Source organism: Treponema berlinense, assembly GCF_900167025.1.
Taxonomy (GTDB): domain Bacteria; phylum Spirochaetota; class Spirochaetia; order Treponematales; family Treponemataceae; genus Treponema_D; species Treponema_D berlinense.
In genome coordinates, this window is the sequence record NZ_FUXC01000004.1 from 1 (window position 1) to 193,761 (window position 193,761).

Consider the following 193,761-nt stretch of genomic DNA (forward strand, 5'->3'; position numbering starts at 1 on the left):
TTTTGGTGCTCTACTAAATATTAGTGGTGCTCCACGCGTGAATTGCTGTTGCTCAAATTTGAATTTGATGGTGCTTTTCACGCGGAATAATCAACGCAGCATGATGGATTTATGGCTTTTTTCAGGAATGAAATTGCGAACTAAATTTGACACAATCCGCAAAACTACACGTAATGTCATTTTAAATACCTCCTGAATTCAGATTACTATATAAATATAGTGTATTTTACACAAATAGTCAAAGAAAATCCTAATTAAAAAAAGGCTGCAAATCCTATGATTAGCAGCCTCCCCTAGCCAGTTGTTTATTGTTACTACAGCAACTCCTGTTTCCTTCGAAACTGAAGTTACACTCCGATTTGACGGCGGAAGAATCTTCTTCAACACCGAGTTCCTAAAACTTGTTGTATATTTCATTTTGCCACCTCTCTAGGCGACAACTATATTGGCATAGAGAGAGTTTCCAGCAGTTTTGTTTTTTCGTCTTTGCTTAATAATGATTTCATTTTCTACCACCATGGGTAGAAGTTTATGCTGCTTTGTTAATGTTGTATAATAGGGTTCGTTTGACGGTTACTTTAATACCAAACATTCAAATCACATCAACTTTTTATAATCTCTGCCATTTTCTTCACACCCTGAATCATGCCTTTCACAGTTATCAACAATGCACCACTTGAATAAATGATTTTTCTGCTACGCTTCGGAACAGGCTGTGCCAGCCTTTCCAATCACTGCCACATATTCTATCTAATTATGATTTGACTAATTTCAATTAGATAAAATATATATAATAGAAAAGAAAAACACTTGCATCCCTTAAAACTCTAACCGAAACTTTTCTTTCCTGGAAGAAAAAAGGCTTGCCGTTTTTTTGTAATTTACAAAAGACACACCATCAAATGAAGGAACATCTTCACCAGAATAAATTACAGTACCAGGAACATCATTTCCCTGTAAGTCAGGATAGTGCATTCTAAAATTCTTAATGCTTCGGATAAATTTTTTATCAAGAGATTTTCCGCTTTTAATTTCAAACAAAGACAAAAATTCTCCTTGCTTTTCCAAAAGGTCAATTTCCAGTCCGTTGCTATTTCTGAAAAAATAAAGATTTTTGGCAACTGTTGAATTAAGAGATTCTTTTAAAGCTTCAAGCACAACCATATTTTCAAAAACGTTTCCAAGAAGCGGATCCCTGAGCATTTGGGAAGGAGTTTCTATTCCAAGAAGGCTCGCCAAAAGTCCTGTATCGCAAAAATATACTTTCGGAGTTTTTACTACTTGACTTGAACGAGATGCATACCAAGGCTGAAGCTTAAAAATAATATGCGAAGCTTCTAAAATAGAAAGCCAGTACCCTATGGTAGTGCTGCTGACTCCAACTTCAACAGAAAGCGATGAATTATTTACAAGCTGCCCCACCCTGCCTGCCAACAGCGTCAAGAAAATTCTGAACTTGGACAAATCCTGAACGGCATTTATACCGGCAATATCCCGTTCCAAATATGTATCAATGTAACTTCTATAATAATCCGACGGAGCATGTCCTTTTTCCTTATACATAAAAGGCATAAATCCTGCAACAAGCTGAGTGTCACGGTCAAGATTAATTCCAGCATCAGACAATTCGGCCAGTGAAAGTGGAAGCATATTCATCACAAGGGTTCTGCCTGCAAGAGATTGTGCCACTGCATTTTTTAACGGTATCTGCTGACTTCCTGTAATCAAGTACTGACCGGCCTTATGATTCAAATCAATACGAACCTGAATTGCAGAAAGCAGTTCCGGTACTCTCTGAATTTCATCGATAATCACAGGTTCTGGGAATTTCGTAAAAAATTCCTGATAATCAGTTTCTGCAAGAAGCCTAGTTTGCGAATCTTCCAAATTTGCGTAGGAATACGATGGAAATAATTCTTTTGCAATTGTCGTTTTTCCACACTGTCTTGGTCCAAAAAGAGTAACAGCAGGATATTCCTCCATACCAATTTTTAAGTCCTGAGAAATTCGTCGCTTAATCATGTCTTAATTATATATAAAAGTACGGAGATTTCAAGTAACAGTTTAAATCTCCGTACTTATAAAATCACTATTGAAGCTGGCAATTATTCAGAAATGTAAAATGAGCACGTAAAACAACACAGAAAAAGGAGCAGACAACATCAGAATTGAGCGTCTTTGGAGAAGTCTCAAGTACGAGGACATCTACCTTAAACCTGTAAAAATTTTGTGTTGACTAAATAGCGCATTTTAGAGCCCGTCTGTGACAAAATACGAAAAAGCAATGCTTGTCATTGCAATCATCGCAATTGTTATAGACTTGCTCACCTTCCTAATAAAATAGGACTTAAGAGCATAAAAAAACCCGCCCTCAGCTTCCAACTCTAGGCGGGTTTTCACTAAAACTCAACGGAGGCGGTCGCTCATTTGCTTTGCGTCCCCGTTTATTTAAATATACACGCCTATACCTATTTTGTCAACTTTTCATTCTTTTTTTGAGCGAGTATCAAAGAAAGAATCCAGCCATATAATTTTGTAATATTTCCTTGCTCACAAAAATAATCTTCTGCTGACAATTCTATCCAATTTTTTTTACAAAAAGGCTCAACATCAACTGAAGTCTGAACAGCCCCTTTTTTTACCAATTATTCTATTCTTGATTTATCAAATAATTCTGAGTGTAAAAATTTTGACAGACTCTCCTTCCAATCAGGAAGAGTTATCCCCAAAGCATTCTGAATCTTATCTTTACTCAAAACAGAATAAGCAGGACGTTTTGCCGGAGTCGGATACTCATCAGTAGTACAAGGGTTCACAACACATTCCTTGTTTGTTACCAAGCCCTTTTCTATTCCCTGCTTTTTGATTTCGTTTGTAAAATCCCACCATGTAATTTCACCAAGATCTGTACAGTGGTAGATTCCGTAAGGAACAGTTCCCTTTTTTGAAATGATTGTGAGAATTACATTTGCAAGGTCTCCTGCAAAAGTTGGAGTTCCTTTCTGGTCATTGACAACCTTCACTGCATCGTGAGTATTCATTGCTCGAATCATGGTATAAACAAAGTTTTTTCCTGCCCAACCGTAAAGCCATGCAGTACGAAGGATATAATATTTATCAGTATTATTTCGTACAGCTTCTTCTCCTTTAGCCTTTGTTACACCGTAAACACCAATCGGAGCAACAGGCATATCTTCAGTACGAGGAGTGTCACCTGTACCATCAAAGACATAATCTGTAGATATATGAATTAATCTTGCACCATATTTTTTTGCAACCTTAGCTATATTTTCTGGTCCCTCAACATTAAGCTTGTGGGCTAATTCTATATCAGATTCAGCTTTATCAACAGCAGTATACGCTGCACAATTAATTATCCAAGTCACAGCCCAACATTTAGCAAATTGATCCAATGCTTCAATATCTGTTATATCTACATCAACATCAGTTCTTACAAATTGAATGTTGTTTTCACCTAGTTGCCGACAGATTTCACTGCCAAGCATCCCCTTATAACCGATTACCCAAATCATATTATCTACCTTGTTCTGTATAATTTTTTGCAACCCAGTTTTTGTAATCACCAGAAAGAATATGATTCATCCATTCTTCATGATTCAAATACCATTTAATAGTTGCAAGCAAGCCCTGTTTAAAAGTCATTTTTCTTTCCCAACCAAGCTGAGTTTTTGCTTTTGTACAATCAATGGCATAACGCTTGTCATGACCTGGACGATCTTTTACATAAGTGATAGTTGCACGAACTTCTTCAGCAGACTTACCGATTTCCTTTGATGTCAAATCAATTACTTCATTCAAAAGTTTGATATTCTGCCATTCGTTTTCACCACCAAGATTCCATTTTTCACCAGCTGGAGACTTGTTTACGATTTCCCAAACACCACGATTATGGTCTTCAACATAAATCCAGTCGCGGATATTATCTCCTTTTCCATATACAGGTAGATTCTTGCCATTCTTGATATTAGAAATCATCAATGGAAGAAGTTTTTCTGGGAACTGGAATGGACCATAGTTGTTTGTACAGTTAGACAAAGTGATTGGAAGACCATAAGTGTGATAATACGCCATTACAATGTGGTCAGAACTTGCCTTTGAAGAAGAATATGGAGAACGAGGATCATAAGGTGTTGTTTCTAAGAAATATCCAGTTTCACCAAGAGAACCATAAACTTCATCAGTGGAAATGTGATGGAAAAGAACATCGTCACGAATATTGTCCAGAGAACATTTCCAGTAATTGCGGGCAACATCAAGCAAAGTGTAAGTTCCCATTACGTTTGTCTTCATGAAAGCTTCTGGACCAAGAATAGAACGGTCAACATGACTTTCAGCAGCAAAGTGAATTACAGTGTCGATATCATACTGTTTGAAGATTCGTTCAATTTCTGCACGGTCACAGATGTCAACTTTCTCAAAGAAATATCTTTTTCCACCAAATTTCTCTTCTACATCTTTAAGGGACTCAAGGTTTCCTGCGTATGTAAGGCAGTCTGCATTTACTACGTTACCAGTAAAGTTTGCATCACCAAATAAGTCTGTTCCAGAATTTGAAAGACCAAATAAGTAGTGGATAAAGTTACAGCCAATAAAGCCTGCACCGCCAGTTATTAATATGTTCTTAAGTTTTCTCATATAAACTCCTTAAATTAGGAATTAGGAAGGAGGAATTAGGAATTCTTTTTTTGATTCTTTGTAATAGAAACTAGAAGTCTAACCAACTCTTCGCATTCCTCATAAATAGTTTTGTATTCTTTTTCAGGAAGATAACCACTTTCATAAAGCAGTTCCAACCAATATTGTGTTTCATCCGCTTCTTTCAAAGAGATGTATAACTTTGCATAAAAATCAGCCTTAGATTGACCTCTAGAAGCTTCTCTTGCATTAGCACCAATGCTAGTTCCAGAACGAAGAACTTGTTTAGAAAGTATATATTCTTTTTTCTCTTCCGTAAGATATTTATACATCTTAATTATTCGAAGAGCAAAAGCTTTGGACTTATCAAGTAAAATATTATCACTCATAATTCCTACTTCCTAATTCCTCACTCCTAATTATTCCCCTATCCATTTAGCATTTAAATCAAAATATTTTTTTTCTAAACTAAAAGGTGCATGTTTTTTATCTTTTTCGCTAAGATTTGCATTTGATGTGATACCCGGAAGAATTGATTCCCAGTCAATTCCTATTGTAGGATCATTCCACATCAAGCCCCCTTCATCTTCTGGATGGTAAAAATCTGTACATTTATAAGCAAAAGTTGCAGTTTCAGTCAGAACGCAGAATCCGTGTGCAAAGCCTTCTGGAATATAGAACATATTCTGCTTTTCGCTATCAAGAATAACACCGTAATACTTTCCAAAAGTTGCACTTCCCAAACGGAGGTCTACAGCCACATCGTAAACTTTACCTTCCAAAGCACGAACAAGTTTTCCCTGTGGATGTTTTGTCTGAAAATGAAGTCCACGTAAAACATTCTTTGTAGACTTAGACTGATTATCCTGAACAAACTTCATTGTAAGACCAGCTTCAAAGAAATCCTTTTCAGAATAAGTCTCCAAAAAATATCCACGGTTATCTCCAAAGATTTTTGGCTGGATTTCGTACAATCCTTCAATATCACATTTCTTAAACTCAAAAGCCATATTTAACTTAGGAATTAGGAAGGTTGAATTAGGAAAGAAGAGTCAGGAATGATGAATTAAGGTTGTCTCCAATTCCTCATTCCTACTTCCTAATTCCTAATTAAACAGTTATCCTAATTCCTCACTCCTCATTCCTAATTAATGTTCATATTCGCAATAAACTCAAGATAACGACCATATTCAGTTTTATATCCCTTAGCCATTTCAAGAAGCTGTTCTTTTGTAATCCATTTATTGTTGTAAGCAATTTCTTCAAGACAAGCAACATAGAATCCCTGACGTTTCTGAATAGTAGCAACAAAATTTCCTGCTTCCTGAAGACCTTCATAAGTTCCAGTATCAAGCCAAGCCATACCACGACCAAGAAGTTCTACTTTTAGCTGTTTTCGAGCAAGATATTCATTATTTACAGCAGTAATCTCAATTTCACCACGAGCACTAGGTTTTACATTTGCAGCAATTTCAACAACCGAATTGTCATAAAAGTAAAGCCCAGGGACAGCATAATTTGATTTTGGATTTGCTGGTTTTTCTTCAATTCCAAGTGCATTTCCGTCTTTATCAAACTCAACTACGCCGTAAGCAGTTGGATCAGCAACGTAATAACCAAAGATTACAGCACCACGCTGGTCTGATACTTTTTTAGCTGCAGATTTTAGTGTAGCAGTGAAACTCTGACCGTAGAAAATATTATCACCTAGAACAAGTGCAACATCATCATTACCAATAAAATCTTTTCCTACTACAAAGGCATCTGCAAGACCACGAGGTTTATCCTGTACTGCATATTCAAAATGCATTCCAAGCCAAGAACCATCACCAAAAAGTTCTTTGAATGTTGGAAGGTCGCGTGGAGTAGAAATAATTAAAACTTCACGAATACCAGCAAGCATGAGACATGACAATGGATAATAAATCATTGGTTTGTCATAAATTGGCAGAATCTGTTTTGAAACTGCTTTTGTAATTGGATATAGGCGGGTGCCTGAGCCGCCAGCTAAGATAATGCCTTTCATACTTTATTCTCCGTACTTAATATAAACTATTATACTGTTCTGCTATTTTTTTCCAAGAATATTCTTTAGATCCAATTTCTTTCATTTTAGTAGCAATTTTTTCATAATTACTTTTATCATTCATTAATAAAATAATATCCTCTGATTTTTTCCAATAAAGACATTCATTTTGAGTTGTAGATTTATTGTAAACACAATCAAAAGCTAAAATTGGCAATCCAAAATTCATGGCTTCAACTAAAGAAGGATTTGTTCCACCAGCACTATGACCATGAATATATACTGATGCATTACTTCGAATCCAATTAATTGTATGACTTTCATAAATTGGATCTAATAAATGAATATTCTCAAATTTTGAATACTTATCTTTCATCTCAGAACCATATTCTCCATTTTTCCAGTTTCCAACCATTACAAGCTGATTTTCTGGCATTTTTGAAAATGCTTCAAGAATTATATGAATATTATTTTCTGGCTCAATTCTACAAACAGTTACAGAATAAGGATTCTTGCAGAAAGGATATATTTTATACAAAGAATCATCATTGATTTTACTTACATGATCTCCACCATAAGCAATAAGAACGGCATCTTTTTTATATGCTTCTTTTACATAATCTGTAATTCCTTTATTATCACCAATTACAATATCAGAATATTTTACAGCCATCTTTTCTGAATAATGAAGTAGCCATTTTGCAAGAAAATTCCATTTATCTCTTTTCCATTCAAGACCATCTATATTTGTTATAATCTTGCCCTTAAACTTTCTCTTAATAAATGGAAGAAACATACAACCACTAACGCCAAGAATGAGCATAATATCAGCATCTAATGACATTTTCATTGATTTATAATCATACATAATACTGTCTTTACCATTAGCGTTTAAATCAAGATATTTAAGTTTTGCACCTTTATATGATTCAAGTTTTGTTTCATACTTTTTAGAAGTACAAAAAACTATATATTCAATATCAGACGGAGTGTAATCCAGTATATTTTCTACCAAGGATTCAAATCCACCATAACAGGCAGGCACACCTACTGTTCCAATAATTGATACTTTCTTCATAATGTTCCCATTACTTCTCTGTAAATAATCTCCATACTTTTAAGAGAATTCTGTACAGAAAAGTGCTCAGATTTTTTAATATTTTCTTCCCCTACTTTATACATTAACTGTTGATTATTATAAAATTTTAAAATTGCTTTCTCAAAAGAATCATCTTCAAAATTGAAAAGGATATTATTATTTGCATAACCAACAATATCTCTATGTCCACGGATATTAGAAACAACAATAGGTAATCCACACGCCATTCCTTCAACTAAGTTTATAGGAAACCCTTCCTGCAGAGACGTCGATACCAATAAATCTGACATTGCATAGAGTTTTTCAGCATCTTTTCTATATCCTAAAAATTTTACTATATTTGTAAGGTCGTTATGATCTACATATTTCTTTATATTTTCTTCTAGTTCTCCACTTCCAAACAAGCACAACCTTATATTAGGAATAATTTCTTTTAATATTTTCATCTTATCAATAAGAAATTTATGATTTTTTCTAGGAATAAATTGCGCACAATAAACAATAATAAAATCTTGTTCTTGAAAACCAATATGTTTCCTTACATTTATTCTCTCTTGCTGTGTTATAGGCTTAAATCTATTTAGATTAACTCCAACGCCATCAATTTTTCTTATTGTAGTATGAAATTTTCTACTTGCAATATCAAAATCTTCATCATTTATAGTTACGATACAATCCGTTTTTTTTGATAACAACTTTTCAATTGGATAAAAGAGAATCCATGTAATTTTTGAAGATCCTTTAAAAAAGTGGAATCCATGAGCTGTATAAATAATCTTTGTTGTCTTTTTTAATTGCTTATCTAAACATAGCCTTCCCAGAACTCCTCCTACAGGAGTATGACAATGTATTAAATCATATTGATTCGATTTACATATTTTTCTAAGTTGTATTAATGCTATTAAATTTGAGAAAGAATACGGTGATCTACTTATAGGTAAATCATACTGATTATCATAATAGCCCGTCTCAATACCAGGTGAAACATTATCAACTTGCCATCCCTGTTCATGAAACCATTGCATATATGGTGCATTAAATTTTGAAAAACCTGCATGGTTTGAAATAAATAGAATTTTTTTCATACATCACTCCAAAAATTATCACTATTAAACTTACCCATTCTCAGGTGTTTTGCATCATACAAAGCCATTTTTACATAACGTATATTTTTGTGATTGAATCTTGTCAAGATAATAATTCCACAAATCATTTTAAAAATTCTTTTTTTCATTCTTCTTTTATCATTGCTGCTAAAATACAAGGAATTTTTTAAATAAGACGCATTTCTAACAATATAGTAATATCTGATAGCACTTCGTAGAGTATATTTTTTTCCACAGAATACTTTAGGTGTATCTCCTAGATTATGTTTTATGATTATATTCGAACAAGTAATTATCTTATATCCTTTATCTTTAGCTCTCCAACACCATTCATTATCTACCCAATCAATAAATAAATTTTCATCCATTTTTCCAACATCTTCTAAAACTTCCCTTGGAATTACCATTCCGGACGCTATTACATGTTCAACTTCATAATAAGATTTACTATTATCACAAGAAAAACTATCAAATTTATTTTTCATTAATGTTTGATACTCATTTTTTGTTAAATCAAAGAAGTAAGGTGAAAAGACAGCAACTTTATATCTCTTATTATCTAAAATAGCTTTTTCCATCTTGAATACATAATCATCAGGAAAAACTGTATCCTGATCACTTAATAGAACATAGTCATATCCCTTATCTAGTGAATATTCTATACCTATATTTTGTGCATAAGCAATTCCAAAATTTTCCCCAAGCTCAATTATCTTTATTTTTTCTGTATTGTTTATCCACGATATAGGAGATGAATCATTATTCACTACAACTATTTCAGAAACCTGACTTATAAGACTATTTATACAAGATTTGACCTGTTCTTTCTTAGGTTTATATGTAACTATTAAAGCAATAATTTTCATTTTATAACCGTCCTGTAGAAGTTAGCATTTTTAAAGAAACCATAAATATATATATAAATATAAAAATTAAATATATATATTTTTCCTTTATATAATCAATATTCTTAATTAATAACACTAATGAAAATGGTAAAAAGAATTCCGAAAAACGAAAAGCCATTACAGGAAAAGGCGTAAGCGCAAAAAAATAAAACAATGATAAAGAATATGAAGTTAGTTTAAAACAAAAGTAAAACAATCTATCTGGTTCCCTTCGATTCTTTATTCCAGTATAGTAACTTGTAATAAACAGTATGAATAAAAGTAAGTATAGTTTATTAAAAACTGTAAAATCTAACGTATTTCCGAGTTTTGCCATAATAACAACAGTAAAAAATTCCATATTTATTCTCGAAAATAATTCAAACCAGAAACTTGGATTCCTCAGCCTATTTGAAAATAAAATAGCTATAATAAACAAAGAAACAGGAATTATTACATATGTACCTTTCTTTTTGAAATTTAAAAAAAATAACAATGGAAATAATACAATACATGAATAATGCATAAGTAAACACACACAAAACATCAACAACAACTTAATTTTATTGTCTTGTATTTTATATGAATATACAAAAGTTGCTAAGGCAAATGTAACCCTAAATTGAGTATATTCATGAATCCAAAAATAAGTAAAAATATAACTAGCAATTAAAAATAAATAATATTTCTCACAACTTTCATAATAAAAATTGAATTTAGATTGTAATGAAAAAAAAGTTGTAAAGAAAAACAATGTCGGTAATGAAAATCCAATATACAACTTTGATAAACGTAACAACATCCAAATAGGTTCTATTCTATGTTTAGTGTCAGAAAAAATGTCAACATAATTAGCATAATCCAGACTTTCTCCTAATAGCTGATAAGCAACTATTACTGAAAACAAAAACACAAACATTGAAGATATATATATTTTTTTACTTCTTGTTTTAATCAGCAATTTATCCATATTTTTATTTAAATACCTTCAATTTGTATAAAACATAATATCCAAAAAAATATTTAATATATTTAAGAAGAGCTTTTATAGGTTTATATTCAAAATCTTGTTTAAACTTATAATAAATGTAAAACAAAGCAACAGATTTCTTCATTGTTACAGAAAAACTATTTGACAAAGAACCAGAAAGTAATCGATAATTGACAAGTTTTTTATCCAATAAATAAACTTTTATTTTATTTTGTGCAAGCTTAAAATAGAACGGTCCATCTTCCCACATAGGAATCCTTTCATCAAAAAAACCAATATCCTCAAATACACTTCTATTATAGATTACAGCTGGTGTTGGATATTGAGGTAAATTATTTTTTTTTATATTTTCTAGTTGATTTTCAGCTGAAAGTGAAAAAAAGGTTTCATCAATTAGCGGTTGCTTAAAATCAAATATTTCCTCGGAATAAAAATAATTCATTTTTGTAAACAATACTTTGCACTCTGAATTTTGAGAAAAAAAATTTACACACTCTTCAATATAGGTAGGCTCCAAAGTATCATCCGCAATATCTTTTATATAAATTCCAGATGCACTTTTATAAGCCCTATTACAATTTCCAGTTACTCCTGTATTTTTTTTAACAGTAATTACTTTTGTATTCTTAAACCTTTGCTTATTATTTTCAATCCATTCTTTTACAACTAAAATAGTATCATCGATTGATCCATCATCTGATACTATAAGTTCTATATTACTGTAAGTTTGTTTTTTTACACTTTCTAATGTTTCTAAAATATATTTACATGAATTATATGTAATAACACAAATAGAAACTAAAGGATTAGATATTTGTCTTCCCATCTTATTAATCCATCTTACCATTCATTTACGCTATCTATTACGTACTGTATCTGTTCATCTGTCAAACAAGGACTCATTGGAATACTTAATTCTGTATTATGAATTTTTTCAGTCACAGGCAAATTAATACCGTTCCATTCTTTATAGCATTCCTGTTTGTGAGGAGGAATTGGATAGTGAATATTTGTACCAATACCTTTTTCAGTAAGATACTTTTGCAACTCATCTCGATTATAACATATAATTGGGAATAAATGGAATACATGCTGATTCCAATCTATTATTTTTGGTAATGTAACTTTTGGATTTTTAATTTCTTCAATATATCGCTTTGCTACACTTTTACGAATTGCAACATCTTCATCTAGATGCTTAAGTTTTACATCAAGGATTGCTGCCTGTATTTCATCAAGACGGCTATTACGTCCTGTATATCTAAACACATATTTCTTACTTGAGCCATAATTTGCAAGGCTTCTTATTGCATTAGCAAGTTCTTCATCATTAGTTGTAACAGCACCCGCATCGCCAAGAGCACCAAGATTTTTTCCTGGATAAAAACTATGACCAGCAGCATCACCAAGAGAGCCTGTTTTTTTACCATTGAATATACATCCGTGAGCTTGCGCATTATCTTCAATAAGTTTGAGACCGTATTTTTTACACAACTGTCCAATTTCATCTGTATATGCACACTGTCCGTAAAGATGAACTATACAAATAGCTTTTGTTTTTGCAGTAATTTTTTCTTCTATTAATGAATCATCAATTTGCAGAGTATTAATACTTGGTTCTACCAAAACTGGAACAAGGCCGTTTTCTGTTATTGCAAGAATTGTAGCTATGTAAGTATTTGCAGGAACAATTACTTCATCGCCAGGTTGCATAACACCAAGTTCTATGTAGGCTCTAAAGATCCAGATAAGAGCATCTAAACCGTTTGCACAGCCAACCGTATATTTTGTACCAATATATTTTGAATAATCTGCTTCAAACTGCTCGTTTTCTTTTCCCTGAAGATACCATCCACTGTCAATTACACGTAAAGCAGCTTCGTGAATCTCATTTGAATATTTATCTGTTACATCTTTTAAACTTAAAAAAGGTACTGTCATATCAATACTCCTATATATCTAATTGCCAAGTCTGATAAGCAATGGTTCGTCCACCAAAACCCTCTTTTTGACTTATCAACCCCTCATTTAATATCTGGCCAGCTTCTTCTGTAGAGATTCCAAAATCAAGATAGCGTTTGCTCTCTTTATATTTTGCGATAACTTCACTTACAGCATAATCCAAAGCACCAATTTCTCTAGCAATAGGATTTGCCGCCATGTATTGAGTATGTATAACATTGTTGTATACAAATACTACAGTTCCTGCTATCATCTTCCCCTGATACATCGCAGCATAAAGCTCAATCTTATCAGGAAAGTTATTATGAAGTTTTGTAAGCTCTGCACCTGTATGAACAGCTTTTGTATTATGATGTTCACTTAATACTTGATTTTCGAGTTCAATAAAGGACTCATAATCTGTACTAAGTTCAATAGTTACACCTTCTCGTTTCGCTCTGCCAATCTGAGCTTTTCGCCCCTTTGGCATTTTTATTGGATACATAAAATCTACAAGAGTAGATGCTTCAATTTTTAGAACTTTCGCATTATTGCGGAACAAAGCATACAAATCTTCCTGACTGGCATTTGTATCATAACAATATGGAATAGTCTTATAAATAATAGACTTAAACCCATTTTGCTTCATATATTCTTTAAGTACTTCAAAACAATCCAGCATTTTGTGTTGTTTCATAGATGTATCTGTAATGAATCCACCATATGTAAGACCGCCGTGACTATACAACACATTATCTTTTTTATTGCATGGCAAAAGTGCAAGCAAGTCTTCGTCATCAAAAAACATTAATGAATTGTCAACAAATCTATCTGCATGATAATCCATAAAGTTGCGATCATGCATAAAAAGACTATTTTTTGCACCTACTACAAAATTATTCCAGATATCAAAATCTGTATCTTTATTATATTGTCGTATAACTATCATTTTTTTAACTTCGCCTTAATATTTTCTTAATTATCTCTTTTATTGTAAAATCATATATTTTTTTCTTAGGAAAATTAATATTTTTTTTATTACATATTAAATAATCATATAAATTATTTAATTGTTTAAGTTCTTCCTCTTTTAATTTAAAAGTGTCAAAATTTAAGTAACAATCAGTAAATTTTTTTAAGATTTCTCTTAACTCATAATACATTTTATTTACAAAAAAAGATTTATATTCATCATTATAATATCTATTATAGTCATACAATGATTGCATTTGAATTAAATGCTTTTCAACTATATTTAACTTTGCCCAAATTCCTGCATTAGGCAAAATTCTATAGACACCACAAATTCTATTATTAAAATAAACTTTTCCATACTTAAGATGCATTATAAATCTATCATAATCACCTTCAAAAGATCTTTCTGAAACAGTCCCAACTGCACTAGTCATAATTTCAGGTATTCCGTTTATAAAAATAACATTACGATAAAATTGCCCTGTTGTTTGTACAACAGGAAGTTTATCATTTAAATAATCATTTATATCATATGAACAAGTTTTGATCTTTGATTTTATATATGGTTCAAATGAATTATCAGAATATAATTTATTTATATTCTCATAATATATTACATAATCAGGATTTTTTTCTAAAAAATCATATGCCCTTTGTAAATAACCATCATCTGACCAATAATCATCCGCATCCAATAAACAAAAATATGGAGTCTTTGTTATCGCTTTAGCTCTAAGAATATTTGTTAGATACTTTCCATTTTCCTTATTATACAAAACCTTTATTTTATCGGGATATTTATTTTCATATTCCCTAATTATTTCCAAGCTCTTATCTTTTGTTGAATTATCATCAGTGATTAGTAATTGATATTTAAAATTAACTTTCTGCATCAATACAGAATCAATAGCTTCAGCTATATATTTTTCCTGATTATAATTTGACATTATTATGGTCAATGCTGTTTCCATTCTATTAATCCTATTTGTAAAAATCTTCCTTTATACAATTTTTAATAAATACCCCAGACCCCCCATCTGGCCTATAATAACATTTCTGAATCAATTCTTGCCTTACCTTTTTTAAGGGATCATTCCCATTTTTTAACATTTTTATCGTACTCTCTAATTCATTCCAATTTTCTACCCAATAAAAACCTTTCGTATAACCTTTATTCTTGGCAAATGAATTCAAACTATTTTCTTTATGACAATAAATTATAGGTTTACCAGTAAGAAAATAATCATCTACAATACTTGAAGTATCTGTGATCAAGCAATCGGAAGCATAAAAATTAGGTAAATATTCAAATTCCTCATCTAATGTCATATTTAAACTAATTTCAAATCGTTTCTTTAAATTCCTAATCTCAGCCTCTGACATCATTCCCGTTGCTATCCAATTAATAAAAGCTTGTGGATGAGGTCTAAACATCAAATCATATTCAACATTATTTTCAAAAAAATTTAATATTTTATCCTTATAGTCAAAAAAATGACAATTATTCTCATTTGTACACCATCGAGGTGTCCATAAAACCTTGAAAGCTGGTTTACAACCACTCTTCCATGTTATTAAATCCGAATCACTTCTTTTATTTATATTTTCGTTATCATATCTTGGAAATCCGGATTTAATGACATCTACTGTATTAATTCCATTAATCTTTAATTTATTTGTAATAAAATGATAATCCTCATCATTTTGTGCAAAATAAAATGAAAGATTCTTAAGATAATCAATTGGAGTGCAATCATCATTAATAAAATTAGTTTCATTATTTTGAAAAAATGCATAATAAGCTACATAACACAGTTTAGCATATTTCGATATATTCCAACTTTTTAACTCATCTGGCAACTTTATGTTATATGGTTGTTGAAGAAATACATAATCAGGATTTAATCTTTGCAGATTAATCCATTCTTTTTTATCTACATCATATCCAACTATTGGCTTGTAATTCTTAAAATATTCCTCAACACCTTCACTTTCAAATACATTATGATTATAACCAGCAGCATCTGTACCAATTTGTTTTTTTGATGGAACAATTACCATTTTTATATCAAAATCATTATCATTTTTCATAGATTCATAAACCGTATTAAGACTTGACCACACGGTTGGACGATTACATATGAAAACAACTTTAATTTTTTCATTATTAAATTTCTTTACCCTTAGTCTTAGGTTTAAATTTTCTTTTGCTACTTGCATTATCTCGTGTTCTAAAAGATCAATTTTTGAATCTTGAGCTTTTATTTTATTATATAATTTCCGTACAAAAGGAATTTTAGAATATTTCATAATTTTTATTTTAAATACTCCATAAAATTTTCTTTATTCTCAATAGCAGTAGTAGTAGGTCTTCCCAAATCTTCTCTTGCACCGATAGAACACTTCACTTCAACTAAAGATAATTCATTTCTATCTTTTGCAAGTTTCAGTTCTTTATCCAAATCATCAAAATTATCAACACAAACTGCATTTGGATAACCACATGCCTTTGCAATTGCTACCAAATCAATCTTTGCTGCAACAGTTGGCATACCACCTACTGTTTCATGAGCACCATTATTGATTACTACATGAACCATATTTTTAGGAGCATTTGCACCAAGTACAGCCATAGAACCCATATGCATCAAAACAGCACCATCGCCATCAACACACCAGATTTTTCTTTCAGGCTTATTAATAGCAACCCCAAGAGCAATAGAAGAACTATGCCCCATTGAACCAACAGTCAGAAAATCATATTTATGGCTCTGTCCATTAGCTACACGAGCTTCAAATAATTCACGGCTTGCCTTTCCTGTTGTAGATACAATTGGATCTTCCCCTGTAACAGCAATAATATGTTTAATGATATCTTCACGTACCATTACATTATCATTTTTATACTCAACTTCAGCATCATATGAAAGAGCACCCTTTCTGATTACAAAAGCAACATCCTTACCAGAATCAAGAACTGCTTTATATTCCTTCATTACAGACTTCAATTCATCTTCTGTTGTTTCTTTTCCAACAACAAAAGCTTTTATGTCCATATCTTCAAGAAGTTTTACAGTAACTTCTCCCTGATAAATGTGCTGAGGTTCATCATGTATACCAGGTTCTCCACGCCATCCTACAACAAACACTACTGGGATTGCATAAACTTTATCATTCAACAATGAAGCAACAGGATTAATAATATTTCCTTCACCACTATTCTGCATATATACAACAGGAACCTTTCCAGTAGCCAAATGATAACCAGCTGCTAAAGCTGTACAGTTTCCTTCATTAGCCGCAATAATATGGTGCTTGGGATCAATTCCATATGTATTCATTAAATAGTTACATAATGCTTTCAACTGTGAATCAGGTACACCAGTATAAAAATCTGAACCAATTATTTCTAAAAATTTTTCTACTTTCATTTTCTATCTTCCTAAAATTTCGTGGTATAAATTATTTATAGCATCTTCAGTCAATCCAACCGGATTATTTTTCAAACGTACTGGATTAACTGAATTTTTCAACAGATCAAAATCTTCCTCTTTAATATTTTTTACTTCAGGTAATCCTAAAGATGATAATAAAGCAGAAAATCCAGACTGAGCCTTTTCAACGGAATCATACCCCATTGCTTCAGCAATCATATTAAATAATTTTTCTAAATATTCTTTTCCTCTTGGGTCTATGCATGCAGATATATTTGAACTCATATATGGCCATAATTTATTTACACACAAAGCAGCTGCGTGCCCATGAGAAATCTTATATAAGCTGGTAATTTTATAACACATAGCGTGACCAGCTGTAGTCTGTGTTATGTTAATTGCCTTTCCCGCCAGATTTGCAGCCTGAAGCATATTCGAAATCCCAAATTCCTCATTTTTCAAATAAGAATCCTTGTTTGAAAAAATCATTTGGATAGCTTTTTTTGAATATTCCTTAGATTCATCATTCGAATTTACAGACCAGAAAGATTCAATTGAATGACACAATGCATCAAGCATAGTCGATTTCTTCTGATAATCTGGCAAAGTTTTCAACGCAGATGAATCAAACAATACTGTAGAAGGAATACAACTGTAATCTGTTACAGACTGCTTAGCTCCTTCAAAATAAATTACAGCATAGCGTGTTGCCTCACTGCCAGTCCCTGCTGTAGTAGGAACTGCAAGAAATGAAATATTATTTGGAACAATTGTCTGCTTCAAGTAATTTTCATTCGGATTCATATTAGAATATAGCTTAATACATTTAGCCACATCCATTGAGCTTCCACCGCCTACAGCAACAATCACATCACATTTGGAATTATTAAATAACTCCACTCCTTTTACTACAGATTCATACAAAGGATTTGGTTGAAAATCACTGAAACGTGTTACTTCAATATCTAATCGTTTTGTTATATCAGTAAAATATGAATCCAGTTTCAGAAATTTTATGGCAGCATCACAAACTAGAAAGATATGTTTGTATGAATTAGAGAGAAAATAATCATCCAGTTCTTTATAATTCTCAGAAGCTTTAAGTATTGTTTGATTCATAACACAACTCTCTATTTTGTTCCTGGAATAAGTTCAAGAATATCTTTGATACTCATGCACATATCATTGGCTTCATATGATCTGTGATTTGTCAAAATAGATTTTGCAGTATTAACCATAGCAGGATAAGCACTTCTCAACATGTGGTTAGCATAAATAACAACATTTACACCCCAAGACTGAAGTTCTTCTTCTGTAATATGATTATATGTAGTTGGAACAACAACAATTGGTACTGAAGAATGTTTTTCACGGAACTTCAAACAAAATTCCTTAATATCTTCACCAGATTTATCCTTACTGTGAATCATAATACCGTCAGCACCTGCATCAACATATGCAAAACATCTTTCAAGAGCATCTTCCATAGGTTTTCCAGCAATAAGACTTTCACATCTTGCAATAATCATAAAATCATTTGCAATCTGAGCACGTTTTCCAGCCTTAATTTTTTCACAGAATCCTTCGATTGTGTCCTGTGTCTGAATGGCATCAGTTCCAAACAGGGAGTTCTTTTTAAGACCTACCTTATCTTCTATAATAACTGCAGAAACACCAAGACGTTCAAGAGTTCTTACTGTAAACACAAAATGTTCAATTTTGCCACCAGTATCACCATCATAGATAACAGGTTTAGTTGTACATTCAAGAGCATCATTTAATCCGTGTAAACGTGTTGTAAGGTCAACAGCCTCAATATCAGGCTTTCCTTTACTTGTAGAGTCAGTAAGTGAACTAGCCCACATACCATCAAACTCTTCTGTTTTGTTGTTAACCTTAACTTTTGTTTTTTCAATAATAAGTCCTGTAAGACCAGAATGACTTTCCATGATTCGAACAATTGGCTTTGCAGCAATAAGACGACGAAGCATCTTTTGGCGAACTTCTGGAGTTGTACCGATTTCCTTTACTTCAGCATTAAGAGCTGTAGATGAAATTCCTGGTGTATATGGAATATCAACTACTTTTCCACCCCATTTTGAAATACAGTCTATGACTCTCTGACGTGTTTCCTGCTGAACACCTGTAAGCCAGTCATCACCGTGTACAACATAATCTGGTTTTAATTTTTCAAGATTAGGAACATAATCCAAAGTTGTTTGAGGTACAACTTTAGCTACACCTTTAATATTTTCAACAATTTCAGCACGCTGTTCATATGTCAAATATGGAAGTCGTTTATAACTTGCTATGGCTTCATCTGTTAATACACCCACTGTGACTTCACCAAGTTTCATAGCTTCGTGAATAATGTTCAAATGACCTGAATGTATTAAGTCCGCACTCATGCCACAATATACTGTTTTCATAAAAAATCTCCTCTCATTTATGTTTTACTTTTCGCATCGCTTTCTTTACCAAACTTAATGCATAATCTCTCTCTGTTTTATTACAGCCTATAGAATACATTGCAAATACGTTTGCCAACACAGTTACTGTACAAGATACAAAAAACTGCACAACCACGTTAAAAGCTGTAAAATAAAAAGCTACATAAGACACCACAAATGTAAATATTGATACTAAACATACTGGTAATATAATTTTTTTTACAAAGTTTAATATAGGAAAATCCATTCGCACTTTTAGGTAGAATAATCTATATATCGAAAAACTTACATTATTAAACAATCTTAAGATTATTACCCAATAAGGTGGCAATCCCAATTTAAACAAAACCCAAGCCAAAGGTACTGTAATCAACGACATACATACTGCAACGATTTGATAGTTTCGAATATTACCAATTGCATACGACACCATCCAAAGGGGACCACATATTGCATCGATTAATGAATATATTAAAATTAACCTTATAAAAACTGGAGCATATTCTGGTACTGTTTTTAACCAGATTTTTAATACTATATCAACGTTAAGACCTAATGGCAAAACAAAAAACCATAAAAGATAAAACGAAAACTTAGAAGTTTTTTGTATCAATCCTAAAAGATACTCTCTATCTCCTGCTGCATATGACTTTATAATCTGAGGTTCAAATGCTGTCTGAAAACTACTTACAAGCTGATAAACTGCATTGTTTACTTGATTTGCTGTACCCATAGCTGCATTTACGATAACACCAAAAAAGCTGTTAAGTATCATATTTAATCCTTGTGTAGTACACACAGAACCAAAACTACTTAATAGACTCCAACCAGAAAAGGATAATAATTCTCCAAATATTTCTTTATCCTTTGTAATCTTAAAATGACAAATACTAAAATTGTGACGTACAAAAAATCTAAACATTAAAAAATTAAGTAAAGCAACTATACTCAGGAAGATACCATATCCTATAAGTTTATCATATGGATAGATACTTAATCCAAAGGCAATTATAAGCTTACCAACACAATCAAATATACTCATCAAAGCAAAAAAAGACATACGCTCATGAGCTACAACAGAAGCATGATAAGGTATATTCATTATACCTAACAAAGTCGTAAAAATTGAAAACTGATAACAAATATTTGCAGCTTTCAACCTACCTTCTGGTACTACCAAAATATTATTTACATACCAAAGACCTGCTGTTTCTGATAAAAGCAATACTAATAAAGCTACAAAAAAATGTGTTATTACGCTTACACAAAAGACTTTATGAGCTTTATTACTGTTATTTTCGCCTAATGCAAAATTAAGATATCGTACAGTAGCAGCAGAAGAAGAGTTTGTTATAAAGGTAAATAATACAACTACCCCACCAACTATATTATACGTACCATAATCAGCTATACCCAAATTAGCCATTATTACACGCACTGTGTAGAGGCTTACGAGCATAACAAAAATCATACGTCCATATAAAAACAGTGTATTTTTTGCTATACGTTTATTTCTATTCTGATCTTCCATCTTTACCAATAGCCTTTAAAAACTCATCATAATTACGGATGTATTCTTTTTCATCATAATGCTCACTTGCAAGAACAACCAGTTTACATCCATAACTAAAATCATGCATTTCTCGCCACATGCCAGGCCCTATATATAAACCAACATCAGGACGATTAAGTAACACAGTTTCCCGTTTTTCGCCATCATCAAGAACAAAACGGCAAGCTCCATCCATGGCAATTATTACCTGCTCCAGCTTTGTATGAGCATGAAATCCTCGGCTTTCATTTGGAAGGGTATCAAACATATAGTACATACGTTTAATTTCAAAAGGGAGATCAACTCCACCTTCTAAAGCAACCAGCTTTCCACGATTATCACCATGAACAGGAAAATCTATCATTCTATAATTCATTTCAATCTCCTACTTACAATCTTGAATAATTTCAACTAAATTAAAACAACCTTTTTCAATCAACTTTTTCTGAACATCTTCATCATTCAATTCACCAGCAAGACAAACTTCATCAGCCAAAATTGTTGCAGTTGCTTCCCTATGTTCAAAATCCAATCCAACTTCATTACAAGCATACTTAATAATGAACTTTATATAACTATCACCATACAAAACGACCTTTGTTTTACCGGCAGCTTTTGCTTCCATAAACTTCTTACAAAATGTTTCACTATAAACATTTGCAAGCTTAAATGTCCGCAACGCAAAAGCTTTACCCCGTTTTGCAAGTTCAGCAATCCCATCAGCAGTAACAGCATACGCAAGCTTACGACCATTTACATTTGTCAACATTATCCAGCCTCGTTCAACAAATCGCCCAAGAATTGCATTCATCATTCCCAAAGACATATTTGCTTTTTTTGCCAAAGTTCTCTGACTGGCCTGAGGCTCTTCATTTAATGTTTCCGAAATAACCTGTAAAGTCGCTAAGTCCTGCTCCATTTACATCCCTACTCTAATAATAAGCTCAAATATCTTCATGAACAAAATGTTCGCTCTATTTAACATTTTAATATTCTTATGAAAATTAGTAAACAAAATGTGTTCAAGTTTAGAACGTTTTTAGAAAATTTGGTTAAATTTTGCCAATATTTTTTCGAAAGGATTACCAGAATTTATCTTATCAACCACAACAGGACATTTTCTGCTATAAGTATAGGAAGACACAGTTTGTACCAATCCAACATAACTGTCTTTTTCACCTACAATCTCAATACCATCTGTAGTTTCATCAGCTGGAATGAAGAACTCTTCTGAGTTCACATTTTTTACCATTTTTCGCATCTGCAGCAAAGTTATGTTTGCACGACGATTTACAAAAATATTTCTGGCATTTGTTTCTGAGATTTCATATTTCTTTGCAACTTCCATGTAATCATGTTTATATTTCTTTATGAACAAAGAGGTATCTTAAGGATTCCATGATTCCAAAGTTGGTTTTGAATTCTTGAATTGAATTATTGAAGCTAACCGATACCAAAATAGAGATGGAAATAAAAATATTTCATTGTTATCAGTCCACGCTGATTCTTCCACAACATCATGTAATCATATTTATGTTTTTTTATGAACAAAGATGTATCATCTGGGTTCCAAACTTCCAAAGTTTTTACTTCATAAGGGATATCTTCATCCGTAAAATATACTCATTCAGCTGGTGCAAAGTATGGAACGAGGGAACTCATTACTATGAAGGATGGCACCATGTTTCCAGTTGCAAGTTTATAAAGTGTAGCGTGAGGCACATTTTTTTCTTCACACCAGGATTTCAGTTTTCTTTCCTGAAGTAAATTCAGTAATTTTTTCTGAGCATAAGTTACTCTTACTTGTTCTAACATTTTTTCACATTTCTATTCATTTATTTTTTCTGCATATAAGTTATACAAACCATTTACTAAAGTTTGTTTTGAATTCCTGAATTGAATTATTGAAGTAAGCCTATACCAAAACAAAGCTGGAAATAAGAAAATTCCATTTGAAACTGACTTTGTTAATTTCTTTATGATTCCATCAAGTTTTTTTACTTTGTTTCCATTGGTTGAGAATACAAGGGCTAATTTTCCATCAACTCCTGGAAGAAGTATTAGTTCTCCATCTGTTTCACTTTTCCACCCCCTAACCACAAACGCCTTTTTATCAGTACATTTAATTTATTTTTTATTGTACTATAAGTTAATTTTTTTTGTCTCCCAGCAAATACATATATGACTTACATCAGAGGAGATTTATATGGATACACCAAAGTAGACCCAATCTACAATGCAGCTTCTGACTACTGTCTTCCAGCAGGTCGCCTTATTCCTGTTCAGTTTGCAAAAATGGAAAACGGCTATGAATCAAATGTAGTAGCTACACGCACTTCAATTGGAGCAATGGAAAACACTCTCAAATAAAACAAAAAAGGTGTTTTCTACAACTTCAAAGATGAACAGGGAGAAATCCATGTAGCATCTCTTTTCTTCCCAGAACAGACTCAAAATCCTGAAGGTATTATCAATGCCTCAAAGGACAAAATTCAGCAGATGGATAACCTTAAAGATGTTTCAATGGTCATTGCAACCAGCGAACCAAAGGAATACCTTGTCACTTACATCGCTGCCTGCCGTTCAGGAATGAAACTTTCTGTTGATCCACAGATTGCAGAAGAGTTCAAAGAAAAAATCATGCCAACGCTGGAAAACGATATTCGTGATCCAGACAAACGTGATAAGACAATGCCAACTCTCTCAAATATTTTATTTGAAGCTGATAAAAGAGGTGCAGAAATCTGCCGTACTCTTGCAGCGGAAAATGGTCAGACTGTTACTCCAAAAAAGAAACAGCCAAAAATGGAGATGTGCTTTTAGCATTCTAAATTAAAAACAAAAGCAGACTGCCCACTGCTGAATTAATTTCAATCATCGTTTCGCAACACATAGGAGTACAGCAAGATGGAATTTTTTCAGACAACATGACGAGACGGGTCTGCTTTTAATCACGAATGTTTTATCCAGGGGAAAATTATTTTTTCTGGCTTTTTTTAATATCAAAAATATTTGTATGAGAACTGATTCTGTAACAAGTCATCACAAGTACGCATTCGTCAGAATCTTTCTTATAAACAAGTAACAAATCCGGATGTACATGACATTCACGATATCCTGAATAATTACCTGTAAGTTCATGGTCATGATTCTTTTCTTCTAAAGGAGAATCATCCAGAAGTTTTTTGATTATTTCGTCGGTATCTTGAGTTTCCTGTTTATTGAGTTTCTTATAATCAATTTTGAAACTTCTGGTGATTTTTAACTGATACTTCATTTTTCCATTGCCACCTTAAAGGCATCAAATGAATTGAAGACTTCAACATCACCATTTTTTTCTTCGGCTATGGCAATATCCAGTCCATTAGTCTGCTGAGAATTCTTATATTCAAGAAACTCCATGAATTCAAAAAGTTCAGCAAAACATGATTCTGGAAGAGTCTGTAATTTTTCCTGTAATACAGCGATAGGCATATCTGAACCTCCTGTACTCCTAGTATATACAGATTTTTAATAATTTTCAACTTACAGTATTTTTTATAAGTTTATTCGAAAATATATTTTTTTAGCTTTCCTGACTTTTTCAGAATATTCAGCTTCCAGCTGTTTACATTCCCAAATTTTTAACAACCTGCTTAGTAAATAATTTGCGTCCCTTCATTAGTATATAAGAATGAAAGAAATGTCCTCTTCAGTTATATGAGGATAAAATCCGTTCAATAGAATTGACTGAAGAACTTCAAAACTATGTGTAAAATGATGTAGGTTATCAGAACTGATTTCACTCATATTTTTTTCCTTGAATTTATTGCTTAAACTTCTGATTCTTAAGGAAATCAGCCACATCATCAATTTCTGGATAAATAAATCGTTTATTGATGTTCATTGCATCTAATTCATCCAATATTTTTTCCTTATTTTTATCTGGAATAAGAAAAAGAAGTTTTTTATCATTATTTTTCAAAATTGAATCTTCTATGGACGCAGGTTCGGCTTTTGATTTCCCCATTCCCACAAGTAAGAATAACCCCTGCTGATTAAGAATTCTTTTATTATCAAGTGGAACATGAACAACAAAGCATTTATGTAAATCAGCTGGATTAATAATATTCAAAAAAGTAGGCTTTTCAAATTTAATTTGATGAAGCAAATAAGGAATATCACCCTGTTCACAAAAATCTTCAGGTTCTAATTTGTCATTACCAATATCAAAAGTATCTTTCATCATTGCAAGATTAGATACGATAGATACTGTATCACTATCATAATATTTTTCAGTCTCTTTAGACTGAAAGAACAACACTTCACCGCTATAAGAGAAATCAGAGGCTTTATCTTTTTCACAAGCGAAATATAAAGCAATGTAGGGATTACTAGTAATGTCTAACAGTCTGGTAGGAGCGTTGTAATGTTGCATTTTCGTGAGCTTTCCTAGCGTTGTATTGAGATTTGCAAAATCTTGCGGATTACTAATAAGCATTTCGTGAACAAAATCTTTCTCATGATTAATCCAGTTGCCTCTAAAAATACTTGGAAGAACAGACCAATTTAAATTCTGTTGACCACGAAAATATACATTTGTATGAAGCAGTTTATATTTTTCAAGCTTATTGGAGAATTTTACAAGAGAATCGATTTTTTCAAAATGAACTCTAGTTTCATCATATAAAATAATTTCTGAGTTTATATTCTATTTGTGATGACAAATGTAATTCATCTGATGTTATTTGAACATACCCCTTTGATTTTAGAATGTTATTATAAGATTCAATTATTTTCATCATCTGTATACCTCTCATTTTTGAGTCATAATTGCTATTTACTATAGCAAACAATATTCAATTTCTGAATATTGCTATATCACAATTACCCCTTTATGACCAAAAGACAGCCTCCAATAAACACTTTGCATTGATTATGCCCACAAAGACTCAAAGAAGTATTTCCACGGAAGTATTTCAATGCCGTCAACCTTGCGCGGAAACTCTTCTCGGCAGACTACAATGTAACGCTTAAAGATTTCTTCTTCCCGCAATGCTTTAAGACCTTTTAAATGTTTATCTGTAACTGTGTCTGTAGATTTAACTTCTATTGCGAGGTCGTCATCAAGACAAAAATCAACTTCATTCCCACTTGTTGTACGCCAGAAGGTAAGGCGTGAACGCGGACTCTTATAAGAAATCCAGGCTTTTAACTCCAAACAGATCAGTTGCTCAAAGTATTGTCCAAATTCTTCATTTCCTTCATATGGAACAGAAATATTTTGAAGCGTCCTGGCAACAGCAATGTCGAAAAGGTAAAATTTTGAAACGCTTACGCTTTTTCTTTTTTTACCAGCAGTGTACGGCTCAACCATAAAGCCCAGCAAAGTATCTTCTAAAACCTTGTAAGCTCAGGACAGAGTTGAATCTCATCTATAAAAATCGCACAGTCATGCAAACCAAGAAGTTCAACCTGTTCCGTCAAATAGCTGGGGTTTCTCTGAATCTGTAAGCGGAGCTTTCCTTTAAGAAGATTCCACTTTAAGGCAAAGGTTTCATCACTAAGCTGGTCAACTAGAGTTGATTTTCCTGTCTGTCTTGGTCCGAACAAGAAAAGTGACTTCTTTTTGATTAAATCTGAAACATCAAGAATTCTCTTTGTTTTGCACTCCATAAAGACCTCATTATGTATATTATAACATAAGCAGTCAAAAAAAAATCAACATTTCTGTAGTTGATTTTTTGATATTTTCAACTATAGAAATGTTACAGATAAAGGAAATCAACAAAGGCTCTATAGCCCCAAATCCTTCATCAACTGCCGGCTAAATTCTTACTTCCCTCAAATTCAAAAGAAACTGCCATTAAACAATTCCGGCTTAGAAAACCTGTCATCAAAAATATAATCTAGAAGTCTGACCATCTTTCCAAGACTCTTCACAAAGAAATAGAAATTATTGTAGAATTCCAGTCAAGAATACCGTAAAACAGATGGAAGAAACACAAAAAGAAATCTACGAGCATGAAAAAGAAGAATACGAGAGAAAGATGAAGGAACGCAAGGAACATCCAGATGTAAAAGTAATTTGTGCTACTGAACGAGAGCCACATGGGAAAACCGTCAAACAGATTTTTGAAAAACTGCCAGAAAGACTTCCAGAAGAATAATCTGGTGAAACCATGTCAAAAGAGAAAATGAGGATCCGCCTTAAAACACAAGAGGGACAGAAAATCTACTCAAAAAGAAAGACAACTGTCGAACCTGTCTTTGGAATTATAAAGCGTGTAATGGGATTCCGCCAGTTTTTGATGCGTGGTCTCGAAAACATCGGTATTGAATGGGATTTGGTGACAATTTCATACAATGTAAGCCGGATGTATGCACTGAAAAACCTTTCGCTTGCAAAAATGTAGAAAAATAAAGAAACCACCTGATATTCAATAAAAATAATATCCCGAAAGATATTCGTTAGGTGCTCGTTTTCATGAAAATCAGATGGTCAGACTCCTAGTGCAAAAACATTAAAACGGCAAATTCCTAAACTACTTAAAGTTCATGCATAGCTCTCTACCCCGCTGTTTTAAATCTCGATGTCTTTTTAATACAAAATGTCCGAAAGAACAAGCAAATGTCCAAGAGAATATAGGGATTACACATGCGCATTGCAAATTGGTCATTACTTAGCAGCGTTCCTATTGCTGTTCGGTTTGTTTTTGCGTGCTGAATCACATTTAACACCTTTTTTCATAAGTTCATACGATTTTGCAGCTAATGTTATATACGAAAGCACATAGGGACTGTGTGTCGTCATCACAATTTTGTTTTCATCATTAACATTTGCCGCTTCCAGCAAAAAAGCCAAATTTTTCATCTGCGATCCTAGAGGCACATACAAGAGGAACTGCTCTCCCAGATTTTTATTCCAAAATAAAAGTTTCTTCTCCCGCCTCGTCCACAAAATCCTCTCCGTACAAAAACATTCCACTAACCGTCGCACAACACTTTCCCGCCCGTCGCAAAACATTATCCTGTATGTACAAAAACATTTTGCTGAGCGTCGCTCAAGATTTTATGGCACAATACAGATTATTCTGCAAACATACGACTCATAAAAACACAATTGAGCTATTTTCCAGTATAAAAACTTGTTTTACTATATTCTTGCCATTTGTCGTACATAGCCTGATAATTATCTTTTATAAAGGCTTGAATTTTGTTTATTTCCCGGTATGACCTTTTGTAAATCAGGCATATTTCACCTCCACTTTTTTTATCGGTTTTAAGAATTCATCTGGATTTATATAAAGGCTTCTTAAAATTGGAATCAAATCAATATATTCTTCTTCCAAATCATTATTATGAGCATATTTTGCCATTACCACCAGATATCCTTTATCCCACTGTACTACAGATTCATAGCGTTCCAAAGAATAAGGTGCTATAAACTTAAGACGAGTTTCGCCAAAAGAGAATGTAGTATATCGACCTTCGTTGACAGATAAGCTTTATTTTCGCCCATAATACACCTTTTTTATCATATCATAATTTTTAAAATCCTGCCAAAAAATTTTTCTTAATTTTTACACACAAATTATTATACTTTCGGCGAATTTTTTATTATATTCCGCTTGACAATTCACCAAAAGTATAATAATTTAATGTATGTAAGGCGAACAAATCTGCTCCCGCCCTACAAGCAAAGGAAACCCGCAAGGTTTCGTAATTCTAGCCTTTATAGGAGTGGCTAATATGGCAGAAACAATGGAAAACATTTTTTCAAGGAGGGTAAAAGATTTAATGAAGGAAAACCGCTTCTCGCAGAAAAAACTGTGCGAGCTTTGCGGTATTACAGAGGCAGCATTCAGCCGCTATATGACCAGCGGAAGACTGCCCAGGACGGATGTGCTTGCGAATATCGCAAATGCACTTAACACAACAAGCGACTACCTTACGGGTAACGACACCCATTACGGCTACGAGCAGCTTGAAATTCTTTTGGCTTCCAGCAAAGACAACCTTAGCCTGAACCAGAAGAAAAAGCTTGTGGGAATCCTGATGGATGAATACAAAACTGCCCAAGAGGTGTAAAAATGCAGCATTACATGGAGGTAAACTATTGGAAAACTGCACTGAACAAACGGAAAAAACAACGGATTGTACTACAAAGCCCCAAACGCTTCCAAGCTGGAAGGTAAGCCAGATTATCCTTACGGTGGTAAACCTTTTGAGCGAGGAAGGCTATTTTAGAGAAGGCTTTGACTATATGGAGATGATTCGCAAAAAGGGCATTGTGTTAAAGGAATACTCGGCTTTTAAAAGCGAAAATCTTCTGGAACTGCAAAAGGTGTCTATAGGGCTTTGGAACGAAGGCTTATGCCTTATTTTTCCAGACCCGCAGACGGGCGCGACCTGCCGCATGATTGCCTACAACGACAATAAATCTGCGGCAGAAGTAATGCAGATTATATTCCATGAGCTTGCCCATATAATGCTCAGGCACACACAGCAGAGCAACCTTGGAGAAATGGAAGCGACCTTATTTTCCGGCGTTGCAATGCTTTTGATGGTTTTGGAACAGCAGTTCCACATAGGGCGAATGATTGCAGAAAAGGGCGACAAGACAATGCTCAAAGGCATTCAGAAAGGCCTTATGCAAAAATTCAATGCACAGGAGGTACTATGAAGAAATGGGTATAAAAAAAGCCTGTCTTAGTAAATGCGCCAACACTTACTAAACAAGCTTCCACGGTCGAGAGCCACAATGTGATTCTCTTTTCTTAACGAATTAAAGAATTATATCACACATCGGCTCTCCTTGTCAAAAAATATTTTTAGATGGTCAAAGACGGTCATTGAACCTGTCGAAATGACTTCTGAAATATCGCAAAATCAGGTGGTTTCGACAAATTCCACCACCACATTTAAACATTGCCATAGGAGGGCAACATTATGTTAAACATTAAAACTGTAAAGAATCTTCTTATTACAGATGAATCAAAAGACGGCTTCTGCTTCAGAAGTTCGTGCTCACAGTCTCTCAGCCAGAAAGAGCTCGCAAGCGAAATGGCTGACTGGAACTCTTCTTTCACGGAGGCAGACTATCTGGGTATGCTTTCCGTAATGGAGAACATCGTCGTAAAATACCTTGCCAAAGGTTACTGCGTGGAGCTTCCTTTCGGAACTCTCAGAGCAAATGCCACAGGTACCTGTGCTAACATTCAGGACGGCTTTACGCTGGGAAGTGGAAACCACACACTTGGATTTCTGTTCAACGCAAACGAGGCGACCACCGCAAATGTAAAGGCAAAGCTCGAATACAAGCAGCTTCCGCCTGACATCACCGGTGAAGCAAAGCTCTACCGTGTAACCGCATTGAACGACGACGCAAGCGAAAGCACGAACCTTTCCGTAAGCAAAGGCAAGACGCTCCGCCTGCACGGTCGTAACCTCACCTTCGACATCACGGACGAAAACCAGGGCGTATTTCTGGAAAACGAAAACGGACTCACCCGCCTTTCAGTCTACAACCGCCGTGGCACGAATGTAGTCGATTCGCCAGTTCCGAGCGAACTTGCAGCAGGAAGCTACAACGTGAGCATCGTCACCAAGCCGGGCAACACCTACTTTACCGCAAACATTGATTCTGTTGTAACGGTAGCGTAAATTTTTAATTTCAGGACGCGGTGGGCGACATGCGCCTGCCATGTCCTGATTGCGCGTCTTTATAAACCCCATAGATATACAAGAAGAATTCTTATAAAACCGTCAATTTTTTTTAGGGTTTGCATAATCTGAGGTGTCAGACTTTCCGTCTGAAAGAACAAGTATCCTGGAAAAAGAGGTTTTTCATACAGTTTTCCCTGATTTGTTTTTAACGTTCTCTGGAAATAATACAGTTCAGCCGTACAAGCCTGCTCACAAAATGCCTTCCGCGCCTTTTTTTTAAATTCTTCCTCTTCGCCGGTTCTAACCATTAAGCAATAGTATTCCATAAAACTCCCTGTACAAAAAACCTAAAAAATCTTATCTTCGGACGAGTTTGACTGTATCAATTCCAGAATATCCGTACAGCCCGCCTTTAAAAGTTTTTCTTTTGTTTCTTTATCATTCATTTCGCCGGCAATGGCGTATTCGTTATCTTTTATCTCAGGCTCTTTTAATTCAGAAACTTTTTCAAATTCAATTTTATTTTTTGAACAGGCATATTCCAGAAGAAACTTTACATAGCTTTCTCCGTAAAGCACAACCTTTGTTTTTCCATGTTTTTTTGCAAGGGCAACTTCTTCTGTCATTATCTGATTATACGAATTTGCGATTTTAAAAGTTTTTTCTACAAAATTCTTTCCGCGTTTACGAAGTTCCCTCATTCCTTCGTTTGTCAAAGCATAAGCGAATTTTCTTTTATTCACGTTTGTAAGCATTATCCAGCCACGTTCGGCAAAACGTCCCAAAATCGCATTCATCATTCCCAATGACACATTTGTTTTTTTTGCCAAAACACGCTGACTTGCGTTCGGATCTTCTTTGAGAGTATTAGAAATAAGCTGTAATGTAGCAAGGTCTTGTTCCATAATTTTTCTCCGTGAACAAATTTTCCAAGCCTATTCTATAAAAAAATATAGAATTGTTGAATAGAAAAATTTTTCGCAAACATTCGTAAATATCAGCAATTTTTTTGAACAAAATCAAAATTATAAAAAAAACAGCCCGAATTCGACAGTTTTTATATGACGAACCGGGCTGTTTATCAGCATATATTCAACTAAACATAAATTTAGTTTTGAACGCTTGTCGTGTTTCTTACAGTTACATCGTGAGCTGAACCTTCCTGAATTGTAACCGGCGAAACAAGTGTAATTTTTGCTTTTTCCTGCAATTCTGGAATAGAAAGCGCTCCACAGTTGCACATTGTGTGCACAACCTTGCTCAGTGTCATTCCAACTCCGTCGTGCAAGTGTCCGGCATAAGGAACGTAAGAATCTACACCTTCTTCAAATGCCATGCCTTTTTTACCGCCGAGGTCGTATCTCTGCCAGTTGCGTGCGCGGTTTGAACCTTCGCCCCAATACTCTTTTACATAGTTTCCGTTGATTACGAGTTTGTTTGAAGGAGACTCATCAAAACGTGCAAAATAGCGTCCGAGCATTACAAAATCTGCGCCCATTGCAAGCGCCAAAGTTACATGATAATCGTGAACAATTCCACCGTCAGAACAAACAGGAACATAAATTCCAGTTTTCTTAAAATACTCATCGCGTGCTTTTGCTACTTCGATTGTCGCAGTTGCCTGTCCGCGGCCAATTCCCTTCTGTTCGCGTGTAATACAGATTGAACCGCCGCCAATACCGATTTTTACAAAGTCTGCTCCGGCATCTGCCAAAAAGTTAAAGCCTTCCGCATCAACAACGTTTCCAGCACCAACTTTAATTCCAGGGAAAGCGGCATGCAGATCTTTGAGAGCACGGGCCTGCCATTCAGAAAAACCTTCTGAAGAATCAAGAACAAAAACGTCTGCGCCAGCCTCGAGGAGTTTTGGAACGCGTTCCATGTAGTCGCGTGTGTTAATTCCTGCACCAACAATATAACGCTGTTTAGAATCAAGAAGTTCGTTCGGATGCTCTGCGTGAGTTGAATAATCCTTGCGGAAAACAAGGCTCACAAGATTTCCATTTTTATCAACAATCGGGAGCTGGTTTACTTTTTTCTCCCAAATAATATCATTTGCTTCTGAAAGATCAATTCCCTCTTTGCCAGTTGCCAAATCTTCAAGACCGGTCATGTAGTCTTTTACCTTTGAACCTGCCGGACAATGACCAATTCTAAAATCTTTTGAAGTAATAATTCCAAGAAGTTTTCCGTTCGGGCTTCCGTCTTCTGTAACAGCAACAGTTGAATGGCCTGTTTTTGCGCTCAATTCTACAACTTCTTCCAAAGTCTGATCCGGACGAATATTTGAATCAGAAGTTACAAAACCTGCCTTGTAAGCTTTTACACGGGCAACCATTGCAGCCTGATTTTCGATTGTCTGGCTTCCAAAAATAAAACTGATTCCGCCCTCTTTCGCAAGCGCAATTGCAAGTTTGTCGTCAGAAACAGCCTGCATTACGGCAGAAACCATTGGAATATTCATTGTAAGCGGACAAGTTTCGCCAGCTTTTTTGTTGAATTTTACAACCGGAGTCTTTAATGAAACTCTGTCTGGAGTACATTCCGCAGAAGAATAACCAGGAACCAAAAGATATTCGCCAAAAGTGTGCGAAGGTTCTTCAAAATAATAAGCCATTTTAAATCCCCTAAAAAAAATCAATTAAATTTTTGTGTAATTTATCAATTATACAAATTCAGAAAATCAATTTCAATAGTGATTTTATTTTTAATCTGCACTTAACTTGAATATCTTGCCCCGTAAACAAATTTTTATAGTTAAGAATTTTCACTTTTATTCGGTTCAAAATCTTCCATATAATAAAACTTTTTCGATAATTTTTAATTCAAAATCCGCATTCAAAAAAATTGAATAATTTAGAAAAATATGATATTTTTTTAAGCATGGGGATATAGCTCAGTTGGTAGAGCATCTGGTTCGCAATCAGAGGGTCACCGGTTCGAATCCGGCTATCTCCACTTTTTTTGGGCACATTTTTGCAAGAATCTTGCAAAAACCAAGCTTTCCGTGGCTACGGCGTCTTACGCGCCTCCGGTGCTCCGCACCCGCCTTGCGGCCACTCCAATCTTTTGTGCGTTTACAGTTTTTCCTTAATTTCTTCCAGAACTTTCAAATCCTCAATCGCTTCTTTTAACGGACTTAAAAGCGGCATTTTTCCGTCCAAAAAACCGACCGCGTTTTCCACCATTCCCGAAAAATACTGAGTTTTTTTAGGCAGCCTTACTTTCTGTTTTTCGAGCGAATAAAATCCTGTATAAAGCTTGCTCTGTTTTCTCAAATAAAAATCGGCAATTCCGTTTCCAATGCAGATTTTGCCTTCTGTTCCCAAAATTTCAATTCTAAATTCAAAAAATTTTGAACGCCCGCTCATTTTTATGCAAATTTCAGGAACGTCTCCAAACTTTTCGCTTTTGCAAAAATTGTAATGCGCGCAAAAATTCCGCACAATTTTTTTCTCGTCCTTAAAAACGCCTGTAACCACAGGTTTTTCAAGTTCAGTTCCGCACAAAAACCGCACAATATCAACAAGATGGGTTCCATCGTGCAAGAGGCTGTAAGTTCCGTCTTTTTCAAATTCTTTTGCGTAAATGCGCAGTCCTGAATCCAATTCGGCCTCAACCTTTTGAATTTCCCCGATTTTTTCCATCCACTGCATTGCAAGCGCATAATTTTTATCAAAACGGCGCTCGTGGTTCACCATAACAGGAACCTTATTTTTTTCCGCACAGTCTGCAATTTTTTGCGCCTCAAAAGAATTCAAGGCAACAGGTTTTTCAAGAATCACAAGCCTCGGTCTTGCCTCAATCGCACGGATACATTCTTCCAAATGCGCGCTTTCGTTTACGGCAACCACCGCAATATCAATTTTTTTTATATTTTTGTAAAGCTCGCTGCCCGATTCAAAAACAAGCCCTTCAGAGCCATGGCTTTTTACGTATTTTTGCCAAATTTTTAACCGCTCCAAGTCAGTGTCGCAGCCAGCACAAAGTTCAATTTTTTTATTTTTTAAAAGCGCCATAGTGTGGCTTGCCGGCTGTTCACGTTTTTTATCAAATCCGAGCAAAAATCCAATCCGGCCTGTTCCAATCAAAACGGTTTTATATTTTTTATTTTCCATAACTCAATAATTATCGGAACAAAAAATCAGGAAGAAAACGCTATAGCAAACAAAAAAATATTCTATTACAATAGTCAGACATATTTATTAGAAAGATTACAAACAAAAAAGAGGCAAATACATGTCAGAAGAAGGCTGCACCCACAACTGTTCAACCTGCAGTTCAAACTGCAAATCAAAAGATTTTAAATTTCATCTGCATCCAAAAAGCACCGTCAGACACGTAATCGGCGTAGTTTCTGGAAAAGGCGGAGTCGGGAAATCCCTCGTAACCTCGCTTTTGGCGTCAAAAACAGCAAAAAAAGGACTTAGAGCCGCAATTCTGGACGCAGACATTACAGGCCCTTCAATCCCGACAAGTTTTGGTTCAAACGGAGAGAGAGTCTACTGCGACGAAACCGGCCTTATCGCCCCGGAAACGACAGAATCCGGAATCCAGCTTATGAGCATGAATTTCCTGCTCAAAAACGAAAACGATCCTGTTTTGTGGCGCGGCTCAATGATAAACGGCTTTGTAAAAAAATTCTGGGAAGAAGTTTTCTGGGACAACGTTGACTACATGTTTGTCGATATGCCTCCAGGAACAGGCGACGTTCCTCTTACGGTTTTTCAGAGCATTCCTCTCGACGGAATCATAATCGTTTCAAGTCCGCAGCAGCTTGTTCGCGTAATCGTCGAAAAAGCCGTAAAAATGGCGCAGACCATGAAAATTCCAGTTTACGGTCTAATCGAAAATATGAGTTACGTTCAGTGTCCGGACTGCGGCAAACAGATAAAAGTTTTTGGAGACAGCCACGTCGAGCAGATTTCCAAGGAATTCCACATTCCGCTCCTTGCAAGAATCCCGATTGACCCAAAAATAAGCCAGGCGGTCGACAGTGGAAAAATCGAAACACTCGAAGCAGAATTTCTGGATGCCGCACTTGCGATAATCCAAAATTAAACGGGCACCACCCGCATCCGCGGGTCGCTATGTCCACCCTTCCGCTTTGCTCCATTGCGGCGGCAATTTCATTACCGCCGCAACTTCGGGGTTCCCAGCGCTGGTGCGTTCAGTTTTTTCAAAAAAAGGACTTTTTACTTTTATGGACAAAAAATTTTTACTTGCTCCAATGGCAACACTCAGTCACGAAGCATTCCGACGCAGCGTACAAAAATTCGGTGGCTGCGATGAATATTTCAACGAGATGATAAACGCTCCGTCACTTTTGCACAAAGGCCGTTTTGAAAAATTCTACACACTCACCGGCGACACTCCAGAGTCCCAAAAACTCGTCTGGCAAATTACAGGAACCACAGCAGAACCAATGGCTCAGGCAGCGCAAATTCTTTCTGAACTTCCAGGCATTGGAATCGACATAAACATGGGCTGTTCCGCTCCGCAAATTGCAAACACAGGAGCAGGAATTTCGTGGATGCTAAAACCTGTAGCAGAAACCCAAAATCTCGTCAGAAAAGTAAAGTCCGCCCTCGAAAACTGCGCAAAAGACGGAAAAACTCCGTCGCGGCTTTCCGTTAAGCTTAGGCTCGGAGCAGACAACTTTACCGAAAGCGGATTTTTTAGTTTTACGGATATGCTTGTTTCGGAAGGAGTTCAGCAGTTAACCTTGCATCCGCGCACCCAAAAAGAAAAATTTGCGCGCGCTCTTCCCCGCTACGAATACGCAGAAAAACTTTCTCTGCGCTATCCTCAAATTCCAATAATTGTAAACGGCGAAATAAAAGACAAAAAAAGCCTTGATTACGCCTTAAAATGCGCTCCTCACGTAAACGGAGTTATGATTGGCAGGGCGGCCGCTTCACAACCGTGGATTTTTGCAAAATTAAAAGGCATTCTGCCAGAAGAAAAACTCGACATGCTCAATTTTGCGCTTGATTTTATTTCCGACGTCGAAAAGTTTCAGCCACCGGAATTTTTTCAAACACGTCTCCAAAGATTTTTCGCATATTACTGTCAGAATTTCAGTTTTGCCGGTTATTTTAAAACACAAATGCTAAACGCAAAAAACAACGAAGACGCTAGGGAAAGGCTTTTTCAGTATTTTGAAAAATGCCCGGAAGACAGACTAAAAAAAATCTAAAATAAAAGTTCGCAATTTAACTTTTTTAGTATATAATAAAAATCTGTTAAAAAGTTCAAGTTAAAAAAGTTAAACCGAGGATCTATTTGAAAACTGTTTACATGACTCTTTCGGGCATTTTTATTGTGCTTATGGGAGTCTATTGCATTTATTTAAAACAAAACAAAAGTCCGCTGTCAAAAAGTCTTTTCAATCTTCACCTTGGAGCCATTGTATCCACAGTTCTTTACAATATTTCTCTCATTACAACTAACCTTTTGTCCGCATATTTTATAACAAGCCTTTACTATATAAGTATTCATTTTTTGGTGATTCTTCTGACAGATTTTATATTTATCTTTACAGAAATGTCTTCATCACCAAAATACAAAAAATTTATCAAGGTTTTTAATAAAATCTGGCTTTATGTTTTTTTTGTAGATTCTTTTATTTTAATACTCAATCCGTTTTTTCATCACGAATTTGAACTTTCAAGGCTTTATATAAACCACAACGTTTTTTTATGCTGGAACGCAAAATATTTCTGGATGTTCAACATTCACCTTTACCTCTGTTTTGCGCTTTCGGCAGTAATTTTTGGAATTCTTCTGGTAAAAATAATTAAAGCCAACAGATTTTATAAATCAAAATACATTTCGGTTTTTGCGGTTTTTCTTATTACGCTTGCCGTAAACATCATTTTTCTAAAATCAAAAACTAATCTTGATTTTTCAGTTCTTTTTTATTCAGTTTTTTCGATTATCTGCTCGTGTTTTACGCTGGTTACGATTCCACGAAACATTCAGAACGAAATGCTCAAGCAGCTGTCCGACAACATAAACATTGGAATTTTTTGCTTTAACCTTGAACGAAAATGCATTTATTCAAATACCACCGCAAAAAAATTCTTTTTAGCAAAAGATGAAATTCTAAATGAACTAAAATCTCTCCTTGCGCTCCGCAAAGATTTTGTAAAACGCAACATAGAAATTAAGCAGGACGATAAGACTCTTACCCTGGCAGAAGAATTCAGCTATCTTCTCGACAGCCAGAAAAAAGCTTATGGCTATATTTTAAAATTAAACGACATTACGGAAGAACTATACAAGGCGTCAGAAGAACTTTTCGATTCAACACACGATGCTTTGACAGGACTTTTAACAAGAGATGCTTTTTATTCAGAAACAGAAAAAATCTTAAAAAGCGATCCAAATTCTCAATATTATATGATTTGTACGAACATTAAAAATTTTAAACTCGTAAACGACCTTTTTGGTTCAGAAAAAGGAGATGAATTTTTAAAAGAGTTTGCAAAAAAGCTAAAAAACACTCAGTCCAAAACTATTTTGACAGGAAGAATTACAGGCGACCGTTTTGCAATTCTTATAAACAAAACTGAAGTTGACGAAATAGACGCCTTGCAAAAAATCAAGGAACTTGAAAAATTTACTGTTTCATTAAACTACAAACTTCATATTTTTGTCGGAATTTACAAAATTACTGATATTAACGAAAATGTCAGCTCAATGTTTGACAAAGCAGCCTTGGCAATAAAAAACATCTCCGAAAATTATTCGGTAAACGTTGCCTACTACGACAACGACATGCTTTCAATTTTGAAAAAAAATCATGAAGTAATAAACGCATTTGACGATGCTTTGAATAATAATCATTTTAAAATGTATCTTCAGCCGCAGGTTAGATGCTCAGACGAAAAAGTTGTTGGCGCAGAGGCTCTTGTCCGCTGGGAAACAGAAAAAGGCGCAATTCATTCTCCAGCCTCGTTTATCAAAATTCTCGAAGACAACGGACTAATCCACGAACTCGACAAATTTATCTGGGAAAAGGCTGTCCAACTTCTTCAAAAATGGCAGCTTTTGGGAATCGACCATCATATTTCGGTAAATGTAAGCACAAGGGATTTTTATCTTATTCCATTATACGAAACCTTTACTTCTCTTGTAAAAAAATACGGAATTCCGCCTCAAAAACTCAAGCTTGAAATTACAGAAACTGCATTGGTTCACGATTTAAAACGTCATAAGAAAATCATTACAGACCTGCAAAAATTTGGTTTTACAATCGAAATGGACGATTTTGGCTCCGGATATTCTTCTCTTACAATTCTAAAAAACATCAGCATAAATATTTTAAAAATCGATATGATGTTCCTTTCAAAAACAAAACACAAGGAACGGAGCAAAAAAATTCTCGAATCCGTTATAAAAATGGCTCAAAAACTCGGAATAAAAATTATTGTCGAAGGCGTCGAAGACAAAGAGCAGGCCGAATTCTTAAAAAATCTCAACTGCGACTTTTTTCAGGGCTATCTTTATTCAAAACCGATTACTGTTGCAAATTTTGAAAGCAATTATATTTCAAAGACAAATATATCCGGAGGCACAAGATGAATTTGCACTTATTCTTTAAAATTTTCAGTGCCTTTTCTGTTGTTTCGGCAATTTTTCTGCTTCATTTTGTCCGCACAATTTCGAAGGCGCGTACTGACGCAAAAGAACCGACAATCTTTGTAATATGCACAATTTCTGCAATGCTTTTAGTCTATTCGCTTTTTCTGATGTCCTCGCTGCCTGAATTCTACAGCAAGGCTCTCATTTTATTCTGTGTTTATAAGGTATGCGCAATCTGGACATACTATCTGACATTTTCCTTTAATCACGCATTTACAAACACGACAAAAAAACTCGGCTTTATAAAAGAATTTTACTTTATTTTGTGTTTTATCGACAGCGTTCTGCTTCTTGCAAATGCCAGAGTCAATGTTATTTTTGACCTTGTTCCAGCACATACAAAGGCAGGATTTTTTTACTGGGGAATTGAGTACACTTCAAAATTCGGATTTCATAAACTAGTCTGCGCAATCTTAAGTTTTTCTTCGCTTGCACTTTTTATTTCGAGCATTGTAAAGGCGCCTTCTTATAACAAAGTAAAATACGTTACAATTTTAACAAGCGAAAGTTTAGTTTTAATCGCAAATTATGTTTTTAATTCGCTGAATCTGCCGTTAAACATTTCGCTTTTAATGCTCGTAGCAAGTTCAATTTTTATAGCAAATTACGTAAATAAAGATTTTTCTGCTCCTATTTTAATCGGTCCTCTAAACGCCATAACCGAATCCATAAACGACATTATTTTTTGCTACGATTCTTCGGAAAATTTAATCTATGCAAATTCTGCCGCAAAAAACGTCTTTAAAAAATCCAATGACAATCTTGAAAACTTTGCAAAGGAATTCCGGCAGAACTTTTTAAAAAACCGTCCTACAGAACTTTCTCTAAAGCTCGAGAACGGAGAAGAACGCTATTACATTACCGAATACAAGGATTTTTTTATTTCAAATTCAAACATCGGATCATATTTGAGACTCCAGGACAAAACAAAAGAAACACTGGAATCAAGACGCAAAAATTACATTGCGACTCACGACCTGCTCACTGGTCTTTTTAACCGTTCCGGATTTTTCAAAAAAATGCAGGAAGCCTTGTATCAAAACACATTCAAAAACCCGATTTTAATCTGTACGAACATAAAAGATTTTAAACTTATAAACACGATTTACAGCGAACAAGTCGGAGATTCCGTTTTGCAAAACCAGACAGCAGTCATGAAAAGGCTTCCCGGACACAAAAAAAGCATAATCGGACGCATTGCAGACGATAAATTTGCGATTTTGATGGAAAAACAGGATTTTGACAAAGATATTTTTGAAGAAGTATTTAACGAAGTCAGCTGCATAATCGAAAAAACTCTTTACAACATTCAAATTGTGGCAGGAATTTACGAAATTTACGATAAAAAAGATACAATTCAGTCCATTTATGACAAAGCAAAAATTTCACTGGACGCAATAAAAGATTCTGACAATCAAATTTTTTCATTCTATAACCCGTCGATGATGGAAAAAATGCTCAAGGAAAAAGACATTGTAAACGATTTTGAAAAATCGCTGAACGAAAAACAATTTTCGATTCAACTTCAGCCGGTTATTGACAACGACGGAAACGTTCTCGGAGCAGAATCTGTCGTACGCTGGAACAATCCGAAATATGAAAATTTGACGCCAAGTTCTTTTTTGGACGTTCTTGAACGAACAAGTTTAATCTACAAGCTTGATGTCTACGTCTGGGAACTTGTGGCAAAAAAACTGCACGAATGGAAAGAACGAGGATTTTCTGACCGTTTTATTTCTGTAAACGTTTCGAGCAAGGACAAATTTTTTATCGACATAATAAAAACCTTTTCCGAGCTTATAAAAAAATACGACATTTCGCCTCAAAACTTCAAAGTCGAAATTCGAGAAACGGCAATGCTCGAAAATCCGGAAAAAACAATCGAAATCTTTTCTCAGCTAAAAAAACTCGGAATAAAAGTCTACATCGACAATTTTGGAACAGGTTTCTCTTCTCTCAACGTGCTAAAAGACTTTATTGCCGACGGAATAAAAATGGACACTTCGTTCCTGTCAGAATCAAAGGTTTCCGGAAAAAATAAAATAATCCTGCAGACAATGATTTCTATGTCAAACAACTTGGGAATGGAATTTATTGCAAAAGGTGTTGAGTCTGAAAACCAAATGCTCGCACTTTCAAAAATGGACTGCAAGCTTTTTCAAGGTTTTTATTTTTCTAAGCCACTTCCGGTCAAAACATACGAAGCAAAATATCTGTAAAATTTCTCTCAGGCAAAAAAATAACGGAAGCCAGGAGATTTTCCAAAACTTCCGTTATACATGCGTTCAAACACTGCGATTATTTTTCAATCGTAATCGACTGGTCAGCAGTAAAACTTTTTCCAGGTTCAAGAGAAATCAAACCTGACTTTTCTTCCCATTCGTGTTCTGTATTTTCGGCATCGGCAGTTCCGTACCAAGGCTCAATACAGTTAAAGCCGTTTCCGGCAGCGCCTTCTTCACCTTTTCCGCCCTGCCAAACCATAACATACGGATAACCTTTGCAATTAACTTTTACAAGACTTCCGTCCTTTTTGTTGCGAAGGCCAACCCAGTCAGAAGTAATTTTTGTAAAGAAATGTCCGTTTCCAAAACCTTTTGCGTCAATCGGAATAATTCCATTTTCTTTTTCGCCGTAAAGTTTTGTACAAGGAGCAGTTCCTTCTTCGTCAACAGCAAGCTGGGCAGCGTCGTTGAGCAAAACTGTCGTCAAAGGTTCTTTCTTTTCAAATTCATACTGATAATCAGAATTTACAGTGCCGGCTGGATCTGTGTTGCGCGGACAGCAGAAAGCTGTATGGCTTCCGATAGAAAACAGCATTGTCGAAGAATCAGTATTAGTTACAGTCGTTGTAAAAATAAGTCCGTCGTCCTTAAGTTCATAATGCGTTTTAAGGCTAAATTTCCACGGAAATTTGTCAGCGGTTTCTGCGCTGTCTGTCAGTTCAAAAGTTGCCGCCGTTTCTGACTGCTCGATTAACTTGTGCTCCAGATCTCGGCTCATTCCGTTGTTTACAAGATGATATTCCTTGCCGTTGTATGTATAAAAACCGTCTTTTATGCGTCCAACATGAGGAAACAAAACCGGCGCATGGAATTTCCACACAGATTCCGGTCCTTCAAAAACATACTTTGTGCCGTCAGCTCCGCGAAAAGAATTGATTTCTGCTCCGTGAGTGTTGAGCACGACTTCGTAATTAGAATTTTTTAAAGTGATTGTCATAATTACACAATTCTACAGCCTTTTTATTTTTATGGCAAATTTAACAAGTTTAAATAGAATACATTTTTATTGAACACAAACATTTTATTCTCTTAAGATGCGATTTTTTTCATTTTTACAATAAAATGTGCTATATTAATAGAATGTACGAAATTGAGCTAAAAGCACATGTCTTAGACCGAAAATCTGTAATTCAAAATCTTGAAAAATTTGCAGCTTTTTCTGGAGCAGTTGAAAAAGACGATACTTACTATTCAAACACAATAAACGGAAAATCAATCAAGGTGCGCATTAGAAAAGAAACTCCGTTTTCCACACAGGAAGTTCCAAACGCGCCGCAGACAACTTCTCAAAAATCGGTAATTTTTACCTATAAGCGCAAAGAAATTCTCGAAAAAGACGGAACCACTATCGAAGTAAACGACGAAAAAGAACTTTTTCTCTCAGATGCAGATGCAATCGAAGCCTTTCTTTTTGATACAGGTTTTAAAACAACCTTAAAAAAGCAAAAAACCGTGCTCAGCTGGCACTACGACGGCGCAAACCTGGAACTCTGCCATGTTGCAAGACTCGGCGACTTTCTGGAAATCGAAATTCTTTCCGAAAACAACAGCGAAAAAACCGTATCTCAATCGCGTGAAAAACTTTTAAAAATGCTTTCAAAATGCGGCATTCCGGAAGACAAAATCGAAAACCGTTACTACTCGCAAATGCTCGGAGAAAAACAGGAGACATCCGTGGCTCGCCACTAATGCGGAGTTTAAGAGAAGGAATTATAAAAATTACATTCTTATAATTTTTATGGGAGAATATGATGTTTAACAGAAAACTTTATAAACAGACTGCAAAAAAGCAACTTGCCGGAAGAAGAACTGTTCCAGTCCTTGCAACATTGATTACCACGTTCATACTGCTGTTTTTGGGCACAAGCTCCGAAATTCATACATCTCAAATAATAAACAGCAATTCAGCCTACGCACAAACTGCTTCCTGGATTTACGAAACGGAAGACGACTTTGCGGACGATTATGCTTTTAGCGTTTCTACAATTTCGGATTCTGGCGTAAGCCTGCTTTTTTCGATTTTGACAATTTCTATCACAGGAATTTTGATTCTTGCGCAGTGCCATCTTTACAATGAGTATTTTAAAACCCTGGAAAAAATCTCGTTCGCCGAATATCTGCGCGGTTTTACGCACTGGTTTAAGGGCGCGCTTGCAGGTCTTTGGTTTACGCTTTGGGTTGTGCTCTGGAGTTTTCTGTTTTTTATTCCAGGAATCGTAAAGGCTTTTTCTTACTCGCAGATGTTTTTTGTACTTGCCGAAAATCCAAAAATTGGAGTTGCAAAAGCAATGCAAATAAGCAAAACGCTTACAAAAGGTTTTAAGGCAGACCTTTTTGTCATGTATATAAGTTTTTTTGGCTGGCATTTTCTTTCAACCTTTACTTTTGGAATTTTGCAGCTGTGGATTCAACCTTATGAATATATGTCTTTTACAAACGCATACAAAAGTTTAAAAATGCACGCGCTTCGTACAGGAATTCTTACAGAAAGTGACTTTATTTAGACTGGAGCATACAAAATGAACAAAAAAAGCACAAAATACGGACTTGCTGTTTTGCTGACAATCACGTTGATTTCAATTTTGATGGGATTTTTTAAGATTTTCTCAACGGATTTCTTTTCTATTTCAAAAAATTCAAAAAAAGTTGAACAGCCGGCGCAGAACAGTTTTTCTTACAACAAAGATTCAAATTATTACATTGCAGTCGTTAATATTTCGGGCGTAATCCAGGAAAAAGGAAGCGAATACAACCAAAAATGGCTTTTGAGCACAATCCGTTCACTCAAAAATGACAAAAAAAATGCCGGAATTCTCCTGTACGTAAATTCTCCAGGAGGAACAGTTTATCATGCCGACGAAGCATATCTCGAACTTTTAAAATACAAGGAAACCGGAAAAAAAATCTATGCGTATTTTGCAGAAATGGCAACTTCCGGAGGCTATTACATTGGCTGCGCGGCAGATAAAATTTATGCAAACCGCAACACGATTACAGGTTCAATTGGAGTAATAAGCGCAAGTTCAATCGACGCGACTGACTTTCTCGAAAAAATAGGCATAAAGTCGATTACAATTCATACCGGCAAGAACAAAAATATGCTTAATTACAACGAAAAGCCGACAGAAGAACAGATTCAAATTATGCAGAGCCTTTCCGACGAAGCATACGGGCAGTTTACGCAGATTGTAAGCGAGAGCCGCAATATGAATATAAAAGATGTCCAGAAAATAGCGGACGGACGCATTTATTCGGCAAAACAGGCAAAAGAAAACGGCCTTATCGACGAAATTTTTACTTTTGACGAAGCAAAAAAATCCATAAAATCAGATTTTGAGTCAGAAAATCTTTCGTTCAAGACTTTTAGATATGAAAAAAGCGAAAGCCTGCGTTCTATTCTATTAGAAGGTTTTTCTTCAATAAAAAATCCGGCTTCCGCTTTTGGGCAGGCTCCTCTTCTTTCATACGGAAAATTCTAACTAAGAATTTTCATCAAGAATCTGGGCAAGTTCAATCAAGTTTAGCGGTTTTTTGAAAAAATAATTTACGCCGAGTTCTTTTACACGCTTTTCGGACTCGGCATCTTCGAGAGCCGTCACAACAAAAATCATCGGCTTTCCGAAATTTTCATTTTCGCGGATTTTTTTACAGAGGCTAAATCCGTCTACGCCCGGCAAATCAAGATCGAGAATTAAAATCTTCGGATGCTTTTCTGTCATTAAAACTCCGGCTTCAAAACCGTCAAACGCCTGAAAAATTTCAACTCCAAAAGATTCGTATTTTTTCTGTAAGAATTTTGCAATTACGCAGTTTAAGCCCTTATCGTCATCAACAATAAGAATATCACCGTGTTCATAAAGGTTTCCTGTGCATTTTTTAGCAAGATGCTCAGGAATTCTCATTTTGCGGCCTTTCATAAAAGAAGCCAAATCGTCGGGATAAACGCGGTACTGTCCGCCTGGAGTAGTAAAAGCCTTTAAATGACCGCCTTTTATCCAGTTTATCGCAGTTTGATTAACAACACCGCAAATATTTGCAACTTCAAGTGCCGAAAAAACTTCCGGTTTGTCAGTTTTTTTTAACATCCCAAGCCTCTTTTCTTTTTCACAAAATATGTTACTCTTCGTCCGCAACAGAAAGTATCAGTTTATAGGAAAAACCAGAATCCATTAAGTACTTTATAAGTTTTTCATCTTTTTTTCCGCTTTTTAACGCTTTTTTATATGCTCTGTGACAAAGCTGAATTTCATCATTCACCTTAAAAAAATCATCAACGGCTTTTTTTGCGTCGCCTGTTTTAATTCCACGCGAGATAAGTTCCCTCAAAAGCCTTATACGTCCCTGAGGTTTTGTAATAATATGATTTCTAAGCCAGATTTCAGAAAAACGAAGGTCGTTAAGAAGTTTTTTTTCTTCAAGATAATCCAAGGCCTGTTTTATCGACTGTTTTGAATGTGATTTTTGAAAAAGTTTTTTTTCAAGTCCAGCCCTGCACTGCTCGCAGCGGGCAAGATACTCTTCCGCCTTGCATTCCGCGGCAAATGCCAAAGCGGCGTCTACGATTTCCATTTCCCTGTCTTCAAAAAATTCTGCGCCAACAAAAAAATCTTCCGGCTTGACAGAATCGAGAAAAGCAAATCTTACAAAAAAAACAGACCCACCGTCCGTTGAAATTTCTACAATGTCCGACGAAGTCTGTTTTATAGCACTTATGCGCATTTTTTGTTCCGAAAGTTTTTTCGCCTCCGGCTGTTCCATAAAAGAAAAACCAAAAGCGAAATTTTGTACATATTGTACAGAATAAAAACTAACGTTTTGAGAACTGGAAGCGACGGCGAGCACCACGCTGACCGTACTTTTTGCGTTCAACCATGCGGCTATCGCGAGTAAGGAAGCCGTTAGCTTTAAGTGATGTGTGAGCATCAGGGTCTACCTGAAGCAAGGCACGTGAAAGTCCGTGAAGACAAGCATCTGCCTGACCGTTCAATCCACCGCCAACAACGTTAATCAAAACGTCGAATTTATTTTCGTTGCTTGTAACGAGAAGTGGCTGATGTACTCTGCGTACCTGTTCTTCTGAATTGAAGTATTCAGCAACATCTTTTCCATTTACAACAATTTTTCCACTACCGTCACGGAGAAATACACGTGCAGTAGCTGTCTTTCTTCTACCTGTTCCAATTGCAATATTCTTAACCATCATAGACTCCTGACTTAAACTTCAAGTGGTTTTGGATTCTGAGCCTTATGTGGGTAGTCAGAACCTGCATAAATTTTTACACTGTCCATCATTTTGCGTCCAAGACGTCCATTTGGAAGCATGCCTGCAATTGTGCGTGAAAGTGGTTCGATTGGGTTTCTTTCGATGAGTTTTTCGAATGAATACTCACGAAGACCACCAACATAGCCTGTGTAATGGCGATAAAGCATGTCAGATGCTTTGTTTCCAGAAACAACAACTTTGTCAGCGTTGATAACAATAACAAAGTCACCCATTGCCTGGTTTGGAGTGTAAGAAGCCTTGTTCTTACCACGAACAACTGCTACAACTTTTGCTGCAACGCGTCCGAGCGGTTTGCCGGCAGCATCGATGATGTACCAGTCGCGTTTCTGCTCGTAATCTTTTACGAATAAAGTTTTCATTTGTATATACCTTGTACTAAAAAGTCTCTTGTGTTCATTTTGATTGCATCTTCAAAAATCACACTCCGCAGATATTGAAGCTTTTATCTGCGCATATACGGGGATATAAATATTAAAATTTTTATCGATTTTGGTCAATAAAAACAAAAATGAAAACGCTCTAAAAAGCCATTAAAACAACAATTTTTAAGGGTACTGGACTTTTATAAGAACTAATCGTTTTCTTCAGATTTTTTTGCTTCTTCAAAGGCTTCTTTTTCTTCTCTGCGGGCTTCCTTTTTGTCCTGAATGTCGGCAAAACCGATAAAAAAAGCGGCAACTCCTGCAAGAACAGCAACCAGAGGACCAACGCCTTTTAGTGCGGAAATTATAAAATCTCCCCAGCCTAAGCCCTGTGGCAGGGCAGCGCATACAAAAAACGAAATAAGCAAAAGTCCAAAAATAATCGCAGTCATTTTTAGAAGTTTCCTCCAACTCAAAATTTTCACAAAAATTCTAGCATACAAAACATATTTTATCAAACAGTAAAAAGTGCTATACTCGCCTCTATGTTAAAAAAAGACAGCATTTGCAAAGGCGCAAAACTTACGCTTCCTATTTTTTTTGGTTATATCTCAATTGGAATTCCTTTTGGATTGATGGTTGTAAACAACGGTTATCCGTGGTGGCTCGCTCTTTTTATGGGAATGACAATTTTTTCCGGAACAGGGCAATATATCGGTATAAGCCTTATGGCGGCTGGAGCTTCGCTTCCGGCATTTCTTGTAACACAGTTTTTTGTAGGAATCAGACATGTTGTCTACGGACTTTCGCTCCTAAAAAAATATGACAAAAGGCGCGTTGGAAAATGGAAGCCTTTTTTGATTTTTGCTCTTACTGACGAAACTTATGCCCTCATTACAACAAGCGAAGTTCCACTTGGAGAAAAAGACGGCGAATATTACAGCCTTATCGCCGCTCTCGACTGGTCTTACTGGCTTTTGGGCAGCGTAACCGGTGCGCTTTTAGGAACTTTTTTGCCTTTCGACTTTACAGGCGTCGATTTTGCGCTCAATTCTCTTTTTATTGTACTTATGATTGAACAGATTAAACAAAGCAAAGACATTTTCCCTTCTTTCTGCGGAATCTGTACTGCAATAGCGGCAATTCTTCTTTCAAAATTCGGTTATCTTCCATCGCAGCAGATTTTAATCGTAGCGCTTTCGCTTGGAATTGCAGTTTTGATTTTAGTGCGCGGAATTACAGTAAAAACAAAGAAGATAAAGCACGAAAAAAACACAGAAGAATCAAATTCAACGGAGGAAAAATAAATGCGACTTACACTTTCAGAGGCACTTATTGCAACACTTGTAACCGCAGCCCTTATGTATCTGTTGCGGGCTTTTCCGTTTATTCTTTTCAGCAGAAAAAAGCCGCCTAAGGTTCTTTCGTTTATTGAAAAATATATTCCTGCAATGGTAATCGGAGTTTTAATCGTCTATTGCCTTGCCGATCCAAAATATATGACCTTTAGTTCTTCACCATGGGGAATTCCTGCAATTGCCGGAGTTTTACTGACAATTATTCTGCATTTGTGGAAAGGCAACAGCATGATAAGCATTTTTGGCGGAACTATTTTATTTATGGTACTTGAACGACTTCTTTAGAATTTTTCCTTCTAATCTTAGCCCCAGCCGTCCGCAGCCCAAACTGTCCGAAAACATGTAAATAAAAAATAAAATTTATAAAACTTTTAAAAAATGTGTAGACAATTTGGGCTAATAATCATATTTTAGTTTTTATGCAGTTTTTCTGTTATTCATCAAAACCCCCGGAAGTCGGGCTGTAATAAAAAGAGGTACTCACATTGAACGGTAGTCAGGTAAAGATTGACCACGTATCGAAAGAATTTGGCGATTTTATTGCGCTGAATGACATTAATTTTACTATTAATCAAGGTGAATTTTTCACTTTGCTAGGTCCATCAGGTTGTGGTAAAACGACACTTCTACGAATTATTGCAGGATTTGAAAATCCTGATGACGGTGCCGTTCTTTTTGATGATACAAACGTCGTAGGACTTCCGCCAAACAAAAGGCATTCTAATACGGTTTTCCAGTCTTATGCGCTTTTTCCGCACATGACCGTTTTTGAAAACGTTGCATTTTCTCTCCGCTTAAAAAAAGTTGACAATGCTACTGTTGAAGAAAAAGTCCGCAAATATCTGTCATTGGTTCAGCTTGAAGAACACATGTACAAAAAGCCAAACCAGCTTTCGGGCGGACAAAGACAGCGCGTTGCTATTGCCAGAGCGCTCATAAACGAACCAAAAGTGCTTTTGCTCGACGAGCCTCTTTCCGCCCTCGATGCAAAACTGCGTTCAAGCCTTCTTGTTGAACTTGACCGTCTGCACGACAAAATCGGAATCACCTTTATCTTTGTAACTCACGACCAGAGCGAAGCGCTTGCAGTTTCTGACCGTATTGCAATCATGAACAAGGGAAATGTTCTTCAGATTGGAACTCCATTTGAAGTTTACGAAAGCCCTGCTACACAGTTTGTTGCCCAGTTTATCGGCGAAACAAACCTTTTTGAGTCGACTGTCGTAAAATGCGAAGGCTACAAGGCAAAAAGCGGCGAAGAATACATGGTAACCCTCAACACTCCAGCCCTTGGAATGCAGGCTCAGCTTACAGGCGACACACAGGCAACAAAAGAAGAAGACAAAAACATTCTTGTAACAGATTACGAACACACGGACGAAGGACAGAAAGTTGCCTTTACTATCCGCCCGGAAAAAATCAGAATCACCCTCGAAGAACCAAATGTAAACGGACGCAAGGACATAAACGTGTTTAAGGGTGTAGTTGAAGAGCCTGTTTACACAGGTTTCCAGTCAAAATTCTACATCAAATTGGAAAAGACAGGCACAATCGTAAAAGTCTTTAAGCAGCATACAAACTATCTTGATGACGGTCCGGAAATTCAGTGGAATGACACTGTTTATATTTCGTGGTCGGCAGAAGACGGATATATTGTTGAAGATATTGAAAAATAATCTTTAATATCTTCATATTCGCATTTTTTTTCTATCATTTCTATCAATAAAAAACGACAGAAAGACAAAAGGACAAGTTTGTAATGAAAAAAGAAAAAGAAAGTCCACAGCTGGCATTTGCAAAGGCTGCAAGAGACAAAAAATACAAAAAGATGAATCCAGGGTCTGTTTATGCCTGGCCAATGGGATTTTGGTTCAGTCTGTTTTTTGTAATTCCACTCATAATTATCGTTGCATATTCGTTTATGAAGCGCGATGTTTATGGTTCGGTTATTGCTGAGTTCAGTTTAAAAGCCTACAAACAGATGTTTACTCCAGCGTATGGAATTATTTTTCTGCGCACGCTTTGGATTACGGCACTTTCGACTTTTATTACGATTCTGATTGCCCTTCCATGCGGTTATGCCATGGCAAGAAGCCGGCGTCAGACATTGCTTTTGATTCTTATAATCATTCCATTTTTGACAAACTCGCTCATAAGAATTTTTGCATGGATTACAATCCTCGGCGACAATGGAATTTTAAATATGTTTTTGGGTTTTATTGTAAATTTCTGGCATAAAATAACCGGAAATCCTGCCGAGTTTGAGCCTGTAAAGTTTATGTACACTAAAGGCGCAGTTATTATTTTGAGCATTTATATGTATCTGCCTTATGCAATTCTGCCGATTTTTACTGCTGTTGACCGTTTTGACTTTTCTCTTTTGGAAGCAGCACGCGACCTTGGAGCAACAAAACCTCAGTCAATGTTAAAAGTCCTGCTTCCTGGAATTCGCAGCGGAATTATTTCGGCCTTGATTTTTACTTTTATCCCGATTTTTGGTTCTTACACTGTTCCGAATATTGTCGGTGGAAAAGACAGTTATATGATTGGAAATATAATCGTTGACCAGGTTCAGAAAACTCGAAACTGGCCTCTTGCTTCTGCGTTCTCGATGATTTTAACACTTCTTTCTATGGCAGGTATTTTGTGGATGCTCTATTCCAGCAAAAAAGACGCTGAACTCAAAAAAGTTTCTACAAAAGAAGACACGACAGGATTTGGAGGTGCAAAATAATGAAACTCAATCCGTTTAACCTTACAAAACCAAACCGCGTAAAACAGAGCGAAAACTTCCGCCATGCAAAACGTGGCTGGAAAACACGTGCTCCGCAGTTCAGCTTCTCAAAAATGGTGCTTTTTTTGTGTCTTTTGTTCTTGTTTCTGCCGCTTCTGGTAATTATTTTTTATTCATTTAATGCATCTAAAGATACAGAAATTACAGGTTTTTCGTTTGTCTGGTATCAAAAACTGATTTTTGACTCTGCGCCTCTCTGGCATTCGCTTTTGAACAGTTTTATCGTTGCAATTTCGTCTTCTGTCGTTGCAACGGTTTTGGGTTCACTGGCTGCAATCGGAGTAAGCTGGTATAAATTTAAGGGCAAAGGTTATATCCAGACAATAAGTTTTTTGCCGATGGTTTTGCCGGAAGTAATTATGGGCCTTTCGCTTTTGATTTTTTTTAGCGCCGTAAAAATGAGCCTTGGGCTTTTTACGATTTTTATTGCCCATACAACTTTCTGTCTGCCGTTTGTTTTTTTAATGGTTACTGCACGCGTCGATGATTTTGACACCTCGATTATCGAAGCAAGCCATGACCTCGGGGCAAACGAAATTCAGACACTTACAAAGGTTATTATTCCTGCAATTATGCCTGGAATTATCTCTGGTTTTATGATGAGCGTTACAATGTCCCTTGAAGACTATGTAATTACTTTTTTAGTAAGCGGACCTGGAAGCACAACATTGCCGCTTTACGTTTATTCGATGATTCGTTTTGGAGTAAGCCCGGTTATCAACTCGCTTTCGTTTGTTTTAATCGTTGCAATCGGACTTTTGACTTTCTCTTTGAGAAAAGGCTTAAAAGGTTTTGCTGCGGCACACTAAAAGACCTTTCTGTTTTTATGTAAAAAACGCTCTGTGTGAGCGGTTTATTTAATGTTTTCCCGGTTGCAATGGTGCTTCCGGGTTTTGGAGTTAAGCGTTATGAAAATCGCCTCTAAAATTGCAGTTGCGGCTTTTGGTGCATTTGCCGCTATGGGTCTCTTTACTTCTTGTGGAGATGACGGAAAAACTCTTTACCTGTACAACTGGACTTATTACACTCCAGACGAAGTTCTTCGCGACTTTGAAAAAGAATTCAACTGTAAGGTAAAAGTAGACAGCTATGCTTCCAACGAAGAAATGTATGCAAAGCTCAAGGCCGGCGCAAAAGGTTATGACATTGTTGTTCCTTCGCAGGACTATGCTTCAATCATGATTGCTCAGGGAATGCTGCAAAAGCTCGATCCGTCAAAGCAGACAAATAATTCAAAAATAAATCCGTTGCTTTCAAAAATGGCGACTTATGATCCAAATTTTGAATATGCAAGTCCATACTACCTTGGAGCAGCAGGCGTAAGCGTAAATAAAACAAAAGTTCAGGCTGGAACTTACGAAAAGAACTGGAATATCTTTGCTGACAAAAAATTCGCAGGCCATGCCACAATGATGGACGACATGCGCGAAGTTATCGGTGACGCACTTACAGTTTTGGGATACGACATTAACACGACAGATGATGGCGAGCTTGCAAAAGCAAAAGAACTTATCGTAAATAACTGGAAACCAAACCTTGTAAAATTTGACGCAGAAGGCTTTGGAAAATCATTTGCCTCTGGAGATTTCTGGCTCTGTCAGGGATATGCAGAAGTTGTTTACGGTGAAGTTCCGGAAGAAAAATGGGAAGATACAATCGACTTTTTTATTCCAGAAGAAGGCGGTCCGTCTTATCTGGACAGCATGTGCATCTTAAAGACTGCAAAACACGCTGAACTTGCAAATGAATTTATAAATTACATTCACCGTCCGGAAGTTTATGCAAAATTCCTTGATGCATTCCACTTTCCTTGCTTTGTAATTCCAGAAGCAGCTCAGTTTACGACTAAAAAACCAATGTACGAAGCAAGCCAGATGAATAACTGCAAACTTAAACTCGACATTGGCGAAAACCTGGATAAATACAACAATATTTGGCAGGACATCCGCTACACTGACTAAAAATTTTTATTTTCTAAATTGGTGCGGTACTCTATGTACCGCACTTTTTTTTCTTCAACGCACTTTTTAATTTCTCTTTCGCGTTTTGAAAGCTGGCTTGTCCCGTTTTTTACTTCGATAAATAAAATTTCTTTTACTTCGCCATCATTTTCTGTGCTAAAAGCGACAAAATCCACAGGTTTTCCGACAAAACGGCAGTCGGCAGGATTGCATGGAAAATTCGGCAAAAAAGGCGCAATCTGCTCGGCTGCAAGCCCGGAAAGAACAGCTTTTGAACGGTTTACGGCATCTGCGCGCTCAGTTTTTAAGACACGGCGAAATTTTAGTTCGGCAGAGATTCTTCCGGCTTTCCAGGAGATAAAAACGATTAAAATGAATATAATTATTCCGAAAATAAATAAAAGTGCGGGATTGTGAATAAAACGCTCAAATAAAATGTTCATAAAGTGATTATACCATACATTTTATATTGCATTGCAGCCCGATGGCTTGCGTGCGGTGCACGCTGCAACTTTTGCTTTGCAAAACTTGTTTTATATAACTGCGAGCTAAAGCTCGCCCGGGCTTTGCAGCCCGATGTGGAAGGGCGCGTGCGCGTGCAAAGCACCGAGGGCACCGAAGCCTGTAACAGCGGTTAGAAAGCCTCTTGTGCGTCCCAAATTTTATTATGGAGAATTTTTATGAAGAAAACGATTTTTTTTGCCGGATTTTTTATTTTTGCCGCAAATTTCTTTTTTGCTGCTGACGAAGGCAGAAAATTTGAGTTTAAATACAGAGAAGGCGACAATTTTGGCTTGATTTCTACTGTTGACGAGACTGTTAAAGTGAACGGCAGACTCAACCACAGCGCAAAAATCGTAAGCCGTGTTACTGAGAGAGTCGAAAAAGTCGATGAAAACGGACGCGGCTGGATATGCGGAAATTTTATGTCGAGCGAGCAGTCTCATTCGGCGGACAATAACGGCGGAAGCTGGAAATGGGGCGAAAACTTTGAAAGCAATTTCTGGAGGGCAAAGGACGGCCGTTTTGAAATTGACTCAAGCTATTTTATGCCGGTAATCCGCGATCTTCCTGTTTTTCCGGACAAAATGCTAAAAACCGGCGACGAGTGGACTGCCGAAGGCTACGAAGCGGAAGATTTGAGGCGGCAGCTGAACGTTGAAGAGCCGTTTTTTGTGCCTTTTACGGCAAAATACAAATATGAGCGAGATGAAGAAGGTTTTTCTTCGGACAGTTCCAGGACAAAAAAGATTTTTGCCGTAATTTCTGCAAAATACACGCTTTTTTACGAAACGGAAATGGAGCAGACGAAAAATGGCTTTACGGCTGATTTTCCGGTTACGACGATGGGATTTTCGGACAGAACAATCTGGTGGGATTTTGAAAAAGGACAGATTGACCATTACGAAGAAAATTTTAGAATCGTGATTGAAACTTTGACCGGAAATGAATATCAGTTTTCTGGAAAAACGAAGGTCGAATATACAGAATTTAAGCGGACGGCGACAGAAGAGGCTGTGCAGGCAGTTCTCGAAAAAATTGACGGAATGGGTTTGCAAGACATTTCGGTAACAAAAACTGACCGCGGACTTACAATCAGTTTGGAAAATATTCAGTTTGAAGCAAACAGCGCGCGTCTCGAAAAAAGCGAAAAAACTAAAATCAAAAAAATCGGGGAAATTCTCTCTAGCTATCCTGACAACGACCTTTTAGTTTCGGGGCATACCGCACGTTTTGGAAGTGAAGAGTCGTGCCAGATTTTGAGCGAACAGAGGGCGGAAGCCGTTGCAGATTTTTTGACGAATTTGGGAATTAGAGAAAAAAAACACGTTTTTACGCAGGGCTTTGGTTCAAAAGTTCCGGTCGCCTCAAATTCGGACAAGGCAGGAATGGCAAAAAACCGCCGCGTAGAAATTACGATTCTTGACAGATAAGAAAAGTTTTTTGTTTTTTGTGCAAAAACTGACTTTTGCCGCCATATATATTATTGATGGATGCATTCTCGCCATCCATACCAGCCGCTAACGAAAAGTTTTTTTGGGAGACAATATATATGGCAGAAAAAGAAATTTTTATTGAGGGAGAAGATTTTCCTGCGCAAAGTTTTGATGAGGAAGAATTTTTTTATTGCGATGAGGCAACCCTTGCGGCGCAAAAATCATTCGGCATAAAATTTTTGTTTCCGTGGCAAAGACTTGTAATTGCAAATATTCTGGACAGTTCAGGCGCCGAAAATAAAGATTTTGAGATAGACGGCCAGATAAACGAAAACGACGGAGTGTGCCGCGGAAAGCAGATTGTTCTTTTGCCGACCGGAGCCGGAAAATCGCTGTGCTTTTTGACACCCGCGCTGCTTTTAGACGGTCCGACCCTTGTAATGTATCCGCTTTTGGCTTTGATGGCAGACCAGCAGAGAAGAATGCAGGAAGGAAGCCTCTCGTGTGTTGTTTTTAAGGGCGGCCAGACGCAGGAAGAAAGGGAAGAAAATTTCCGGAAAATAGAATGCGGACAAGCACGGGTAATTCTTGCAAATCCGGAAGTTTTGCAAAATGAAAAAATTATCTGCCGCTTAAAAAAATGCGGAATTGCCCACATTGCAATCGACGAAGCGCATTGCGTTTCTGAATGGGGAGATTCGTTCAGACCGGCATACCTTACGCTCGGAAAAATCATAAAGGAACTCGGAGTAAAAACCGTCACCGCATTTACAGCAACGGCAAGTCCTCCGGTTCTTGCAAGGGTGAATGAAGTTCTTTTTGACGGAAACGCGCATCTTGTTCAAAGCTCAGCAGACCGCGCAAACATTCACTACGAAGTAAGGTACGCATACGCAAAGAAAAAAGCCGTTTTAAAAGCCTGCATCGAACTAAAAAAACCGATGATAGTTTTTTGCTCAAGCAGGAGAAAAACGGAAGACACGGCCCGCCTTTTGACCGCATATTTTGGTTCAGAAAAAGCAAAATTTTACCACGCCGGCATGACAAAAGAAGAAAAACTCGCAGTTGAAAAGTGGTTTTTTGACTCGGAAGACGGGATTCTTGCGGCAACCTGCGCATACGGAATGGGAATGGACAAGGGAAACATTTACACTGTGGTTCACCTTGACGCCCCGGAACACATAGAAAATTTTATTCAGGAAGCAGGACGTGCCGGAAGAAAAGGCGATGATGTAAAATCAGTCTTAATCTGGAGCCACAAAGATCAGGCAAAATGGCGGCAGGCGCAAAAAAACAGCCGCGAAAAAGTGATGGGAGATTTTGCAAATTCAAAAATATGCCGCAGAGAATTTATGATGAACTATCTGACCGGAGAACAGGTTATCTGTTCGGGCTGCGACATTTGCGATGCGCAAAAATCTGGAAAAAAAATTGATTATCGCGCAGACGACGCTGAATTTGCATTTAAATTCATAAAACGGAACAGAAGACTTTTTACAAAAGACGAAACTGTGAATATTTTGACCCAAAAGTTCAATTTGCGGGACAGAGATTTTTTTAAGGAAAATGTCTGGGAAGCACGCGATATGCAGGAAATTTTAACGCAACTTTTTGACAGCAAAAAAATAAAGAAACTCGGTGGATTTTGGGAAAACCATCTCGACATAAAGGCAGAAAAACCGCGTTTTTTATTCAGACGCTTTTTAACGGCAAAGTCTATTCATCGTCTTTATTTTCTGAGGCGGAATTTCCGTCATTTTCAGAAGAAGCTGGAGGAACTGAGGCAACTACTTTCTTAAATTTTTGTTTTGGCGGCTTTTTCCGGTAATTGCTTATGTAACTGATGAATTCAAATATAACGGCGCAACCAATCGCCGCGGCAATTACACTTTTGTTGGAAAAAACTGCTTTTATTACCTGAAAAAGTTCATTCATATAAAAATTATCGGAAACCAGCGTAAATTTTTCAATACGAAAAAACAAAACTTTTTTTGCAGATTAAAAACTGCTGGCATTGACCAAAAAATCTCTCACCGCTAGAATTTCAGCCATGATTGGAATTGTTGACTATAATGCAGGAAATATAAAAAGTGTCGAACGCGCGCTTTTGTCTTTGAACGCAAATTTTATTCTCTCAAAAAAACCGTCCGAACTCGAAAATTGTGAACGGCTTATTGTTCCAGGAGTTGGCGAAGCAAAATACGCAATGGAACAATTTAAGAAAACCGGTTTTGATTCATTTTTAAAAGACTGGGCAAAATCAAAAAAGCCAATGCTCGGAATCTGTCTTGGAAGTCAGATTGTTTTTGAACATTCGGAAGAAGGCGATGTTGATTGTCTTGGACTTTTAAAAGGCGAAATTAAACTTTTTAACACGGTCTGGAAAGAAGAAGGAAAAAATCCGGGATTAAAAGTTCCGCAGATTGGCTGGAACGATTTGAATTTTGCAAACGGCGGTTCAAAACTTCTGGAAGGCGTTCCTGAACACTCGGACTTTTATTTTGTTCACTCGTATTTAATCCAGCCGGAGGACAAAACTATTGTAAAAGCCTGGGTCGATTACGGGACACAGGTTCCAGCCTGCGTAGAAAGCGAAAATATTACGGTTTTTCAGTGCCATCCGGAAAAGTCGGGAAAATGCGGACTTCAGGTTCTGAAAAATTTTATTAACGGTTAGGCAAAAATTTTTAGGCAAAAATCCGCTAAAGCAAAAAATACATCCGAATCTAAAAAAGGTCAGAAAGTATGTTAAAAAAAAGAATTATTGTTTGTCTTGATGTAAAAGACGGCCGGACGACAAAAGGCGTAAAATTTCAGAACAATGTTGATATTGGCGATCCTGTCGAAATGGCAAAAAAATACTACGAGCAGGGAGTTGATGAACTTGTTTTTTACGACATTATGGCAAGCGCGCGTGGCAGAGGTCCAATTCTAGATCTTATAAGCCGCGTTGCAGAGCAGGTTTTTATTCCCTTTTGCGTTGGAGGAGGAATCGGTTCGATAGAAGACATCCGCTCGACAATTCTTGCCGGGGCAGAAAAAGTAAGTTTGAACAGCCAGGCTGTAAAAAATCCGGAACTTATTAGTCAGGGTGCGCGAATTTTCGGAAACCAGTGCATTGTTCTTGGAATGGATGCGGCAAAAGACGAGACCTGTCCGAGCGGTTACAGGGTTTTTATAAACGGCGGACGGACAAAAACCGATCTTGATGCGCGAGAATGGGCAATAAAAGCCGTAAAACTTGGAGCCGGAGAAATCGTGCTAAATTCGATTGATGCAGACGGAATGAAAAACGGCTACGAAATAAACCTTACAAAAATGATTGCGGAAAGTGTCGGTGTCCCTGTAATCGCTTCAGGCGGCGGCGGAACTCCAGAACATCTGGCGAATGTACTAAAAGAAGGAAAAGCCGATGCAGCCCTCATTGCGAGCATGGTTCACAGCATGGGCTACACAGTCGGCGGAATAAAAGCCGATCTGAACAAAATGGGCGTTCCTGTAAGAATGTAAGATTTCAAGAGAAAGAAAAAAAATGCAGGCGCCCGAACTATAAAAATTGCTTTTAACAAAATTCGGGCGTATAAGCATATAACGTATACTAAAAAAAATAATCCCGAAACTGCCGCGGAATTTGTTTTTTGGCCGCAAAATGTTTCGGGATTTTTATTTGCCCTGTCTTTTTACAGGAAACTTTTTAAAAGCATTTTTTAGAACACTTCTGCCTTTTTGTTTGATTTTTTATAAGCACTGGCACCGTTTCTTTGGGTTGAAGTGTGAACGCGTGTGCGTCCGTGCTCGCTTTTAAAACCGTCATTTGCCCGGCGGCTTCGTCCTTGACCGCGTCTTTCTCCGTCTTTTTTAGCTACATCATAACGATTTGAGCCAAAACCACGTCGTCCGCGTCCTTCAAAACGGTCTGCATTGTCACGTCCGCCTCTGCGGCGTCTTCCTCCAAAATTATCATCTTCTTTTGAATCGAGGTGCATATGTGGCAAGTTTGTGCGGCTCTTTGAAAGTTCAAGAGCACGAAGCGCATTTCCTGTCGGCAGACTCAAAAGAGAGAAATTCTGACTTACGTCGATTCTGTCAACCATTCGTCCAGGAATATTCAATAAATCGCTAAAATATTCGGCGATTGAGCGGGCGTTAAAGCCATCCCTTTTTCCGAGCTGAACATAAATACGCTTCTGGTTTGGATTAGAGGCAAAACTTCCGCCTTTCTGGCTCTGAACTTTTCCATAATGGCTTTCGTCGAGAGACTTTCCGTAATTAACCTGCAAAACAGCGGCAAGAACTTCTACTGCATTCTGGTTTGCGCACAAATCTTCTGCCATTTTTTTGTACAATTCTTCAACTTTTTTAAGCTGAGGAACAAATTCTTCTTTTGCTTCGCCCGGTTCGCCATTTTCGTTAGAAATCTGGCCGATTTGAGAAGAAGGCTCTTCGCTTTCCAATGTTTTTTCGGATTCAACATCTGCCGGCAAAGCAACAACTTCGTCGTTTTCAAACTGTTTTTCTTTCGGTTCCGGCACAAATTCTTTTTTTGCCTTTAAACCGATTTTTTCTTTCAGTTCTTCAAGAATCCGGCTTCGTTTTACTTCGAGAACATTTTCGATTGAAGGAACCTGCTCTTCTTTCATTTCGCCTTTTGCCGCAGCGCGAATTCGCTTTCTTAAAAATTCAAGCTTGCGTCTTTCTTCCGGGCGAACAAAGGTAACTGCAATTCCAGAAGTTCCGGCACGTCCTGTTCGTCCAATTCTATGAACATAAGTTGCGGCGTCAAACGGAAGAGAATAGTTTACAACGTGGCTCAATCCTGAAATATCGATTCCTCTGGCGGCCACATCGGTTGCAACCAAAATACGCGTTTTTTTATTTCTAAATCTTGCAAGAATTTTTTCACGCTGTCCCTGAGGAACATCGCCATGCAAAGCAGCCGCCTCATAACCTCTTTCGTCGAGCATCCGGCTCACCATGTCGGCATCGTTTTTTGTCATTGTAAAAACAAGTCCGTAAAAATCAGGCGAAATGTCGATAAGGCGGACAAGAGCTTCAATCTTGTCGCGTTCGCTTACAACCCAATATTTCTGGTCAATCAAAAGAGGCTCTTCTACAAAACCTTCTTCCTGAACAATGTCGTATTCGCCCATAAATTCTTCTGCAATCTGAAGAATCGGTTTTGGCATGGTTGCGCTAAAAAGCAAAATTCGGCTGTCTGGATTTGCCTGTGCAAAAATCGACTTAATGTCATCGACAAAACCCATGTCGAGCATTTCGTCGCCTTCGTCGAGAATAAAATAATCGATTTTGTCGAGTTTTAAAGTTCCTCGCTCAAGATGGTCTTTAATCCTACCAGGAGTTCCAACGACAATTTCTGTTCCGCGTTTTAAATCTTTAATCTGATTTGAATATGAAGCTCCGCCGTATAAAACGGTAACACGCGGAAATTTTCCAGAAGTAAAGCTCTGCATTTCCGTGCAAGTCTGAATCGCAAGTTCGCGGGTCGGTTCAAGCACAAGAGCGCGCACATGGTCGCTTTCTTCGTGAATATTCTGAACAATCGGAAGCCCGAAAGCCGCAGTTTTTCCAGTTCCAGTTCTTGCCTTTGCAATAAGGTTTGTGTCGCCGTTCAGAAGGCGTGGAATTGCCAAAACCTGAATCGGAGAAGGAGTCTTAAAACCTTTTTTTTCGATTGCTTCCAGAATTCTCTGGTCAAGTCCTAAGTCTTCAAAAGAAATTTCTTCTGACTGCTCTTCGTCATTTTCGTTTTCTGAAATTTCCAGATTTTCCGGAATTTTCTGAGTTTTGTCAGCTGAACCGACACCATAATCTGCCGTTTTTTCAGCATCAAAAATTGAGTCTTTCATAAAATGTATCCCAAAGGCGACAAAAAAGCCTCTAAAATACACTAAAAGGCCTAAAAATCGCAGTTAAAATAAAAGTGCCCTCTGCACCTTGAAACCAAATCATAATAGAAAAATATAGAAATTACAAGAAGATACTTGAAAAATCCGCAAACGCTTCTATTTTATTCAAATCAGAAATCTATTTTTTCAAAAAAATTCACTAAAAATCGGTGAATATTGATTTTCAGGACAATATATATAGTATGAACAATTTTAACGAACCAATTGATTTAAGACGGCTGACATTAAAAAATGGACTTTCCTACCCAAACGACAAAGAGCTCATAATGCTTGTCTTAGGCTCAGGAACAAAAAAAATGCCCATCGAATATATGTCGGAAGAAATTTTAAAAGTAATCTGCTCTCACAATCCGGAAAACTGGCTTGAAAAACTGCAATCAATCGAAGGAGTCGGCACAAGCAAGGCTCTTGCAATTCTGGCGGCGCTGGAATTTGGAAAACGCCACAACAGAAATCCACAGGCTGTTGTTAATCAGCCGCAGGACGTAATTCCGTTCATAAAGCACTATGCAATGCAAAAAGCAGAGCACTTTGTAATGGTAACCGTGAACGGCGCAAAAGAAATTCTTACAATTAGAGTTCTGTGCATTGGCGGAAAAAACATGGCAGTTTTAAAGCCTTCTGAAATTTTCGGAGAAGCTGTCAAAGAAAACGCCTCTGGAATTATTCTGACTCACAATCATCCGGGAGGACACGCGGAGCCTTCTGACGACGACATAGAAACGACTAGAAGACTGTCCTTAGGCTGTGAACTTTTAGGGATTCCCCTGCTCGACCACATAATTATAACAAAAAACAGTTACTTTAGTTTTCTTGAACATGGTCTGTTGCCGACCTGTGAATAATCGGGTAAATTATAATAAAGGTCTAGTTAATTTATGTCATTGCAAAGATTTACTGCTTTTTTAGCAATTTTTATAATTTCGGCAGGTGCTTTATTTTCTGACGAAAACGCATCTTCTTCGGGAATTTTTGTCGAAGACAAATCCGTTCAGAAAGGATTTGAATTTGATGAGGCATATTCAACTTATCCGGAATTATTAGAATCTGACAGAAAATCTGCAATCGAAAAAGAAAAAACAAAAATCACGGTAAAATCAAACGTTCCGAATGCAGAAGTCTTTTTGAACGGCAATTTTGAAGGCCACACAAATTTAACGGTAAACGACCTTCCCGCCGGCCGCTACAATCTGCGCGTAAAAAAAACAGGCTATAAACCAAAATTCTACAGGATAAATGTTCCCCAGGGAGAAGAACGCGTTTTTTATGTAGAACTTGAAAAGTACGAAGGAACAGTAAATTTTATTGCAGTTCAACCAGAAACTTTAATTTATGTCGACAACACAAAAATCAGCGGAAACATCGTTAAACTTGAAGAAGGAAGCCACACGGTTTTTGCAAAAAAATTCGGCTACAAGAGCGAATCTTCATCTATCTACGTTCCAAGAAATTCATATCAAATAATCACAATCCGCCTTCAGGAAGCACAGTTTTCGGTTTCAAATTTCAGGGCAAACAAGGAGCGCTTTAATCCGGCGTTAAAAGGTTCTGCAGGTCAGATAAAATTCAATTTTGAAGTTACTTCGTTCGGAAACGGAACCTTAACAATAAAAGATTCTTTGGGAAATTCCGTCATAAGCCGGAACTTGCCTGGCTTTACAACCTGGACTCAAAATGTAATTTGGGACGGAATCGCACAAAACGGAACAAAAATTCAAGACGGAACTTACACTGCAATTCTCGAATCCGGCGAACAAAAATTTTCGGTTGATTTTTCGGCAGACAGCTCGATAAAAATTCCTTCAGCCTCAATTACGGCAAGCGGTTCTGGAATTGGAATTCTTCCGGCAGCCTTTAATTTTCCTGAAAAAACATTCTGTGTCGGCGTAAATGCCGGCATAATTTGCGCCTTTGAAAATAAAAATTTTTATTGCGCGCCGCTTTCAACTTTTTTTGCCTATTCTTTTTCAAAAAATGTCGAACTTTCAGCAAAAGTCGGGTTAAACGCAGGACACGAAGGTTCTTCGCCTTTTATAAATTCAGCCTTAAAATTTACCGCTTCAAAAAAACAGGCTGATTTTGACATGGATTTTGGTTTTTTGATAAGAGCTGGAGGAGCTAAAAACAAACCGTTCGAGCCTTACGGAGCAGACAATGGCTACGGTCTTGGCGGAGGCCTTGTTTTTGGACTGGATTTTAATAATTTTTATGCAGGAATTTCATCAGAATTCACTTTTGCAACTTCCACATTCAACACAAAAAACGACAATTACGATAAAGTATTAAGAAACGGAATATGCTTTCAATTAAAGGGACAGTCAGTTTCGTTTGCAATTTACAGCGCGTTGAATTCTTCTTTTGGAACAACAGCCCTCGAAAACGACAGCAGAAGTTCAAATTCAATCGAATTTTTAAGAGCGGTTGATGTTGGATTCGACTTCCAAATTGCATTAAATTCTCTAAATCTAAATTTGCGCTCAAACGCACAAATTTTTGAGAATCAAACTTATTTAAAAACAGAAGCCGGAATTTCCATGCTTTTATAAAAACTGGAGGCAAAAGATGAAATTATATTCAAAACAGCAGATGATAAAAAACACATTAACTGGAATTCTTGCAGGCGCCATTTGTGCTAGCGCGGCATTTTTTGCAGTTCAAAAAAACTTAAAGTCTGAAAACTCTGAAAAAACAAGCCAGACACAGACCGGGGACGTTCAAAACCAGCAGAATTCCGAAAAAGCAGAATTTGTTGAAGAAGTTTTGCCTCAAAAAAATATTGTAACACCGGCCGCCTCTCCGGTTTCTCAATACACTCAGGACGAAGAGCAGAATATTTTTGTTTACGAAAAATGCAACGAAGCAGTTGTAAACATTACAACGCAGGTTATGGGAATCAACTGGTTTTTAGAGCCTGTCGTTCAAGACGGAGGCTCAGGCTCAGGCTCGATAATCGACGAACGCGGATATGTGGTTACAAACGTGCATGTAATCAGCAAGGCAAACAAAATCAACATCTCGCTCGCTGACGGAACCAGTTATCCAGGAACAGTCATAGGAAAAGATATTGAAAGCGACATTGCGGTTTTAAAATTTGATCCGCCGGAAAATGTAAAGCTTAAGACAATCAATTTTGGAGATTCAAGCACGTTAAAAGTTGGACAGAAAGTTATTGCAATCGGAAACCCTTTTGCCCTTGAACGAACAATGACAACAGGAATAATTTCCGGACTGGGAAGACCGATTCAGGAAAGCGCAAATGTAATTATCAGAAATATGATTCAAACCGATGCCGCAATCAATCCAGGAAATTCTGGAGGACCGCTTTTGGACACAAAAGGAAGAATGGTCGGCATAAACACAATGATAATTTCAAATTCAGGCTCATCTGCCGGAATTGGCTTTGCAGTTCCTGTAAGCACGGCGCAACGCGTTGTAAACGACCTGTTAAAATACGGAAAAGTCCGCCGCGGAACAATCCAAATATCTCCGGTTCAGATGACTTCAAGCATTGCGCAATATGCAGGCTTAAAAATCAATTACGGAATTCTCGTAAGCCAGGTAAAAGAAGGCAGCAGCGCAGAAAAAGCAGGAATTTTGGGCGGAACAAAACCTGTTCAATACGGAAGCCGCTTTAATCCATCTACAATTTACCTTGGCGGCGACATAATCACAGGAATCGACGGAATAAACATTCGCACTTACGCAGATTACACGAGCGCGCTCGAATCCAAAAAACCGAATGACACAGTAACCGTGACAGTTTTCCGCAACGGCAATTTTGAAAAAATCAAACTTGTTCTCGATGGAATTGACACCGATTCAGAATCCAGAGGAACTTCGCTTTAAAATTTAAGGAAAGAGAAAAATGAATTTAATAAAAAAAACTCTCATCCCAGTTGCCATTTTTGCAGCGGCGGCACTTTTGCAAGCAGAGAAAATTTCGTTTCCAGTAAAAAGCCTCATTACAATCGAAGAAAATCCAATAATGATTTCGGCAGACTGGAATGAAAAATGGTTCGGCGAAAAACCGGCTTCTATTTATAACCACAACATTGCGCGTATTGCCGGAATTTTTTCTGCCGTTTCTTACGAAGACAGCGACATCGGGAAAAATTCAAATTTAATTCTTCAATGCTACAAAGCCCTTGGAATTTCAGAAAAACAGATTGAATTTCATTATTCTGTCAACTACGACAATCCGGTCTGGGGAAACGACCAGGCGGCTTTTAGTTTTGCGATAAAACAAATCAACGGCTCAAATTCAAAAAAAAATCTGATTATAATTGTAATCCGCGGAACTCCGCTCAACGCAAACGAATGGATTTCAAACGTTAATATTTCCGACAAAACCGGCAATGAAGCCGAATATCACGAAGGTTTTTTCAAGACCACAAAACTCGTCGAAAACGCGCTGATTGCCTTTCTTTTGCGAAATAAAATCGACATTGACGACAGTTGCTTTTTAATCACAGGACACTCCCGTGGAGCGGCAATTGCAAACCTTCTTTCAGCCCAATTGTGCGATGCTGAACTTTTTGACACAAATTACATCTACACATACACCTTTGCCTCTCCAAACGTTACGACAAACGACAGCGTTTATGACAAAAAATACGACTTTATCTGGAATATTGTAAATGCCGAAGACATTGTTCCGACAGTTCCGCCAAATTACAAAAGCTGGAAATACAAAAAATACGGTCAGACAAAAGTTTTAATAAACAACTGGAATACCGATCCTCAAAAATACGAAGAAGAATATATTCCTGCAATGAACAAATACTTTAAAAAATTCATGCTCCGCGACTACTGTCCGTTTACGACAGGTCCATTTTTGCCGATTCAATGCACTACAATTCTCTCAAAACTGAACAAAAACGTTTACAACTTTTACAACGGAATTACAGCACTTCACGACCGCTCAATTTCTGCTTTCTGGAGAGTTTTTCCCAAAAAAGACGAGACAAAAGTCGAAAATAAAACCGAAGAAAAACCAGTTTCAAGGACAGAAAAACAGGGTGCAATTTTTGCAGCGGCAACCCGGTGGTGCTATAAAAATTTCGATGTTGATATAAATTATTTAATCAACTGCTTTGCCGATATGCACGCAATGGAAACTTACCTTTCGTGGATTATGTCGGTTGATGCGGAAAATGTTTATTCATCTGTCGGAACTGACATTCTTCTCTTAAAAGGCGCCGGCGACTATGCAGTTTTTGACTGCGACGGAAAAGTCGTAGCAACAATTTTAGACGGGAAAGTTAATTTTTCAAAAGTAGAGCTTCCGTTGGCGGCAAATTCCCTTCTTCAAGGACAGGTTGCTCTCGGACTTCCAGTAAACCGAAAGTTCAAAATTGCGGTAAGCAAAGAAAGCATTATTCCTACAATGTTAAAAGTTTCCGTCCAGCATTATTCTGCCGCCGGAGTTTTTATTGACGAATCCGAAGAAACAATTCTATATCCATACAACTCAAAAATTTACAGCTGCCATTCAGAAACTCTAACTCCAGCCTTTACAAAAATTGATTTTGAAAAAATCGGCAATCCAGAAGCCAATATAATCCGCAAAAAAGGAAATCTAAAAAATATTTCAAAATTCAGGGTGCTGGGAGAATTTTCTACTTCAACAAGCGGTTCATTCAACGCAGGAATCCATGCCGGTTCAACAAAAATCTACGGCTCGCTGCTTTTAGGACACAATGCCGCAAAAATCGGTCGTTCATTCGAGGCAAGTCCGGGAATTGGACATCAGAGCATTTTAGTAAGCAAAATTCTTCTCGATACAGAAATTTTTGCAAATCTTTTTTATGCCTATTCCGACGACATCGAAGAAAAAGACGACCGCTTCAACGTTGTGCCGAGCGTAAGATTTTCTCTTTCGTTCAAGCCTCGCCACAGAACTCAATTGTTTATGGCGGCAAATTTAGATATGCATATTTCAGAGTTTAACGATGCGGCCTTTGACGACGCATACCGCTTAAAAACAACAGGCCAGGTCTGGACAGGTTCAAAAATGCGGATAGTACCAAACCTGTCTTTTGGAATAAAATTCTAAATGCAAAACAAGAATATAATGATTTTGTGCAAGGTTGTGGACAATTTTGGCGATATTGGAGTTGTCTACAGACTTGCAAAAGCCTTGAGCGACCTCGATTCTTCTCTAAACCTTACAATTGTCTGTTCAAATTTGGAAAGTTTTGCTTCAATGGCAAAAAAAATTGAGCCCGACAAAAAATCTCAATTTTTCGACTACAAAAACACAAGATGGCAAATTTTAGACTGGAACCAGAGCGAAGATTTTACATTCAGTTCAAAGCCTTTTCCAATTATTCTCGAATGTTTTCAGTGCGGACGGCCAGAGTGGCTTGAAAAAATTCTTTTTGACAAGAATGCAAAAGAAATTTTCCATATTTTTAATATCGAATACTTAACGGCAGAAGAATATGCCGACGACTTTCATCTTTTAAAATGCTATACGCGAAGTCCAAACGTAAAAAAAATGTTTTTTATGCCGGGCTTTACAAAAAAAACGGCAGGACTTTTAATCGACAGCCAGTTTTTAAAAACCTTAAAAGAATCAAAGACTCTTCCAAAAAACAAAAATGAATTTTGCGTTACAATTTTTTCTTACGAACGCGAATTTGTTCAGATTTTTAACTCTCTAAACCGCATACAGGAAGCTCAGAGACAAAAAAATCCGGACTTTTGCGTAAAAGTTCTTGCGGCCGCAGGAAAAAGCCTGCCTTTTGCAAAAAAAGCCTGGGAGCAGACCGGAAAAAAATTGAATTTCGTCCAACTGCCTTTTTTAACGCAGGAAGAATGGGATAAAATTCTCTGCACAAGCGACTTTAACTTTGTCCGTGGCGAAGAAAGCCTTGCAAGGGCCTGTCTTTCCGGCAAACCATTTTTCTGGCATGCATACGTTCAGGACGAAAATTACCAGCTCGTAAAGGTTAATGCCCTTTTAGAAAAAATACTGCCCTTTGTTTGCGGCAAAAACTTAAAAAACGAGCTTTCATCGCTTTGGAACGAATACAACACTCCAGGCGCAGAATTAAACGAAAGCGAACTTTATGACTTTCTTCAAAAATCAGCACAAGGCGAGTTAACGGCTTATTTTGAAAACTTTTCTGAAAATCTTTTTCAAAACGGCAACCTTGCAAAAAACCTGCTCAACTTTCTTGAAACCTTGCAGTAGTTGAAAAAAAGTCCAATAAGCACTAATATTATAGAATAAACGTTTATTTTTTTGAGGTAACATATTATGTTAATGACAAACGAAATCAGAGTCGGAACAGCTTTTATGTATGAAGGCAGCCCTCTTATTGTTCAGAAACTTCTCGGACAGAAAGGCGGACGCCAGGGCATGGTTACAAACCTCCGCGTTCAGAATATCGTAACAGGTTCAACAATGCAGCTTGGTCTTGATGCCGGTGAAAAATTTGAGGAAGTTGACCTTGTTAAAAAAACTGTAAAACTTTCTTACATCGATGGCAACGAATATCACTTTATGGATCAGGAAACTTACGATGACATCATGCTGGACAAAGATTATCTTGGCGACAATGCCGGCTACATCTCTCCAGATGACGACTACGAAGTTTCTGTCACTTACTACAACGACAAACCAGTTGGCGTTGTTCTCCCGGTAAACGTAACACGCACAATCACATACTGCGAACCAGGTGTAAAAGGCGATACTTCTGGAAAATCAACAAAACCTGCAACTCTCGACACAGGAATGGAAGTAAAAGTTCCTTTGTTCTGTAACACAGACGACCGCATCGTAATCGATACACGCGACGGTTCATTCGTAGAACGCGCAAAGGACTAATTTCTTAACAGTTGCGTAAACAAAAATCCCCGAAAAAAGTCATTTAGCTTAATTCGGGGATTTTTTATTTTTAAATTTTAATTTGGGGTCATTTTTTGCTGCGCAAAAAACCGGGCTATTCGTGGCTACGGCGTCTTACGCGCCTCCGGTGCTGCGCACCCGCTCCGCCGCCACTACTATCCCTTGCCCGAAAATGGCGATTATTAGAACGTGTATTTTGCTCCCAACTGAACAAAACCGTTGTTATGCCAGCCTTCAAATTCAGTTTTTTCGCTCTTGTAGCTTGCCATGTACATTCCTTTTGCACAGAACTCAAGTCCGTCAGAAACATACCATGTGATTTTTGGCATTACAATCAGATCATAATGCTGGAAACCGTAAACAGCGCTTACTTCTGGCTTAACTTTTCCATGATTCCAGCTGTCAGAAATATTTACGACAACTTTATTGTCATTTTCAAAAGTTCCGCTTTCTGTATCAAGCACTCCTAAATCGTTGATCTTGTCGTGGTTAAGAATGTATTTTCCCTGAAACTGAACGTTCATGTTAAGTTCGCTTAAAGGCAAGTCGCGGTCAAAACCAAATACCCAGCCTACTGAATTATTATGAACCTTCGGATCGTCTCCAGCTGTGTCCTTTGTCAAATTGTATGCACCTTCTGCGCGGAAGTTGTATGCGCCGAAAGTTTTTGCCGCTTCAAGACCGAATACCTGTAAAAAGTCGTAGTCAATAAATTTGTCGTCGTCATCCGCACTTCCCTTTGAAAGATAAGTGCTCACAAAAGAGTCGATTTTTGAGTTATCAAACGAAGCGCGCTTATCACGTCCTACATAATAGCTCAATCCCCAGTCAAGAGAGCCTGTTGTAGTTGTAAAACGGGCACCTGCCTGCATATATTTGAGTTGTTTTGTGTCAGGATAAAGATTGTCTGCAAGAGAAGATGAGTTGCTGAGCATTGCTGTGTAAAGAGACTGCGCATTTACCGCTTTATTTTTTGCCGCTAATTTTTGCTCATCTGTTGATGCAGATGCCATTATGCTAGCCAATTCTGCATTTGCCGTTCCAGCATTGACTCCTTGTACTACAATCGCAGTTCCAGCTTTATTAGTCAACTCGCTTTTCAAACCTGCAACCTGAGCCGGAACCCATCTTCCAGAAGCGGCATAGCGGTCTGCTGTCATTGTTGGGGTCCAAACCAGTTCAAATCTGCTCGAAGAAAAAGGGCCAACGTCTTTTGGAACATTGTAAAGCACACGAATCATCGGTTCTGCAATTCTTCTGTCGATGTAGTCAGGAATTATAAAATCCGTGTAGTCGTTTGCGTTAAAATTGTCTATAGCATGCAGCTTGTCGCCTTTTCCCCAGACAACCTTCATTTTTCCTGCCTGAACAACAAAATTTCCGAGATAAGATTCAAGTGTAAGCTCGTCAATTACATCTTCCCTGTAATTTTCAAGAACGTCCTTGCTGAATGCGAATTTTGCTTCTGCAGAAACTGCCGAATTTGAATATTTTAAATTGATTTTTCCTTTTGGAGTTGTGTCGGTTTTCCACTCGTCAACAGGAAGTCCGTATTCATTCTCATCATCAAAATAAGCGCGAAAATCAATCTGCGCTTCTCCGTTTACTTCAAGGGCACCGCCGGCAAAAGAAGCGGACGAATCACCAAAATCTCCGCCAAAGTCGCTTCCAAAATCATCGCCAAAATCAAAATCATCAGCAAAGGCAAAACCTGCTGTAAAAAGTGCGGCTGTAAAAAGCCCGATAAATTTTATTTTTTTCATAAACTATTCCTATAAATAAAAAACTCCGCCACAACAGAACTAAACAAACCGCTGCAACGGAGTTAAATCAATTATTTTGCTGTATTCAAATAGTTCTGTGTAAATACATTGTCCGGAATCGGCTTATCAAGAATGATATTGTAACCGTTCGGGCTCTTTGGATTTTTCTGGGCTGCAATTCTTGTCGAATGTCCAGATTTTACGTTTTTAAGGGTTGTCGAAGTTGTAATCGTATATCCCTGGATATTTTCGAGAGAATCAACCGTCAAAACTTTCAAAAGGCTTCCGTCTTTTTTGTCGTACATTTCTGCATAAACAGGAACGTTTGTTTTTTTGTCAATCCACTGAATGCGGTACTGGTACTGAGCTTTTGCAACAGTTGCTGCTGTTGGAGTTGATTTAATTTTCCAGCAGTCATAACCGTTTTTGTTTTCTTCTGCCAAAAGTTCATGAGTATCATCGTCAAGCTCGCGTGTAGACATATCGTCGTAGCTTGCGTCAGTTCCAGTAAAAGACTTGCTTCCTTCAGAAGAATTTACACGGCGAGTAGTTTTGAGAGAAGGCATATAAATCCACTTGTCGTCGTCCTTGCCTTTGTTTTCCATCTGCAAGAATTTAATTCCCTGATTTGACTTGTTGTTGCTGACTTTAAAGTTCATTACAACGTCAGAAGTGTCTGTTTTTTCGTTGTGGCGTCCAAGCTCGTCAATAATACGATGTTCCTCGATATTGCCGGCTTTGTTGATAAGATCCATTTCGATAATCGAATGGTTATATGCAGGTTTTTTAATGTTCAATGCCGCATCAACAATTGAACGCGCATCCTGAGCAAAAGCCACAGTCGAAACCATAGCAACAGCCAAAGCCAAAATTGATTTTTTAAAACTCTTTTTCATAGACTACTCCCATAAAAAGTCAAGATTAAAACTTCAGTTTTAAAATTGACTTTTTAAGTTGTTTCGCAACAAAGTGAGAAACAACAGATTATAAGAAAGTTTGCAACGCAAACTTGTTAAAGATAAAAACAGACGTCATTTTCGGCTGTTTTTATCTTACACTCCTTACTGCATTCTTGCAGATTAGTTTTTATTTTTTTTCTTCAGGTTTTTCAATCAAATCTTCGGTAGCACCCAAATCTTCTGTCGGCTCAACTTTTGGTCGAGAGAATTTCGGGTCAAAGTTTGTCAAGAATCCAGGAAGAATTGTCATTGCAAGCATTGAACTTGTAAACATTACGATTGCGACCAAAATTCCAATGTAGCGCAAAACCATAAATCTTGAAAGGCACAAAACCAAAAATCCAAGACCAACGGCAACGGCATTCGTCAAAATTCCAGTTCCGCTCGATTTAAATGTGCGTCTTGCAGCGGCATGAACATCGCTTGTCTTTGCGCGCTCCATTCTGTAAGTTTCAAGGAAGTGAATCGTATAGTCAATTCCAATTCCGACCGCAACAGAAGCAATAATCGAAGTAACAAGGTCAAGGCTAATTCCCAAAGTTCCCATCGTCCAGTAGTTAAGCAAGATTGTAAGGGAAAGAGGAATTGCGCCCAAAAGTCCTGCCAAAATAGAACGGAACGAAATTGCAATAACAACAAATACGCTCAAAAGCGAGATTATCAAACTCTGAATCTGGCTTGAGAAAACCATTTCTGTCATTACAGTTTCAAGCTCTCCCTTTCCAGTAAACGAAATTGTGTAGCCTTCAGGGAAGTGGTTTTTAGCATAAGAATTACATTCGCGGATTACTTTTTCAATATCGCTGCTTGAATTAGAACGTGAAACAAGCTGAACACGAAGACGGTTCGGGTTCAAAACGTTTTCGTTCTGAGGGTCATTTGCCCAGCGTCCCAAAGTTTCCTTGTCAGAAAGCATAGAAAGGAAGTTTCCAACAATATTTTTGAGGGCTGCATGCTGTTTATAACCATATTTTGCTTCATCAAAAGGAATTTCATAATAATCAGTTCCCTTGTAATTCAATTTTCTCTCAAGAACCTTTACAACATCGTCAAGAGAAGCATTTTTTCCACCGGCCTCAGCATAAGCCGAAGACAAAAGCTTAAATCCTTCATCAACTGTAAGAGTGCTGTTGAGTTTTTTTACATATTCAACGTTCGGATCAACATAGCCAGGAAGCATTTCGTCTTCGTCAGAAGAATCCTCTGCTTCGCCAAAATCTCCGAAGTCGCCAAAATCACCAAAGTCAGAACCTGAATCAAATCCAAAATCATCAGAACCAAAATCATCAGAATAGCCAGAACTTGAAGAAACAGCAACCGCCTCTGCACTTGGAGCGTGAAGAACCTGGTTCATTCGCTTGATTAAAGTCGGGAACGAAACTATTTTTCCGATATATGGGAATTTGCTCTGAATATTTTCCTGCAGACCGTCAACCGCCTCAAGAATATCAGGATCTTTCATAGAACCTTCAACAAGCGCAAAATGACGTCCATCAGATTTTTTGATGATGTTTCCGTTTACATCGAGGAATTTTCCGTCCTTGTTCATAACAGGAATTCCGTTTTCGTCAAGGAAGTTTCCGTTTTCGTCAGTAACTTTTGGACCGTCAACCAGCATAAAAATCAAGTTTGTTCCGGCAAATCTGTCGTCAACGTAATCAATATCCTGACGCAACTGAGAATCTGGCGGGAAGTAGTTAATCATTGAAGACTCGATTTTTACCTTGCGCACACCAAAAACAGAAACCACAACAAGGAAAATCATAAACACAAACATTCTCGGACGCGAACCACAGAAGAAAAGGAAGATGTTGTACAAAGTGTCTTTGCGTTCATTTCCGCGCTTAATAATGTGCTTTTTTGCCCTTTTTGAGAGTTTCATAATGAGCTTTGATTTCTGGCCGATTCTCTTTACAGGCTTTATCATCAAAACTGCTGGAATAAATGTTTCTGCAAAAATCCATGAAAGCGCGATTCCAACGGCGGTAAAGATAGAGAAACTGTGAAGAGGTCCCATAGGACTCAAAATCAAAGAAATAAATCCGATTACAGTTGTAATTGCAGCAAGGAAAACCGCAGTGCTACAGCTGGCAACGCCTTTCAAAATAATATCTTTGTGACTTTCTTTTGTAATTTCAACGCCTTGAGCTTTTGCTTCGTCAAGAGCAATATAGTAATGCGTCATGACGTGAATTCCGTACGCGGAACCACAGGCAATCAATGCAACAGGAATTACGCTCGAAACAATCGTGAATGTAAATCCAAAAACAGCCATAAGTCCACAAGTGCAGGCAGTTGCAAGCAAAACCGTAACGAGAGGCAAAAGAGTTCCGTCCAAAGTTTTCAGGCTGGCAAACAAAGTCAAAAGAACGACAATCGAAACAAGAGGAATCAAGTTCGTCAAATCCGAAGTCATGTAATCCATAAAGTTTTCAGAAACAACTGGATCACCAAAGAAAATAACCTTAAGATTTGTGCCTTTTGTATATTTGAGGGCAATCTCTTTTACTTTAGCGAGTGTTTCGGCTTCAAGGTCAGATTCAGATATCTGAGTTTTTGTAGCTTCGTTTATAGTTTCTGTAAGAAAAGCAAGTTCTTCTTCAGACAAACCTTCAATAGAAGAAAGTTTGCCGGCCTTCTGAGCCTTTTTAAACTCCTCAAAAGTCTTAATTCCGGCATTTGCAAGAGCATCAATCTGAGAAGCAGACAAAGAACTCAAATATGCAATTTCGCCAGGGTGATTGTTTGTAACAAGCGTAATCTGCATCTGAGCCGCTTTATTGTCGTCCGAAATAATCGAACGCGTATACATTTCGTCCCAGTCAGTAAGATTCTGCTTAAGCTCATTTACCTGAGCCTGAGTCAAAAGAGGAAGGTATCCGTTTTCGTCGCGCTCTGCATTGATAATATTTCCAGCAGTAAGGGCACCGTCAACATCCTCAATAAAGTCAATTTTTGTAAGGGAATCAATTCTATCAACCCAAGGAAGGTTTTCTACATCCGTAGAAATATGGTCGATAATCTGCAAATTTTCCGGAGTAATAATTGTTCCCTTGTCAGTTTCAAGAGAAACTCCGATTACAACAGTGCTTCCAAACCGATCTTCCGAATCAATCAAACGCTGATAAGACTCATGTTTTTGAGGAAAATACAATCTGGTCGAGTTGTCCATCTTAATATCTTTAAGCTGGAATGCAAGCAGACCTGTAACAAGAAAAGTTGTTACAATAATAAGCCATGGATGCTTAAATAAGCGATTCATTTAATAAATCCTCCTTCTGTAAAACACACAAAATTTCAGCACATTTTTTAATTATGCCAACTTTTTGTTTATAAGTTTAAGAAATTAAACGCATAAACAAAATATAATCTCTTTAATTTCAAACGTCAATAAAATAGTTTTTTTTTAGCATTTTTTAACATCGAATAAAAAAAAATTATTTTTTCGGAAATTTTCAATAATAGCTAAACTTTATGATAACAGCGTTCCCAAAAAATCACAATTTTTTGTTTTCTTTCCGCTTTTCTTCCGCTTTTCTTCCGCTTTCTTCGATTTCTTTTATAAAAATCAATCATAAAACAGTTTTTTACGTTCAAAAAAAACACAAAAACTTGACAATTCGTCAAAGCGTTTATAAACTTAACCGATTAAACAAATAAACCAATAGAGGCACACATTTTGGTAGAACCCAACGAAACAGAATTTAAACAAAAAATCAGCATTATCCGCGACCAGTTTGAAGTCTGCACACCTTACCTGACAACGTTAAGCGACCCTGTACGCCAAAAAATTCTCCTTATCCTTGCAGAATCCGGCACAGACGGCATGGACGTTCAAGACATAACTGCAAAAATCAGCCTTTCACGCCCGGCAATTTCGCACCACCTGAAAATTCTAAAAGACGCGGGCATGATAATCAGCCACAAAAAAGGCACTCAGGTTTACTATTTTATTTATATCTACAAAGCGCTCGACAAAATTATGAATTTGGTAAACACAGTTATAAATCTCGTAAAAAACATCGACATGGAATCCATAAAAGAAAAAGCTCCATGGATGCTGAATTCACCTTCAAATTAAAATCATAAAATTTGGGGCCATGGGGCTTATAAAAGCCCCACCGGGTCTTCCGTACTTCCGCGTCGCAGCGCTCCATTCCAAAAAGGAAAACCTTTTTGGAACGCCTTCGGCGGTACTCCACCCCCTTGTCCGTCCGTTTTAACAGACAGCCAAATTAAAAACTACCACAAAAGTTCGGCTTCAAAAGAAGTTCCGCTTTCGGTTTTTCCAACCAGAATAATTTTCTTTGCTTCCTTGTCAATTTTTCCAAAAACCTGCACTTTTTGTCCAAGCATTGCCTCTTTAGCAAAATTTATTCTGACATCTTTAAATTCAATTCCCTGAAATTCAGCCGGCAAAGAATCGACCGCAAAAGCCGCATACCGCGAATTGTTTGTGTGTCCGTTTGCATCCAAATCCGTATATTTTATAAAACGTTCGTCCAAAAGCACCGCGTCTTCAGGAAGCTGGATTTTTCCATAAGGAAGGCAGTCGTGCTCTGTTTTTTTCAAGGTTGGTGTACGCAATCCCATTTCATCAAACTTTTTAATCGGCAAAATACGGCGATTATTCAAATCAACCAAAAGCCAGGCTGTTATTCCGCTAACAAGTTTTTCTCCGTCCAGAGTTTCAATTTCGACAGCGCGCACAAACTGCAAGGCTTCGCTTTTTTCTTCCCAAGTGCGCACAACAATACGCTGGTTTTCTTTCGGAAATTTATGAATTCTAAACGAATCTCTCGAAACAAGAATCGCAATTCCGTTTTTTGCCAGAGTCTCGCGGCTCATTCCGCGTCTTGCAAAATCTTCAACGGCAATATCCGAAGTAAGTTTTAAAAGTTCGTTAAGGCTTAAATTTTTATTTATATTGCACTGGCTAAAAAACACCATTGTTTCCCAGTTAAAAGACAAATCTTCTTTATAATATTGTCTGCTTTCTGTTTCTTGAGGAATTAAATCCGACATTTTTCTATCTCCATTTTTGTAAAACTACAATTTACTATATCAAAATGACAAATCTTATAAAAGTGTCAACAAAAAAACTAATAGCGGCCAGTCCCCCACAACCAGCCGTCATCACGGTTTTCAAAAAACCAAAATTCCTTATTGTGAGTCATAATCGCAAAATTATATGCGCTAAGTTCCGAACCGACAGGAACTGCCATCAATTTTTTAAATCGTCCGGTTTTTAAGATTTTATCAAGATTTTTAACGCCGTAGAGCTTTTCGGCAAGGTTTCTGCCTGTTTCCAAATCGTTAAAACAGTAAAATGTCGAATATAAAACCGTTTTTCCCCAGGGCAATTCAACCTGAACAATTTTATATCCGCTTTTTTGTGCAAAAATTCCAGTCTGGCAAACAAAAAAAATAAAAATAACAAAAACTGCAAACCAAGAATTTTTTTTATTCATTTTATAATTCTAGCACAAAATATTTTTTCACAAAGCAAAAAAAAGACCCGGACAACATCCGGGCCGTAAATAACAAACTAGAGAGATTTTCTGATCTCTTCGTTGTGTTTCTTTTCTCTAAAGTATTCAGGGATAAAGTAAACACCAGCGGCAATTGCAAGAACAGCAATTACTGCCATAAATACAGGAACAACCATATAAGGAGAAAGATCTCCAGTTCCTTTCAAAACAAACATCTGAACAAAAGCCCAGATATGAGCAATTCCAAGAATAAATGCAAATACAGCCTTAGCCATAAAGTTTTTGATAAGGAAAGTAGCCAAAAGGAAAGCGATAAAAGCAACCTGGGCAAAAATAAAAGCGTTTACTTTTGAACCGTAAAGAGCGCCAGCAGGATCCCAAACGTAAGTAAAGAGGGAAATTGTTTTTTCGCCGTACAATGGATATTTTTCCTGTACAGATTTTTCCCAATCTTTAAATTCACCGTATTTAATCTCTGGCGGCCATGAACTTTTATCTTTTCCAGTAATTCCAACAGGAAGCTCAGCCCATGTTTTTCCCATATCTTCTACTTCAGAGTAAAGTTTTGCAGAGTTTGTAAAAGGAACAAACTGAGCAACAATAACTAAAAACAACAATACAAAAGAGATATAGTTGTATTTATTCAAGAATTTCATAAATATCCTCCAACAGATATATTCCAAGACAATGATATATTTTATCTAAACATTTTGTTTTTTTCAAGAGAAACATTAGCTTAATTTAATTATAAAAGCATAATCTTGCGCTTTGTCTCTTTAATCTTTTTCTCCCCATTATTATTTTTTTAAGCTATTTCAAAACTTAAAGAATAGGCTGTATAATCAAGGCATGAGAAAATTCAAGGTAGTTGCTCCTTACGAGCCAAGCGGCGATCAGGGACAGGCAATAGAAAAATTAAGCGAAGGTTTTTTGCGTGGCGACAGGTACCAGACGTTAAAGGGTGTTACTGGTTCTGGAAAAACCTTTACCATGGCAAAAATAATCGAAAAAGTTCAGCGTCCGACTCTCATCATCTCGCACAACAAGACGCTTTCTGCCCAGCTTTACCGAGAATTCAAATCTTTCTTTCCAGAAAATGCAGTCGAATATTTTGTTTCTTATTACGATTATTACCAGCCAGAAGCATACGTTCCTGCACGGGATTTGTATATAGAAAAAGATGCCGACGTAAACAAAGAAATTGACCAGCTTCGCCTAAAAGCTACATATTCCCTTATGGAAAGGCGCGATGTGATTGTTGTAGCTACAGTCAGCTGCATTTACGGTCTTGGTATGCCTGACCTCTACAAAGAAATGCGTGTTCATATCGAAAAAGGTGAAATTTTTGATACGAGAAAATTTGAACGGCAGATGACTTCAATTCAATACCAGCGAAACGATATGGTTTTAGAACGCGGAAATTTTCGTGTCAGAGGCGATGTAATCGAAGTTTTTCCGCCATATATGGAAACCGACACCGCATACAGAATCGAACTTGATTTTGACGAAATTTCTTCAATAAAGCGTTTTAATGTTCTCACCCGCGAAATCGAAGAAGAATTGGACGAAATGCAATTTTATCCGTCAAAGCACTTCGTAGTACCGCAGGATGCGCTTTTTAAGGCTACAGACAGGATTCTCGAAGAAATGGCTGAACAGGTCAAAAAATTCCAGATTGAACAAAAACCTCTCGAGGCAGAAAGGATAAAAAGCAGGACAACATACGACGTAGAAATGATGAAAGAAATGGGCTACTGTTCTGGAATTGAAAATTACTCAGGCCCGATTTCCGGCAGAAAACGAGGCGAACCGCCGGCAACTCTCCTGCATTATTTTCCAGACGACTTTTTGTGTCTGATTGACGAAGCCCACGTTACAGTTCCGCAAATTGGAGCTATGTACGAAGGCGACAGAAGCCGAAAACAAAATCTTATAGACTTCGGGTTCCGCCTGCCTTCTGCCCTCGACAACCGCCCTCTAAAATTTGACGAGTTTGAAAAAAAACTGAATCAAGTCATTTACGTAACCGCAACTCCGCGCAAAGAAGAAATAAAACAGTCAACCCAAGTTGTAGAACAGTTGATCCGCCCAACTGGACTTTTGGATCCAATAATCGAAGTCCGCCCGAGCGAAGGTCAAATGGAAGACATTTACAACGAAGTAAAAAAACGCATTGAAAAACACGAGCGGAGCCTTATTCTTACGCTGACAAAAAAAATGGCAGAGGATTTGACGGACTATCTTCTTGGACTGAATTTAAAAGTAAAATATATTCACTCGGAAATCGACACTTTTGAGCGTGTTGAAATTCTAAAAAGCCTTAGATTGGGCGAAATCGACGTTTTAATCGGTATCAATCTTCTGCGCGAAGGAATCGACCTTCCAGAAGTAAGTTTTATCGCAATTCTCGACGCAGACAAAATCGGCTTCCTGCGCTCGACAACATCTTTAATCCAGATTGTAGGGCGCGCAGCCCGCAACGAAAACGGAATGGTCGTAATGTACGCAGATGCAATCACGCCGGCTATAAAAGAAACCGTAGAAGAAACAAAACGCCGCCGTGCAATCCAGCAAAAATATAACGAAGAGCACGGAATTACGCCTCACACCGTAAGCAAGGCTGTTCAAGACATACTCGTGCGTCAACAAAAAGATGCCGAAGAAAACGAAAAAATGCAGCTCGAAGTTCTAAAAAAGAACGCAAACCTGTTCGACCCGAAACAGCGCAAAAAACTGATCGAAGCCCTGAAAAAAGAAATGAGCGATTGTGCCGACCGGCTTGAATACGAACAGGCAGCCGCAATCCGCGATCAAATACAGGAAATCGAGGCAACTTACGGCAAAAAATAGAACTTAACAAAAACGTGCGCAGCCGGCATTCAAATTTGGGCTTGGCTGGCGCACACAAAAGTTCTCTGGACATAAAAAAAAACCGGCCCACGAAGAACCGGTTATTCAGAAAGATTCAATAATTATTCAGCTTTTGGTGCACCAGCATTTGCAGGAACAACATTGATTTTCTTTGTTACAAAACCACTGCGAAGACAGCGAGTGCAAACGTTCAAAGTACGTGTTGTACCAGCGATTTCTGTCTTTACTTTAAGGAGATTTGGTCTCCAAGTGCGGCGTGTGTGGTTGTATGATTTAGAAACTTTGTTACCTGTCATTGAACCTTTCAAGCAAACATCACAAACTCTTGACATAATATATACCTACCTCAAAATCAATTCAACGTGAGTTTCATTATTTTAAGAAATTCTTCCGCTTATGTCAATTCAAAATACTAATTTTATGCCAAATTTATGCGTTAATTTGTCCAAAAATCAGTTTTTTTGTATCGATTCCGAAGCGCATTAGTTTCTCTTACAAAAAGACAAAACTCTCACTTACAATCCAGTTCAAGACCGTCAAACGCAGGACTGACAGTTCCGCCATTTTCAACAATTTTTTGCAGATTAGTAAATTCCGGCAGTTTTTTATCAATATAATCCTGAATTTCTCCGTGCAAAAAGTCGTGGGAAAGATGAGTAAACCAGGTATGCACAGCTCCAATTTTATCTGCATAAAAAAGCGCCTGATCAAAATTATTGTGCGAAGAATGTTTATCTGCACGAAGAGCGTCGATTACAAGATGATCAAGGATTCCGTCTGAGCAGGCATTTTTTACCCGGTTTAAGGAATTTTCGCTTATAAAATTGCAGTCGGTCAGATAAGCAATTGAATGTTTTTTTCCATTTAGTTTTTTAGAAAAAATCCAGCCTGTCGTTTTTATGCAGCCATGCTCCATCGGAACAGGAACAACGCAAAGTTCTCCAAGTTCAAGCGGATTTTTTTCGCTGTACGAATCAACATCTATTATGTTTAGTTTTGGAGTTCCGCCGCCTTTTTCATGAGTCATAAAAATATAATGAAAATTTGTCTTAACGCATTTTTCAGAATCTGAACTCATGTACATTGCAAGGCCTTTTCCGGCAGTTTCTGGAAATTTTTTGGAAAGTCTTTCATCGCAGTTCATTGCGCTGGAGTTTTTGTGGCTAAAAATTCTTAAATCGTCAATTCCGTGAATATGGTCTGCGTGAGGATGTGTAAGGAAAACCGCATCAAGTTTGCAAAGATTTATACGGAGAGCCTGTTCCCGAAAATCCGGGCCGACATCAATAAGAAAATTTCTGTCGCCTGAGACATCTTTTATAGAAAGAAGCGCGCTCGCTCTGAGCCGATTGTCTTTTTTGTCGCCAGACTTACAAACTTTGCAATTACAGGCAATTACAGGCACGCCATGGCTTGTTCCTGATCCCAAAACCGTCAGTTTCATATAAAAAGATTTTAGTTAAAACAAGGTTTTCTGTCAAAACACTACATCTAGCGTAAATTATTGACCACAGCCGCCTTGAAGTGCTAGTATTAGTGTACATCAATCACATTTTTATGGGAGAATAAAATGCCTTATTCAGAACCAACCAACCTGGGTGTAATCGCATGTCCAGGCGGTGCTGCATTTGCGGACGAAGTAATCACTCACCTTCGTCACATGTACAAACATCGTTTTACATTAAAAAACGACGTAATTTCTAAACGATATACTTTAGACAAAGACAAACTGATTAAGGACATCAACTTTCGCAACGACATGGTAACTTCTGACCTTGTTGTACGCGGAGCAATCGACAAATACCGTGCGCCAGACTTTAAAATCAACACTGCTTTTACCTGGTTTGCAAACGGTGAAATCAAAGCAGAATTGATGGATTCTGTCCGTGGAAAAGATATCTACATTTTTCAGGATGCAGAAAACCACCAGCCAATCGAAATGAACGGCGGAAAGAACGTTGTTACATTCTCTGTAAACGACCACGTAATGACCCTTCTCGTAACAATCGATGCTGTCCAGCAGGCTGGAGCAAAATCAATCACTCTTGTACTTCCGGCATTTCCTTACAGCCGCCAGCACAAAAAGAAGGGCCGCGAAGGTCTTACAGCAGCGCTTCTCTGCCACATCTACGAAATGCGTGGAGTTGACCGCGTAATTACTCTCGACATTCACTCTCGCGAAATTGTAAACGCATTCAATACAACACATCTCGAAAACCTCCATGCTTCTTATCAGGTTATCCGCGAACTTACAAAAGTTGTAAACCTTTCTGGTCCAGACAAAGAAGATTTAGTTGTAGTAAGTCCTGACACAGGCGCAATCGACCGCAACAAATTCTATGCGACAGGCTTAAAAGTTCCACTCGCAATGATTTACAAAGAGCGCGATTATTCTGTCGTAACGCAGAATGCAAAACAGACAAACATTAAAAGCGTTAAACTTCTTGGCGACGTTAAAGGAAAAGTTGCCTTCCTTGCAGACGATATGCTCGGAACAGGTGGAACACTCCTTAAAGCAATGCAGTTCTTGCAGGAACAGGGCGCAACAAAGGTAATCGCCGCAATTTCGCTTCCGTTCTTTACAGGAAATGCAATTGAACTGTTCGACGAAGCTTATAAAAACGGCCAGTTCTACCGCATAATCGGAACAAATGCCGTTTACCATCCGGAATTAAAAGAAAAAGAATGGTTTATAAGCACCAATGTTTCTGGTCTTTTTGCGAATGTAATTACAAGAATTCATCACAACCAGAGCTTGAGCGATCTTCTGGACAACAGAACGATTATCGACAAGCTGATTAAAAAGTCTGACGATACTGAAGAAACCCAGGCATAAATAAAAAAATTATTAAAAACTGTCTGACAGGCAATGTCCTTTTCAGGCAGTTTTTTTTTGCAAAAATGGCAAATCTCCACAAATTGTTGTAAAATAAAAATAAGCCTCGAAGCTAAAAAATTCGGACAAGGGGCTGGAGGGGCGGCAAAGCCGTTCCGAAAAACTGGCGGCTGAGCCGGTTTTTTGGAATAAAACCCCGCAAGACCCGGTTTTTGCGGCAGCAAAAATGGCCCCGACAAAAAAATTGGAGATTTTTATGAAAGATGCTATTCTTTGTGTTGATATTGGAACTTCTTCGTTAAAAGCGGCTCTTATGCCGGATTCGCCAAAAAGCATTGCCTATGCACGCGCGAATTTTACGGAAAAAGACGAATCGAAAATTGCACGGGAATGGGTCGGGGCGTTAAAACAGGCTGTCGAAGAATTAAAGCAAAAATCTCCGGACACTGGAATTGAAGCAATCTGTATTTCTGGCAACGGACCGACGGTTGTAAGCAACAACGGGCTGACGCTTCTCTGGTCTAAAAATGCGCCAACTTCCGTTTCTGACAAAAAATCAATATGGATTCCGCGGCTGGACGCCTTTAGAAAACTCCACACTCACCACTGGTACGAATCAGACAAGATTTTTGGGACTCCAGAATACCTGATTTACCGTCTGACAGGAAACGCCGTAACAATCCTGCCGGAAGAACGTTTTAGAGAAATTTACTGGACTGAAGAACAGCTCAAGGCAGAAGGTTTTTCTGACGACGAAATAAAAAAACTGCCTCCATTTGTAAAACCTGGAACTCTCGCCGGAAAAATTACTAAGCAGGCAGCCGAAGAAACAGGTCTTCTTGAGGGAACATTGGTTTTTTGCGGCGCGCCTGATTTTGTCGTTGCGCTGATTGGAACAGACACCCTCGACACCGGCATGCTATGCGACCGTTCAGGTTCAAGCGAGGGACTGAATCTCTGCACTCCTATTCCGCTAAATTCGCCAAATATCCGCACAATGCCGTCGATTATTCCGGGAATGTGGAATGCGGCGGTAATTATTCCAGATACAGGAAGCAGGTTTGCAATTTTTAAGCAAAAGGTTGAAGATGAATTAAAAACAAAAATTACGCACAAAAAACTCGTTGCGCAGATTGTAGACACTCCGACTCTTGAAAATCCGCAGATTTTGACGGACGAACAAAAAAAAGAAGGGCTTGCGATTATTCACGATGTAACTCACCAGCTTTGGGCGGCCCTCAACATTCTAAAAAAAGCCTCGGAAGAAGCAGGCCTTCCACAGCCGAGAAGCATTACCGTAACCGGCGGCCAGGCTCTGAACGAAAAATGGACCCAGATAAAATGCGACACTCTCTGCGTTCCGTTTGTTGTGACTGAGTGCGTGGATGCGGAACTTGCAGGCGACAACATTCTTGCAAGAATTTCGCTCGGTTATTACGACTCGATAGAAGAAGCGGCTTTTGTCCTTGTAAAAAAATCGCACATTTATACTCCGGCTATGCCTGCTGACCACGCGTAAACAGACGCCGCATTTTAATGAAGATTTATTTTATTCCAGAAAAAGTCCGCGTCCTGATTTTTGATGTAGATTCCACGCTATATACAAATCCTGAGTACGCAAATGAGCAGATTGACGGTCAAATCCGGCATTTTGCCCAAATACGAAAAATTTCTGCTGACGAAGCGCGCAGGCTTTTTTCTGATTTTAGAAAAAATTGGGCGCAAACGCATTCCGGACAAAAAATCAGCCTTGGAAACCTTCTTACTCATTTTGGAATTTCGATTGAAGAAAGCATTTTGTGGAGAAAAAAACTTATAAATCCTTCTGAATTTTTAAAACCAGACGCAAGGCTTTTTAAAACTCTTTCCGACTTAAAAGAAAAATTTTATCTTATCTGCGTAACAAACAATCCTGTTCTGACAGCAAGAAAAACCCTCGAAGCGCTGGGAATTTCCGGGCTTATTCCGGAAATCATCGGTCTTGATACAACTCTCAAATCAAAACCTGCCAGAGAGATTTTTGAGCTTGCTGCAAAAACCGCAGGAACAGCACTTAACACAAAAATAAAATTTGAAGAATGCATAAGCATTGGAGACCGTTACGATATTGACCTTGATTTGCCGTTAAAACTTGGAATGGGCGCAATCCTTGTTGACGGCGTAAAAGACGTTTATTTGCTTCCAGAAGTTTTGTAATATAATTATATTGTGTTATAATCTGTACTGGTTTTAAGAAAAAAATTCTACGGAAATTCTATGGAAATCGAAACATTTAAAGACAGAATAAACCTCACAAACAATGGAAAACTTCAGATTTTTTTCATCGGAACTGGAAGCGCCTTTAACAAAGTCGATTTTCAGAACAACCTGCTTGTAATAAAAGGCCAGGACCATGTTTTGATTGACTGCGGAACTTTATTTTCTTACGCCTTAAAAACGTACAACACTCCGCTCACAAAAATCCGCACGATTTTGCCGACGCACTCACATTCTGACCACATTGGCGGCCTTGAAGAAATTGCCTACACAAATTTCTATGTGACAAGACAAAAGCCTTCGCTTATTGTTCCAGATTTTTACAAAAAAACTCTTTGGGAAAAAAGCCTGGCCGGAGCCTGCTCTTACGGCGAGGAAAAAGGAATAGACAATTTTTTTACTTTTGACGATTATTTTAAGCAAATCTGTCCAGTTGAATTAAAAAACACTCCGCGTCCGGTTTACGAGGCAAATGCAGGTTCCATAAACTTAAAACTCTTAAGGACAAGACATATTCTTTGCCCAAATGCAGACTGGAACAAAATTTTTTATTCTGTCGGAGTTTTAATAGATGACAGGATTTTCTTTAGCGGAGATACAAAATTTGACCGTCCAATGCTAGACTGGATTGAACAGACTTATAAACCGGAATGTATTTTTCATGAATGCATTTTCTTTGAGAGTCCTGTTCATTCTTCTTACGATGAGCTTTTAACGCTTCCAGAAGAAATGCGCAAAAAAATGTTTCTCTGCCACTACGGCGAAAACCACAGGGAATTTTTACCTCAAGATGACGGTTTTGCAGGTTTTGCAGAACGAGGTCTTTATTATACTTTTTAGAAAAAGCGCGCGGCATTTGAAAAAATCTTTGTTTTTTGTTAGAATTAGACCATTCGACTCTGTAGCTCAGCTGGATAGAGCATCCGCCTCCTAAGCGGAAGGTCGCGCGTTCGACTCGCGTTGGAGTCATAAAAAAAGCGCCAGGAACACGGAGGGCGGCGCAGCCGGTGCAAAGCACCGAGGGCACCGAAGCCCGCAGTACTCCGACCCGCAAAAGCGGGTGGCGCCCAAAATTAGTTCTTGCAGAAAAGAATCGAGCCTAAAACTACCAGATGTCCTGCAAAATTCCAGAGCCATTTCATAAAGTTGTGGAAATTTCCGTCGATAAAATCGCTCAAGACAATTGCAACAATCCAGACAATCATAATAATGAGCATCAGAATGCTTTTAAACTTTCCGAGACTACCGATAAAAAGTTCAAGAACAAGATAAATTCCTGCAAGAAGTTCAATTATTGAAAAAACAATTACCGCAATGTTTTCTGCACTGCCGCTAAACACGCTTTTTAGAGAGTTAATTCCAAAATCTCCGCCGCCCTGCAAGCCCCAAATACCGCCGACAGCCAGCAAAAGACCAAGCGAAAGCTGAATAATCAACTTTTCAACCGAAAAACTTTTTTTTGCCATAATTTAATTCCTCCAAACATTTTTAAAATGTTTTTCTAATATAAAATTATAGCACACAAAAATTCGATTTTAAACTTTGGATTTTAAAAGTTTTAAATTTTTTTGTAGACTAATTCGAAAATTTCGCAGACAACAGGCATTTCTTCGTCAAAATCAAAACCGCAAAGGTCGGCTTCTTCTTCAAAAAAGTCCCTCTCTTTTTCCTGCCATGCTTCAAGATTTTCGTCCTCGCCGTCCTGCTGAGCAAGTTCCCAGCTGATTTGGCTAAACGGAATTATTTTTACGTCTTTTACGCGGATTACAGCACAAGGATTTTCCTGAGTATCTTCCACGACATAAACTTCGCCGGCAACAGGAAGTTTTTCGCGGTTTATTTCAAAAGAAGGAAAAGGTGTAAAGATTGCAGTTTTTTTTTCGCCAAGCACAAGATTTAACTGCGACTGTCCTGTCCAGCCAGAATCTTCAAAACAAAGCTCGCCGTTATAGACCGCGTCCTGTGGTTTTTGACCGGTTTTTGCCAAATATTCATTCCAAAATTGAAGTACTGTCATTTTAAATTTCCTGTTTTTTTGTGCGGATTATTTTTAGAATAAAAGAAATTATAAAAAAAATTGCCGGAACAACCGTAAAAAAAAGCGACATAAACGGAAGATTGAAAATTTTTAAAGAAAAATCGCTTACAATTCCAACTTTTAAGAGAAGCTCAAAAACAAGGCCTGCGTAACTAAAAATAGCTCCACAAATCATAAAAATCCAGGCAGAATCACGAGTCCGGCTCAAAAGCAAAATTGCCAGAAAAGCGGTAATTCCGCCAAAAATAAGTTTTACAATGTAAAAAATCACTTCGCTTTCAAGCATTTTTCTTACCTTCCAAATTTAAAATTTTTAAAAGTCAAAAGGTGATTTTTCCAGTTTTTTAAAAACTCCAGAATCCGCTCCAAAAGGAACAATGCTCGGCACAGAAAAAAACGGACTTACGACAAGCTCACAGTCCAGACAATGCTGAACAAAGCTCTCGTATTTTTCCTGAGGAATTTTCGGAAAGAGCCATGGTCCATGTCTTGTCCAGTATTTTGTCAAAATTTTGTCGTACTTAAACCAATCTTTTTCTTCGCGAACCTGAAGCGCTTTTATTAAATCATAAAAAGAACGCGTTACCGCAGCTTCTAAAGCCGCAGGAATAAGGGCAGAACAAAAATCTGTCTGTAAGTTTTCAACAACTTCGCTTTTTACGGCAACAATCCAGATATTCTGCGCCCAGGCAAGCGGAGGAGCAATCAAAACGCAGGCTGCATTTTTCCAGTCAATATTCTGCGCATTCCACGGACGATAAACAAAAGTTCCGTCTTTGCTTATGGCAAGGCTTTTTTTAAGGGCATCTTCTTTTGAATTACAGATAATCGCAATCCTTTCATCGTCCAGCAGGGCGCTTACGGCACGGCTCAGTCTTGAAAGTCCAGAATTTTTTGAAACAGCATTAAAATCCGTAACAAAACTTCCTGTAAGACCGCGGCTTATTATGTTCTTAAAAATCGTCCAGCCGCTAAAAAAATCGCTTCCCCAGCCCAAAACAGCCCGGCCGCCTTCCAAAAACATATCTGTAAGACGAACGCGCTTTTCTGTGTACAAAAAATTTCCGCGCGCCCTTTTTACAGTTCCGAAACGAGATCTTATGCTCTCTGCAAGAATATTGATTTCTGTCATTTTACCTTTTTTACAGTTTTGCGAGTTTTTCGCCCACAAGCTTAGAAGCCATTCCAGGATTTGCCTTTCCCTTAGAAGCCTTCATAACCTGTCCGGTGAGCCAGCCGACAACATTTGTCTTTCCGGCCTTAAAATCTGCAACGGCCTTTGGATTTTCTTCAATTACCTTGTTTACGATTTCTTCGATTGCACCGGAATCAGAAACGGTCTCCATTCCTTCTTCCTTGATGATTTCGGCAGGCATTTTTGAAGTCTCGAGCATTTTTGCAAAGACAGTTTTTCCCTGGGCATTGGAGATTTTTTTATCCGCAATCGCATTTACAAGCTCAGTTATATGCTTTGGAGTGATATTCACTTCGCTTATAGTCTTTCTCTGCTCATTCAAAACCGCCAGAAGTTCCGCCAAAATCCAGTTTGCAACTTTTTTTACGTCTTTTGCGCCTTCCGCCGCTTCTTCAAACCAAAGCGCAAGCTCGCGGGTGGAAGTTAAAGTTTCAACATCGAAGTCTGAAAGACCAAACTGTTTTTGAAGACGAATTCTCTTCGATTCAGGAAGTTCGCCTACACGGCCTTTTGCGCGCTCAATAAGCTCTTCGTTTACCTTGAACGGCTTAATGTCCGGCTCAACAACAAAGCGATAGTCAACAAAAGAGTTTTTCGTACGCATAATTTGAGTAACGCCCTTGTCCTCGTCCCAGTTCATTGTATTTTTGTAGCCAGGGTTAAATTCCTGCCGGTCTTCCATAAATTCCTTAAGCTGTCTTTTTGCCTCGTAAGCACAGGCCTCGCGAATAGATTTAAAAGAGTTAAGGTTTTTAATTTCAGAAATCGGAGTATGGTAAAGTTTTCCGTCTTCCCAAACGTTGAGGTTGATATTAGCGTCACAGCGCATGTTTCCTTCCTCAAGGTTTCCGTTTGTAACTTTCACGTAGCGCAAGATTTCCTGAACAGTCTGCATAAAAAGAGCAGCTTCTTCTGGCGAAGTCATGTCAGGTTTAGTTACAATTTCAATCAAAGGAGTTCCCGAACGGTTGTAATCGATGTAAGAATGTTTTCCAGGCAAGTGGAGCGACTTACCAACGTCTTCCTCAAGGTGAATGCGTTCAATGCGCACACGGCGGTATTTTTTGCCTTCATTTTCGACAATGCAGTTTTCACCTTTAAAATTATTCGGACGAAATTTTTCGCCGCCTTCCTGCTCTTCTTTTGAATAATGCGAAAGAGGTAGATCAACATGCCCGTCAAAACAAAGAGGAATATCGTACTGAGTAATCTGGTAACCTTTTGTAAGGTCAGGATAAAAATAGTGCTTGCGGTCAAATTTTGTAAAACGCGAAATATTACAGTTCAAAGCCATGCCTGCAACCGCACCAAGTTCAACATAGCCTTTAGAAATACGAGGCATTGCTCCTGGAAGTCCAAGACAAACCGGGCAGACACGAGTGTTCGGCATACCGCCATATTTATTTTCGCAGGCACAAAAAGCCTTGGTTTTAGTCAAAAGCTGTGTGTGAATCTCGCAGCCGATTACTATTTCATATTTGTCAATTGCCATAATTTTCTCCAACTTTTTTGGGCGTTTCCCTCACTTGCGTTCGGGCCGGGTGTTCCGTGGTTTCGCACTTCCGTGCTCCATTGCTCCACTTCGCCCTGCTTTGTTGCGCAACGGCTTCGCCGCCACTACACCCCCTAACGCAAAATCCGACTTTTAGTTTTGAACCTGTTCCTGAACAGGAATTCCGCAGCCTTTATGGTCTTCTTCCCAGGCCTGCGCAGTCTGCAAAATTTTGAGCTCATCAAACATTTTTCCGGCAAACTGAATTCCAACCGGCATGCAAGAAGCATTTTTGTTTTCTTTAGAAGTAAATCCAGCAGGAACAGAAATTGAAGGAATTCTCGCAAGGTTTACAAAAGTCGTAAACAAATCGCTCAAGTACATTTCGAGAGGATCGTCAACTTTTGAGCCGAGCTTAAACGAAGCTGTCGGACAGGTCGGACACAAAATCAAGTCGTAATTTTCAAAAAGGGAAGCAACTTCGCGCTGAATTCTCGCACGAACGCTCATGCCTTTTTTGTAAGTTTCTCCAGAAAACTGCTCAGAAAGAACATAGTTTCCGATTATAATCCTTCGCTTTACTTCCGGACCAAAACCGTTTGAACGAGTGTCGATATAAAGCTGATCGTAGCCTTTTTCGTTGTCAATGCGGTTTCCGTAACGAATTCCATCAAAACGGCTCAGATTTGAAGCGGCTTCTGAAAGCGCAATTACATAGTAAGAAGCGATTGAAGCGTCCAAAACCGGAAGGTCAACGATTTCGATTTTTGCGCCTTTGGAAACAAACCATTCTTTTACATCGGCAAAAACTTTGGCAACATCGGCATCCATTCCCTTGGCTTGTTCAAACTGCTTAGGAACTGCAATTTTAAGCTTAGAAACGTCTATTGCCTCAAGATTTTTAAGTTTGTCGCAATTCGGCAAATCGGCAGAAGTGTCATCGTAAAAATCAACACCGGACATTAAAGAAAGAGGAAGCGCAATGTCTTTTGGAGAGTGGCCGATAATTCCAACTTGATCCAAAGAAGAACCGTAAGCAACAACGCCCCAGCGGCTCAAAACTCCGTAAGTAGGCTTTAAACCATAAACTCCGCAGTAAGAAGCAGGAAGACGCACAGAACCGCCAGTTTCCGTACCAAGACCAAAAAGAGCCTGGTTTGCGGCAACAGCCGCAGTAGAACCGCCGGAAGAGCCGCCAGAAACATAATCGCGGTTAATAGGATTGCGCGTAGGGCCGTAAATCGAATACTCGGTCGAAGAGCCCATGGCAAATTCATCCTGATTGCAACGACCAAAAGGAATTGCGCCAGCGTTTAAAAGGCGGGCAACTACAGTTGCGTTGTAAGGAGCGCGGTAACCTTCAAGAATTTTTGAAGAACAGGTAAGGCTCTTGCCTTTTACAGAAATATTGTCTTTAACGGCAAACGGCACACCTAAAAGAGGCTTTTGCTCAAACAGTTTTTCGACTGTGCCGCTTTTTTTTGCAGAAGCAATTTCTTCATCTGCAAGTTTTGCCTTTTCAAGAACATCAGAATAAACTTCGAGAAAAGCATTGAGCGGTTTTTCTGATTTTTTATCTTTTTCAAAAGTATCAATTGAAGAGCGAACTAAATCTTCGGAAGTTGTTTTTCCAGATTTTAACGCCTCTACAGTTTCTTCTATTGTATAAAACATATTTTCACCTTATGCAGATTTTATTTTAAGCGCCTTCGCCCAAAACTTTAGGAACCTGATAGTATCCGTCCATAAATTTGTCTGTTGTCTGCTTGATGTCTGGAATTTCAAGTCCCTGAACAACTTCGTCCTCGCGGAGTTTTTCCGCTTCTGTCGAAGGATAAGCGTCGTAAGGATTTTCTGAGTCGTCATATTTGGAAAGAATATCAAAATATCCGACAATTTCGTCAACCTGTTTTTTCAGAGTAGCCATATCTGTACTTTCTGGAGAAAGCCGGCTGAGCTGAAGTAAATTAGAAAGAGTTGTTTCGTCTACGGTTTTCATAAACTGTATTTTACAAAAAAACGCGAAAATATGGAAGTAAAAGAAATAATCATGATTTTTTAGGACAATATAAAACATCAAAGATTTTCAAAAACACAGATAAAAAAACTCCGCCAGACAAACGCCCGACGGAGTTATTTTTACATCAATCTTTTTTTACAGGTTACTGTCCGATTTTTGTGAGACCAGTCGTATGAGCAAGTAAAGCAGAATTCAATTCTTCATTTACAGCGTAACTTGCATCATCAGTTGAATTATCAAAATTCCAAGCAAAATCAGGATTGTGCCGGCCAGCAAATTCAAGAACGGAAGCCTTTGCAACATCAGGAGATGTCGGCAGATTTGTAAGACCAAGACCTGTATCACCTAAAGTTGTATCAAAATTTGAATAAGCATAGTTTCCAGACTTTGAGCGAACAGTCGCAGGAACAGTCTCACTGCGTTCGTCAACCTCGTAAGCATCAATGTCGGACATATTAGCTCCGCTTGAAAGAGTTGTCTCCCAACCAGTTGCAGCAATAACCTTAATTTCAGAGATATTAAGCGAATTAGAACCAGAATTCACAACAGCAATTGTGCTGTCCTTTGTCACAGAAACAGCAATTTCAACATCTGCGTAAGCTGTGTTTGCAATCGCTCCACTCTTTGTACCGTTAACGCTTACAGTCGTTGTAGCTCCTGATGTTGAAGATCCTGTTTTAGCCTTTAAGATAACTTTTGCCGTGTTTGCAGGAACATCAAGATAGAACATAGTCTTTCCTTTTGAACCTTGATAGTAAGCGCCTTTCTTTGCCGCATCTTCTATTGCAATCAGAGAATTTGAAGAAATTGTATCGGTAGAATCCGTAACAACAGAATCATAAATAGTCCAAGTTCCGTCAGAGTTCTTTGTTCCAATTGTCTCTGTCCATTCTTTATACTCTCCAAGCTCCTGATTGTTTGTGTAGTCATACTTGTTTGTTATGAACTGGAAAGAGACACCGTTTGTATTGTTCTGTTCAAATTTGTTATTGTAAGATTTGATTCCGCCGCCTTCTTCGCCAGAGAAAGTTCCAGAACCACGAGCGTCCGTTCCCTGCTTAGAAATCATCATCGGATTATGCGCATTACGGAAGAAGTTTCCTTCAACAAAAGCGTTTCCACCTGAAGTTACGCCAACGCCATATTTTGAATTTCCGTCAAAATAATTGTTGTAAACATGGACAGACATTGTTCTAATTCTCGGATGGCGTGAATCTGAATGGTCAAACCAGTTATGATGATAAGTAATATAGTTTGGACCGTTTTCAGATTTCATTCCACAGAGAGACATTTTTCCACTGTCCCAGAAGTGGTTATAGGAAATTGTTACGTGCTGAGAATTGTCTTTCAAGTCCATTGAACCGTCGCCTTTAACTTGGTCAGCATCACTTCCTGCATCTCCATAGAAAAAGTCATTATTATGAACCCAAACATAGGTGCTTTTCTTAAGAGAAACACCATCGCCGTCGTGTCCGCCTCCCCATTTCATAAGGCCAAGGTTTTTGATTTCAATAAAATCTGAAGTAAACGCTGCAACTCCAGCCACCATAGTCGCATCATCTCCGACACCTTCAATCGTCACATAATTAGCTTCTTTTACGCCAAGAGCATATGCGCTAGACATATCAGAACAAGAAAGGCCATCAAGCGTGAGTTTTCCAATAATGCGGATATCAACAGGAGTTGTTCCAGTATTTTTAGTCTTTATTGCCTGAGTAATATCAGCAATTCCTGTATATTCCTTTCCGCCGATTGTTGCTGTAACAGTCTTTTTGTTTTCCTCAGTAAGATAAATTACAATTGCGCCATCTTTCAATGTTCCATCAAGATTGTATGCACCAGGAACAGCTCCATCCGTAAACGCAAATCCAGAACGGTCATTATCAAGAACTGTCATAACAGCAGTTGACTCTGTTTTTCCACCGTCAACACTTACAGCAATGGTGTGCTTTCCAGCAGTAAGTCCAAGAGCGTCAGCACGCACAACATTGCTCAAAGTTTTCTTTGAATAAGAGACAGCAAGATTTGCCGCCTCACTCTTTTCATAATAATTGTAAGTATCATAAAAACGGATAAGTTCGTTATCGATTTCTGTTCCATCAACTTTCACAGTGTAAGTCGCTCCGCTGATTTGATTGAATACAACATAAGCAGAGTTTAACCAGCCTTCACTCTTTACTATTTTTACAGTTGCATTTGTAACGTCTGCCTCAGTATCAGCATCAAAATTATCGTCACCGCTGCTTGTGTTAGTTCTTTTCAACGTAAAAGAAATATCCGTTGTTTCTCCGTTTTTAACAGTTGCATCAGCTTCGCCTGACATTGCAACAGACTCGCTAAGGCCAAGTTCAGAGTCGCTCATTGCAACATTAGCTGTCAGTTTGAAGGTGTAAGTTCCGACAGGTACACTCACCGCGCTCAATTCACTCTCGCTAGCCCAGCTTGCAGCCTTAGTAAATCCGCTTGCGCCAGAAGCCTTGTAGAAAAGTTTAATGTCTGTATAAGAATCGTAGCTTACTGCACGGCCATGGCTAAAACTTATAGAAACACTTCCACATCCATCGCCAGCGCTAGAAGGCTCATCAGCTCCAAGATCAGAGCATCCTGACGCACAAAAAGCAATCATCGCCGTCATAGCAAGCGAAGCAACTTTATTTAAGATTTTTGAAAATCTCTTCATTTAATTCTCCATCAATATCTTTTTTTTATAAATCGGGCGTTCCCGGCGCAAGCGCCGGTCGGGTGTTTCGGGGTTGCATTGCTGCGCAACGCTGCGCGCCCCTACACCCCCTAACGCATTCACATTTCCCACTGCCCGAAATTGTCGTCAAAACAACGTTTTCCGTTTTTGCATTCTTTATTCGATAAAGATTACAGCAACATTAAGTTGATCACCTTTAGTAATTTCTATTTCATCATCAGAAATATCTTCGATAATAACTTCATCGTTTTCGCTCGCAGCATAGTTTGTACCAGCAACTTTTATATTACGTTTAGTTGCTGTTTTATATCCACATGTTATTATTGTAATTTTTTTGTTTTTTACACCGGTTAATTTCAAAGACGTAGAACTTTCCATTTTCAGCAAAGGATTATATTTTTCACCGTTATAAACATAATCTGTCTTAGTAACATTACCAATAACGACCGCAGTAATCGCATCATTGTCAGAAGATACTGTTGCTGTCTTCGTTCCACTAAATGTGATTGTTGTCAAAGCTCCATATTTTGGACAACCTTCCTGTTTTCCACAGTTATTTGCTGCGTCCGCTGTTGCATAATGAGTTCCGCAGTTTGTGCATTTTGGCAATTCTGTCCAGTTTGCTGTAAATGTAACATCGCCCGTAATCGCAGAATCTGTTGTCAGTCCTTCAACACTGCTTGTCCAGGAAAGTCTGTAGTTTTCTTTTGTCCAAGCTGGAACATTTGCTTTTTCGCCATTGTAAACGGTCTGTGTATCTTCAGCATTTGTGCCTTCAGAATCTACAAATTTTACCGTATATTTTGCATCTTCTGTCCATTTTGCCGTAAATGTCACATCGCCTGTAATTGCAGAATCTGTTGTCAAACTTGCAACACTTGAAGTCCAGCCTGCAAATGTAAAGTGCTCTCTTGTCCATTCAGGAACACTTCCAACAACTTCTCCCGAAATTACATCAACTGTTACGTCGGCATTTGTTCCGCTTTCGTCTTTAAATGTTACTGTATAAGTTGTTTCCCATTTTGCTGTAAAGGTTACTGTTTTTTCAGTTTCGCCTTCTGAAAGAGAGATTAAATCGTCAAAATCGGCTTCCTTTCCATTTTCATCAATCCAGGTAAGTGCAAAATTTTCTTTTTCCCAACTTGGAGGAATAACAGTACTTCCAGACTTGATTACCATTGTAACGCTTTCGTTTCCGTTTTCGCCGCTATCCTTAAAAATTACAGTAACGTGCGAAGTGCAAGAATCAACTTCTGACTGTGAATAATAAACAGAGCCGCAAGTTGCGCACTTGTAATGTTCACAGTTTTTAGCCTGTTCTGTAAAGTTGTAAATTTTTCCGCATTTTCCGCAGCTAATAGAACCGTCAGCGTTTACCACAGCAGAAACACTTCCTGTTTCGGCTGTTGAGCCGCTCTCAGTGTTTCCGCCTGTAGAACCGCCTTCTGTGCCTGAGCCGCTTCCTGTGTTACCACCTGTAGTGCCGCCTTCTGTGCTTCCAGTGCCTGAGCCGCTTCCAGAACCTGAACCTTCTGTGCCTGATTCTTGTTTTGCCGCGATTTTTACTGTGTATACTTCTGAAGACTTTCTGTTTTCTGTGCCTTTTAAAGTTACGGTAACTTTAATTTTTACTTCTTTTTCTTCTGCGGCACAATTTGGAACAAGCTTTGAAGTTTTTGCATCTGAATTTTCAAAAGAAGCATAACCGCTTTCCTCTGCAAATTCCCAACTGTATTTAATTCCGGCTCCTTCGAGATTATTGCCATCTACATCTGCTGTAAGTTCAACTGGCCCTGAAACAGCGCTTTCCGGGATTCCAGAAATTGTGACATTTGTAATTTCCGGATAATCGTCGCCCCCCCCCAGAATCCGAATTACAGCCTGCAAAAATCAATGCCGCAGTGGCCATTGCAAAAATTGCAGTCTTAAAAAAACTTTTTTTCATTTTTAAATTCCTCCTGATTTTGCAGATATTTTTTTGTTATAAAAATATCTGTTATTATATAATCGTATAAAAGGAAAATATAAAACAAACGGTTGTTTGGACTTTTCAGATATTTCTAAAGTTTTTAAAATTTTGTTGTAAATTTTTGAATTGTTTTTTGCGAAAAACTCTAAAATGTCAATTTTTATTAGAAACCTTGGACAAGGGATTTTTGCGTGCACGCACGCTACGACTTTTGCTTGCGCAAAACTCGTTTTTTTACTGTTCGCTAAAGCGAACGCCCTTGTCCTCCCGGACAAGGGATTTTTGCGTGCACGCACGCTGCGACTTTTGCTTGCGCAAAACTCGTTTTTTTACTGTTCGCTAAAGCGAACGCCCTTGTCCTCCCGGACAAGGGATTGGAAGGGCGGCGGAGCCGTTTGCGGTTGCCTGCAACCGCAAATGCAGCGCGGCTAGCGCGGAACCCTGGAAAGCCCGGTTTTTTCGTTTTGCAAAAACGAAAAAATGGCCCCGAATTACTAAAAAAATCTTTATTTTTGTGCAGTTGAATATTTATATACATTTTTTTTGCTGATAGAATATTTTTGTCGCAAAAACATATTTTTTAAGATATGTTTTTTACTGGAGATTGTTTACGCTTTTTTTTGGAGGATTTATGAATAACGAGAAAGCTATCAAGGCTTTGGAACAGGTTAAAACCTATGTTTCTGCAAATTCGCTCGATGAACTCGATTACGCTATCGAAGTTCTAAAAAAACTGGAAAAAGAAGGCGTTAAAGATCCGCTCAACACTGATTTTTCTGCTATAAAAAAGTAATTTAGGAGATTTTGCTTAAAATGAATATGATTGGAACTTTTTGGTCGCTTGTACCGCCGGTTGTTGCTATTGCGCTGGCATTGATTACTAAAGAAGTTTATTCTTCGCTTTTTATTGGTATTGTAATCGGCGCGGTTTTTTATTCTGTGAGCGTTGGCTCGGGTTTTGCGGGATTTATTTCGCATCTTTTGAATAACACTGTCGGTGAAGGAGATGATTCTGTCACTTACGGTTTGATTTCGTGTATTTCTGACAGCTACAATGTCGGAATTATCACTTTTCTTGTAATTCTCGGAACTATGGTTGCCCTTATGAACAAGGCAGGCGGTTCTGCAGCTTTTGGCAACTGGGCAAAAAAACACATTAAAACAAAACTTGGCGCTCAGGTTGCTACTATCTGTCTCGGAATTTTGATTTTTATCGATGACTATTTTAACTGTCTGACGGTTGGTTCTGTTATGAAGCCTGTAACTGACAAGTACGGTGTAAGCAAAGAAAAACTTTCTTACCTTATCGACTCTACTGCGGCTCCTATTTGTATTATTGCGCCGATTTCTTCATGGGCGGCTGCGGTTTCTGGCTTTGTAACTGAAGGCGAAAACGGTCTTGCTCTTTTCTGCAAGGCGATTCCTTTTAACTTTTATGCTCTTTTTACAATCGTAATGCTTTTTGCCCTCGTTTTTATGCGTTTTGAATACGGCGAAATGTCTAAGTATGAAAAAGCAAAAGAATTTATGAAAAAAGACGATGAAGAAATTCCTGTCTCTGAGGAATCTTCAGATGCCGGCAAAAAAAAGAAGGGAACTGTTGCTGATTTGGTTGTGCCAATCGCTATTCTTATTGTTTTCTGCGTTATCGGCATGATTTATTCCGGCGGATTCTTTAGCGAAGGAGACACTCACCTTAACTTTGTCGACGCTTTTGCAAATTCTGACGCCTCTGTAGGACTTGTAATCGGTTCTTTGTTTGGACTTATCATTTCTATCGTCTGGTATCTTGGACGCAAAGTTATTTCGTTTAAGGCGGCAATGCTGTGTTTGACGGACGGTTTTAAGGCTATGGTTCCTGCCATTTTGATTCTCTGTCTTGCATGGACTCTTAAATCTATGACTGACAGTCTTGGCGCAAAAGACTTTGTCGCAGGTCTTGTTTCTGGAAGCGCTGACAAGCTTCAAATGCTTCTTCCGGCAATTATCTTTGCAATCGCATGTTTCCTTGCCTTTGCAACTGGCACTTCCTGGGGAACTTTTGGTATTTTGATTCCTATTTGTATTGCGGCTTTCCCGGAAGGTTCTTTGAGAATAATTTCTATTTCTGCCTGCATGGCCGGTGCTGTATGTGGCGACCACATCTCTCCAATTTCTGACACGACGATTATGGCAAGCGCCGGCGCTCAGTGCGACCACGTAAACCACGTTGCAACCCAGATTCCTTACGCCATGACTGTTGCGGTTGTTTCGTTCTTTACTTTTATCGTGGCAGGTTTTACTTCAAAACTTAACATTGCCCTCTGCTCTGCAATTTCGCTCTGCTTTGGTATTGTACTTTTGTTTGCAACTTTGATTTTTATTAAAAAACGGACAGAAAAAGCCATGACTGTTCACAAGCAGGCTTAAAACTGTAAATTGCTTCGCTTTTACCCGCAATGGCGATTAGACCTTGGTTTGTACAGCGTCATTGCGGGAAACTGCGGAGCATTTTTTTTCACTTGTTTAGTCTTTTATAATTTCCAGATTTTTGTATTGATATTTTGGCAAGAATCTTTTTATTCCGCCGTTTTCAAAATTGACAGTGACTGCGTACTCGCCTTCGGTTGTCGTAAATGCCGAAGTTATAATTCCATAACCATAATCGTCGGTATAGATTTTTGTTCCGCGGTGATATTTTAATTTTATCGGGTCGGTTTCTGTGTCAGGATGGCTTAAGCCCAAATTTCCAAAATCGCCGTTGTGCGAAAAAGAAGCATTTTGTGATGAAGTTTTTTTAAATCCGAACGGAAGATGTCCCAGAATTTTTATATTGTCAGGGTTTATTTCCTGCAAAAACGGACTTGGCGCCATGTATTCGGTACGGCCGTACATAACTCGTCTGGAACAGGCTGTCATATAAAGCTCGTCCTTTGCACGGGTAATGCCAACATAGCAAAGTCTGCGCTCTTCTTCAAGTTCATTTCCGTATTTGTCCTGCCGCGGAAAAATTCCATATTCCATTCCGGTAATTACAACGCGGCTAAATTCCAGCCCCTTTGTGTTGTGAAGCGTGATTAAGGTTACGCTGTCTGCCCCGTCCTCGCCGTCTGATTCTTCTATTGTCCTGTCCAATTCAATATGGTCCAGAAATTCCAAAAGCCCTTCTTGCGTCGAATCATAAAAAACCGCCGAATTTGAAAGTTCCTGAATATTCGCATCGCGCTGAGTTCCGGCAATTTCGTCTTTTTCTGAATAATACGTCTTTAAGCCTGATTTTTCGGCAATAAAATCTATTAAAACCGAAAGTTTTTCGACTGGAGTTACAATTTCTGCATTTTCTGCCAAAATCCGCTCGTTTTCGTCTTTTTGCTTAATATTTTCTTTTATTTTTTCGTAAAAAGCGTCCATTGCCTCGACAAAAGAAGCGATTCCTTCCCTTGCCTTTTTTGAAAAAGATGCTCCGTTTTTGCGGCAAATTTCTACATAGTTTACACTCTGAATCTGCTCCTGAGAAGTCTCTTTTCTCTGGCGGTCTTCTTCTTCCGCCATGACCGAGTTATAAATCTCCTGACGGCAGGCTTCTACAAGTTTATCCTGCGACGTTGCTCCGATTCCTCGCGCAGGTTTATTTATAATTCTTCTGAATGCGATTTCGTCCTTTGGATTTGCAAGCAGCGCAAGATAAGCGAGAATATCTTTTATTTCTTCGCGTTCGTAGAATTTTAGAGAGCCGACAACTCGGTATGGGATTTTTCTCCGCAAAAATTCTGATTCAAATCCCATTGACTGGGCATTTGTGCGGTAAAGAATTGCCCAGTCGCTATATGGAATTCCTGTTTTGTGTGTCTGCTCGATTAAATCTCCGCAAAATTGACATTCCTCGTTTTGGTCGGGCAAAAAAATCAGTACAGGCTTTTTTCCTTCTCCGCGTTCGGCACGGAGTTCTTTTCCAAGACGAGCCGAATTATTTTTTATAACGTCGTTTGCAACCGTCAAAATTTCTGATTTTGAGCGGTAATTGCTTTCCAGACGGATTATCTGAGTTTTCGGAAAATGATTTTTGAATTGAAGAATATTTTTTACTTCAGCGCCACGGAAACGGTAAATCGACTGATCATCATCACCGACAACACAAACATAGGTCTGTTTTCCGGCAAGCACCTGCAAAAGCCGAAACTGCGCCACGTTTGAGTCCTGATATTCGTCAACCATTATTACCCGAAAACGATTTTGAATTTTTGTGCGGACAGCTTCGTTTTTTTCGAGAACAAGCATTGGAAGGAGAATTAAATCTCCAAAATCAACGTTGCCGGTTTCGCGCAGACGGGCTGTATAGTTTGAATAAATTTGCGCAAAATCATCTTCGCTGTCGATTTCTTCGCCAAGTTCTTCCATAAGTTCGGCAATTTCGACCGAATCGTCCGGCGTTAAAGCGTAATCTTTGCAAAGACTGATTAAATGCGCGTAATGATTTGCCTGCTTTCTGGCAAGATTTGGATTTGCCCGGGAAAGGAGAGTTACCATGTCGTCGTCATCGTAGACCGTAAAATTCGGGTCAACTCCAGCCTGCGCTGCAAAAAGACGGAGAAACCAGGCGCCAAAAGAGTGAAATGTCCTGATTTGCGAATAACGCGCCCGGCTGTCGAGGGCAACAGCCCTTTGCTGCATTTCGTTTGCCGCTTTTTTTGTAAAGGTGACTGCAAGAATCTGATACGGATCAACGTTTCGTTCGGAAATGAGATAAGCAATTTTTGTGGTAATTACGCGTGTCTTTCCTGAACCAGCTCCTGCCAGAATTAAGAGAGGAGAACCTTCATGTTCAACGGCCGCCCTTTGTTCTGGATTCAAGACGCTTAAAAACTCATCCATTTTGCCACCTTTGCAGTTCTAACCGTTTATTTCCTGTGCAAATTTCAACTTGTTTTTTTTGATTTTTTCGTTAAGCGGACTGTCGCAGACAAAGTCGCCGTTTAAATCAACAGTGCCGGCGCTGTTTATATGAACGCGCACAAGTCTTCCGGAAAGAACCGCTTTTTGCTCTTCTGGATTTGAACGGTCATAATTTACAACAACCGAACCGTCAACTTCCGGCGCCTGAAACCAAGCCCTTCCAATTGCAATTCCTTCTTCAGGAGAATCTTCGTTTTGAGCGAGGACTTCTTCAATCAAAACATCGTAATCTTTGCCGCAACGCTCCTTTAAGCGCTGTGCTGTAATTTCTTCCTGAAGCGCAACCAGTTTTTCGGCACGCGCATTTGCTTTTTTTGCAGGAACCTGATTTTTTAAACTATAGGCCGGAGTATCATCTTCCCTTGAATACGGAAAACAACCTGACCAATCTGTGGAAATTTCTTTTAAAAAGTTAAGAGTATTTTCTGCCTGGGCATCTTTTTCGCCCGGAAAACCTGCCAAAAAAGTCGTCCGGATTGCCGCGTCTGGAAAAAAACTCCTGATTTTTTCGATTGTTTGCGCATATTTTTTGTGATTTCCGGTTCTGTGCATTTTGAGAATGATTTCGTCATCTCCGCTCTGAAAAGGAATATCAAAATAAGGCAAAAAGCGTTCATCGGATTTTATTACAGGCAAAATATCCGGATTAAAATGATCTGGATGAATATAAAGCAGACGAAGACGGAAAGTTCCTTCGATTTTTGAAATTTCTTTGAGCAAAGTGCAAAGTCCCGATTCGCCTTTGTCTTCGATGGCAAGCTCAGCATCGCTTCCAGGAGTTCCAAGAGGAAGATAAGTGCGGCCTGTTCCAAAAACGTTGTCAGAACAGCCTGTTCCGTAAGCTGCCAAATCCTGTCCGATCAAGTTGATTTCGTAAACGCCTTTTTCTAGGAGAGTTTTAATTTCTTCGATAATTTCTGAGGCAGGACGAGAACGCAATTCTCCGCGGATGATTGGAATTGCACAAAAAGAACAGCGGTTGTTGCAGCCTTCAGTGATTTTTACAAAGGCAGTTCCAGCAAAAGAAAGAAGAAGGTTTCGGTTTGCGCCGCAAACTCCTTTTTGAGCGAATTTGTGAACTGGACGCTTATTCTGCATAACTTCTTTAGCGGTAATTACGATTTTTGAAAGATCGCCGTTTCCAAAAAAACCATCGGCTTCCGGCAAATTTTCTTTTAAGTCTTCTGCGTAACGCTCGGCAAGACAACCTGCCAAAAGAATTTTTGCGTTCGGATAGTTATTTCTTGCATTTAAAACCGCATTCAGACATTCGGTTTTTGCAGATTCGATAAATCCACACGAATTGATGATGATCAAATCCGCCTCAGAAGGCTCAAAAGTCTGTTCCCACTCTTGAGTTCCTGTCAAATGCGAAATTAAGATTTCTCCATCTACCTGATTTTTTGCACAACCGTGCTGATCAATAAAAAATTTAATCGAGTTCATTTATTACCAGCTTGAATTTTCCATCTGTATCTTTTATCCAGCGAATATCCTGAACAATAACTTCTCCGGCCTTTGTTACTCCAATGTCGTATGTCTTTGTAGCAGCAATTACCTGAAGTTTTACAGTATTTCCGTTAGAAATCCACAGGCGAACGCCGTTGCTTGCAGTCATATTTACAGTGTCGCCGTTTGCAAGATAATCTTCGACAGCATCTTTTCTGTCCAGACGATAACGGAACAGACAGCCTGCGCGGAAGTCCGCACGGATCGTGAACGGATAAGCTCTTGTATCTTCGAGAATAACAGTGCGTTTTTGGTTTTGAGGAAGCTCTTCAACGCTTGGAATTTCGGAAGTTTTTGTTTCTCCTGCGGCAGCGTTCGAAGCGTTTTTAAGAAGAATTCTAACTTCAGCGCCACGGTCATTAGTTCCAGTAGAAACGTCTGAAACATAGACAATAAGTTCCGGCTTTGAGTCGCCGTCAACATCGACTTCGAGCTCTTCTGAAAGTTCAATATGCTGAATTCCTGCAGGAGTTTCCAAGCTCAAATCTCCGACAGTGTTTGCAACAGTCACAACAACATCACCGCTGCGGGTTCCCAAAATCAACTGGTCTCCTTTGTAAATTCTTGTCGCAAGGGGTTTTTCTGTAAGCTCATATTTTTTTGACTGAAAATCGTTCTGCAAAGCAACGAGCAATGCATGCTCTTCGGCTTTCTTTTTCATAAACAAAACCGCAAAAGTAACTCCTGTTGCAAAAACAAGAACCGAAATTATTATGATCACAGTAATTAAAACTTTCGGCCGTCTGCGGACAATCAAACCATCTGGAATCGGAGATTCCTGCAAAGTCTTTGCATGATAAAGCTGGAGCAGCTTTTGAGAATCAAGTCCAAGGTATTCAGCATAAATTTTCAAAAAACCGACAAGATATGGTTCGCCAGGAAAAACTACGGCATTTTCTTCTTCAAGAGCCTTCAAATAAGTAGAAGTAATTGAAGTTTCTCTGGAAATCGTTTCAAGTTCCAGTCCTTTTTCTTCCCTTTTGTTTTTTAGAATTGTGCCATAACTTTCCATTTTTGTTCTTCCCTGAAAAATTTACTTTAAAAAATCTTAAGGTTGCCTTTAAAAAAATACATTTTCAAAAGCAACCTGAAAAAAAAATGCGATAAATTAAAATTTTACAAATTACTGTTCGGTAAACAGAAAATTGTTGTAATTATTAGCAGAAGTTGGAGGATCATAAATAAAACGCTGATCCGAAATTCCCTGATTTATCGAATAATTTGAAAAATCAAACTGGAATTTTTCGTTTTGAGGCGTAATCGCTTCAATTCTGCGGATAAGCTTTGATTCCGGCAAAATTGCAAGGTTGATGTAGCGGAACGCTTCAGATGTATTGCGACGGCTCAAAACCAGTTTTACTACATTTTCAGTGCTTCCGTCTTCGAGAGGAACCGCTTCCTGTCCGCTTTCGTACGCAACAGAATAATACCTGCTCATTAAAGAAAGTCCCTGTGCAGTTGCAAGGCTTGCAGCGCTTCCTGTTCCAGAAGATTCAACTGTCTGATTTAAAATCGCAGCGGATTCAGGAAGATAAATCGTAAGCAAATCTCCGTTAAAACAGATTACCTGATTGTCTGGTTTTGTAAAATCAATGCGCAAAAGATTTGGGCGTTTAAAATTTACATGGCCTTCCATCACTTTTTTTGCAGTCTTGATTGAAACATCGGCCTCATAATCTTCGATTTTTCCATATTCTGCCGAAACATTCTGAAAAAAAGCCGCCGCGGTTAAAATTCCCTGAGCATAAACAGAAAATCCGGAAAAACAGGTAAAAATCAGCACCATCAATACAAATATTTTTTTCATTATTTTTCCTCATCAGTTGAAGTTGTGTTTTCTTCATTCAGTTTTGCCTGTTCTGCAAGTTCACGGCAATGAACTTCGCCCTTTACAATTTCGTAGAATTCTTTTCCGTCCATTGTTTCGATTTCAAGAAGGCGGTTTGCAATGAATTCAAGCAAATCTTTGTGTTCTTTCATCAATTCAACAACATGAGCATAGCGTTCGTTCATTACGCGGGCAATTTCTTCATCGACATAACGCTGAGTTTCTTCCGAAAATTCACGGTAAATATTTGGATCCGCGCCCTGATGTCCCAAAACACCTTTTCCAAGCGTCATGTTTCTGAATTTGCTGGACATACCAAAATCTGTAATCATGCGTTTTACAAGGTCTGTCGCACGGGCAATGTCGTTTGAAGCGCCTGTAGAAATGTCGCCGAGAACAACTTCCTCCGCAGCGCGTCCGCCAAGACAACTGTCAACTTCGTTTATAATATCGTTGCGAGTCATAAAGTTTTTTTCTTCTTCTTCGCGATATTGTGTAAATCCGCCGACGCCATGGCTTCTCGGAACGACTGTAATTTTGTTGACCGGAGCAAAATCCGGAGTAAATGCGGCAACAAGAGCGTGTCCAGTTTCGTGAACAGAAACAAGGCGCATTTCTTTTTTGTTGTCTTTGCGGCTCTTCTTTTTAAGACCAATGCTAACTTTGTCGATTGCTTCGTTAAAGTCTTCCATTGTTACTTTTTTGCGGCCGTTGCGGACTGCCATAAGAGCAGCTTCGTTTACAACGTTTGCAAGGTCTGCACCGGCAAAACCTACAGTTCCGTGCGCAACAGAAACAAAATCAACGTCTTTATCGATTTTTACGTTTTTAGAGTGAATTCTCAAAATGTCTTCGCGACCTTTTACGTCCGGTTTTTCAACAGGAACCTGACGGTCAAAGCGGCCTGGACGCAAAAGCGCAGGATCAAGAATATCTGCACGGTTTGTGGCAGCAAGAATAATAAGTCCTTTTTCGTTGTCAAAACCGTCCATTTCTACCAAAAGCTGGTTCAAAGTCTGCTCACGCTCGTCGTTTCCACCGCCATAACCGTTCATGCGGCTTTTTCCAAGGGCATCGATTTCGTCAATAAAAATAATGCACGGAGCTTTTTCGCGGGCCTGACGGAACAAATCGCGCACACGGCTTGCTCCGACACCAACAAACATCTCTACAAAGTCCGAACCCGAAATACTAAAGAATGGAACTCCAGCTTCGCCGGCAACTGCACGCGCAAGAAGAGTTTTTCCTGTTCCCGGAGGACCAACGAGCAAAACGCCTTTTGGAATTTTACCGCCAATGTCAGTATATTTTTTTGGTTCTTTCAAAAAGTCAACAACTTCGACAAGCTCTTCTTTTGCCTCGTCAACGCCAGCAACATCAGAAAAGCGTGTTTTTACCTTGCCTTCTTCAACTGTCTTTGCACGGCTTCCGCCTGCTCCAAAAATTGAACCCATTCCACCCATTCCGCTGCCCATTTTGCGGAAAATAAAGAAATACATTAAAAGGAGAATTCCAATCGGGAATGCAAAATTCAACAGAAGCTGAACAAACCAGTTTGTCTGTTTTATGATAAATTTATATTCAACATGTTTTTCGTTTAAAAGAGAAACAAAATCCTGCATTAAAACGCCAGTTGTCCGGTAGACTTTTCGGTTTTCGGTCTGAACCCTGCGAATTTTGTTCCATGGAAGCTGAGGCGATTTTAAAACTGAATCAGAAGTATCGCTTTGAGCTGAAGTTGTATTCTCGGCGACAGGAACTCCATATCCTGTAAATGAATTTTCGCCCATTTCGACATAGACAATTGTTCCGTCTTCTACAAGATTACGGAATTCCGAAAAAGGAATCGTGTTGTCGGCTTTTGGAAGCAAAAACATATTGATGAATGCAAGCGCAAGAACTGTAACGGCAAGCATTGTAAAAAATGGAAAGCGGGAAGGCTTTTTTCCACCGTTTTTGCCGCCATCTTCCGGTTCATCAATTGAAAGTTTAAAAAAACTATACGGATCAAAATCCTGAGGATTCTGCTTGTTTTCGTTATTTTTGTCTGCCGGCTTTTTTTCGGAGTTTTTTTTCTGTTTGTTTTCGTCTTTTTTTTCTTTTGGTTCCGGCACAAATGACGGTTTGTCCTGTTCGTTTTTCTGATCGTCGCTCATTTATTCCTCAAAAATTTATAGTGTTGATAAAATCGTTGTATCGTAACGTCTTAAAATTTGCCAGACTTTCTAAAAAATTGCCAGAGGAAAATTTTAGATTGGCACACTATAAATATAATAAAATTTGCATCATTATACAAACAGAAAAACTACGCTTCGGCAACAAAATTTCCAGTTACTGCGGCAGTTGTTGAATAGATTGAACGCTTTCCAAAATATGGATTGGCATTATGAATTTCTGCAAGCTGTTTTTTTACGCTTTCGATGTGTTTTTTTAATAAATCCTGATTGAGTGCATTTTGAGCAAGAACTTTTCTCTGTAAATCTGCAAGTTCCGCCTGCATTCTTTTTACGCTGTTTTTATCTTCTGCGCCAAGTTCTGTTCCGTGCGAAACCGCGTTATACATGCTTTGCATAGGTTCAATCACTTTCTGCAAATTTGAAATATTTGAAACAATCTGCTGTTCAAGTTCAGCATGAGCTACGAGCGCATCTCCGTCTTCTTCTTCAATCTTATTCTGCTGGCACTCAAGCACATGCAGATATTCTCTAAATTTATTGCGCTGCTGTTCAAGCAAAGTTCTAAAACGTTTTAAAACAGCAATTCTTTCGTCAATCTGTGCCTGAGTTAATTCCATAAATTACCCCTCGATATTAAGACCGCCACCAAAACCGGTGTTTACAGCATTTGACTGACTGTTTGCCGCCTGAACCCAAGCAGCAGACAGTTGATTAAGCATATTGAGGACAAATTCAATCTTTTTTTTGTCCTTGTTGATATTTGACGCCATAAGTTCACGGTTAAAATAAATGTAAAGCGACATAAGGTTTGAAGCAATTTCTCCGCCAGCCGACATGTTAAGGCTTGCCTGAAGCTCACTGATTATATCCTGAGCCTTCATTATATAATTTCCAAATTTTTCGATATTTTTTGCTTCGATTTTTGAATCTGAATCAAAACATTCCAATGCGTTGGTTAAATTTTTTATAGCGCCTTCGTAAAGCAAAACAACAAGCTTTCCCTGACTCGCTGTTTTTATTCCTGTGTTTTGATATGCCGCATAAGCATTGTTGATGAATCCCATTTTTAGCCTCCCACATCTTATAGAAGAGAATCTTTAAAAATGCAGTTTTAGAGATATTCTTCATTATATTTTCGGCAAGTGAATTTTTTTGTTTAGCAGGAAAGAAAGAAAAAAGTGTTTTAGAAAAATTTTTAAGATAAGTTTTTGGCGATTTTTCTAAAATCAGGCATATAGCGTTCTATATAGGAATAAAAATTTTTGTCGTGATAAATATACAGAAAATGAGTCATTTCGTGAAAAACAACATAGTCTATACATTCCTGAGGAAAATTAAAAAGTTCCCAGGACAAGGTAATTGTCTTGTTTTTTGTGTTGCAGTTGCCCCACATTGAGTGCATTGACCGCCCTTTTACAGTAAATTCCGGCAACGCTTTTTTTTCAAAAAAAGAAGAAAGCCTGCCGGCGCTCTGCATAAAATTTTTAAGCGCAGATTTTTTCCACAAGGCTGAATACTTGAAATTGCTTTGTCCCCGGATTCTGTCGGAAGACAAAAAGCCCGACTTTGCCGCAACTCCGTCCGGATTTAAGGAAGCGCTGTTTTGCCTTGATTTTTTTACTTTTTGAACACTTTTTTCAATCCAGTCTTTTTTTTCTTCGATAAATTTTTGAATTTTTTGTTCGCTTTCCAAAAAAGACGCAGTGCAGACAACTTCTCCAAAACGGTTTACGTGAAGACGGATTGAACGCATATTTTTGCGAATTATTTTGACTTTTATGCCGCTATTTTCCAAAAATTGCTCCAGCCGCGCCAAAAACTCCGCAAGAAGCAAGGGTCATTACAACTGCCGCTAAGAAAACTCCGCTCAAAACAGCAAGAACGGTCTGGCGCGGCTTCATGTCGAGAAGGCTGGCAGCCAAAGTGCCTGTCCATGCGCCTGTTCCTGGCAATGGAATTCCGACAAACAAAAAAAGCGCAAAAAACAAGCCGCTGCCAGCCTTTTGCTCAAGTTTTTCGCCGCCTTTTTTACCTTTTACAAGAAAAAAATTGCACAGTTTTCCAATGTATTTTTTTGAGCTTCCCCATTCAAGAAATTTTCTGGCAAAAAAATAGATAAACGGAACAGGAAGCATATTTCCGAGCATTGAAAAAAGATTTATTAAAACAATGTATTTTACAGAAAGAGATTCTTCGCCAAGCCCCAAAAAAGAAGAGACAAGGGCAACTCCGACAGGAATAGCGCCACGAAGTTCAATCAGCGGAATCATCGAAATAACAAAAACAATAAGAAAGATTTTTAACATTGTCCTAATATACAGGACAATGTTTTTTTATAAAAGTGGTGAATTTTGTATTTGCTTATCGCTATAGTTTTGCGTAACTAAAATTTTGTTTTTTTGTTATATTTTATTGTAGTTTACAAATGCTGACGGTGGACTTACGCCGGATGCGAAGGGCGCAGTTGGAGGCGAAGCCGCCAATGAGGGCTACCGAACCCGTAGCAGCCGGAAATTCGGGAAAATTCAGCGCCAAGACAGGCAAAATTCGGATAAAAATTTGAATGCCGTCCAAAAAGAGGTAAAATTAAATGATTGAAGTTTGTAAGCTTTCAAAGCATTTTGGGAGTTTTAAGGCTGTCGATGAAATCACTTTTTCGATTCCGACAGGACAAATTGTTGGACTTTTGGGGCCAAATGGCGCCGGAAAATCAACGACGATGAGAATGATTACCGGTTTTTTGCAGCCGACTTCCGGTTTGATTAAGATTGACGGCAAAAATATTGAAGAAAACGCCGTCGAATGCAAGAAAAAAATCGGTTACATGCCGGAAAGCGCGCCCTTGTACGGCGAAATGATTGTTGACGATTATTTGCGCTATGTTGCCCAGATTCAGGGACAGAATCCTGACGAAAAAGTTCCTGTTTTGTGCAGGGAATGCGGACTTAAAGAAGTTATGCACAAAAATATTTCTGATTTGAGCCGCGGTTACAGGCAAAGAGTCGGACTTGCGCATGCATTGATGAACGATCCGGAAATTTTAATTTTGGACGAACCGACTTCCGGACTTGACCCGAACCAAATTGGCGAAGTGCGCGCACTGATTAAAGAAATCGGAAAAACAAGGACTGTCATTATTTCGACACACATTCTCGGCGAAGTGGAAATGATTTGCGACAGGGTTATTATTATTTCTGGCGGAAAACTCGTCGCCGACAGTCCGACCGGAGAACTGAGGGAACGATACGGAACCAGCGCAAGTGTCTTTGTTGAAGTTTCTGGCTGCGGTTTTGAAAAACTCTCTGAAACATTGAAAAAAATTGACGGTGTTGGCGCCGTTACGGCGGAAAAAACGGAAAATGCGGGTCTTGGACACAACGAAAAAACAACAGGAGTTCTTGTTCAGGTTAAAGATAATATTGAAATCAGGCCGCAGATTGCAGAGGCTGTGGGCAAGGCTGGTTTTGAACTTTATGAACTTTCGCTCAGAAGAAACAGTCTTGAAGATATTTTCCATACTCTGACGGAAGATTCGCCTGCAGAAAACGCATTAACCGAAAAAAAATAAAGAGGATACAAAAATGACTGATATTTTAGAATCTAACAATCCGCTCTCCACAGCAAGTTCAACGGAAAAGACAAGTTCAAGGACAAAGGCAAAAAATCCGGCTTTTGTAATTATGTGCCGCGAATTAAAATCTTATTTTTCCAGCCCGATTGCTTATATCGTTACCGGACTTTTTACGCTGGCTTCCGGTTTTTTGTTTTTTAATACATTTTTTCTTGCAAACCGCGCAGAATTAAGACAGTTTTTTGGGCTCTTGCCGGTACTTTTTTCTTTTTTTATTCCAGCCCTTTCTATGAGGAGTTTTGCCGAAGAAAAAAAATCGACTTCTCTCGAAACCTTGCTCACTCTTCCAGTGACAGTTTTTGATGTTGTCGCAGGAAAATTTCTGGCTGTCTTTATTTCTGGTCTTGTACTTTTAATTCCTTCTCTTTTTTACGTTTTAACCTGCTTTATTTTTGGCTCTCCTGATGCAGGCCCGATTTTGGGCGGTTATCTCGGTTCAATTTTTTTAACAGCAGGTTTTAGCGCGATTGGAATTTTTGCTTCGAGCACAACGAAAAACCAGATTATTGCTTTTTTTGAGGCTTTTGCAATCTGCATAATTCTGACTCTGCTTTCAAATTTTGCGGTTTTTCTGCCGGCTTTTCTTGTAAGAACGGTGACTTACCTTTCTTCGCTAAGCCATTTTGAATCTATTTGCCGCGGAATTATCGACAGCCGCGACATTGTTTATTTTGTTTCGCTTACGGTTATCTTTTTTGCGCTGACTGTCCGCTCTGTAAAAAACGGTCAAAAATAAAAATTCTATAAAACTGGAGTTTAAAACAACAATATGAAAAAATTTATTGAATGGTTAAAAAGTCCAAAAAGCGACATTTTTCTCTTTTTAACTGCAATTATTCTTTTAAATCTTGTATGCTCAAAGGCATTTTTCCGCCTTGACCTTACAGCCCCAAAATCTTATTCGCTTTCGCAGTCGAGCAGGCAGATTGTCAAAAATCTTGAACAACCGCTTTCGATAAAAGTATTTTTTACAAAAAATCTGCCGGCTCCCTACAACACAATCGATCAGTATATCCGCGATCTTCTGGTCGAATACAAAGGCGCTTCAAATTCAAATTTTTCCGCTGAATTTTTTGACATGGACAAAGAAGAAAATCAAAAAATCGCAAGAAATTATGGAATCTCTCAAGTTCAAATTCAAGAATTAAAGAACAACGAAGTCGGCTTTAAGCAGGTCTGGATGGCTTTGACTGTAAGTTACGCCGACCGCACAGAAATAATCGACGGATTAAGTTCTGCCGACGGCCTTGAATACACTCTCACAACCACAATGAGCCGTCTTATAAGCACAACTTCGGCTCTTGCAGGATTGCAGGGAAAAGCAAAGCTTACTCTCTATCTGACTAAAAAACTTGAGCAGTTCAACATAAACGGCCTCAAAAATCTTGAAAAAAACGTTTCTGCCGCATATAAATCTGTAAACGCGAAAAACATGGACAGAATCGAATTTGAAACAATAGATCCTTCTGAGCAAGAAATTCCGGAACTTGTCGAAAAATACGGAATTCAAAGCCTGAACTGGCAGGACGCCGACGGCGAAAAAACTGGAGTTATCGGGCTTGTTCTTGAATACGGACAGGAATTTAGGCTTTTGAACGTAAAAATGGCGCGTTCGTTTTTTGGAAACATAATTTCTGGAACAGACAGCATTGAAGACGAATTGAGCGAAAACTTAAAAAGCCTTGTTTCTAAACCAAATATTATAGGCTATGTGACAGGACACCGCGAACTCGACTACAAAAACGCACAGTCGCAGGTAAACGCGGCGGTTTTCAATTCAATTATTTCTGACCGCTACGAATTTAAGGATTTAAATTTAAAAGATGATGAAATTCCTTCCGGCATAAAAAGTGTCGTTATAAACGGCGCAAAAGAAAAATTTGAAGAAATTGAACTTTACAAACTCGACCAGTTTTTGCTTCGCGGCGGAAATTTAATTATTTTTGACGACCAGTTTGAAGAAGTTTATCCGCAGGGACAAAACGCATATTACCAGCTTCCGCAGTACAAACCTGTCGACAACGGTCTTGAAACAATTCTCTCAAAATACGGAATTTCTGTCGGAAAAGATTACGTCATGGACGAAAACTGCTATGTAAACCAGGATCAGCGTTCAGGTTCAACTCCGCTCTACTTTGCTCCAGTGCTTCAAAAATCAAACCTCGCAAAAAACAGCCCGATTACAAAAAATCTTGGCTATGTGATTATGCTTCAGAACAGTTCTGTCAACGCAGAAGACGCTCAAAAAAACGCAGACGCAAAAGTTACGGTTCTTGCTTCATCTTCTAAAAACAGCTGGATCGTCAAGGACAACGTTACAGCAATTCCTCAGATGATTCGAAAACCGGCCGACAAAAGCGCAATGCAAAGCCAAAACCTTGCAGTTCTCGTAGAAGGAAAATTCAAAAGTGCTTTTGAAAAAAATCCAGCAGAAGAGCAGAACGGCGAATTTAATTTTACCGACCATTACGCAAAAAGCGTTCAAAACGGCAAAATTTTTGTGACAGGTTCTTCAAAAATCACAACGGGACAAGTCATGGACGAAAGCGGCAGACAGCCGGTTGCAATGTTTGTGCGCAACGTCATCGATTACATGAACGGCGAAATTGATTTGTGTTCAATGCGGACAAAAGGCTTGAGCTTAAACACTTTAAAAGTTAAAAAAGGCATTTCGGCAGACATTGCAAAATATTTTAACGAATTTGGACTTGTAATTTTGGTTGCGCTGTGCGGTCTTGCAGTTCTTGCAAAAATTACAGCTAAGAAAAAGGCAATCCGCGAAAAATACAATCCAGATGACAGCCGCGAAATTAAGACAGAGGAAACAAAATGAACTTAAAAAATGCAAAAATAAGAAAAATCGTTTTATTGACGGCAATCGCCTTTCTTGCAGCGATTTACGCCGTTCAACTTGTAACCGGCTCTCGTTCTCCTGTAAAAAACTTTATTTTGCGGGAAAAACCGGACACAATTATAATCGAAAACTCTTCGCAAACCGTAAAACTTTTTTATGAAGGCGGATTGTGGTACGTAGGTGAAGAAAAAAACAGCGGCGATGACCAGAAAATCGAAGCTCTGGTAGACGCCATCAAAAACATAAAAACACTCGGAACAGTAAGCCGCTCTCCGGCCGCTTCCGAACTCGACAGGTATGGTTTTACAGATTCCCAGACACTTACCGTCAAAGCAGAAAAGTCTGGAAAAACAATCCGAACATTAAAAATCGGCAAAAATTCTGAAACAAATCTTTCTTCTTATATTAGGCTCGACGAAAAACCGGAAACTTTGCTTGCAGACAGAAACCTGCGTTCTATTTTTGAAGTAAAAGCCGAAGACCTTGAACAACAAATTGAACAGCCACAGTCTGAACAACCGCAGGCTGAAGAACAAACGTCTGAAAATTAACGGCATTTAAAACGAAAAACGCGGACTATAAAAAGTCCGCGCATTCGCCTTAAAAACAACAAAAACTAAAGCAAAATTTTTAGTTTTCGAGCCAGACATTCGTAGTGAATTTTATTCACTTTTCCAAAAAGCTCGCCGTCAGTGTGGCTAACGTTTGGTTCAGAGGTGAACACATCTACAGTCCGGGCATCTTTCATAAAAAATCCTTTTATTAAATCCTGCCTTGCCGCAAGCAAAAAAGGAAACGCAATAAAACACTTCCATTTTGGGATTCTCGCCGCAAGAGTAAACGAGAGTTTTCCGTCATTTGCATTTGCATTTGGCGCCATTGGAACACCTCCGCCCTCGCACGGAAAATTCATCGCAGCAAGAAAAATCGCCCTGTCAAATTCCTGGAGTGCTCCGCCGTCAAAGCTCACTTTAAAAGTCGAAGTCTTCATTGTAAAAAGCGTTTTTACCGTCATAACGGCATAACTGAGAGAATTCAAATGCAGCTTGTTCATTATATTTTTGATTTTTGAGCGGTTAATTTCCGTTCCGACAAGAGCATTCAGTCCAAGTCCCGATGAAATTCCAAAAATCCGTCTTCTTCCACCAGACTCGACCATTCCAAGGTCAATTGTTTTTATTCCTGTCGAATTCAAAATCATATCGACAACTTTTTCTGTGTTTTTTAAGGGCAAACCCAATCCGCGGCTAAAATCGTTGCCCGAACCAGTAGGAATTACCATAAACTTTAACCGCTCAAAACTGCGGATTCCATTCAAAACCTCGTTAATCGTTCCGTCACCGCCAACGACAATCAGGCGAATATCATCATCTTCTTTTTCGCTAATCTGTTCCGCCAAAACCGCCGCATAGCCTTTTGTTTCTGGCACAAATTTTTGATATTTTACACCGCGTTCATCTAAAATTTTCTGAACCCTGTTCCAAACTCCGACTGCCTGTCCTGAGCCACCGTGCTCATTCACTATAAAATAAAACATTCTTCGATTTTAAAACACAATCTGGTTCAATTCAAGCAAAACAACAAAACAACAAAACAACAAAACAGCAAAAACAAAAAATTGTGTAAAAAGCCGCTTTTGCGCTCTCCGATTTAGTCTTTTCAAATTTTATTTCAGATTTTCAACCTGCTTTAACCAAAGTTCAACCGACGAATCACTCGGCATACGCCAGTCGCCCCTCGGCGACAGGCTCACAGTTCCAACTTTTACACCGTCAGGCATGCAAGACCTCTTAAACTGCTGGCCAAAAAACCTTTTATAAAAAATTCTAAGCGTATTTTTTATCGTTTCGTCGCTAAACGGCTCAAGATTTTTCTGTTTAACCGCAATTTTCGCCAGAAAATAAATCTTTTCAGGCGAAAAACCGTTTCGCACGCAGTTGTACAGAAAAAAATCGTGCAAAATATACGAGCCGACAGTATTTTCTGTTTTTTGGGCAATTTTTCCATCTTTGTCGGGCGGTAAAAGTTCAGGACTTACAGGAGTATCAATAATATCATTTAAGGTTTCTGCAAGTTTTTCGTTTTCCTTAAAAACAAAATCCGCATAATACTGAACAAGACAGCGCACCAAAGTCTTTGGAATCGAATTATTCACTCCGTAATTGCTCATTTGATCGCCATTGTAAGTGCACCAGCCGAGCGCAAGTTCAGAAAGGTCGCCAGTTCCAATCAAAATTGCGCCGTGCATGTTAGCCCAGTCAAAAAGAACCTGGGTTCTCTCGCGGGCCTGGGCATTTTCGTAAGTAACATCGTAAACATCAAGCGCATGCGACAAATCCTTCAAATGACCGCTAGCCGCTTCTTTTATAGAAATTTCTTCAAGCGAAGCCCCGCAACTTTTTACAAGCATCTTTGCATTTTCGTAAGTGCGCCCAGTAGTTCCAAAACCCGGCATCGTAATTCCAACAATATTGCTCCGCTCTTTTTTTAGAATATCAAAAGCCCGGCAGGCAACGAGCAGAGCCAAAGTAGAATCAAGTCCGCCAGAAATTCCCACGACAACTTTTTCAACTCCAGTATGCCTTATTCTCTTTGCAAGCCCCCAGGCCTGCATCTGCGTGATTTCTGCACAACGCGCCCACATTTTTTCCTGAACCTGAGGCACAAAAGGATGTCCGTCAATTTTCCGCTCAAGATTTTCATTTTTCAAAAAATCTGTGCTTTTTACAGTTATTTCCTGAAATTTTGCCGGCAAAGACTGGTTTGAGCTTTGAGAATTTTTAAAAAAACTGCTATTTTGCGAAAAAGTTTCCATTCTTATGCGTTCGTGATTTATTTTTTCAATATCAATGTCGCTTATAATAAATTTATTTTTTTCGTCAAAAGGCTTTTTTTCTGCGAGGAGGCTTCCGTTTTCGGCAATCAATGAATGTCCCGAAAAAACCAAATCCTGTGTCGATTCTCCCATTCCCGCATTTGCATAAACATAGGCACAGACATTTTTTGCACTGTTTCCCAAAATCAAGTCTTTCCTGTAAGAAGCCTTTCCAATCACTTCGTTTCCAGCCGAAAGATTGACGATTACATTTGCTCCGTTCAGACAAAAAACTGTCGAAGGAGAAAGAGGAACCCAGGCATCTTCGCAGACTTCTGCCGCCAAAACCGCACCTGTAAAACCTGAATCGTCATTTATTTTTAAAAGTCCGCCAACCGGCCAGTCAAACATTTGCTCATTGCAACCACAACTTGCTTCAAAAGGCGTAAACCAGCGTTTTTCGTAAAATTCGCCGTAATTTGGAATAAAAGTTTTCGGATAAATCAGAATTTTTTCGGCATTGCTCAAAAGAGCCGCAACATTGTAAAGAGAACCAGAAAATGAGCGCAACGGCAAACCGACAAAAACCGCAATTCCCTGAGTATGCGCCAAAATCACGGTCAAAGCGTTTTTTGCACTTTCAAGCAGGAGATTCTGCTCAAAAAGGTCGGCGCAAGTGTAGCCCGTAATACAAAGTTCCGGAAAAACTGCAATTTGAACACCTTTTTGCTTTAATTCGTCAATGCACCGGCAAATATTCAGCACATTCTGCTCAACGTCTCCAACAACAACATCCGGCGAAACAGCCGCAACACGCAAAAACCCAAAATTCTTCATATAATTACTATATCAAAAAAAACATTATTTTTATGCAAGATTTGCACACATCACAAAAAAAAATTATTATCTTTATTGAAGAAAATTTTCTTATAAGGTTAAATTTCGGACAAGATACGCAAACGGAATTCAATCTAAAAACTGAGGATAAAAATAAAATGGAAAATCAAAACGATATAAAAAATCAGGAAAAAACCGAAAAACCGGAACTTACAAAAGACATGCTCGTAAGCACGCTTGTAGCATTTTATCCTGAACTTACCGAACCTCTCATGCTCATGGGAATGCACTGCATAAGTTGTTTTGCTTCTCAAATGGAAACACTCGAAGAAGCGGCAATGGTTCACGGTTTAAACGCAGACGAAGTTATCGAAGACTTAAAGGATTTTTTACATCAGGCGGAAATTCAAAACGAAGATAAATAAAAGCGCTCCGAACAATTTTTTTCAAAAAAAATCCGAATTTAAGCGAATAATTTTTTAATTCACTCAAATTCGGAAAAAAAATTATACGGGCGTTAACCAAAAAAATGCACCGTCCAAGGCGCAGATTATTTCATCAACTCGCGGTATTTTTTTGCAAGGCGAGCTGATTTTTTTGCAGCAAGTCCGCAGTAGTTTGCAGGATGTTCAAAGAAATTTGCAGGATTTTCTACGCCAAGTTTTTCAAGCTGGGTTGTAATATCTGCATATTCTTTTTCGTGAGTTTTAAGCACTTCAAAGAAAGTTTTTCCAGACTTTTCTGCCTCAAGCGTAATCTGACGGATAATTTCGTGTCCGTCGTTGTATCCGGCTTCGCCAAGAAGAATGTATGCAGGTTCAGCAAGAACGCCACCCTTAACTTTTCCACCAGCACTTTCAAGATTTTTTGCCATGTTGTCGCGGTCAGCCTGCAATCCTTTTACGACAGAATTCATTCTGCTTACTGCCATTGTAAAGCCGGCAATATAGTCAGTAATAAATCTCTGGCTTGCAGAATTTGAAAGATCGCGCTGATGTTCAGAAATCTGATCCATATAGAAAGTTATTACGCGAGGACACATAGCCTTCCACAAAGATTTTACGTGTTCAGAGTTCCATGGATTGCGTTTCTGAGGCATTGTCGAAGAGCCAACCTGAGTTGCAGCAAAATATTCAAAAACCTCGCCAATTTCTGAACGCTGAAGATTGCGGAGGTCGTCCGCCAAATTGGCAATAATACCGAAGGCAACATTCATCTCAAGCAAGAGGCGAAGAACGTGTTCTGCTTCTACAAGCTGGTTTGAATATTCAGACGGTTTAAGTCCCAAAAATTCAGTATAAATGCGTTCAAGTTCTTCAGGATCTTTTACAATCATCGAAGGACCGTTGTAAGAACCAACAGGACCGGCAAGTTTTCCAACCAGGTCGTCAGAAAGTTCTTCGATTTTTAAGATTGATTTACCAAGACGGGCAACAAATTCTGCAATTTCCCAGCCAAAAGTAATAGGAACAGCGTGCTGACCGTGAGTGCGTCCAACCTGAGGAGTTGCGCTTTCGCGTTCTGCAATGTCGCAAAGATAATTTTCAAGTTTTTTAAGTTCAGGAAGCACAACATTTTTAGTAACATCGCGCATACGACAAGAAAGAGCCGTATCCAAAATATCAACAGAAGTTGCTCCGAGGTGAATAAGAGGTCCGATTTTAGAATCAACCTTCGTCTTCATCACGTTTACAAGAGCGCGGATATTGTGCTTAGTCTTTTCTTCTTCAGCATAAACTTCTTCCGGGTCAATCGCAGAAGCAACATCGTCAAGTTTTTTAGCAAGTTCGTCAGTAAGCTGGCCGCGAACCTTCAAATGCGCCTTTACAAGAGCCGCCTCGCATTTAGCGCAAGAACGGATAGAAGCCTGTTCAGAAATATACTGCGACAGTCCGTCAAAAACCGCCTTTTCCGAAATAGAATAGCGGTGGTCGATACAAGAAAGATTTTCAAAAATGTTACGAGTTTCCATAAGACAAAATTATAATAAATTACGCCCAATTTCTCAATAAGAAGAAAAATCCGGGCGGTCCGGCACAAAGTGCCGTCGGGCTTTGCAGGGTTGGCATTGCTCCGCAACGGCTTCGCCGCCCTTCCAATCCCTACCGCAAAACACAAAAAACGCAATTTATTTACTTTTGCAAAATTTGTGTTATTATCTATCGTATGTCTAATTCTTTAATTCCTAATCGCAGCGAAATCCCGGCTTCTGACAAATGGGATCTTTCTACTTTGTATAAAACCAACGAGGAGTGGGAGGCTGATCTTGCCAAAACTGCTCCTCTCACACAAAAATTCGCCAGTTTTAAGGGCAAACTCAAAGATTCTTCACAATCGCTTTTGAATGCGCTCAAAGCCTACGAAGAGCTTTTTAAAACCCTCGAAACCGTTTACTGCTACGCAAGCCTTTGCCACACTTCCGACGAAAGCGACAGTTCTTTCCAGGATATGGAAGGCAGAGCGATGATGGCTTATGCAAAAGCCGGCGCAGAAGCCTCGTTTTTTTCTCCGGAACTAATGGCAATTCCTGACGAAAAACTCAACGAATGGATTAACCTGCCGGAATTTGCCGACTACAAAATCTTTATTCAAAAAGAACTGCACGAAAAACCTTACGTTTTAAGCGAAAAAGAAGAGAGAATTCTCTCGCTTGCCGCCGAAGCCTTGCAAACTCCTGACAATGCGTTCAGTTTGCTCGAAAACGTTGACATGGATTTTGAAAGCGTGACTGTAAATGGCAAAGAAGAACCTCTAACACAGTCAACTTTTTCTCTTTTAATCAGAAATCCAGACAGAAATGTCCGGAAAGACGCATACAAAAAATTCTATAAGTCGTTCGTAAAACATCAGAACGTCATTGCTTCGCTTTACGCCGGAAACGTAAATTCTGACATTTTTTATGCACGCGCAAGAGGTTTTAATTCCAGCCTCGAAGCAAGCCTTTATTCAAACAAAGTTGAACCGGCTGTTTATAAAAATTTAATCGACACTGTTCACAAAAACCTGCCGGCCCTGCACGATTATTACTCGCTCCGAAAAAAAATGCTCGGTTTGAACGAACTTCGCCATTACGACGTTTATGTTCCGCTCGTAAAAGACGTTGAAACAAAAACAAGTTATGAACAATCCGTAGAAATTTGCCGCAACGCGCTCGCTCCGCTCGGAAAAGAATATACCGACATTTTGTGCGACGGTCTTTTAAATGGCTGGGTTGACCGCTACGAAAACAAGGGAAAGCGTTCCGGCGCATTTAGTTCAGGAGCTTACCGCGGCTATCCGTACATTCTGTTAAATTACAAGGACGATGCAATCCGCGACGTCTTTACAATGGCCCACGAAGGCGGACACTCAATGCATTCTTATTTTTCAAAGACAAACAATCCGTTTATGTGCTACGACTACACGATTTTTGAAGCGGAAGTTGCCTCGACTTTTAACGAAGAGCTTGTCTTTGAATATCTCTTAAAAAACGCAAAAACAAAGGAAATGAAAGCCTACCTTCTGGCAATGCGCGCCGACGACATTCTTGCAACCCTGCACCGGCAGACAATGTTTGCAGAATTTGAACTCAAGGCCCATGAACTTGTCGAAAATGGAACTCCTCTCAACGCCGAAATTCTGCGAAAAATCTACCGCGAGCTTTTAGTTCAATATTTTGGTCCGGAAATGGTCTTTGAAGAAGAAAGCGACATGGAAGGCTTGAGAATTCCTCATTTTTACAATTCTTTCTATGTATATAAATATTCGACCGGAATTTCGGCAGCCCTTGCTCTTGCAAAAAGGGTTACGAATGGCGGCGAAAAAGAAAAAGAAGATTATTTTAAATTCTTAAAGTCTGGCGGAAGCCGTTATCCGCTCGAAAGCTTAAAAATTGCCGGAGTTGATATGTCTTCAACAAAGCCTGTGCAAGACGCATTGGACACTTTTGCACAGATTGTCGATGACTTAAAAAAACTCTAATTTTTTCCCGGACTTTGGATTTTATTAAAGAACGGCAGGTTTTCTGCCGATAATCTAACGGCAATGGTACAGCATTTTTTTGCAGTGCCTGCCGGAACGTTCATTGAAAAACAGCTGTTCAATGGCGTTTTGACAGAAAATTTGCGAGGAACAGAAGTATGGAAAAAAAAGAATTTTATTCATTCTACAGAAACATTCCAAAAGCAGAAATTCACATTCACATCGAAGCCGTAATAAGCAAGGAATCGATCAAAAAGCTCTATCTAAAAAAGAACGGAACTGAATTTTCTGACAGTTCGCTGGAAGAATTATTTTCATACTCGGATCTGAACGGTTTTATTACCGCATTTTTGCAAGTTCAGGATTTATTTACGGAAGTAAGCGATTTTGACCTTGTTTTTGAAGACTTAAAAAATTATCTTTTGCGAAATGGAATAATCCACTGCGAAGCTTTTTTTGCTCCTTCAGCCTTTATAAAAAAAGGTTTTTCGTATAAAGAAATGACAAAAAATTTCGCCAAAAACATAAAAAAAATCAAAGACGAAACAGGAATTACAGTCTGGCTCTCTGGAGATGTAAGCCGGACTTTTGGGCTTGAAAACGCCGAAAACAATTTTAAAATGTTCAGCGAAAATCCATTTGAAGGCTTTATAGGAATCGGACTTGGAGGCGCAGAATCAAAAGGTCCTTCAAGAGATTTCGGTCCTGTTTTTGAAAAAGCGCTTGCCGCCGGATACCATGCAGTTGCACACGCTGGAGAAGACCAGGGCCCGCAGTCAATCTGGGATGCGCTCAAAATCTGCCATGCGCAAAGAATTGGACACGGAATTTCTGCAATCCAGGACGAAAAACTTATGGATTTTTGCGCAGAAAAGCAAATTCCGTTTGAAGTTGCCCCGACAAGCAACGTTTTTACAAAAAAATTTGTAAAATCTCTTTCAGAACATCCATTCCGTGCTTTTTTTGACCGGGGAATGCTCGTAACTCTCAACACCGACGATCCGCTTTTCTTCGGAGTTGAACTTTTGGACGAATATTGGAACGCCTACAGCCAGATGAATTTTTCGCACGAAGAACTCAAACAAGTCATTCTAAACAGTTTTAAAGCGTCGTTTTTAAGCCAAATAGAAAAAGAAAAAGCCATTTCCGAAGTTGAAAAAGCCTGGAAAAACAAAAAATGACGTCAGTTGCAGATTTTATAAAGCTTCCAAAAAAAGATTTTCATTCAAGCCTTGATTTAGGAATGCGCTACCCTTCTTTTGTTACATGGGCAGGATTTTATGTCCCGGACTTTCCAGAAGACGGCTCGCCTGTCAAAATCGAAATGCGCAGTCAGGTTCACGAATACACTTCTATGAGAATCGCAACAGAAGACGACATAAAAAAACTTCTGTTTCTTTCAATTTCCGAAAACCTTGCCGACAACATAATTCAGACAAACGCAGCAATCGACAGCAAGCTTTTTCAAAACTGCGAAAAAAACTGTGAATTCTTCCAACTTTTAAAGACTAAGATTCAAAAATACAGCGGCCGCACAAAATCAGACGCTTTTTTCGCACTCGACGCCGATTCAGCTGATTTTAGGGAAAACACCCTGCAGTTCGCAAAATCCTTTTTATCGAACGAAAATTCAAAAGAACTGTTCAAAGGAATTTATTTTTATGGAAAAAACATCCTTAGCCTGACGGAAAATTCAGCAGAACTTAAGGAACTGATTCAAACCGCAAAAAAAAACGGCTTAAAAATTCGGGTGAATTTAAGTCCTTGCGATTCGGCAAATGATTTTTTTAGGGTTTTGGATTTTTTTGAGCCACAGGTTCTGATCAACGCAGACAGCGCGGCAAATTCTGGCGAAATTTTAGCTTTGCTCAAAAAAAACTCAATTCAAACTGTTATAACGCCGGAAACCCAATTCAAAGACAAAAAAATGGATTTTTCAGAAAAGGCAAAAAGAATGCGTTCATTTTTAGAAGCAGGAATAGAAACTTTTCTCGGAACGCAGAGCATTCTTCTTTTTAATAAATCAATCAGCCAGTTTGCAAGCGAACTTTGCAACACCGGGCTTTTTACAAAAGAAGAAATGCTCTCTATCTTAAAAAACTGCTAAAGATAAACCATCAAAAGCATAATATCTGAATTTCGGATTCCGGAAATCCGGCTTGCCTGTCCGAGCGTCAACGGACGGATTTTTTCAAGTTTTCCGCGGCTTTCGGCGCTCAAAGCAGGAATTGCTCCGTAATCAAAGTCTGCCGGAATCTTGCGGTTTTCCATTTTGTGCATTTTTGCAACGCGGGCATCCTGTTTTTCGATATAATACTTGTATTTAAAATCTTCCTGGGCAACTTTCCAAATTTCTGGCGCGTAACCTGGATTTTGAGCGTCTTTTTTCTTTAGCAAAAGCGCCACGGCTTCATCAATCAAAGCATATTTTGCGCGCATAGACTGAATCTGCTTTTCGGTTTTTAAGCCAACAGCAAAGGCTTTTTCGCTAAGCCTGCGGTCAGCTGTGTCATGCCGCAGTTTTAGGCGGTACTCGGCGCGAGCGGTAAACATCCGGTAAGGCTCTTTTGTTCCAAGCGTAACCAAATCGTCAATCAAAACGCCGATATAAGCTTCATCTCGTCCCAAAATAAGAGGTTCCCATTCAGGAATCGACTCAAAATTTTCGTAACCGCTGTCGCTCTGCGCTTTCTGCAAGGCTGAATTTATCGCCTTTGTTTCTCTGGCAGAAATTTCCGCAAAAGCCGCAATTTCTTCGTCTGTCATGCCGGGCTTGTTTTGAAAAGCGCCTTTTTCCATACTTGCAGGAGCCTGTCCCATTCCAGAAGATGGAGAACAGAGAGGTCCGCAAAGTTTTTGGTGAGCTCTGGCATAAAGAGCGGCGTTAATTCCTGCAACAAGTCCCTGGCCGGCAGCCTCTTCGTAACCAGAAGTTCCGTTTATTTGACCAGCGTCAAAAAGTCCGGCAACGCGTTTTGTTTCCAGGCTCGGATAAAGCTGAGTCGGCTCAACATAATCGTATTCAACGGCATATCCTGGACGGCTTACCGTGCAGTTTTCAAAACCAGGAATTGTGCGCAAAAAAGCATCCTGAATTTCTTCCGGCAAACTTGAACTCAAACCGTTAAGATAAATTTCATCCGTCTGCAAACTTTCAGGTTCGACAAAAAGCTGATGTCTGTCGCGCTCTTCAAAACGCATTACCTTGTCTTCAATTGAAGGACAGTATCGAGGTCCAATTCCGCTGATTTTTCCGGAATAAAGAGGAGAACGATTTATATTTTTTCGGATAATTTCGTGGGTTTTTTCGTTTGTATAAACCAGATAACAAGGAACCATCGGACGGTCAATTTTTTCATCATCAAAACTAAAAGGAATTACTTCCTCATCGCCTTCCTGCAGCTCAGCCTTTGAAAAATCAACTGTATGACGCAAAATTCTCGGAGGTGTTCCAGTTTTTAGGCGGCCAGTTGTAAATCCAAGGCGGTTGAGCGAATGAGTAAGACCAAAAGCACCGCCTTCGCCAATTCTTCCGCATGGAGCGTCGTATTCACCGATAAAAATGCGTCCGCCCAAAAATGTTCCGGTAGTAAGAACAACAGAGCGAACAGGAATAATTCTTCCGCGCTCTGTAACAATCGCAGTAACTTTTTGTCTTTTTCCAGAACGGGCAGCTTCCGTCAAACTTTCGGAGCGGAATTCTCCAGGAATAGAGCCTTTTTCTGCGGAAGTATCGCTGTCCGGAGGCAATGGAGAAGAAGAAGCCGTTGTCAAAATATCAACGACCGTATCCATCAAAGTGGAAAGGTTTGGCGTTGTCTCGATAGTCTGCCGCGCCAAAGAAGCATAGAGAATTTTGTCTGCCTGAGAACGAGGCGACTGAACGGCCGGACCGCGACTTTTATTCAACATACGAAACTGAATCATCGAGTTGTCTATAAGCTTGGCCATTTCGCCGCCAAGAGCGTCGATTTCCCGGACAATGTTTCCTTTTGCAACGCCACCAATCGAAGGATTACAGCTCAAGCGGGCAATCGAATCAATTGTCTGAGTTACAAGAAGAGTTTTAAGCCCCATTCGGGCACAGGCCAGACAGGCTTCTGTTCCAGCATGTCCGCCGCCAATTACAGCAACATCAAATGAATCATAAAAAGACATACGAAAAATTATAGTGAAATCAAAGTTCTGTATCAAATCCAAAATAAAATTCTCAAAAAAATATTTTTTTGTAACCTTTTCCCTTTACGTTGTTTTTCCAAGTATAAAGCGACAAAAAACAATCTCTTTATGTTACAAAAAAACTTCCTACTTTGCTTCTTGCACCAGTCTTCCTCCGGGCTGGTGCATTTTTTTTGTTTTTTGCGTCTTTTTTATTCAAAATATCAGCAATTTTTACAAATTCTTACCACAGTATATAACAAACCGTTTTTTACCGCTATTTCTTCGTAATATTTTTTCTATTTTTTTATAAAATATGCTTAAAACTTCTTTTTATCCAAAAACGATGTCTGTTTAATCCAAAAGCACTGCGCGGTTTATAATATATAGTTATTCTACGTGAGACGACGTTTATTAAAAAAAGTGAGGTGTTATTTATGAAAGTAACCAAATTTTTAATGGCAGCAGCTTTGGTTTCGGCTGCAGCAATGTTCGTGTCTTGTTCCGATTTAAGCGAAAATTCTGAATCTTCTTCTGATTCAAGCCGTGCAGCGTCTTCGGGAACAACTTATTCTGTAGGAACAGCTTCTGATTTGTACACAGCCGCAAACAAAGTTAATCCAGGCGACACAATCAAACTGACCGCAAACATCAATCTTACAAAGCAGCTTCAGCTTTTAAGAAGCGGTTCTTCTGGAAAAGTGATCACACTTGACGGAAACGGAAAAACGCTCAACTGCTCTGCATTTACAGGCTGGGGCGTAAAAGTAAACGGCTCTTACTGGACAATCAGAAAATTGACAGTTACAAAAGCTTCAGACTGCGGAATGGTTTTCCAGCTCGGAGGAAACAACCGCGCCGAATACTGCAAATTCACCTATAACGGCGACTCAGGACTTCAGGTTTACAACTCGGCTCACGACGTAACAATCACAAGATGTGAATCTTACTACAACTACGACAAAGCGACAAACGGCGAAAATGCCGATGGTTTTGCAGCAAAACTTTCGGGCGGAAAAAACATCAAATTCAACTATTGTGTTGCAAAATACAATTCTGACGACGGCTGGGATCTTTACAGCCAGGCATATCCGGTAACTCTCAACAATTGCGAAGCCTCTTACAACGGATATATCAATTCTTCGCTCCAGACAACACCTGACGGCGACGGAAACGGATTTAAGCTCGGTTCAAAATACAAAAATGTAAGCCACAGAGTTCTTTCATGCAAATCAACATATAACCTCAAGTACGGAATTGATGCCAACGGAAACACCGCAAAGCAGACAATTACAAATTGCACTGTAAAGAACAACAAAGAAGGTCAAATTTCAAGCAGAACAAAATACTAATCTGAATTTCAAATGACTTTCTGTCCGCAAGTGCATCTCCTCCTGCAGCATTCTGCAGCATTTGCGGACTTTTTTTATTTGAGTTCAGTTTTGCCCGCAATATCAAAAGCAGACAATCCATCGTTGTTTTTTATAAACGGATCTGCCCCATTTTTTAAAAGCAGAGTTGTGGTTTTTGAAGAATTTGCATAAATCGAAAACATAAGCGCCGTGTCGCCGTTTGAATTCTGCAAATTGACATCTGCGCCTTTTTTTATAAGAAGTTTTGCAAGCGCAGAAAAATTCTGGGCAGAAGCAGTCATTAAAGGAGTCATGTCGCCTTTGTTAAAGTGATTTATATCCGGATTGAATTTTAGCAAAAACCTTACAAGCGAAAGATTTTTAGAAATGCATGCATATTCAAAAGAAGTTATTCCTTCGCTGCTTTCCAAATCCAGATCTGCGCCATATTTTATAAGAAGTTTAGCCTGTTTTAAATTTCCGCAACGGCAAGCCCACATTAAAGGCGTTATTCTGCCACTCGAAAAAGCGTCCGGTTTTTGACCGTCTTGTAAAAGTTCCCTTAAAACACCGCAATTTCCAGACTGCACAGCAAGCATAACAGCATTTTCGTTTTGAGAATGAGCAAGAAAGTCTTGCACATCATTTTTTTTACAGCAAAAAAACAACCACAGACAAGCGGCAAAAACCGCAATGCAAAAATATTTACTTTTTAACAACTTTTGCCGCTCCTATTTGATTTAATTTTTTTGAATTTTCGTAAAAATTTGTGCCATCTGCACCGTTGTCTTGCATATAATAAAAATGATCGTGCCAAGAAAACAATGTTTTTTTAATACGCCCTATTTTTATTCTAGTTCTTACTTTTTCTAAACTTTATAACAAACTGTTTTATTTGTCAATTTTTGTTTTTTTGATTTGAAGGCGAAACTTACGCCGGATGCGGCGGGCGGAGTTGGCACGGAAAAACGGGTTGGTTTCTAAACTAACCTGTTTTTTTGTGCCAATGAGGGTTACCGAACCCAAAGCAGCCGGTTTTTAGGTAATTTGCTGCGCAATGTCTGGCTGATTTCCGTTTTTTAGGTGGAATGCCGTCCTGTTTTTTTTGGTTAAAATTGCGCGATAATTGAAAAATCCGCGTGTTTTTTGTAAGATGTGGGAATGGATTTACTAAAGAAACTTGATGAACTGGATAAACGTTTTGCACAAATTAACGAAATGGTTCAAGATCCAGACCTTGTTAAAGACCAGAAAAAATACAAGGATGTTATGCGTGAACATGGGCATTTGACTGACGTGCTCGAAGTTGGAAACGAATACAGAAAATGTCTGTCTGGCATTGAAGATGCCAAAATGATGATTACGGCCGAAGATGATCCTGATATGAAGGAAATGGCCCGTGAAGAAATGAAAGAACTCGAAGAAAAAGTTCCTGTTCTTGAAGAACAACTTAAGCTCAAACTGATTCCGCCTGATCCTCTCGACGAAAAAAATATTATTTTGGAAATCCGCTCTGCTGCCGGTGGCGACGAAGCTTCGCTTTTTGTGCGCGATATGTGGGAAATGTACTGCCATCTTTGCGAAAGAAAGGGCTGGAAATACGAAAATCTTGAAGCGCAGGAAACTGAAGTCGGCGGTTTTAACAAAATCGTAACTCAAATTCAGGGAAAATTTGTTTATGGAACTCTGCGCTGGGAATCTGGAGTTCACCGTGTTCAGCGTGTTCCGCAGACTGAATCTCAGGGACGGTTGCAGACTTCGACCGTTACGGTTGCGGTTTTGCCGGAAGCCGAAGAAGCTGATGTAAAAATCAATCCGGGTGATGTTCGTGTTGACGTTATGCGTGCCGGCGGTCCTGGAGGCCAGTGTGTAAATACCACCGACTCTGCTGTTCGCCTTACTCATATTCCGACCGGAATTGTTGTAATTCAGCAGGATCAAAAATCGCAAATCAAAAACAAAGAAAAAGCGTGGGAAGTTTTGCGCGCCCGTCTTTTTGATTTTCAGCAGTCAAAACTCGATGCAGAACGCTCTGCTGCCCGCAAAAATATGGTTGGGAACGGAGACCGCTCTGAAAAAATCAGAACGTACAATTATCCGCAGGATCGCGTAACTGACCACAGAATCAACTTGACTTTGCACAACCTGCCTTCGTTTATGATGGGAAACATGGACGAAATGCTCGACGCTTTGAACGTTTACGCAAAAGAAGAACAGTTCAAAGAACTTGACGCATAAAACGGAAATACAACCTTGAATATTCTTGAGGCAAAAAAATACGGAAAGGAGCAGCTTAAAAACTCTCCTTCTCCCGACCTGGACGTTTCTGTGCTTTTGCAGTTTGTTACAGGTTTTGACAGAACGCAGCTCCTTTTAAAACGGGATTGCAATCTGTCAAAAGAACAGGAAACAAACTTTTTAGATGCAATTAAGCGGCGAAAAACAGGACTTCCGGTTGCCTATATTACCGGACACAAGGAATTTTACGGTTACGATTTTTATGTAACACCGGCAGTTTTAATTCCAAAACCAGACACTGAAATTCTCATTGACCAGGCATTAAATTCTCTCGCGCTTTTTTATTCAAAAAACGAAAATAAAGATGGAAGCATAAAAAAAATTCCCGAAATCTGCGACATGTGCAGCGGAAGCGGCTGCGTTGGAATTTCTGTCCTCAAGGCGCTTTTAGAAAATGACGGAATTTCGGTAAACTGCCTGCCAAGAATGACATTTGTCGATATTTCGGCAGATGCTTTGGAAATTACCAAAAAAAACGCAGAAAGGCTTTTGGGTAAAGGCGAAAAATTAAACAATCCGGAAAACCTGACTTCCGCTCTTTTAAAAATCCGGTTTATTCAGTCCAATTTGTTTGAAAACGTACCTTTTTCTTTTGATTACATTTTGACAAATCCGCCTTATGTTCCTCATTCTGAGAGTCTTGAACTTTTAAAAGACGGCAGAAGCGAACCTTTGCTTGCTTTGGACGGCGATGTTGGCTCTGACGGAGAATATTCTGGAACAGAAGATGGACTTTTTTTGATAAAAAGGCTTGTTCCCAAGTGTTTTGAGCATCTTGTCTGTGGCGGAACTCTGATAATGGAAACTGGAGAATACAATGCCGAACAGACCGCAAAACTTTTTGAAAAGACGGGTTTTAAAAACGTTCACATCGAAAAAGACCTGAACGACATGCTCAGAGATGTAACCGGAACAAAACCTCATAGCCTTGCTTTTTCTAGCATTGCGTAAAGAGCTTCAATTTCTGATTCGGTCAAAGTCCTGTATTCTCCGGGTTTTAAACTTTCGTCAAGAACAAGTCCCGCCATTTTTATCCGCCTTAAAAAAACAACTTCGTTTCCAAGCGCACGGAAAATTCTTTTTACTTCGTGAAATTTTCCTTCTGTCAGAGTGATTTTGCATTCATTTTCGTTTAACCAGTCGATTTTTGCTCCACCGCTTTTTTGTTCACCTGCTTTTTTTTCTGGCGGAAGAACAAGCCCATTCTCTGCTTTTTTAGCGTAATTTTTTTGCTCAGAAGAGGAAACTGAATTTTTAAGTCCAACAAGATAAGTTTTTTCGATTTTGTTTTGAGGCCGCGTCAAAAAATCAGAAAGTTTGCCGTCGTTTGTAAAAAGCAAAAGTCCTTCCGTGTCTGCGTCAAGCCTGCCAACAGAATGAAGCTTTGCGCCATTTTCGTCAGCCAAAATATCTTTTGGAAAAGCCACATAAACCGTCTGCCGCCTGTCGCTTACCGTAGAACAGACAAAACCAGACTTCTTGTTCATGAGAAAATAAAATTTAATCTTAGGAATATGTTTTTTACGCATAACAGGAGTTTGAATTATAGGAACGCAATTTTATGAAAATTTTATAAAAAATCATAATCTTAAATAAAAAACACTGCGCCACGGATGGCGCAAAAATGTAAAGAGAGAAAATTCTGTTTGCCTTTTGGTGAACAGATTTTTCTCGTTAAAACAAAATTACAAGGAAGCAATTTTATGTCAACGATTTTACACAAAAAAGCTCTATGCCTTCGCCAGTAAATTTTTGTTTTACTGCGCTTACAACAGCTTTAACCATGGATAAATCTTTGTCGTCAATATACGAAATCAAAAGAAAATTTGTTTCTGGCCAAGTTGAATTTCCAAGTTTATAACTATTTTTTCCGCGCCCGGTCACAAGAGGCACGATTGTATATTGTATATCAGGAACTTTTTCTTCCAGCAAAACCGTTATTTCTTCCTGAACCGACTGATTAGCAATAATCTCACAACGAATCATAATGCCCCCAATAAAAAGAACAGTGCGCCAAGGATGGCGCAATAATGTAAAGAGAGAAAAATCTGTTTGCCTTTTGGTGAACAAATTTTTCTCGTTAAAACAAAATTGCAAGGAAGCAATTTTGTTTTATTTTTCACCCGTCAAAATTACTTCGATCCGGCTTTTTTCGCGTTTTTTTTCTTTCATTATAAGTGAATACAAAACCGGAATAAAGAAAAGCGTTACAAAGGTTGATGACGTAAGTCCTCCAACAACGGCAACTGCGATAGGCTGAACCATAGCCGCACTTCCTTCTGTCGCAAAGCACATTGGAATCATTCCGAGAATTGTCGTTAAGGTTGTCATCAATACTGGACGCAGGCGGCTTACCCCGGCTTCGAGGCACGCGTCTTTCATTTTTCGTCCGCGGTCTATAAGCAGGTTCGTGTAGTCAACCAAAATAATTCCATTGTTTACTACGATTCCGACAAGCATGATAATTCCGACCGCGCTTGTCATACTGAAAGCCTGCCCCGCAAATTTAAATATGAATACAACTCCAATTATCAGGAACGGAATTGTCGTCAGGTTGATTATCGGCGCTTTGAAACTTTCGTAAGTTCCTGCCATTACGCCAAATACAAGAAGAATCGCCATTATTCCTATCAAAAGATATGTTCTTCCCTGATCTTTTGTGTCTTTCCAGGCTCCTTCGTAAACAACAGAAACGCCTTCTGGAATAATAAAACTTTCTGCAATTCCATCTTTTATTTCCTGAACAATTTCTGTCGAATTTCGGTCTGTCTTCTTGTCGGCCGTCACAGTAACACGCCGTGTCTGATTTTCGCGGCGGATTGTGACAGGACCAAGACCTTTTTTTACTTCCGCAAAATTTGCAACACTTACCATGCCGTTTGTGCCTTTTACGTAAATCTGTTCAAGGTTTGCGGTAGATTTTCTGTCGTTTGGCTCGTAAAGAAGAACCATATCGTACTCTTTGCCGTTTTCGCGGTAAGTTGTCGCCGTAACACCGTTTACTGCGTAATTGATTTCTTTAGCGACAGTCGTCACATCAACTCCAAAAGAATAAGCGCGCTGTCTGTCGATTACAATCTGAATTTCTGGAAGTCCGCGGTCTGTATCTATTGAAACTTCTCCAATATCATCAATTTTTTCCATTACATCCCGGATTTGAGAGGCAATATTCATCGCCTTGTCCAAATCGTCGGAACGCACACGGATTTTAAATTCAGAACCTGTCATCTGCCGTCCAAATCCCTGACTAAAAGTAAATCTTGCGCCTGGATATGAATTAAAATATTTTCTGAGTTTAGCCTGCACGGTATCGGAAGTATCAATTTGCTTGCTGGAATCCTCCGGCAAATTGATTTGAATTGAACCTTTGTTTGTGCTTGAAGTCCGGCCTGTTCCAATCGAAGTGATTACAGTCGTGTAGCCCTGAATCTCTTTTTCAACAATTTTTTCAAAATCTTTTAAAACAGCTGTGGTTTCAGAGAGCGGAGTTCCGTTTGCAAGAGTCAAATTCAGCGTCACACTCGAGTCCGTTCCGTTGTTCATCATGTTGACTTTTAAGGTTGGAATCAAAAGAAACGACATTAAAAGCGCGCAAATGCAGACAAAGACAGTCAAAGCCCTGTGCTCAAGAGCGGCTTTTAAACCTTTTCTATACGCCTTTGTAACCAATGTCATTGGAATTTCTAAAATTTCGTAGAATTTAGCAAGCGGTTTAAATCGAATCGGTTTTTCCGCCCTGTTTGTAAGAGGCAAAAATACACCTGCAAGAACTGGAACCAAAAACACTGCAACAAAAAGCGAAGAAACAAGCGCAATTACGACGGTAAAAATAATTCCCTTGAACATCTGCCCCATCATTCCAAGTTCTTTTATAAAGAAGATAAATGGCAAAAATACGCAGATTGTCGTAAGGTTTCCAGAAGTTACGCTCATGAGCATTTCCTGCGAACCTAAGACAGCGGCAATTTTCGGTTTTGCACCGCGGCTTCTGTAAACATAGATATTTTCAATCATAACGATTGATGCGTCTACAATCATTCCAACGCCCAAAATCAAACCGGTCAAAGTCATCATATTGAGGGTAATTCCGGCAAAATTCATTGCTAAAAGAGTGATTATAATTGAAAGAGGAATTGAGATTGCGATTATTAAGGTTGATTTTCCCGATTTTAAGAACAAAAAGAGAATCAAAACTGCGAGTATAAGTCCTGAATATGCCGAATCCAAAAGAGTTGCAATCGTATCGTTAATCGATTCTGAGTCGTCAGAAATTACATCGAGGATTACATCGCTTGGCATAATATCCTGAATTTCTGCGATTTTTTCGCGGGTCGCCTTTGCAACGGTAACGGTATTTTTTCCAGACTGCTTTGTAACAGAAACGTAAATGCCTGGAAGTCCGTTAATGTAAACTTCGCTCGACTTGTCTTTGTAACCCATGTAAACGTTTGCAAGGTCGCTTAAGCGCACAACATAATTATTTTTTGTCGTGATTATCGTGTCCGCAACTTCTTCTACGCTGGAAAATTCCCCTGTAGTTCTGATTGTGTAGTCTGTTTCACCTTCGTTGATTTTTCCGCCGCCAAGCTCAAGATTCTGTTTAGAAAGAGCGGCCGAAAGATTTGCCATTGTAAGACCATAAGCCGAAAGCCTGTTCTGAGAAACATCAACTCTCAGGATTTTTTCACGTCCGCCAGAAACGCTCGCCTCTGCAACTCCGTCAACCTGCTCAAGAAGATCTACAATCTGGTCTTCGGCGATTATTTTTAAGTCGTCGTTTGAACGGTTTCCACGAACTGCAATTCTCATAATCGGCATAGAATCCGCATTCATTTTAAAAATCGAAGGAGAACTTGCATTGTCCGGAAGACTTCGCGTTACGCGGCTAATTTTGTCGCGAATGTCGTTCGTAACGCTTTCCAAGTCCGTTCCATAGTTAAATTCAAGGCTGATTGAAGAAGAACCTTCGGAAGATGTGGAAGTAAGAGATTTTAATCCGCTCAAAGAAACCAGCTGCCCTTCCAAAACTTTCGTAACCGTTTTTTCTACAGATTCCGGGCCTGCATTTTTATAAGTTGTACGAACATTTATGTAAGGAGAATCAACATCCGGCATCAAACTTACAGCAACATTTTTAAGAGTAAAAATTCCGATTGTTCCAAGCAGAGCAAAAACGATTAACGTTAAAACAGGATGCTCAAGAGTTTTTTTTGAAATAGACATAAGTTCCTCACTTTTTTTGCACAGTCATCAGTTCTTTTTTTTCGGGCTGGAAATATCCAGTATTTTGGAACCGTCACCCAAACTCGTCATTCCCTGTATAACAACTTTATCGCCTGCTTTTACACCGCTTAAAATCTGAACATATCCGTCAACGGTTTTTCCTTTTTCAACTTTTACTTTAGAAACAGTTTCGCTGTCGCCAGAAGAATTTACGATATATGCAAAAAAATCATCTCCGTTCTGAACAAGCGCATCCGACGGCATTACGACAGCACCCGAGTAATCTTCCGTGTAAAGCTTAACCTTTGCAAACATTCCGGCATTTATGCGTTCGTCGTGGCGGTCAAAAGTCAAAATAACTTCTTTTGTGCGGGTTGTCGCATCGACAACAGGCGAAACTCTGCTCACCGTTGCCTCAAAAATCACGCCAGGATACGCTTCGACAGAAACTTCTGCCTTCAGCCCCTTTTTTAAAACCGCAACATAACGCTCCGGCACATTTGCCGTAACCTGAAGATTATTGATGTCGCCGATTATCGCAATCGCCGTGCTCGTAGTAACTTTTTTGCCGTTTTTTAGCGGAGTCGAAATCACGCTTCCAGAAATCGGTGCGTAAACTGGACTTGAACGGTAATTTGTTCCCGGCTCGCTCGGATCAACATAGGCGATTATGTCGTTCTTCTTTACGCTGGAACCAAGCATGACAGAAGTCGAAATTACTTTTCCGCCCATATCTGGATAAACCGAAACAGAATTTTGACTTTCAACTTCTCCATTCGTGTTTACATAACCGTGGAGAGTTGTAATTTCTGCCGTCATTGTCCGGACAGAAACAACGGCACTGTTTCCGCCGCGTCCACCTCTTCCTCCAACACCAGCTGGTTTTCCAGAAGATTTTCCGATTGTTTTTGCATAAACTGCCGTCAAAACAACTGCAATAAGCGCAACAGCGGCAACAATAAACGATTTTCGTATTTTCATTTTGTCAAGCTCCCAAAATCAGCACCGATTGTGCTTTCTAATTTGATTATAGTTTTTGCAAGGGTCAAAATCTCGCTGTTAAGAGAAACCTTTGCCTGTAAAAGCGTATTATTTGAATTCTGCAGGGAAAGCAAATCCTTTGTTCCGCGATTGTACGCTTCGCTCGTCATAGAATAATTTTTTTCGGCAAGCTCAACATTCGCCTGCTTGTATTTTATTGCTTCCTGGCTCTGCTTTATTGAACGCAGGCTTGAATTTATCGTCCGAACAAAAGTTTTTCTCTCGTTATCAATCTGAAGCTCAAGATCATAAACCTTATCCTTTGCACTGTCGATTGCATTGTTTTTTTGCGACCACGGCAAAACTCCGTCCAAAGGAATTGACGCGCTCAAACTAACCGAAGCCGTTTTTTTAGGATCAGACGCATCGTCTTTTCCAACATACCAGGAAGAATCTTGCCAGGACAATTTTGCATTCAAAGACGGCGCAAAAGCCGAAAAACGCTTGTCCATTACAGAAACCTTTGCGCTTTCGAGCTGAGATTCGAGGGTTTGAATGGTCGCCGAAGTCACATTTTTTTCTTCAACCTTAATTTCGCCCAAATAAAGATAATCGTCCAGAGAACCTGTAAATTCAATTTCGTCAGCAATCGCAAGCCCCAAAACCTGCTTAAAATTATCAAGGTCGTTGATATAAGTCGTGTAAGCATTTTCAACCGTCGGAATCTTCGACTTATAGTTTACTTCCGCGCTCAAAGCGTCAACTTCGCTCAACCTGCCGGCATTGTATTTTTGAAGATTGCTTTCGTACTGCTGCTTTGCAATTCTTAAATTTTCTTCCTGAAGTCCAATATTTTCCTTTTCGTACAAAAGTCCGTAATAAGACTGGCGGACAGAAAGCTCAATCTGCCTGACAGCCTCGTCAAAACTGATTTTGCTCTGTTCAAAACCAAGCTGAGCGCTCTTTATCGAAGTAAAAAGATTTGCCGAAAGCGAAACAGAAACGCCCGCATTAACGCCAAAACTCGCATCAAAGTCAGAAGACTGGTCGCCTCCCGTCAAAAAATCAACAGGAACGGTCGAACTTGCGCCAACAACCACGCTCGGACTCACAGAATTCCAGCTGTCCTTTTTTGCGCGCAAAGCCGCATCGAGAGTAATTTTCTGCCTTTTTATCGAAACATTGTTTTCTTTTGCAATTTTAACCGCATCTTCCACCGAAAGAGCGTATTTTTTAGCATTTTCCGCCGCATAAACATTTGCCACAAGCAATATTCCGACAAAAATAACTGTCTTAAAAACCGTCTTTTTCATCAAAAGCCATTCCTGTTTTATATTTTTTTGGGGCCATTTTTGCTTTCGCAAAAACCGGGCTTTCCGTACTTCCGCGCCCCTGCGCTCCATTCCTGCGTTGCACTCCGGAACGCCTCCGGCGGTACTTCAATCCCTTGTCTATTTGTTTTGCGCCAGCAAAATCTCGCAGCGTGCTTGCACGCACAAATCCCTTGTCTGTTTTTTACCTATAAATTCTTTTTATTCTTCTATTATAATCTTTTATTTCCAGTTTTTTCATTAGAAAATGCAAAATCAAAAATAAGAAAACACTTATTTTTTTTAACAGTTTGTAATAACTTTATAATGACTGCAAATTGTGGTATTATCTAAACAAATTTGCCTGTATTCAGATACATAAAAATCTGATGGGAGATGTTTTATGGCATTCGACATCATTACAAACAGCACGGAATTTGACAAAGAAATTCTGTTAAAACAGTTTTTTGCCACATTTGGAGAAAATTATACTCAGCAGGAAAAAGACTTGTTTACACAAGCATGGAACTTTCTCTGCGAAAAAACATCTGCCTTAACGCGTTCCTGTGGAAAACCATATCATCTGCATCCAATGCGCGTCGCTTCAATTCTGGCGGAATCAAAAATGGACGGAGAATGTATTGTCTGCGGTCTTTTGCATTCAATTTTTGAAATTCCAGACATAACAACAAAAGAGGTCGAAGACAAATTCGGACCAGTCATCGAACGAATTGTTTATGACACTTCAAGAATCACCGGCATGAAAATCAATGCAAGCTCAATCCAGCAAGCGGACAATATCCGAAAAATGCTCTTCGCAATGATTGACGACGTTCGCGTAATTCTCGTAAAACTCGCCGACCGCCTTGACCGGATGCGCCACCTAAAATCAATCGAAGAAAAAAAACAGCGTCTTGTTGCCGCTGAAGTGATCGACATTTGGGCTCCGCTTGCAGACCGTCTTGGTATGCAAACTATGAAAAACGAGCTTGAAGATTTAAGCCTAAAATATTCAAACCCGGACGTTTTTCAGCAAATTAAGGCGATTGTAAACCAAAAACAGGGAGAACGAGCCTCTTACCTCGACAAGGCAGTTCAAGCCATCTACAAGGCTTCGGAAAAGGCAGGAATAAAAGTGACAGTTTCGAGCCGGGCAAAGCATTTTTATTCAATCTACAAAAAAATGCAAAAACGCAACGTTCCTGCAGCCCAGCTCTACGACCTTCTCGCACTGCGTGTAATCTGCCAGACAAATGCAGAATGTTACACCTTGATTGGAATTGTCCACGGACTGTGGAAACCTATGGAAGGCCGTTTTAAGGATTACATTGCCATGCCAAAGGCAAACGGCTATCGGTCGCTCCATACAACCGTCATGTGCGAAGGCCGGCCTCTCGAAATCCAAATCCGCACACAAGAAATGCACGAACAGGCGGAGCACGGTGTTGCGAGCCACTGGCTTTACAAAAAAGGCACAAATCACGACAAAGTTGATGTAAGCAATCTCGGAATTTTCAACCAATTGCAGTCTCTCAAAAACGAAAAACTCTCGGACGAAAGTTTTTTTGCCGAATTAAAAGGAGAACTCCTTTCTGACGAAATTTTCGTATTCACTCCAAAAGGCGACGTCATTCATCTTCCTGCCGGAAGCAATGCAATTGACTTTGCATACAGCGTACATTCAAAAGTTGGCGAAAAAATCGTAGGCGCAAAGGCAGATGGAAAAATCATTCCTCTCACACAGCCGCTCAAAAACACACAGATTATCGAAATTATAACAAATCCGCAGGCTCATCCGACAGAAAATCAGCTAAAATCTGTGCACACGTCAAAAGCCCGCTCCAGAATCCACAGCTGGCTTGTTGCAAACGATCCTACTTTTGTGGACAAGGCTGCAGAAGCCCAGAGGGCGGCGGATTTAGCGGCAAACAACGGAAGAGCGCGCGCAATTCAGGAAGAAAAAAAGCGAAAACGTTCCGTAAATCCGGAACTTGCAGAAAAGAAGATTGATGAGCGTTACACTGGCGAAGTAAAAGTCGAAGGAATGAAAAATGTATTCTATAAACTTGCAGGCTGCTGCCGTCCAAGACCGGGCGATGTAATCGTAGGATACTCAAGCACCCGAAACGGAATCATGGTCCACAGGGCAGACTGTCTTACCTTCCAGCGAATCGAAAATATCGAGCACAGAATGGTCGATGTTTCGTGGGCCGTAAGGGAACTGCCTCAAAAAAAAGTGTAAATCTGCAAAAAAATACCCTGCCTAGAGTTTTTAACAATGCTCTGGCAGGGCTTTGTTTTTTACAAAGTTTTTTAGCGTCCTGTATAACGAACCTGACCTTCGACAAAATCAGGATTTTTTGTGCGGATTATTGTTCCAGCGGGAATTTCTGCTTTTGTGTAAATTGCACAGTCGTGGTCTGGATTTACCCAGTCGAGGATTGTGCCGTTTTTTGGATTTACAAAAATGTAGTCGTTTCCGCAAAGTTTTTCTGACAGAATATCCGGGCTTACAAGTTCCAGATCAGTTCCTTTGTCCGTTTTGTTGAGCGATTCATAAAGATAAAGCCTGTATCCGTCAATTTTTTTAACAGAGTGAACAACTTTTTCCGGATGCTCTTCAAGATCCTTTTCTACAGCGGAGCGCATGCGCGGATCCATTTCTTCGAGTTCTTTCTGTCGTGCTTTTTCGAGCTCTTCGCCATTTTTAAAGACTTTTTCCAGGTCGCTTCCGGTAATTTCTTCAATAACAGAACCAGCCATATCGTAAGGACTGTCGCTTGCTCCAACTGTAGTTTCGTCAGCATGGGCACGGCTGTAATAAAAACCAGTTGTACTTTCGCGGTGAGGAACTTCTTTTAAACTTGAAATAAAAGGAGCCGCTTCTTCGGCAGAAATTTTTCCTTCGAGGGCATCGAGCGCTTTTCGGTAAGCACGTGTAACCATCGAAACGTAATAAATCGACTTCATCCGTCCTTCAACCTTGATTGCATCGACTCCGGCCTTTTTCATATCAGCAAGATGGTCAATCATGCACAAGTCTTTTGAAGAAAGAATTGCCGTAAAGTCGTCGCCTTCAAAAACAGGAAAATATTCTCCAGGACGTTTATGTTCCTGAAGAACAAGGTTTCCGCTCTGAGCAAGAGCTTTTGCCTGAGCCTGAGTTAATTTTGACTGACTTCCATCTGCGCAAGAAAGGGAAGGAACAGTTTCGAGAAGATTTACAGTTTTTCCGTCAGAAAGGTGGAATTCAGGATTTTTAATGCCAACGTCAAAATCCCAGCGGCAGGACTGCGAACAAAAACCGGACTGTGCGCTGCGGCCTGTAAGGTAGGCGCTCATAAGACAACGCCCAGAATACGCAATGCACATTGCGCCGTGAGCAAAACATTCAAGCTCTACATCAGGATTTGCGTCTTTAATTTCACGAATTTCGTTCAAACTTGTTTCGCGTCCGAGAACAACTCTTTTAAAGCCGATTCTATTGTACATTTTTACGGCTTCTTTATTCATGCAGCTGGCTTGAGTTGAAAGGTGAAGATGGGCATTTGGAAAATTCTTTTGCAAAATGTCGACCATTCCCAAATCTTGCACGATAAATGCATCAATCGGATACTGCTTAAAATAGTCAAGATTGTCCAAAAAAGCCTTTATGTCCTGATTGTGAAAAGCAATATTCAATGCGCAAAAAAGTCTTTTTCCAGGAAAGCGTTTTTTTAATTCAATTACGCGGTTATATTCATCTTCGTAAAAATTGTCGGCTTTTACGCGCAATGAAAATTTTTTAAGTCCAATGTAAGCTGTGTCTGCTCCGTAATTATACGCATAAGACAATTTTTCGATATTTCCAGCAGGGCAAACCAATTCCATCGTTATTAACCTTCCTTAATTTTTTGTACTGTAAAAAGCCGTCCGATTTTTTCAACGGCAAGATGCGATTCTTCAAAATATTCATCCGCAAGCTGAAACATTGCCGGCATATTTTTCCAGACATCCAAAGTGCATTTTCCGCCGGCTTCAAGAAGAATTCTTTCCATTCGTTCAGCATCATCAAGCAAAAATTCATTTTCTCCCATTTGAATATAAACAGGAGGAAAAGAACGAAGCTGCTCTTTTGTAGCGCGAAGCGGAGAAACAAAAGGAATGTCCCGGTTATTTTGAAAAGTGTACATTTCTGCGGCACGGAACATTGATTCTGCGGTATAAAGCTCATCGCAAACTTTTTTTTCTGTAAATTTTTTAGAATCAGCCCCAAGATCAAGCCAAGGACTAAAAAGCACGATTTTTGCAATCGAAGAACGAAGTTTTTCAGAAAGGCTCAAAACAAGGCCAAGCGCAATCGAAGCGCCGGAACCGTCAGCCATTATAATTATTTCTGATTTTGAATCATCGGGATTTTTTGAATTATCGTATTCAAGTGAATTTGCAACAAGCTCTTCAGTATAAATCGTCCTAAAAACATTTTGAACATCTTCGAGGGAAGCAGGATAAGCGTGGGTCGGAGCAAGCCGAAATTCCGGAACAACGGCACGGGCGCTTGCAGCAGCGGCAAGAGAAGCGGCAAAATTACGGTAAGCCTGTTTTGAACCGCCGACAAAGCATCCGCCGTGAATATAAAGAATTATCCGTTTTGTAATGTAAATTTCCGGCAAAAAAAGGTCGCAATTAACTCCAGCATAAGAACGTTCTGAACATTCAACGTTATTAGGCAAGAGCGAATTTGTAAAAACTGAATCAAATTTCGCTCTAAACGATTTTACATCGGACTTTAACGAGAAAAATAAGTTTTTCAGTTTTTTTAATGCGGCTTTGCGATTTCCGGAAAGATTCATAATAGAATAGCACAATAGCATAATATTAAAAATTTTGCTACAGTTACGACTATGCCAATAAAAATTCAAAGCGATCTGCCAGCACGCACAGTGCTGGAAAACGAAAATATCTTTGTAATGACGGAAAACCGGGCCGCCACACAGGATATTCGTCCTCTAAAAATAGCGATTGTCAATTTAATGCCAACAAAAGAGACAACAGAAACACAGCTTCTGCGGCTTTTGGGAAACACTCCTCTTCAAATAGACATTTCGCTTGTCAGAATGGAAAATCATGCTGCAAGTCATGTAAGTTTAGAGCATCTTGAAAAATTCTATATTCCGTCGAGCGACATTTTTAAAAACAAGTACGACGGTCTTATAATTACTGGCGCACCTGTCGAACAGATGCCGTTTGAAGATGTCGATTACTGGAATGAGCTTTGCGACATCATGGACTATGCAAAAAAGAACGTCTTCAGCACGCTTTACATCTGCTGGGGAGCACAGGCAGGACTTTATCACAATTACGGCATAAAAAAAGTTCAGCTCGAAAAAAAAGCATTCGGCGTAATTCCAAACCATAAGGTTACAGAAAACGACCCTCTCCTGCGCGGATTTGATGATATTTTTCCAGTTCCTACAAGCCGACATACAACTGTCAGCCGAAACTCAATCTTAAAAGTAAAAGATTTGACCGTTTTGGCAGAAAATCAGGAAAACGAAATTACTTTGTGTAAAAGTTCAGACAACCGCTCGATTTTTATGATGGGACATCTTGAATACGACACAGAAACCCTTTCAAAAGAATACTGGCGCGACAGAAATAAAGGGCTTCCGATAGAAATTCCTTTAAATTATTTTCCAGAAAACAATCCTGAACAAAAACCATACAACGTCTGGAGAAGCACGGCTCATTTGTTTTTCAGCAACTGGCTAAACTATTACGTTTATCAGGACACGCCATACGACCTCGAAAAAATTTAACATTCTCAAAGCTTTGTCGCTTAAAAAACTGCTACAAAGTAATCTGACCGCTATTTTTCTACATGCATCCAGGTTAATTCGTGTTTATTGTAATGAAGGTGAACAACACGGCTATTCGGAATATCGGCAAACTTTTTTACAAGTTCCCAGTCGATTTCGCCCTGCATTTTTATCGTGCAAATCATATTTTTTGTGCGGCCACTTTCCAGCCAAAGATTTATCCATTCTAAAAGGCGCTCTGGATAGCAGATTACATCGCTAAAAACCCAATCAAGTTTTTGACAGTCAAGTTCTGCGCAAACTTCTTCCGGTTTTAAGGTAAACGCATCGTGTGCCAAAAATTTTACGTGGGAATCTTCCATAAGGGAAGGAACAAGTTCGGCCCGGTCAACAGCAAAAACGTCCGCTCCAAGACCGCGCAAAACCCAAGTCCAGCCGCCAGGACAGGCACCGGCTTCAAAACATTTTGAATTTTTTCCGGGAAGCTCAACTCCAAAAAAATGATGCGCCAAAGTCAGGCTTTCCTGAATTTTAAGATACGCACGGCTCGGAGGATTTTCGTGGTCTTCTACAAAATTTATAAGTCCGGCAGGAATTGAACTCGAGGTTACAGCTCCTGCAAAAATCGTCTTTTCGTCAATTAAAGTGTAAAGTCCCATCGGCGACTTTGGAATTTCGAGAGAAAAATGTTTTTCGCCGGTTTCTTCATCAACCTTAAAAAAATTCTTGTCCTTTAAATTGATGTAAGGCAGTTTTTCTTGAATCAAAGCTCCGCGTCTAAAAAATTGATACTGATAAGGCGCCCAATTCCGCTGAATTTCTTTTAGAGCGCGAGACGCTTCTCCTATTGATTCAAAACGAAGCAAAAACGGCTCTGTCAGGGCAACGCTCGCCCAATACGGCAAATCTCCGTTTTTTGCAGATTTAGTTTCTGGTCTGGAATCCACACAAAAATCAGGACAATAAAGCAAATCGCCAAACCACTGGCAGTTTTGGCTGGCAAAAGCAGAACCCGAAATTGTTGCGGCAGAAAGAATTTTTCCATAATAAAAACGTCTGGAAAGTTCAGAAGTAAGGAGATTTTTACATTCAGGAAAAGCAAGAAAAGCAGTTCCTTCTAATTTTGTTATACAAACTGGCATGTGTCACCTTGAGGCATTATTCCATCGAATTTTTCAACCATTTCTTCTTTTTGAAGCTGCAAAATATAAGATTGCAACGCTTCAGAATCCAAAGAATGAAGAAAAAGAAATCCCACTTCCGAAGAGCCGTCGTCTTTTTGATTAAACCACTGAGGATGGCACATTAAAACCAGGGCATCTTTACCAGCGCGAGAAAGACGAAAATGAATTTCGTAATCATTTTCCATATTGATTGAAACAGGTGCGTCATAATGAACTTTACAGCCACTCAAACTGATGTCTTCGAGAGCACCTGCAACAGGAGAAATCTCCGTACATTCGGCACGCCCAAAATCATTAAAGCGGATGTCTTTTCGAAAATTAAAATCCATGTCCGTACGATTATGAACAATAAAAAAATTAAGGTCAAGGAATGTTTTTTTTATAAAACAAAAATGTTCTTTTTACGAAAAACTTACGCCGGGTTGTAGCAGCGCAAAGCGTTAAAAAAGCGGATTATGAAAATAATTCGCTTTTTTAATGGAGCGAAAGCGGAACTGCGAAAGACCGGTTTGACAGTTCAATGCCGTCCAAATTTTTTTTAGTTTTATTCTTTTACGCACAAAACTTTTCGTGTTTCGTCGATTCCAGGGCCAACAACACGCACAAAATAAAGTCCGCGCGCCACCGGTTTTGAGGCGTTGTTTGTTCCGTTCCAGCGGTAATAATGAGTTCCGGAGTTTACGCGTCCGTGATTGAGTCGTTTTACAATGTTTCCGTCGACAGTCATGACAAAAACGTTGAGATTTCCTTCTTCCGGCACATTTACTTCCAAAACGGCCTGCTCCCGCGCATTTACGTTTATTACGTTGTTGAGAATTGTAACTCCACCGCGCTGCTGCTTTATGCTTTTTATCTTGAACGACCACAAATCGACAAAAGAAAAATCGCCGGCATTTATTTTTTCAAGCGGCATTTTAAGCGCATAAAGAGGAACTGGATGGGAAGGATTTGCCGAACCGCCTGTAAAATCGTCTGCGTCGTTGTCAAGCAAAATGTCGTTTCCGTCCGCGTCTGTAAATTTGAACAAAAATTGAATTTCGTCTCCGCTTTTAAAACCGTAATCTTCGTTTTTGAGAGTGTAATTCCACAAAATTCCGTTGCCGCCGTCCGCACTTTCCGGAAAATTTTCGCTCATAACAGAAGAATTCGGATGAGTTGCAACTGCCTTTAGAGAAGTCGGAAGCCAAACCCTCCAGTCTGTCCCAAGCAAAAGATTTATTTTGTCGCTTATCATTTCTGAAGAAAGGGCTGAACTTTTTGAAGGCACGAGTAAAAATCTTCTGTTAGATTCCATTTCGCCGTTTATTTTTATCTGGAGAGCAATGTCCCTTTGTTCGACAAGCGCGCCGTAGTTTCCCTGTTCCGCCGTAAAATCGTGAACTGCGTAGTCGCTAGAAACGGAAGCTGTGTTTTGGCCGTAAATGCCTTTTTCGTTCCAGTCGTCATCGTCTTTTGGATTTGCATAGGCATAAAGAACGTCCAGCGCGTTTACTGCAAAGTCGCTCAGAGCGTGTCCTGAATTTTTTGTCATGTAGTTTCCTAAAAAGTCGCGGATTTTTGTGTCTGCGACAATAATTCCGACTCCGTCTTCAACTTTTTGCGAATTATAGCCAACATTTCTGAGCCAAAGGTTTTCTACGTCTGAAAGATTTATTGTTTTTTCGAGGGTGAACAAAAGCGCCGTGTATTCGTCCGAAGAAGAAACATATTCTGCTTTTGTAATTGCGTTTTCCTCGGCCGAAGCTCCTGCGGAAGAACCTTTTTTTACCAAAATAAAACTTTTTGCAATCTGCGACAAAGCTTCGTTCAAGTCCGCTTCGCTCAAATTTTTGAAGAATCTGTTTTCGCTTCCAAAAGCAAGCTGCTTTGAAAAAATCGCATAAATTTTATTTTCGCCAATCGGGGCTAGCGTCATGACAATCGAAGGCGGAGTTACATCGAGCGATGTGAATTTTGTTTTTTGCGTGTATGAACTTGAAAGGAGGTTCCCGGCAAGATCCGTTATGTAACTGTCTTGAGGAGAATAATAAACTTCGAAAGTTGTCCGGAGTGCAAGGGTTTTGTCGCTCAAAGGAAGGCGAATGTAAAGTCCGTCGGCTTGAGTTTTTGTATGCTGCTCTTTAAAAATATTTCCGTAAACGACAGGAGAAATGTCGGTTTCTTTTTCAAACGAAAATTCTCCTGTTTCGGATTCGGTTTCAGAATCGTCGGATTTTTTTATTTTGTAAGAGAAATTTGAATTTGCATTTTTAAGAGAGCAAAGCCTTATTCCGCCGAGAGTTTTTGAATTTGAAAAACTGTCGTCTGGACGCGCACCGCCACGATTTTCAGGCAATTTTCCGTCTTCGTTCCAGCCTTTTCTTGTCCGCCACCAGGAATTCCATTTTTGAGCCTGAGTTTTGTCGTTGTCGAAAAAATGCATCTCGATAAATTTTAAGGTCGTGTCCGAAGGCGTATTTGAAGTTCCCGAAATTTCGTACGAATCATCAGCATCTTCTTCCGAAGCCCAGCTGTTCCATGAAGTTTCGGACTTTATTACAGGAGCAACAACAGGACAAAGAACGTCCCATTCGCCGTAAAGAGAGTCAGTTTTAGAAACGTCTTTTTCTCCGTCTGACGAATAGGTATTTACCGTCAAAACCTGCAACTTGTGGTTTGTTTCCGTACCTTTTGAATCAATTATGTTGCCAGAAAGATCACTTATTGCGGAATTTTCGAGAGAATACACAATTCCTGCTGGTGTTTCTGCTTTTTGAATGCAACCCGGCCAGTAAAGATATTCGCCGTTAAAAGAAGGATTCAGGCTGTCGCTAAAACTTACAGTTCCGTTTGTCCAGCCAGCTATGCTCAGACGAACGCGATGAGTCTGAATGCTGTCTTCTTCTCCGGCTTTTGTGCTAAAAAGACGGTAAAGCGCATGAGGCGAATCTGTGTCATCTTTTGAAAAAGCGAGCAATTTTCCGTTTTCGATTGAAGCAAAACCATTGACGATAAGTCCGTTGCCATTTTCGTCCTGAGTTCCGCTTCCTGTAGTTTTGCCAATTTTTTTTGTTGCGCGGATATTAGAATCTCCGCCTTCGCTCTGTAAAATTGTGCCGTCGTCAAAAGCAATGTTCACCGCTTCCGAATATCTAAATTCAATAAAATTGTGCGAATCGTAAGACTTTTGAGCCGAAGCTTTTGCGTTCGTGTGCAGTTCCTGTCCGGTGTAAACCGCAATCAAAACAGGACTTGCCCGGTCTTCCGTCTGAGTATACCGCTCCGGTACAGAACCATTTTTGTTTCCGGCTCCGTAATTTTCGCACATTGTGTGTCCGTCAGCAGAAGTAAAAATTCCTTCCAAAAAGCTCAAATCCGTCGTTAAATTTTTGCGGACGCCTTTTCGGTCTGTCGAATCAACCAGAGATTTTAAAGCCGGACTACACGTCAAAGTTCCAGTCGCATCCGTATTCCAGGAATTTTGACCTTTTAAGTAAAAACTGCTCACATCTCCGTCCGCAGCCGTCAATTTTTTTGTACAGTCCGAATCAGAATAAACGCCTTCAAAATCTTCTGAACCGTTAGAATATTTGAGCCCGGCAATATTTTTTGAAATTTCGCTATTTGAGTTTTCAATAGGCAAGTCAAATTCAACAAAAATTACATCGTCATAAACCGAATATGCTTTTTTAATTTTTGGCACAAAAAACTGAACATTTGAATTCTGCAAACCGTCTTCGCAATTTTGAGAATCCGCTCCTGCCGCAAGCCATCCGCCTTCGACCGTCGTTTTTGTTATTTTTGAATTGAATGCAACAGCGTAAGGAATTCCCCATTGATTTTTTGTAACCTCGGAACTTGAATTGAACTGCGGATTTGATGAAGAATTGTCCGGGATTTTTAATTCAAGACCTTCTATATCTAGTCCATTTGCGTAAAAATTTTTTGAAACCTCAAAAATTGCGCCGTTTACAGAAAGTTCCGCACCGTTTCCGCTTTCTTTATATTTAAAAATTGATGAATCTGTATCGTCCCAAAAATATGCAAACCGCGAATTTTCTTCCGCAGAAAAACGAGAGTCATTTTTAGAATATTTTTTTCCCCAGGCGGCAAAATTGCCAGTTTTGAGGTTTTTTCCGCTTGCAACACTCAATTTGCCGGAATAAAAGAAAACGTCTTTAGCTTCGAGTTCTGATTTTAATTCAAAAGAATTTTCCAACGAGCCGTCCGAAAAATCTAAAATCAAAACTGTTTCATTTAATTCAATTTTGCCGTTTTCGCTCTGCCAGGTTCCAGAAATTCCAGTCTTTTCCGAAAGAATTTTAACTCCGCCAGAACAGTTAAAAACCTGATTACCAGAAGAAATATAATCAGCACAAAAAAGTTTCGCAGAATCCGCAGTTACAGAAAGCGAACCGGCAACGTCAAAACCAGAAAATTCAACGCTAGAAACATTTGTGCCATCAGCCCCGGCTTTAATTTCAAGCCCAGTCCGAGCCGTAACTTTTCCAGAATATTTTTGATTTCCAAGCGAAACAATTTTTTGAACAGGCTCTGCGCTCGAAAAAGTTGCATCTTCTAAAACACTGATTGTTCCGAGCGGCGTTGTGCCGCCATTAAAATGAATGTCTTTTTCCGCGGAAACACTTGAGTTTAGGACTGCATCTGAATTAAAAACAATGTCTTTTGCCGCAGAAATATTTGAGTTCAAAACCACATTTCCGTTAAAAACCACATTGTTCACATCTGTTACGGAACCGCCAATTTCAATATCGTAAGGCGTTACTGTAGTTAAATAAACAGTGCCGTTTCCAGACGCGTTCGCGTTTCCTTTTATGCCGCCTTTAAACGAAATATTGTTTTCTGACGAAAAAACAATATTGTCCGCAGCCAAAACCACCTCTTTGTCAAAAGTCAAAGTTCCGCTTGTATAAAAATCGCCATAAGCAGTAACAGAACCGCTTACTGACAAATTTTTAATTTTTTCGTTATTCTGAGCACTTACTTCAGAACCAACAGTCCCCTTAAAAACGCAGTTGCCAGTTATCGTAACATCTTTTTTTGAATCCTTAGTGTGGCTTACAAGATTTCCTCCAAAAGTAACAGACGAGCACTCAATCGTAATATCTGAATTTACAAGAACATTTCCGCCAACAGATAAATTTCCGACAACAGATAAATTTCCGCCTTTAATTTCAATTTCCGCAGCGGTTAAATCAGATTTAAAAACAAGACCGCTTTCTGCCACAATTTTTCCGGCAGTTACAGAATCAGTAATCGTAACTTCTGAATCAAATTTTGCACAATCTCCAGTTTCTGGCCAATCACTTGCAGGGTTTTCATTTCCGTTTTCATCAATAATACTCCAGTTTCCTGCATCGCCCCATCTTCCGCTCGAAGAACTATTCCATTTATAATCCGTTGCCACACAAAAAAAAGTTGCAAAAAACAAAAGCGCAGTAACGCTCAAAAAAATTTTAATTCTGCCAAAACCGCAAATTTTTCCGTCAGCAAACCGCAAATAAAAATCTTTCTTAAAAAAAACACTATTCATTTTTCAAACCCAGTTCAAAAAAAACAAAAGGAATTTTCCAAAATCCGCAAACCACAAAATTTCAGAAAAACCAAAAATTTAAACTATTCCTTTTAGAAAATCGGCATAAAAAACAAACCAGTTTAGAAAATCGCTTTCTTAAAAAAATAACCCTGCCTTTTTGCGCTCAATACTCAAAAAAACAGGGTTCTAAAACTTCAATTTTACGGCAATTAAAAAACAATAACCGAATCTTCTTCGTGAACAGGATATTTATTTGTCCGTCCAGTCTCATCATCAAAAAAATCTTCAACAAATTCGATTTTCAGAACGTTTTCCGCAAGACTTTCATCAAGCGAGATTTCCAAATCAGCAGTCGAAAGCGGCGTATTCCATTTAATCTTCGCAAATTGCTCATACAGTTCATTCGCTTCGACAAAAGCTCCCCGACCGGCCTTAATATGAATATATGCCACAGGGTCTAGAGATTTTCCAATCAGTCTAACGAGATAAACAGCTTTATAAATTTTTTTACAGATATATCCTGCATCAAACATAACTAAATTATATCACGAAATATTTTTTTTTCATTAAAATGCAAAATTTGGGCGTTGCCTGCATTCGCAGGCCGCTCTGTCCAGGGTTCCGGCTTTCCGCCTGCATTGCTTACGCAACGCGCAAAGCGCGCCCTTCCCGCCGCTAACGCAAGCATACCTCGCACGAGCGGTAGTTTTTATACCTTGTGCTAACGCACAATCGTGCCCACTCGCCTCTTTTGAACACTATTTTGCGTTCTTTTTGCTAGTTGCCTTTTCCAACCAAACACATGAGCCAGCAAGCTGGCTCGCACGAGCGGTAGCGTTTATACCTTGTGCTGTCGCACAACCATGCCCACTCGCCTCTTTTAAAGGCTATTTTGCGCTCGTATTATTAGTTGCCTTTTCCTACGAGACACATGAGCCAGCAGGCTGGCTCGCACGAGCGGTAGTTTATACCTTGTGCTAACGCACAACCGTGCCCACTCGCCTCTTTCAAAGGCTATTTTGCGTTCTTTTTGCTAGTTGCCTTTTCCTACTAGACACATCCACTCGGCTTGGGCGCAGAGGGTTTCGCCTACGTAGGCTTTTCCTTCCTGTACTACCATGTTTTTGGTGCAACGCTTGTTTACTACTTCCATTCTTACGGTGTCGCCAGGGCGTACCTGATGTTTAAATTTTACGTTGTTTACTGTTGCAAGAAAGAACAGGCTTCCTTCGTCAAATTTTTTCTGAAGGCTCAATGCCGCTCCACCGCCCTGTGCCATTGTTTCTACAAGAATTACTCCAGGAACTACAGGATATTCAGGAAAGTGTCCTTTAAAGAAAAAATCTTCTTCTGTAAATTTGCGTGTACATACACAGCCGTTTTCGTCATAACTTTCGATTGTATCCACAAACAAAAAAGGTTTTCTGTGCGGTAAAAGTGATTCAATATCTGTAAATGCCATTGTTTTCTCCTATAAAAAGTCAAGATTAAAACTTCAGTTTTAGGATTGACTTTTTATTGCAATTTCGTAGCAAAGTGAGAAATTGCAGTTAATTAGTAAGTTTGCAACGCAAACTTGTAAAGATAAAAACAGACGCCATTTTCGGCTGTTTTTATCTTACCTCCTATTTAAAAAAAGAGCCTGCATTTTTAGCAGGCTTTTTGCTCGCGTGAGCGATTGTAGCGGCGGCTCTGCCGTTGGTAAGCAGCCCGCTGCGTCCAATGTAGCGTCAGCGGAACCGCGAAAAGCGCGACGGCGCAAGCCGGCACGCCCTCTTTTGTAAAAACCAACCCTAAAAATTCCGCAATAAGCGTTTTTTAGAGTTTTTTAGTTATTTTACTCTCTTGAAAACCAAAATTCCGTTGTGTCCGCCAAAACCGAAGTTTCCGCTCATTGCAACTGGAACGTCGATTGCAAGCCCCTTGTTTGGTGTGTAGTCAAGGTCGCATCCGCCTTCTACGTCCGGATTGTCAAGGTTGATTGTTGGTGGAATAAAATTGTCTTCGATTGCTTTTACGCAGACAAAAGCTTCAAGAGAACCTGCGTTTCCAAGACAGTGTCCTGTCATTGATTTTGTCGAAGAAATGTGCAATTTGTATGCAGCATCGCCAAATGCGTTTTTGAGCATTTTTGTTTCGCCAGAATCGTTCAAGTGTGTTGAAGTTCCGTGAGCGTTGTAGTAAACAACATCTTCTGGTTTAACATGAGCATCTTCGAGAGCGAGTGTCATTGCGCGTGCTCCTTCGATTCCGTTCGGGTTTGGAGCTGTAAGATGGTAACCGTCTGTTGTTGCTCCGTATCCTGCAACTTCTGCATAAATTTTAGCGCCACGTGCTTTTGCGTGTTCATATTCTTCCAAAATAAGAATTGTTGAACCTTCGCCCATAACAAATCCATCGCGGTCTTTGTCGAACGGACGGCTTGCTTTTGAAGGATTGTCTGCCCATTTTGAAGAAAGTGCCTGCAAAACGCCAAAGCTCAAGTTTGTAAATCCGTTGATTGCAGATTCTGTACCGCCGGCAAGAGCAACATCAACGCGTCCTGCACGAATCTGGTCAAGAGCATAGCCAATTGCATCTGTTCCAGAAGCACAGGCTGTACAAACAGTGTGAGCAGGTCCGTGGATATTGTTTACGATACAAATGTTTCCTGCAGCTTCGTTTGGAATAAGCTGAGGAATTGTCATTGGCGGTGTGCGTGTAAAGTTTGAGTTAAAATATGATTTGAATCCAGCTTCTGTAACTTCAAAACCGCCGATTCCAACACCAAGATAAACACCAGCCTTGTCGAGCACAGCTTCGTTTCCAGTAAGTTTTGAATCTTCAAGAGCCATTTTACTTGCAGCAACAGCCAACTGTGTAAAGCGTGCCATTTTGCGGGCTTCTTTTGCATCCATATAATCGCTGGCTTTAAAATTTTTTACTTCAGCGTCGTATTTTACTTTAAAAGGAGTTGCATCATATCCGGCGATTGGAGCAACACCGCTTTTTCCTGCCTTGAGGGCAGCCCAAGTTTCGTCAGCAGAATTTCCGACTGGACTTACACAACCAAGTCCTGTAACAACAACTTTTCTCATCTTTTTCTCCTTAATAAAACACCGCGTTAGCGGCGAGCCACGGATGGCGAGAATCACAGTTTGTGAAAGCAACGCTTGAGCAAACTGTAATGATAAAAATTACACGGATGTAATTTTTATCATGCCTCCTATAGAAAAATCCAGTTTGCCACGCAAAACTGTTTAAAATAATAAACCAGCAAAAATTTCAAGCTGATTCCACATTTCTTTTAATTTACTATGACAAAATAGCAGTTTTTGTCATTTTAAGCAAGTGTTTTTTTTTAATTGCAGAATTATCAGATAATAAGTAAACAATTCAAAATAAAGGCTATATAATAAAAAAATGAACGCGAAATTATTTTTAAGAACAACCGCATTAGCCGCAGTTCTTGCAGGCTGTGCTTCAAGCAACGGCGAAAGCTCACCTTACTTCATGCCTTACGCAACACCAGAAGAACTCGCTAAAAGGCAAAGTCCTGTCCCACTCCTTCCACCCGACAGCTTTGGAAACATAGTTTTTAACCTCCAGTATCCGTCAGGAACCAAAGACGGCGGCATGATAACCTCAGTTCTCGACCAAAACTCAGATTTCAAAAACAAATATTTTTCAAAATACACGGACAAAAACAATACAGACTGGATCAGATTTTCCCTCGACGCCTCCGATCAGGGCAAATCTCAAAATGGCTCTTCTGTCCGCGTAGAACTTGCCCAAAAAACGAACTGGGCATTTAAGGGCACACATTCTTTCTCCTACACTTTTTTCGGAAACTGCTCCAACGTCTCAGAAGCAAAATTTACGGTCGGACAGTTTTTGGCAAGAAAACTCCCAAATTCAAACGGAAGTGCAACAGACCGTCCGCTCTGCCGAATCGAAGTAGAACAAGGAAAAATCGTTGCAAAGATCCGAAATTATTACGAAGCAGACAAAGTAGACAAAATAAATGGCGATCCGATAAAAATTGAGCTTGGAAAGTGGATTCCTTCAAAAGAAACTACAATCAAAATCCAAACAGAAGACAAAAAACTCACAATCTTCCGCGACGGAGAGAAAAAGGGAAGCACAACTTTTACAGAAAAAGTCCGTTCCGACGAACGCAATTATTTTAAAGCGGGAATATACTATCAGAACAAAGATTCACCGCAAATTTTTACAGAAATATTCCTGAAAAACTTAAAAATAGAATAAAAAAAACGCGCCATAAAGGCGCGAAAGCAAGAAATATACGGCAAAAACAAGTTTTTTGTCAGCGTAAAATTTTACGCACCCATTCCACCGTCAACACCAATAACTTGTGCTGTCACATAAGAACTCAAGCCGCTCGCAAGGTAAAGAGCGGTATTTGCAACATCTTCCGGAGTTCCAGGACGTTTGAGAGGAATTTTTTCAATCATAGCCTGTTTCAATTCCTCTTTAAGAACATTGGTCATATCAGTTTCGATAAAACCAGGAGCAATGCAGTTTACGCGAACACCGCGGCCACCAACTTCTGCAGCCAGCGATTTAGAATAAGCAATAAGACCGCCTTTAGAAGCAGCGTAGTTAACCTGACCGCCGTTTCCGTGAACTCCGACAATCGAAGACATATTGATAATTGAACCAGAACGTTTTCTGATCATATCGTTAGAAACAATCTGACAAATCAAGAAAGCAGCCGTAAGGTTGATTCTCAAAACATCGTCCCAATCAGTTTTTTTCATTCTGAACGAAAGACCATCGCGCGTAATTCCTGCATTGTTTACAAGAACATCAAAACCGCCAGCTTCTGCAAGAGCGGCTTTTACAACTTCTGTCACCTGTTCTGCATTGCCTACATCGGCATAAATCTCGTGAAAAGCCACACCGTTTTCTTTTGCAAGAGCTTCAAGTTCTGCTTTTCCGGCACTTTCTTTAGAACAAAGTCCCCAAACTTCACAACCGTTTTTAATAAAAGATTCAACAATACCACGGCCAATTCCACGGCTAGAACCAGTAACAAGAGCCTTTTTATTCTGAAGCAACATACTTCCTCCCAAATTTATTAAAGCGATGCCAAAACTTCAGCAGTATTTACAGCAACAGCAGGCAAAGTCGCACCAAATTCAGTCTGTCCCCAAAGACCAGACAAAACTTTTCCAGGACCAACTTCAAGAACAGCCCACTCACTTCCATCTTCCTTAATCAAATCAGCAAGAACTTTTTCTTCGTCAGTCCAGCGAACCGGATTAGTAAGATGATCTACCGCACTTGCCTTTGCATGCGCGCCTTCTGTAACTTTTTTTCCTGTCACATTAGAAAAGAGCGTAATTTTTGGATCTGTAAATGTAAAAGGTTCAAGCGCCACCTTAAAATTATCAGCGGCTCTCTGCATAAGCGGCGAGTGGAAAGGACCAGCAACAGCAAGGCGTACAACACGACGTGCCCCGCAAGCCTTCGCCGCTTCTTCTACCTTAGCAAGACCATCGGCAGTTCCTGCAACTACAGTCTGTTTTACAGAATTCAAGTTTGCGGCATAAGCGCCATCGATTCCGGCAGCGATTTCTTCAACTTTTTCTGGCGGCAAACCAAGAACAGCGCTCATTCCAGGCGCATTTCCGGCATTTTCCTCAGCAATCTGTTCGCAAACAGTCTGCATTATCGAACCACGCTGACATACAATTTTGATAACATCTTCAAAAGACAAAATTCCGGCAGCATAAAGAGCAGGAAATTCTCCGAGCGAAAATCCCATCGCAGCAGAAGGTTCAATTCCCTTTGTTTTAAGAGCGGCCATTATCGCAATACTTGCAGTAGTAATCGCAAGCTGACTGTTATCCGAGCGGTTGAGTTCTTCCTGAGGAGTATCCCACAAAAGTTTTGCAACATCTTTTCCAGCAATTTTAGAAGCTTCGTCAACAACCTTTTGTGCTTCCGGATATGCTTCACAAATGTCCTTAATCATTCCCTGTGCCTGAGCACCCTGTCCAGGAAACAAAAATGCATATTTCTTTGCCATAGTTTTCTCCTTATAAAAATAAAAAAATCGAGTTTGACAAAAATCAACAAAATGTCATTTTGCACAGTTTATAAAATTCTTCAGGAATTTGCAAGGGCGTTCCGGCTTCGCCGTCGCTACGACCGCCCCTCCGCATTCGCTCCGTCCCTTCGGGACAGCTGACGCTGGGGGCTATCATCGCTAACGCAATTTTGCATTATTTTGTATTTTTTAAAACATCGACCGTATGGCTAGAAGCACCGAGCAGTTCAATCCGCTCTGCATTTGCCAGTTGATATTTTACAAAAAGCTCAAATGTTTCTTCGTCCATTGCATTTAATTCCCGGCGCATATAGTCAGAAGGACCGTCCGCCGCAATAATTTTTATGCGTTCAAGACCGGCTTTTTTATTCAATTCATTTATATCATCAAGCCGCAGGTAACTATAAAGCTCTTTTTCGCTGCTTACGGTTTTAAAATCCTCTGTCACGCTGCCGTTTTCCAAACATTCTTTAATTTTGTTTTTCTTAAAGCAGTATTCGATTATGCTGTAATCGTTCATAACATAGGCAACAAGAATAAAACCGTCTTTTTTTGTCACCCGCCTAGCCTGTTCAAAAACCTTAATTCTTTCTTCTTCCGTGTGCAAATGATACATCGGTCCAAAAATCAAGGTTATGTCAAAACAATCCGCATCCAGAAAATTCAAGTCAAGGGCATTTCCCGGCCAGATATGAACTCCAGACTGATGCTTTGACTCAATCACCTTGCGGTTTCGTTCAACAAGCTCAACCGCCGTAACAGAATGGCCTTCCTGCGCCAAAGCCACAGAATAGCGTCCGGTTCCAGCTCCAACATCAAGAATTTTAAGATTTTTCCGTTCGCCTATGCACTCGTGGATATATTTTTGAGTAACTGTATATTCCACAATTCCATGCCGCGTCGTAAGGCGATGCTCTTCGTTAAATTTATTGTAATAAGTTTCAAGTAAAGTCATAAATCAAACCGCAACTGAAAATTCAGGAACATCATCAGCACTAATCGGTTTGCTGAATAAATACCCCTGAATAAAATCACACTTCATAGAACAGAGTTTGTCGTACTGCCATTTGTGCTCAACGCCTTCAACAGTCAGTTTCATTCCCAAACCGTGCACAAGCTGCACAATATTCTGAATAAAATCTTCTTTTCCGTCCACAAGATAATTGTCAACGAGAGATTTGTCAATTTTAACCTTGTCCGCCGGCACAAAAGTCAAATAACTCAGAGAAGAATAACCCGTTCCAAAATCATCGAGTGCAAGTTCAACACCAATTTTTTCAAGCTCGCTAAAAAGTTGAGTTACACGGTCTTTTTTGCCCATAAAAAGACTTTCTGTAATTTCAATTTCGATTAAATCTGACGGAATCCTGTATTTTTCCATAAGGCTTTTCAAATACAAAACATAACCGTCATCAATAAGCTGTCCATTTGAATAGTTTATTGCAACCTTTCTAAGTTTCATTCCTTCAGAACGCCAGATGTCCATCTGACGCAAAACTTTTTTAGTAACAATTCTTCCAATTTGAGCAATAAATCCGCTGCTTTCCGCTACAGGAATAAAAACATCCGGTCCAACAGAATAATCCCTCAAGCGGACAAGAGCCTCAAAACCGCAGACATCGCCAGTTTTTGTAGAAATTTGCGGCTGATATCGAATTTCAAAACCGTCGCATTTACATTCGGCTTTTAAAATATCAATAATCGAATTACGCCTCAAAACCGATTCTTTCATTTCCGGCATAAATCCAAGACAGGTACCAACACCAATCTTTTTTGCCTCGTACATTGCAATATCCGCCTGTGTAAGAAGCTCATCGTACGAAACGTCTATGGACGAGTCTGCAAAACCCAAAGTTACGCTTGTTGAAAGTTTTGTTTCCCCATATTCCATCGGTTCGTTGAGAAACTGTCGCAAAGACTCAATTTCGCGCCCGTTTTTTTCGATATGACCGCACTTATAGACAAGCAAAAATTCATCTCCGCCGTAGCGCGCCGCAAAATATTCACCGTTTACAGTAAGTGATTCAAGCCGGCGTCCGTATTCTTTTAAGACATAGTCGCCACAGGCGTGTGTGTAAGTATCGTTGTAATTTTTAAAATCATCAATGTCCATCAAAAAAAGCGTAAAAGGCAAACCAGAATGTATAATTTTTTTTATTTCTGCTTCGCCGTGGCTCCTGTTTGGAAGTTTCGTCAAACCGTCATTGTTTGCAACAAAAGTCAATTTTTTTTCCGACTCACTCAGTTCCCTGTTAATCTGGTGCATTTTTTTGTTCATCGCCATGACGATTTCGTTAATTTTTTTTGACTTGTAATAGCTTGTAATAAAAACAACGAGCATCAAAATCAAAGAAAGCATTATAAAAAATACAGCAATGAATAAATTTTTTTGTTTCTTAACAATGTTTTCCGCCTTGTTAAAAAAAATCGTTTCGGAAGGCAAGGTTGAAGGATTTATATTGAATTCTTTCAGAATTTTGTAATCAAAAATACATTTTCCGACCGCAAACTCATCATATTCAAAATCAAAAATATGTTTTTTGCCTTCGAGGATTTCGTAAACAATTTCTACAGCATGACAAGCGGCCGCATAGTGATCATAGACTTTTCCGCCCAAAAAACCATTTCCAATACCTACGGCATTTGTTCTATAAACAGGAATTTTCCGTGAATACGAACTTATAAAATCAATAAGCTCATAAATAGAAAAAGAATTTCTGTGAGCATACGACTGCAAAGAAGAAAGACACAAAATAACAGAATCAGCCTGAATTGCAGACAACCGGGCAGCAATTTGTTCAGGAGAATTTCGGGAAATCGTAATAAATTCATAGGTCAAATTCGGATATTTTTTTATTGCGTTCAAAAACTGCGTCCCGTCTCCACGTCCCGTCAAAGAATCATCAAGAATACAATAAATTTTTTTAACCTTAGGATTTTGCTCAATGATTATTTCAAGAGTCTCATCAACAAAAATTTTTTCTCCAAATCCTGTAAACCATGGATTTTTTTGAGCATTTTTTGCATGAGAAATATCGTTTATTCCAAAAAACACAACTGGAACATCTTTAAAAAGCTCATCGTGGAACTGCTCCATAAAAGTCAGGGCAGCGTCATCGCTTACAATAACAGCCTTGTAATTTGCCGGACGCATAGAAATTTTATGCTTTACTGTCTGATAAAAAAGCTCATAATTTTCGGCAGTGTTATAATTAAGCATATCCATGTACATTACTTCGTACATAATGCCTTTTTTTTGCATAGAATATTCAATGCCTTCAAGCTGATTTTTTGTAATTAAATACCGAGGATCATAAGAACTTATATAAAGAACCTCGTAAGATTTGTTTTCATCAAACTTAAACGGCTCAAATCTATTGCTTTCGCCTCTGAGAAAAATAAAAATTAAAAGGGCAATTCCAGTCAGCGCACAAATAACAGCCAAACCAGTCAAAACAGAAGTAAGAATTATCGATTTTCTTCTATTCATAACGCCAGTCCCCTTACAAAAATATATTCCATACTAGTCTATCATAAAAAAACTTAACTAAAAAACTCCGGTTGATAATTTATCGTTAGCGTACAAGAAAAACTTTTCACAAAGGACATTCAGTGTCGCACTAACTGTTTTATCATTGGCATGCCAACTAAAGAAGGAGGCATGATAAAAATTACATCATTGCAATTTTTATCATTACAGTTTGTTCAAGCGTTGCTTTCTCAAACTGTAAATCTCGCCATCCGTGGCTCGCCGCAAGCGCGAAGGAGGAACAGCTATGGCTATGTTTTTTTTATTTTTAGGATTTATCGCTTTATGGGCAATTACAGAAATTATCGAAACCTTTTTAAACGAAAAACGCCGGCATGAGAGCCGGCACTGTCAAAAAAGAACACTCCGCTGGATAGACTAAAGGCAAGCGGAAAGAGAAAAACTATTCGGTAAGCAGGTTGTTGCTTTCAACGTAATTTTTACACTTGCGTTCCCAGTCGATTCCGCCAATGCGTGTAAAACCGTTGAGCCACTGCTGCCAGTTTTCTTCTATAAGGACGCGTTTTCCTGTAACAAAGTCCATAACGCCCTGTTCGTAATATTTTTTTACTTCGGCAGACGGAGCAGGCAAACCTTCTGAGCCAAGGGCCGGTGTCCAGTCCTGACTCTGCATGTCCTTCAAAACTGCGTATGCACTCATTTTTTTGCCGTTGCGGCTTACCCAGGTCGGGTAGCGGCTTTCAAGTTCAACTTCGCTGTTATAAAAAATCAAATTTCTAAGCTGAAGATAACGTGCAAATGACTTTTGAGTATACGCTTTTGAAGGGTCAGCCAAACCTTCAGTTGTGATTTTTCCGTTTTCGTCGCGTCTGTAGTTTACGCCTTCTTCACCAAATCCCAGAAGATAATAACCTTCGTCGCTGCTCATCCATTCAAGAAGTCTTGCAATTGCCTCAATCTTGCCTTTTTCTCTGGCATTTTTACTGATTGCATAGATGCGGTGTCCCTGGTCAGTGTAAATTCCAACCGATTTAACTCCAGAAGGACCTGTCGGAGGTTCAATTACAATCCATTCTCCATCAGGAAACCTTTCGTCAAACGGCGCATAGTTGTTTTCAAGGGCAAAGGCCGCATTTTGTTCGCGCATAATTCCAAAACGTCCTGATTTCCAGGCATTTCTAAAATCGTCTTTTTTATAAACAACCCAGTTTGGATCAATTACTTTTTCGCTAACCATCTGACGCACAAAATTTACAGCATCAAAATAACTGTCTTTGTAAATATTAAGTCCGGCAGTGTCTTTGTTAAAATCAAAAGTTCCTTCTACTCCAAAAGCACCAAAAATCGGGTCAAATTTTACCCCTAATCCTTCTGAATTCTTTTTGATTTCGAGATAAGCGCCGTAACCATAAGTGTCGTTTTTTCCGTTGCCGTCAGGATCGTTGTAAGTAAAAGCCTTCATTACGTTCATGTAATCATCGAGAGTCACAGGAATCTCAAGGCCAAGTTTATCAAGCCAGTCTTTTCTAATCAAAATTCCTTCGTTTTTTACAACCGAACCTGGCTGGCTCAAAGCATAGTGCTTTCCCTTGTAACCATAAGACTTGCGCTCTTTTACATCATACATCTGAGAAGTACGAGTCGGCATAAGTTCATACATGTCATCAACGTAAGAAAGACATTCCTTTTTCATCAATTTTGGCAAAACAGTTCCGCCCACAACAAAAATATCCGGCAGACGTCCAGCCTCTGCAGCGGCTGTAATTTTTTTCTCCGCTTCAGCAGAACTTGCAGGCACAGCAGAAATTTTCAACTCGATATTCAATTTTCTGCGGATAATGTTAAAAACTTCCCAATCTGCCGGCGGTTCTCCAGCTTCAGAAAAAGTTGCACCGTACCATAATTCTACAGGAACAATATTTTTTCCTTTAGAACCGCATGAAGTAAGAATCACTGCAAGAAAAAGTGCTGCGAAAACAGCTGAAATTTTGCATTTCATTTAAAATTCCTCCAAACTCATTCATTCTAAAACTTAATTACATTCAATTCAAATAAATATAAAGTCAAACCAAAAATATACCATACGGCAATTTTTATTTCGAGATTTTAGAGATATTCTTTTGTTATTCCGTCATTAAAATCGCTTCTCTACGTCTATATTTTTCTCTTGTCCAATCAGCAAACTTAATTCATAATTGTTTTTTATGAACATTCTTGTAAGCGCCTGCCTCTTAGGTTTTGATGTAAAATACGACGGCGGAAACAACGGCTCAATTTTGCCGGAAGAAACTTTTGAGCGCCTGAAAAAAATCGCAAACATAATTCCAGTCTGTGCAGAATGCATGGGCGGACTTTCATGTCCACGCTCTCCCTGCGAAATTTCCGGAGAAAAAGTAATCGACTCGCAAGGCAACGACAGAACTCTTCAATTCAAAAAAGGCGCGCAACAGGTTTTAAAAGCGGCAAAAATGTTCGGATGTTCTTTTGCGCTTTTAAAAGAAAAAAGTCCTTCGTGCGGCTCTGGAAAAATCTACGACGGCTCGTTCAGCCACAAAATTATCGACGGAAACGGAATAACGACAGACCTTTTGCTAAAAAACGGAATAAAAGTTTTTGGAGAAACCCAAATAGAAGAACTATTTGAATCCCTCCGGCTTGCAAAAGCGCCTCTTCAACTGAGTTTTGCTTTTTAAAATTATTTAAGCCGTCAAGTTAAATCTGTCAAACTAACTCCGCTGGTTTTGAAATTATAAAATCGGCCTCAAATTCTTCAAATTCCTTCTGGCTTCCATAACCCCACAAAACCGCACAGCATTTTAAGCCGTTTTTTCGCGCTCCGAGAATATCATGCTTTCTGTCGCCAATCATCAAAATCTTGCCGCTTTTTTGTTCGGCCTGCAAATTTTCGTGCTTAATTACATATTCAATAACTTTGTGCTTTTCGCTTCTTGCCTCTGCCATGTCAGCGCCACCGGCAAAGTCAAAGTATTGAGCTAAATTAAAATGTTCCAAAATCCTGAACATAAAAACTTCTGGTTTTGAAGTTGCAACGTAAAGTTTTTTTCCGCTTTCTTTGAGTTTTTGCAAGGTTTCCGGAATTCCTTCATAAACTGCATTTTGAAAAATTCCTTTTTCCGTATAAAACTCGCGATATTTTTCGATGGCTTTATTGCACTGCTCTTCGTTCAGTCCATAAAAAACATTGAACGACTCTGCAAGCGGAGGTCCGATAAAACGCCTGATTTTTTCATCGTCCGCTTCTTTTATTCCAAAACTTTCAAGCGCATAACGCACACTGTTTACAATTCCTTCGGCAGAACGGGTCAAAGTTCCGTCAAGATCCCAAAAAAAGTGCGTAAATTGAGAAAAATCGTTTCTTAACAACATATTCTGATTGTAGCAAAAAAATGAACTTTGCTACAATCAAAACACAATATGAAGTTTTTCCGATCCTAAACCTTGAACTGGTCGACCTGAACCCCAATCTGTTTAATTGAAGTTTTCATGCGGTTTGTAAGTTCAGAAAGAGCCGCTCCAGTTTCGTTGATTTTGCGTGCCCCGGAAGACATTTCGCCCATTCCGTCTTTAATGCTGAATGTAGCTTCCTGGAGATTTTTAATCTCATCAAGAATCGCCTTATTTCCTTCAGCCATTTCCAAAGACGCTGTTTTTACTTCGTTAGAAGTGTCATTCATGCTGTTAAGGGCAACTGCAATCTGTTTTGAACCTTCATTCTGTTCAATCATTGCATTTGAAATTTCCTGAACAAGGTTGTTTGTCAAATTGATTTCCTGGGCAACGTCGTTAAACGCATCGGAAGCAATGCCGGAAGCATCAACCATCTGCTCAATGCTGTTTATGATTTTGTCCAGCTGGTTACCGATTGTCTGCGACTGGGAACCAGAATCTTCGGAAAGTTTACGGATTTCGTCGGCAACAACGCTAAATCCTTTTCCAGCTTCGCCCGCGTGGGCCGCTTCGATTGCCGCATTCATAGCCAAAAGGTTTGTCTGCTCTGCAATTCCATTGATTACAACGTTCGCCTCGCGCAAAGCCTGGCTTTCTGCCTGAATTTCCTCGATTTTTGCAGTAACATCGTTATTTTTTTGAATTCCAGTAGCCGCTTTTTCTTCAAGCTCGTGGAAAGTATGAGCCATTCTCTGCACAGAATTATTTACAGAATTGATGTTTCCGATCATCTCTTCAACAGAAGCGCTCGCCTGGGTAACAGCCGCGCTCTGGCTTTCAATCATGCGGTTTAAAGACTCAATATTCGAAGCAATTTCGTTTACAGCTCCGGCAGTTTCGTGCACAGACTCGCTCTGAACACCAATCTGTTTGTCCATGCTCTGAATATTGCTGATAATCTGAGTAATTGCCGCCACAGTATCTTCCGTGCTGTTCTGCAAAAGTTCATCGACTTCGACAAGCTCGTCCTTCGACTGCTTCATTGTCGAAACAATTACATGAAGCTTTTCGGAGAATTTATTAAATCCATCAACAACACGTCCAATTTCGTTGTTGCTCTTTAACTTAATTCTTTGAGTAAGGTCTGCATCTCCAGTTGCAATTCCGCGGATTGTGTTTTCTACAACCCTCAAAGGCTTTATCTGCTTGTACATTATAAAACCGGCAAAAAGAACAATTACAACGGTAATTATAATTCCGCAGATTAAAAGTTTATAGAAAATAGCAGTTGCCGTTGCGTTGATTTCTGTTTCCTTCAAGAAAAGCATAATTTTCCACGGCGTGTGCTTTACAATTTTAGAAAAAATAACAATGTTTTCGCCAGAACTGTTTTTGATTGTTCCGATATGGCTGTCATTTGCCCATGCAGTCTGAAAAACAGAATAAGAAGCCGGGTCATTTTTTCGGATATAATCAACTTCTTCCTTTAGTCTTTCAGAGTTAAGATTTGACGCAATAACCTTTCCAATGCTGCTAAAAAGTCCAGCTTCGCCGATTGAACCAAGATTTATATCTTCAAGAACCTTCGCAAAATTAGACTCTTCAACGTTTCCACAGAAAAAACCGATTGTCTCGCCATTGCGTTTGGCGGCACGGCATACATGCACAACTGTTTTCCACGAAACCTTAGAAGGAACAGGATTATCAATATAAGAATCTGCGCCGTTCTGCATGATTTCCTTAAAATAATCACGGTCAGAAACAATAGTCTGAGTTCCAATATCCGAATAATAAAGTCCGTCTTTATCAACCCACGCAACATAGTCAAAAAAATCTTTATTTCTGTTCTGTTCGTGGTCGCGCAGCCAGGAAACAATTTCTTCCGTGCTTGCATTTTCCTTTATAACGTCCGAATTGCAGTAATAATCGAGAGCGGCAAAATATTTTTCAACAACATTTTTTTCAAGGTTTGCATAAGTTTCTACAAACTGGGTATATTCAAATTCCGTAGTTTTTCTAATTTCCTCTTTTGTAGTTTTTGTTACAAACCGAATCTGCACCACGTTAAAGAAAACAACAATTCCCGCTATAAAACTGCCTATAAGAAGAAACAGCCGTCCTCCCTTTTTCTTTTCCTGCTGATTTTCTGTCTTACGTAGTTTCATAAAAATGCCTCCAGTTAAAAAAATCATTCTTCCGAATATCTGAACAAAATATCTAAAAGTTGCAGTTTTTAGATAAAAATTTGAAATAAAATATGAAATAAAAAATCGTACATTTTATTTTACCAAATAATATCAAAACCGCCACAAAAAACTTAAAACCATTGCAAAAAATGGCCATAAAAAAACGCTCCCGGGCGAGAGCGTTTTAGTTCTAATACGTTAATACTTTTTCGTCAAGGATTGTTACAAACTACGCTAAATTGCACAATTTATAAAAAAATTAGTGATGGAAAAGTCTAATTCCGTTAAAGCACATAACCATATTGTATTTGTCGGCAGTTTCGATTACCTGATCGTCGCGAACAGAACCTCCCGGCTGAGCAATTACAGTTACGCCAGATTTATGCGCACGTTCAATATTGTCGCCAAACGGGAAGAAAGCGTCTGAACCGAGAGCAACGTCTGTATTTTTAGCAAGCCATTCTTTTTTCTCTTCGCGGGTAAAAACTTCAGGCTTAACCTTGAAAATTCTCTGCCAGCTTCCTTCTGCAAGAACATCCTCATATTCTTCGCCAATATAAACGTCGATTGCGTTATCGCGGTCTGCGCGTTTAATTCCGTCAACAAACTGCAAGCCGAGCACTTTTGGCGACTGACGCAACCACCAGTTGTCAGCTTTCTGACCGGCAAGTCGTGTACAGTGAACGCGGCTCTGCTGACCAGCGCCAATTCCAATCGCCTGACCGTCTTTTACGTAACATACAGAATTTGACTGGGTATATTTGAGAGTAATGAGAGCAATAATAAGGTTATGCTTTTCATCCTCGCTCAAATTTTTATTTTTCGTAACAATATTAGAAAGACAGCCTTCGTCAATTTTTATAAAGTTGTGTCCCTGTTCAAATTTTACGCCAAAAACCTGTTTAACTTCAGTTGCCGGAGGAACGTAAGCCGGATCAATCTGAATAACGCAGTAATTTCCGTTCTTCTTAGCCTTTAAAATTTCAAGAGCTTTGTCGGAAAAAGCCGGAGCAATAACGCCGTCAGAAACTTCTTTTTTAATCAAAAGAGCAGTGGCTTCGTCACATTCGTCGCTCAAAGAAATAAAATCACCAAAAGAAGACATTCTGTCAGCACCACGGGCACGGGCATAAGCGCAAGCCAAAGGAGAAAGTTCAACGCCGTCGGTAAAATAAATCTGCTTGAGAGTGTCACTCAAAGGTTTGCCAATTGCAGCGCCAGCAGGAGAAACATGCTTAAAAGAAGTTGCGGCAGGAAGTCCAGTAGCTTCCTTCAATTCCTTAACAAGCTGCCAGCCGTTCAAAGCGTCAAGCAAGTTTATATAACCAGGTCTTCCGTTCAAAACAGTAATTGGAAGATCACCTTCATCAACAAAAACCCGGGCAGGTTTCTGGTTTGGATTGCATCCATATTTCAATTCAAGTTCTTTCATTCTTAAAAATTACCATAAAAAAATGTTCTATTCAATAAAATCAAAAAATTAGAACCGCATCCGCCGTCATATCCGGCTCTTGCTATAAGTCCTCGCTTCGCTGCGGTCTTTCCGCAACGATCCGGGGTAAATTTTGCGGTTTATTGTAAAAAAATCGTCTTGGTACTATAATTGTGCTTTATTTTTGCAAAGACTTCAAAGAGGTACATTTATGGGCGGAATTTTTGGCGTTGCTTCAAAAGACGACTGTTCAATGGATTTATTTTTCGGAACTGACTATCATTCACATTTAGGAACCCGTCGCGGCGGACTTGCAGTTTACCGCGACGATGACAAATTTCAGCGTGCAATTCACAATATTCAGAATTCTCCGTTCAGAACAAAATTTGAAAACGACATAGAAGAAATGAAAGGCCACATCGGAATCGGCTGTATTTCCGACTACGAGCCGCAGCCTCTTCTTGCCTGCTCCCACCTTGGACGTTTTGCGCTTACAACCGTCGGAATTGTCACAAATAAAGACGAACTTTCAAAAGAACTTATCGAAAACGGCGGTGCTTTTCTTGAAATGTCCGGTGGCGAAATCAACCAGACAGAACTTATTCTTGCGCTTCTAAACACTCAAAAAACAATTCTCGAAGGAATTAAATACGTTCAGAAAAAAATAAAAGGCTCAATCACAATGCTCGTTGCCACTCCAGAAGGAATTTACGGAGCACGCGACAGAATGGGACGTACTCCGCTTCAAATCGGCATAAAAAAAGACGCAAAAGGCTCAATTCTTGCGCACTGTCTTTCTTTTGAAAACTTTGCATACATGAACCTCGGCTACACTGACGAACACGAGCTTGGACCTGCAGAAATCGTTTTTGTCACATCTGACCGCTACGAAATTTTGCAAAAACCTCAAAAAGAAATGAAAATCTGCACATTCCTGTGGATTTATTACGGATATCCGACAGCCTGCTACGAAGGCGTAAATGTCGAAGCCATGCGCTACAACTGCGGAAAATTCCTTGCAAAACGCGACAAAGATTCAAACATTCATCCGGACTGCGCAGCTGGAGTTCCAGACTCAGGAACAGCACACGCTGTAGGCTATGCAAACGAAGCAGGAATTCCATTTACACGGCCGTTCATCAAATACACTCCGACCTGGCCACGTTCATTTATGCCGGCAAGTCAGGAACAGCGCAATTTAATCGCGCACATGAAACTTATTCCAGTTCCTCAGCTCATAAAAGGAAAAAGCATTCTTTTAATTGACGACTCGATTGTCCGAGGAACACAGCTTCGCGAAACTACAGACTTCTTGTACCAGTCGGGAGCAAAAGAAGTTCACGTTCGCCCGGCCTGTCCGCCGATTATGTTCGGCTGCAAATACCTCAATTTTAGCCGCTCAAAAAGCGAAATGGACTTGATTGCACGCCGCGTTGTAAAACAGTTTGAAGGCGATAATCCGGGCAAAGAAGTTTTGGCAAAATACTGCGATCCAGACACTCCGGAATACGCAAAAATGCAGGAAGAAATCCGCAAGCAGCTTCATTTTACAACATTAAGATTCCATCGCCTTGACGATATGCTAAATTCAACAGGACTTGATCACGCAAAACTCTGCACATACTGCTGGAACGGAAAAGAATAAATATGAATATTTACATTGTCCGACACGGAGAAACAGACTGGAACGTTCAGTTAAAATTACAGGGACGTTCCGATATTCCTCTAAACGCAACTGGAATTGAACAGGCAGAACAAACCGGCGAAAATTTAAAAAAAGCCGGCATAAGTTTTGACAAAGTTTATTCAAGTCCGTTGCAAAGGGCAGTAAAGACAGCGGAACTCATAAGCGGATTCGATTCTTCAAATATCATAAAAGAAAACCGCATAATCGAATTTTCATTTGGAAAAGCCGAAGGCTCAACGCCGGAAGAACGGCAGTCAAAACCGGAATTTGCTCAAATAAAAAACTTTTTTACAAATCCGCCGGCTTATTCACCGGACAAAGACGCAGAAACCTTCGATGACGTTTTTAAAAGAACAGCAGACTTTTGGGAAAACGAAATCCGGCCTCTGGCAGACAACTCTTCAAACAAAAACCTGCTTGTTGTTACGCACGGAGGCACGCTCCAGACGCTGCTTATGCACATTGACGGACGCACTCTCAAAAATTTCTGGAAAGTGCGTTTTCCAAATTGCTCAATAAATAAAGTTTCTTTGGAAAACGGCAATTTCAAATTAAAGTGGAAGAGCAGAGTCTTTTACTAGAGGATCTGTCAAAACCGCTTTTACTTCGCGAATTATATTGTCTTCGCTTTTTAAAACTTCAAATTCAATCTGACCGTTAAAGTCTATTTTCCGGCCTTTTTCCGGAAAGTCGCCCAAGGTTTCTGTAATCCAGCCACTGACAGTATTCGAGCTGAATTCATCTTCTTCTTTTATGCCAAAAAATTTAAGAAGCTTGTGCATTGAAGTCTCGCCGCTCACAATAAAACTTCCGTCGCCGCAAGGTTTTATATTTTCAACTTCAGAATCGTGCTCATCGTAAATTTCGCCGACAAGCTCCTCAAGAATATCTTCCATCGTAACAAGACCGAGTGTTCCGCCGTATTCGTCCAGAATTATCGTCATCTGAACCCTTTCTTTCTGCATCTTAAAAAGCAATTTTGAAATTTTAGTCTTGCCTGTCGAAAAGAACGGCTTTTTCATAATTTTTTCAAGCACGAATTCTGTTTTTTCAGTCTTAAAAAAATCTTTTTCGTGAACAAAACCGACAACAGAATCAATTTCGCCGTCATAAACAGGAAGTCTGGAAAATCCGCATTCAACAAATTTGGCTTTAACCTCATCATAAGTTGAATTTTTCTCGACAGCGCAGATGTTCACACGAGGAATTATTATGTCCTCAACGTCCAAATCATCAAATTCAATTACTGAACGGATAAAATTTCTTTCGTGTTCTTTTAAAGTTCCGTCTTCCTCGGCCTCATCAACCATCGTTATAATTTCTTCTTCGGTGATTACATTTTTAGAGTCAAAGCGGAAAATTTTTTCAATCAGCTTTTTCCAGCCGGAAAAAACAACGTTCAACGGAGTAAAAACAAAAATCAAAACTGCAAGCACAGGATAAACGAACATTGCAAGTTTTTCAGCATAGGCTTTTCCAATGTATTTTGGAGTGATTTCGCCAAAAATCAAAACGACAACCGTTATTGCGGCGGTAGAAACCACAGAAGAATTTAAATGTGAATTTACAAGAAGAATTGCAAAAAAAAGCGTGCTTAAAGTTGAAGCGGAAATATTTACGATATTGTTTCCGATAAGAATTGTGCTTAAAAGCTTGTCGTAATTTTTCTCGGTAAGAGAAAGAACTTTTCCGGCAAGCCTGTTGCCGTTTAAAAAAAGTGATTTTAATTTAATTCTGCTGGCGCAAGTGTAGGCAGTTTCTGTCGCCGAAAAGAAAGCAGAAAAACCGATTAGAACAATAATTGAAATAAATAAGGGTATGGACCCGTCAGGCATAAAAATCTCCTATAAAAAGTCAAGATTAAAACTTTAGTTTTAGGATTGACTTTTTAAGTTGTTTCGCAACGAAGTGAGAAACAACAGATGATAAAAAAGTTTGCAACGCAAACTTTTAAAGATAAAAACAGACGCCATTTTCGGCTGTTTTTACCTTACATCCTGAGAAAAAAAAGATATGGAAACATGCGTTTCCCAATTCAAAATATAACAAATTTTGAAAAATAATGACAAGGGGACTTAAAAAAATTCTCTGTTTTTACAAAAATCTCTTGACGCTCATTTTATTTTCATTTATTCTTCGGCTATAAGCGAAAGGGGAGTAGTTACTTCCTCAGAATCAACAACCGGCTTTTTTTAAAGTCTGGTTCTGTGGCTTCAATTTTGAAGAAACAAGACCTTTTGCCTGTTATTCCTTTTTTAGGAACAGCAGGCAAGAGGTCTTTTTTTGTTTAAATCCATTTTTTGACTTTGGAGGTGTCTTTATGGAACAGGTTCTTCTTTACTTTACAGAAGGAATTCGCTCTCTCGGCTGGCAGGAAGCGGTCATGTACGCGGTCGGCGCGCTTTTAATCTGGCTTGCCGTGGCAAAAAACTACGAGCCGATGCTTCTTCTGCCGATTGGATTCGGGGCGATTTTAGTGAATCTTCCGTTAAATGTTGTCTGGGAACATGCCGGAACATCAGGCGCGCTCAAAATCCTATTTGAATGCGGAATTATGACAGAACTCTTCCCTCTCTTAATTTTTATCGGAGTCGGAGCGATGATTGACTTTAGGCCGCTTTTGCAAAGACCGTGGATGCTGATTTTTGGAATTGTCGCCCACTCAGGAATTTTCATTGCCGCTTTTATCGCATACAAATTTTTCGGATTTTCGATAAAAGAAGCCGCGAGCATCGGCGTTATCGGAGCGGCAGACGGCCCGACATCAATTTTTGTAACCTCAAGGTTCGCGCCAAACCTCATGGGTCCGATTACGGTTGTAGCCTATTCCTATATGTCGCTCGTTCCAATCATCATGCCGCCGGTAATAAAAATTTTAACGACAAAAAAAGAACGTCAGATTCATGTGGAAGCAAAAGATTCAAATGTGCCAAAATGGCTTATAATAGCATTCCCTGTAATTTTGACGGCGATTGTAGGAATTTTGGTTCCAGTCGCAGCTCCGCTGATTGGATTTTTAATGTTCGGAAATCTTATCCGTGAATGCGGAGTCCTCGAAAAACTTTCAAAAACCGCGCAGAACGAGCTTTCAAACATTGTGACAATCCTGCTCGGAATAAGCGTGGGCGCTTCAATGCGTGCGGAAAATTTTCTCCAGATCCAGACCGTTTTAATAATGTTCCTGGGACTTATCGCGTTTATCGGAGACACAGCCTGCGGACTTCTTTTTGCAAAGTTATTAAATATTTTCCGTCCAAAAAGCAAAAAGCTCAACCCAATGCTCGGCGCATGCGGAATTTCAGCCTTTCCAATGGCAAGCCGCGTAGTTCAGAAAATCGCGCTCGAAGACGACGACCAGAATTTTATCCTGATGCACGCCGTAAGCGCGAATGTGTCCGGACAAATCGGCTCGGTAATAATCGGCGGAATAATACTTTCAGTAGTTCCGCTTCTTGCAGGGTAAAAGACCTTTTAATGATGAACGATTAAAAAAAACTCCTTCGCCGAAAACAAAACCTTTTACAAGCGAAGGAGTGAATTGCAAGTACATATGTCCTTCTTGTAAGAATCCACTCCAAAATCCACTTGATTAGTCTCATCCGCATAACAGTAATATTTTCCTCCAAAATATTCATAGTCTGCTACCGAAATGAGTTCAGGCACATAATAAAAAAAAACTTAAAAATTTGTTATAACACTATTTTACAGAGAACAAAGCGGGCGCGACAGTGCGTTTTACGCACCGAAATCTGCCGTAAGCTTTTGAAATGCGCCGGTCGCATAAAGACAAAAAAAATCAAGCGCAGTTCACACATACTCCGCAGGAAACGCAATCACGCCTTTTGCAACAGAACCCGGCTTTCCGCAGTTGCAGACAATGCACGGAGGCGCGATTTCCACATTCTTGATTCTGCCTGTAATAAAAAAATTCTTCGCATCGTCTGCTTTTGGAGTGGCGGTCTTTTTTATTTCAACCGGATAGACAGTGTTGTTCAAAAAAATAATAAGGTCGATTTCAATTTTATCCTTGTCCCTGTAAAAATAAAGCGGCGGCTCAATTCCAGCATTGCAGAATGATTTAAGTACTTCGCCAACAATATATGTTTCAAAAAACGCCCCCGACATGGCTCCAGAACGCAGCACTTCTGAATCCGTCCATCTTGTAAGATATGAGGCAAGTCCTGTATCGACAAAGTAAAGCTTGGGAGTTTTTACAACCCGTTTTTCAACATTCACCGAAAACGGCGGAAGCAGGTAAACAAGTCCGGAAGTTACAAGAAGCGAAAGCCATTTTTTCGCCGTAACCTCGCTTATTCCAACCTCGTTTGCAATGTCTCCGTAATTAACAAGTTGCGCAGTTCGCGCCGCGACAACCGCAATAAACTGGAGAAACTGCATCTCATCTGCAACCTGCGCCAGGCTCCGGATATCACGCTCGATGTAAGTTTTCAGATAGCTTGAGTAAAAATCGTTCGGCGAGACATTGCCCTTTGCAACTTCCGGATAGCCGCCTGTAAAAATTGAATTCCATGTTTCTGCGGCAGAAAGAGCCTTTCCAGAAAATTCGCTGTTTCTCTGCAAAATGTAGTCTTTTGACGGAATAAATGGCCGGTCAAAACTGTCGCCACGTTTTTCACGTGCGGAAAGCGGATAAAGCTGCACAATTCCTATTCTTCCAGAAAGGCTCTCTGTCGCTTTTTCCATAAGCCTGAACTGCTGGCTTCCTGTAAGATAATACATTCCGTTGTGCCGGTTCTTGTCAATTTCAATTTTTAGATAGCGAAACAGTTCTGGAACATACTGAACTTCATCAAACAAGAACGGGCTTGGATGAAAATCAATAAACGACTGCGGATCGTTTTTTGCGGACTGCTCTTCCATCGGGTCATCAAATGTAAGATAGCCAACAGATTTTTTGTCAGTTACGTTTTTCAAAAGAGTTGTCTTTCCGGTCTGCCTTGCGCCTGTAACAAGCACTGCCGGAAACGACTGAGACATCCGTTCTATTGTTTTTTCTGCATGACGCTCTATAAAAGCCATATTTTCTTCCAAAATCAAGTTTTTTGTGGGATAATCCAAACTGCTACTTTGGATTATCCCACAAAAGAGAAAAAAAGACAAGAAACCCGTACTTTACACAAATGCTAAAAAAACTGCGGTCAGCAAAAAAAGTCCGCACTTCCAAACCGAAAATGTGGACTTAAAAGCGTGAACAAAATCACGCAAATTTTATTTTTTGTTTAGTTTTCTGCAAAAAACTTAAATTAAACCAATCCCTGAGCATCCATTGCGCGGGCAACTTTGAGGAAGCCGTAGATGTTTGCGCCAGAAACGTAGTCTGTTGTCTTTGAAGGAGCATATTTTTTTGCAGTTTCGTAAGCGTTGTCGTGAATCTGTGTCATGATGTGCTTGAGTTTTGAATCTACTTCTTCGCGGGTCCATGAGAGGCGTTCTGAGTTCTGAGACATTTCAAGACCAGAAACTGCTACACCGCCGGCGTTAGAAGCTTTTCCTGGAGCAAAGAGCACGTCATTTTTCTGCAAATATTCAATTGCGTCTGCACGGGTAGGCATATTTGCACCTTCAGCAACGAGTTTTACGCCGTTAGCAACAAGTTTTTTAGCATCTTCCATGTAGATTTCATCCTGAGTTGCACAAGGGAATGCGCAGTCAGCCTTAACGCCCCAAGGTTTTTCTCCCTTGAAGAATTTTGCTTTTGGATATTTTGTAAGATAAGTGTCGATTTTCTTGTGCTCGCCGCGGAACTGCATAACAAATGCGAGTTTTTCAGCGTCGATTCCATCTTCATCAAGAATATAACCTGTTGAGTCAGAAAGAGTGATTACTTTTCCACCAAGCTGAGTAACTTTCTCGCAAGCGTACTGGGCAACGTTTCCGTCTCCAGAAATAATGCATGTTTTTCCGTTAAAGTCAGTATTTACGGCCTTGAGCATGCATTCTGCAAAATAGATAAGTCCGTAACCAGTAGCCTCAGGACGAATCAAAGAACCGCCGAAGTCAAGACCTTTTCCTGTAAGAACGCCAGTAAACTGGTTTGTAATTCTCTTGTACTGTCCAAACATCCATGCAACTTCGCGTCCGCCAACACCTTTATCTCCGGCAGGAACGTCTGTGTCAGCTCCAATATGGCGATAAAGCTCAGTCATGAATGACTGACAGAATCTCATTACTTCTGCGTCAGATTTTCCGTGAGGATCAAAGTCAGCGCCGCCTTTTCCGCCGCCCATTGGAAGAGTTGTCAAAGAATTTTTAAGAACCTGCTCAAAACCCAAGAATTTAAGAACGTCCAAACTTACTTCTGGAGAAAAACGCAAGCCTCCTTTGTAAGGTCCGATTGCAGAGTTAAACTGAACACGGAATCCGCGGTTTACATGAGGTTTTCCAGCATCGTCTGTCCAAGGAACACGGAACATAATGATTCTTTCCGGTTCAACAAATCTTTCAAGAACAGCAGTTTTTTCAATTCCAGGCATTGTGTCAACAACTGGAGAAAGAGTTTCGAGAACAAGGCCAGCAGCCTGAAGAAAGTGTTCCTGATCAGCATAGCGAACCTTAAGCTCGTCCCAAACACGTTTGCAGTAAGCATTTTTAACGTTAAATTCTTTAAGTGCCATTTTTAACTCCTTTTTGATTAGCATTTAAAAGCAGGCAAAAAAATAAGACGCCATAAACAAAACTCCACGCATTGAATTTAAAGACAATGATAGCGTTTTATTTACAGCGTCTTTGCCGTATGAGATAAACATAAATTTTTTGTGCAAAATAGTCAATAAACAACCCCAAAATTCATCAATTTTAACCTAGAAAAAAAATAGGAGCACACCGCAATCACAAACCGGCTCTCCACGGTTTCGCTCCAGCTCCATCCGCCAAGGCGGACGCATTCGCGCCGTTCCGATCCGGGCTAAATTTTACGCTAAAAGACAAACTAATTCTCAAAATCTTACGCCGGATGCGGAGGGCTTTAGTTGTTGAAACGATTGTGCTTTTGCACAACCGTTTCAACAATGCAGCGTAAGCGGAACCCAGAGCAGCCGGTTGTTAAGTTAAGTTTTATTTTGTGCAAAATTTAATTTTAAACAAAAAAATGCCGTCCAAAATTCAAAAAAATTCAGACGGCATTTATTTTTTGCTGTTTTTAGAAAAATCTGCTATTCAGCAAGGCACTTGTCCAAATCGGCAGAAATTGCCTTTTTGTCGAGGTTCTGTCCGATAATGCAGAGTTTTATCATTCTGTCGCCGACAGTTTCGTCCCATTCCTTTTGAATTTCCGGGTTCTGTGCAAGGATTTTTTTCTGCTCTTTTGCAGGAGCGGCGGCAATCCACTGTCCAGAATAGCCTGCCTGAATCTGTCTTCCGCTTGTTTCAAAAACCCAGGCCATTTCCGGTTCGTCTGCAAACCACATCAAGCCTTTGCAGCGGATAATATTTCTTGGCCATTTTGCCGCAAATTCATCAAGTTTCTGGCGGTCAAACGGCTTACGACGGAAGTAAATGAATGTTCCGATTCCGTATTCGTCTTCGTCTGCCCCGGAATCTCCCTCATGCTTGTGCTCGTGGTGATGATGCTCATGGCCATGTTCATGCTCGTGATGTTCGTGGTCATGGTCTTCGTCATGTTCGTGTTCATGCTCGTCTTCTTCAACTTCATCTTCTTCCAGATGTTTGCACCAGCCGGCAGCGGCATAAACTGTTTCAAAATCGAATGAATGTGTCGAAAGAATTTCTGCAACATCAACCTTTCCATGGTCAGTTTCGATAATTTTTACACCAGGATGCAGAGTTTCAATAACCTTGCGGACTTTTTTAAACTCGTCCTCAGTAACAAGGTCTTTTTTGTTGATTACAAGAGTTGAACAGAATTCAATCTGCTGAACCAAAAGCGATTCGATGTCTTCTTCGCCCATGTCTTTTTTGTCGAGAAGTTTGTTTCCGCCGGCAAATTCATCAACCAGACGGGCAGCATCAACAACTCCGACAACATTGTCCAAAACGCCGTTTTTTATAGTTTCGAGTTCCTGAGCAATCGGCATTGGCTCACAAACGCCAGAAGCCTCGATCATAACATAATCGTATTTTCCAGATTTTATGAGATTTTCAATATTCTGCGAAAGCTGAGTTTTTAAGGTACAGCAGATACAGCCGTTCGTAAGAGGAACAATGTCCGAAGTGTCGGTGATTTTTGCTCCATCAGCAATCAATTTTGCATCAACATTTACTTCGCCAATATCATTTACAATTACCGCAACCTTATAACCTTTCTGATTAGAAAGAACCTGATTTAAAAGAGTCGTTTTTCCTGCACCAAGATAACCGCAAAGCAGTGTGATTGGTGTTTTTGCCTTAGCCATAATATCCTCCAAAAAAAACTTCTTATTAAAAAATTCTCCTATTAAAGATAATAAATTTTTCGCGAAAAGACTATAATTTTTAAAAATTTGTAGATAATATAAAAATCATGAAAAAAACAAACGCAATGAGAATCCTTGACGGTCTCAAAATCAAATACGAAACCTTAAGTTACGAAGACGACGGCGAACACGAGCTCAGCCGCGGAGCTGCCGAAAATATCGCGGCAAAACTCGGAATAAATCCAGCCGCCTGTTTTAAGACAATCGTAATGCGAAACGAATCCAAGCAAATTTTCGTTTTTTGCCAGAGCGCAATTCACGAAATCAACCTGAAAAAAGCCCGCAACGCATCCGCCTCAAAAGAAATCAATCCTGTCAAACCCGACGAGCTTCTCGCTTTGACAGGCTACATCCGCGGAGGCTGTTCACCTCTTGGCATGAAAAAAAAGTTTCCGACCTTTATCGACCAGACTGCCCTTGATTTTGAAAAAATCTACATAAGCGCCGGAGTCCGCGGACAGCAAATTGTAATTTCGCCAGCCGATTTACTAAAAGCCACAGACGCCCAGAGCGTAGATTTGGTTCTCGAATAATTTTTAAATTTGGACGGCAGGCCGCCTTTTAGCAGCAATTCTTGCACAAAAACGCTTCTGCCCCAAAAAACCGGCTGCTCCGGGTTCCGCATCCGCTCCATTTCTGGACAAGCTGCGCAAAAGCCCAGTTTGTCCAGAAACAAAAGCCCTCCGCATCCGGCGTAAGCTGCTATTTTGAAGTCATATTAACAATTCCGTCCCAGTTTTCGCTCAGTCCGTTCTCAAGATATTCTTTACAGCGCTGGGCATAAACCAAAGGAGTTTCATCTTCTGGAACAAGTTTATTTGCCTTTATAAAAAGTTTTCCTGCCTTTACAAAGTCTTTTTTAAGATAGAGTTCCATTGCACTCTTAAAAATCTCTGCCGCTTCAAGGACATTTTCAGGAAGTTCTTCCCTAAAGCCCAAAATATTCCAAAGCTGAACAGGTTCCGCCCTGCCGACAACGCGTACTCTATCGAGTTTTCTCGCAAGAATTTTGTCAAAATTTTCGCCGGAATTTGCTTCGTTCCAGGTTGCGTCGCTGCACAAAATCCAGGATTTATACGCTTTATTTACACCTTCAAGACGGCTTGCAAGGTTTACGGCATCGCCCATTATCGTGTAATTCATTTTTGCACTTGTTCCCATGTTGCCGACAACCATTTCTCCGCTGTTTATACCGATTCTGGTTTCCAATGCCATAGGAATTGTTCCGTCTGCCAAAGCGCGAGTGTTAAAAAGAAGCTCTTCCTGCTTCATTCTAATTGCAGAAACACAAGCGCTCCAGGCAGGGTTCTTTAAATCAATCGGAGCGCCAAAAAAACTTACGATCGAATCGCCGATATATTTGTCGATTGTTCCCTGCTCCGCAAGAATTCTGTCCGACATGCTTCCAAGATATTCATTCAAAATGCTTACAAGTTTTGTAGGCGTTACAAGTTCGGAAAAAGCCGAGAATGACTTTATGTCAGAAAACAACGCTGTAATTCTCTTTTCGTCGCCACCGAGTTTTAATTTTGAAGGATCTTTTACAATTTCTTCAACAACCGCAGGCGCAAGATAAGTCGAAAAAGCATTTCTGAGCACGACTTTGTCTTTTTCTGCCATAACAAAATGCAGGACAACGACAAGCAGATAAGAAAAACCTGTCACAACCACAGGCGCAACAACTGGAACATAAAGTCCAAAAAATCTCATCAATCCAAACGGCAAGCCGACAGAAACTATTACGGTAAAAATTCCAAACATATTCTGAACCCAGACTTTTTTTCCGCCGGTGTAAATAACTGACAAAAATGCAAGAAGAGAAGCTATGGCAAACCCCAAAAGCCAGTGAATTTCCCGGACAAAATTCTGGTTCATAATCGTGTTGTAAACATTTGCGTGAGTTCCAACATTCGGATAAGCGCGATTAAACGGCGTTGTTCCTAAATCTGTCGTAGAGCTTGCAGTATTTCCGACAATACAAAATGAACCTTCATAGGCTTTTTTCTTTTGGTTAAAAGTTCCGAGATAGAGTTCGTCTTCATGCTTCAGAGCTTCGTAAAAACTTTTAATGTTATCTTTTGTTTCTATATAATTCTGCTCGTCAAGTTCATTCTTCATTTCATCAAGGCGGGAATTTATCTCTTCAAAATAAAAACCATCAATAAAATTTCTTACGCGTTCAAAAAAATTTTGCCGCGCAGCAAAATAATCAGTGTATTCTTCTGGCAAAATTCCGCCATCGATTGCACTGCCGTCTTCCGCAAAACCACGGCATTTTTGCAAAAGAAAACTTTTATACTGTTTTATGGAATTGTAATCGTTTAAAAGTCCGGAAACTTCTTCTTTATAAGCAAGAGGCTTTCCCTGTGCGTCCCACAAATCGAATCCATCAAAGACTTCCAAAAGAGAAACTATGCTTGATTCCGCTTCGTCCAACTGGTGAAAAAATACAACGCTTTCATGGCGGAAAGACTCGACAAATTCTTTGTTGAGCCAGTTTACCAGCATTCGCCCGTGAATATCCAGCGGAATTGTAATATTTATCCGTTCTGCTTCGTTGTCAGGATTCTTTGCATCTATCAATTTTAGAGAAAACGGCTCTCTTATAATTTCTTTCGGGTCAAGTTTTTTTAGAATCGGAGCAAAAGCCAGCTGTCCGGCATACCCTTCATTCTGACGGCTCAAAAGCTCAACGCGCCTTCTCGTTCCGTCGCTGTCCAAAACAACGTTTGTAAAACCTGCGCCCTTTGCGCTTTTCATAAACTGTTCAATTGCTGGAGAAAAACCAAGCTTGTTGTCGCCACCCTGGTCAATCAAATAATACTGATTTCCTTTTAAAATCCGTTGATTTTTGTCCTGAACATTAAAATAAAGGCATTTTTTGCGGGCATATTCCAGATATTCAGGAGAATATTTTAGATCCAAATCCAAAAGATTGACCGTAAGCCAGGTATCTCCAAAAAATTGAATCGCCTTTGCAAAAAGTTCATCGTTGTCCTGAAAACTCGACTTCAAGACACTTTCTTTTAGAGAATCAAATTCCGGATTAACCGAATCTTTAATCGTGTCAGATACAAGATTAATCAAGTCGTTTTTTTCGTACATTCCGCTTACGGCGGCCTCAGCAACCTGGCTTATAAAATCCGAAACATCTTTTTTTTGAGAATCGATGGCATTTCCAATTTCGACAGAAGCCTGCGGATTTATACCAAGACGGGAAGGAGAAAGATATTCAATATCGAAAACAGCGGTTTTTGCGCCGAGTTCCTTCATTCTTAAAAGAGCATTTGCAAGAATGTCGCGGCTCCACGGCCATGGACCAAAATCTTCGAGCGACTTATTGTCAATTTCAACAAAAAGAATTTCCTGCCGGCTTTTAGGTTCTTTTTTAAGCGAAAGCATAAAATCGTAAAGCCTGTAATCAAATTTTTGAAAAAATCCCAAAAACCCAGCACCTGCGCAAAGCAAGATTACAAGAAAAACCGCAATTTTATCGGCCGACTTTTTTAACAAATTTGTGGAAAATTTATTTCTCATTATGACAAAAAGTATAACACATGTTATGATTTTATATAGTAAAATTTCAATTTTCGAATCATATAACAACTTCAATCTCGGAGGAAATATGAAAAAAAGTCTGTTGTTGCTGATTGTAGCGTTGCTTTCTTTTTCTGCAACTGCCCAGAATTCCGAAAAATTAACAGAACTCATCAACTCAAAAACTGCAACTTACGGTCAGGTAGCGTATCTTTACGGAGTTTATTCGGAAAAAATCGATGAAAATGCTTCTTATGAAGAATCGTTCGACGTTCTAAAAGAAAATTTTCCATTAAAAAAAGAAATTTCTTCATCATCGCCTGTCACACTCGCAGAACTTTCTTTTATCTGTGCAAAACTTGCAGATTTGAAAGGCGGAATTTTTTATACGCTTTTTTCAAATCCACATTACGCCTTCAAGGAACTTCAGGCCAAAGAAATTTTGCCAGAAAACTCGGATCCGTCGCAAAAAGTAAACGGCCGGGACGTAATTGCAATTTTTAACGGTTGCCTTTCGCAAGAATAAAAACTGCAAAAAGACATTTTGTATCGGGAGTAAATATGAAAAAATCGATTCTTACAGTATCCGCTTTTTTTGTGGCAATCTCGCTTTCTGCCTTTGATTTTGGCGGAAGCCTTGGAAATATTTCAAAATTTGAAGACACTTTTTCTAACGACGGCCTAAAACTCAATCAAAAAAACTATGCCTCGGTTTGGGGACAAGTTCCTTTTCAAGACACAAAAAATTATTTTTTTGTACAGGGACGTTTTCAGCACGAATATGACGCCGACAAAAAAGATTCAATCAACGCTCTAAATCTTGACAACGCGCAGTTTGTTTTTTATAAACAAAATTTTCTATTCAACGTTGGACGTTTTTATTATTCAGACATTTCTTCCATTATATATAATCAGAGCGGAGATGGGGCGGAAGTTCAATTTCAACTTCCGGGAATAAAAGCCAGCGCCTACGGTTTTTACACAGGTCTTTTAAATTCCCAGTTTGTCACTCTAAACGACTTTGACTATATTGCCGACGAAGACAAACTCTACGATTTGTGCGCTAAATATCTTATTGCTGGTTTAAAAGTTGAATTGCCGTCTTTTTTGGGAGAACAGACCCTTTCCGCTGAAATTTTAAATGCCTGCCGGCTTGAAGGAAAAAATTACAACAGGCTTTTTGCAGAAGGAAAACTCGAAGGACCAATTTCTGTTTTAAACGGTCTTTTTTACGATTTGACGGCAGCTGTCGAATTCTCTAAATACGACGACCAGAAATTCAAGATTGCAAACCTTTCAAAAGCAAGAATTTATTTTTATCCAGGCGTAAAAGATACGCAACTTTCTTTCAACGCTGTCTACACCACAGGAGAAGAAAAAGACAAAGATTCTTCGATAAACGCTTTTTCTGCAATCACAAGTTCAACTGCTGTAAATTCAATCGAAGAACCTGAATTTTCCGGAATTTTTAAAACCGGACTTTCCGCTTCGATCAAACCTGTAAAAAATCTTCTTGTTGCGGCAAACGCAGATGCGGTTTTTAACACAAACAAAAATAAAAACAAATATTCCGGCTTTCAATACAAAGCACTTGCAAACTGGCAGATTTTAAGCGATTTGTTTGCAGGAGCAGAACTTTCGCAATTCTTCGACAAAGACAACTCTGACAACAACAAAACGTCGATTTCGTTAAAAGCAATTCTTACATTCTAAATTATGGAGGAAACAAAATGAAAAAAGCAGTAAAAACGTTTGCATTTATTTGTTTAACACTTTTTGGTTCTATTTGTGCTTTTTCTGCCCCATTTGAAGCAACAGTCGTTTCTGCAAAAGGAAAAACAGAAGTTCAGCGTGCAGGAGTATGGACTGCGCTTACGATAGGAAATTCCGTAAGCCGTGGAGATGTTATTCAGACAGGCTTTAAGTCGGAACTTATTATTAAAATGAAAAATTCGACAGTAACAGTTTCGCCAATGACCCGAATAACAGTTGAGCAACTTGCCGAAAAAAAGGACAAGGACGAAACAAAACTTTTCTTAGACACAGGTTCTCTAAGGTCAAACGTAAAAAAAACAGAAGACCGCAGAATTGGTTTTACCGTTCGCTCACCAGTTGCAACCGCTTCTGTCCGCGGAACTGAATTCAGCATAAAAAACATTTTCGGCGGAACAGAAATTATCGGTTACGAAGGCGAAACCACAGCCTGGAAATCTGCTCAGCCACAGCAGCCGGAAATTGTAACTATAGACGATGACATTGAAATTGACGAAAGCGATTCTGGCTCTGTTTCTGAAGGTCAGTCAGGAGCAGTTATCGTAAGAAAACACACAAAATCTTCTTATACAGAAAATTCTTCTACTTCACCAAAAGAAAATCTGAAAAAAATGTCGGAAAACATCGGCGAACTGGAAACTTCTGGTCCAACCAATCAAAATTCACAAAAACGCTCAAATCTTCTTATAAATATTACGATAAAAGAATAAATGAAACAGATAAAATTTAAAAAAATCTCAAAGAACGCACTTTTTTTAAGCGCGTTCTTTGCTGTTTGTACAGCAGATTTTACAGGTTGCACAAAAGAACAAAAAACACAGCCAGCGGTTACAGAAGAAATTCAAACCGAAGAACAGAAAACCGCCGTCAAACTAAACAGTCTGGACGAACAGACAAAAGAATATCTTTCAGACAAAACAATTGCCGTAGTTTTGGGACACAGTTACAACGATTTGCAAACTGTCGAAAAAATAAGGCAGCTTTTAAACATAAATTACGGCGTCAAAACTGACGAAACAGAAGCTTTAATAACAATCCTGGTTTATCCGGAAGATTTTTTAGTTGCAGGAAAACCAAGAATCAGTTCAATTTATTCAAAACTTGAAGATAAAAATCTTGCAGGAATAATAACATTTGGCGCTCCAGAAGGACTTTGCAACGCACTTGCAAGGCTCGAAGACCTTTCGATAAAACGGCAGGAAGAAGGCCAAAACGAAAAAGTTTTAAAACGTTCATATCCGGTTTTTTCGTTTTTTCAACAGGACGACACTCTCGGTTCTGAGTCGACGGCAGATTTTGTCCTCGACTATACTCCAAAGCAAAATTCGCTCGAAATGGAGCAAACTGCAAACATTCCAGACTTTGACACAAGTTCAATGCTCTTAAATGCAATCGACGAAATGTTAAAACTTCGCGCGCCGCTTGAAATCAATAAAAATTTAATTCAAGTTGTGCAAAAAGTTGTCGGGAAACAAAAACAGGTTTCAAATTACACAGATTATGAATCCGGATTAAAATCCGCAAATCATTTTATTTTTAACTGATGCACCTGATTCAAGAAAAAACTAAAAATCTCGCAAACAAAGAATCTGCAAAAATTCTGGTTATTTCTGACAGCCACGGTCAAACCAGAAATTTGCGCTCTGTTCTGGAAGCTCAAAAAAATACCTGCGATGCACTCGTTTTTACAGGCGACGGAATAATGGATTTAATCACAATCATGGAAGAAGATTTTAATTCTCCTCCAGAACACAAAATTTTGCCACAAAATATAATTTTTGTCCGCGGAAACGGAGATTCGCCTTATTACAATTTTTTTACAGACAAACCGCAAATTTTACAGATTCCGGAAGATGCAAGTTTTACGGTTGCACACAAAAAAATTTTTGTGACGCATGGACATTTTTTTGGAGTTTATTATTCAACCCAGGAATTGCTCGACTATCTTGAAAAAAACAGATTTGACGCAGGACTTTTCGGCCATACGCATGTGCCATTTGCCAGATTTTCAAATGATATTCTGCTTTTAAATCCCGGAAGCATTTCCTTGCCGAGAAATAATTCGCAAAAAAGCTATGCGGTTTTGACAGTCACAAAAGAAAACATAAAATATGAATTTTTTGAGCTTTGATTTTTTCAATTTTTCTGAAAAAACAAAGCTTAGAAGAAAAACTCGCCCATTTTAAAGCCGCAATAATCGTGTCCAGGATAAACCAAAGTCTTTCCGTCTACGTCCTGCTTTAACTTTTTGAGGCTCTGCATCATCAAAACCTCGCTTCCGCCAAGGTCCGTCCGTCCATAGCTTCCGTAAAAAACAGTATCGCCACTCAAAAGCAATTTTTCGGATTCGTTGTAAAGACAGACGCTTCCCATCGTGTGTCCTGGTGTATGAAGAATTTTCCAGTTTTTAAGAGAACTTTTTACTTTTTCAGAAAGTCCGGCGGAAAAATGATCCATACAGTCAAAAAGTGTTTTTTTATCTTCCAAAAAACAGTCGGCAGAAGGAAGAGCATTCACCGCGCTCAAAAAATCAGAAAATCCGATTGCATCAAGCTCTTCTTTTTGAATTTTAGAAGAGTTTTTCCCTATCATTTGAGAATCGGCATTGTGAATTAAAACAGGAATATCCGGATAGAATTCTTTTAAAACAGGAAGTCCGGCAACATGGTCAAAATGACCGTGAGTTAAAACAAGTGCGACCGGCTCTTTTTTGGTTTCTTTTAAATAATCAGAAATTACGGTTTTGTCTCCGCAATATTCGCAGCAGGCAGGATCTACGATAAAAACCTTATTTTCGCAAAGTTCCACAACCAGAGAATTTACACCGAGCGGACCCGTTCTTAAAATTTTTACCATAACAAACCTCTGCAAAAAATCAAATTCGCAAAAAAAAGCATTGAGCTTTTAAAAATCAAAATCTTCAAAAACTCAATGCCATTTAAATTTTACAGATCAGCAGAAGAACTTGAGCGAGGCTTGCGAAGAGCCATGATTTCTTCGTCTGTCATTTCAATTGGTGCTTTTTCCATTTCTTTTGCAAAAGCAGCCTGCTGAGCAACAGTATCCGAATTTGAAGCTGTAAAGCTGTCAACAATCGGAGCAGACTTGTTTTCTACATTTGGAACTCTTTCGTTGTTAATGTATTCTTCTGCAGATCCGCTTTCTTTTTCAGAAAATTCAGCGGCATCTTTTTTTTCAGAATAGCTGACTGAAAGCTTGCGGCCACGCCAGTCAAAATCGTTGAGCGCAGAAATTGCCTTGTCAGCATCTTCCTTGAAAAGTTCAACAAAAGAATAATTTGCAAGAACCTTGATATTTCCAATGCGTTCGCGTTCAATTCCAGCTTCGTTGATAAAAAGACCAAGAAGATCGCGTGCAAATACGTGACGGTTGCGTCCAATGCTTACAAAAACTGTTGCAGCATTTTCTGGAGCAATTTCTACACGAGGACTGCGTTCTTTTGGTTCGCTTTCAGTATTTTCCTGACGTTCTTTTCTTTCTTCGTAGCGGTTGCGACGATTTTCTTCACGGCGTTCACGGAAATTTTCGCGTGTTGCTCTGTTCGGATTAAAGCGATAAATTGCGCCTTTTGAAGCCTGCAAAAGGAAAGCGGCAACATAAGAGCGTCTTGTAAGAGGAACATTTTTCTTAAAAACTTTTTTAAGTTCTTCGTAATATTCCGGATTTGATTCTACTTTAGAAACTGCGTTTTTTAAAAAAGCAGCTACCTGATCCATGTTGAGTTCAGTTTCACGTCTGTTAAAAGCCATTTTGATACTCCTAAAAAAAATGCCTTAAATTAAATAGGCTTTAATTCAATTCAGCCACAAAAGCAAAATCTTTTTCTTCAAAACCTAAATCGGTCAATGTTGATTTTAGCATTTTTGGCACAAATGAATTGTTAATTATAAAAAATTGAATTCCGTCTTCGGTTAAAGTGGAAATGCTTCTTGATAAAAGCTCTCTGGCAATTCCAAGCCCACGGTAATTCTGATTTACAAAAAGGGCGTTTAAAAATGCAACCTTTTTACTGGACAAACCCGAATATAAAATACAACCGGCAAACTCGTCCGACAAAGTACGGCAAACAAAACCGCCAGTACAATTTTTAGTCAGAGCGTTGATTGAATCAAACTGATCTTTTAGTTGTAAAGAAATAGCTGAACCAAGTTCACCTGAAAATTGAATTTTTAATTCTTCAAAAAAAGCACCTGCCAAAAAAGCAACATTTCCGCTGTCCATATCCGCAGAAAATGTCCGGAAAGCAAAGTCTTCAAGAACCAGATCGTCATATTCGTAAAAGTCTTGATCTAAAGTTTCCAGCCCCCACGACTCCCGCAGTGCGTTGTACCATTCGCAAACCGTTTTTTTCATTACTTTGTTCTTAAAAAAATGAAATCTTTTGTCCGCTTCAGGATACTTTTTTAATGTATTTTTAAAATTTCTAAAAACCCCCCGTCCTTCAAGTAAAATCTGTTTAAGTTCGCCGCAAGCCTTTATGCCTTTGTACTTTGCAATAAAATCTTCCAGCAAACTGTAGCCGTCGGCACTGGTCCACAACGGCAACGAATAAATATTTTCCTCATCAACCGATTCTGGCTCACACTGAACAATCCTTGAATTTTTCGCATCCAAACCAAAATTTTGCTGCTGATTTTCCATGGCGAACAAAATGTCTGCGCACAAAGAATCAGTTAATTCAAAAAACATCGATTACCCTTTTTTATTTTGATTGCCCTAATATAACACAAATTTTATGCTTCGGGCAACTCTTTGCGGCTCGAAATGATAGTTCCGACAATGCCGTAATCTGCAGCTTCCTGAGCAGTAAGCCAATGATCGCGTTCTGTATCTTTTTTTACAGTTTCAAAATCTTTTCCGGTTGCTTCTGCAATCAATTTTGTAAGATTTTCGCGCGATTTTGAAATTTCCTGGGCAGTAATCTCAATATCAGTTGCAACACCGCGGCTTCCGCCCATCAAAGGCTGATGAATCAAAAAGTGGCTGTTCGGCAAACTAAAGCGTCTTTCTTTTGGAACAGACAAAAACAAGGTTACGCCCATGCTCGCAATAAGTCCCATTCCAATAGTATAAACAGGAGCATTTATAAAGCGAATCATATCGTAAAGTCCAAAACCGTCGTCGATTGAGCCTCCTGGAGAATCAATGTAAAGATAAATCGGTTTATCAGAATCTGCTTCAAGAACAAGAAGCTGCTTTACAATTTTTTCAACCAGTTCTTCATTCACTTCGCCGCTAACAACAATCTGGCGAGTTTTTAAAAGTTTCTCAGCAAAAGCGTCTGCAGAACCTTTTTTTTCTTTTTTTTCGTCTTCGTCAATAAATTTAGCCATACTTAAAATATATAAAAATTCCAGCTTATTGTCTAATGAAAAATCAGAAAAGACAGGAGGGGAAAGCCTTCCCCTGCGCTGCAACCACGGCTTCGCCGCGTTTTCCGCTACCCCTTCTCCTGGGGGAAATTCCCCCAAGCCCCCTTAAATCAGTTTTCGTTTGCTCCAGCCCTGCAAAATACGCTGCTGGTTTTCGTCCGCAGAAAGCAAAAATTTTGCAAACATTTCGTTTGTCTGTGCAAATTCCTGGGCAAGAATTATCTGCTCGTCTGCCGTAAAATTAGAAAGCACGTAGTCGGCAATGTCGCGGTTTTGCGGTTTTGTAAGTCCAAAGCGCAGCCTCCAGAAATCGACCGTTCCAAAAGTAGACTTCATTGAACGAAGGCCGTTGTGCCCTCCAAGACCGCCACTCCATTTTAAGCTGACAGTTCCCAAAGGAAGTTCAAGCTCGTCGTGAACAACTAAAATTTCTTCCGGAAGAATTTTATAAAAACGGGCAAGTTCTCCAACGCTTTCTCCGCTCAAATTCATATAAGTAAGCGGTTTTAAAAAGTAGATTTTATCTGGAGAGCCTTCCGGCACAATCGGATCAGAACCGTCTTTTTTAGAATACATTCCTGTTTCTGCAAACCAATGTGCGAGCACAGAAGTTTCCACAACGGCATAGTCGCCTTTAAATTTATTCTGAAAATTCAATCTGTTATAAAAAGGAAGCTGCGAAGCAAACTGCCAGGCAACATTGTGCCGTGTTTTTTCGTATTCGCTGCCATAATTTCCCAAAAAAGCCACAAGTTTAATCATTAAAAGCCTCAGTTTTTTGTATTTATTTATAGAAATAAATTATATCAATTCGCGTAAACTGTGTAAAAGGACATTTTTTTTGTATTCTTAGGCTTGCGACAGGGATCGGAAGGGACGCGAAGCGTGTGTTTTTGCCTGCAAAAATACCGGAGGCGAAAGCCGTAGCCCTGGAGAGCCCGTTTTTTGCGCAGCAAAAAGCCGCCCGATTAAAAAAAACTTTTTTATGCAAATTTAGCGGTTTACGATTGAAGTTTTTTCGTGTCCGATATATATTATTTAAGCGCTCCAAAAACACTAAATATAGCGTTTTTTGGGGCTTTTTCATCACTTTTGACACTATCACATTTTTTTATTTGTCAAGTGCTTTTCTAAAAATTCTTAAAATATTTTTCGGAGGAAAACTATAAAATGAAGATTATCAAAAGAAATGGCGTGGAAGTTATTTTTGACATAAAAAAAATTATAACGGCAATTTCGAAGGCAAATGCCGAAGTTCCGCTCAGCGACCAGCTTTCTGACAATCAAATTAAATCTATCGCAGAAAATATCGAAAATGCCTGCGCTTCTGAAAATCACGAAATGAACGTCGAAGCAATTCAGGACATGGTCGAAAAAGAAATTATGAAGGCCGGCGCTTTTGATATTGCAAAAAAATATATTACTTATCGTTACCAGCACGAACTTATGCGCAAGGCAAACACGACCGACAAGCAGATTCTTTCTCTGCTTGAATGCCAGAACGAAGAAGTTAAGCAGGAAAATTCAAATAAAAACTCGACTGTTGTTTCGGTTCAGCGCGACTACATGGCTGGAGAAGTTTCTAAAGATATTACAAAACGATTTTTGCTTGACGAAGACATTGTTCAGGCTCACAACGAAGGCATAATTCACTTTCACGATGCTGACTATTTTGCTCAGCACATGCATAACTGCGACCTTGTAAACCTGGAAGACATGCTCCAGAACGGAACTGTTATTTCCGGCACAAAAATCGACAAGCCTCATTCTTTTTCTACAGCCTGCAACATTGCAACTCAGATTATTGCCCAGGTTGCTTCGAGCCAATACGGCGGTCAGTCGATTTCGCTCGCACATCTCGCTCCATTTGTCGATGTAAGCCGCAAAAAGATTATCCGCGAAATGAACTTAATCGCCGAAAAAACAGGCCTGCAATACAACCCGGAACAGTTTAAGGAAATTGTAGAAATGCGCCTTAAGGACGAAATTACCCGTGGCGTTCAGATGATTCAGTATCAGGTTGTAACATTGATGACGACTAACGGCCAGAGCCCTTTTGTTACAGTCTTTATGTATTTGAACGAAGTTAAAGACGAACAGACCAAGTCTGACCTTGCGCTCATTATCGAAGAAGTTTTAAAACAGCGTTTTCAGGGCGTTAAAAACGAGGCAGGTTTCTGGGTTACTCCAGCATTCCCTAAGTTGATTTATGTTCTTGAATCTGACAATATTTCTGAAGACGGAAAATATTTTTATTTGACAGAACTGGCTGCAAAATGCACAGCACGCCGTCTTGTACCAGATTATATTTCCGAAAAAAAGATGATGGAACTCAAAGACGGAAACTGCTACCCTTGCATGGGTTGCCGTTCGTTCCTTACTGTTTACCACGATCCTCAAACAAACAGACCAAAATTCTACGGTCGTTTTAATCAGGGCGTTGTAACAATCAACCTTGTCGACGTAGCATGCTCGTCTGGCGGAAATATGGACGCTTTCTGGAAAATTTTTGACGAACGCCTTCAGTTGTGTTTCCGTGCGCTTATGGCTCGTCATAACAGGCTTTTGAATACTCCGAGCGATGTTGCCCCGATTTTGTGGCAAAATGGTGCTCTTGCGCGTCTTGAAAAAGGCGAAGTAATCAATAAGCTTTTGTACGGCGGATATTCAACAATTTCTCTCGGATACGCAGGTCTTTGCGAATGTACAAAATACATGACTGGAAAACCGCATACAGATCCAGAAGCAACTCCTTTTGCCTTAAAAATAATGCGCTACATGAACACAAAATGTGCCGAATGGCGCGACCAGACAAACATTGCATTCTCGCTCTACGGAACTCCGCTCGAGTCTACAACTTACAAATTTGCAAAATGCTTAAAACGTCGCTTTGGCGAAATCGAAGGCGTAACAGACAAAAACTACATTACAAATTCTTATCACGTGCATGTGACTGAACAGGTTGATGCATTCACAAAACTCACATTTGAAAGCCAGTTCCAGGAACTTTCTCCGGGTGGCGCTGTAAGTTATGTCGAAGTTCCAAATATGGAAAACAATATTCCTGCTGTAATCGCTTTGCTCAAGCACATTTACGAAAACATAATGTATGCGGAACTGAATACAAAATCCGACTGTTGCCAAAAATGCGGTTACACTGGCGAAATTCGCGTTGTCGCAGATACTGACGGAAAACTGGTCTGGCAATGTCCAAACTGCGGAAACACAGACCAGACAAAAATGAATGTTGCCCGCCGAACATGTGGCTACATCGGAACACAATACTGGAATCAGGGACGCACTCAAGAAATTAAAGAGCGCGTTTTGCATCTGTAAAAAAATGTACTACGGCGAAATAAAAAAAATCGACATTGCAAACGGGCTTGGAGTTAGAGTAAGCCTGTTTGTAAGCGGTTGCAGAAATAAATGTCCCGGCTGTTTTAATCAGATGACGTGGAATTTTAACTACGGCCAGGAATTTACTCAAAAAACTGAAGAAGAAATTCTTGAAGCGCTAAAGCCAGAATATATTCAGGGACTTACCGTTCTTGGAGGGGAACCTTTTGAAGAAGAAAATCAGCGCGTTCTTGCGCCATTTTTGGAAAAAGTCCGCGCCGCATTCCCCAAAAAAACAATCTGGTGTTATAGCGGCTACATTTACGACATAGATTTAAAACCTTCCGATGGACGCAAACACTGCGAAGTGACAGACCGCATGCTCGACTGCATCGATGTTCTTGTGGACGGACCATTTAAACAGGAATTAAAAGACATAACCCTAAATTACCGCGGAAGCAGCAACCAGCGCATTTTGTGGCTAAAAGAAAACAAACCGGTAAATTCAATCGACTAATCAAAATTATTTGTAAATAAAAAAACTCTGTTCCAAAAGAAGTGCACTTAACACTTCAGTTCCGGACAGAGTTTTTAACTATTTGGTCTAATGTAAACTTAAAGACCTTTTATTTCCTTTGCTTTTGCGCAAATTGTGTCCTGAAGAACTTTTTTGTCGCCGGCTGCAGAATCTATAAGGCGGACAAAAACTGAGCCTGCTACGACTCCTTCGACATAAGGCGCAATTGCCTGAGCCTGCTCTTTTCCGTGAATTCCAAATCCACCGTAAATTTCCGGGGCAATGCCGCTTTTATTCTGTTGTCTTAATTTTTTTAAGAATTCAACGGTATGAGAGTCGATTTTTGTGTCCATTCCGGTAATACCTGCACGCAAAGCCGCATAAATCGTCTTAAAACCGAAGCCGAGCATTTTTTGAAGGCGTTCGTCCGTCATGCTTGGGGCCGCAACAGGAATATTTTCCATTCCGTATTTTTTGCAGGCAGAAGTAAGACCTTCGTCGCAGTCAAACGGCAAGTCCGGAATAATCATTGCATTTACGCCAACCTCGCTTGCTTTCCGGCAAAAATTATCAATGCCGGGAGTAAAAATCAGAGAAGCGTAAGACATTATTGCAATTTTTACATTTGGAAAATTTTTGTGCAATTTTGCGATAAAATCCAAACCATTTTGAGTTGTTGCACCGCTTGCAAGAACAGTTGAACACGCGTTTTGGATTACAGGACCGTCCGCACTTGGATCAGAAAACGGCAGCTGAATTTCCAGAAAGTCAGCTCCGCCTTTTACAAGAGCTTCGGCGGCAGCAAAAGAAATTTCAGGATTTGGATAATTTGCAACTAAGTGCGACATCAATTTTATCATAATTTTTTCCTTAATTTTTTGGTTGAATCTGCAAAATCTGCGTTAGGGATTGTAGGGGCGGCGTAGCCGTTGGCGATTGCCCGCAATCGCCAATGCCAACCCCGAAAAGCCCGGCTGACAGCTTCTTTTAGAGGCTGTCAGAACGCCCAAATTTTAATATTTTTCGTGAACATCTTTATTTTCTTCAAGACGCTTTAATTCGCTTTTTAGGAACTCTTTCCATTCTTCCGGACGGAAAACCGGACTTGTAATAAAAACGTCCTTGTCGCCTCGTCCCGACATATTTATGATTATCGCCTTGTCTTTTGGAACCTTAGGCGCAAGTTTCATTGCGTAAGCCGCCGCGTGTGAACTTTCGAGAGCCATAAGAATTCCTTCGTTTTTTGCAAAAAAATTAACGGCTTCGAGAGCTTCGTTGTCGCGAATCGCTTCAAATGTGATTCGGCCGGTTTTTCCGAGCATTGCAAGCTGCGGACTGATTCCAAGGTAGTCAAGTCCCGCAGAAATCGAACTTGTTTTTTGAGCCTGACCGTCGTCATCTACCAAAAAACGGCTTTTAAAACCTTGCATAATTCCGTCGCGCGCAGAAGTTCCGACCATGCGGCTTGCGTTGTTTCCGATTTCCGGTCCAGTTCCACCACCTTCCGCACCGTAAAGCTTGATTTTTTCGTCCTTAAAGAATGGAGCAAAAAATCCGGAAGCATTAGAACCGCCGCCAACACAGGCAACAAGAGAATCAATCTGGATATTGCGCTCTGCACACTGTTTTTTTACTTCTTCGCCGATTATCGACTGGAAAGTGCGGACCATGTCCGGAAAAGGAGCTGGTCCCAAGGCGGAACCAAGACAGTAATGTGTGGTTTCGAAATTAGTAGCCCAGTCGCGCATAGCTTCGTTTACAGCGTCTTTTAGAGTGCGAGAACCGGTTTTTACGGCAACAACTTTTGCACCGTAAAGTTCCATTGAAGCCACATTCGGCTGCTGACGGCGAACATCGACTTCACCCTGATAAATTACGCACTGCATTCCAAGTTTTGCACAGGCTGCGGCTGTTGCAACTCCATGCTGTCCTGCACCTGTTTCTGCAATAATCCGTGTTTTTCCCATTTTTTTTGCAAGCAAAACCTGACCAATCGCATTGTTAATTTTGTGAGCGCCAGTATTTGCCAGGCCTTCAAGTTTTATGAAAATTTTTCCGCCACCCAAAAGTTCAGTAGCACGTTCAGCAAACATAAGCGGAGTTTCGCGGCCAATGTAATCGCGACGCAAAATGTTCAGTTCGTCCAAAAAATCCTTGTCGTGAATATAAAAATCAAAAGCCGAATCAAGCTCGTCAATCGCCGAATGCAAAATTTCAGGAATATATTTTCCGCCGTAATCACCAAAAAAGCCGTCAATAGATTCTTCGTACATGTATATTTCTCCAGTTACTGTTTTTGTTTCTGTTTATAGAAACATCATAAAGAAATACCCGCCTTTTGTCAATTCCAAACAAAAATTTCCAAAACCAAAATAAAAAGCAGGAGCGCACCACACGAAAAAACAGGCAAAAAGCGCACGGCCCCACAAACACCGCCACACCGTCCCTGCGCAGTTCCGCTTCCGCTCCATTAAAAAAGCGGCCACCCGACAGAAAAAAAAGACCATAGTCCGCCGACCGCCAATCTCAACCGCAAAAAAACAGCACACGGCAAAAACCCGCTTTTTCAACGCCTGCGCGCCGCTCCGGCACGGGCTAAGCCCCCGGTCAATTCTGTTTTAGACAGACAGGGAAGAAAAAGCGTCAAGACACGAGAACCAACAGCAAGCAATGCGAAAAAAAGACAGGCAACTCTCAAAGCGTACAAAAAAAATGAGCAATCAACGGTAAAGAAAGACATATTACGCAAAACAAGCCGCCAAGCCGTGCAAAACCCAGCAAGCAATGCGAAAAAAAGACAAGCAACTCTCAAAGCGTACAAAAAAACGTCAAAAAAAATACAAAAAATGCGTAATCAACGGCAAAGAAAGACATATTAAGTAAAACAAACCGTCAAGACACGCAAAACTCAATAAACAATACGAAAAGCACCGATTTAAAGCAGGAAAAAAACAAACGCAAAGCCGGCGACCGCCAGACAACAATAAAATGACAGATAAAAGAAGTAAACCAACGAAACCACGCACAAAGCGCGCAAACAGCGGCATAAAAGAGACATACCACCGTAAAACAAGCCGCCAAGCCATGAAACAGCCAGAAGCGCACGCGAACGCCAAAAACCGCCAACAAACAATATTCACGGCAGAAAGACATATAAACGGCAGGAACATCGCAGAAAGCGCCAGAGCCGCGCAAAGTGCGCCGAATGAAAAGGAGGAGGAAAAGATTTAAAAAGAAAAAAGCCGGCAGCTACCTACTTTCCCGCGAAGAGCAGTATCATCGGCGTAAGAGAGCTTGACTTCCGTGTTCGGAATGGGAACGGGTATTGCCTCTCCACTGTGGCCACCGGCATTTTATGCCATG

The 193,761-nt window shown here is 39.2% G+C and carries 175 protein-coding genes, 2 tRNA genes, 1 rRNA gene and 1 pseudogene; 69 read left to right on the forward strand and 110 right to left on the reverse strand.

The window, feature by feature from the left end:
- On the forward strand, positions 1–196 hold a 196-nt coding region (locus B5D47_RS11630), incomplete at its 5' end, for a hypothetical protein (protein WP_234969897.1).
- Between the two features lie 623 nt (positions 197–819).
- On the opposite strand, the gene B5D47_RS04340 is transcribed toward B5D47_RS11630, so the two are convergent.
- From B5D47_RS04340 to B5D47_RS04455, 25 genes are all read right to left on the reverse strand, one after another.
- Complete coding sequence (locus B5D47_RS04340; RefSeq protein ID WP_078930610.1) at positions 820–2,022, reverse strand: ATP-binding protein; 1,203 nt, start codon at positions 2,020–2,022, stop codon at positions 820–822.
- Between the two features lie 446 nt (positions 2,023–2,468).
- A complete protein-coding gene (locus tag B5D47_RS11420; RefSeq protein ID WP_159443484.1) occupies positions 2,469–2,645 on the reverse strand; it encodes a hypothetical protein in 177 nt (58 codons plus the stop codon).
- Positions 2,646–3,533, reverse strand: coding sequence for a dTDP-4-dehydrorhamnose reductase (gene rfbD, locus B5D47_RS04345; protein ID WP_078930611.1), 888 nt, complete (start codon positions 3,531–3,533; stop codon positions 2,646–2,648).
- A gap of 1 nt (position 3,534) precedes the next feature.
- Entirely contained in the window at positions 3,535–4,656 is a 1,122-nt protein-coding gene (gene rfbB, locus B5D47_RS04350) for a dTDP-glucose 4,6-dehydratase (RefSeq protein ID WP_078930612.1), read from the reverse strand.
- 35 nt (positions 4,657–4,691) lie between these two features.
- Entirely contained in the window at positions 4,692–5,045 is a 354-nt protein-coding gene (locus B5D47_RS04355) for a four helix bundle protein (protein ID WP_078930613.1), read from the reverse strand.
- Positions 5,046–5,075: 30 nt separating this feature from the next.
- Positions 5,076–5,666, reverse strand: a complete 591-nt coding sequence (gene rfbC, locus B5D47_RS04360) for a dTDP-4-dehydrorhamnose 3,5-epimerase (RefSeq protein WP_078930614.1) — start codon at positions 5,664–5,666, stop codon at positions 5,076–5,078.
- A 134-nt stretch (positions 5,667–5,800) separates the two neighbouring features.
- Positions 5,801–6,682: a glucose-1-phosphate thymidylyltransferase RfbA gene (gene rfbA, locus B5D47_RS04365; protein ID WP_078930615.1), complete on the reverse strand. Its 882-nt coding sequence runs from the start codon at positions 6,680–6,682 to the stop codon at positions 5,801–5,803.
- A gap of 16 nt (positions 6,683–6,698) precedes the next feature.
- Complete coding sequence (locus B5D47_RS04370; protein ID WP_078930616.1) at positions 6,699–7,760, reverse strand: DUF1972 domain-containing protein; 1,062 nt, start codon at positions 7,758–7,760, stop codon at positions 6,699–6,701.
- Entirely contained in the window at positions 7,757–8,866 is a 1,110-nt protein-coding gene (locus B5D47_RS04375; protein ID WP_078930617.1) for a glycosyltransferase family 4 protein, read from the reverse strand. Before B5D47_RS04375 ends, B5D47_RS04370 begins: the two co-directional genes overlap by 4 nt.
- Positions 8,863–9,753, reverse strand: coding sequence for a glycosyltransferase family 2 protein (locus tag B5D47_RS04380; protein WP_078930618.1), 891 nt, complete (start codon positions 9,751–9,753; stop codon positions 8,863–8,865). Before B5D47_RS04380 ends, B5D47_RS04375 begins: the two co-directional genes overlap by 4 nt.
- A gap of 1 nt (position 9,754) precedes the next feature.
- Positions 9,755–10,744, reverse strand: a complete 990-nt coding sequence (locus tag B5D47_RS11920; protein WP_078930619.1) for an EpsG family protein — start codon at positions 10,742–10,744, stop codon at positions 9,755–9,757.
- 4 nt (positions 10,745–10,748) lie between these two features.
- The gene (locus B5D47_RS04390) at positions 10,749–11,612 is read right to left on the reverse strand and encodes a glycosyltransferase family 2 protein (protein WP_078930620.1); all 864 of its coding nucleotides are present in this window, start codon (positions 11,610–11,612) and stop codon (positions 10,749–10,751) included.
- On the reverse strand, positions 11,606–12,706 hold the full coding sequence (locus tag B5D47_RS04395) for a DegT/DnrJ/EryC1/StrS family aminotransferase (RefSeq protein ID WP_078930621.1): 1,101 nt from the start codon (positions 12,704–12,706) through the stop codon (positions 11,606–11,608). Before B5D47_RS04395 ends, B5D47_RS04390 begins: the two co-directional genes overlap by 7 nt.
- Before the next feature lie 10 nt (positions 12,707–12,716).
- Entirely contained in the window at positions 12,717–13,655 is a 939-nt protein-coding gene (locus tag B5D47_RS04400) for a GNAT family N-acetyltransferase (protein WP_078930622.1), read from the reverse strand.
- Positions 13,656–13,659: 4 nt separating this feature from the next.
- Positions 13,660–14,652, reverse strand: a complete 993-nt coding sequence (locus tag B5D47_RS04405) for a glycosyltransferase family 2 protein (protein ID WP_078930623.1) — start codon at positions 14,650–14,652, stop codon at positions 13,660–13,662.
- Positions 14,653–14,662: 10 nt separating this feature from the next.
- Complete coding sequence (locus B5D47_RS04410; RefSeq protein ID WP_078930624.1) at positions 14,663–15,991, reverse strand: CDP-glycerol glycerophosphotransferase family protein; 1,329 nt, start codon at positions 15,989–15,991, stop codon at positions 14,663–14,665.
- A 5-nt stretch (positions 15,992–15,996) separates the two neighbouring features.
- On the reverse strand, positions 15,997–17,112 hold the full coding sequence (gene aepY / locus B5D47_RS04415) for a phosphonopyruvate decarboxylase (RefSeq protein ID WP_078930625.1): 1,116 nt from the start codon (positions 17,110–17,112) through the stop codon (positions 15,997–15,999).
- Between the two features lie 3 nt (positions 17,113–17,115).
- A complete protein-coding gene (locus tag B5D47_RS04420) occupies positions 17,116–18,234 on the reverse strand; it encodes a phosphonoacetaldehyde reductase (protein WP_078930626.1) in 1,119 nt (372 codons plus the stop codon).
- Between the two features lie 11 nt (positions 18,235–18,245).
- Positions 18,246–19,544, reverse strand: coding sequence for a phosphoenolpyruvate mutase (aepX, locus tag B5D47_RS04425; protein WP_078930627.1), 1,299 nt, complete (start codon positions 19,542–19,544; stop codon positions 18,246–18,248).
- Between the two features lie 13 nt (positions 19,545–19,557).
- Positions 19,558–21,096: a lipopolysaccharide biosynthesis protein gene (locus B5D47_RS04430; protein WP_078930628.1), complete on the reverse strand. Its 1,539-nt coding sequence runs from the start codon at positions 21,094–21,096 to the stop codon at positions 19,558–19,560.
- Positions 21,080–21,493: a sugar 3,4-ketoisomerase gene (locus tag B5D47_RS04435; RefSeq protein ID WP_078930629.1), complete on the reverse strand. Its 414-nt coding sequence runs from the start codon at positions 21,491–21,493 to the stop codon at positions 21,080–21,082. The genes B5D47_RS04430 and B5D47_RS04435 overlap by 17 nt, the downstream gene beginning before the upstream one ends.
- Before the next feature lie 9 nt (positions 21,494–21,502).
- Positions 21,503–22,036, reverse strand: a complete 534-nt coding sequence (locus tag B5D47_RS04440) for a winged helix-turn-helix transcriptional regulator (RefSeq protein WP_078930630.1) — start codon at positions 22,034–22,036, stop codon at positions 21,503–21,505.
- Between the two features lie 120 nt (positions 22,037–22,156).
- Entirely contained in the window at positions 22,157–22,465 is a 309-nt protein-coding gene (locus B5D47_RS04445) for a hypothetical protein (protein WP_078930631.1), read from the reverse strand.
- Positions 22,466–22,740: 275 nt separating this feature from the next.
- Positions 22,741–22,932 carry a hypothetical protein gene (locus tag B5D47_RS04450; protein ID WP_078930632.1) on the reverse strand — a complete coding sequence of 64 codons (192 nt, stop codon included), beginning with the start codon at positions 22,930–22,932 and terminating at the stop codon, positions 22,741–22,743.
- Positions 22,933–22,944: 12 nt separating this feature from the next.
- Entirely contained in the window at positions 22,945–23,217 is a 273-nt protein-coding gene (locus tag B5D47_RS04455) for a hypothetical protein (RefSeq protein ID WP_078930633.1), read from the reverse strand.
- Positions 23,218–23,298: 81 nt separating this feature from the next.
- Here B5D47_RS04455 and B5D47_RS04460 point away from each other — a divergent pair, with 81 nt between their 5' ends.
- Together B5D47_RS04460 and B5D47_RS04465 are read left to right on the forward strand one after the other, a co-directional pair.
- Complete coding sequence (locus B5D47_RS04460) at positions 23,299–23,487, forward strand: hypothetical protein (RefSeq protein ID WP_078930634.1); 189 nt, start codon at positions 23,299–23,301, stop codon at positions 23,485–23,487.
- A gap of 129 nt (positions 23,488–23,616) precedes the next feature.
- Positions 23,617–23,940 carry a hypothetical protein gene (locus B5D47_RS04465; RefSeq protein WP_078930635.1) on the forward strand — a complete coding sequence of 108 codons (324 nt, stop codon included), beginning with the start codon at positions 23,617–23,619 and terminating at the stop codon, positions 23,938–23,940.
- Positions 23,941–24,094: 154 nt separating this feature from the next.
- Here B5D47_RS04465 and B5D47_RS04470 read toward each other — a convergent pair whose 3' ends face one another.
- The 5 genes from B5D47_RS04470 to B5D47_RS04490 form a co-directional block, all read right to left on the reverse strand.
- The gene (locus tag B5D47_RS04470) at positions 24,095–24,394 is read right to left on the reverse strand and encodes a type II toxin-antitoxin system YafQ family toxin (protein WP_078930636.1); all 300 of its coding nucleotides are present in this window, start codon (positions 24,392–24,394) and stop codon (positions 24,095–24,097) included.
- Complete coding sequence (locus B5D47_RS04475) at positions 24,391–24,591, reverse strand: DUF2281 domain-containing protein (RefSeq protein ID WP_078930637.1); 201 nt, start codon at positions 24,589–24,591, stop codon at positions 24,391–24,393. The genes B5D47_RS04470 and B5D47_RS04475 overlap by 4 nt, the downstream gene beginning before the upstream one ends.
- A gap of 331 nt (positions 24,592–24,922) precedes the next feature.
- Complete coding sequence (locus B5D47_RS04480; RefSeq protein ID WP_078930638.1) at positions 24,923–25,804, reverse strand: FRG domain-containing protein; 882 nt, start codon at positions 25,802–25,804, stop codon at positions 24,923–24,925.
- Between the two features lie 228 nt (positions 25,805–26,032).
- Positions 26,033–26,473 carry a DUF4143 domain-containing protein gene (locus B5D47_RS04485; RefSeq protein WP_078930639.1) on the reverse strand — a complete coding sequence of 147 codons (441 nt, stop codon included), beginning with the start codon at positions 26,471–26,473 and terminating at the stop codon, positions 26,033–26,035.
- 20 nt (positions 26,474–26,493) lie between these two features.
- A complete protein-coding gene (locus B5D47_RS04490; RefSeq protein ID WP_078930640.1) occupies positions 26,494–26,772 on the reverse strand; it encodes an AAA family ATPase in 279 nt (92 codons plus the stop codon).
- Positions 26,773–27,089: 317 nt separating this feature from the next.
- On the opposite strand from B5D47_RS04490, the gene B5D47_RS11425 reads away from it, so the two are divergent.
- Together B5D47_RS11425 and B5D47_RS04495 are read left to right on the forward strand one after the other, a co-directional pair.
- Entirely contained in the window at positions 27,090–27,266 is a 177-nt protein-coding gene (locus tag B5D47_RS11425; RefSeq protein WP_159443485.1) for a hypothetical protein, read from the forward strand.
- 27 nt (positions 27,267–27,293) lie between these two features.
- Positions 27,294–27,512: pseudogene (locus tag B5D47_RS04495) on the forward strand (transposase); the annotation flags it as partial.
- A gap of 263 nt (positions 27,513–27,775) precedes the next feature.
- Here B5D47_RS04495 and B5D47_RS04500 read toward each other — a convergent pair.
- Entirely contained in the window at positions 27,776–27,970 is a 195-nt protein-coding gene (locus B5D47_RS04500; RefSeq protein WP_143592606.1) for a hypothetical protein, read from the reverse strand.
- Positions 27,971–28,343: 373 nt separating this feature from the next.
- Positions 28,344–28,541 carry a DUF7724 family protein gene (locus B5D47_RS04505; RefSeq protein ID WP_456154924.1) on the reverse strand — a complete coding sequence of 66 codons (198 nt, stop codon included), beginning with the start codon at positions 28,539–28,541 and terminating at the stop codon, positions 28,344–28,346.
- Positions 28,542–28,848: 307 nt separating this feature from the next.
- Between B5D47_RS04505 and B5D47_RS04510 the strand changes: the two genes are divergently transcribed.
- From B5D47_RS04510 to B5D47_RS04520, 3 genes are all read left to right on the forward strand, one after another.
- Positions 28,849–29,187, forward strand: a complete 339-nt coding sequence (locus tag B5D47_RS04510) for a helix-turn-helix domain-containing protein (protein WP_078930643.1) — start codon at positions 28,849–28,851, stop codon at positions 29,185–29,187.
- A gap of 28 nt (positions 29,188–29,215) precedes the next feature.
- Positions 29,216–29,782: an ImmA/IrrE family metallo-endopeptidase gene (locus B5D47_RS04515; RefSeq protein WP_078930644.1), complete on the forward strand. Its 567-nt coding sequence runs from the start codon at positions 29,216–29,218 to the stop codon at positions 29,780–29,782.
- Positions 29,783–30,048: 266 nt separating this feature from the next.
- Positions 30,049–30,762, forward strand: a complete 714-nt coding sequence (locus tag B5D47_RS04520; protein ID WP_078930645.1) for a DNA-binding domain-containing protein — start codon at positions 30,049–30,051, stop codon at positions 30,760–30,762.
- Between the two features lie 59 nt (positions 30,763–30,821).
- Here B5D47_RS04520 and B5D47_RS04525 read toward each other — a convergent pair whose 3' ends face one another.
- From B5D47_RS04525 to B5D47_RS04535, 3 genes are all read right to left on the reverse strand, one after another.
- Entirely contained in the window at positions 30,822–31,091 is a 270-nt protein-coding gene (locus B5D47_RS04525) for a transcription termination/antitermination NusG family protein (RefSeq protein ID WP_078930646.1), read from the reverse strand.
- Positions 31,092–31,112: 21 nt separating this feature from the next.
- On the reverse strand, positions 31,113–31,670 hold the full coding sequence (locus tag B5D47_RS04530; RefSeq protein WP_078930647.1) for a winged helix-turn-helix transcriptional regulator: 558 nt from the start codon (positions 31,668–31,670) through the stop codon (positions 31,113–31,115).
- 203 nt (positions 31,671–31,873) lie between these two features.
- Positions 31,874–33,382, reverse strand: a complete 1,509-nt coding sequence (locus tag B5D47_RS04535) for an IMP dehydrogenase (RefSeq protein WP_078930648.1) — start codon at positions 33,380–33,382, stop codon at positions 31,874–31,876.
- Positions 33,383–33,650: 268 nt separating this feature from the next.
- Between B5D47_RS04535 and B5D47_RS04540 the strand changes: the two genes are divergently transcribed.
- A tRNA-Ala gene (locus B5D47_RS04540) sits at positions 33,651–33,723 on the forward strand.
- A gap of 119 nt (positions 33,724–33,842) precedes the next feature.
- On the opposite strand, the gene B5D47_RS04545 is transcribed toward B5D47_RS04540, so the two are convergent.
- Positions 33,843–34,883 (reverse strand): Gfo/Idh/MocA family protein, encoded by a 1,041-nt coding sequence (locus tag B5D47_RS04545; RefSeq protein WP_078930649.1) that lies wholly within the window; start codon positions 34,881–34,883, stop codon positions 33,843–33,845.
- 121 nt (positions 34,884–35,004) lie between these two features.
- Here B5D47_RS04545 and B5D47_RS04550 point away from each other — a divergent pair, with 121 nt between their 5' ends.
- The 4 genes from B5D47_RS04550 (at position 35,005) to B5D47_RS04565 (ending at position 41,633) form a co-directional block, all read left to right on the forward strand.
- Positions 35,005–35,826: an Mrp/NBP35 family ATP-binding protein gene (locus B5D47_RS04550; protein ID WP_078930650.1), complete on the forward strand. Its 822-nt coding sequence runs from the start codon at positions 35,005–35,007 to the stop codon at positions 35,824–35,826.
- A 142-nt stretch (positions 35,827–35,968) separates the two neighbouring features.
- Positions 35,969–36,964, forward strand: coding sequence for a tRNA dihydrouridine synthase (locus B5D47_RS04555; protein WP_078930783.1), 996 nt, complete (start codon positions 35,969–35,971; stop codon positions 36,962–36,964).
- Between the two features lie 86 nt (positions 36,965–37,050).
- The gene (locus B5D47_RS04560) at positions 37,051–39,354 is read left to right on the forward strand and encodes a GGDEF and EAL domain-containing protein (protein WP_078930651.1); all 2,304 of its coding nucleotides are present in this window, start codon (positions 37,051–37,053) and stop codon (positions 39,352–39,354) included.
- Complete coding sequence (locus tag B5D47_RS04565; RefSeq protein ID WP_078930652.1) at positions 39,351–41,633, forward strand: GGDEF domain-containing phosphodiesterase; 2,283 nt, start codon at positions 39,351–39,353, stop codon at positions 41,631–41,633. Before B5D47_RS04560 ends, B5D47_RS04565 begins: the two co-directional genes overlap by 4 nt.
- Positions 41,634–41,712: 79 nt before the next feature.
- On the opposite strand, the gene B5D47_RS04570 is transcribed toward B5D47_RS04565, so the two are convergent.
- Positions 41,713–42,636: an aldose epimerase family protein gene (locus B5D47_RS04570; RefSeq protein ID WP_234969900.1), complete on the reverse strand. Its 924-nt coding sequence runs from the start codon at positions 42,634–42,636 to the stop codon at positions 41,713–41,715.
- 143 nt (positions 42,637–42,779) lie between these two features.
- On the opposite strand from B5D47_RS04570, the gene B5D47_RS04575 reads away from it, so the two are divergent.
- From B5D47_RS04575 to sppA, 3 genes are read left to right on the forward strand one after another with little or no spacing between them, the layout of a single operon-like run.
- On the forward strand, positions 42,780–43,388 hold the full coding sequence (locus B5D47_RS04575) for a CYTH domain-containing protein (RefSeq protein WP_159443486.1): 609 nt from the start codon (positions 42,780–42,782) through the stop codon (positions 43,386–43,388).
- Between the two features lie 59 nt (positions 43,389–43,447).
- Positions 43,448–44,203 (forward strand): DUF975 family protein, encoded by a 756-nt coding sequence (locus B5D47_RS04580; RefSeq protein ID WP_078930655.1) that lies wholly within the window; start codon positions 43,448–43,450, stop codon positions 44,201–44,203.
- 15 nt (positions 44,204–44,218) lie between these two features.
- The gene (gene sppA / locus B5D47_RS04585) at positions 44,219–45,178 is read left to right on the forward strand and encodes a signal peptide peptidase SppA (protein WP_078930656.1); all 960 of its coding nucleotides are present in this window, start codon (positions 44,219–44,221) and stop codon (positions 45,176–45,178) included.
- Here the strand turns inward: sppA and B5D47_RS04590 are convergent, their stop codons facing one another.
- The 5 genes from B5D47_RS04590 to B5D47_RS04610 all read right to left on the reverse strand — a co-directional run bounded on the left by B5D47_RS04590 (position 45,179) and on the right by B5D47_RS04610 (position 47,797).
- On the reverse strand, positions 45,179–45,784 hold the full coding sequence (locus tag B5D47_RS04590; RefSeq protein WP_078930657.1) for a response regulator: 606 nt from the start codon (positions 45,782–45,784) through the stop codon (positions 45,179–45,181).
- Between the two features lie 31 nt (positions 45,785–45,815).
- Positions 45,816–46,418, reverse strand: coding sequence for a regulatory protein RecX (locus B5D47_RS04595; RefSeq protein WP_159443487.1), 603 nt, complete (start codon positions 46,416–46,418; stop codon positions 45,816–45,818).
- Positions 46,419–46,506: 88 nt separating this feature from the next.
- Positions 46,507–46,899, reverse strand: a complete 393-nt coding sequence (rpsI, locus tag B5D47_RS04600; protein ID WP_078930784.1) for a 30S ribosomal protein S9 — start codon at positions 46,897–46,899, stop codon at positions 46,507–46,509.
- A gap of 14 nt (positions 46,900–46,913) precedes the next feature.
- Positions 46,914–47,342 (reverse strand): 50S ribosomal protein L13, encoded by a 429-nt coding sequence (gene rplM / locus B5D47_RS04605; protein WP_078930659.1) that lies wholly within the window; start codon positions 47,340–47,342, stop codon positions 46,914–46,916.
- A 212-nt stretch (positions 47,343–47,554) separates the two neighbouring features.
- Positions 47,555–47,797 (reverse strand): hypothetical protein, encoded by a 243-nt coding sequence (locus tag B5D47_RS04610; protein ID WP_078930660.1) that lies wholly within the window; start codon positions 47,795–47,797, stop codon positions 47,555–47,557.
- A gap of 93 nt (positions 47,798–47,890) precedes the next feature.
- Here B5D47_RS04610 and B5D47_RS04615 point away from each other — a divergent pair, with 93 nt between their 5' ends.
- The 6 genes from B5D47_RS04615 to B5D47_RS04640 all read left to right on the forward strand — a co-directional run bounded on the left by B5D47_RS04615 (position 47,891) and on the right by B5D47_RS04640 (position 53,458).
- Positions 47,891–48,652: an AzlC family ABC transporter permease gene (locus B5D47_RS04615; RefSeq protein ID WP_078930661.1), complete on the forward strand. Its 762-nt coding sequence runs from the start codon at positions 47,891–47,893 to the stop codon at positions 48,650–48,652.
- On the forward strand, positions 48,653–48,988 hold the full coding sequence (locus B5D47_RS04620; protein WP_078930662.1) for a branched-chain amino acid transporter permease: 336 nt from the start codon (positions 48,653–48,655) through the stop codon (positions 48,986–48,988).
- Positions 48,989–49,188: 200 nt separating this feature from the next.
- Complete coding sequence (locus B5D47_RS04625; RefSeq protein ID WP_078930663.1) at positions 49,189–50,379, forward strand: ABC transporter ATP-binding protein; 1,191 nt, start codon at positions 49,189–49,191, stop codon at positions 50,377–50,379.
- Between the two features lie 83 nt (positions 50,380–50,462).
- Complete coding sequence (locus B5D47_RS04630; protein ID WP_078930664.1) at positions 50,463–51,437, forward strand: ABC transporter permease; 975 nt, start codon at positions 50,463–50,465, stop codon at positions 51,435–51,437.
- Positions 51,437–52,306, forward strand: coding sequence for an ABC transporter permease (locus B5D47_RS04635; RefSeq protein WP_078930665.1), 870 nt, complete (start codon positions 51,437–51,439; stop codon positions 52,304–52,306). Before B5D47_RS04630 ends, B5D47_RS04635 begins: the two co-directional genes overlap by 1 nt.
- Before the next feature lie 99 nt (positions 52,307–52,405).
- A complete protein-coding gene (locus B5D47_RS04640; RefSeq protein WP_078930666.1) occupies positions 52,406–53,458 on the forward strand; it encodes an extracellular solute-binding protein in 1,053 nt (350 codons plus the stop codon).
- Here the strand turns inward: B5D47_RS04640 and B5D47_RS04645 are convergent.
- Complete coding sequence (locus tag B5D47_RS04645; protein ID WP_078930667.1) at positions 53,455–53,901, reverse strand: Holliday junction resolvase-like protein; 447 nt, start codon at positions 53,899–53,901, stop codon at positions 53,455–53,457. The two genes, B5D47_RS04640 and B5D47_RS04645, sit on opposite strands and share 4 nt — an antisense overlap.
- Positions 53,902–54,138: 237 nt before the next feature.
- Here B5D47_RS04645 and B5D47_RS04650 point away from each other — a divergent pair, with 237 nt between their 5' ends.
- From B5D47_RS04650 to hisF, 4 genes are all read left to right on the forward strand, one after another.
- Positions 54,139–55,392 (forward strand): OmpA family protein, encoded by a 1,254-nt coding sequence (locus tag B5D47_RS04650; protein WP_078930668.1) that lies wholly within the window; start codon positions 54,139–54,141, stop codon positions 55,390–55,392.
- Positions 55,393–55,511: 119 nt separating this feature from the next.
- Complete coding sequence (locus tag B5D47_RS04655; protein ID WP_159443488.1) at positions 55,512–57,194, forward strand: RecQ family ATP-dependent DNA helicase; 1,683 nt, start codon at positions 55,512–55,514, stop codon at positions 57,192–57,194.
- 251 nt (positions 57,195–57,445) lie between these two features.
- Entirely contained in the window at positions 57,446–58,072 is a 627-nt protein-coding gene (gene hisH, locus B5D47_RS04665; RefSeq protein WP_078930671.1) for an imidazole glycerol phosphate synthase subunit HisH, read from the forward strand.
- A 68-nt stretch (positions 58,073–58,140) separates the two neighbouring features.
- Positions 58,141–58,905 carry an imidazole glycerol phosphate synthase subunit HisF gene (gene hisF / locus B5D47_RS04670; RefSeq protein ID WP_078930672.1) on the forward strand — a complete coding sequence of 255 codons (765 nt, stop codon included), beginning with the start codon at positions 58,141–58,143 and terminating at the stop codon, positions 58,903–58,905.
- Positions 58,906–59,102: 197 nt separating this feature from the next.
- Here hisF and B5D47_RS04675 read toward each other — a convergent pair whose 3' ends face one another.
- Positions 59,103–61,262: a DEAD/DEAH box helicase gene (locus B5D47_RS04675; RefSeq protein WP_078930673.1), complete on the reverse strand. Its 2,160-nt coding sequence runs from the start codon at positions 61,260–61,262 to the stop codon at positions 59,103–59,105.
- A gap of 242 nt (positions 61,263–61,504) precedes the next feature.
- Here B5D47_RS04675 and B5D47_RS04680 point away from each other — a divergent pair, with 242 nt between their 5' ends.
- The 6 genes from B5D47_RS04680 (at position 61,505) to efp (ending at position 69,156) form a co-directional block, all read left to right on the forward strand.
- A complete protein-coding gene (locus B5D47_RS04680) occupies positions 61,505–62,167 on the forward strand; it encodes a JAB domain-containing protein (protein WP_078930674.1) in 663 nt (220 codons plus the stop codon).
- 33 nt (positions 62,168–62,200) lie between these two features.
- Positions 62,201–63,868: a PEGA domain-containing protein gene (locus B5D47_RS04685; protein WP_078930675.1), complete on the forward strand. Its 1,668-nt coding sequence runs from the start codon at positions 62,201–62,203 to the stop codon at positions 63,866–63,868.
- A 16-nt stretch (positions 63,869–63,884) separates the two neighbouring features.
- A complete protein-coding gene (locus B5D47_RS04690) occupies positions 63,885–65,168 on the forward strand; it encodes a S1C family serine protease (RefSeq protein ID WP_078930676.1) in 1,284 nt (427 codons plus the stop codon).
- Between the two features lie 19 nt (positions 65,169–65,187).
- Positions 65,188–67,377: a lipase family protein gene (locus B5D47_RS04695; RefSeq protein ID WP_078930677.1), complete on the forward strand. Its 2,190-nt coding sequence runs from the start codon at positions 65,188–65,190 to the stop codon at positions 67,375–67,377.
- Complete coding sequence (earP, locus tag B5D47_RS04700) at positions 67,378–68,520, forward strand: elongation factor P maturation arginine rhamnosyltransferase EarP (protein WP_078930678.1); 1,143 nt, start codon at positions 67,378–67,380, stop codon at positions 68,518–68,520. It abuts the gene before it with no gap.
- Between the two features lie 66 nt (positions 68,521–68,586).
- A complete protein-coding gene (gene efp, locus B5D47_RS04705; protein ID WP_078930679.1) occupies positions 68,587–69,156 on the forward strand; it encodes an elongation factor P in 570 nt (189 codons plus the stop codon).
- A 203-nt stretch (positions 69,157–69,359) separates the two neighbouring features.
- Here the strand turns inward: efp and B5D47_RS04710 are convergent, their stop codons facing one another.
- The 3 genes from B5D47_RS04710 to B5D47_RS04720 all read right to left on the reverse strand — a co-directional run bounded on the left by B5D47_RS04710 (position 69,360) and on the right by B5D47_RS04720 (position 75,161).
- Positions 69,360–70,940 carry a hypothetical protein gene (locus B5D47_RS04710; RefSeq protein ID WP_078930680.1) on the reverse strand — a complete coding sequence of 527 codons (1,581 nt, stop codon included), beginning with the start codon at positions 70,938–70,940 and terminating at the stop codon, positions 69,360–69,362.
- Positions 70,941–71,011: 71 nt separating this feature from the next.
- Positions 71,012–71,836 (reverse strand): outer membrane lipoprotein-sorting protein, encoded by an 825-nt coding sequence (locus tag B5D47_RS04715; protein WP_078930681.1) that lies wholly within the window; start codon positions 71,834–71,836, stop codon positions 71,012–71,014.
- 190 nt (positions 71,837–72,026) lie between these two features.
- The gene (locus B5D47_RS04720; protein WP_078930682.1) at positions 72,027–75,161 is read right to left on the reverse strand and encodes an efflux RND transporter permease subunit; all 3,135 of its coding nucleotides are present in this window, start codon (positions 75,159–75,161) and stop codon (positions 72,027–72,029) included.
- 417 nt (positions 75,162–75,578) lie between these two features.
- Between B5D47_RS04720 and B5D47_RS04730 the strand changes: the two genes are divergently transcribed.
- Positions 75,579–75,980 (forward strand): ArsR/SmtB family transcription factor, encoded by a 402-nt coding sequence (locus B5D47_RS04730; RefSeq protein ID WP_200806548.1) that lies wholly within the window; start codon positions 75,579–75,581, stop codon positions 75,978–75,980.
- Positions 75,981–76,141: 161 nt separating this feature from the next.
- Here B5D47_RS04730 and B5D47_RS04735 read toward each other — a convergent pair whose 3' ends face one another.
- The 3 genes from B5D47_RS04735 to B5D47_RS04745 form a co-directional block, all read right to left on the reverse strand.
- Complete coding sequence (locus B5D47_RS04735) at positions 76,142–76,924, reverse strand: acyl-[acyl-carrier-protein] thioesterase (protein WP_078930684.1); 783 nt, start codon at positions 76,922–76,924, stop codon at positions 76,142–76,144.
- Positions 76,925–77,001: 77 nt separating this feature from the next.
- Positions 77,002–77,370, reverse strand: a complete 369-nt coding sequence (locus B5D47_RS04740; RefSeq protein WP_078930685.1) for a hypothetical protein — start codon at positions 77,368–77,370, stop codon at positions 77,002–77,004.
- 77 nt (positions 77,371–77,447) lie between these two features.
- Positions 77,448–78,047 (reverse strand): hypothetical protein, encoded by a 600-nt coding sequence (locus B5D47_RS04745; protein ID WP_078930686.1) that lies wholly within the window; start codon positions 78,045–78,047, stop codon positions 77,448–77,450.
- A gap of 193 nt (positions 78,048–78,240) precedes the next feature.
- Between B5D47_RS04745 and uvrB the strand changes: the two genes are divergently transcribed.
- Entirely contained in the window at positions 78,241–80,241 is a 2,001-nt protein-coding gene (uvrB, locus tag B5D47_RS04750; protein WP_078930687.1) for an excinuclease ABC subunit UvrB, read from the forward strand.
- A gap of 122 nt (positions 80,242–80,363) precedes the next feature.
- On the opposite strand, the gene rpmB is transcribed toward uvrB, so the two are convergent.
- Together rpmB and B5D47_RS04760 are read right to left on the reverse strand one after the other, a co-directional pair.
- The gene (gene rpmB, locus B5D47_RS04755; protein WP_078930688.1) at positions 80,364–80,594 is read right to left on the reverse strand and encodes a 50S ribosomal protein L28; all 231 of its coding nucleotides are present in this window, start codon (positions 80,592–80,594) and stop codon (positions 80,364–80,366) included.
- Positions 80,595–80,773: 179 nt separating this feature from the next.
- The gene (locus tag B5D47_RS04760; RefSeq protein ID WP_078930689.1) at positions 80,774–81,706 is read right to left on the reverse strand and encodes an MBL fold metallo-hydrolase; all 933 of its coding nucleotides are present in this window, start codon (positions 81,704–81,706) and stop codon (positions 80,774–80,776) included.
- 126 nt (positions 81,707–81,832) lie between these two features.
- On the opposite strand from B5D47_RS04760, the gene prs reads away from it, so the two are divergent.
- The 5 genes from prs (at position 81,833) to B5D47_RS04785 (ending at position 86,323) form a co-directional block, all read left to right on the forward strand.
- Positions 81,833–83,098 carry a ribose-phosphate diphosphokinase gene (gene prs, locus B5D47_RS04765; protein WP_078930690.1) on the forward strand — a complete coding sequence of 422 codons (1,266 nt, stop codon included), beginning with the start codon at positions 81,833–81,835 and terminating at the stop codon, positions 83,096–83,098.
- Between the two features lie 256 nt (positions 83,099–83,354).
- Positions 83,355–84,617 (forward strand): FGGY-family carbohydrate kinase, encoded by a 1,263-nt coding sequence (locus B5D47_RS04770; RefSeq protein ID WP_159443489.1) that lies wholly within the window; start codon positions 83,355–83,357, stop codon positions 84,615–84,617.
- A 17-nt stretch (positions 84,618–84,634) separates the two neighbouring features.
- A complete protein-coding gene (locus B5D47_RS04775) occupies positions 84,635–85,294 on the forward strand; it encodes an HAD family hydrolase (RefSeq protein WP_078930692.1) in 660 nt (219 codons plus the stop codon).
- Between the two features lie 60 nt (positions 85,295–85,354).
- The gene (locus B5D47_RS04780) at positions 85,355–86,194 is read left to right on the forward strand and encodes an MBL fold metallo-hydrolase (RefSeq protein WP_078930693.1); all 840 of its coding nucleotides are present in this window, start codon (positions 85,355–85,357) and stop codon (positions 86,192–86,194) included.
- Between the two features lie 55 nt (positions 86,195–86,249).
- Positions 86,250–86,323, forward strand: a tRNA-Arg gene (locus B5D47_RS04785).
- Between the two features lie 104 nt (positions 86,324–86,427).
- On the opposite strand, the gene B5D47_RS04790 is transcribed toward B5D47_RS04785, so the two are convergent.
- The 9 genes from B5D47_RS04790 to B5D47_RS04830 all read right to left on the reverse strand — a co-directional run bounded on the left by B5D47_RS04790 (position 86,428) and on the right by B5D47_RS04830 (position 96,687).
- A complete protein-coding gene (locus tag B5D47_RS04790) occupies positions 86,428–86,820 on the reverse strand; it encodes a hypothetical protein (RefSeq protein WP_078930694.1) in 393 nt (130 codons plus the stop codon).
- Positions 86,821–86,912: 92 nt separating this feature from the next.
- On the reverse strand, positions 86,913–87,371 hold the full coding sequence (locus B5D47_RS04795; protein ID WP_078930695.1) for an ASCH domain-containing protein: 459 nt from the start codon (positions 87,369–87,371) through the stop codon (positions 86,913–86,915).
- Between the two features lies 1 nt (position 87,372).
- Entirely contained in the window at positions 87,373–87,678 is a 306-nt protein-coding gene (locus tag B5D47_RS04800; protein WP_078930696.1) for a hypothetical protein, read from the reverse strand.
- A 27-nt stretch (positions 87,679–87,705) separates the two neighbouring features.
- Positions 87,706–88,524 (reverse strand): hypothetical protein, encoded by an 819-nt coding sequence (locus tag B5D47_RS04805; RefSeq protein WP_078930697.1) that lies wholly within the window; start codon positions 88,522–88,524, stop codon positions 87,706–87,708.
- Positions 88,525–88,534: 10 nt separating this feature from the next.
- On the reverse strand, positions 88,535–90,079 hold the full coding sequence (gene gatB / locus B5D47_RS04810) for an Asp-tRNA(Asn)/Glu-tRNA(Gln) amidotransferase subunit GatB (protein WP_078930698.1): 1,545 nt from the start codon (positions 90,077–90,079) through the stop codon (positions 88,535–88,537).
- Positions 90,080–90,232: 153 nt separating this feature from the next.
- Complete coding sequence (gene gatA, locus B5D47_RS04815; RefSeq protein ID WP_078930699.1) at positions 90,233–91,753, reverse strand: Asp-tRNA(Asn)/Glu-tRNA(Gln) amidotransferase subunit GatA; 1,521 nt, start codon at positions 91,751–91,753, stop codon at positions 90,233–90,235.
- 25 nt (positions 91,754–91,778) lie between these two features.
- Positions 91,779–92,078, reverse strand: a complete 300-nt coding sequence (gene gatC / locus B5D47_RS04820) for an Asp-tRNA(Asn)/Glu-tRNA(Gln) amidotransferase subunit GatC (RefSeq protein ID WP_078930786.1) — start codon at positions 92,076–92,078, stop codon at positions 91,779–91,781.
- Positions 92,079–92,241: 163 nt separating this feature from the next.
- Positions 92,242–94,779 carry a pectate lyase family protein gene (locus B5D47_RS04825; RefSeq protein ID WP_078930700.1) on the reverse strand — a complete coding sequence of 846 codons (2,538 nt, stop codon included), beginning with the start codon at positions 94,777–94,779 and terminating at the stop codon, positions 92,242–92,244.
- Positions 94,780–94,956: 177 nt separating this feature from the next.
- On the reverse strand, positions 94,957–96,687 hold the full coding sequence (locus tag B5D47_RS04830) for an InlB B-repeat-containing protein (protein ID WP_078930701.1): 1,731 nt from the start codon (positions 96,685–96,687) through the stop codon (positions 94,957–94,959).
- Between the two features lie 713 nt (positions 96,688–97,400).
- Between B5D47_RS04830 and B5D47_RS11515 the strand changes: the two genes are divergently transcribed.
- Both B5D47_RS11515 and B5D47_RS04840 read left to right on the forward strand, forming a co-directional pair.
- Positions 97,401–97,562 (forward strand): hypothetical protein, encoded by a 162-nt coding sequence (locus B5D47_RS11515; protein ID WP_200806549.1) that lies wholly within the window; start codon positions 97,401–97,403, stop codon positions 97,560–97,562.
- 20 nt (positions 97,563–97,582) lie between these two features.
- On the forward strand, positions 97,583–99,178 hold the full coding sequence (locus B5D47_RS04840) for a Na+/H+ antiporter NhaC family protein (protein WP_234969901.1): 1,596 nt from the start codon (positions 97,583–97,585) through the stop codon (positions 99,176–99,178).
- Between the two features lie 96 nt (positions 99,179–99,274).
- Here B5D47_RS04840 and B5D47_RS04845 read toward each other — a convergent pair whose 3' ends face one another.
- The 9 genes from B5D47_RS04845 to B5D47_RS04885 all read right to left on the reverse strand — a co-directional run bounded on the left by B5D47_RS04845 (position 99,275) and on the right by B5D47_RS04885 (position 109,521).
- Positions 99,275–101,620 carry an ATP-dependent helicase gene (locus tag B5D47_RS04845; RefSeq protein WP_078930703.1) on the reverse strand — a complete coding sequence of 782 codons (2,346 nt, stop codon included), beginning with the start codon at positions 101,618–101,620 and terminating at the stop codon, positions 99,275–99,277.
- Positions 101,621–101,638: 18 nt separating this feature from the next.
- Positions 101,639–103,147 (reverse strand): 30S ribosomal protein S12 methylthiotransferase RimO, encoded by a 1,509-nt coding sequence (rimO, locus tag B5D47_RS04850; protein WP_078930704.1) that lies wholly within the window; start codon positions 103,145–103,147, stop codon positions 101,639–101,641.
- A complete protein-coding gene (locus tag B5D47_RS04855; RefSeq protein ID WP_078930705.1) occupies positions 103,134–104,222 on the reverse strand; it encodes a helix-turn-helix domain-containing protein in 1,089 nt (362 codons plus the stop codon). The genes rimO and B5D47_RS04855 overlap by 14 nt, the downstream gene beginning before the upstream one ends.
- A 111-nt stretch (positions 104,223–104,333) precedes the next feature.
- Positions 104,334–105,017, reverse strand: a complete 684-nt coding sequence (locus B5D47_RS04860; protein WP_078930706.1) for a LolA family protein — start codon at positions 105,015–105,017, stop codon at positions 104,334–104,336.
- Positions 105,017–107,194 carry an ATP-dependent zinc metalloprotease FtsH gene (gene ftsH, locus B5D47_RS04865; protein WP_078930707.1) on the reverse strand — a complete coding sequence of 726 codons (2,178 nt, stop codon included), beginning with the start codon at positions 107,192–107,194 and terminating at the stop codon, positions 105,017–105,019. The genes B5D47_RS04860 and ftsH overlap by 1 nt, the downstream gene beginning before the upstream one ends.
- 149 nt (positions 107,195–107,343) lie before the next feature.
- Positions 107,344–107,832, reverse strand: a complete 489-nt coding sequence (gene flgN, locus B5D47_RS04870; protein ID WP_078930708.1) for a flagellar export chaperone FlgN — start codon at positions 107,830–107,832, stop codon at positions 107,344–107,346.
- Positions 107,833–107,835: 3 nt separating this feature from the next.
- Positions 107,836–108,279, reverse strand: coding sequence for a flagellar export chaperone FliS (gene fliS / locus B5D47_RS04875; protein WP_078930709.1), 444 nt, complete (start codon positions 108,277–108,279; stop codon positions 107,836–107,838).
- 131 nt (positions 108,280–108,410) lie between these two features.
- Positions 108,411–109,010, reverse strand: coding sequence for a M48 family metallopeptidase (locus B5D47_RS04880; RefSeq protein WP_078930710.1), 600 nt, complete (start codon positions 109,008–109,010; stop codon positions 108,411–108,413).
- Positions 109,000–109,521 (reverse strand): COG2426 family protein, encoded by a 522-nt coding sequence (locus B5D47_RS04885; protein ID WP_078930711.1) that lies wholly within the window; start codon positions 109,519–109,521, stop codon positions 109,000–109,002. The genes B5D47_RS04880 and B5D47_RS04885 overlap by 11 nt, the downstream gene beginning before the upstream one ends.
- 284 nt (positions 109,522–109,805) lie before the next feature.
- Here B5D47_RS04885 and B5D47_RS04890 point away from each other — a divergent pair, with 284 nt between their 5' ends.
- The 4 genes from B5D47_RS04890 to B5D47_RS04905 are packed head-to-tail and all read left to right on the forward strand — an operon-like array spanning position 109,806 to position 114,251.
- Entirely contained in the window at positions 109,806–110,783 is a 978-nt protein-coding gene (locus B5D47_RS04890) for an ABC transporter ATP-binding protein (protein WP_078930712.1), read from the forward strand.
- 13 nt (positions 110,784–110,796) lie between these two features.
- Entirely contained in the window at positions 110,797–111,582 is a 786-nt protein-coding gene (locus tag B5D47_RS04895; protein ID WP_078930713.1) for an ABC transporter permease subunit, read from the forward strand.
- 33 nt (positions 111,583–111,615) lie between these two features.
- Positions 111,616–113,679: a GldG family protein gene (locus B5D47_RS04900; protein WP_078930714.1), complete on the forward strand. Its 2,064-nt coding sequence runs from the start codon at positions 111,616–111,618 to the stop codon at positions 113,677–113,679.
- Positions 113,676–114,251, forward strand: a complete 576-nt coding sequence (locus B5D47_RS04905) for a DUF4340 domain-containing protein (RefSeq protein ID WP_078930715.1) — start codon at positions 113,676–113,678, stop codon at positions 114,249–114,251. Before B5D47_RS04900 ends, B5D47_RS04905 begins: the two co-directional genes overlap by 4 nt.
- Before the next feature lie 65 nt (positions 114,252–114,316).
- On the opposite strand, the gene B5D47_RS04910 is transcribed toward B5D47_RS04905, so the two are convergent.
- Together B5D47_RS04910 and B5D47_RS04915 are read right to left on the reverse strand one after the other, a co-directional pair.
- On the reverse strand, positions 114,317–115,237 hold the full coding sequence (locus tag B5D47_RS04910; RefSeq protein ID WP_078930716.1) for a diacylglycerol/lipid kinase family protein: 921 nt from the start codon (positions 115,235–115,237) through the stop codon (positions 114,317–114,319).
- A gap of 129 nt (positions 115,238–115,366) precedes the next feature.
- Positions 115,367–117,352: an NAD(+) synthase gene (locus tag B5D47_RS04915; protein WP_078930717.1), complete on the reverse strand. Its 1,986-nt coding sequence runs from the start codon at positions 117,350–117,352 to the stop codon at positions 115,367–115,369.
- 158 nt (positions 117,353–117,510) lie between these two features.
- Here B5D47_RS04915 and B5D47_RS04920 point away from each other — a divergent pair, with 158 nt between their 5' ends.
- The gene (locus B5D47_RS04920; protein WP_078930788.1) at positions 117,511–117,777 is read left to right on the forward strand and encodes a DUF1858 domain-containing protein; all 267 of its coding nucleotides are present in this window, start codon (positions 117,511–117,513) and stop codon (positions 117,775–117,777) included.
- Positions 117,778–117,902: 125 nt separating this feature from the next.
- Here the strand turns inward: B5D47_RS04920 and B5D47_RS04925 are convergent, their stop codons facing one another.
- A complete protein-coding gene (locus B5D47_RS04925; RefSeq protein ID WP_078930718.1) occupies positions 117,903–119,324 on the reverse strand; it encodes a lyase family protein in 1,422 nt (473 codons plus the stop codon).
- Between the two features lie 194 nt (positions 119,325–119,518).
- Here B5D47_RS04925 and pepF point away from each other — a divergent pair, with 194 nt between their 5' ends.
- From pepF to B5D47_RS04940, 3 genes are all read left to right on the forward strand, one after another.
- Positions 119,519–121,312 carry an oligoendopeptidase F gene (gene pepF, locus B5D47_RS04930; protein ID WP_078930719.1) on the forward strand — a complete coding sequence of 598 codons (1,794 nt, stop codon included), beginning with the start codon at positions 119,519–119,521 and terminating at the stop codon, positions 121,310–121,312.
- 158 nt (positions 121,313–121,470) lie between these two features.
- Complete coding sequence (add, locus tag B5D47_RS04935) at positions 121,471–122,493, forward strand: adenosine deaminase (RefSeq protein WP_078930720.1); 1,023 nt, start codon at positions 121,471–121,473, stop codon at positions 122,491–122,493.
- Positions 122,490–123,419, forward strand: a complete 930-nt coding sequence (locus tag B5D47_RS04940) for a hypothetical protein (protein WP_078930721.1) — start codon at positions 122,490–122,492, stop codon at positions 123,417–123,419. Before add ends, B5D47_RS04940 begins: the two co-directional genes overlap by 4 nt.
- On the opposite strand, the gene B5D47_RS04945 is transcribed toward B5D47_RS04940, so the two are convergent.
- Positions 123,416–125,470 (reverse strand): tRNA uridine-5-carboxymethylaminomethyl modification enzyme MnmG/GidA, encoded by a 2,055-nt coding sequence (locus B5D47_RS04945; RefSeq protein WP_078930722.1) that lies wholly within the window; start codon positions 125,468–125,470, stop codon positions 123,416–123,418. The genes B5D47_RS04940 and B5D47_RS04945 overlap by 4 nt on opposite strands.
- A 437-nt stretch (positions 125,471–125,907) precedes the next feature.
- Between B5D47_RS04945 and B5D47_RS04950 the strand changes: the two genes are divergently transcribed.
- On the forward strand, positions 125,908–126,822 hold the full coding sequence (locus tag B5D47_RS04950) for a right-handed parallel beta-helix repeat-containing protein (protein WP_200806550.1): 915 nt from the start codon (positions 125,908–125,910) through the stop codon (positions 126,820–126,822).
- A 74-nt stretch (positions 126,823–126,896) separates the two neighbouring features.
- Here B5D47_RS04950 and B5D47_RS04955 read toward each other — a convergent pair whose 3' ends face one another.
- Positions 126,897–127,541, reverse strand: a complete 645-nt coding sequence (locus tag B5D47_RS04955) for an ankyrin repeat domain-containing protein (protein ID WP_078930723.1) — start codon at positions 127,539–127,541, stop codon at positions 126,897–126,899.
- Between the two features lie 442 nt (positions 127,542–127,983).
- On the opposite strand from B5D47_RS04955, the gene prfA reads away from it, so the two are divergent.
- Together prfA and prmC are read left to right on the forward strand one after the other, a co-directional pair.
- Positions 127,984–129,060, forward strand: a complete 1,077-nt coding sequence (gene prfA / locus B5D47_RS04960; protein WP_078930724.1) for a peptide chain release factor 1 — start codon at positions 127,984–127,986, stop codon at positions 129,058–129,060.
- Positions 129,061–129,075: 15 nt separating this feature from the next.
- Positions 129,076–130,071, forward strand: a complete 996-nt coding sequence (prmC, locus tag B5D47_RS04965) for a peptide chain release factor N(5)-glutamine methyltransferase (protein ID WP_078930725.1) — start codon at positions 129,076–129,078, stop codon at positions 130,069–130,071.
- On the opposite strand, the gene B5D47_RS04970 is transcribed toward prmC, so the two are convergent.
- The 6 genes from B5D47_RS04970 to B5D47_RS11775 form a co-directional block, all read right to left on the reverse strand.
- Positions 130,041–130,607 carry a pseudouridine synthase gene (locus B5D47_RS04970; protein ID WP_159443491.1) on the reverse strand — a complete coding sequence of 189 codons (567 nt, stop codon included), beginning with the start codon at positions 130,605–130,607 and terminating at the stop codon, positions 130,041–130,043. The two genes, prmC and B5D47_RS04970, sit on opposite strands and share 31 nt — an antisense overlap.
- A 214-nt stretch (positions 130,608–130,821) precedes the next feature.
- Complete coding sequence (locus B5D47_RS04975) at positions 130,822–131,106, reverse strand: PG0541 family transporter-associated protein (protein ID WP_078930727.1); 285 nt, start codon at positions 131,104–131,106, stop codon at positions 130,822–130,824.
- A 126-nt stretch (positions 131,107–131,232) separates the two neighbouring features.
- Complete coding sequence (locus B5D47_RS04980) at positions 131,233–134,343, reverse strand: efflux RND transporter permease subunit (RefSeq protein ID WP_078930729.1); 3,111 nt, start codon at positions 134,341–134,343, stop codon at positions 131,233–131,235.
- A gap of 27 nt (positions 134,344–134,370) precedes the next feature.
- Positions 134,371–135,324 (reverse strand): efflux RND transporter periplasmic adaptor subunit, encoded by a 954-nt coding sequence (locus tag B5D47_RS04985; protein ID WP_078930730.1) that lies wholly within the window; start codon positions 135,322–135,324, stop codon positions 134,371–134,373.
- Positions 135,321–136,637 carry a TolC family protein gene (locus B5D47_RS04990; protein WP_159443492.1) on the reverse strand — a complete coding sequence of 439 codons (1,317 nt, stop codon included), beginning with the start codon at positions 136,635–136,637 and terminating at the stop codon, positions 135,321–135,323. Before B5D47_RS04990 ends, B5D47_RS04985 begins: the two co-directional genes overlap by 4 nt.
- The gene (locus B5D47_RS11775) at positions 136,618–136,740 is read right to left on the reverse strand and encodes a hypothetical protein (RefSeq protein ID WP_268811065.1); all 123 of its coding nucleotides are present in this window, start codon (positions 136,738–136,740) and stop codon (positions 136,618–136,620) included. The genes B5D47_RS04990 and B5D47_RS11775 overlap by 20 nt, the downstream gene beginning before the upstream one ends.
- A 297-nt stretch (positions 136,741–137,037) precedes the next feature.
- Between B5D47_RS11775 and B5D47_RS04995 the strand changes: the two genes are divergently transcribed.
- On the forward strand, positions 137,038–138,876 hold the full coding sequence (locus B5D47_RS04995; RefSeq protein WP_078930732.1) for a RelA/SpoT family protein: 1,839 nt from the start codon (positions 137,038–137,040) through the stop codon (positions 138,874–138,876).
- Between the two features lie 71 nt (positions 138,877–138,947).
- Here the strand turns inward: B5D47_RS04995 and B5D47_RS05000 are convergent, their stop codons facing one another.
- Together B5D47_RS05000 and B5D47_RS05005 are read right to left on the reverse strand one after the other, a co-directional pair.
- Positions 138,948–140,504 carry a peptidase U32 family protein gene (locus tag B5D47_RS05000; protein ID WP_078930733.1) on the reverse strand — a complete coding sequence of 519 codons (1,557 nt, stop codon included), beginning with the start codon at positions 140,502–140,504 and terminating at the stop codon, positions 138,948–138,950.
- Positions 140,505–140,509: 5 nt separating this feature from the next.
- A complete protein-coding gene (locus B5D47_RS05005) occupies positions 140,510–141,466 on the reverse strand; it encodes an alpha/beta hydrolase fold domain-containing protein (protein WP_159443493.1) in 957 nt (318 codons plus the stop codon).
- A 51-nt stretch (positions 141,467–141,517) separates the two neighbouring features.
- Between B5D47_RS05005 and metA the strand changes: the two genes are divergently transcribed.
- Entirely contained in the window at positions 141,518–142,432 is a 915-nt protein-coding gene (gene metA / locus B5D47_RS05010) for a homoserine O-acetyltransferase MetA (RefSeq protein WP_078930735.1), read from the forward strand.
- Between the two features lie 50 nt (positions 142,433–142,482).
- Here the strand turns inward: metA and B5D47_RS05015 are convergent, their stop codons facing one another.
- The 6 genes from B5D47_RS05015 to fabF all read right to left on the reverse strand — a co-directional run bounded on the left by B5D47_RS05015 (position 142,483) and on the right by fabF (position 152,229).
- Positions 142,483–143,574, reverse strand: a complete 1,092-nt coding sequence (locus tag B5D47_RS05015; protein ID WP_078930737.1) for an SAM-dependent methyltransferase — start codon at positions 143,572–143,574, stop codon at positions 142,483–142,485.
- Positions 143,559–143,945: a PilZ domain-containing protein gene (locus tag B5D47_RS05020; RefSeq protein WP_078930738.1), complete on the reverse strand. Its 387-nt coding sequence runs from the start codon at positions 143,943–143,945 to the stop codon at positions 143,559–143,561. Before B5D47_RS05020 ends, B5D47_RS05015 begins: the two co-directional genes overlap by 16 nt.
- A 215-nt stretch (positions 143,946–144,160) precedes the next feature.
- The gene (locus tag B5D47_RS05025) at positions 144,161–149,149 is read right to left on the reverse strand and encodes a hypothetical protein (protein WP_078930740.1); all 4,989 of its coding nucleotides are present in this window, start codon (positions 149,147–149,149) and stop codon (positions 144,161–144,163) included.
- Positions 149,150–149,361: 212 nt separating this feature from the next.
- Positions 149,362–149,685 carry a hypothetical protein gene (locus B5D47_RS05030; RefSeq protein ID WP_078930741.1) on the reverse strand — a complete coding sequence of 108 codons (324 nt, stop codon included), beginning with the start codon at positions 149,683–149,685 and terminating at the stop codon, positions 149,362–149,364.
- A 500-nt stretch (positions 149,686–150,185) separates the two neighbouring features.
- Positions 150,186–150,614: a 3-hydroxyacyl-ACP dehydratase FabZ gene (gene fabZ, locus B5D47_RS05035; protein WP_078930743.1), complete on the reverse strand. Its 429-nt coding sequence runs from the start codon at positions 150,612–150,614 to the stop codon at positions 150,186–150,188.
- A 370-nt stretch (positions 150,615–150,984) separates the two neighbouring features.
- Positions 150,985–152,229, reverse strand: coding sequence for a beta-ketoacyl-ACP synthase II (fabF, locus tag B5D47_RS05040; RefSeq protein WP_078930745.1), 1,245 nt, complete (start codon positions 152,227–152,229; stop codon positions 150,985–150,987).
- 325 nt (positions 152,230–152,554) lie between these two features.
- Between fabF and B5D47_RS05045 the strand changes: the two genes are divergently transcribed.
- Positions 152,555–153,400, forward strand: coding sequence for a polysaccharide lyase family 7 protein (locus B5D47_RS05045; protein WP_078930746.1), 846 nt, complete (start codon positions 152,555–152,557; stop codon positions 153,398–153,400).
- 71 nt (positions 153,401–153,471) lie between these two features.
- Here the strand turns inward: B5D47_RS05045 and fabG are convergent, their stop codons facing one another.
- The 4 genes from fabG to B5D47_RS05065 all read right to left on the reverse strand — a co-directional run bounded on the left by fabG (position 153,472) and on the right by B5D47_RS05065 (position 158,697).
- A complete protein-coding gene (fabG, locus tag B5D47_RS05050) occupies positions 153,472–154,215 on the reverse strand; it encodes a 3-oxoacyl-[acyl-carrier-protein] reductase (RefSeq protein ID WP_078930748.1) in 744 nt (247 codons plus the stop codon).
- 17 nt (positions 154,216–154,232) lie between these two features.
- Positions 154,233–155,186, reverse strand: a complete 954-nt coding sequence (locus tag B5D47_RS05055) for an ACP S-malonyltransferase (protein ID WP_078930750.1) — start codon at positions 155,184–155,186, stop codon at positions 154,233–154,235.
- 196 nt (positions 155,187–155,382) lie between these two features.
- Positions 155,383–156,162: a class I SAM-dependent methyltransferase gene (locus B5D47_RS05060; protein ID WP_078930751.1), complete on the reverse strand. Its 780-nt coding sequence runs from the start codon at positions 156,160–156,162 to the stop codon at positions 155,383–155,385.
- Positions 156,163–156,165: 3 nt separating this feature from the next.
- Positions 156,166–158,697 carry an ABC transporter substrate binding protein gene (locus tag B5D47_RS05065; protein ID WP_078930752.1) on the reverse strand — a complete coding sequence of 844 codons (2,532 nt, stop codon included), beginning with the start codon at positions 158,695–158,697 and terminating at the stop codon, positions 156,166–156,168.
- Between the two features lie 171 nt (positions 158,698–158,868).
- On the opposite strand from B5D47_RS05065, the gene B5D47_RS11640 reads away from it, so the two are divergent.
- A complete protein-coding gene (locus tag B5D47_RS11640) occupies positions 158,869–159,075 on the forward strand; it encodes a hypothetical protein (protein WP_234969903.1) in 207 nt (68 codons plus the stop codon).
- Between the two features lie 64 nt (positions 159,076–159,139).
- Here the strand turns inward: B5D47_RS11640 and B5D47_RS05070 are convergent, their stop codons facing one another.
- Positions 159,140–160,696, reverse strand: a complete 1,557-nt coding sequence (locus B5D47_RS05070) for an extracellular solute-binding protein (protein WP_078930753.1) — start codon at positions 160,694–160,696, stop codon at positions 159,140–159,142.
- 205 nt (positions 160,697–160,901) lie between these two features.
- On the opposite strand from B5D47_RS05070, the gene B5D47_RS05075 reads away from it, so the two are divergent.
- Positions 160,902–161,390, forward strand: coding sequence for a 2-thiouracil desulfurase family protein (locus B5D47_RS05075; RefSeq protein ID WP_078930754.1), 489 nt, complete (start codon positions 160,902–160,904; stop codon positions 161,388–161,390).
- 28 nt (positions 161,391–161,418) lie between these two features.
- Here B5D47_RS05075 and B5D47_RS05080 read toward each other — a convergent pair whose 3' ends face one another.
- The 3 genes from B5D47_RS05080 to B5D47_RS05090 form a co-directional block, all read right to left on the reverse strand.
- Positions 161,419–162,084 (reverse strand): HAD family hydrolase, encoded by a 666-nt coding sequence (locus tag B5D47_RS05080; RefSeq protein ID WP_078930755.1) that lies wholly within the window; start codon positions 162,082–162,084, stop codon positions 161,419–161,421.
- A gap of 65 nt (positions 162,085–162,149) precedes the next feature.
- The gene (locus B5D47_RS05085; RefSeq protein WP_159443494.1) at positions 162,150–164,270 is read right to left on the reverse strand and encodes a methyl-accepting chemotaxis protein; all 2,121 of its coding nucleotides are present in this window, start codon (positions 164,268–164,270) and stop codon (positions 162,150–162,152) included.
- A 280-nt stretch (positions 164,271–164,550) separates the two neighbouring features.
- Positions 164,551–165,723 (reverse strand): phosphoribosylaminoimidazolecarboxamide formyltransferase, encoded by a 1,173-nt coding sequence (locus tag B5D47_RS05090; RefSeq protein ID WP_078930757.1) that lies wholly within the window; start codon positions 165,721–165,723, stop codon positions 164,551–164,553.
- Between the two features lie 211 nt (positions 165,724–165,934).
- On the opposite strand from B5D47_RS05090, the gene B5D47_RS05095 reads away from it, so the two are divergent.
- Both B5D47_RS05095 and B5D47_RS05100 read left to right on the forward strand, forming a co-directional pair.
- Entirely contained in the window at positions 165,935–167,368 is a 1,434-nt protein-coding gene (locus B5D47_RS05095) for an amidophosphoribosyltransferase (protein WP_078930758.1), read from the forward strand.
- A 2-nt stretch (positions 167,369–167,370) separates the two neighbouring features.
- A complete protein-coding gene (locus B5D47_RS05100; protein ID WP_078930759.1) occupies positions 167,371–167,991 on the forward strand; it encodes a histidine phosphatase family protein in 621 nt (206 codons plus the stop codon).
- Here B5D47_RS05100 and B5D47_RS05105 read toward each other — a convergent pair.
- The gene (locus B5D47_RS05105) at positions 167,962–169,245 is read right to left on the reverse strand and encodes an HlyC/CorC family transporter (RefSeq protein ID WP_078930760.1); all 1,284 of its coding nucleotides are present in this window, start codon (positions 169,243–169,245) and stop codon (positions 167,962–167,964) included. The genes B5D47_RS05100 and B5D47_RS05105 overlap by 30 nt on opposite strands.
- A gap of 485 nt (positions 169,246–169,730) precedes the next feature.
- On the opposite strand from B5D47_RS05105, the gene B5D47_RS05110 reads away from it, so the two are divergent.
- Positions 169,731–170,873, forward strand: coding sequence for a sodium ion-translocating decarboxylase subunit beta (locus tag B5D47_RS05110; RefSeq protein ID WP_078930761.1), 1,143 nt, complete (start codon positions 169,731–169,733; stop codon positions 170,871–170,873).
- 344 nt (positions 170,874–171,217) lie between these two features.
- On the opposite strand, the gene B5D47_RS05115 is transcribed toward B5D47_RS05110, so the two are convergent.
- The 3 genes from B5D47_RS05115 to B5D47_RS05125 all read right to left on the reverse strand — a co-directional run bounded on the left by B5D47_RS05115 (position 171,218) and on the right by B5D47_RS05125 (position 175,782).
- On the reverse strand, positions 171,218–172,450 hold the full coding sequence (locus B5D47_RS05115; protein ID WP_078930762.1) for an ATP-binding protein: 1,233 nt from the start codon (positions 172,448–172,450) through the stop codon (positions 171,218–171,220).
- 224 nt (positions 172,451–172,674) lie between these two features.
- The gene (gdhA, locus tag B5D47_RS05120; RefSeq protein WP_234969905.1) at positions 172,675–174,045 is read right to left on the reverse strand and encodes an NADP-specific glutamate dehydrogenase; all 1,371 of its coding nucleotides are present in this window, start codon (positions 174,043–174,045) and stop codon (positions 172,675–172,677) included.
- Positions 174,046–174,582: 537 nt separating this feature from the next.
- Positions 174,583–175,782 (reverse strand): CobW family GTP-binding protein, encoded by a 1,200-nt coding sequence (locus B5D47_RS05125; RefSeq protein WP_078930764.1) that lies wholly within the window; start codon positions 175,780–175,782, stop codon positions 174,583–174,585.
- Positions 175,783–175,889: 107 nt separating this feature from the next.
- On the opposite strand from B5D47_RS05125, the gene ybaK reads away from it, so the two are divergent.
- Complete coding sequence (gene ybaK / locus B5D47_RS05130; protein WP_078930765.1) at positions 175,890–176,375, forward strand: Cys-tRNA(Pro) deacylase; 486 nt, start codon at positions 175,890–175,892, stop codon at positions 176,373–176,375.
- 169 nt (positions 176,376–176,544) lie between these two features.
- On the opposite strand, the gene B5D47_RS05135 is transcribed toward ybaK, so the two are convergent.
- Positions 176,545–179,379, reverse strand: coding sequence for a CHASE2 domain-containing protein (locus B5D47_RS05135; RefSeq protein ID WP_159443495.1), 2,835 nt, complete (start codon positions 179,377–179,379; stop codon positions 176,545–176,547).
- An 88-nt stretch (positions 179,380–179,467) separates the two neighbouring features.
- Here B5D47_RS05135 and B5D47_RS05140 point away from each other — a divergent pair, with 88 nt between their 5' ends.
- From B5D47_RS05140 to B5D47_RS05160, 5 genes are read left to right on the forward strand one after another with little or no spacing between them, the layout of a single operon-like run.
- Positions 179,468–179,905 carry a hypothetical protein gene (locus tag B5D47_RS05140; RefSeq protein ID WP_078930767.1) on the forward strand — a complete coding sequence of 146 codons (438 nt, stop codon included), beginning with the start codon at positions 179,468–179,470 and terminating at the stop codon, positions 179,903–179,905.
- A gap of 35 nt (positions 179,906–179,940) precedes the next feature.
- Entirely contained in the window at positions 179,941–181,092 is a 1,152-nt protein-coding gene (locus B5D47_RS05145) for a hypothetical protein (protein ID WP_078930768.1), read from the forward strand.
- 17 nt (positions 181,093–181,109) lie between these two features.
- A complete protein-coding gene (locus tag B5D47_RS05150; RefSeq protein WP_078930769.1) occupies positions 181,110–181,862 on the forward strand; it encodes a FecR family protein in 753 nt (250 codons plus the stop codon).
- The gene (locus tag B5D47_RS05155; protein ID WP_078930770.1) at positions 181,863–182,696 is read left to right on the forward strand and encodes a hypothetical protein; all 834 of its coding nucleotides are present in this window, start codon (positions 181,863–181,865) and stop codon (positions 182,694–182,696) included.
- On the forward strand, positions 182,696–183,283 hold the full coding sequence (locus B5D47_RS05160) for a metallophosphoesterase (protein WP_078930771.1): 588 nt from the start codon (positions 182,696–182,698) through the stop codon (positions 183,281–183,283). Before B5D47_RS05155 ends, B5D47_RS05160 begins: the two co-directional genes overlap by 1 nt.
- 29 nt (positions 183,284–183,312) lie before the next feature.
- On the opposite strand, the gene B5D47_RS05165 is transcribed toward B5D47_RS05160, so the two are convergent.
- The 5 genes from B5D47_RS05165 to pth form a co-directional block, all read right to left on the reverse strand.
- Positions 183,313–184,008 carry an MBL fold metallo-hydrolase gene (locus B5D47_RS05165; RefSeq protein WP_078930772.1) on the reverse strand — a complete coding sequence of 232 codons (696 nt, stop codon included), beginning with the start codon at positions 184,006–184,008 and terminating at the stop codon, positions 183,313–183,315.
- A gap of 89 nt (positions 184,009–184,097) precedes the next feature.
- The gene (locus B5D47_RS05170) at positions 184,098–184,922 is read right to left on the reverse strand and encodes a DbpA RNA binding domain-containing protein (RefSeq protein WP_078930773.1); all 825 of its coding nucleotides are present in this window, start codon (positions 184,920–184,922) and stop codon (positions 184,098–184,100) included.
- A 40-nt stretch (positions 184,923–184,962) separates the two neighbouring features.
- Positions 184,963–185,862 carry a GNAT family N-acetyltransferase gene (locus tag B5D47_RS05175; RefSeq protein ID WP_078930774.1) on the reverse strand — a complete coding sequence of 300 codons (900 nt, stop codon included), beginning with the start codon at positions 185,860–185,862 and terminating at the stop codon, positions 184,963–184,965.
- A gap of 44 nt (positions 185,863–185,906) precedes the next feature.
- Complete coding sequence (locus B5D47_RS05180; protein WP_078930790.1) at positions 185,907–186,506, reverse strand: ATP-dependent Clp protease proteolytic subunit; 600 nt, start codon at positions 186,504–186,506, stop codon at positions 185,907–185,909.
- Between the two features lie 144 nt (positions 186,507–186,650).
- Entirely contained in the window at positions 186,651–187,307 is a 657-nt protein-coding gene (gene pth, locus B5D47_RS05185; RefSeq protein ID WP_078930775.1) for an aminoacyl-tRNA hydrolase, read from the reverse strand.
- Between the two features lie 408 nt (positions 187,308–187,715).
- Between pth and nrdD the strand changes: the two genes are divergently transcribed.
- Both nrdD and nrdG read left to right on the forward strand, forming a co-directional pair.
- A complete protein-coding gene (nrdD, locus tag B5D47_RS05195) occupies positions 187,716–189,881 on the forward strand; it encodes an anaerobic ribonucleoside-triphosphate reductase (RefSeq protein ID WP_078930777.1) in 2,166 nt (721 codons plus the stop codon).
- 4 nt (positions 189,882–189,885) lie between these two features.
- Positions 189,886–190,398, forward strand: coding sequence for an anaerobic ribonucleoside-triphosphate reductase activating protein (gene nrdG, locus B5D47_RS05200; RefSeq protein WP_078930778.1), 513 nt, complete (start codon positions 189,886–189,888; stop codon positions 190,396–190,398).
- 98 nt (positions 190,399–190,496) lie between these two features.
- Here the strand turns inward: nrdG and trpA are convergent, their stop codons facing one another.
- Together trpA and trpB are read right to left on the reverse strand one after the other, a co-directional pair.
- On the reverse strand, positions 190,497–191,273 hold the full coding sequence (gene trpA / locus B5D47_RS05205; RefSeq protein ID WP_327192136.1) for a tryptophan synthase subunit alpha: 777 nt from the start codon (positions 191,271–191,273) through the stop codon (positions 190,497–190,499).
- A 138-nt stretch (positions 191,274–191,411) separates the two neighbouring features.
- The gene (gene trpB, locus B5D47_RS05210; protein ID WP_078930780.1) at positions 191,412–192,671 is read right to left on the reverse strand and encodes a tryptophan synthase subunit beta; all 1,260 of its coding nucleotides are present in this window, start codon (positions 192,669–192,671) and stop codon (positions 191,412–191,414) included.
- A gap of 715 nt (positions 192,672–193,386) precedes the next feature.
- Here trpB and B5D47_RS05220 point away from each other — a divergent pair.
- Entirely contained in the window at positions 193,387–193,629 is a 243-nt protein-coding gene (locus B5D47_RS05220; RefSeq protein ID WP_078930782.1) for a hypothetical protein, read from the forward strand.
- Positions 193,630–193,638: 9 nt separating this feature from the next.
- On the opposite strand, the gene rrf is transcribed toward B5D47_RS05220, so the two are convergent.
- Positions 193,639–193,748: ribosomal RNA gene (gene rrf / locus B5D47_RS05225) — 5S ribosomal RNA — on the reverse strand.
- Positions 193,749–193,761: the final 13 nt, after the last annotated feature.

What these genes read in the sequence shown, in the direction of transcription:
- B5D47_RS11425 (WP_159443485.1), top strand. Translation starts at nt 27,090, where the DNA reads ATGGAAGAAACACAAAAAGAAATCTACGAGCATGAAAAAGAAGAATAC.
- B5D47_RS04905 (WP_078930715.1), top strand. Translation starts at nt 113,676, where the DNA reads ATGAACTTAAAAAATGCAAAAATAAGAAAAATCGTTTTATTGACGGCA.
- aepX (WP_078930627.1), bottom strand. Translation starts at nt 19,544, where the DNA reads ATGAAAACAGTATATTGTGGCATGAGTGCGGACTTAATACATTCAGGT.
- uvrB (WP_078930687.1), top strand. Translation starts at nt 78,241, where the DNA reads ATGAGAAAATTCAAGGTAGTTGCTCCTTACGAGCCAAGCGGCGATCAG.
- B5D47_RS04440 (WP_078930630.1), bottom strand. Translation starts at nt 22,036, where the DNA reads ATGGAGCAGGACTTAGCGACTTTACAGGTTATTTCGGAAACATTAAAT.
- B5D47_RS04685 (WP_078930675.1), top strand. Translation starts at nt 62,201, where the DNA reads ATGTCATTGCAAAGATTTACTGCTTTTTTAGCAATTTTTATAATTTCG.
- rplM (WP_078930659.1), bottom strand. Translation starts at nt 47,342, where the DNA reads ATGAAAACTTTATTCGTAAAAGATTACGAGCAGAAACGCGACTGGTAC.
- B5D47_RS04445 (WP_078930631.1), bottom strand. Translation starts at nt 22,465, where the DNA reads ATGGAAGTTGCAAAGAAATATGAAATCTCAGAAACAAATGCCAGAAAT.
- B5D47_RS05125 (WP_078930764.1), bottom strand. Translation starts at nt 175,782, where the DNA reads ATGGCTAAGGCAAAAACACCAATCACACTGCTTTGCGGTTATCTTGGT.
- B5D47_RS05115 (WP_078930762.1), bottom strand. Translation starts at nt 172,450, where the DNA reads ATGGCTTTTATAGAGCGTCATGCAGAAAAAACAATAGAACGGATGTCT.
- B5D47_RS04630 (WP_078930664.1), top strand. Translation starts at nt 50,463, where the DNA reads ATGAAAAAAGAAAAAGAAAGTCCACAGCTGGCATTTGCAAAGGCTGCA.
- B5D47_RS05075 (WP_078930754.1), top strand. Translation starts at nt 160,902, where the DNA reads ATGAACATTCTTGTAAGCGCCTGCCTCTTAGGTTTTGATGTAAAATAC.
- B5D47_RS04800 (WP_078930696.1), bottom strand. Translation starts at nt 87,678, where the DNA reads ATGCTTGAAAGCGAAGTGATTTTTTACATTGTAAAACTTATTTTTGGC.
- B5D47_RS04690 (WP_078930676.1), top strand. Translation starts at nt 63,885, where the DNA reads ATGAAATTATATTCAAAACAGCAGATGATAAAAAACACATTAACTGGA.
- B5D47_RS04780 (WP_078930693.1), top strand. Translation starts at nt 85,355, where the DNA reads ATGGAAATCGAAACATTTAAAGACAGAATAAACCTCACAAACAATGGA.
- hisF (WP_078930672.1), top strand. Translation starts at nt 58,141, where the DNA reads ATGTTAAAAAAAAGAATTATTGTTTGTCTTGATGTAAAAGACGGCCGG.
- B5D47_RS05070 (WP_078930753.1), bottom strand. Translation starts at nt 160,696, where the DNA reads ATGAAATGCAAAATTTCAGCTGTTTTCGCAGCACTTTTTCTTGCAGTG.
- prs (WP_078930690.1), top strand. Translation starts at nt 81,833, where the DNA reads ATGCCTTATTCAGAACCAACCAACCTGGGTGTAATCGCATGTCCAGGC.
- pth (WP_078930775.1), bottom strand. Translation starts at nt 187,307, where the DNA reads ATGATTAAACTTGTGGCTTTTTTGGGAAATTATGGCAGCGAATACGAA.
- B5D47_RS05020 (WP_078930738.1), bottom strand. Translation starts at nt 143,945, where the DNA reads ATGGATTTTAATTTTCGAAAAGACATCCGCTTTAATGATTTTGGGCGT.
- B5D47_RS04915 (WP_078930717.1), bottom strand. Translation starts at nt 117,352, where the DNA reads ATGAAGAATTTTGGGTTTTTGCGTGTTGCGGCTGTTTCGCCGGATGTT.
- B5D47_RS04985 (WP_078930730.1), bottom strand. Translation starts at nt 135,324, where the DNA reads ATGAAAATACGAAAATCGTTTATTGTTGCCGCTGTTGCGCTTATTGCA.
- rpmB (WP_078930688.1), bottom strand. Translation starts at nt 80,594, where the DNA reads ATGTCAAGAGTTTGTGATGTTTGCTTGAAAGGTTCAATGACAGGTAAC.
- B5D47_RS04775 (WP_078930692.1), top strand. Translation starts at nt 84,635, where the DNA reads ATGAAGATTTATTTTATTCCAGAAAAAGTCCGCGTCCTGATTTTTGAT.
- B5D47_RS04395 (WP_078930621.1), bottom strand. Translation starts at nt 12,706, where the DNA reads ATGACAGTACCTTTTTTAAGTTTAAAAGATGTAACAGATAAATATTCA.
- metA (WP_078930735.1), top strand. Translation starts at nt 141,518, where the DNA reads ATGCCAATAAAAATTCAAAGCGATCTGCCAGCACGCACAGTGCTGGAA.
- nrdD (WP_078930777.1), top strand. Translation starts at nt 187,716, where the DNA reads ATGAAGATTATCAAAAGAAATGGCGTGGAAGTTATTTTTGACATAAAA.
- B5D47_RS04975 (WP_078930727.1), bottom strand. Translation starts at nt 131,106, where the DNA reads ATGATTCGTTGTGAGATTATTGCTAATCAGTCGGTTCAGGAAGAAATA.
- rimO (WP_078930704.1), bottom strand. Translation starts at nt 103,147, where the DNA reads ATGAACTCGATTAAATTTTTTATTGATCAGCACGGTTGTGCAAAAAAT.
- B5D47_RS04375 (WP_078930617.1), bottom strand. Translation starts at nt 8,866, where the DNA reads ATGAAAAAAATTCTATTTATTTCAAACCATGCAGGTTTTTCAAAATTT.
- B5D47_RS04990 (WP_159443492.1), bottom strand. Translation starts at nt 136,637, where the DNA reads ATGAAAAAGACGGTTTTTAAGACAGTTATTTTTGTCGGAATATTGCTT.
- B5D47_RS04465 (WP_078930635.1), top strand. Translation starts at nt 23,617, where the DNA reads ATGGATAACCTTAAAGATGTTTCAATGGTCATTGCAACCAGCGAACCA.
- B5D47_RS04530 (WP_078930647.1), bottom strand. Translation starts at nt 31,670, where the DNA reads ATGGAACAAGACCTTGCTACATTACAGCTTATTTCTAATACTCTCAAA.
- gatB (WP_078930698.1), bottom strand. Translation starts at nt 90,079, where the DNA reads ATGGCAATTGACAAATATGAAATAGTAATCGGCTGCGAGATTCACACA.
- fabF (WP_078930745.1), bottom strand. Translation starts at nt 152,229, where the DNA reads ATGAGAAAAGTTGTTGTTACAGGACTTGGTTGTGTAAGTCCAGTCGGA.
- B5D47_RS04545 (WP_078930649.1), bottom strand. Translation starts at nt 34,883, where the DNA reads ATGGAAAATAAAAAATATAAAACCGTTTTGATTGGAACAGGCCGGATT.
- B5D47_RS04790 (WP_078930694.1), bottom strand. Translation starts at nt 86,820, where the DNA reads ATGGCAAAAAAAAGTTTTTCGGTTGAAAAGTTGATTATTCAGCTTTCG.
- B5D47_RS04475 (WP_078930637.1), bottom strand. Translation starts at nt 24,591, where the DNA reads ATGCCTATCGCTGTATTACAGGAAAAATTACAGACTCTTCCAGAATCA.
- B5D47_RS04995 (WP_078930732.1), top strand. Translation starts at nt 137,038, where the DNA reads ATGGCATTCGACATCATTACAAACAGCACGGAATTTGACAAAGAAATT.
- B5D47_RS04890 (WP_078930712.1), top strand. Translation starts at nt 109,806, where the DNA reads ATGATTGAAGTTTGTAAGCTTTCAAAGCATTTTGGGAGTTTTAAGGCT.
- rfbB (WP_078930612.1), bottom strand. Translation starts at nt 4,656, where the DNA reads ATGAGAAAACTTAAGAACATATTAATAACTGGCGGTGCAGGCTTTATT.
- B5D47_RS05100 (WP_078930759.1), top strand. Translation starts at nt 167,371, where the DNA reads ATGAATATTTACATTGTCCGACACGGAGAAACAGACTGGAACGTTCAG.
- B5D47_RS04680 (WP_078930674.1), top strand. Translation starts at nt 61,505, where the DNA reads ATGAACAATTTTAACGAACCAATTGATTTAAGACGGCTGACATTAAAA.
- B5D47_RS04420 (WP_078930626.1), bottom strand. Translation starts at nt 18,234, where the DNA reads ATGAATCAAACAATACTTAAAGCTTCTGAGAATTATAAAGAACTGGAT.
- B5D47_RS04970 (WP_159443491.1), bottom strand. Translation starts at nt 130,607, where the DNA reads ATGAACAAGAAGTCTGGTTTTGTCTGTTCTACGGTAAGCGACAGGCGG.
- B5D47_RS05180 (WP_078930790.1), bottom strand. Translation starts at nt 186,506, where the DNA reads ATGGCTAAATTTATTGACGAAGACGAAAAAAAAGAAAAAAAAGGTTCT.
- prfA (WP_078930724.1), top strand. Translation starts at nt 127,984, where the DNA reads ATGGATTTACTAAAGAAACTTGATGAACTGGATAAACGTTTTGCACAA.
- B5D47_RS05015 (WP_078930737.1), bottom strand. Translation starts at nt 143,574, where the DNA reads ATGCCAGTTTGTATAACAAAATTAGAAGGAACTGCTTTTCTTGCTTTT.
- hisH (WP_078930671.1), top strand. Translation starts at nt 57,446, where the DNA reads ATGATTGGAATTGTTGACTATAATGCAGGAAATATAAAAAGTGTCGAA.
- sppA (WP_078930656.1), top strand. Translation starts at nt 44,219, where the DNA reads ATGAACAAAAAAAGCACAAAATACGGACTTGCTGTTTTGCTGACAATC.
- B5D47_RS04500 (WP_143592606.1), bottom strand. Translation starts at nt 27,970, where the DNA reads ATGAAAAATTTGGCTTTTTTGCTGGAAGCGGCAAATGTTAATGATGAA.
- B5D47_RS05000 (WP_078930733.1), bottom strand. Translation starts at nt 140,504, where the DNA reads ATGGAATTGGTTTGCCCTGCTGGAAATATCGAAAAATTGTCTTATGCG.
- B5D47_RS04980 (WP_078930729.1), bottom strand. Translation starts at nt 134,343, where the DNA reads ATGTCTATTTCAAAAAAAACTCTTGAGCATCCTGTTTTAACGTTAATC.
- gatA (WP_078930699.1), bottom strand. Translation starts at nt 91,753, where the DNA reads ATGTTTTATACAATAGAAGAAACTGTAGAGGCGTTAAAATCTGGAAAA.
- B5D47_RS05170 (WP_078930773.1), bottom strand. Translation starts at nt 184,922, where the DNA reads ATGGCTTTTAACAGACGTGAAACTGAACTCAACATGGATCAGGTAGCT.
- B5D47_RS04845 (WP_078930703.1), bottom strand. Translation starts at nt 101,620, where the DNA reads ATGGATGAGTTTTTAAGCGTCTTGAATCCAGAACAAAGGGCGGCCGTT.
- B5D47_RS04745 (WP_078930686.1), bottom strand. Translation starts at nt 78,047, where the DNA reads ATGAAATTCTTGAATAAATACAACTATATCTCTTTTGTATTGTTGTTT.
- B5D47_RS05055 (WP_078930750.1), bottom strand. Translation starts at nt 155,186, where the DNA reads ATGGCAAAGAAATATGCATTTTTGTTTCCTGGACAGGGTGCTCAGGCA.
- B5D47_RS04595 (WP_159443487.1), bottom strand. Translation starts at nt 46,418, where the DNA reads ATGCGCATAAGTGCTATAAAACAGACTTCGTCGGACATTGTAGAAATT.
- B5D47_RS04550 (WP_078930650.1), top strand. Translation starts at nt 35,005, where the DNA reads ATGTCAGAAGAAGGCTGCACCCACAACTGTTCAACCTGCAGTTCAAAC.
- B5D47_RS04390 (WP_078930620.1), bottom strand. Translation starts at nt 11,612, where the DNA reads ATGGTAAGATGGATTAATAAGATGGGAAGACAAATATCTAATCCTTTA.
- ftsH (WP_078930707.1), bottom strand. Translation starts at nt 107,194, where the DNA reads ATGAGCGACGATCAGAAAAACGAACAGGACAAACCGTCATTTGTGCCG.
- B5D47_RS04950 (WP_200806550.1), top strand. Translation starts at nt 125,908, where the DNA reads ATGAAAGTAACCAAATTTTTAATGGCAGCAGCTTTGGTTTCGGCTGCA.
- B5D47_RS04715 (WP_078930681.1), bottom strand. Translation starts at nt 71,836, where the DNA reads ATGAAAAAGAGTTTTAAAAAATCAATTTTGGCTTTGGCTGTTGCTATG.
- B5D47_RS05045 (WP_078930746.1), top strand. Translation starts at nt 152,555, where the DNA reads ATGAACGCGAAATTATTTTTAAGAACAACCGCATTAGCCGCAGTTCTT.
- B5D47_RS05065 (WP_078930752.1), bottom strand. Translation starts at nt 158,697, where the DNA reads ATGAATAGAAGAAAATCGATAATTCTTACTTCTGTTTTGACTGGTTTG.
- B5D47_RS04570 (WP_234969900.1), bottom strand. Translation starts at nt 42,636, where the DNA reads ATGACAATCACTTTAAAAAATTCTAATTACGAAGTCGTGCTCAACACT.
- B5D47_RS04405 (WP_078930623.1), bottom strand. Translation starts at nt 14,652, where the DNA reads ATGGAAACAGCATTGACCATAATAATGTCAAATTATAATCAGGAAAAA.
- B5D47_RS05160 (WP_078930771.1), top strand. Translation starts at nt 182,696, where the DNA reads ATGCACCTGATTCAAGAAAAAACTAAAAATCTCGCAAACAAAGAATCT.
- B5D47_RS04565 (WP_078930652.1), top strand. Translation starts at nt 39,351, where the DNA reads ATGAATTTGCACTTATTCTTTAAAATTTTCAGTGCCTTTTCTGTTGTT.
- gatC (WP_078930786.1), bottom strand. Translation starts at nt 92,078, where the DNA reads ATGAAAACCGTAGACGAAACAACTCTTTCTAATTTACTTCAGCTCAGC.
- B5D47_RS04370 (WP_078930616.1), bottom strand. Translation starts at nt 7,760, where the DNA reads ATGAAGAAAGTATCAATTATTGGAACAGTAGGTGTGCCTGCCTGTTAT.
- B5D47_RS04945 (WP_078930722.1), bottom strand. Translation starts at nt 125,470, where the DNA reads ATGTCTTTTTATGATTCATTTGATGTTGCTGTAATTGGCGGCGGACAT.
- B5D47_RS04840 (WP_234969901.1), top strand. Translation starts at nt 97,583, where the DNA reads ATGAATATGATTGGAACTTTTTGGTCGCTTGTACCGCCGGTTGTTGCT.
- B5D47_RS04535 (WP_078930648.1), bottom strand. Translation starts at nt 33,382, where the DNA reads ATGGCTTATTATTTTGAAGAACCTTCGCACACTTTTGGCGAATATCTT.
- rpsI (WP_078930784.1), bottom strand. Translation starts at nt 46,899, where the DNA reads ATGGTTAAGAATATTGCAATTGGAACAGGTAGAAGAAAGACAGCTACT.
- pepF (WP_078930719.1), top strand. Translation starts at nt 119,519, where the DNA reads ATGTCTAATTCTTTAATTCCTAATCGCAGCGAAATCCCGGCTTCTGAC.
- B5D47_RS04520 (WP_078930645.1), top strand. Translation starts at nt 30,049, where the DNA reads ATGTTAAACATTAAAACTGTAAAGAATCTTCTTATTACAGATGAATCA.
- B5D47_RS04795 (WP_078930695.1), bottom strand. Translation starts at nt 87,371, where the DNA reads ATGACAGTACTTCAATTTTGGAATGAATATTTGGCAAAAACCGGTCAA.
- B5D47_RS04760 (WP_078930689.1), bottom strand. Translation starts at nt 81,706, where the DNA reads ATGAAACTGACGGTTTTGGGATCAGGAACAAGCCATGGCGTGCCTGTA.
- B5D47_RS05030 (WP_078930741.1), bottom strand. Translation starts at nt 149,685, where the DNA reads ATGTTTGATGCAGGATATATCTGTAAAAAAATTTATAAAGCTGTTTAT.
- trpB (WP_078930780.1), bottom strand. Translation starts at nt 192,671, where the DNA reads ATGTACGAAGAATCTATTGACGGCTTTTTTGGTGATTACGGCGGAAAA.
- B5D47_RS04430 (WP_078930628.1), bottom strand. Translation starts at nt 21,096, where the DNA reads ATGGAAGATCAGAATAGAAATAAACGTATAGCAAAAAATACACTGTTT.
- B5D47_RS04805 (WP_078930697.1), bottom strand. Translation starts at nt 88,524, where the DNA reads ATGACAGAAATCAATATTCTTGCAGAGAGCATAAGATCTCGTTTCGGA.
- B5D47_RS04740 (WP_078930685.1), bottom strand. Translation starts at nt 77,370, where the DNA reads ATGAATAAAAAAAATTCTTGGTTTGCAGTTTTTGTTATTTTTATTTTT.
- B5D47_RS04555 (WP_078930783.1), top strand. Translation starts at nt 35,969, where the DNA reads ATGGACAAAAAATTTTTACTTGCTCCAATGGCAACACTCAGTCACGAA.
- B5D47_RS05110 (WP_078930761.1), top strand. Translation starts at nt 169,731, where the DNA reads ATGGAACAGGTTCTTCTTTACTTTACAGAAGGAATTCGCTCTCTCGGC.
- B5D47_RS05135 (WP_159443495.1), bottom strand. Translation starts at nt 179,379, where the DNA reads ATGAGAAATAAATTTTCCACAAATTTGTTAAAAAAGTCGGCCGATAAA.
- B5D47_RS05220 (WP_078930782.1), top strand. Translation starts at nt 193,387, where the DNA reads ATGACAGATAAAAGAAGTAAACCAACGAAACCACGCACAAAGCGCGCA.
- B5D47_RS04720 (WP_078930682.1), bottom strand. Translation starts at nt 75,161, where the DNA reads ATGAATCGCTTATTTAAGCATCCATGGCTTATTATTGTAACAACTTTT.
- B5D47_RS04895 (WP_078930713.1), top strand. Translation starts at nt 110,797, where the DNA reads ATGACTGATATTTTAGAATCTAACAATCCGCTCTCCACAGCAAGTTCA.
- B5D47_RS05165 (WP_078930772.1), bottom strand. Translation starts at nt 184,008, where the DNA reads ATGGTAAAAATTTTAAGAACGGGTCCGCTCGGTGTAAATTCTCTGGTT.
- B5D47_RS04620 (WP_078930662.1), top strand. Translation starts at nt 48,653, where the DNA reads ATGCGACTTACACTTTCAGAGGCACTTATTGCAACACTTGTAACCGCA.
- B5D47_RS04340 (WP_078930610.1), bottom strand. Translation starts at nt 2,022, where the DNA reads ATGATTAAGCGACGAATTTCTCAGGACTTAAAAATTGGTATGGAGGAA.
- B5D47_RS05025 (WP_078930740.1), bottom strand. Translation starts at nt 149,149, where the DNA reads ATGAATAGTGTTTTTTTTAAGAAAGATTTTTATTTGCGGTTTGCTGAC.
- flgN (WP_078930708.1), bottom strand. Translation starts at nt 107,832, where the DNA reads ATGGAATTAACTCAGGCACAGATTGACGAAAGAATTGCTGTTTTAAAA.
- B5D47_RS04860 (WP_078930706.1), bottom strand. Translation starts at nt 105,017, where the DNA reads ATGAAAAAAATATTTGTATTGATGGTGCTGATTTTTACCTGTTTTTCC.
- B5D47_RS05085 (WP_159443494.1), bottom strand. Translation starts at nt 164,270, where the DNA reads ATGAAACTACGTAAGACAGAAAATCAGCAGGAAAAGAAAAAGGGAGGA.
- B5D47_RS04885 (WP_078930711.1), bottom strand. Translation starts at nt 109,521, where the DNA reads ATGTTAAAAATCTTTCTTATTGTTTTTGTTATTTCGATGATTCCGCTG.
- fliS (WP_078930709.1), bottom strand. Translation starts at nt 108,279, where the DNA reads ATGGGATTCATCAACAATGCTTATGCGGCATATCAAAACACAGGAATA.
- B5D47_RS04735 (WP_078930684.1), bottom strand. Translation starts at nt 76,924, where the DNA reads ATGTCGGATTTAATTCCTCAAGAAACAGAAAGCAGACAATATTATAAA.
- rfbC (WP_078930614.1), bottom strand. Translation starts at nt 5,666, where the DNA reads ATGGCTTTTGAGTTTAAGAAATGTGATATTGAAGGATTGTACGAAATC.
- B5D47_RS05080 (WP_078930755.1), bottom strand. Translation starts at nt 162,084, where the DNA reads ATGTTGTTAAGAAACGATTTTTCTCAATTTACGCACTTTTTTTGGGAT.
- B5D47_RS04575 (WP_159443486.1), top strand. Translation starts at nt 42,780, where the DNA reads ATGTACGAAATTGAGCTAAAAGCACATGTCTTAGACCGAAAATCTGTA.
- B5D47_RS04910 (WP_078930716.1), bottom strand. Translation starts at nt 115,237, where the DNA reads ATGTTTTATTTTATAGTGAATGAGCACGGTGGCTCAGGACAGGCAGTC.
- B5D47_RS04525 (WP_078930646.1), bottom strand. Translation starts at nt 31,091, where the DNA reads ATGGAATACTATTGCTTAATGGTTAGAACCGGCGAAGAGGAAGAATTT.
- B5D47_RS04675 (WP_078930673.1), bottom strand. Translation starts at nt 61,262, where the DNA reads ATGAAAGACTCAATTTTTGATGCTGAAAAAACGGCAGATTATGGTGTC.
- B5D47_RS05005 (WP_159443493.1), bottom strand. Translation starts at nt 141,466, where the DNA reads ATGAATCTTTCCGGAAATCGCAAAGCCGCATTAAAAAAACTGAAAAAC.
- B5D47_RS04590 (WP_078930657.1), bottom strand. Translation starts at nt 45,784, where the DNA reads ATGTTAAAAAAAACTGACAAACCGGAAGTTTTTTCGGCACTTGAAGTT.
- B5D47_RS04460 (WP_078930634.1), top strand. Translation starts at nt 23,299, where the DNA reads ATGACTTACATCAGAGGAGATTTATATGGATACACCAAAGTAGACCCA.
- rfbA (WP_078930615.1), bottom strand. Translation starts at nt 6,682, where the DNA reads ATGAAAGGCATTATCTTAGCTGGCGGCTCAGGCACCCGCCTATATCCA.
- B5D47_RS05175 (WP_078930774.1), bottom strand. Translation starts at nt 185,862, where the DNA reads ATGTTTTTTGAATTAACTGATTCTTTGTGCGCAGACATTTTGTTCGCC.
- B5D47_RS11640 (WP_234969903.1), top strand. Translation starts at nt 158,869, where the DNA reads ATGATAAAAATTACATCATTGCAATTTTTATCATTACAGTTTGTTCAA.
- efp (WP_078930679.1), top strand. Translation starts at nt 68,587, where the DNA reads ATGTTAATGACAAACGAAATCAGAGTCGGAACAGCTTTTATGTATGAA.
- earP (WP_078930678.1), top strand. Translation starts at nt 67,378, where the DNA reads ATGCAAAACAAGAATATAATGATTTTGTGCAAGGTTGTGGACAATTTT.
- B5D47_RS04435 (WP_078930629.1), bottom strand. Translation starts at nt 21,493, where the DNA reads ATGAATTATAGAATGATAGATTTTCCTGTTCATGGTGATAATCGTGGA.
- B5D47_RS04825 (WP_078930700.1), bottom strand. Translation starts at nt 94,779, where the DNA reads ATGAAGAGATTTTCAAAAATCTTAAATAAAGTTGCTTCGCTTGCTATG.
- aepY (WP_078930625.1), bottom strand. Translation starts at nt 17,112, where the DNA reads ATGAAAGTAGAAAAATTTTTAGAAATAATTGGTTCAGATTTTTATACT.
- nrdG (WP_078930778.1), top strand. Translation starts at nt 189,886, where the DNA reads ATGTACTACGGCGAAATAAAAAAAATCGACATTGCAAACGGGCTTGGA.
- B5D47_RS04920 (WP_078930788.1), top strand. Translation starts at nt 117,511, where the DNA reads ATGGAAAATCAAAACGATATAAAAAATCAGGAAAAAACCGAAAAACCG.
- B5D47_RS04490 (WP_078930640.1), bottom strand. Translation starts at nt 26,772, where the DNA reads ATGGAGTGCAAAACAAAGAGAATTCTTGATGTTTCAGATTTAATCAAA.
- B5D47_RS04940 (WP_078930721.1), top strand. Translation starts at nt 122,490, where the DNA reads ATGACGTCAGTTGCAGATTTTATAAAGCTTCCAAAAAAAGATTTTCAT.
- B5D47_RS04355 (WP_078930613.1), bottom strand. Translation starts at nt 5,045, where the DNA reads ATGAGTGATAATATTTTACTTGATAAGTCCAAAGCTTTTGCTCTTCGA.
- B5D47_RS04610 (WP_078930660.1), bottom strand. Translation starts at nt 47,797, where the DNA reads ATGACTGCGATTATTTTTGGACTTTTGCTTATTTCGTTTTTTGTATGC.
- B5D47_RS04645 (WP_078930667.1), bottom strand. Translation starts at nt 53,901, where the DNA reads ATGAACATTTTATTTGAGCGTTTTATTCACAATCCCGCACTTTTATTT.
- B5D47_RS04640 (WP_078930666.1), top strand. Translation starts at nt 52,406, where the DNA reads ATGAAAATCGCCTCTAAAATTGCAGTTGCGGCTTTTGGTGCATTTGCC.
- rfbD (WP_078930611.1), bottom strand. Translation starts at nt 3,533, where the DNA reads ATGATTTGGGTAATCGGTTATAAGGGGATGCTTGGCAGTGAAATCTGT.
- B5D47_RS04655 (WP_159443488.1), top strand. Translation starts at nt 55,512, where the DNA reads ATGGCAGAAAAAGAAATTTTTATTGAGGGAGAAGATTTTCCTGCGCAA.
- B5D47_RS05060 (WP_078930751.1), bottom strand. Translation starts at nt 156,162, where the DNA reads ATGACTTTACTTGAAACTTATTACAATAAATTTAACGAAGAGCATCGC.
- B5D47_RS11920 (WP_078930619.1), bottom strand. Translation starts at nt 10,744, where the DNA reads ATGGATAAATTGCTGATTAAAACAAGAAGTAAAAAAATATATATATCT.
- B5D47_RS04450 (WP_078930632.1), bottom strand. Translation starts at nt 22,932, where the DNA reads ATGTTAGAACAAGTAAGAGTAACTTATGCTCAGAAAAAATTACTGAAT.
- add (WP_078930720.1), top strand. Translation starts at nt 121,471, where the DNA reads ATGGAAAAAAAAGAATTTTATTCATTCTACAGAAACATTCCAAAAGCA.
- B5D47_RS04580 (WP_078930655.1), top strand. Translation starts at nt 43,448, where the DNA reads ATGATGTTTAACAGAAAACTTTATAAACAGACTGCAAAAAAGCAACTT.
- B5D47_RS04485 (WP_078930639.1), bottom strand. Translation starts at nt 26,473, where the DNA reads ATGGTTGAGCCGTACACTGCTGGTAAAAAAAGAAAAAGCGTAAGCGTT.
- B5D47_RS04400 (WP_078930622.1), bottom strand. Translation starts at nt 13,655, where the DNA reads ATGATAGTTATACGACAATATAATAAAGATACAGATTTTGATATCTGG.
- B5D47_RS04635 (WP_078930665.1), top strand. Translation starts at nt 51,437, where the DNA reads ATGAAACTCAATCCGTTTAACCTTACAAAACCAAACCGCGTAAAACAG.
- B5D47_RS05140 (WP_078930767.1), top strand. Translation starts at nt 179,468, where the DNA reads ATGAAAAAAAGTCTGTTGTTGCTGATTGTAGCGTTGCTTTCTTTTTCT.
- B5D47_RS04510 (WP_078930643.1), top strand. Translation starts at nt 28,849, where the DNA reads ATGGCAGAAACAATGGAAAACATTTTTTCAAGGAGGGTAAAAGATTTA.
- gdhA (WP_234969905.1), bottom strand. Translation starts at nt 174,045, where the DNA reads ATGGCACTTAAAGAATTTAACGTTAAAAATGCTTACTGCAAACGTGTT.
- B5D47_RS04650 (WP_078930668.1), top strand. Translation starts at nt 54,139, where the DNA reads ATGAAGAAAACGATTTTTTTTGCCGGATTTTTTATTTTTGCCGCAAAT.
- fabG (WP_078930748.1), bottom strand. Translation starts at nt 154,215, where the DNA reads ATGTTGCTTCAGAATAAAAAGGCTCTTGTTACTGGTTCTAGCCGTGGA.
- B5D47_RS04410 (WP_078930624.1), bottom strand. Translation starts at nt 15,991, where the DNA reads ATGAAATATTCTAAAATTCCTTTTGTACGGAAATTATATAATAAAATA.
- B5D47_RS04855 (WP_078930705.1), bottom strand. Translation starts at nt 104,222, where the DNA reads ATGGAAAGTTATGGCACAATTCTAAAAAACAAAAGGGAAGAAAAAGGA.
- B5D47_RS05105 (WP_078930760.1), bottom strand. Translation starts at nt 169,245, where the DNA reads ATGCCTGACGGGTCCATACCCTTATTTATTTCAATTATTGTTCTAATC.
- B5D47_RS04710 (WP_078930680.1), bottom strand. Translation starts at nt 70,940, where the DNA reads ATGAAAAAAATAAAATTTATCGGGCTTTTTACAGCCGCACTTTTTACA.
- B5D47_RS05150 (WP_078930769.1), top strand. Translation starts at nt 181,110, where the DNA reads ATGAAAAAAGCAGTAAAAACGTTTGCATTTATTTGTTTAACACTTTTT.
- B5D47_RS04380 (WP_078930618.1), bottom strand. Translation starts at nt 9,753, where the DNA reads ATGAAAATTATTGCTTTAATAGTTACATATAAACCTAAGAAAGAACAG.
- fabZ (WP_078930743.1), bottom strand. Translation starts at nt 150,614, where the DNA reads ATGGCATTTACAGATATTGAATCACTTTTACCGCACAGAAAACCTTTT.
- B5D47_RS05145 (WP_078930768.1), top strand. Translation starts at nt 179,941, where the DNA reads ATGAAAAAATCGATTCTTACAGTATCCGCTTTTTTTGTGGCAATCTCG.
- B5D47_RS04615 (WP_078930661.1), top strand. Translation starts at nt 47,891, where the DNA reads ATGTTAAAAAAAGACAGCATTTGCAAAGGCGCAAAACTTACGCTTCCT.
- B5D47_RS04470 (WP_078930636.1), bottom strand. Translation starts at nt 24,394, where the DNA reads ATGAAGTATCAGTTAAAAATCACCAGAAGTTTCAAAATTGATTATAAG.
- B5D47_RS04925 (WP_078930718.1), bottom strand. Translation starts at nt 119,324, where the DNA reads ATGGAAACTCGTAACATTTTTGAAAATCTTTCTTGTATCGACCACCGC.
- B5D47_RS04695 (WP_078930677.1), top strand. Translation starts at nt 65,188, where the DNA reads ATGAATTTAATAAAAAAAACTCTCATCCCAGTTGCCATTTTTGCAGCG.
- B5D47_RS05155 (WP_078930770.1), top strand. Translation starts at nt 181,863, where the DNA reads ATGAAACAGATAAAATTTAAAAAAATCTCAAAGAACGCACTTTTTTTA.
- B5D47_RS04900 (WP_078930714.1), top strand. Translation starts at nt 111,616, where the DNA reads ATGAAAAAATTTATTGAATGGTTAAAAAGTCCAAAAAGCGACATTTTT.
- B5D47_RS05095 (WP_078930758.1), top strand. Translation starts at nt 165,935, where the DNA reads ATGGGCGGAATTTTTGGCGTTGCTTCAAAAGACGACTGTTCAATGGAT.
- ybaK (WP_078930765.1), top strand. Translation starts at nt 175,890, where the DNA reads ATGAAAAAAACAAACGCAATGAGAATCCTTGACGGTCTCAAAATCAAA.
- B5D47_RS04770 (WP_159443489.1), top strand. Translation starts at nt 83,355, where the DNA reads ATGAAAGATGCTATTCTTTGTGTTGATATTGGAACTTCTTCGTTAAAA.
- B5D47_RS11515 (WP_200806549.1), top strand. Translation starts at nt 97,401, where the DNA reads ATGAATAACGAGAAAGCTATCAAGGCTTTGGAACAGGTTAAAACCTAT.
- B5D47_RS05090 (WP_078930757.1), bottom strand. Translation starts at nt 165,723, where the DNA reads ATGAAAGAACTTGAATTGAAATATGGATGCAATCCAAACCAGAAACCT.